General features: G+C 72.2%; 198 protein-coding genes, 3 tRNA genes, 2 rRNA genes and 2 pseudogenes (1 of these 205 cut by a window edge). 119 read left to right on the forward strand and 86 right to left on the reverse strand.

Annotated elements, in window-relative coordinates; genetic code table 11:
* From HTZ77_RS03535 to HTZ77_RS03635, 21 genes are all read left to right on the forward strand, one after another.
* Positions 1–122 (forward strand): 23S ribosomal RNA (locus HTZ77_RS03535); the annotation flags it as partial.
* 84 nt (positions 123–206) lie between these two features.
* A 5S ribosomal RNA gene (gene rrf, locus HTZ77_RS03540) occupies positions 207–323 on the forward strand.
* A gap of 506 nt (positions 324–829) precedes the next feature.
* Positions 830–2,119 carry a bifunctional folylpolyglutamate synthase/dihydrofolate synthase gene (locus HTZ77_RS03545; protein ID WP_175587992.1) on the forward strand — a complete coding sequence of 430 codons (1,290 nt, stop codon included), beginning with the start codon at positions 830–832 and terminating at the stop codon, positions 2,117–2,119.
* On the forward strand, positions 2,119–2,484 hold the full coding sequence (locus tag HTZ77_RS03550; protein ID WP_205302067.1) for a DUF4233 domain-containing protein: 366 nt from the start codon (positions 2,119–2,121) through the stop codon (positions 2,482–2,484). Before HTZ77_RS03545 ends, HTZ77_RS03550 begins: the two co-directional genes overlap by 1 nt.
* 11 nt (positions 2,485–2,495) lie before the next feature.
* Positions 2,496–4,901: a hypothetical protein gene (locus tag HTZ77_RS03555; RefSeq protein ID WP_175587993.1), complete on the forward strand. Its 2,406-nt coding sequence runs from the start codon at positions 2,496–2,498 to the stop codon at positions 4,899–4,901.
* A 531-nt stretch (positions 4,902–5,432) separates the two neighbouring features.
* The gene (gene ndk / locus HTZ77_RS03560; RefSeq protein ID WP_080046153.1) at positions 5,433–5,843 is read left to right on the forward strand and encodes a nucleoside-diphosphate kinase; all 411 of its coding nucleotides are present in this window, start codon (positions 5,433–5,435) and stop codon (positions 5,841–5,843) included.
* A gap of 277 nt (positions 5,844–6,120) precedes the next feature.
* Positions 6,121–7,152, forward strand: coding sequence for a rod shape-determining protein (mreB, locus tag HTZ77_RS03565; RefSeq protein ID WP_175587994.1), 1,032 nt, complete (start codon positions 6,121–6,123; stop codon positions 7,150–7,152).
* 13 nt (positions 7,153–7,165) lie between these two features.
* A complete protein-coding gene (mreC, locus tag HTZ77_RS03570) occupies positions 7,166–8,044 on the forward strand; it encodes a rod shape-determining protein MreC (RefSeq protein ID WP_175587995.1) in 879 nt (292 codons plus the stop codon).
* A complete protein-coding gene (mreD, locus tag HTZ77_RS03575) occupies positions 8,041–8,505 on the forward strand; it encodes a rod shape-determining protein MreD (RefSeq protein WP_175587996.1) in 465 nt (154 codons plus the stop codon). The genes mreC and mreD overlap by 4 nt, the downstream gene beginning before the upstream one ends.
* A complete protein-coding gene (mrdA, locus tag HTZ77_RS03580) occupies positions 8,502–10,544 on the forward strand; it encodes a penicillin-binding protein 2 (RefSeq protein ID WP_175587997.1) in 2,043 nt (680 codons plus the stop codon). Before mreD ends, mrdA begins: the two co-directional genes overlap by 4 nt.
* Positions 10,545–10,593: 49 nt before the next feature.
* On the forward strand, positions 10,594–11,763 hold the full coding sequence (rodA, locus tag HTZ77_RS03585) for a rod shape-determining protein RodA (protein ID WP_175587998.1): 1,170 nt from the start codon (positions 10,594–10,596) through the stop codon (positions 11,761–11,763).
* Positions 11,764–11,821: 58 nt separating this feature from the next.
* A complete protein-coding gene (locus HTZ77_RS03590; RefSeq protein WP_175587999.1) occupies positions 11,822–13,732 on the forward strand; it encodes a TIGR03960 family B12-binding radical SAM protein in 1,911 nt (636 codons plus the stop codon).
* A gap of 212 nt (positions 13,733–13,944) precedes the next feature.
* Positions 13,945–14,697 carry a TIGR03936 family radical SAM-associated protein gene (locus tag HTZ77_RS03595; protein WP_328808395.1) on the forward strand — a complete coding sequence of 251 codons (753 nt, stop codon included), beginning with the start codon at positions 13,945–13,947 and terminating at the stop codon, positions 14,695–14,697.
* A 143-nt stretch (positions 14,698–14,840) separates the two neighbouring features.
* The gene (locus HTZ77_RS03600) at positions 14,841–17,840 is read left to right on the forward strand and encodes an Rne/Rng family ribonuclease (RefSeq protein ID WP_235994310.1); all 3,000 of its coding nucleotides are present in this window, start codon (positions 14,841–14,843) and stop codon (positions 17,838–17,840) included.
* A 233-nt stretch (positions 17,841–18,073) separates the two neighbouring features.
* Complete coding sequence (rplU, locus tag HTZ77_RS03605) at positions 18,074–18,376, forward strand: 50S ribosomal protein L21 (RefSeq protein ID WP_175588001.1); 303 nt, start codon at positions 18,074–18,076, stop codon at positions 18,374–18,376.
* 15 nt (positions 18,377–18,391) lie between these two features.
* Complete coding sequence (rpmA, locus tag HTZ77_RS03610; RefSeq protein WP_020546367.1) at positions 18,392–18,649, forward strand: 50S ribosomal protein L27; 258 nt, start codon at positions 18,392–18,394, stop codon at positions 18,647–18,649.
* A gap of 328 nt (positions 18,650–18,977) precedes the next feature.
* The gene (obgE, locus tag HTZ77_RS03615; protein WP_175588002.1) at positions 18,978–20,330 is read left to right on the forward strand and encodes a GTPase ObgE; all 1,353 of its coding nucleotides are present in this window, start codon (positions 18,978–18,980) and stop codon (positions 20,328–20,330) included.
* A 142-nt stretch (positions 20,331–20,472) separates the two neighbouring features.
* On the forward strand, positions 20,473–21,066 hold the full coding sequence (locus HTZ77_RS03620; RefSeq protein ID WP_175588003.1) for a TetR/AcrR family transcriptional regulator: 594 nt from the start codon (positions 20,473–20,475) through the stop codon (positions 21,064–21,066).
* Positions 21,067–21,107: 41 nt separating this feature from the next.
* Positions 21,108–22,226, forward strand: a complete 1,119-nt coding sequence (gene proB / locus HTZ77_RS03625; protein ID WP_328808396.1) for a glutamate 5-kinase — start codon at positions 21,108–21,110, stop codon at positions 22,224–22,226.
* A 108-nt stretch (positions 22,227–22,334) separates the two neighbouring features.
* Positions 22,335–23,615 (forward strand): glutamate-5-semialdehyde dehydrogenase, encoded by a 1,281-nt coding sequence (locus HTZ77_RS03630; RefSeq protein ID WP_175588004.1) that lies wholly within the window; start codon positions 22,335–22,337, stop codon positions 23,613–23,615.
* A gap of 100 nt (positions 23,616–23,715) precedes the next feature.
* Positions 23,716–26,169 carry a serine/threonine protein kinase gene (locus HTZ77_RS03635; RefSeq protein WP_328808397.1) on the forward strand — a complete coding sequence of 818 codons (2,454 nt, stop codon included), beginning with the start codon at positions 23,716–23,718 and terminating at the stop codon, positions 26,167–26,169.
* Positions 26,170–26,257: 88 nt separating this feature from the next.
* Here the strand turns inward: HTZ77_RS03635 and HTZ77_RS03640 are convergent, their stop codons facing one another.
* The gene (locus HTZ77_RS03640) at positions 26,258–27,289 is read right to left on the reverse strand and encodes a M48 family metallopeptidase (protein WP_175588005.1); all 1,032 of its coding nucleotides are present in this window, start codon (positions 27,287–27,289) and stop codon (positions 26,258–26,260) included.
* An 87-nt stretch (positions 27,290–27,376) separates the two neighbouring features.
* Between HTZ77_RS03640 and nadD the strand changes: the two genes are divergently transcribed.
* Positions 27,377–27,991 carry a nicotinate-nucleotide adenylyltransferase gene (gene nadD / locus HTZ77_RS03645; RefSeq protein ID WP_175588006.1) on the forward strand — a complete coding sequence of 205 codons (615 nt, stop codon included), beginning with the start codon at positions 27,377–27,379 and terminating at the stop codon, positions 27,989–27,991.
* Between the two features lie 15 nt (positions 27,992–28,006).
* On the opposite strand, the gene HTZ77_RS03650 is transcribed toward nadD, so the two are convergent.
* Positions 28,007–28,357, reverse strand: coding sequence for a VOC family protein (locus HTZ77_RS03650; protein WP_175588007.1), 351 nt, complete (start codon positions 28,355–28,357; stop codon positions 28,007–28,009).
* A 155-nt stretch (positions 28,358–28,512) separates the two neighbouring features.
* On the opposite strand from HTZ77_RS03650, the gene rsfS reads away from it, so the two are divergent.
* From rsfS to HTZ77_RS03665, 3 genes are all read left to right on the forward strand, one after another.
* Complete coding sequence (gene rsfS / locus HTZ77_RS03655) at positions 28,513–28,908, forward strand: ribosome silencing factor (RefSeq protein ID WP_175588008.1); 396 nt, start codon at positions 28,513–28,515, stop codon at positions 28,906–28,908.
* Complete coding sequence (locus HTZ77_RS03660) at positions 28,905–29,534, forward strand: histidine phosphatase family protein (protein ID WP_175588009.1); 630 nt, start codon at positions 28,905–28,907, stop codon at positions 29,532–29,534. Before rsfS ends, HTZ77_RS03660 begins: the two co-directional genes overlap by 4 nt.
* Before the next feature lie 116 nt (positions 29,535–29,650).
* Positions 29,651–29,723 (forward strand) — tRNA-Ala (locus HTZ77_RS03665).
* 58 nt (positions 29,724–29,781) lie between these two features.
* Here HTZ77_RS03665 and HTZ77_RS03670 read toward each other — a convergent pair.
* The 17 genes from HTZ77_RS03670 to HTZ77_RS03750 all read right to left on the reverse strand — a co-directional run bounded on the left by HTZ77_RS03670 (position 29,782) and on the right by HTZ77_RS03750 (position 47,820).
* Positions 29,782–30,450 carry an AIM24 family protein gene (locus tag HTZ77_RS03670; RefSeq protein ID WP_175588010.1) on the reverse strand — a complete coding sequence of 223 codons (669 nt, stop codon included), beginning with the start codon at positions 30,448–30,450 and terminating at the stop codon, positions 29,782–29,784.
* A gap of 101 nt (positions 30,451–30,551) precedes the next feature.
* On the reverse strand, positions 30,552–31,553 hold the full coding sequence (locus tag HTZ77_RS03675) for a YbgA family protein (protein ID WP_175588011.1): 1,002 nt from the start codon (positions 31,551–31,553) through the stop codon (positions 30,552–30,554).
* Positions 31,550–32,026 (reverse strand): RNA polymerase sigma factor, encoded by a 477-nt coding sequence (locus HTZ77_RS03680; protein WP_175588012.1) that lies wholly within the window; start codon positions 32,024–32,026, stop codon positions 31,550–31,552. The genes HTZ77_RS03675 and HTZ77_RS03680 overlap by 4 nt, the downstream gene beginning before the upstream one ends.
* Before the next feature lie 80 nt (positions 32,027–32,106).
* Positions 32,107–33,027: a MerR family transcriptional regulator gene (locus tag HTZ77_RS03685; protein WP_175588013.1), complete on the reverse strand. Its 921-nt coding sequence runs from the start codon at positions 33,025–33,027 to the stop codon at positions 32,107–32,109.
* Positions 33,028–33,704: 677 nt separating this feature from the next.
* Positions 33,705–34,739: a M60 family metallopeptidase gene (locus HTZ77_RS03690; protein ID WP_175588014.1), complete on the reverse strand. Its 1,035-nt coding sequence runs from the start codon at positions 34,737–34,739 to the stop codon at positions 33,705–33,707.
* Between the two features lie 172 nt (positions 34,740–34,911).
* Positions 34,912–36,402: a PqqD family peptide modification chaperone gene (locus HTZ77_RS03695; protein WP_175588015.1), complete on the reverse strand. Its 1,491-nt coding sequence runs from the start codon at positions 36,400–36,402 to the stop codon at positions 34,912–34,914.
* A 49-nt stretch (positions 36,403–36,451) separates the two neighbouring features.
* On the reverse strand, positions 36,452–37,495 hold the full coding sequence (locus HTZ77_RS03700) for a glycosyltransferase family 2 protein (RefSeq protein ID WP_175588016.1): 1,044 nt from the start codon (positions 37,493–37,495) through the stop codon (positions 36,452–36,454).
* Between the two features lie 437 nt (positions 37,496–37,932).
* On the reverse strand, positions 37,933–38,571 hold the full coding sequence (locus HTZ77_RS03705) for a 2'-5' RNA ligase family protein (protein WP_175588017.1): 639 nt from the start codon (positions 38,569–38,571) through the stop codon (positions 37,933–37,935).
* A 13-nt stretch (positions 38,572–38,584) separates the two neighbouring features.
* Complete coding sequence (locus HTZ77_RS03710) at positions 38,585–39,826, reverse strand: FAD-dependent oxidoreductase (RefSeq protein WP_175588018.1); 1,242 nt, start codon at positions 39,824–39,826, stop codon at positions 38,585–38,587.
* Positions 39,823–40,509 (reverse strand): class I SAM-dependent methyltransferase, encoded by a 687-nt coding sequence (locus HTZ77_RS03715; protein WP_175588019.1) that lies wholly within the window; start codon positions 40,507–40,509, stop codon positions 39,823–39,825. Before HTZ77_RS03715 ends, HTZ77_RS03710 begins: the two co-directional genes overlap by 4 nt.
* Before the next feature lie 73 nt (positions 40,510–40,582).
* Complete coding sequence (locus HTZ77_RS03720; RefSeq protein WP_175588020.1) at positions 40,583–41,479, reverse strand: HIT domain-containing protein; 897 nt, start codon at positions 41,477–41,479, stop codon at positions 40,583–40,585.
* Between the two features lie 28 nt (positions 41,480–41,507).
* A complete protein-coding gene (locus HTZ77_RS03725; RefSeq protein WP_175588021.1) occupies positions 41,508–42,242 on the reverse strand; it encodes a hypothetical protein in 735 nt (244 codons plus the stop codon).
* A 25-nt stretch (positions 42,243–42,267) separates the two neighbouring features.
* Positions 42,268–43,533: an MFS transporter gene (locus tag HTZ77_RS03730; protein ID WP_175588022.1), complete on the reverse strand. Its 1,266-nt coding sequence runs from the start codon at positions 43,531–43,533 to the stop codon at positions 42,268–42,270.
* Positions 43,530–44,261 (reverse strand): nucleotidyltransferase family protein, encoded by a 732-nt coding sequence (locus HTZ77_RS03735; RefSeq protein ID WP_175588023.1) that lies wholly within the window; start codon positions 44,259–44,261, stop codon positions 43,530–43,532. Before HTZ77_RS03735 ends, HTZ77_RS03730 begins: the two co-directional genes overlap by 4 nt.
* Positions 44,258–44,914 carry an ATP phosphoribosyltransferase gene (gene hisG, locus HTZ77_RS03740; RefSeq protein WP_175588024.1) on the reverse strand — a complete coding sequence of 219 codons (657 nt, stop codon included), beginning with the start codon at positions 44,912–44,914 and terminating at the stop codon, positions 44,258–44,260. The genes HTZ77_RS03735 and hisG overlap by 4 nt, the downstream gene beginning before the upstream one ends.
* Entirely contained in the window at positions 44,914–46,617 is a 1,704-nt protein-coding gene (locus tag HTZ77_RS03745) for a hypothetical protein (protein WP_175588025.1), read from the reverse strand. The genes hisG and HTZ77_RS03745 overlap by 1 nt, the downstream gene beginning before the upstream one ends.
* Before the next feature lie 54 nt (positions 46,618–46,671).
* Complete coding sequence (locus HTZ77_RS03750) at positions 46,672–47,820, reverse strand: DUF1152 domain-containing protein (protein WP_175588026.1); 1,149 nt, start codon at positions 47,818–47,820, stop codon at positions 46,672–46,674.
* A 540-nt stretch (positions 47,821–48,360) separates the two neighbouring features.
* On the opposite strand from HTZ77_RS03750, the gene HTZ77_RS03755 reads away from it, so the two are divergent.
* Together HTZ77_RS03755 and HTZ77_RS47270 are read left to right on the forward strand one after the other, a co-directional pair.
* The gene (locus tag HTZ77_RS03755; RefSeq protein ID WP_175588027.1) at positions 48,361–49,629 is read left to right on the forward strand and encodes a cryptochrome/photolyase family protein; all 1,269 of its coding nucleotides are present in this window, start codon (positions 48,361–48,363) and stop codon (positions 49,627–49,629) included.
* A gap of 180 nt (positions 49,630–49,809) precedes the next feature.
* On the forward strand, positions 49,810–50,838 hold the full coding sequence (locus HTZ77_RS47270; RefSeq protein WP_175588028.1) for a GNAT family N-acetyltransferase: 1,029 nt from the start codon (positions 49,810–49,812) through the stop codon (positions 50,836–50,838).
* Here HTZ77_RS47270 and HTZ77_RS03765 read toward each other — a convergent pair.
* A complete protein-coding gene (locus HTZ77_RS03765) occupies positions 50,784–51,884 on the reverse strand; it encodes a helix-turn-helix transcriptional regulator (RefSeq protein WP_175588029.1) in 1,101 nt (366 codons plus the stop codon). The two genes, HTZ77_RS47270 and HTZ77_RS03765, sit on opposite strands and share 55 nt — an antisense overlap.
* 44 nt (positions 51,885–51,928) lie before the next feature.
* Between HTZ77_RS03765 and HTZ77_RS03770 the strand changes: the two genes are divergently transcribed.
* A complete protein-coding gene (locus tag HTZ77_RS03770) occupies positions 51,929–52,381 on the forward strand; it encodes a hypothetical protein (RefSeq protein WP_175588030.1) in 453 nt (150 codons plus the stop codon).
* 20 nt (positions 52,382–52,401) lie between these two features.
* Here the strand turns inward: HTZ77_RS03770 and HTZ77_RS03775 are convergent, their stop codons facing one another.
* The 3 genes from HTZ77_RS03775 to nhaA are packed head-to-tail and all read right to left on the reverse strand — an operon-like array spanning position 52,402 to position 54,984.
* Positions 52,402–52,716: a hypothetical protein gene (locus HTZ77_RS03775; protein WP_175588031.1), complete on the reverse strand. Its 315-nt coding sequence runs from the start codon at positions 52,714–52,716 to the stop codon at positions 52,402–52,404.
* Positions 52,713–53,153: a hypothetical protein gene (locus tag HTZ77_RS03780; protein WP_175588032.1), complete on the reverse strand. Its 441-nt coding sequence runs from the start codon at positions 53,151–53,153 to the stop codon at positions 52,713–52,715. The genes HTZ77_RS03775 and HTZ77_RS03780 overlap by 4 nt, the downstream gene beginning before the upstream one ends.
* Positions 53,154–53,187: 34 nt before the next feature.
* On the reverse strand, positions 53,188–54,984 hold the full coding sequence (gene nhaA / locus HTZ77_RS03785) for a Na+/H+ antiporter NhaA (protein ID WP_175588033.1): 1,797 nt from the start codon (positions 54,982–54,984) through the stop codon (positions 53,188–53,190).
* A 200-nt stretch (positions 54,985–55,184) separates the two neighbouring features.
* Between nhaA and HTZ77_RS03790 the strand changes: the two genes are divergently transcribed.
* Positions 55,185–55,970, forward strand: coding sequence for a neutral zinc metallopeptidase (locus HTZ77_RS03790; protein ID WP_175588034.1), 786 nt, complete (start codon positions 55,185–55,187; stop codon positions 55,968–55,970).
* Between the two features lie 6 nt (positions 55,971–55,976).
* Here HTZ77_RS03790 and HTZ77_RS03795 read toward each other — a convergent pair whose 3' ends face one another.
* Positions 55,977–56,486: a DUF523 domain-containing protein gene (locus tag HTZ77_RS03795; RefSeq protein WP_175588035.1), complete on the reverse strand. Its 510-nt coding sequence runs from the start codon at positions 56,484–56,486 to the stop codon at positions 55,977–55,979.
* Between the two features lie 102 nt (positions 56,487–56,588).
* Here HTZ77_RS03795 and HTZ77_RS03800 point away from each other — a divergent pair, with 102 nt between their 5' ends.
* The 5 genes from HTZ77_RS03800 (at position 56,589) to HTZ77_RS03820 (ending at position 60,253) form a co-directional block, all read left to right on the forward strand.
* The gene (locus tag HTZ77_RS03800; RefSeq protein WP_175588036.1) at positions 56,589–56,954 is read left to right on the forward strand and encodes a hypothetical protein; all 366 of its coding nucleotides are present in this window, start codon (positions 56,589–56,591) and stop codon (positions 56,952–56,954) included.
* On the forward strand, positions 56,951–57,331 hold the full coding sequence (locus HTZ77_RS03805; protein WP_175588037.1) for a hypothetical protein: 381 nt from the start codon (positions 56,951–56,953) through the stop codon (positions 57,329–57,331). Before HTZ77_RS03800 ends, HTZ77_RS03805 begins: the two co-directional genes overlap by 4 nt.
* Positions 57,332–57,362: 31 nt before the next feature.
* Positions 57,363–58,004, forward strand: a complete 642-nt coding sequence (locus HTZ77_RS03810; RefSeq protein WP_175588038.1) for an SRPBCC family protein — start codon at positions 57,363–57,365, stop codon at positions 58,002–58,004.
* Between the two features lie 150 nt (positions 58,005–58,154).
* Positions 58,155–59,426: a CynX/NimT family MFS transporter gene (locus tag HTZ77_RS03815; RefSeq protein WP_175588551.1), complete on the forward strand. Its 1,272-nt coding sequence runs from the start codon at positions 58,155–58,157 to the stop codon at positions 59,424–59,426.
* Positions 59,423–60,253 carry an alanyl-tRNA editing protein gene (locus HTZ77_RS03820; protein WP_175588039.1) on the forward strand — a complete coding sequence of 277 codons (831 nt, stop codon included), beginning with the start codon at positions 59,423–59,425 and terminating at the stop codon, positions 60,251–60,253. The genes HTZ77_RS03815 and HTZ77_RS03820 overlap by 4 nt, the downstream gene beginning before the upstream one ends.
* A 96-nt stretch (positions 60,254–60,349) precedes the next feature.
* On the opposite strand, the pseudogene HTZ77_RS48655 reads toward HTZ77_RS03820, so the two are convergent.
* Positions 60,350–60,787: pseudogene (locus HTZ77_RS48655) on the reverse strand (hypothetical protein); the annotation flags it as partial.
* Between the two features lie 265 nt (positions 60,788–61,052).
* Here HTZ77_RS48655 and HTZ77_RS03835 point away from each other — a divergent pair.
* The 3 genes from HTZ77_RS03835 to HTZ77_RS03845 all read left to right on the forward strand — a co-directional run bounded on the left by HTZ77_RS03835 (position 61,053) and on the right by HTZ77_RS03845 (position 62,227).
* Positions 61,053–61,619, forward strand: coding sequence for a Clp protease N-terminal domain-containing protein (locus HTZ77_RS03835; protein WP_175588040.1), 567 nt, complete (start codon positions 61,053–61,055; stop codon positions 61,617–61,619).
* Positions 61,620–61,684: 65 nt separating this feature from the next.
* A tRNA-Ala gene (locus HTZ77_RS03840) sits at positions 61,685–61,757 on the forward strand.
* A 287-nt stretch (positions 61,758–62,044) separates the two neighbouring features.
* On the forward strand, positions 62,045–62,227 hold the full coding sequence (locus HTZ77_RS03845; RefSeq protein WP_175588041.1) for a hypothetical protein: 183 nt from the start codon (positions 62,045–62,047) through the stop codon (positions 62,225–62,227).
* Here HTZ77_RS03845 and HTZ77_RS48000 read toward each other — a convergent pair.
* From HTZ77_RS48000 to HTZ77_RS03860, 3 genes are all read right to left on the reverse strand, one after another.
* The gene (locus tag HTZ77_RS48000) at positions 62,191–62,424 is read right to left on the reverse strand and encodes an SDR family oxidoreductase (protein WP_328808399.1); all 234 of its coding nucleotides are present in this window, start codon (positions 62,422–62,424) and stop codon (positions 62,191–62,193) included. The genes HTZ77_RS03845 and HTZ77_RS48000 overlap by 37 nt on opposite strands.
* Before the next feature lie 322 nt (positions 62,425–62,746).
* Positions 62,747–62,920: an SDR family NAD(P)-dependent oxidoreductase gene (locus HTZ77_RS03855; RefSeq protein ID WP_175588042.1), complete on the reverse strand. Its 174-nt coding sequence runs from the start codon at positions 62,918–62,920 to the stop codon at positions 62,747–62,749.
* Positions 62,921–62,985: 65 nt separating this feature from the next.
* Positions 62,986–63,594 (reverse strand): cadmium resistance transporter, encoded by a 609-nt coding sequence (locus HTZ77_RS03860; RefSeq protein WP_328808400.1) that lies wholly within the window; start codon positions 63,592–63,594, stop codon positions 62,986–62,988.
* Between the two features lie 198 nt (positions 63,595–63,792).
* Here HTZ77_RS03860 and HTZ77_RS03865 point away from each other — a divergent pair, with 198 nt between their 5' ends.
* The 10 genes from HTZ77_RS03865 (at position 63,793) to HTZ77_RS03910 (ending at position 70,027) form a co-directional block, all read left to right on the forward strand.
* The gene (locus HTZ77_RS03865; RefSeq protein WP_175588043.1) at positions 63,793–64,719 is read left to right on the forward strand and encodes a hypothetical protein; all 927 of its coding nucleotides are present in this window, start codon (positions 63,793–63,795) and stop codon (positions 64,717–64,719) included.
* 5 nt (positions 64,720–64,724) lie between these two features.
* Positions 64,725–65,924, forward strand: a complete 1,200-nt coding sequence (locus HTZ77_RS03870; protein ID WP_328808401.1) for an SRPBCC family protein — start codon at positions 64,725–64,727, stop codon at positions 65,922–65,924.
* Between the two features lie 28 nt (positions 65,925–65,952).
* Positions 65,953–66,378 (forward strand): gas vesicle protein GvpJ, encoded by a 426-nt coding sequence (gene gvpJ, locus HTZ77_RS03875; protein WP_175588044.1) that lies wholly within the window; start codon positions 65,953–65,955, stop codon positions 66,376–66,378.
* A gap of 2 nt (positions 66,379–66,380) precedes the next feature.
* On the forward strand, positions 66,381–67,178 hold the full coding sequence (locus HTZ77_RS03880) for a GvpL/GvpF family gas vesicle protein (RefSeq protein WP_175588045.1): 798 nt from the start codon (positions 66,381–66,383) through the stop codon (positions 67,176–67,178).
* A 6-nt stretch (positions 67,179–67,184) separates the two neighbouring features.
* Complete coding sequence (locus HTZ77_RS03885) at positions 67,185–67,529, forward strand: gas vesicle protein GvpG (RefSeq protein ID WP_175588046.1); 345 nt, start codon at positions 67,185–67,187, stop codon at positions 67,527–67,529.
* 4 nt (positions 67,530–67,533) lie between these two features.
* Positions 67,534–68,076: a gas vesicle protein GvpO gene (gene gvpO / locus HTZ77_RS03890; RefSeq protein WP_328808402.1), complete on the forward strand. Its 543-nt coding sequence runs from the start codon at positions 67,534–67,536 to the stop codon at positions 68,074–68,076.
* A 2-nt stretch (positions 68,077–68,078) separates the two neighbouring features.
* Complete coding sequence (locus tag HTZ77_RS03895) at positions 68,079–68,516, forward strand: gas vesicle protein (protein WP_175588048.1); 438 nt, start codon at positions 68,079–68,081, stop codon at positions 68,514–68,516.
* Positions 68,506–69,360, forward strand: coding sequence for a GvpL/GvpF family gas vesicle protein (locus tag HTZ77_RS03900; RefSeq protein ID WP_175588049.1), 855 nt, complete (start codon positions 68,506–68,508; stop codon positions 69,358–69,360). Before HTZ77_RS03895 ends, HTZ77_RS03900 begins: the two co-directional genes overlap by 11 nt.
* 65 nt (positions 69,361–69,425) lie before the next feature.
* Positions 69,426–69,701, forward strand: coding sequence for a gas vesicle protein (locus HTZ77_RS03905; RefSeq protein WP_175588050.1), 276 nt, complete (start codon positions 69,426–69,428; stop codon positions 69,699–69,701).
* Positions 69,702–69,706: 5 nt separating this feature from the next.
* The gene (locus tag HTZ77_RS03910) at positions 69,707–70,027 is read left to right on the forward strand and encodes a gas vesicle protein K (RefSeq protein WP_175588051.1); all 321 of its coding nucleotides are present in this window, start codon (positions 69,707–69,709) and stop codon (positions 70,025–70,027) included.
* 27 nt (positions 70,028–70,054) lie between these two features.
* Here the strand turns inward: HTZ77_RS03910 and HTZ77_RS03915 are convergent, their stop codons facing one another.
* Genes HTZ77_RS03915 through HTZ77_RS03935 form a run of 5 tightly spaced genes read right to left on the reverse strand, consistent with a single transcriptional unit; the run spans position 70,055 to position 78,873 of the window.
* A complete protein-coding gene (locus HTZ77_RS03915) occupies positions 70,055–74,080 on the reverse strand; it encodes a galactose-binding domain-containing protein (RefSeq protein WP_175588052.1) in 4,026 nt (1,341 codons plus the stop codon).
* A 24-nt stretch (positions 74,081–74,104) separates the two neighbouring features.
* A complete protein-coding gene (locus HTZ77_RS03920) occupies positions 74,105–75,937 on the reverse strand; it encodes a glycoside hydrolase family 127 protein (RefSeq protein ID WP_175588053.1) in 1,833 nt (610 codons plus the stop codon).
* Positions 75,930–76,694 carry a carbohydrate ABC transporter permease gene (locus HTZ77_RS03925; protein ID WP_175588054.1) on the reverse strand — a complete coding sequence of 255 codons (765 nt, stop codon included), beginning with the start codon at positions 76,692–76,694 and terminating at the stop codon, positions 75,930–75,932. The genes HTZ77_RS03920 and HTZ77_RS03925 overlap by 8 nt, the downstream gene beginning before the upstream one ends.
* Positions 76,691–77,605, reverse strand: a complete 915-nt coding sequence (locus tag HTZ77_RS03930) for a carbohydrate ABC transporter permease (protein WP_175588055.1) — start codon at positions 77,603–77,605, stop codon at positions 76,691–76,693. Before HTZ77_RS03930 ends, HTZ77_RS03925 begins: the two co-directional genes overlap by 4 nt.
* On the reverse strand, positions 77,602–78,873 hold the full coding sequence (locus HTZ77_RS03935; RefSeq protein ID WP_175588056.1) for an ABC transporter substrate-binding protein: 1,272 nt from the start codon (positions 78,871–78,873) through the stop codon (positions 77,602–77,604). Before HTZ77_RS03935 ends, HTZ77_RS03930 begins: the two co-directional genes overlap by 4 nt.
* A 123-nt stretch (positions 78,874–78,996) precedes the next feature.
* Between HTZ77_RS03935 and HTZ77_RS03940 the strand changes: the two genes are divergently transcribed.
* From HTZ77_RS03940 to HTZ77_RS03990, 11 genes are all read left to right on the forward strand, one after another.
* Complete coding sequence (locus HTZ77_RS03940; protein ID WP_175588057.1) at positions 78,997–80,001, forward strand: LacI family DNA-binding transcriptional regulator; 1,005 nt, start codon at positions 78,997–78,999, stop codon at positions 79,999–80,001.
* Positions 80,002–80,187: 186 nt separating this feature from the next.
* Positions 80,188–81,171: a LacI family DNA-binding transcriptional regulator gene (locus HTZ77_RS03945; RefSeq protein WP_175588556.1), complete on the forward strand. Its 984-nt coding sequence runs from the start codon at positions 80,188–80,190 to the stop codon at positions 81,169–81,171.
* Between the two features lie 100 nt (positions 81,172–81,271).
* Positions 81,272–82,252 (forward strand): ABC transporter substrate-binding protein, encoded by a 981-nt coding sequence (locus HTZ77_RS03950; protein WP_328808403.1) that lies wholly within the window; start codon positions 81,272–81,274, stop codon positions 82,250–82,252.
* A 68-nt stretch (positions 82,253–82,320) separates the two neighbouring features.
* Positions 82,321–83,829, forward strand: coding sequence for a sugar ABC transporter ATP-binding protein (locus HTZ77_RS03955; protein ID WP_235994313.1), 1,509 nt, complete (start codon positions 82,321–82,323; stop codon positions 83,827–83,829).
* A complete protein-coding gene (locus HTZ77_RS03960; RefSeq protein WP_175588058.1) occupies positions 83,826–84,839 on the forward strand; it encodes an ABC transporter permease in 1,014 nt (337 codons plus the stop codon). Before HTZ77_RS03955 ends, HTZ77_RS03960 begins: the two co-directional genes overlap by 4 nt.
* Positions 84,836–85,834 carry a galactofuranose ABC transporter, permease protein YjfF gene (gene yjfF, locus HTZ77_RS03965; protein WP_175588059.1) on the forward strand — a complete coding sequence of 333 codons (999 nt, stop codon included), beginning with the start codon at positions 84,836–84,838 and terminating at the stop codon, positions 85,832–85,834. The genes HTZ77_RS03960 and yjfF overlap by 4 nt, the downstream gene beginning before the upstream one ends.
* 66 nt (positions 85,835–85,900) lie before the next feature.
* Positions 85,901–87,526 (forward strand): ribulokinase, encoded by a 1,626-nt coding sequence (gene araB, locus HTZ77_RS03970; protein ID WP_407940476.1) that lies wholly within the window; start codon positions 85,901–85,903, stop codon positions 87,524–87,526.
* Positions 87,523–88,182, forward strand: coding sequence for an L-ribulose-5-phosphate 4-epimerase (locus HTZ77_RS03975; protein WP_175588061.1), 660 nt, complete (start codon positions 87,523–87,525; stop codon positions 88,180–88,182). The genes araB and HTZ77_RS03975 overlap by 4 nt, the downstream gene beginning before the upstream one ends.
* Positions 88,179–89,648: an L-arabinose isomerase gene (gene araA, locus HTZ77_RS03980; RefSeq protein ID WP_175588062.1), complete on the forward strand. Its 1,470-nt coding sequence runs from the start codon at positions 88,179–88,181 to the stop codon at positions 89,646–89,648. The genes HTZ77_RS03975 and araA overlap by 4 nt, the downstream gene beginning before the upstream one ends.
* Positions 89,648–90,883: an FAD-binding protein gene (locus tag HTZ77_RS03985; protein WP_328808404.1), complete on the forward strand. Its 1,236-nt coding sequence runs from the start codon at positions 89,648–89,650 to the stop codon at positions 90,881–90,883. Before araA ends, HTZ77_RS03985 begins: the two co-directional genes overlap by 1 nt.
* 60 nt (positions 90,884–90,943) lie before the next feature.
* Positions 90,944–91,336, forward strand: a complete 393-nt coding sequence (locus tag HTZ77_RS03990; protein WP_175588063.1) for a DUF3224 domain-containing protein — start codon at positions 90,944–90,946, stop codon at positions 91,334–91,336.
* Positions 91,337–91,361: 25 nt separating this feature from the next.
* Here HTZ77_RS03990 and HTZ77_RS03995 read toward each other — a convergent pair whose 3' ends face one another.
* The gene (locus HTZ77_RS03995) at positions 91,362–92,327 is read right to left on the reverse strand and encodes a helix-turn-helix domain-containing protein (protein ID WP_407940477.1); all 966 of its coding nucleotides are present in this window, start codon (positions 92,325–92,327) and stop codon (positions 91,362–91,364) included.
* 72 nt (positions 92,328–92,399) lie between these two features.
* On the opposite strand from HTZ77_RS03995, the gene HTZ77_RS04000 reads away from it, so the two are divergent.
* The 4 genes from HTZ77_RS04000 to HTZ77_RS04015 all read left to right on the forward strand — a co-directional run bounded on the left by HTZ77_RS04000 (position 92,400) and on the right by HTZ77_RS04015 (position 95,815).
* The gene (locus HTZ77_RS04000; RefSeq protein WP_175588065.1) at positions 92,400–93,419 is read left to right on the forward strand and encodes a type III polyketide synthase; all 1,020 of its coding nucleotides are present in this window, start codon (positions 92,400–92,402) and stop codon (positions 93,417–93,419) included.
* Between the two features lie 24 nt (positions 93,420–93,443).
* On the forward strand, positions 93,444–93,998 hold the full coding sequence (locus HTZ77_RS04005) for a TIGR03086 family metal-binding protein (protein ID WP_175588066.1): 555 nt from the start codon (positions 93,444–93,446) through the stop codon (positions 93,996–93,998).
* 171 nt (positions 93,999–94,169) lie between these two features.
* Complete coding sequence (locus HTZ77_RS04010) at positions 94,170–95,660, forward strand: vWA domain-containing protein (protein ID WP_235994314.1); 1,491 nt, start codon at positions 94,170–94,172, stop codon at positions 95,658–95,660.
* A gap of 82 nt (positions 95,661–95,742) precedes the next feature.
* Positions 95,743–95,815: transfer RNA gene (locus HTZ77_RS04015), tRNA-Ala, on the forward strand.
* Between the two features lie 85 nt (positions 95,816–95,900).
* Here the strand turns inward: HTZ77_RS04015 and HTZ77_RS04020 are convergent.
* Positions 95,901–101,876 (reverse strand): DNRLRE domain-containing protein, encoded by a 5,976-nt coding sequence (locus HTZ77_RS04020; protein ID WP_175588068.1) that lies wholly within the window; start codon positions 101,874–101,876, stop codon positions 95,901–95,903.
* Between the two features lie 260 nt (positions 101,877–102,136).
* Between HTZ77_RS04020 and HTZ77_RS04025 the strand changes: the two genes are divergently transcribed.
* Both HTZ77_RS04025 and HTZ77_RS04030 read left to right on the forward strand, forming a co-directional pair.
* Positions 102,137–103,069, forward strand: a complete 933-nt coding sequence (locus tag HTZ77_RS04025) for a GNAT family N-acetyltransferase (protein WP_175588069.1) — start codon at positions 102,137–102,139, stop codon at positions 103,067–103,069.
* Positions 103,070–103,194: 125 nt separating this feature from the next.
* The gene (locus HTZ77_RS04030; protein WP_175588070.1) at positions 103,195–103,896 is read left to right on the forward strand and encodes a hemerythrin domain-containing protein; all 702 of its coding nucleotides are present in this window, start codon (positions 103,195–103,197) and stop codon (positions 103,894–103,896) included.
* Here HTZ77_RS04030 and HTZ77_RS04035 read toward each other — a convergent pair.
* The 9 genes from HTZ77_RS04035 to HTZ77_RS04075 all read right to left on the reverse strand — a co-directional run bounded on the left by HTZ77_RS04035 (position 103,881) and on the right by HTZ77_RS04075 (position 116,310).
* The gene (locus HTZ77_RS04035) at positions 103,881–107,294 is read right to left on the reverse strand and encodes a BTAD domain-containing putative transcriptional regulator (RefSeq protein ID WP_175588071.1); all 3,414 of its coding nucleotides are present in this window, start codon (positions 107,292–107,294) and stop codon (positions 103,881–103,883) included. The two genes, HTZ77_RS04030 and HTZ77_RS04035, sit on opposite strands and share 16 nt — an antisense overlap.
* Before the next feature lie 178 nt (positions 107,295–107,472).
* Positions 107,473–109,314, reverse strand: a complete 1,842-nt coding sequence (locus HTZ77_RS04040; RefSeq protein ID WP_328808405.1) for an ABC transporter ATP-binding protein — start codon at positions 109,312–109,314, stop codon at positions 107,473–107,475.
* Positions 109,311–109,820, reverse strand: a complete 510-nt coding sequence (locus HTZ77_RS04045; protein WP_175588072.1) for a thioredoxin domain-containing protein — start codon at positions 109,818–109,820, stop codon at positions 109,311–109,313. Before HTZ77_RS04045 ends, HTZ77_RS04040 begins: the two co-directional genes overlap by 4 nt.
* A 101-nt stretch (positions 109,821–109,921) precedes the next feature.
* Positions 109,922–110,113, reverse strand: coding sequence for a hypothetical protein (locus tag HTZ77_RS04050; RefSeq protein WP_175588073.1), 192 nt, complete (start codon positions 110,111–110,113; stop codon positions 109,922–109,924).
* 78 nt (positions 110,114–110,191) lie between these two features.
* Complete coding sequence (locus tag HTZ77_RS04055) at positions 110,192–113,221, reverse strand: AfsR/SARP family transcriptional regulator (RefSeq protein WP_175588074.1); 3,030 nt, start codon at positions 113,219–113,221, stop codon at positions 110,192–110,194.
* Between the two features lie 45 nt (positions 113,222–113,266).
* Complete coding sequence (gene lepB, locus HTZ77_RS04060) at positions 113,267–113,728, reverse strand: signal peptidase I (protein ID WP_175588075.1); 462 nt, start codon at positions 113,726–113,728, stop codon at positions 113,267–113,269.
* A gap of 82 nt (positions 113,729–113,810) precedes the next feature.
* Positions 113,811–114,263 carry a LysR substrate-binding domain-containing protein gene (locus HTZ77_RS04065; protein ID WP_175588076.1) on the reverse strand — a complete coding sequence of 151 codons (453 nt, stop codon included), beginning with the start codon at positions 114,261–114,263 and terminating at the stop codon, positions 113,811–113,813.
* Positions 114,264–114,476: 213 nt separating this feature from the next.
* A complete protein-coding gene (locus HTZ77_RS04070) occupies positions 114,477–115,364 on the reverse strand; it encodes an aldo/keto reductase (RefSeq protein ID WP_175588077.1) in 888 nt (295 codons plus the stop codon).
* Position 115,365: 1 nt separating this feature from the next.
* Positions 115,366–116,310, reverse strand: coding sequence for a Rossmann-fold NAD(P)-binding domain-containing protein (locus HTZ77_RS04075; RefSeq protein ID WP_175588078.1), 945 nt, complete (start codon positions 116,308–116,310; stop codon positions 115,366–115,368).
* Between the two features lie 80 nt (positions 116,311–116,390).
* On the opposite strand from HTZ77_RS04075, the gene HTZ77_RS04080 reads away from it, so the two are divergent.
* On the forward strand, positions 116,391–117,284 hold the full coding sequence (locus HTZ77_RS04080; protein ID WP_328808458.1) for a LysR family transcriptional regulator: 894 nt from the start codon (positions 116,391–116,393) through the stop codon (positions 117,282–117,284).
* 7 nt (positions 117,285–117,291) lie between these two features.
* On the opposite strand, the gene HTZ77_RS04085 is transcribed toward HTZ77_RS04080, so the two are convergent.
* Entirely contained in the window at positions 117,292–118,554 is a 1,263-nt protein-coding gene (locus HTZ77_RS04085) for an MFS transporter (RefSeq protein ID WP_205302070.1), read from the reverse strand.
* A 117-nt stretch (positions 118,555–118,671) separates the two neighbouring features.
* Entirely contained in the window at positions 118,672–119,634 is a 963-nt protein-coding gene (locus tag HTZ77_RS04090; protein WP_175588080.1) for a GlxA family transcriptional regulator, read from the reverse strand.
* Between the two features lie 71 nt (positions 119,635–119,705).
* On the opposite strand from HTZ77_RS04090, the gene HTZ77_RS04095 reads away from it, so the two are divergent.
* Complete coding sequence (locus HTZ77_RS04095; protein ID WP_175588081.1) at positions 119,706–120,971, forward strand: MFS transporter; 1,266 nt, start codon at positions 119,706–119,708, stop codon at positions 120,969–120,971.
* Positions 120,968–121,627: an aminoacyl-tRNA hydrolase gene (locus HTZ77_RS04100; RefSeq protein WP_175588082.1), complete on the forward strand. Its 660-nt coding sequence runs from the start codon at positions 120,968–120,970 to the stop codon at positions 121,625–121,627. The genes HTZ77_RS04095 and HTZ77_RS04100 overlap by 4 nt, the downstream gene beginning before the upstream one ends.
* A 54-nt stretch (positions 121,628–121,681) precedes the next feature.
* On the opposite strand, the gene HTZ77_RS04105 is transcribed toward HTZ77_RS04100, so the two are convergent.
* Entirely contained in the window at positions 121,682–122,647 is a 966-nt protein-coding gene (locus HTZ77_RS04105) for a DUF3616 domain-containing protein (protein WP_328808406.1), read from the reverse strand.
* A 101-nt stretch (positions 122,648–122,748) separates the two neighbouring features.
* Here HTZ77_RS04105 and HTZ77_RS04110 point away from each other — a divergent pair, with 101 nt between their 5' ends.
* From HTZ77_RS04110 to HTZ77_RS04135, 6 genes are all read left to right on the forward strand, one after another.
* Positions 122,749–123,654 carry a hypothetical protein gene (locus tag HTZ77_RS04110; RefSeq protein ID WP_175588083.1) on the forward strand — a complete coding sequence of 302 codons (906 nt, stop codon included), beginning with the start codon at positions 122,749–122,751 and terminating at the stop codon, positions 123,652–123,654.
* A gap of 37 nt (positions 123,655–123,691) precedes the next feature.
* Complete coding sequence (ftsH, locus tag HTZ77_RS04115) at positions 123,692–125,620, forward strand: ATP-dependent zinc metalloprotease FtsH (RefSeq protein ID WP_175588084.1); 1,929 nt, start codon at positions 123,692–123,694, stop codon at positions 125,618–125,620.
* A 93-nt stretch (positions 125,621–125,713) separates the two neighbouring features.
* Entirely contained in the window at positions 125,714–126,277 is a 564-nt protein-coding gene (locus HTZ77_RS04120; protein ID WP_175588085.1) for a DUF937 domain-containing protein, read from the forward strand.
* A 16-nt stretch (positions 126,278–126,293) separates the two neighbouring features.
* The gene (locus HTZ77_RS04125; RefSeq protein WP_175588086.1) at positions 126,294–126,875 is read left to right on the forward strand and encodes a Maf family protein; all 582 of its coding nucleotides are present in this window, start codon (positions 126,294–126,296) and stop codon (positions 126,873–126,875) included.
* Between the two features lie 10 nt (positions 126,876–126,885).
* Entirely contained in the window at positions 126,886–127,644 is a 759-nt protein-coding gene (locus HTZ77_RS04130) for an EI24 domain-containing protein (RefSeq protein ID WP_205302071.1), read from the forward strand.
* Positions 127,645–128,387: 743 nt separating this feature from the next.
* Positions 128,388–130,004: a DUF4192 domain-containing protein gene (locus tag HTZ77_RS04135; RefSeq protein ID WP_175588087.1), complete on the forward strand. Its 1,617-nt coding sequence runs from the start codon at positions 128,388–128,390 to the stop codon at positions 130,002–130,004.
* 83 nt (positions 130,005–130,087) lie between these two features.
* On the opposite strand, the gene HTZ77_RS04140 is transcribed toward HTZ77_RS04135, so the two are convergent.
* On the reverse strand, positions 130,088–130,996 hold the full coding sequence (locus tag HTZ77_RS04140) for an alpha/beta hydrolase (protein ID WP_235994315.1): 909 nt from the start codon (positions 130,994–130,996) through the stop codon (positions 130,088–130,090).
* A gap of 1,095 nt (positions 130,997–132,091) precedes the next feature.
* On the opposite strand from HTZ77_RS04140, the gene HTZ77_RS04145 reads away from it, so the two are divergent.
* On the forward strand, positions 132,092–132,850 hold the full coding sequence (locus HTZ77_RS04145) for a hemerythrin domain-containing protein (RefSeq protein WP_205302072.1): 759 nt from the start codon (positions 132,092–132,094) through the stop codon (positions 132,848–132,850).
* An 85-nt stretch (positions 132,851–132,935) separates the two neighbouring features.
* On the opposite strand, the gene HTZ77_RS04150 is transcribed toward HTZ77_RS04145, so the two are convergent.
* From HTZ77_RS04150 to HTZ77_RS04160, 3 genes are all read right to left on the reverse strand, one after another.
* The gene (locus HTZ77_RS04150; protein ID WP_175588088.1) at positions 132,936–133,295 is read right to left on the reverse strand and encodes a VOC family protein; all 360 of its coding nucleotides are present in this window, start codon (positions 133,293–133,295) and stop codon (positions 132,936–132,938) included.
* A gap of 111 nt (positions 133,296–133,406) precedes the next feature.
* Positions 133,407–133,850: a GNAT family N-acetyltransferase gene (locus HTZ77_RS04155; RefSeq protein WP_175588089.1), complete on the reverse strand. Its 444-nt coding sequence runs from the start codon at positions 133,848–133,850 to the stop codon at positions 133,407–133,409.
* A 101-nt stretch (positions 133,851–133,951) separates the two neighbouring features.
* Positions 133,952–134,296, reverse strand: coding sequence for a hypothetical protein (locus HTZ77_RS04160; RefSeq protein WP_175588090.1), 345 nt, complete (start codon positions 134,294–134,296; stop codon positions 133,952–133,954).
* Positions 134,297–134,438: 142 nt separating this feature from the next.
* Between HTZ77_RS04160 and HTZ77_RS04165 the strand changes: the two genes are divergently transcribed.
* Positions 134,439–135,023 carry a DUF1707 and DUF4870 domain-containing protein gene (locus tag HTZ77_RS04165; RefSeq protein ID WP_175588091.1) on the forward strand — a complete coding sequence of 195 codons (585 nt, stop codon included), beginning with the start codon at positions 134,439–134,441 and terminating at the stop codon, positions 135,021–135,023.
* 201 nt (positions 135,024–135,224) lie between these two features.
* Here HTZ77_RS04165 and HTZ77_RS47275 read toward each other — a convergent pair whose 3' ends face one another.
* Positions 135,225–135,992 (reverse strand): septal ring lytic transglycosylase RlpA family protein, encoded by a 768-nt coding sequence (locus HTZ77_RS47275; protein ID WP_268959906.1) that lies wholly within the window; start codon positions 135,990–135,992, stop codon positions 135,225–135,227.
* A gap of 577 nt (positions 135,993–136,569) precedes the next feature.
* Here HTZ77_RS47275 and HTZ77_RS04180 point away from each other — a divergent pair.
* The 3 genes from HTZ77_RS04180 (at position 136,570) to HTZ77_RS04190 (ending at position 139,902) form a co-directional block, all read left to right on the forward strand.
* Positions 136,570–137,964: an MFS transporter gene (locus HTZ77_RS04180; protein WP_175588092.1), complete on the forward strand. Its 1,395-nt coding sequence runs from the start codon at positions 136,570–136,572 to the stop codon at positions 137,962–137,964.
* 232 nt (positions 137,965–138,196) lie between these two features.
* On the forward strand, positions 138,197–138,721 hold the full coding sequence (locus tag HTZ77_RS04185; protein WP_175588093.1) for a SigE family RNA polymerase sigma factor: 525 nt from the start codon (positions 138,197–138,199) through the stop codon (positions 138,719–138,721).
* On the forward strand, positions 138,721–139,902 hold the full coding sequence (locus tag HTZ77_RS04190; RefSeq protein ID WP_175588094.1) for a TolB family protein: 1,182 nt from the start codon (positions 138,721–138,723) through the stop codon (positions 139,900–139,902). Before HTZ77_RS04185 ends, HTZ77_RS04190 begins: the two co-directional genes overlap by 1 nt.
* A gap of 89 nt (positions 139,903–139,991) precedes the next feature.
* On the opposite strand, the gene HTZ77_RS04195 is transcribed toward HTZ77_RS04190, so the two are convergent.
* Positions 139,992–141,515, reverse strand: coding sequence for an ATP-dependent DNA ligase (locus HTZ77_RS04195; protein WP_175588095.1), 1,524 nt, complete (start codon positions 141,513–141,515; stop codon positions 139,992–139,994).
* A 153-nt stretch (positions 141,516–141,668) separates the two neighbouring features.
* Positions 141,669–142,043: an FKBP-type peptidyl-prolyl cis-trans isomerase gene (locus tag HTZ77_RS04200; RefSeq protein ID WP_175588096.1), complete on the reverse strand. Its 375-nt coding sequence runs from the start codon at positions 142,041–142,043 to the stop codon at positions 141,669–141,671.
* Positions 142,044–142,136: 93 nt separating this feature from the next.
* Here HTZ77_RS04200 and HTZ77_RS04205 point away from each other — a divergent pair, with 93 nt between their 5' ends.
* Positions 142,137–142,928, forward strand: a complete 792-nt coding sequence (locus HTZ77_RS04205) for an SDR family NAD(P)-dependent oxidoreductase (protein ID WP_175588097.1) — start codon at positions 142,137–142,139, stop codon at positions 142,926–142,928.
* Between the two features lie 9 nt (positions 142,929–142,937).
* Here the strand turns inward: HTZ77_RS04205 and HTZ77_RS04210 are convergent, their stop codons facing one another.
* Positions 142,938–144,377 (reverse strand): GuaB1 family IMP dehydrogenase-related protein, encoded by a 1,440-nt coding sequence (locus HTZ77_RS04210; RefSeq protein ID WP_175588098.1) that lies wholly within the window; start codon positions 144,375–144,377, stop codon positions 142,938–142,940.
* A gap of 97 nt (positions 144,378–144,474) precedes the next feature.
* Here HTZ77_RS04210 and HTZ77_RS04215 point away from each other — a divergent pair, with 97 nt between their 5' ends.
* Positions 144,475–144,927, forward strand: coding sequence for a GyrI-like domain-containing protein (locus HTZ77_RS04215; protein WP_175588099.1), 453 nt, complete (start codon positions 144,475–144,477; stop codon positions 144,925–144,927).
* Positions 144,928–144,937: 10 nt separating this feature from the next.
* Here the strand turns inward: HTZ77_RS04215 and HTZ77_RS04220 are convergent, their stop codons facing one another.
* Positions 144,938–145,498, reverse strand: a complete 561-nt coding sequence (locus tag HTZ77_RS04220) for a TetR/AcrR family transcriptional regulator (protein ID WP_175588100.1) — start codon at positions 145,496–145,498, stop codon at positions 144,938–144,940.
* Between the two features lie 90 nt (positions 145,499–145,588).
* On the opposite strand from HTZ77_RS04220, the gene HTZ77_RS04225 reads away from it, so the two are divergent.
* Entirely contained in the window at positions 145,589–146,806 is a 1,218-nt protein-coding gene (locus HTZ77_RS04225; RefSeq protein WP_175588101.1) for an FAD-dependent monooxygenase, read from the forward strand.
* A 72-nt stretch (positions 146,807–146,878) separates the two neighbouring features.
* Here the strand turns inward: HTZ77_RS04225 and HTZ77_RS04230 are convergent, their stop codons facing one another.
* On the reverse strand, positions 146,879–148,009 hold the full coding sequence (locus HTZ77_RS04230; protein WP_175588102.1) for a CaiB/BaiF CoA transferase family protein: 1,131 nt from the start codon (positions 148,007–148,009) through the stop codon (positions 146,879–146,881).
* 161 nt (positions 148,010–148,170) lie between these two features.
* Between HTZ77_RS04230 and HTZ77_RS45110 the strand changes: the two genes are divergently transcribed.
* From HTZ77_RS45110 to HTZ77_RS04255, 5 genes are all read left to right on the forward strand, one after another.
* Positions 148,171–149,727 (forward strand): serine/threonine-protein kinase, encoded by a 1,557-nt coding sequence (locus tag HTZ77_RS45110; protein WP_205302073.1) that lies wholly within the window; start codon positions 148,171–148,173, stop codon positions 149,725–149,727.
* On the forward strand, positions 149,724–150,707 hold the full coding sequence (locus tag HTZ77_RS04240) for an NAD(P)-dependent oxidoreductase (protein ID WP_175588103.1): 984 nt from the start codon (positions 149,724–149,726) through the stop codon (positions 150,705–150,707). The genes HTZ77_RS45110 and HTZ77_RS04240 overlap by 4 nt, the downstream gene beginning before the upstream one ends.
* 148 nt (positions 150,708–150,855) lie before the next feature.
* Entirely contained in the window at positions 150,856–152,205 is a 1,350-nt protein-coding gene (locus tag HTZ77_RS04245; RefSeq protein WP_175588104.1) for an FAD-binding oxidoreductase, read from the forward strand.
* 3 nt (positions 152,206–152,208) lie between these two features.
* Positions 152,209–153,468, forward strand: a complete 1,260-nt coding sequence (locus HTZ77_RS04250; RefSeq protein WP_175588105.1) for an SAM-dependent methyltransferase — start codon at positions 152,209–152,211, stop codon at positions 153,466–153,468.
* A gap of 77 nt (positions 153,469–153,545) precedes the next feature.
* Complete coding sequence (locus tag HTZ77_RS04255) at positions 153,546–153,986, forward strand: group II truncated hemoglobin (RefSeq protein ID WP_175588106.1); 441 nt, start codon at positions 153,546–153,548, stop codon at positions 153,984–153,986.
* 7 nt (positions 153,987–153,993) lie between these two features.
* Here HTZ77_RS04255 and HTZ77_RS04260 read toward each other — a convergent pair whose 3' ends face one another.
* On the reverse strand, positions 153,994–154,380 hold the full coding sequence (locus HTZ77_RS04260; protein WP_175588107.1) for an ACT domain-containing protein: 387 nt from the start codon (positions 154,378–154,380) through the stop codon (positions 153,994–153,996).
* A gap of 78 nt (positions 154,381–154,458) precedes the next feature.
* On the opposite strand from HTZ77_RS04260, the gene HTZ77_RS04265 reads away from it, so the two are divergent.
* The gene (locus tag HTZ77_RS04265; protein ID WP_205302074.1) at positions 154,459–155,421 is read left to right on the forward strand and encodes a phage baseplate protein; all 963 of its coding nucleotides are present in this window, start codon (positions 154,459–154,461) and stop codon (positions 155,419–155,421) included.
* A gap of 9 nt (positions 155,422–155,430) precedes the next feature.
* Here HTZ77_RS04265 and HTZ77_RS04270 read toward each other — a convergent pair whose 3' ends face one another.
* Positions 155,431–156,963, reverse strand: coding sequence for a long-chain-fatty-acid--CoA ligase (locus HTZ77_RS04270; RefSeq protein WP_175588109.1), 1,533 nt, complete (start codon positions 156,961–156,963; stop codon positions 155,431–155,433).
* Positions 156,964–157,121: 158 nt separating this feature from the next.
* Here HTZ77_RS04270 and HTZ77_RS04275 point away from each other — a divergent pair, with 158 nt between their 5' ends.
* The 3 genes from HTZ77_RS04275 (at position 157,122) to HTZ77_RS04285 (ending at position 160,894) form a co-directional block, all read left to right on the forward strand.
* On the forward strand, positions 157,122–158,669 hold the full coding sequence (locus tag HTZ77_RS04275; protein ID WP_175588110.1) for a GMC family oxidoreductase: 1,548 nt from the start codon (positions 157,122–157,124) through the stop codon (positions 158,667–158,669).
* A 46-nt stretch (positions 158,670–158,715) separates the two neighbouring features.
* Entirely contained in the window at positions 158,716–159,969 is a 1,254-nt protein-coding gene (locus tag HTZ77_RS04280; RefSeq protein WP_175588111.1) for a cytochrome P450, read from the forward strand.
* Between the two features lie 88 nt (positions 159,970–160,057).
* Positions 160,058–160,894, forward strand: coding sequence for an alpha/beta fold hydrolase (locus HTZ77_RS04285; RefSeq protein ID WP_175588112.1), 837 nt, complete (start codon positions 160,058–160,060; stop codon positions 160,892–160,894).
* Between the two features lie 54 nt (positions 160,895–160,948).
* On the opposite strand, the gene HTZ77_RS04290 is transcribed toward HTZ77_RS04285, so the two are convergent.
* On the reverse strand, positions 160,949–162,196 hold the full coding sequence (locus HTZ77_RS04290) for a methyltransferase domain-containing protein (protein WP_328808407.1): 1,248 nt from the start codon (positions 162,194–162,196) through the stop codon (positions 160,949–160,951).
* Between the two features lie 239 nt (positions 162,197–162,435).
* Here HTZ77_RS04290 and HTZ77_RS04295 point away from each other — a divergent pair, with 239 nt between their 5' ends.
* The gene (locus HTZ77_RS04295; protein WP_175588113.1) at positions 162,436–163,677 is read left to right on the forward strand and encodes a cytochrome P450; all 1,242 of its coding nucleotides are present in this window, start codon (positions 162,436–162,438) and stop codon (positions 163,675–163,677) included.
* A 32-nt stretch (positions 163,678–163,709) separates the two neighbouring features.
* Here the strand turns inward: HTZ77_RS04295 and HTZ77_RS04300 are convergent, their stop codons facing one another.
* A complete protein-coding gene (locus HTZ77_RS04300) occupies positions 163,710–165,470 on the reverse strand; it encodes a hypothetical protein (RefSeq protein WP_175588114.1) in 1,761 nt (586 codons plus the stop codon).
* A 762-nt stretch (positions 165,471–166,232) separates the two neighbouring features.
* Here HTZ77_RS04300 and leuS point away from each other — a divergent pair.
* The gene (leuS, locus tag HTZ77_RS04305) at positions 166,233–168,719 is read left to right on the forward strand and encodes a leucine--tRNA ligase (RefSeq protein ID WP_175588115.1); all 2,487 of its coding nucleotides are present in this window, start codon (positions 166,233–166,235) and stop codon (positions 168,717–168,719) included.
* 130 nt (positions 168,720–168,849) lie between these two features.
* On the opposite strand, the gene HTZ77_RS04310 is transcribed toward leuS, so the two are convergent.
* Positions 168,850–169,815, reverse strand: coding sequence for a TIGR03557 family F420-dependent LLM class oxidoreductase (locus HTZ77_RS04310; protein ID WP_175588116.1), 966 nt, complete (start codon positions 169,813–169,815; stop codon positions 168,850–168,852).
* A gap of 30 nt (positions 169,816–169,845) precedes the next feature.
* A complete protein-coding gene (locus HTZ77_RS04315; RefSeq protein WP_175588117.1) occupies positions 169,846–170,298 on the reverse strand; it encodes a hypothetical protein in 453 nt (150 codons plus the stop codon).
* Between the two features lie 179 nt (positions 170,299–170,477).
* Here HTZ77_RS04315 and HTZ77_RS04320 point away from each other — a divergent pair, with 179 nt between their 5' ends.
* A complete protein-coding gene (locus HTZ77_RS04320) occupies positions 170,478–173,651 on the forward strand; it encodes a S41 family peptidase (RefSeq protein ID WP_175588118.1) in 3,174 nt (1,057 codons plus the stop codon).
* Between the two features lie 81 nt (positions 173,652–173,732).
* Here HTZ77_RS04320 and HTZ77_RS04325 read toward each other — a convergent pair whose 3' ends face one another.
* The gene (locus HTZ77_RS04325; RefSeq protein WP_328808408.1) at positions 173,733–174,770 is read right to left on the reverse strand and encodes a MalY/PatB family protein; all 1,038 of its coding nucleotides are present in this window, start codon (positions 174,768–174,770) and stop codon (positions 173,733–173,735) included.
* A gap of 219 nt (positions 174,771–174,989) precedes the next feature.
* Here HTZ77_RS04325 and HTZ77_RS04330 point away from each other — a divergent pair, with 219 nt between their 5' ends.
* Entirely contained in the window at positions 174,990–175,667 is a 678-nt protein-coding gene (locus HTZ77_RS04330) for a tyrosine-protein phosphatase (RefSeq protein WP_175588119.1), read from the forward strand.
* The gene (locus HTZ77_RS47280; protein ID WP_268959907.1) at positions 175,664–175,789 is read left to right on the forward strand and encodes a hypothetical protein; all 126 of its coding nucleotides are present in this window, start codon (positions 175,664–175,666) and stop codon (positions 175,787–175,789) included. Before HTZ77_RS04330 ends, HTZ77_RS47280 begins: the two co-directional genes overlap by 4 nt.
* Positions 175,790–176,338: 549 nt before the next feature.
* On the opposite strand, the gene lexA is transcribed toward HTZ77_RS47280, so the two are convergent.
* Positions 176,339–177,049, reverse strand: a complete 711-nt coding sequence (gene lexA / locus HTZ77_RS04335; RefSeq protein WP_235994316.1) for a transcriptional repressor LexA — start codon at positions 177,047–177,049, stop codon at positions 176,339–176,341.
* 3,047 nt (positions 177,050–180,096) lie between these two features.
* Between lexA and nrdR the strand changes: the two genes are divergently transcribed.
* A complete protein-coding gene (gene nrdR, locus HTZ77_RS04340; RefSeq protein WP_175588570.1) occupies positions 180,097–180,552 on the forward strand; it encodes a transcriptional regulator NrdR in 456 nt (151 codons plus the stop codon).
* Entirely contained in the window at positions 180,549–183,431 is a 2,883-nt protein-coding gene (locus HTZ77_RS04345) for a vitamin B12-dependent ribonucleotide reductase (RefSeq protein ID WP_175588120.1), read from the forward strand. Before nrdR ends, HTZ77_RS04345 begins: the two co-directional genes overlap by 4 nt.
* A gap of 71 nt (positions 183,432–183,502) precedes the next feature.
* Here the strand turns inward: HTZ77_RS04345 and HTZ77_RS04350 are convergent, their stop codons facing one another.
* The 4 genes from HTZ77_RS04350 to HTZ77_RS04365 form a co-directional block, all read right to left on the reverse strand.
* The gene (locus HTZ77_RS04350; protein ID WP_175588121.1) at positions 183,503–184,351 is read right to left on the reverse strand and encodes an alpha/beta fold hydrolase; all 849 of its coding nucleotides are present in this window, start codon (positions 184,349–184,351) and stop codon (positions 183,503–183,505) included.
* A gap of 12 nt (positions 184,352–184,363) precedes the next feature.
* Positions 184,364–184,780 carry a VOC family protein gene (locus HTZ77_RS04355; protein WP_175588122.1) on the reverse strand — a complete coding sequence of 139 codons (417 nt, stop codon included), beginning with the start codon at positions 184,778–184,780 and terminating at the stop codon, positions 184,364–184,366.
* Between the two features lie 169 nt (positions 184,781–184,949).
* A complete protein-coding gene (locus HTZ77_RS04360; RefSeq protein WP_175588123.1) occupies positions 184,950–185,918 on the reverse strand; it encodes an AraC-like ligand-binding domain-containing protein in 969 nt (322 codons plus the stop codon).
* A gap of 64 nt (positions 185,919–185,982) precedes the next feature.
* Positions 185,983–186,462 carry a PPOX class F420-dependent oxidoreductase gene (locus HTZ77_RS04365; RefSeq protein WP_175588124.1) on the reverse strand — a complete coding sequence of 160 codons (480 nt, stop codon included), beginning with the start codon at positions 186,460–186,462 and terminating at the stop codon, positions 185,983–185,985.
* A 171-nt stretch (positions 186,463–186,633) separates the two neighbouring features.
* Here HTZ77_RS04365 and HTZ77_RS04370 point away from each other — a divergent pair, with 171 nt between their 5' ends.
* Both HTZ77_RS04370 and HTZ77_RS04375 read left to right on the forward strand, forming a co-directional pair.
* The gene (locus tag HTZ77_RS04370; protein ID WP_175588125.1) at positions 186,634–187,731 is read left to right on the forward strand and encodes a PrsW family intramembrane metalloprotease; all 1,098 of its coding nucleotides are present in this window, start codon (positions 186,634–186,636) and stop codon (positions 187,729–187,731) included.
* Positions 187,732–187,797: 66 nt separating this feature from the next.
* Positions 187,798–189,204 carry an MFS transporter gene (locus HTZ77_RS04375; RefSeq protein ID WP_205302075.1) on the forward strand — a complete coding sequence of 469 codons (1,407 nt, stop codon included), beginning with the start codon at positions 187,798–187,800 and terminating at the stop codon, positions 189,202–189,204.
* Positions 189,205–189,212: 8 nt separating this feature from the next.
* Here HTZ77_RS04375 and HTZ77_RS04380 read toward each other — a convergent pair whose 3' ends face one another.
* Positions 189,213–190,508: an MFS transporter gene (locus HTZ77_RS04380; RefSeq protein WP_205302076.1), complete on the reverse strand. Its 1,296-nt coding sequence runs from the start codon at positions 190,506–190,508 to the stop codon at positions 189,213–189,215.
* Positions 190,509–190,606: 98 nt separating this feature from the next.
* Between HTZ77_RS04380 and HTZ77_RS04385 the strand changes: the two genes are divergently transcribed.
* Both HTZ77_RS04385 and HTZ77_RS04390 read left to right on the forward strand, forming a co-directional pair.
* Positions 190,607–191,128: a winged helix-turn-helix transcriptional regulator gene (locus HTZ77_RS04385; protein ID WP_175588127.1), complete on the forward strand. Its 522-nt coding sequence runs from the start codon at positions 190,607–190,609 to the stop codon at positions 191,126–191,128.
* A gap of 35 nt (positions 191,129–191,163) precedes the next feature.
* The gene (locus HTZ77_RS04390; protein ID WP_175588128.1) at positions 191,164–191,784 is read left to right on the forward strand and encodes a pyridoxamine 5'-phosphate oxidase family protein; all 621 of its coding nucleotides are present in this window, start codon (positions 191,164–191,166) and stop codon (positions 191,782–191,784) included.
* 9 nt (positions 191,785–191,793) lie between these two features.
* Here the strand turns inward: HTZ77_RS04390 and HTZ77_RS04395 are convergent, their stop codons facing one another.
* Complete coding sequence (locus HTZ77_RS04395) at positions 191,794–191,964, reverse strand: hypothetical protein (protein WP_175588129.1); 171 nt, start codon at positions 191,962–191,964, stop codon at positions 191,794–191,796.
* Between the two features lie 129 nt (positions 191,965–192,093).
* Positions 192,094–192,582 (reverse strand): RICIN domain-containing protein, encoded by a 489-nt coding sequence (locus HTZ77_RS04400; protein WP_175588130.1) that lies wholly within the window; start codon positions 192,580–192,582, stop codon positions 192,094–192,096.
* Between the two features lie 135 nt (positions 192,583–192,717).
* Between HTZ77_RS04400 and HTZ77_RS04405 the strand changes: the two genes are divergently transcribed.
* Entirely contained in the window at positions 192,718–196,212 is a 3,495-nt protein-coding gene (locus HTZ77_RS04405) for a protein kinase domain-containing protein (protein ID WP_175588131.1), read from the forward strand.
* Here the strand turns inward: HTZ77_RS04405 and HTZ77_RS04410 are convergent.
* Positions 196,209–196,682, reverse strand: a complete 474-nt coding sequence (locus HTZ77_RS04410) for a hypothetical protein (protein ID WP_175588132.1) — start codon at positions 196,680–196,682, stop codon at positions 196,209–196,211. The two genes, HTZ77_RS04405 and HTZ77_RS04410, sit on opposite strands and share 4 nt — an antisense overlap.
* Positions 196,683–196,725: 43 nt before the next feature.
* On the opposite strand from HTZ77_RS04410, the gene HTZ77_RS04415 reads away from it, so the two are divergent.
* The 5 genes from HTZ77_RS04415 to HTZ77_RS04435 all read left to right on the forward strand — a co-directional run bounded on the left by HTZ77_RS04415 (position 196,726) and on the right by HTZ77_RS04435 (position 200,932).
* Positions 196,726–197,838: an MFS transporter gene (locus HTZ77_RS04415; RefSeq protein ID WP_175588133.1), complete on the forward strand. Its 1,113-nt coding sequence runs from the start codon at positions 196,726–196,728 to the stop codon at positions 197,836–197,838.
* A 109-nt stretch (positions 197,839–197,947) separates the two neighbouring features.
* Positions 197,948–198,199, forward strand: a complete 252-nt coding sequence (locus HTZ77_RS04420; protein WP_175588134.1) for a hypothetical protein — start codon at positions 197,948–197,950, stop codon at positions 198,197–198,199.
* 56 nt (positions 198,200–198,255) lie between these two features.
* Positions 198,256–199,659: a Si-specific NAD(P)(+) transhydrogenase gene (gene sthA / locus HTZ77_RS04425; protein ID WP_175588135.1), complete on the forward strand. Its 1,404-nt coding sequence runs from the start codon at positions 198,256–198,258 to the stop codon at positions 199,657–199,659.
* A gap of 50 nt (positions 199,660–199,709) precedes the next feature.
* Positions 199,710–199,904 (forward strand): hypothetical protein, encoded by a 195-nt coding sequence (locus tag HTZ77_RS04430; protein ID WP_175588136.1) that lies wholly within the window; start codon positions 199,710–199,712, stop codon positions 199,902–199,904.
* A 98-nt stretch (positions 199,905–200,002) separates the two neighbouring features.
* Positions 200,003–200,932: a DMT family transporter gene (locus HTZ77_RS04435; protein WP_328808409.1), complete on the forward strand. Its 930-nt coding sequence runs from the start codon at positions 200,003–200,005 to the stop codon at positions 200,930–200,932.
* A gap of 28 nt (positions 200,933–200,960) precedes the next feature.
* Here the strand turns inward: HTZ77_RS04435 and HTZ77_RS04440 are convergent, their stop codons facing one another.
* Both HTZ77_RS04440 and HTZ77_RS04445 read right to left on the reverse strand, forming a co-directional pair.
* Complete coding sequence (locus HTZ77_RS04440) at positions 200,961–201,791, reverse strand: DoxX family protein (protein WP_175588138.1); 831 nt, start codon at positions 201,789–201,791, stop codon at positions 200,961–200,963.
* 35 nt (positions 201,792–201,826) lie between these two features.
* A complete protein-coding gene (locus tag HTZ77_RS04445) occupies positions 201,827–203,356 on the reverse strand; it encodes an MFS transporter (RefSeq protein ID WP_175588139.1) in 1,530 nt (509 codons plus the stop codon).
* Between the two features lie 333 nt (positions 203,357–203,689).
* Between HTZ77_RS04445 and HTZ77_RS04450 the strand changes: the two genes are divergently transcribed.
* Both HTZ77_RS04450 and HTZ77_RS04455 read left to right on the forward strand, forming a co-directional pair.
* Positions 203,690–206,503: a hypothetical protein gene (locus tag HTZ77_RS04450; protein WP_175588140.1), complete on the forward strand. Its 2,814-nt coding sequence runs from the start codon at positions 203,690–203,692 to the stop codon at positions 206,501–206,503.
* A 268-nt stretch (positions 206,504–206,771) separates the two neighbouring features.
* The gene (locus HTZ77_RS04455) at positions 206,772–209,120 is read left to right on the forward strand and encodes an AAA family ATPase (RefSeq protein ID WP_175588141.1); all 2,349 of its coding nucleotides are present in this window, start codon (positions 206,772–206,774) and stop codon (positions 209,118–209,120) included.
* A gap of 13 nt (positions 209,121–209,133) precedes the next feature.
* Here HTZ77_RS04455 and HTZ77_RS45765 read toward each other — a convergent pair whose 3' ends face one another.
* The 3 genes and pseudogenes from HTZ77_RS45765 to HTZ77_RS48660 form a co-directional block, all read right to left on the reverse strand.
* Positions 209,134–209,457 (reverse strand): transposase, encoded by a 324-nt coding sequence (locus HTZ77_RS45765; RefSeq protein ID WP_235994370.1) that lies wholly within the window; start codon positions 209,455–209,457, stop codon positions 209,134–209,136.
* Between the two features lie 70 nt (positions 209,458–209,527).
* A pseudogene (locus tag HTZ77_RS45770) lies at positions 209,528–210,229 on the reverse strand (RNA-guided endonuclease InsQ/TnpB family protein); the annotation flags it as partial.
* Positions 210,168–210,299 carry a helix-turn-helix domain-containing protein gene (locus tag HTZ77_RS48660; protein WP_407940474.1) on the reverse strand — a complete coding sequence of 44 codons (132 nt, stop codon included), beginning with the start codon at positions 210,297–210,299 and terminating at the stop codon, positions 210,168–210,170. The pseudogene HTZ77_RS45770 and the gene HTZ77_RS48660, both read right to left, overlap by 62 nt.
* A gap of 246 nt (positions 210,300–210,545) precedes the next feature.
* On the opposite strand from HTZ77_RS48660, the gene HTZ77_RS04465 reads away from it, so the two are divergent.
* The 6 genes from HTZ77_RS04465 to HTZ77_RS04490 all read left to right on the forward strand — a co-directional run bounded on the left by HTZ77_RS04465 (position 210,546) and on the right by HTZ77_RS04490 (position 218,464).
* Positions 210,546–211,529, forward strand: a complete 984-nt coding sequence (locus HTZ77_RS04465) for an ABC transporter permease (RefSeq protein WP_175588142.1) — start codon at positions 210,546–210,548, stop codon at positions 211,527–211,529.
* On the forward strand, positions 211,526–212,446 hold the full coding sequence (locus HTZ77_RS04470; protein WP_175588143.1) for an ABC transporter permease: 921 nt from the start codon (positions 211,526–211,528) through the stop codon (positions 212,444–212,446). The genes HTZ77_RS04465 and HTZ77_RS04470 overlap by 4 nt, the downstream gene beginning before the upstream one ends.
* 48 nt (positions 212,447–212,494) lie before the next feature.
* On the forward strand, positions 212,495–214,648 hold the full coding sequence (locus HTZ77_RS04475) for a dipeptide ABC transporter ATP-binding protein (protein ID WP_175588144.1): 2,154 nt from the start codon (positions 212,495–212,497) through the stop codon (positions 214,646–214,648).
* A complete protein-coding gene (locus HTZ77_RS04480) occupies positions 214,645–216,357 on the forward strand; it encodes an ABC transporter family substrate-binding protein (RefSeq protein WP_175588145.1) in 1,713 nt (570 codons plus the stop codon). Before HTZ77_RS04475 ends, HTZ77_RS04480 begins: the two co-directional genes overlap by 4 nt.
* Before the next feature lie 65 nt (positions 216,358–216,422).
* Positions 216,423–217,550 carry a winged helix DNA-binding domain-containing protein gene (locus HTZ77_RS04485; RefSeq protein ID WP_175588146.1) on the forward strand — a complete coding sequence of 376 codons (1,128 nt, stop codon included), beginning with the start codon at positions 216,423–216,425 and terminating at the stop codon, positions 217,548–217,550.
* An 83-nt stretch (positions 217,551–217,633) separates the two neighbouring features.
* Positions 217,634–218,464 (forward strand): PhzF family phenazine biosynthesis protein, encoded by an 831-nt coding sequence (locus HTZ77_RS04490; RefSeq protein WP_175588147.1) that lies wholly within the window; start codon positions 217,634–217,636, stop codon positions 218,462–218,464.
* Positions 218,465–218,498: 34 nt separating this feature from the next.
* On the opposite strand, the gene HTZ77_RS04495 is transcribed toward HTZ77_RS04490, so the two are convergent.
* The 6 genes from HTZ77_RS04495 to HTZ77_RS04520 all read right to left on the reverse strand — a co-directional run bounded on the left by HTZ77_RS04495 (position 218,499) and on the right by HTZ77_RS04520 (position 223,569).
* Entirely contained in the window at positions 218,499–219,518 is a 1,020-nt protein-coding gene (locus tag HTZ77_RS04495) for a 5-oxoprolinase subunit C family protein (RefSeq protein WP_175588148.1), read from the reverse strand.
* A complete protein-coding gene (locus HTZ77_RS04500; protein WP_175588149.1) occupies positions 219,515–220,135 on the reverse strand; it encodes a 5-oxoprolinase subunit B family protein in 621 nt (206 codons plus the stop codon). The genes HTZ77_RS04495 and HTZ77_RS04500 overlap by 4 nt, the downstream gene beginning before the upstream one ends.
* Positions 220,132–220,887 (reverse strand): LamB/YcsF family protein, encoded by a 756-nt coding sequence (locus HTZ77_RS04505; RefSeq protein ID WP_175588150.1) that lies wholly within the window; start codon positions 220,885–220,887, stop codon positions 220,132–220,134. The genes HTZ77_RS04500 and HTZ77_RS04505 overlap by 4 nt, the downstream gene beginning before the upstream one ends.
* A 21-nt stretch (positions 220,888–220,908) precedes the next feature.
* Positions 220,909–221,679, reverse strand: coding sequence for a thioesterase family protein (locus tag HTZ77_RS04510; RefSeq protein WP_175588151.1), 771 nt, complete (start codon positions 221,677–221,679; stop codon positions 220,909–220,911).
* A 20-nt stretch (positions 221,680–221,699) separates the two neighbouring features.
* Positions 221,700–223,223: a hypothetical protein gene (locus tag HTZ77_RS04515; protein WP_175588572.1), complete on the reverse strand. Its 1,524-nt coding sequence runs from the start codon at positions 223,221–223,223 to the stop codon at positions 221,700–221,702.
* 121 nt (positions 223,224–223,344) lie between these two features.
* Positions 223,345–223,569, reverse strand: a complete 225-nt coding sequence (locus tag HTZ77_RS04520) for a hypothetical protein (RefSeq protein WP_175588152.1) — start codon at positions 223,567–223,569, stop codon at positions 223,345–223,347.
* 154 nt (positions 223,570–223,723) lie between these two features.
* On the opposite strand from HTZ77_RS04520, the gene HTZ77_RS04525 reads away from it, so the two are divergent.
* The 3 genes from HTZ77_RS04525 (at position 223,724) to HTZ77_RS04535 (ending at position 228,509) form a co-directional block, all read left to right on the forward strand.
* Positions 223,724–224,293 carry an HhH-GPD-type base excision DNA repair protein gene (locus HTZ77_RS04525; RefSeq protein WP_175588153.1) on the forward strand — a complete coding sequence of 190 codons (570 nt, stop codon included), beginning with the start codon at positions 223,724–223,726 and terminating at the stop codon, positions 224,291–224,293.
* Between the two features lie 194 nt (positions 224,294–224,487).
* Entirely contained in the window at positions 224,488–226,581 is a 2,094-nt protein-coding gene (locus HTZ77_RS04530; RefSeq protein WP_175588154.1) for a SpoIIE family protein phosphatase, read from the forward strand.
* A gap of 242 nt (positions 226,582–226,823) precedes the next feature.
* The gene (locus tag HTZ77_RS04535; RefSeq protein WP_175588155.1) at positions 226,824–228,509 is read left to right on the forward strand and encodes an RNA polymerase sigma factor; all 1,686 of its coding nucleotides are present in this window, start codon (positions 226,824–226,826) and stop codon (positions 228,507–228,509) included.
* A gap of 95 nt (positions 228,510–228,604) precedes the next feature.
* On the opposite strand, the gene HTZ77_RS04540 is transcribed toward HTZ77_RS04535, so the two are convergent.
* A complete protein-coding gene (locus HTZ77_RS04540; protein ID WP_175588156.1) occupies positions 228,605–229,342 on the reverse strand; it encodes a YaaA family protein in 738 nt (245 codons plus the stop codon).
* Positions 229,343–229,629: 287 nt separating this feature from the next.
* Here HTZ77_RS04540 and HTZ77_RS04545 point away from each other — a divergent pair, with 287 nt between their 5' ends.
* Positions 229,630–230,331, forward strand: a complete 702-nt coding sequence (locus tag HTZ77_RS04545; RefSeq protein WP_205302078.1) for a GNAT family N-acetyltransferase — start codon at positions 229,630–229,632, stop codon at positions 230,329–230,331.
* 247 nt (positions 230,332–230,578) lie between these two features.
* Here HTZ77_RS04545 and HTZ77_RS04550 read toward each other — a convergent pair whose 3' ends face one another.
* Positions 230,579–230,686, reverse strand: the end of a protein-coding gene (locus HTZ77_RS04550) for a DUF7455 domain-containing protein (RefSeq protein ID WP_175588158.1). It continues 123 nt past the right edge of the window; the window shows 108 of its 231 coding nt (coding positions 124–231); its start codon lies off the right edge, out of view; its stop codon occupies positions 230,579–230,581.

Genomic DNA, 230,686 nt, shown 5'->3' on the forward strand with positions numbered 1-230,686 from the left:
ATGAGGTCTCCCACCCTGTGAGGGGGTAAGGCTCCCGGTAGACGACCGGGTTGATAGGCCGGAGGTGGAAGCGCGGTAACGTGTGGAGCTGACCGGTACTAATAGGCCGAGGACTTGACCACAAAGCAAGCTTTTTTGAGCGTTTTGCTCGCGTCCACTAGGCAATTCTGAGACAGCAAGCGGTGTGCTTGTGTGTTTCGGAGGGTTACGGCGGTTATGGCGGGAAGGAAACACCCGGTTACATTCCGAACCCGGAAGTTAAGCTTCCCAGCGCCGATGGTACTGCACTCGGGAGGGTGTGGGAGAGTAGGTCACCGCCGGACAATCTTTGTTTGACAGGTAAGGGCTCCATCCGGAGCTTCTCAGGGCCAGGGTTGGCTTTGGGGAGTGGAGGATGGGGCCCTTTCTTGCGTTGTGGGGGTGTTTTGAGGGGCCGGCCCGCGTCTCGTGGGCGGTGGGTCCTTCTGGCGGGCACTCGTATTGTCTGGCGGGTGCTCAGATGCGTGGCACAGGCTGGTGCGCGTGCGCGTGCGCGTGCGCGTGCGTGCGCACGTCGTGCATCGTGCGTCGTGCGTCGTGCGTCGTGCGTCGTGCGTCGTGCGTCGTGCGTCGTGCGGCCCACGCTAATGCGTGCGTGCTCTTGTGCAGTGTTCACATTCGCTCCCCAAGGTCTGGCGGAGATCCTCGGCCCTCAGGCGCGCCTCACTCTCCGGCCGCGCCCCTTCATCCAGACCCCTTCCGGCCGCCGTCCTCGCTGGGCCTGTCCCGGACCGGTCGGGGCGCTCAGTAGGGTTGAGGGGTGGACTACCGTGCTGTTGAACGCGCGATCATGGACCGAGGCGTCGAATGGGACTTCGAGCCCACGCTCGACCGTATCGCCGCCCTGCTCGACCTGCTCGGCTCGCCTCAGCGGGCGTACCCGGTCATTCACATAGCGGGCACCAACGGCAAGACCAGTACGGCCCGCCTGACCGAGGCGCTGCTCCGCGAGCGCAACCTCCGCGTCGGCCGCTTCACCAGCCCGCATCTCGTCTCGATGCGCGAGCGCATCACCGTGGACGGCGAGCCGCTGAGCGAGGAGCGCTTCGCGCAGGTCTACGAGGAGATCATCCCGTACGTCGAGCTGACCGACACGCAGGGCCGCCGCATCCAGTTCTTCGAGCTGCTGACGGCCATGGCGTTCGCGGCCTTCGCCGACACCCCGGTCGACGTCGCCGTGATCGAGGCCGGCATGGGCGGGTCCTGGGACGCGACGAACGTCGCCGACGGCACCGTCGCCGTCATCACCCCCATCTCCCTCGACCACACCGACCGGCTGGGCCCCGACATCCCGAGCATCGCCGGTGAGAAGGCCGGCATCCTCAAGCCCGGCGCCACCGCCATCCTCGCCCAGCAGGAGCTGGAGGCGGCCGAGGTGCTCATGCGCCGGGCCGGCGAGGTGGGCGCGGTCGTGGCGCGCGAGGGCCTGGAGTTCGGCGTGCTGGCCCGCGAGGTGGCGATCGGCGGCCAGCTCCTGACCCTGCGCGGCCTCAAGGGCGTCTACGACGAGGTGTACCTGCCGCTCTACGGCGCCCACCAGGCGAGCAACGCCGTCACCGCGCTGGCCGCCGTCGAGGCGCTCACGGGCGGCGACGAGCCGCTGGACACGGACCTGGTACGCCAGGCGTTCGCGCAGGCGTCGTCACCGGGACGGCTGGAGGTCCTCCGCCGCAACCCGACCGTGGTGGTCGACGCGGCGCACAACCCCGGCGGCATGCAGGCCACGCTCGACGCGCTGCACGAAGCGTTCGACTTCGCCAAGGTCGTCGGCGTCGTCGCCGCCATGGGCGACAAGGACGTCGACACCATGCTGGAGCTCCTGGAGCCCATGCTGGAAGAGATCATCGTCACCCGCAATTCCTCGCCCAGGTCGATGGCGCCCGAGGAGCTGGCGCGGCTGGCGGTGGCCGTCTTCGGCGAGGACCGCGTGCACGTCGTCGAGCGCCTCGACGACGCCATCGACAGGGGCATCGGCATCGCCGACGCCGAGGGTGAGTTCAGCGGCACGGGCGTGCTGATCACCGGGTCCGTGGTCACCGCCGGCGACGCCCGCCACCTGCTGCGGGCGGAGGGCGAGTGATGGCCGGGGGCGGGAAGGGCCTGCTGAGCTTCGAGGTGACGCCCGGCATGCGCCGGCTCGGGTCCAGTGTGCTCGGCATGGAGGCCATCGTCGCCGGGCTGGTCACGCCCGTCGCGATCGCCGTGAACGGCGTGCGGCCCCCGCTGGCCGTCACGGCCGGCATCGGCCTGGCCGTGCTGTGCGTGGTGGCGGCCGGGCTGCTGAAGAAGCCGATCGGGTACGTACTGGGCAGCCTGGTCCAGGTGATCGCCATCGCGACGGGGTTCCTGGTCCCGGCCATGTTCTTCCTCGGGGCGATCTTCCTGGCGCTGTGGATCACCGCGATATTCGTCGCTCGCCGTGTCGAAGGCGTGACTTCCCGCTAAAGTCGGCCAACATGGCCGTCCCCCCGATTCAACGGACCCCGAACCAGCCGGCCACGGGATCCGACCCCGGCACCACCCACCCGTGGTTCCTCGACATCGTGCTGGCGTTGCTCATCGTGGCCGCGCTGCCCCTGGCGATCGTCGCCATCCCCAACACCGTCTCCGTCGTCGGCGACCTGCTGCCGCCAGGGTTCGACCGGCTCGGGCTCATGCGCGCGCACGGTCTCGCCCTGCCGGCGATGATGTTGACGGTCCCGCTCGCCTCCGTGGCGCTGGGCAGGGTGAGGGTCGCCTACATCCTGGTCGCCGGGCTGGCGCTGCTGGCCGTGGCCGACGCCGCCGGCGGCTACGCGGGTTCGACGTTCCTCGTCGGCGTGCTGCGCGTCCTCCACGGTGTGGGCGCCGGGCTGCTGCTCCCCGCCACGCTGGTGGCCGCCTGGGAGCGCCCGGCGGTGCTGCGCGCCATCTGGTCGGGGGTGCTGGCGCTCAGCCTGCTCAGCGCCCAGGCGCTGGCCCTGTGGCCGCTCGACGGCGTGAGCGACTGGAAGGTGACGCTCCAGCCGTATCCCATGCTGACCGGCGCCGCGCTGGTGCTGGCCGCCGCCTACCTGGTGCTGTGGCTGCTGTACGGCCGGCGGCCCGCGCCGCGGCCCCAGCCGCGCGAGCGCAGCAGGCTGCTGCTGGCGACCATGCCCGCGGCGGGCATCGCGATCGTGGCCATCAGCACCGCGAGCGAGGACTGGCGGCCCAACATCGTGATCGTGGTCGCCGTGCTCGCGGTGGGAGCGCTTCTGGCGCTCGCCTCCATCGGCGTCCCGGAGGCGCGTTCGCTCGCTTACGCGATGGTCGCCGTCGGCGCCGTGCTGCTGCCGAGCATCGCGCAGGTGACGTACGTCGAGATGGGCGGGCTCGGCGGACCCGGCCTGAAGGGACTGTGGGGGCCGTTCGGCGTGGCGGGCGGCCTGGCCGTGGCCGCGGCGGTGCTGGTGCGGCTGTTCGTCCGGCGCGAGGCGACCTGGCCGGCGCCGCTCGGGCTGCTGTCGATGGTGGTGGGCCTGTGCTCGGTGCGGGTCGTGGTGCCGGCGGCCGACGGGCGGGTGCTGGTCGTGCCCTTCACGCTGCTGGCGGTGGGCGCGGCCGTGGCCCTGACGGCGTCGCTGCGGCGTGCCGGGGTGGGGGCCGCGCTGTTCGGGCTGGCGCTGTGCTTCCCCGGCGTGCTGGCGGGCTACCTGCTCGGCAGCGGGGTGCAGATGGCGATGCTGCGCGGGGTGAGCACGCCGCAGCAGCTCGTGGACCGGTTCGTGGGGGCGCTGCACCTGTGGGCGCTCATCGGCGGGTTCCTGGTGGTGGCGGTGATCGTGCTGGCCGCGCTGCTGTCGCGACGTGGGCCCGGGGCCGAGATGGTGGGCGTCGAGGAGGGGCCCGACGGGCCTTCCGGCGGTGGGCGTTCCGGCGATGCCGATGCCGATGCCGAGGACGGTGTTGATCGCGAGGGCGGCTCGGTGGGTGGCTCCTCCGGCGGGCGGGTGGAGGTCTCTCCTGGTGCGCGTTCGGAAGCGGGAGAGGTCGCCCGTCCTGGCGGCGGATCGGGTGCCGGTGGTTCTGCTGCGACCGCCGGGGCGGACGGCTTGATCAGCGGTGACCGGGCGACGGCCGGTGGCGGATCGGGTGCGGCCGGCGCGGGGAACGGCTCCGGGGGGCTCGGTAACGGGGCCCTGGGCGCGTTCGAGGCTTCGAGTGAGGGGATGAGCAGGGGAGACGGCGCTGAGCGTCGTGAGAAGGCTCTCAGGGGCGTGGGCGGGAGACGTGGCGGGTCTTCGCCGGGTGCCGGGGGCGACGTGACCGCCGGGGACGACGGGAACGCCGGGAGGCACGCGACCGCAGCGAGTGGGGCGACGGCGGTGGGTGACGCGACCGCTGTGAGTGGGGCGGCGTGGGTGGGTGACCCGAGCGCTGTGAGTGGGGCGGCGGGGGTGGGTGACCCGAGCGCTGTGAGTGACCCGACGGCGATGCATGACGCGACCGCTATGAGTGACGCGACCGCGCCGAGTGACGCGGCTTCGGTCGGTGGCGCGACGGCGGCGGGTTATGCCGCCGCGAGGGGTGACGCGAACGTGGTGGGGGAGGGAGCCGAGGTCGGCGACGACGACGCCCCTACCGGGGCGATTCCCCGAGTGCCCGCCTCCACGGCCAACGGGCGCTCCCCGCGGAAGGGGAGCGTTCCGGCGCAGACGCCCTCGCCGGGGCCCGCCGACGGGTCGGGAGCCTTCGGGGAGCGCCGGACGGCGTCGGGCGGGGACGCGGGGAAGCGCCGCCGGCGGGCTTCGGCGGCGGACGACGCGGAGGCGGGGGCCACCGAGCGCCTTCCGGCGGTTCCCCCGCAGGCCGCCTCGCCCGAGGACGGCTCCCAAGAGTGACCTCGCCCCGGCGTCCCAGGAGCGACCCCGCCCCGGGCTCCCAGGAGTGACCCGCTTCGGGCCTCAGAAGTGAGCCCGCCCCGAGTAACCAGGGTGAGCCTGCCCCGGGCTCCCCGGAGTGACCCTGCCCTGAGTAACCAGGGTGAGCCTGCCCCGGACTCCCGGAGTGAGCCTGCCCCGGGCTCCCAGGAGAGCCTTCCGGGTCTCCGGAGCGGGCTCGTCCCGAGTAGCCAGGAGTGGACCCGCTTCGGGCCCCCGGAGTGAGCCTGCCCCGAGCAACCAGGAGTGGCCCCGCCCCGGGCTCCCAGAAGAGCCTCCCGGGCTCCCGGGGTGAGCTCGTCCCGAGTAGCCGGAGTGAGACCGTCGCGGACTCCCTGGCGTGCGGCGCGGGGGAGGCGTCCCGGGGACGGTAAGCTGAGCCGCAGCTACAGCGACGCGAGGTCGTCCGTGCCGCGGAGCGCTCCCGGCGGAGTCATCCGGCGTCCGTAGCCGCATCCGCGACCCCCAGACCTGTTCAAAGGAGAACCTCAAGTGTCCGAGCGCACTCTTGTCCTGATCAAGCCCGACGGGGTGAAGCGCGGCCTCATCGGTGACGTGATCGCCCGCGTGGAGCGCAAGGGCCTCAAGGTCGTCGCGATGGACCTGCGCACCCTCGACGCCGACACCGCCAAGGCCCACTACGCCGAGCACTCCGAGCGGCCGTTCTTCGGCGAGCTCGTCGAGTTCATCACCTCCGGCCCGCTCGTCGCCATGGTGCTGGAGGGCCCGCGCGCGGTCGAGGCGTTCCGCGCCCTGGCCGGGCTCACCGACCCGGTGAAGTCGGCTCCCGGCACGATCCGCGGCGACCACGCCCTGGAGATCGGCGAGAACGTCGTCCACGGCTCCGACTCGCCCGAGTCCGCCGCCCGCGAGATCAAGATCTTCTTCCCGGACCGCTTCTAGGAGCGCCGGAAGGGGCGCGTCTCTGCCGCGTCCCTTCTGTCCGGATTCGTGAGTGCCCGCCATGGCCCCGTGCCAGGCGGGCATTTCGCTTTTCTGATCGTCAAACGGGGCACTCTCCGCTTTTACCGGAAACCGGGCAAAAGGTGCTTGGCGGAGAGACGGCAGGATTTTTGTGGGGCGCGCGGGCTCGTTGCGTCCGGCGGTGGGTACGTCACGTTACGATTCGAATTCGCTCCGTAGCGATTGGCGTACGACATTACGGAAGGCTCCGTTCCCCATGGGCAGCAAGCTCGCGTTTCTCGGCCGGGACATGGCGGTCGACCTGGGCACCGCCAACACGCTGGTGTACGTGCGGGGCCGAGGCATCGTCCTCAACGAGCCGTCGGTCGTCGCCATCAACACCTCCACGGGCAAGATCGTGGCAGTCGGCATCGAGGCCAAGCGGATGATCGGCCGCACGCCCGGCCACATCGTCGCGGTACGGCCGCTCAAGGACGGCGTGATCGCCGACTTCGACGTGACGGAGCGGATGCTGCGCTACTTCATCCAGCGGGTGCACAAGCGCCGCCACTTCGCCAAGCCGCGCGTGATCATCGCCGTGCCGAGCGGGATCACGAGCGTGGAGCAGCGGGCGGTGAAGGAGGCCGGCTACCAGGCGGGGGCGCGCAAGGTCTACATCGTCGAGGAGCCGATGGCGGCCGCGATCGGCGCGGGGCTGCCGGTCCACGAGCCCACCGGCAACATGGTCGTCGACATCGGCGGCGGCACCACCGAGGTGGCGATCATCTCGATGGGCGGCGTGGTGACGAGCCAGTCGATCAGGATCGGCGGCGACGAGCTCGACCAGGCGGTGATCACGTTCGCCAAGAAGGAGTACTCGCTCATGCTGGGCGAGCGCACCGCCGAGGAGATCAAGATGGCGATCGGCTCGGCCTGGCCCACCGAGGAGGAGGCGCACGCCGAGATCCGCGGCCGCGACCTGGTGACGGGCCTGCCGAAGACGGTCGTCGTGTCGGGCGAGGAGGTCCGCAGGGCGACCGAGGAGCCGGTCGGGTCCATCGTCGACGCGGTCAAGTCCACGCTCGACCGGTGCCCGCCGGAGCTGGCCGGCGACCTGATGGACCGCGGCATCGCGCTGACCGGCGGCGGCGCCCTGCTCAAGGGCATGGAGGAGCGGATCAGGGCCGAGACGGGCATGCCCGTCCACCTCGTCGACAACGCCCTCGACTCGGTCGCGCTCGGCTCGGGCCGGTGCGTGGAGGAGTTCGAGGAGCTGCAGCAGGTGCTCGTGCCGGAATCCCGCCGTTGAGGGGGGACGTCTGATGAGGGACACCCGCCGCGCGCGGATCATCCTCGGCACGCTGCTGGCGATCGCCCTGGTCGCGCTGACCGTCGACCGCCGCGCCGGCGACGGCTCGCCGTTCGTGCCGGTGCGCGCGGCCGGGGCGTGGATGTTCGGCGCGGTCGAGGGCGCCGCCGGGGTCGTGTCCCGGCCGCTGACCGGCTTCGTCCAGGCGGTCGTCACCGCGCCCGGCGCGCAGGACGAACTCAAGCGGCTGCGCGCCGAGAACGCCCGGCTGCGCTCGGGTCTGATCGCGAGCAGGCTCGACGCCGACAGGTCCGCGGAGCTGAAGCGGATGCTCGGCACGGCCGGCCGCGGCGGCTACACGGTCGTGACCGGCAACGTGATCGCCCGGCGCGGCAATCCCGGCTTCGAGGACGCCGTCCAGCTCGACATCGGCGCCGATGACGGGGTGCGTCCGGAGATGACCGTGATGAACGCCGACGGGCTGGTGGGCCGGGTCGTGCAGGCCGGCGCCCGCACGTCCACGGTGCTGCTCATCAGCGACCGGGCCTCGGCCACGGGCGCCCGGCTGGAGGGCGGCCAGGAGATCGGCGTCGTCCACGGGGTGGGCGAGAACGGGCGTCTGGTGCAGTTCAAGCTGCTCGACGCGACCGCGCCGATGGCGCCGGGCGGGCGCATCGTGAGCTTCGGGTCGCAGCACGGCCGGCCGTACGTGCCGGGGCTGCCGGTGGGGGTGATCGAACGGGTGGAGGCGACGCCGGGCGAGCTCACGCGGGTCGCGTTCGCGCGGCCGTACGCGGATCTGACGGCGCTGGACGTGGTGGGGGTGGTCGTGCGCGGACCGGGTCGTGACCCGCGTGACGCCGTGCTGCCGCCGAAGGAGGGAGCACGATGACGGCTCTGCTGGTCGTGCCGCTCGCGGTGCTGGTGCAGGTGATCCTGGTCAACCGGGTGCCGCTGCCGGGAGGCGGCTCGCCCGACCTGGTGCTGCTGGCCGTGACGGGCGTGGCGATGACGAGGGGGCCCGTGACCGGAGCGGTGATCGGGTTCTGCGCGGGGCTGCTGGTGGACGTGATGCCGCCGGCCGCCCACCTGATGGGCCTGTACGCGTTCACGCTGGCGGTCATCGGCTACGTCGCCGGGCGCGGGCTCGGCACGCCCGTGACGACCGTCATGCTGTGCGTGCTGCTCGGGCCGCTGCTGGCCGCCGGGCTCGGCGGGCTGATCTCCGATCCGCGGGTCGACGTCGACACCTTCACCGACCAGGTGCCGCTGACCATCGCCTACACGTTCTTCCTGTCGCCCCTCGTCATGTGGTGGGCCGCCCGCTCCGGCGAGCCGGGGTACGCGACATGATCCGGATGCGGTCCCGGCTGTTCCTGCTGCACGTGCTCGTCCTGAGCCTGCTCGTGGTGCTGGCCGTACGGCTGTGGCAGGTGCAGGTGGTGCGCGGGCAGGAGTTCGTGACCAGGGCGACCGAGACGAGGACGCGCACGGTGATCGAGCCCGCGGTGCGCGGCCAGATCCTCGACTCCTCCGGCCGCCCGCTGGTGCGCAACCAGACGGCGCTGGTGGTGTCGGTCGACCGGACCGCGCTGGCGCGCACGCCCGACGGCGGCAGGTCGGTGCTGCGCAAGCTCAGCGCCGTGCTCGGCACGCCGGTCAAGAAGCTCAAGGAGCGCATCCGCCCGTGCGGGCCCGGCGTCTCGCAGCCGTGCTGGACGGGCTCGCCGTACCAGCCGGTGCCCGTCGAGCAGAAGGCCGACACCCGCCAGGCGCTGCAGATCCTCGAACGCCAGGAGGACTTCCCCGGCGTCAGCGCCGAGATCCAGTCGGTGCGGCAGTACCCCGGCGGCCAGGCGGGCGCGCAGATGCTCGGCTACCTGCAGCCGGTCACCGAGGCCGAGCTGGAGAAGCGCGCCGGGCTCAAGGCCGCCTACTCCGGCGTCGACCTCGCCGGGCGCGACGGCCTGGAGGAGGTCTACGACGAGGCGCTGCGCGGCAAGCCGGGGATGCGCCGCGTGCAGGTGGACCGGATGGGCAAGGCGATCGGCGTCGAGCAGCAGGTACGGCCGGTCAGCGGCGACAACCTGATCACCAGCATCGACGCCCGCGTGCAGGCCGTGGCCGAGCGGGCCCTGGCCAGGGCGATGCACAACGCGCCGAAGGCCGACGGCGGCGCGGCCGTGGTGCTCGACGCGCGCACGTCGCGGGTGCTGGCACTGGCCAGCGCGCCCAGCTACGACCCGGCCGTGTGGGCGGGCGGCATCTCGGCGAGCGGCTACCAGCGGCTGCTGTCGCCGAAGTCGGGCATGCCGCTGGTGTCGCGGGCGATCAACGGGCAGTTCGCGCCCGGCTCGACGTTCAAGGTGTCGTCGGTCACGTCGATGCTGCGGGCCGGGTATCCGCTGAACGGCACCTACGACTGCCCCGGCTCGTACATGGTGGGCGACCGGGCGTTCAACAACTTCCACGGCATCGGGCTCGGCCCGATGAACCTGCACACCGCGCTGGTCAAGTCGTGCGACACGATCTTCTACCGGGCGGCGTACGAGCAGTACCTGCGCGACGGCGGGCGCAACCCCAAGAAGAAGCCGCGCGAGATCTTCGCCAACACGGCCCGGGCCTTCGGCTTCGGCCGCCCCACGGGCATCGACCTGCCCGGCGAGTCGTCCGGCCGCATCCCCGACCGCCGCTGGAAGAAGGAGATGTGGACCCTGACCAGCGGCACCAACTGCCGCCGCGCGCAGACCGGCTACCCCGAGGTGACCGACCGGGCGCGGGCCGACTTCCTCAAGCGGCTGGCCTCCGAGAACTGCGCCGAGGGCTTCATCCTGCGGCCCGGCGACTCGGCCAACTTCTCCATCGGCCAGGGCGACGTGCTGGTGACGCCGCTGCAGCTCGCCCGGGCGTACGCGGCGCTGGTCAACGACGGCAAGCTGCGCAGCCCGCGCATCGGCTGGGCGCGGGTGCGGCCGGACGGCACGCTGGTCGAGACGTACGACGTGCCGGTGGTCGGCAAGCTGCCGCTCAGCGAGAAGGAGCGCCTCTACATCAAGAACGCGCTCAGCGAGGTGGCCTCCGACGGAACGGCCGCCGGCGCGTTCGCCGGATTCCCCATGGACAAGGTGCGCATCGGCGGCAAGACCGGTACCGCGGAGGTGTGGGGCAAGGAGGACACCTCCTGGTTCGCCTCGTTCGCGCCGACCAACGACCCGCGGTTCGTGGTGGTGGCCATGGTGTCGCAGGGCGGCATGGGCGCGCAGACCGCGGCGCCGGCCGTACGGGAGATCTACGAGGGCATCTACGGGATCAAGGGCAAGGCGGCCCTGCCGGGCGGCAGACCGGTGGCCAGGCTGCCGAGGTTCGCGCCCGACGGAACGGTGGCGCGGTAGACGCCCCACCCGGGGCTGGTGGTGACGGCGGGGCAAGGGCGGAGGGGCGATGGCGGAGCGCGTGCTGAGAAGCGGCCGGCGCGGCTACGGCCGCAGGATGGTGGGCGCGCAGTCGTCGCTGTGGCGGCTCGACGGCGTCCTGCTGGTCGCGGTGGCCGCGCTGAGCGTCATCGGCACCCTGCTGGTGTGGTCGTCCACCCGCACGTGGGCGCCCGGCTCGACCGGCCTGGTCAAGAAGCACATGCTCAACCTCGGCATCGGGGTGGTGCTGTGCGCCATGACGACCGCGATCGACCACCGGGCCATGCGCGCGTACGCGCCGCTGGTGTTCCTGCTCAGCCTGGTGGGGCTCGGGCTGGTGATCTCGCCGCTCGGCGCGACGATCAACGGCTCGCACTCGTGGATCCTGCTGGGCGGCGGCTTCGCGGTGCAGCCGTCGGAGTTCGCCAAGCTCGGGCTGCTGCTGATCCTGGCGATGCTGCTGGCGCAGCCGGCCGAGGGCAGCGACCGCCCGCGCACGTTCGACATCGTGCTGGCGCTGTGCGTGGCGGCGCTGACCATGGGCATGGTGATGCTCCAGCCGGACCTCGGCACGGCGCTGGTGCTCGCCGTGATCACCGCCGCGGCGCTGATCATCGGCGGGGTGCGCAAGCGGTGGATCGTGGGGCTGACGCTCGTGGCGGCGACCGGGGTGTTCCTGGTGTTCCGGCTGCACCTGCTGGAGGCGTACCAGATCGCGCGCTTCACCGCGTTCCTCGATCCGGGCGTCGACCCGCGCGGCGTCGGCTACAACAGCACGCAGTCGCTCATCGCGATCGGCTCCGGCCAGCTGTTCGGCAAGGGCTGGCTGCACGGCGGGCAGACAACGGGGAGGTTCGTGCCGGAGCAGCACACCGACTTCATCTTCACGGTCGCGGGGGAGGAGTTCGGCTTCCTCGGCTCGGTGACCATCGTGCTGCTGCTCGGCGTGGTGCTGCTGCGGGGGCTGCGGATCGCCCGGCAGTGCGACGACCGGTTCGGCACGCTGGTGGCGGGCACGATCGTGTGCTGGTTCGCGTTCCAGACGTTCGTCAACATCGGGATGACCATCGGGATCATGCCCATCACCGGGCTGCCGCTGCCGTTCGTCTCGTACGGCGGCACCGCGACCTTCGCCAACCTCATCGCGGTGGGGCTGCTCCAGTCGATCAGGATCCGCGAGCAGCAGCAGTACGCCTGACCGCGCCGGGCATACCACACCGGGACGGGCCGCTCCCGCGCGCCGCTACCCTGGTCGTATGTCTGTCGAGTCGATTTTCCACCGCCTGGAAGCGCTGCTGCCCAAGGTGCAGAAGCCCATCCAGTACGTCGGGGGTGAGCTCAACTCGACCGTGAAGGACTGGGACGACGCCGACGTGCGCTGGGCGCTGATGTACCCGGACGCCTATGAGGTCGGCCTGCCCAACCAGGGCGTCGCGATCCTCTACGAGATCCTCAACGAGCTGCCCGCCACCCTGGCCGAGCGCACCTACGCCGTCTGGCCCGACCTCGAGGCGCTCATGCGCGCCGAGGGCGTGCCCCAGTTCACCGTCGACGCCCACCGCCCGGTGCGCGCCTTCGACGTGCTCGGCGTGTCGTTCTCCACCGAGCTCGGCTACACCAACATGCTGACCGCCCTCGACCTGGCCGGCATCCCGATGCTGGCGGTCGACCGCGACGACGACGACCCGATCGTGCTCGCCGGCGGCCACGCCGCCTTCAACCCCGAGCCGATCGCCGACTTCCTCGACGCGGCCGTGCTCGGCGACGGCGAGCAGATCGCCATCGCCATCAGCGAGGTCATCCGCGAGTGGAAGGCCGAGGGCCGCCCCGGCGGCCGCGACGAGCTGCTCATGCGCCTGGCCGAGTCGGGCGGCGTCTACGTGCCCAAGTTCTACGACGTCGACTACCACCCCGACGGGCGCATCAAGCGGGTGGCGCCCAACCGCGCCGACGTCCCGTGGCGCGTCCACAAGCACACGGTCATGGACCTCGACGAGTGGCCCTACCCGAAGAAGCCGCTGGTGCCGCTCGCCGAGACCGTCCACGAGCGGTTCAGCGTGGAGATCTTCCGCGGCTGCACGCGCGGCTGCCGCTTCTGCCAGGCCGGCATGATCACGCGTCCGGTGCGCGAGCGGTCCATCACCACGATCGGCGCCATGGTCGACAACGGCATCAAGGAGTCCGGCTTCAACGAGGTCGGCCTGCTGTCGCTGTCGTCGGCCGACCACTCCGAGATCGCCGACGTCGCCAAGGGCCTGGCCGACCGCTATGAGGGCACCAACACCTCGCTGTCGCTGCCCTCCACCCGGGTCGACGCGTTCAACATCGACCTGGCCAACGAGTTCTCCCGCAACGGGCGGCGCTCCGGGCTCACCTTCGCGCCCGAGGGCGGGTCCGAGCGCATGCGCAAGGTGATCAACAAGATGGTCACCGAGGAAGACCTCATCCGCACCGTCACCACCGCCTACTCCCAGGGCTGGCGACAGGTGAAGCTGTACTTCATGTGCGGGCTGCCCACCGAGACCGACGAGGACGTGCTCGGCATCGCCGACCTGGCCAAGAAGGTCATCAAGGCCGGGCGGGAGATCACCGGCTCGCGCGACATCCGCTGCACCGTGTCCATCGGCGGCTTCGTGCCCAAGCCGCACACGCCGTTCCAGTGGGCCGGCCAGGCCGACCACGAGACCGTCGACCGGCGGCTCAAGACGCTGCGCGACTCGCTGCGCGGCGACAAGGAGTTCGGCCGGGCCATCGGCTACCGCTACCACGACGGCAAGCCGTCCATCGTCGAGGGCCTGCTCTCGCGCGGTGACCGGCGGGTCGGCGCGGTCATCAGGGCCGTCTGGGAGGACGGCGGGCGCTTCGACGGCTGGAGCGAGCACTTCTCCTACCAGCGCTGGATGGCCGCCGCCGAGAAGGCCGGCGTCGACGTCGACTGGTACACCACGCGCGAGCGCGAGGAGAACGAGGTCCTTCCGTGGGACCACCTCGACGCCGGGCTCGACCGCGAATGGCTCTGGCAGGACTGGCAGGAGGCCGTCTCCGGCGCCGAGGTCGAGGACTGCCGCTGGACGCCGTGCTACGACTGCGGGGTCTGCCCGACCATGGGCACCGAGATCCAGATCGGCCCGACGGGGCGCAAGCTCCTTCCGCTCACGGTCGTCTAGGACGTCGTTCCTGAACGGCCCGGTGTCCGGCGCCGTCGCCGTTCCGGAGCGTTGAGTGCGCGGGCCGTGCCTCGCCGTACATGATCCTGAGTCGATCAGGCGTCAGGGCGGCTTATTCTGAAACGAAGGAACTCTGACACGGGAAGGACGACAAAGCTCTGAAACCTGTTCCCGACGGGCCCCCGCCCGCGCCCACGGTGCAGCGCCTGCGCGTGCGCTACGCCAAGCGCGGCCGCCTGCGCTTCACCAGTCACCGCGACATCTCGCGGGCCGTCGAACGTGCGGTCCGCCGTGCCGGCATTCCGGTGGCCTACAGCGCGGGCTTCTCGCCCCACCCGAAGATCTCCTACGCGGGCGCGGCGCCGACCGGTGTCGCCAGCGAGGCCGAATACCTCGAGATCGGCGTCACCACGCCGTGTGAGCCGGAGCGCATCCGCGGCGACCTCGACGGGTCGCTGCCGCCCGGGCTCGACGTGCTAGACGTCGTCGAGGCGGGGCCGGGAGGGCTCGCCGAGCGCCTGGAGGCCTCGGAGTGGGAGGTGCGGTTGCCGGGTGCGGATCCCGGGCTCGCCGGGGTGGCGGTGGAGAAGTTCCTCTCCGCCGGGGCCGTGGAGGTCGAGCGCCTCACCAAGAAGGGCCCACGCCGCTTCGACGCCCGCGAGGCCGTACTGAGGCTGGCGGTGTCCGAGGGGACAGGTAGAACCGCAGCTCAGGTGCCCGGACAGTCGTGTGTCATACTGCGCATGGTTGTTCGGCACATGACGCCTGCCGTTCGACCCGACGATGTGCTCGCAGGGCTGCGCCTTGTGGCCGACTTCGCGCCGCCGGTTCCCCCCGAGGTGACCAGGCTGGCGCAGGGGCTGCTGGACGTCGGCACCGGTGCGCTCGCCGACCCGTTCGACCTTGACCGCGAGACCACGCGCGGCGGCGAAACGGGACCGGTGGGTGAGCACGTCGCCGGTTAAGGGAGTGTCCCGCATGCGTGGGGCACGACCGCTGACAGGACTTGGCGCCCGTGCCCCTTGGCGGGGGCGCGGGCGGACAACGAAACACGAGAGCTCCTGCGCGGCGCGGCGACGCGCCCGGGAGCTGACGGGAGAGCGCCCGCATGCTCGAGAACGAGCCCAACACCGGGGCCACAGGCTCCGACGGCGGAACAACTGAACAGTCACCCACCACCCCGCGACGCAAGGTCGCGAGCCGGCCCGCCGGGCCGCCGCCCGAGATTCCCGAGGACGAGCCCGCACAGGTGACCGTCTCCGCGGCCGAGGCCGCGGCCCGGGCGCCGGAGGCGTCCGGGGGCAGCCCGGACGAGGCCGCGGTCGCCGGCGCCGTCGCGGAGGCCGTCTCCGCGGGGGGCGAGGATGACGCCTCCGCCGAGGCCGAGAAGCCCAAGCGATCCAGAACGCGTTCGACGGCCACCACCTCGCGCCGCCGCACCAGCAGGAAGGCCGAGGAGGCCGAGCCGGCCACCACGGGAGCGTCGGCCGGCGCCGCCGCCGACCAGAGCGGCGACCAGGGCGCCGAGCAGGCCGCGCTGGAGACCGCCGACCGCGTGCTCGCGGCCGGGAGCGCCGCGCCGGACACCGCGCCGGACACTGGGGCGGCTCCGGAGAGCGCCGAGGCCGAGGCCGCGGCCGCGGCCGCGCCGGTCCGTCGCCGGCGCACCCGCAAGAAGGCGGAGCCCGAGGCCGCGGCCGTCGCCGAGGGCGCCGGTCCCACCGGTGACGCCGGCGCGGTCGGCACCGAGGCCACCGCGATCGGCGCGGACCTTTCCACCGCCGGCACCTCTGCCGCCGGTGCTTCTGCCGCCGGCGGTGACGTCGCCACGGCCGGGTCCGCCCAGGGCGCGAGCGCGGCCGTCGAGGACGAGATCCTCGACGAGCTGCCCGAGGACGAGCCGCTCGACGACGAGCCCGCCGGCGAGGACCTCGACGAGGACACCGACCGGCCGAGCCTGCTCGCCGACCCGTTCGGCTTCTCCGCGCGCCGCGCCGACGAGCCGGACGCCGTGTTCCAGCGCCCCGCGGCGATCTTCGCTCCGCTGTTCCAGGCGCCCGACCCGACCCAGGCCCAGCCGTTCCGCCCCGAGCCCGTGCGCGCCGAGCCGGCGCGCCCCGAGCCCGAGGCGGCCGACGACGCCGACGAGAGCGACGAGACCGGCACGGACGAGGCGGACGTCTCCGACTCCGACTCCGACCAGGAGGAGGAAGAGGGCGGCAGCCGCCGTCGCCGCCGCCGCAGGGGCGGCCGCGGCCGCGGCAAGGCCCGCGAGCGCGACGAGTCCGACGGCGACGACTCCGACGAGGACGGCGACGAGGGCGAGGACGAGCAGCCCGAGGAGCAGCAGGACGAGGAGACCTCCAGCTCGCGCCGCCGGCGCCGCCGCCGCAGGCGCGGCACCGAGGACGGCGCCGAGCCGTCCGGCGACGACCCGCCCAACACCGTCGTCCGCATCCGCGCGCCGCGCTCCGGCCGCGCCTCGCTGGTCGACACCTCCGCCGACGGCGTGCAGAGCGTGCGCGGCTCCACCCGGCTGGAGGCCAAGAAGCAGCGCCGCCGCGAGGGACGCGAGCTGGGCCGCCGCCGGCCGCCGATCATCACCGAGTCGGAGTTCCTGGCCCGGCGCGAGTCGGTCGACCGCATGATGGTGGTGCGCCGCCAGGGCGACCGCACCCAGATCGCGGTGCTGGAGGACGGCGTCCTCGTCGAGCACTACGTCAACCGCGAGGCCAGCCAGTCGTACGTCGGCAACGTCTACCTGGGCAAGGTGCAGAACGTCCTGCCCTCGATGGAGGCGGCGTTCGTCGACATCGGCAAGGGCCGCAACGCCGTCCTGTACGCCGGTGAGGTCAACTTCGACACCGCCGGCCTGGAGGGCCAGCCCAAGCGCATCGAGTCGGCGCTGAAGTCCGGCCAGTCGGTGCTGGTGCAGGTCACCAAGGACCCGATCGGCCACAAGGGCGCCCGCCTGACCTCGCAGATCAGCCTGCCCGGCCGCTACCTGGTCTACGTGCCCGACGGCTCGATGACCGGCATCAGCCGCAAGCTGCCCGACAAGGAGCGCACCCGCCTCAAGAGCATCCTGAAGAAGGTCATGCCGGAGAACGCGGGCGTGATCGTGCGCACCGCGGCCGAGGGCGCCTCCGAGGAGGAGCTGGCCCGCGACGTGGCCCGCCTGTCGGCGCAGTGGGAGAACATCCAGAAGAAGGCCAAGTCGGCCAGCCCGCCCGAGCTGCTGTCGGCCGAGCCCGACCTCACCATCCGCGTGGTGCGCGACGTCTTCAACGAGGACTTCAGCTCGCTCGTCGTGCAGGGCGAGGAGGCGTGGGAGACGGTCGAGGAGTACGTCAAGTACGTCGCCCCGCACCTGGCCGAGCGGCTGTCGCGGTGGGACGGCGACCAGGGCGACGTCTTCGAGTCGTACCGGATCGACGAGCAGCTCGGCAAGGCCATGGAGCGCAAGGTGTGGCTGCCCAGCGGCGGCTCGCTGGTGATCGACCGTACCGAGGCGATGACCGTCGTCGACGTCAACACCGGCAAGTTCACCGGCCAGGGCGGCAACCTCGAGGAGACCGTCACCCGCAACAACCTGGAGGCGGCCGAGGAGATCGTCCGCCAGCTCAGGCTGCGCGACATCGGCGGCATCATCGTCATCGACTTCATCGACATGGTGCTGGAGTCCAACCGCGACCTGGTGCTGCGGCGGCTGCTGGAGTGCCTGGCCCGCGACCGGACCAAGCACCAGGTGGCCGAGGTCACCTCGCTCGGCCTGGTCCAGATGACCCGTAAGCGGGTCGGTCAGGGGCTGCTGGAGGCGTTCTCCACGCCGTGCGAGTGCTGCAACGGGCGCGGGCTCATCGTCTCCACCGAGCCGGTGGAGGCCAAGCCCGAGCCGCGGGGCACGCAGGGCAAGATGTCCGTCGAGAAGGCGGTGGCCGAGAAGCTGGGGGACAAGGGCGGGGAGAAGGTTTCCGCGGCCAAGGACTCCTCCGGCCGTGATACCGTGACCGGTGCGCTTGATGACGTCCCGACTGAGGACGACCAAGCAGGCCAGTCTTCCGGCAGGGGGCGGCGACGCTCCCGCCGAGCCAAGTCCGCCGAGTAGCCCCCTGAGTGGCTGCTCGAAGGACTGTCCGACGATCCGTCCGGTTCGCCTCGGGCACCGTTAATCCGGTACCCTAGTGGATCGGTGCGTCAGGTGACGTGCCCTGTTGGCGCGCCCACTCGGTTCGTTGGTTCCAGACAGGATGCGGGTGCGGGCGCAGCACTCGGCAGTCAACGGCCGCCCCGTCCGGGACGGCCGTGGATCGCAACAGTAGACAGTAGAAGGGTTCCGCGGTGTACGCGATCGTTCGTTGCGGCGGCAGGCAGCAGAAGGTCTCCGTCGGTGACGTCCTCGAGGTGGACAAGGTCGCCGGCGAGGTCGGCTCTTCGATTTCGCTGCCGACGGTGCTCGTCGTCAACGACGGCGATGTGACCACGGAGGCGGGCAAGTTCATGGTCAGCGCCGAGATCCTCGGCGAGACCAAGGGTCCGAAGATCCGCATTCTCAAGTACAAGAACAAGACCGGTTACAAGAAGCGCCAGGGTCACCGCCAGCGGTACACCCAGGTGAAGATCACCGGTATCGACCAGGCCTGATCGGGAGTTTGAGAGATGGCACACAAGAAGGGCGCGTCGTCCACCCGGAACGGCCGTGACTCCAACGCTCAGCGCCTGGGCGTCAAGCGCTTCGGCGGCCAGCTGGTCAACGCGGGCGAGATCATCGTCCGTCAGCGTGGCACCCACTTCCACCCCGGCGACAACGTCGGCCGCGGTGGCGACGACACGCTGTTCGCGCTGACCGCGGGTCACGTGCAGTTCGGCGTCAAGCGCGGCCGTCGCGCCGTGAGCATCGTCCCGGTCGCGGAGTAACTCGCGGAGTAATCCGCAACCGGAGAGCGTTAGCAAGGGGTGGATCGGTTCCTCGATCCACCCCTTCGCGTTTGTTCGTGACCGCCCCGCTCACGTGGGGCGGGTCTCGCTGGGACGGGCGCGTGTCGTGCGTACGAGGCGCCTGCGCGACCGGGGGCCCGTGCGTACGAGCCGCCTGCGCGACCGGGGCCCGTGCGTACGGCGGCTGGACAGTGGGCGCCGAAGCACGAGGCGTCCGGGCGAGAACCCGCGGAAGGCGGGCCGCGGCGGACCGTCCGCGGAAGACTGGGAAGACAACCCCTGCACGGGGGCGTGAGGAGAGGCGGACATGCCGGACTTCGTGGACCAAGTGGTCCTGCACGTCAGGGCCGGTGACGGAGGGAACGGCTGCGCCTCCATCCACCGGGAGAAGTTCAAGCCGCTCGGCGGCCCCGACGGGGGCAACGGCGGCCGGGGCGGTGACGTGATCCTGGAGGTGGATCCCAACACCGCGACCCTGCTCGACTACCACCGCCGCCCGCACCGCAAGGCCGACAACGGCAAGCAGGGGCAGGGCTCCAACCGCGACGGCGCCAACGGCGGCGACGTCGTCCTGGCCGTGCCCAACGGCACCGTGGTCAAGGACGCCGACACCGGCGAGGTGCTGGTGGACCTGATCGGCGCCGGCACCCGCTACGTGATCGCCAACGGCGGCCACGGCGGCCTCGGCAACGCCGCGCTGGCCAGCACCAAGCGCAAGGCCCCCGGGTTCGCGCTGCTCGGCGAGCCGGGCGACGCGCTCGACGTGATGCTGGAGCTCAAGAGCGTCGCCGACGTCGCCCTGGTCGGCTTCCCCAGCGCCGGCAAGTCGTCGCTGATCGCGGCGCTGAGCGCGGCCCGGCCGAAGATCGCCGACTACCCGTTCACCACGCTCGTGCCCAACCTCGGCGTCGTCACCGCCGGCGACAACGTCTTCACGGTCGCCGACGTGCCCGGGCTGATCCCCGGCGCGTCCCAGGGCAAGGGCCTCGGCCACGAGTTCCTGCGCCACGTCGAGCGGTGCGACATGCTCGTCCACGTCATCGACTGCGCCACGATGGAGCCCGGCCGCGACCCCGTCACCGACTACGAGGTGATCGAGGCCGAGCTGGAGGCGTACGGCAAGCTGGGCGACCGGCCGCGCATGGTGGTGCTCAACAAGGCCGACGTGCCCGACGCGCAGGAGCTGGCCGAGCTGGTCAAGTCGGAGTTCGAGGCGCGCGGGCTGCGGGTGTTCACGGTGTCGGCGGCCACGCACGCCGGACTGCGCGAGCTGACGTTCGCCATGGGCGAGTGGGTCGCCGCCGCCCGCGCCAACCGGCCGGTCGAGGAGCCCACCCGTCTGGTGATCAAGCCGCGGCAGCTCGGCGAGGCCGGGTTCACGGTCCGCAAGGTCAACGACAACCTCTTCCAGGTCACCGGCGAGAAGCCGGAGCGCTGGATCCGGCAGACCGACTTCAGCAACGACGAGGCCGTCGGCTACCTCGCCGACCGGCTGGAGCGGCTGGGCGTCGAGGAGGAGCTGGTCAAGGCGGGCGCGAGCGCCGGCGCCGAGGTGGTCATCGGGTCCATGGAGGGCGGTTACATCTTCGACTGGCAGCCGACGCTGTCCGCCGAGTCCGTCCGCACGGGTCCGCGCGGCACCGACAGCAGGCTCGGCTAGCGCCCGCGCGGCACCGCCAGCAGGCTCGGCCAGCGCCCGCGCGGCGCGGGCGGCGTTCGGTCAGGGCGCGTCGTTGCGCCGATCGCCGCTAGGGTTGGTCAGTGTTCACCAAGGCGCGGACGTAGGGGAGAGGCGCGGCCCGGTGCGACAGCCCACGACTCGCGAGCGCATCCTGGCCGCCGCCGCGCGGCTCCTGGACGAGGCCGGGCTGGCCAAGGTCACCACCAAGGAGATCGCGCGGGTGGCGGGCTTCTCCGAGCCCACGCTGTACAAGCACTTCCGCGATAAGGAGGACCTCCTCCTGGCGGTCCTGCACGACGGCCTGCCCTACATCGACGCCCTCTCCGACCTGCCCGCGCGGGCCGGCACGGGCACGGTCGAGGGCAACCTGCGCGACGTGGCCGAGCAGGCGTCGGGGTTCTTCGACCGGTCCATCCCGGTGGGGTCGGCGATCTTCGCGGAGCGCGACATGCTGGCCAAGCAGCGGGCCCGGCTGCGTGAGGCCGACCTGGGGCCGCAGCTCGCCGAGCGGCTGGTGGCCGCGTACCTGCGCGCCGAGCAGCGGCTGGGCCGGGTCTCGGCGGAGGTGGTCCCGGAGGCGGCGGCCGCGCTGCTGGTGGGGGCGTGCTTCTACCGGGCGTTCGTACGGGCGTACATGGGGGAGGGGCCGGCCTTCACGCCGGACGTCGTCACGACCCTGCTCCACGGTCTCACGCCCGACGCCTCCACCAGGTGACGGGCGAATGCTCATGCCCGGCCTCGGATAGGCTTCCAGGTGTGCGCGAACGGATCAGCTCAGCGTCGAAGGTCGTCGTCAAGGTCGGCTCCTCCTCGCTGACCACCCCTCAGGGAACGATCGACGTGGACCGGGTCGACGCCCTGGTCGACGTCCTCGCCGCGCGCCGCCGCACGGGCACCCAGATCGTGCTGGTCTCCTCGGGAGCGATCGCCGCGGGCCTCGGCCCGCTCGGGCTGGCCACGCGCCCGCGCGACCTCGCCACGCAGCAGGCCGCCGCCTCGGTCGGCCAGGGCGTGCTCGTCGCGCGCTACACCTCCTCCTTCGCCCGGTACGGCCTGCGGGTCGGCCAGGTGCTGCTGACCGCCGACGACATGATGCGCCGCGCCCATCACGCCAACGCCCAGCGCACCCTCACCCGGCTGCTGGAGCTCGGCATCATGCCGATCGTCAACGAGAACGACACCGTCGCCACCGACGAGATCCGCTTCGGCGACAACGACCGGCTGGCGGCGCTGGTCGCCCACCTCGTCCACGCCGACGCGCTGGTGCTGCTGTCCGACGTGGACGCCCTCTACGACGGCCCGCCGAGCCGCAGCGGCTCCCGGCGGCTGACCGAGATCCGCGGCCCCGAGGACCTCGTGGGCGTCGAGCTGGGCAGGAACGGCGCGGCCGTCGGCACCGGCGGCATGGTCACCAAGGTCCAGGCGGCGCGCATCGCCACCGGCGCGGGCGTACCGGTCGTGCTGACCGCCGCCGCGCACGCCGCGCAGGCGCTGGCCGGCGCCGACGTCGGCACCTACTTCCACCCGGGCGGCCGGCACCCCGGCACCCGGCTGCTCTGGCTGGCGCACGCCACGACCGGCCGGGGGCGGCTGCACCTCGACGACGGCGCGGTCGAGGCCGTCGTGACGCGCCGCAAGTCGCTGCTGCCGGCCGGGGTCACCTCCGTGGAGGGCGAGTTCGCCGCCGGTGACCCCGTCGACCTGTGCGCGCCGCGGGGCGCGGTGGTGGCGCGCGGGCTGGTCAACTTCGACGCGGGTGAGATCCCGGGCCTGCTGGGCCGGTCCACGCGGGAGCTGGCCAGCGAGCTGGGTCCGGAATATGAACGCGAGCTGATCCACCGAGACGACATCGTCATACTGGAGTCTCACGGCTGACCTGCCGCCGCCCCGTCGCACCCGTGACAGGGCAGGCGGGTTCGCGGGGCGCGGCGACGCCTCCCCGAGGCCGGCATGTCGATCCAGCACGACAACGAGGAGCGTGTGATGTCCGAGGAGTTCCTGAAGGTCGCCCGCGCGGCACGAGAGGCCGCCGCCGAGCTGGCCCCGCTGCCGCGGGCGCCGAAGGACCGGGCGTTGCGCGCCGTCGCCGACGCCCTGGAGGCCCACGCCGCCGAGATCGTCGAGGCCAACGCCGAGGACGTCGAGCGGGCCCGCGAGCAGGGCACGTCCGAGGCGATGATCGACCGGCTGCGGCTCGACGAGGACCGGATCCGGTCCGTGGCCGACGCGGTGCGGCAGGTGGCCGACCTGCCCGACCCGGTCGGCGAGGTCGTGCGCGGCTCCACCCTTCCCAACGGGCTGGAGCTGCGGCAGCTCCGGGTGCCGCTCGGCGTCATCGGCATCATCTACGAGGGCCGCCCCAACGTGACCGTCGACGCGGCGGCGCTCTGCCTCAAGAGCGGCAACGCGGTGCTGCTGCGCGGCTCGTCCAGCGCCTACTCCTCCAACACCGCGCTCGTGCGGGTCATGCAGGAGGCGCTGGCGGCGACCGAGGTGCCGGCCGGGGCCGTGCAGCTCGTGCCCGGCCTGACGCGCGACTCGGTCAAGGAGCTGATGCGGGCGCGCGGGCTGGTCGACGTGCTCATCCCGCGCGGCGGCGCCTCGCTGATCAACTCGGTGGTCGAGGAGTCCACGGTGCCGGTCATCGAGACCGGGGTGGGCAACTGCCACGTGTACGTGGACGCCGAGGCCGACCCGAGGCTGGCGGTGGAGATCCTGGTCAACGCCAAGGCGCAGCGGCCGTCGGTGTGCAACGCGGCCGAGACGTTCCTGGTGCACGCCGGCATCGCCGAGACGTTCGTGCCCATGGCGCTGCGGGCGCTCAAGGAGGCCGGCGTGACGGTCCACGGCGACGACCGGATCGCCCGCTTCGGCGAGGTCGTGCCCGCGACCGAGGACGACTTCCGCGCCGAGTACCTCTCGCTGGACATCGCCGCGGCGGTCGTCGACTCGCTGGAGGACGCGGTGGCCCACATCCGCGCGTACGGCTCCGGGCACACCGACGCGATCGTCACCCGCTCGCAGGGGGCGGCGCGCCGGTTCGTGTCGCTGGTCGACTCGGCGGCCGTGGCAGTCAACGCTTCCACCCGCTTCACCGACGGCGGCGAGTTCGGGTTCGGCGCGGAGATCGGCATCTCCACGCAGAAGCTGCACGCGCGCGGCCCGATGGGTCTTCCGGAGCTGACCTCCACCAAGTGGGTCTACACCGGCGAGGGTCAGTTGCGCACCTCCGAGGGCACGGTCATCGCCGGGGCGGGCTGCTGACCCGACACGGCGAGCGAAAGTCTCGGCGCGCCTCGGACAACACCGGCCCTTCCGGCGCTAAGGTTGTGCCCCTTATGGGCGTGCCGGGCAGGAGGGGACGGTGAGCAAGCTCGGCAAGGTCGGGCCGTATACCTTGCTCGAGCGGCTCGGCCGGGGTGGCATGGGCGAGGTCTACCTCGCCGGCTCCCGGCGCGGCGAACGAGTCGCACTCAAGGTCCTGCACGAGCTCGCTCAGGATGATTCGTCCAGGATTCGGCTGGAACGCGAAGTTCGTGCGCTCCGCCGGGTGGAGAGCCCGTACGTGGCCAAGGTGCTCGACGCCGACCTCGACTGCGCCCGGCCGTACCTCGTCATGGAGAACATCGAGGGCGTCACGCTCCTCGACCGCGTCCGCCAGGACGGCCCGCTCGACATGGCCAACCTCGTGGACATGGCGCAGGGCATCGCCGCCGCCCTGGCGATCATCCACGCCGCCGGGGTGGTCCACCGCGACCTGAAGCCCGCCAACATCATCATGGGCGCCGAGGGGCCGGTCCTCATCGACTTCGGCATCGCGCAGGTGCACGACGCCACCCGGCTCACCCTGACCGGCACGTTCCTCGGCACTCCCGGCTACACCGCGCCCGAGGTCTTCGCCGACGAGCCGGTCGAGTCGCCGGCCGACATCCACGGCTGGGCGGCGACGGTGGCGTTCGCGGCGACGGGACGCCCGGCCTTCGGGCGCGGCACGCCCGAGGCACAGATGTACGCGGTGCTGAACGGCCAGGCCGACCTCAAGGGCGTGCCCGTGGCGCTGCTGCCGCTGGTGCGCGCGGCGCTCAACCGCGAGCCCGTCAAGCGGCCCACGGCGGCGCTGCTGGCCGACCGGCTGTCGCGGCTGGCCCGGGTGACCGGGCGGTCTCGCTCCGCCCTGGCGTCGAAGGGCCTGCTCGCGGCCCCCGTGGCCGAGGACACGCGTGCTCCGGCCGCGGACGACGCGCACCGGGAGGACGGTCGCGCCGCGGGGCCGAGGGGCCGGGCGGGCGGCGAGACCGGTCCTCGCGGCCGCTCCGCGGGCGACGCGGAGCCGCGCACCGGCGACTCCGATCCACGCCCGCGTCCGCGCACCGGAGACTCCAATGCGCGTCCGCGCTCTGGAGACTCTGGTCCGCGTCCGCGTCCTGGGGATTCCGCTGCGCGCCCGCGCGCCGGGGACTCCGGTTCGCGGGCGCGTTCCGGTGGCGAGCCGGGGTCGCGTACGCGGTCGAGCGGCGACTCGGGGCCGCGTACGGGTGACTCGGGACCGCGTCCGCGCGGCGGCGGCGAGCCGGCGGGCCGCACGGGAGGCGACGCGGCGGCCCGTGGGCGCGCCGCGGCCGACGGGAGCGCCCGCGCCCGCTCCGCCCAGGACGGCGACGTCCCGCCGCCGCGTGGCCGGGCGACGGCCGACGGTCCGCGCACCCGCACGGGCGCGGCCGGAGATGTCACGCCGCGCCCCAGGACGGGCTCCACCGGTGACGTCGCCCCGAGGTCGAGGACGGGCGCCGGCGACGCCGCGGCGCGCCCGCGGTCCGGCTCCACCGGCGACACGCCGCGCCCGCGGTCCAGCGGTGCCAACGGCGACACGCCGCGTCCCCGGACGGGCTCCACCGGAGACGTCACGCCCCGCCCGCGGACGGGGGGCGGCGGGGAGGCCGCTCCGCGTCCCAGGCCGGCGGGTGATGCCAACGCCCGGCCGAGAACGGCCGCCGAGGCCACCCGCACCCGTACGGCCGCCGAGGCCGCGCGGTCGCGCACGACCGGGGACGTCACCCCGCGCCCGCGCACGACCGGCGAGGCCGTCGCCCGTGGGCGTGCCGTCGCCGACGGGAGCGCCCGGGCCCGCACCGCCGCGGAGGGGAAGGTGCCCGCGCCGCGCGGCCGGACCGAGGCGAAGACCCGCGGCCGGACCGCGGAGGGCGCCAAGCCGATGACCGCGCGGGCCCGCGCCAAGGCGGCGGCCGCCCAGGCGCGGGGCGGCCGCGCCGCCCGGTTCCGCTCGGAGCCGGGCACCACCTCGCTGCCCGCGGGCAACGCCGCCCTGCTGCTGCTGGCGGTGCTGGCCGTGCCGTGCGTGGTGGCGTCGGTGATGTGGCCGATCGCCTCGATCGGCGTCACGGCGGTGTTCGTGGTGCTGACGCGGGCCATCTGGATGAGCCACTGGATGGTCCGCAACCGCGCGTCACGGCGCTGGCGGGTGGCGCTGCGGGTGTTGTTGTTCCCGTTCGCCGCGACCGGTTCGGCCGTGACGGCGGCGGTGTGGCCGGGCGTGCCCGTCGTGGTGGCGGCGGGCGGGGCGCTCTGGCTCACCGGCGGCGGCCAGATCGGTTCCGACTGGTGGCAGCAGCCCGCGCCGGTGACCGCCGCCGGCGTGGTGTTCGGGATGTTGTGCGGCGGCATCACCGGCCGCGAGATCGAGCGGATCGGCGCCCGGCTGCCGGAGCTGCGCCGTGAGGGGCTGCGCGCACTGGCCGTGCTGGGCGGGTTCGTCGCCCTGTGCGCGGCTGCCGTGCGCGCGATCTCCCTGCTGCTCTAGACGGGCTCCCTGCTGCTCTGGACGGGCTCCCTGCTGCTCTGGACGGGCTCCCTGCTGCTCTGGACGCGCGCCCCGCGCGGGCTGCCGGTCAGCCCTGGCCGCCGTCGCGGCGGGAGAAGCGGTTGAAGATGCGCTCGCCGGCGTTGACGGCGCCCTCGGCCACGTCGCGCAGCACGCCGATGAACGGGTCCTGCGACTGCGACCAGGAGGCGCGGTAGGACTCGGCCGCCGCCTTGACCTCGTCGGTGACGCGGGCGTTGGCGTCGTCCTCGCGGCGGGGGTAGTCGCCGCCGACGATCCGGTCGTACTCGCCGCTGCGCTGCCACTTGTCCAGCTCGGCCACGCGCACCACGGCGAACGGGTGGGTGGTGCCGAGCAGGTTGAGGACCTTGAGGAAGCCGTCGCGCAGGTCGCCCGCGGTGTCGTACTCGTGGTACTGCGCGAGGAAGGCCTCGATGTTCATCTCGTGGGTGTAGGCGCCGCCGGCCAGCTTCATCAGGGCGCGCTTGGCCGCGTCCGGGTCCTGCCCGACGAGCAGGCCGCCGCGGTCGCAGGACAGCTCCGACTTGCGGTACCACTCCTCCAGGCCCGCCACGATGGCGCGCAGCCCGATGTAGCCGAGCGGGATCCACGCGACGCGGGTGGCCAGGCGGGTGAGGATGTCGAGCATGGTGCGGTAGACCGCGTGCCCCGACAGGATGTGCGCGGTCTCGTGGCCGATGACGAAGCGCTGCTCCTCCTCGTTCATGAGGTTGAGCAGGCCGGTGGTCACGACGATGAACGGGTCGTCGAAGCCGATGGCCTTGGCCTGGACCTGCGGGTCCTGCTGGACGTAGATCTCGGGGATCCGGTGCAGGTCGAGGGTGTAGGCGGCGTCGCGCCCCATGTCGTACAGGGAGCGGAACTGGGTCTCGCTCACCCGTACGGACGAGGCGAGGTACATCAGGCGCAGCCGGCGCTCGCTGATGAGACCGGACATCTGCTTGAGAACCGTGTCGAACCCACTCAGCTTACGCAGAGCGACCAGGGCGGACCGGTCTGCGGGGTGTTCGTAGGCACGGGACGAGATGCCGGGCAGTTGGACGCGGTTGCGGTCCGGGGTGGTCGTCATGCCCGGCATGCTACGTCGGCATCGAGGGCCGCGCGCGTGTCTCGCCGAGGGGGGTCCCCTCATCTTGGGGTAGGGGTCCCGCGTAAGGTCCGACTCATGATGAATGCGCCTGGTGTCCAGGGGAAGCGACGCGTGGGTGTGATGGGTGGGACGTTCGACCCCATCCACCACGGTCACCTGGTCGCCGCCAGTGAGGTGGCGCACCACTTCGAGCTCGACGAGGTCGTGTTCGTGCCGACGGGCCGGCCGTACCAGAAGTCGGAGCGCGAGGTGTCGGCGCCCGAGGACCGCTACCTGATGACGGTGATCGCCACCGCGTCCAACCCGCGGTTCTCGGTCAGCCGGGTCGACATCGACCGGCCGGGCCCGACCTTCACCATCGACACGCTGCGCGACGTCGCCGCCGCGTACGGGCCCGACTCCGAGCTGTTCTTCATCACCGGCGCCGACGCCCTCGGCGCCATCCTCACCTGGCAGGACGCGAGCGAGCTGTTCGGCCTGGCGCACTTCGTCGGCTGCACCCGGCCCGGCCACACGCTGCGCGACCCCGGCCTGCCCGAGGGCAAGGTCACCCTGCTGGAGATCCCCGCCCTGGCCATCTCGTCCTCGGAGTGCCGGGCGCGCGTGGCCAACGGCGAGCCGATCTGGTACCTCGTCCCGGACGGCATCGTGCAGTACATCAACAAGCGCAACCTCTACCGCCAGGACTGACCGGGCGCCCGCCGGTCAGCGCCGGTGGCTGAGGACGTTGACCACGCGGCCGTTCGGGTCGCGGACGAAGAATCGCCGCACACCCCACTCCTCGTCGCGCAGCGGGTGCACGATCTCGGCCCCGCTCGCCCGGACGGCCTCGTAGGCCGCGTCCACGTCGTCCACCTCGATGCTCAGGTCCGGGGCGACGGGCGCGGTCAGGTCCTCGGCCATGAAGCTGACCTGGGCGGCGGGATGGGAGGGAGAGGCGAGCGTCATGATCCAGCCGTGGTTCATGACCTCCTCCAGGCCCAGCAGGCCGTAGAACTCGGCGCTCTCCCGCGGGGCCTCGGAGCGGACGTTCGGGACGACGCGGCGTACGGACATCGGTGGTTCCTCCTCGACGGCGTGGACCGATGGCACCATCATCGCGTTCACGAGGTGTACGCCCAGGGCTTCCGTGGCGGGAGTGAGGGGTTCCGGCGGAGAAGGTAGGCTCAACCCAGGGCAGTTTTGCCGACACAGGAGGACAGACCCGCATCGTGACCGCATCCGACAGAGCCGTCCAGCTGGTCAGGATCGCCGCTGAGGCAGCGGCGGACAAGCTGGCCGACGACATTCTCGCCTACGACGTGAGCGAGCAGCTCGTCATCACCGACGCCTTCCTGCTCTGCTCCGCCACCAACGACCGCCAGGTCCGCGCCATCGTCGACGAGATCGAGGACAGGCTGCGCACCGAGGCCGACGCCAAGCCCGTCCGCCGCGAAGGTGAGCGCGAGGGCCGCTGGGTCCTCCTCGACTTCCTCGACATCGTCGTGCACGTCCAGCACGAGGAGGACCGCACCTTCTACGCCCTGGAGCGGTTGTGGAAGGACTGCCCGGCGATCACGCTGCCGGAGAGCGTGATGCAGGCCAACATGCAGCGGGCCCGGAGTTGAGCAAGCGGATCGTCTGCCTCCGGCACGGGCAGACGCTGTGGAACGTCGAGCACCGCTTCCAGGGACACTCCGACATCCCTCTGGACGAGACCGGCCAGGCGCAGGCCACCCGGGCGGCGTCGCTGCTCGCGTCCCTGCGCCCCAGCATGATCGTCTCCTCCGATCTCCAGCGGGCCAACGACACCGCGCTCGCGCTCGGCCGGCTCGTCGGCCTGGACGTGGCCGTCGACAAGGACTTCCGCGAGCGGGGCGGCGGGCAGTGGGAGGGCCTCACCCGCGACGAGATCGCCGCCCGCTGGCCGCAGGAGTACGTCGCCTGGGAGGCCCCGGACGGTGAGCCCGTCACCGACGTGGCCGCGCGCGTCGCCGCCGCGATGCGCCGCTGGGCCGCCCGGCTCGACGACGACGGCCTGCTCGTGATCGCCTCCCACGGCGCCGCGCTGCGGCTCGGCATCTGCGAGCTGCTCGGCCTGCCCGAGGAGCTGTGGCCGGCGCTGGGCGGCCTGGGCAACTGCTCGTGGTCGGTGCTGCAGGAGGGCCGCAAGGGGTGGCGGCTGCTGGAGCACAACGCGGGCACGCTGCCCGAGCCCATCAGCAGCGACGACCGGCCCGACGCCCAGACCTGATCCCGCGAAGGGTGACGCGCGGCCCTTCGCGGCCCTTCGCGGCGATTAGGCGAATCGTACGGATGGCTATATGCTTCCCGAGCGCCGTTGACGAGAGCACTCGTGGACGGTGACCAGGGGCTATGGCGCAGTTGGTAGCGCGCCTCCATGGCATGGAGGAGGTCTGGGGTTCGAATCCCCATAGCTCCACAGAAACGAAGTCCCGCCCGATGGGCGGGACTTCGTCGTTTTCCGGCTCAGACCCGCCTCACTGGCCCTGGCGGGGGATGGGGTGGCCCTCGCTGGCCTGCACGAGCACGAACCCCTGCCCCTGGAAGGCGAGCTGGACGGCCTCGCCGCTGCCCCGGCCGATCAGCGCGCCCGCCTTGAACGTGCGGTTGACGCCCACGTGCAGCCCGGCGCTCCAGCACACGGCCGACTGGCCGTCGGCGAACGTCGGGGCCCGTGAGGCGTCGAGCATCACCGGAGCGCCGTGCGCGGTGACCGCCACCCAGCCGGTGCCGCCGATCGTCATGTTGAACAGGCCGCCCGCGGCGATCCCCGCGCCCTGGACCCGGTTGATGTCCCAGGTGAGCCCGGCGTCGAGGGCCAGCAGGTTGCGGCCGTTGACGGTCAGGGCCTCGTTCTCCAGGTAGAACAGGTGGATGTCGTCGGCGTTGTCGGCGAGGAACAGCAGGCCCTCGCCGGTGACGCGCATGAGCGGCGCGCCCTCGCCGGTCATGACCTTCTTCAGCAGCTTGCCCATGCCGCCCGCGCCCTCGTACGCGAAGTCCATGCGGCCCTGGAAGGCGACCATCGACCCCTGCCGCGCCAGCACCTCGGGCGGGAGCTGGACGCGCAGCATCTTGGAGTTCTGCAGGGCGAAGGTGGCGTGTCCCTGCTCGGAGCCGAGGTTGCCGAAGAGCGCGCTGCGCATGGGGCCTCTTTCTGTGACGTGCCCGTCCGGGGTGGCCGGTACCAGGGTGACGAACGGCGCGCCGCCCGGGTTCCCCACCGCCTCGCCCCACGCGCGCTCGCTCAGGCGGCGACGTGGTGCCGCAGGACCAGCTCGTCCGGGTACGGCGACAGGAACGTCTGCCGGCGCACGTAGGCCGCCCCCTGGTTCTCCTCGCCCTCGGCGTCGTGCCGGATCAGGGCCGCCGGGACGCTCAGCGGCACCAGGCCGGCCCGGTAGGAGCCGATGACGCCGGCCAGATGGTCACGCCGGGCCCGGTCGAGGCCGAGCATCCCCAGGCAGTGCTGGAGGGCGTTGACGTTGCGGCCGGGGCGGGCCCGGTGGGCGAGCGCCGCGCGGAACGCGCCCGCGTAGGCGGCGGCCGTCTCCTCGCGCGGCAGCGCGCCGGCGCGGGCCACGACGGCCCCGGCGGCCCGGTGGCCCGCCGGGTCGTGCGCGAGGAGCTGCATCTTGTGGCGGGTGTGGAAGGCCACCAGGTCGCGCGCCCGCCAGTCGCCGCCCAGCAGCGCGCGCAGCCGGGCGTGAGCGAAGATCCGCTCCACGAACGCCTCGCGGAGCATGGCGTCGTTCAGCCGTCCCTCGTCCTCGACGGGCAGCAGCGGGTGCGCCTCGACGACCGCCGCGGCGAACACGCCCCGCTGCCGCCGGTCGAGCGGCGGCCCGTCCTCGCCCGGGTAGAGCGGGATGCCGTGGACGCCGCACGTGGGGCTTCTCGCCTTGAACACGTAGCCGTCCACGTCGAGGGTCGCGGCGCGGGCCTCGGCCAGGGCCGTCATGCGGCCGGTGAGGTCGGCGCGGGTCTTCCTGGTCATCAGGCGCGGGCCCGACGGCGAGCGCTCCAGGCGGAGCGTCTCGCGCGGGGTGCCGAGGCCCAGCTCCATCTCGGGGCAGACGGGCACCCAGTCGACGTACGGGTCGAGCGGGCCGGACAGGAAGCGGTCGCGGCTGTGGCCGCCGTTGAAGCGCACCGGCTCACCGAGCAGGCAACTGGAGACCGCGACCCTGGGCCTGACCGCGTCGGCCGTGCCGGGGTCTCTGCCGTGGGCCGTGCCGCCGGAGGTCACGCCGCCTCCAGCAGGGTGGACAGGCGGTGCAGGCCACGGGCCGTACGGGCCTTGACGGTGCCGAGCGGCACGCGCAGCCGCTCGGAGATCTCCCGCTGGCTGAGGTCGCCGTAGTAGGCGAGCGCGATGGCCTCGCGCTGGACGTCCGGCAGCTCGGACAGCGCCCTGCGGACCAGGTCGCGCCGCGCGACCCCCTCGCTCTCCTCGCGGCCGTCGTCCCCCGCCGGCTCCCCGGCGGCCTCCAGCGACACGGTGGGCCGGCGGGCGCGCAGGTGGTCCACGGCGCGCTTGCGGGCGATGCCCAGCACCCACGCCTCCAGGCTGCGCGCGGGATCGTAGCGGTGCCTGGACCGCCAGACCTCGATGAACACCACCTGCGTCAGGTCGTCGATCTCCTCCGGCGGGACGAGACGGCGCAGGTACGAGCGGACCAGGGGTCCGTGGGTGCGAAAGCACTCGGCGAGCGGTTCCATGCGCTTTCCCTTCCTCAGATAACCTCTTCAAAACTTATTCAACGCGACGCGGCGGCGATGGGCAACCAAGGGCAGGGAGATCAGCGCAGCGTGTCGGCGACCAGGGTGACGGCCTCCCGCAGCGAGGCCACGCGCGTGACCCGGGGCGGGAGGTCCGGCCACCAGCCGGGGCCGCCGACGACGATCCGCGCCGGCGGGCGCAGCGCCGGAAGGGCGGCCAGCGGGGCGGGATCGCCCGTGGCGGCCTGGTGCGACCAGACGAAGACGACGGCGGGCCCGAGGCGCCGCATGGCGTCGGCCAGCGCGGTGTGCGGGGTGCGGGCGCCGAGGACGCGCGTGTCGACCCGGCGGTCGGTGGCCAGGGCGGCGGCCAGCGCGTGAACGGGCAGGCTGTGCTGCTCCTCCTCCGCGCAGGCCAGGAGCACGGGGCGGTCGTTGACCGGGTGGGCGGGGCGGACGGCGAGCGGGTGCAGGGCGGCCAGCAGCCGCTCGGAGAACAGGTGCTCGACGTCGATCCCGGCGCCGGTCGCGTCCTGCCTGCGGCTGATCGTGTCGAACACCGGGCACGCCAGGCGGTCCCAGGTGGGCACGACGCCGAGCCGGGCCAGCGCGGCGGCCAGGCCGTCGGTCACCGTCCGGCCGTCCAGCGCCGTCGCGGCCCTGGCCAGCATCGCGGCCGAGGGTACGTTCCCCGGCTCACCCCCGCCCTCGACGCCCTCTCGCGAGGCGGGAAAGGCCGGCGGGGCGGGGACGCGCAGCGCCTGGCGGGCGGCGTCGGCCGGGGGGACGCCGGCGTGGACGAGCCGGCTCATCTCCTCCAGCCGGGCCAGGTCGGCCCGGTCGTAGCGGCGGTGGCCGCCGGGGCTGCGGCGGCTCGGGCCGATGCCGTAGCGCAGGTTCCACGTACGCAGGGTCGGCGCGGGCACGCCGAGCCGCCGCGACACGGCACCGATGCCGTATCCAGGCTCCTCGGCGGCGTCCGCCGAGCCCGTCTCCTCCATGCAGGTGTCCCCGTCCTTCGCCGACGCCTGCCCATTCTTTCGGACGCCGCCACCTGCGGGTTGCAACCGGCGGCGGCCCGGCCCCGAAGATCGCGGCCCCTGTGGTGACGCCACCACGCGGTGTGCTGTAGATCTGCGCATAGCAGAAGGTCAGAGGTCGTGTCTTCAGCACACGGCGATGCCCCCGCGGCGGGCTGCGGCGCGTTCGCCCGGCTGGGCGGATCTCCGGTGGGGGACCGAGAGGGTGGCGCTCGTTCTGTTGACGGTCCCATGGGGCGAGCCCGCTTCGGACTCGACCGTGCGCCGGGCGCTGGATCCGGTCCGCTGCCTGCGAGCGATTGCCGATCAGGATCCCCCGGGGCGGACTCGGATGCGCAGGCGCGTGTGGCATCTGGTGGTCGCCGCCGAAACAGGGTTCCCTTGGCTGTTGGTCCGCCGGGTCCGGCCCCAGCCCGCGATCAGCGACAATTCACGCGCTGGAGAACAGGACCGGCTGAGAATGCACCGTCAACGTCAGCCGTCTCGGCTCAGCCTGCGGCCCCGTAGGAACCACTGTCCATCGGAGCGCCCAGACCGGCAGCGCCATCTGAGGACTATCAGGCGAAATTTCGCCCCGCTGATGGAGTCGGCTGACCCGGTCACAACGTGCGTAATCGAGGTCAGGCCTCCGTCGCCGGTCATTCGTGGAGTTCGAATAGATCTCTGTCGGGAAGTGGCAGGTTCAGGGAATTCGTCATGGCGCGATGAGATGCTTCAACAGGAAACAGCCATCGCGACGAGAAGAAGTCGGAGAGGTCCCGCCCGGTGGCGAGGCTCGCATAGTACGCAAGCAGGCCGTACCGGGTGTTGTCTGTCCGCGCTCGGGGGGCGTCCTGGCGGACAAGGCGGTGTGCTCGGCCCCACACCCCCGGGCCGTAGGCGAGCTCCAGTTGCCGAAGAGGGATGAGCCTTTCGAAATCATCCAACTGCTCATAGGGGACGGTCCCGCGCTTTGACAATGCCCGGTGATAGGCATTCCGGCCGTTCTCGCGGGCCTGCAGCAGACGAGAGGGCAAACCGAATCGGCGCTGCGTGGCGAGCGCATACAGATTCGCCGATACCTCGATCAGCGAGCCGGGAGTCAGAGCTGACAACTGATGCTGGTGGCCGAGCTCATGCCATAATCCCCATCCGAGCTGACGCACACCATTCACGCTCAGTATCTGATCAACGCATGACCGGGTGAATGCCACGTAGCCGTGCGTGGCGTAGGCGCGAACACCGAATGGCGCTTGGTCGACTTCTGTCAGGTGGAAAGGATTGCGATTGGCCATGTGCGCGGGGGCGCTGGCGTCCAGTCCACTGTACTGGGCCTGACTTCGAATGACGGTCCTTATCGAACGCAGCAGCATTTCATGATTCTCTGCGCGGAACGACAGTGCGCTGCGACGGGATACAGTGATGAAGAACCGGTCATCGACGAGCTCGGCATGCGGGCAATCCACATGTGCATCCAGTTGTCGGGAGAAGTCAGCTTCGCTGGTGGTGCGCGCGTGGAAGGTCGGCATCGGTATCGCACCGGAAACAAAGGTGGCAACATCGGCGTCACTGGACGGCGCCGCGCAGAGATATATGGGACCGCCGTGTGGGTCACGAATGACGTTGCTCCGCTCCCGTAGCTGATACCTTCTTGGGGAGGGGATCGCTGCGAAGCGATCGAAGACCCCGATCACGACAGACAGTCGAGAGCTCCTCGCGGTCACCCGCAAGCGAGAGTGCGGTCGCGCGTACAAGCCGGTGGGATTCAAGCTCGACGCGCGATGTCTCTGCGCGAGACGCTCGCGTTCGGCTTCGGCGGATGGTCGGCCGTCCACAGCTATCATCATTCCGTGTTTCGCCGAACGTTCAGGAAGTCGAAGGCGCGACGAGGATCAGCTGCGCCTCTATCAACTCGGTGAGAACGCGAAGAACTTCGTCCTCGCGGCCGGGGTCATCACTGTTCTCACAGACATGATCGACCAGCGTGCCGAGCTCGTCTGATCGCTGGAGTTGTTCCCAGATCCGGGTGCCCATCGGGCTCAAGTGTTTGAACACGCCTCGCGCCTTGTCAATGAGCACCCCGGTCTCGGAAGTCCACTGGCGTGAGTACAGGAGGTCAGCCCTCGGCCGGAGAGCGCCATGGGGGTATGCGAGCGCTTCGGTCGTGAGCCGACCTGTCGTCGGTGGTGGGGCGGACTTCGGAGCAAGGCTCTCCCGCATACCCCTGTCCGCCAGGGATCTGATCCAATACGACACGCCGTCACGTGGCTGGGAGCCGACCGCAGACGGAAAGACACTGCGCAAGCCGCCCCACGCCCGGCTGTTCAGATAGGCGGGCAGCAATCTCCATCTTCGTCGGGTGACTGCCGACACGGCCACGAAGGACAGCAGTGGCCGGCCGTTGACGGTGTCGAGGCCGATGCAGGCCTCGAACCACTTTCCGCCTCTCATCGCGATGACCGGTCCTAGACGCAGGTCTTCCCACCAGGTGAAAGCAGCGCCGAGATCTCGAGCATGTCCGGCACCAGGACAGAGCCGGAGCAACTCGTTCACCAAAGCGTCGTCGGGCGTTGATGTCTCGACGCGGGCCACACGCCTCACGTAGCGCTCCGAACCCAATCGGATCAGTAGCGCCAGCGCGGCGGCCTTCTGCTGGTCAGCATGATCACTTGCTTGTGCCAGCACACGGGTGAGCACCTCTTCATCGGTGTCGATGCTCCGGACTCCTCGGCTGTGCGCGGCATGGTGAAGTCTTCTGACGCATGTGATACCGGACGTCCACTTCATCTCGACACCCTGACGAAGCATGCGCAGCCACAGGTCCCAATCTTCGCCGCGCTCGATGTCCGCATAGCCACCTGTAGCCAGATAGATGGCTCGTTCATACAGAACTGCGGATGATCCGATGTGGTTCTCCACGGTCATGGACTCTGTCCGCCAGGGGGCGTCCCTAGCGTGGTGCCGGCGCGTGACCAAGCGGGATTGAAGGACATCGGCGTCCCAGTCGAACCACTCCGCCGCGACGAGCCGCACTCGTCCGTCGAGAGTGGCCAGCATGGCCTGGAGATGGTTCGGAAGCCATATGTCGTCGGCGTCGAGTTGGGCGATGTAGTCGGTGTTGCTGTGACGGATGCCAAAGTCACGGGCGATGCCGGGAGGGACGCGGGTATCCGTCTGTAGGTGAATGATCGGCAGGATACGCGTCCAGCGCGCGACAGAGGATGCGACGAGCTCGTCCGATCCGACGTTGATGACGATCACACTGTCCGGCGGTCTTGTCTGGCTCGCCACGGATGCGATCGCCTGCTCCAGGGCGTCGCCGGGCTGAAAAGCTGGAATGACAACGCCGACGCTCACCGTCAGACCTCTCCTCAAGTGTCGACTCGCATTCGAAATGCATGTCCGTTCATGGCTGGACGAGTACGTCTTTCGCATATCCGATGTCGAGAACTTTTCCTCTTTCGGTCGCAATGACGATGTCTTCCGCCGCAAGGCTGCCCGGGTCCTGCGGGATCGCGATGTATCCGAAATCATGGACGAGCTGCATCAGGGTCTCTTGGAGTCGGTCGTCGTTGAGAGATATACCGAACTCCGTGAAGAACCAGGAGTCGTCCTGCCTCTTGATGGCATTCAGTTTTCTCCGGCGTGCTGCGATGTCGCTGTCGAGGAGTAGTTGCAGCGCCTCGGCGAACCTCCTGTGCAGGGTTGCGGTTCGCATAGAGACCGAGAGTCTTCTTCCTGTGAGATGCAGCATGGCAAATCGCAGCCAGTTGTACACGTAGGCGCTCTCATCGATGTGATAGCTGGGGGAGTCTCGGAACTTGTGTGCGACCAGGATGTCGGGCACCACCACGCATGCCATTCCCATCAGCCATATACGCATGCAGAGCTCGGCATCCTCGTATCCGAAACCGCGCATGCCCTCGTCGAACATCCCGGATTCACGCCAGAGGTTTCTGCGGATAGCGAGGAATCCGCCCCCCAGGATGGGAACGTCCTGAATTCCCGGGTGGTACTCGGTCAGCCAGACGGGCTTAAGCGTCGAGTCGATGAGACTCATTCCGTAGGCGCGAGGGCTTTCTATGTCATCCGACGAGACGAATGCCGGCCCGGCGGCCCCGACCCTGCCATGCGCGAACGTCGCCGACAGTCCGTCCCACCAGCCGGGTTGCACATGGTTGTGCGCGTCCGAGAACACGATGAAAGGGGCGCTGCCGATCCTCGCGCCGATGTTGCGGGCGCGGGCGATCCCTTGGGTGGTCTTGTTCCTCGTGAGGATCACATCACTGTACCCCGGGCCGGTCAGAAAGTCTGCGCTCGCGTCATCCGATGCGTCGTCCACGACAATTATTCGCGCACTGTCCGTGGTTGTGTCCAGTAAGCAGTCTACGGTTCCTCGGAGCTGGGCACCTTCATTTTTGGAGATAACCACGACATCCAGGTCGGTCATCGCAGGCCCTTCATTAGGCTATTCGGAGAATATCGTCCGCCGGCCCTCGGGGCAGGCTCCGCCAGTATGGGTGCAGCAGGGATTGTCGGCCTTCCTGCTGCACCCATGCCTAGGCTACGGAACCTCTGGTGTTACCACGATTGAGTGGGTGTGATGGCCGGAAGCTCGTCCAGTTCGATCTCGTCCACCATTTCAATCTCAGGGTAGTTCTCGTCCATGTGAATTCCTTTCTGCCTTGTCGGATGGACTTCTCGAAGCTAACACTTGCCCGATTCTCTCTGCAAGTAATGATTTGAGTTGTCTTCGTCCATTTACGGGCGCGCGAATTCACCGCGACCCTGTTTCGAAAGAGCGCGTGACTTCGGCCGGATGTTTTTCAGTGGCGCTCTCTGGTCGGAGCGGAAGGCGGGGCCGTCCCGCGGGCATGACCGTCGCGGTTACCGGCCGCCGAGTCGTATGCGGTGAGCCGGAGCAAGCCAGCGATATTGGTTGTGCACCACATCTTGCGTCACCTCCACGAGCCAGATCTCATCGAGAAGCCACGCTGCCCGCCCGGGGCGTACCTGCCGGCGGAGAGCCTCCTGAACGACCCCTGAGTCGAACGACTCCAGTCCGTAGCCGAGCGTTAGGTGCGGAGGGAGGGCTGAATACTCGACCGCGCCGTCTCCCAGGACGGAGACGATGGCAGCACGCACACGCTCGTAGCACTCGTAGAGTCTCTGCCCCGGTAGATCCTGGTCCAAGTCCAGCGCTACTCCGGTGGCGCCAGCGAGCGCCGGGCCCACGGACAGCGTGAAGGGTTCGAGCTCGGCGAGCGCGGCCGCGAGGGCGTCACTCAACGCCTCCCGTGTGGAGGCGTTGACCTGTGCCCCCGTGACTCCTGTGATCAACTGCAGGGTCGCCTTCAACCAGGGATCGGGCACGATTTGGATGCCCGGGTATCGGTCGATGACCGCCCGGCAGTCCCGGACCAACGACGCGAGCTCCTTGTTCACTTCGAGATCGGGGACGAGGTAGAGGTGCATCTTCGTGATGCCCTCTGGCCAGACGGTGCTCCCCTGGATGAACTTGTCCATGCTTTCCCGTTCCTCAACTCGTTGTCGGAGGTGGAAGCGTGCTGTCTCGGAGAAGGTGGTGACGTTCAACCGTCATCCGGTTCAGGAGTGGATCTCCGGCGGCCAGCTTCCTGACGTGAGCCAGTCGCGCCCGGTGGGCGACTCCCTTTGGCGTGGTGTCGTCGAGCAACACGCTGTCGTCGAACCAGGGGCGAAGGTGCTTGTGCACTTCGTGGCGGTAGGTCGCGATACCGGTATGGATGTCCTCGCTATGACCGAGGGCGCGAGCCAGCATCAGGCTCTGCGTCAGCGCGTGGCTGATTCCGCGGCCATGTGCGGGATTCGTGGTGAACAACGCGTCTCCGGCACGGACGACTGCCGTCACATGCTCGGAAACGGCAATCCAGTGATTGCCCATGCTGGCGAAGCTCAGGACGGATGACATCGGCGTGCTCGATTCGGGAAGCGTCCACGCTCCCAGACCGGGAACAGCGCGGAAGAACGAGGCGTGGAACGCGGGATCTCTGAGATGCCGTCGCATGGGCCAGTGCCGGCTGCATGCCACGACCGCGTGAAAAGTGTCACGGGGGCCTCGGATGATGGATGCCTCTGTGTCGTCAGGCAGAGTCACGCGCCCTGTGACCACTCGCGACAGTGGCGGCACCCGCGCACCGGGCATGAGCTTGTAGCGAACCGAGTGAAAGTCGCGGGGCGACCCGTGGTGCTCCCTGATGGTGGTGAACTCCGCCGACCAGGTGCGTCGGTGCGTGCCTGTCGCGTCGATCACACATCGGGCGGTCAAGGTCGTCGAGCCCCCGAGCCGCCCCCGCACGTGCGCGCATGCCATCTGCCCGGCCGCCGTGACATCAGTGAGGCGGGAATCGGCCAGTATGCGCACCGCCCTCGCCTGGGCTGTTTCGGCGCGAAGGGCTGCGTCGAGCATCCAGCGCTCCATGAGCACCGTGTCAACGGGTGGCCCATCGCCTTCGAGAAGGTTCACCATGGTGCCGCCGACCTTCAGCAACCGCCCAAGGACCGCGGGCAGGTGCTCGCTGAGCATGGCCAGCCCCTGGCTCAGTATCCCGTGGGGATGCATGATTTGCGCCACACAGGACGTGGACGGGTCTTCGCCGGACGCGGACGGCGGAGCGGGATCGATCAGCACCACCTCCCTGCCGGTCTGCGCCAGCAACAGCGCCGAGGACAGCGCGGCTACTCCGCCTCCCGCCACAACTATGCGTCCGTCCGCATCCCGGGTCCGGGCGAGCTCGGTCACCGTTTCAACCCGACGACGACAACCCGCGGACTCGACCGCGGGTCAAGCGGGTCCCCGGTCAGCGTTCCGTGAACAGAGGCCATGGTCAGACCCGCCTCTGCCAGCAAAGCCTCGAGCTCGGCTGCGGTGTACAGCTCGAAGACCGCTGAATATGCCGCGTGGCTGGTGCCGTCCGTATAGGAGTAGTCGATGCGCAGCGCATGGCCGGCATTCGCGATGGTGCGATCCTCTTGTACGCGCATGTCGTCGGTCTGCCAGCTTCTTCGCGTACGCTGCGGCTCCGCTCGGATGGCGTCGGCATTCCAGACGTCGAGGACCAGATGTCCGCCCGTGTCCAGGTGCCGGGCCCATCGGGCCAGAACTTCTGGCACCTCATGCTGCTCGATGAGGGCAAATGTGTTGAACAAGCAGACCACCGCATCGTAGGTCCCGTCTGAAGGCGTCCGCATATCGCCTACCAGCACGTCCACGGGGAGCCCTGCGCAGGCGCTGCGCGCTGCCGCCACGCTGGATGGACTCTGGTCGATGCCCGTCGAGCGCACCCCACGCCTGCCCAACTCGCGCAGGTGACGTCCTTCCCCGCAACCGAGATCAAGCACGTGCGAGCCGGTGCGCAACATGCATGACCGCACGAGGAAGTCGATCTCGCGGGAGGTCCGTTCGGGCGTGAGAAGCCCCGCCACGGATCGCGCATACCAGGACCCTTCCCTGTAGTACTCCTGGGACCAGTGCTGGGTGGTCGAAGGGGTATTCTGCCTAGCCGTGTTCATCCAGCATTCCCTTCAAGCGAATCCGTAAGGACTCGGCCGTGGTGTGCTGCGCGCGCGTGGGCGTGTGAGAGTCGACTGTTTCGAGCAGATCGCGCAGCGGCAGCCAACTGAATCCGTCATCGTTGCGCCGTGGAATCACTTCGGCGTGCACTCTGCCGTAGGTTTGGCCCGCCAGAGCCCCCTCGGCCCATTGCACGCTCACACCCTCACAGTTGCTGTCGGTCTCGTACATCGCGCAGAGTTTCGCCAGGACGGAAACGAAGGGCACAACGTCGTCCTTGTCCAGGTGAGAGAAGTCGGTGTGCCGCCGGTCAAGGTCGACCACCAGCGATCCGCGGGTGCGCTCCGCTTTCGGCTTCCACACCCGGCATCCGTCCCGCTGGTGAACTCGGATGCCCCAGTCGACGGCCTCGAAAGCGAGTGTCTGCAACCCGTCGGGCACCAGACGTTCGGCGGCTGTCAGGGCGGTCCTCATGCCGCGCAGGGTGCCAGCCTCGGCTCTGGGCAGGGTGGCTGTCGCGGCGTAGTGGTACGGAATGCCTTCGTAGCGGGGCACCACCTGGACATGGAAATGGGGTTCGCTCTGAGTCGCCAGTACCCCCACCGACCACCAATAGTGAATGCCCGCCGGGCCGAAGGCGCGGCGCAGAGCCTGCCCTGACCGTTGGATGAGCAGCGCCAAATGGGTGGCCTCGGTGGCAGTCAGACTGCCAGCACGTTCAAGGTGCCGGCGGGGAACGACGATGATGCATCCGCGGGTCCGTTGCCGGGCGTTCATCATCGACACGGCATGAGAGGTGGCCCAGAGAGGAACCCAGTGAGCTTCCATCTGCAAATACGTGCAGAACGAGCATCGGCCTACTTTCGGGATCTCTAATGACATGAGGGTCCCCTCGAAGCGAGCCGCCCCCTCATAGTTCCGCGAGGCGCTCAAGCTTGGATGTGACCTCCTGTTCGGTGAAGCGATTCAGCCTGACTCGTCTGGCCGCGCTGGGTGTCTCCTCGACCGCTGCCATGTCGGCTGTCTCCACGACGAAAGGGGTGTCGCTGACGATCTCGGAGTACGGACGCCTGGCTCCGCCCTGAACAACGAGCGTTACTGTGACCGTCCCGGCTGTTCCCGTGGCCTGGTGGAACATGTTGCATTCCATGTCGTAGTAGCCGTCGGCAGGCATGGTTCCTTCCCAGGTGAGCAGCATCCCCTTACGCGTGGGGACGAGTTCTTCTGGCCTTTGGCGGAAGGAGAGCTGGTATACGTCGACCGCGTTGTCCTCGGTGGGTTTGGCAGCCAGATAGTGCCGAAGTTGCAGCGAACCTTTGAGGACATAGGAGGAGAAGTCGAATCGGTGGTTGTGGATGAGGCCCCAATCAGTGTCCCCCTCCCACCAAACGTCCAGCTTGATCAGCGCATCACTCTCGTCGCGCCAAATGATGATCTTGTCAAATCCGTTCGAGTGCCGGTACGAACTGGCTGCTACGCGGCTGAGGAGGGTCTGTGACTGGAGGACCTCCGCGCAGATCTCCTTGAGAGAGATCCTCTTTGCGAACGCGGCCAGCGGGTGGCGCCATCCCTTGCTCCGCCGGACCTCGGACAGCCGTGTCTCACGGGTGAGCGGCTCGACGATGAGCGAGTTCGGTAGTTCCATTCCTTGCCTCCGGTTGTTGTGTGTTTCATCCCACGGATGCTGGTCGCCTTCGGCCGGACGGTGTCACCCGCGCAAGCTTGCGCACGGATGGATCGATGAGCAGCGGCAACGAGGTCAGCAGGCATGAAGCGCCGCCGATGGCGAGCAGCAGTTCTGGATCGCCGGCTTGCGCCCAGGCCCCCACAGCCGCGTATGCGATGGGGGTGAGCAAGGAACTCGCCATCATGTCGAGCGCGGTGACACGGCCCAGCAGTTCGCTGGGCACATCCCGCTGCAAGGCGGTTGCCCACAACACACCGTAGATTTCGAGCCCGACGGCGGCGAGGAAGTGGGCCGCCAGAAGTACGGCAACAGGAACATCGAACAGCATCGCACCCATGACCAACGAGAAGGCGGCGACTCCGATCATGGCGGGTACGCCTGGAGTACTCGTATGAATACGGGACGCCATAAGAGCGCCCACAATGGCTCCCATGGCGAACACACTCATGCTCGTGGCGTAAGGCGCCACCGATCCGTAATTTTGCTGGGCGACGACGGGCAGCAAGACGAACCACGGAGCCACTGAGAGCGGTACTTGGATCAGGCCGCCGAGCATTCCGAGCCCGAGCCAGCGCCGCTGGGCAACCGCCTTGACGCCGTCGGCCAGATCCTCCCAAGGCCGTTTCGCGGGCGGATTCCCGGTCACGGGGCTGCGGACCATCGCCAGGGTTGCGATGCTGACGGCGAACGTGAACAGGTCGAACCACAGCGCAGCCGTCGATGAAACGAATGCGACCAGCATGCCCCCGAGCGCAGGACCCGCGATGGCCGCGGTACGCGTCACCATGGAGCCGAGCGCGTTCGCCGACTGAAAAAGCTCTTCCGAGAGGAGATGCGGATACAGACCGCGGAACGCTGGACGGAAGACGGCCTCGCCCAAGCCGAAGACCAGCATGCATATGCTGATCAGAATCGCCGACCCGTTCGTGTACAGCACGACGAGCATCGACAGCACCGCGACCACACGAACCAGGTCAGCACTGATCATCACTTTCGTTCGGGGGAATCGGTCGGCGATCACCCCACCCACCAACAGGGCGACGAGCATGGCGATGCTGCGTGCAACGAGCAGGCCGCCGATCGCCGCTGCTCCCTCACCCTGCTCCAACAGGGCGAAGGCCACTGCGACGGGCACCACGCCATCGCCCACTGCGCTGACCAACTGGCCCGCCATCACGATCGTGAAATCACGGTGACGTAACGCGGCAAGCATCCCTCTCCGCCTGGGCGACATCGTGGCGTTGGTCATAGCAGCTCCGTGATCTCGTTGTTCCACATGGCTGTGTACCGCCACAGCTCTCCAGCATCCAGATATGGTCCGGGCCACTCGACGGCCAACACGGGGTCACCTGTTTCCAGGATCAACCCGGTCAGGTTCACCAGCGTCGTTGCCGCCAAAGTGCCGCCGGTCAAGCGTGCGACCAGACGAGGCGGAAGGGCCATCCGGCCTACCAGTCGGCGGCCATCGGCTGGATGCGTTCGCTGTCTGTATGCCGTGTCGTGCACCGATGTCATGCGGACAACGCGTGCTGTCGTCGCCTCGGGATCGAAGACCGCGGTCACCGCGTGGTCCGTCTTGGCCGCCAGCGACACCATTGAGCGTGAGATGGATGCGGGTACCACTTCATCGCAGTGGACCAGGAGTGAACACATCTCGCGGTCCAGCCCGCAGATCGCCAGTGCCTGGGCCGGCTCCGGTGATGTGAGCAGGTCCACGACTTCTATCGTGAACCCCACCGACAGGTCCGACGCTCCGCGGTCGGCGAGGTGCCGCAGATGGTCGGCCACAAGCGAGGATGTCCCTCCAGCGAGGACGATCCGGACATGCGCGCTACCGGCAGCGACCACCTCCTTGAGGACATGCTGGACCAAGGGTCGATCGCCCAACGGCAAAAGTGCCTTGGGAACGGTGAGCGTCAAGTCACCCATGCGCGTTCCGGCGCCTGCCGCAAGCAGGACCGCCTCGAAACGCGTCATCGCGTCAGCATCCGGCACACATCCTCGATGTTCTTCGGCGACTCGGTCCAGTTCGGCTTCGCGAAGATTCGTCCCGAGGTTTCCAGGATCGTTTCGAGATAGCTGAGCCCGTTGGCCGCGGCAGTCATGCCGGTCATGTGCGCGTCCACGATCAGGTCGACGATGCCCGTGCGGGCGTAGAATTCGGCCGCCCCGCTGACCACCAGCAACTCACACGAAGGCAGACCCGGCTGGTCGAAATATCGCTCCGCGATGGCGGGATACTGGGTGGCCACCGTGATTTCCTCGTGTCGGCGCCAGTCATGGCTTTCGGCTGGGCCGAGGAGGCCTATGCTGCACCGCTGGTATCCGGTGTCGTGAAGTTCGACGAGGTCCACACCGGCTTCGACCACGTAGTCGAAGCCGGTGATCACAAGGTCGGCCAGGCCGTTGGCCGCCAGATAGGGGAGATCGTTGGAGCGGGCGCAGACGACGATGAAGTCCTCGGTGTCGAACCTCAAGCTGCGGCCTCCAGCCTCTCCCACGATCGATCCTGTGAGTGAGGCCACTTCGTCCAGCAGACGGCCCGTGTTGGGAACGCCAAGGATGACTCTCTTCTCCTCGGCCAGGTCGCCGAAGCGAGTGAGGTCCGCGACTCTGGTTGTTCGCAGCATCAGCAGCTTTCCTCCGATCGTGTGGACGAGAAGACACAGCGATAGAAATCGATCCCGCCGTCGCCGACGACCACCGCGCGCGCGGAGCAGATGTCGCTTCCCCCATCCGCCGGGAGGGGGATGTCGAGATGAGTCGTCGTTGCTCCGGCGCCGAGATCCCATTCGACGATGGGTAATGGCTCACCGCGGGACTTATCGCGTACCTGAACGAGAACCCGCCGACCCAGTCCGATAGGCGATGGCGGGATGTCCAAGGTCAGTCGGACATCCTGGCCGGGGTGCCCGTCGCTCGCCGTGAACGGGACTGAGGTGAGTGGAGCTCGGGGGTACGTCGCGGTCACCGTGCTCGCGGTGGTCCCGCATGCGGCACAGTCGAGCCGGGCCCGGCTGCCGTGGTTGTCGGCCGACATGGCCAACGAGGTCAGATGGAGGCGACCATGGCAGTGCCTGCACCGCAAGGCTGTGCGTCGCCTATGGCCAGGCAAGAGCCATAAGTCCAAAGCTGGTTGCAGCATGTCGCCGACTGCGGCGCCTGGACGCGACTCAGTGAGCAGACCACCACGGAGTAGATCCACCATGCTCTGCTGCCACAACGTGTGGGATTGCTCGACCCGGCCGCGCGCGGTGGGGGGAAGCGGACGTCCACGTCGGGCAAAGGCCAGAGCAGTCCAGGCCACCTCCTCGAACCTGCGCCGACGTGCTTGCGCTTCGTCGGTCGCGCGCAGCAGGGGGTGTGTCTTGCCCAACGTCTGCCGAACCAGCAATCGCACGGCGCGTTCGACACGTTCCATGTCATGGCACCGGGCCAAGACCTGCACGAAGCCCGGGCCGATCGGGTCGGCGGCTTCATGTCGCGGTCCCGGGCGGGCATCGGTGGTCACCGAGACAACCCCGTAGGGAGATCCGAGCAGGATCAGTGCTCCACGCTGGGCGATGTCGGTACCGCGGTTGATTTCGAGCACTGCTTGGCCGATGGTCTTGCCTGCTTTGAGCGCATGCAGGATCCGAGCGAAATCCTCCGGATCCTGCGCCGTCTGCCGGGTGGTGCCGATCACGTAGCGCGCCGCTCCCCGAGTCCATGCCGCATGCGCGAGACCGAGGTCACTGGGGTAGAGCTCCCCGGCCAACAGCATGCTGGTGCAGGAGAGCAGAACGAGAAGCTCGCACTCCAGGTCACGGGCCCGGACGACCACCGGCTTTTCGCGACCCTTCTTGCATGCCGTATCGGAGCATCCCCCGGGCAGGGGCGCCCCCGTGCGAGAGAGTTCGGCGCGACCGAGAAGCCCGCACAAGACGCTGTGCCCGAGGTTCAGGTGCATGCCGTCGCCGTGAGCGACGATGCCGATTGCCGTCCACCTCTGACGCAGTGCGTCGGCGGGACTGGGCCAATGTTCACCGTCAAGCGTGCGTGCTTTCGTCTCTTCGATCAAGAGAGCGCCCGACCTAGGGAAGCTGGAACCCTCTTCCCTAGGGACCACGCCGGTCATCACTCCCCAGGCCACCTGGTACCTGCCGGCCAGGACAGCCCAATCCTCCATGGCGTCGAGGGTGAACTCCTCGCGCGTCCCGGAGATGAGCACATGGTCGCCGGAATGAGCCGCGAACAACGCTTCCGTCGTCGCGGGGTCCGACTCGATGAGGTGGCGCGCTTCGATCTGGACGCACCGGGCGCGGTTGTGCTTCGGAGTGATGCGGTCAACCACGGACAGCACAGTCTGCCGGGTGGAGGAATGTGTGGAACTGAGCAGGCGCCACGTTCACTGGGCAGCCTCCATGCTCGAAGTGGGTCCTTCGTCGAGGCCCAGATCCGCGTGGAGCTCGACGCCGTACTCCTGCAGCAGGAAGGTCGGCACCAAGGGTTTATGATAGGCGGCTGCGAAATTGCGTCGGATCTTCGCGTCGAGAGCATCAATGTGAGCTCGATTCGACGCGCCATAGATGGAGGCGCAGCGCCGGAGACTCGTGTGTGTGACTCGATTGTCCAACTGCGCGAGCATGGCAGACACTTCGGCGACAGTTGGGGGAGTGGCGTCCCGTTTCACAAACATACGCTCGCTGGCGATCTCGGAGATCTGTCCCGCTCTGGACAAGGCGGCGCCGACCTCGTCGAAGGACGCCGCATGTCGCACTGCCTGGGCGAGCCGACTACGTCGGACGACATCTTCAAGGGGGTATGTACGCGCGATGGCAGCCCCACGATCGAGGACCACGGGGGCCAGACCGGCCTTGATGTCCACCGTGGCGATGAGTCCCTGGCTGCCGAGCAGCATCATCAAGCTCGCCTCGCTGGGAAACCAGGCAAGATCCCCGTACGTACGGCTCGCCACGCTGCGCGGAATCACTCGCTCATTGATCAGGGGAAGCTCACTATGGGCCTGCCTCAACTCCCTCAGGGACAACTCTCCGTCCAAGCCGGCACCGACCACGGTCACTACCGCTTTCAGACCGCTCACGTCACATGCGGCCAGCAGCAGCGCATCAAGGGCAGGGCTGCGTAATCCCGATTCGTCTCCGGTGGCAAGGACGTCGCCGCCGACGTCGACGAGTTCGATCAGGTCGATCTGGGCGTGATCACACAGCGTGGACAGTTGCCGACCCAACTCCTCGACCCCCACGGTGACGTCCAGGAAGAACACCTCGGCACCAGAGACCTCGACGAACTTCGGCAGCGGCGACCATCCGCCGGGAAGGGACGTCGCAGGAGATATGAGCCAGCCGCGAGGATCTGGGCCGAGGCCGGACAGGTCCTCAGGCCCCCTTGGCCCAGGATGCGGGTCGAGTATCGATCGCTCCCAGATGGGAGCAGCGAAGGCGATCGTTCGGTCCAGCGAGGGCAGTTGCGACAGGGCCCAGGCGGCGATCAGGTCACCGGAGCCGCCGGATGCGACACACAAACGCCTTGCCAATATTTCTCCCATGCTTACAGCGCCACTTCGCAGCCCATGGACGCCGCTGGCCACAGCGTCGCGTCAAATGCACAGGCCGGAGGAGGCGGCGGGACTGCGTGAAAGTCGATTGCCCAGTTCGTCGGACTGTTCAGATCTCGGCGAAGCTGGGGTGCGGTCCTGTGTGGACGGTGTTCCGGATCGTTAATCTCGCGTTAATTCAGCCGTACTTGGGGCTGTTATATCAAAGATCATTGCGAAAATGCGAGCCACGCCCCCTGTGGCGTAGATCACACTGAACGAGGGGCGGACTGCGTGTTGCTGTCCACAACTGCTGGGAACACTTCATCTATGTCGACTGCATACTGCCAATATAGCTTTATGTAGCAAGACAACTACTCTTGGCGAAGATTAAGCTTGAAGCGGCGGGCATTCCGGTCCAGCCGAACCCCCGCATCTGACTTGATTCTTCCAAATCACTTGTATAAATCATCGTCACCTACGCCGCAGCACCGAGTCGTGGGTTGCAACCGGCGGCGGCCCGGCTCCGAAGACCCCCGTATGGACACCGCCATCGTGCTCTTCAACCGGGATCTGCGGATACACGATCATCCGGCGCTGGCCGAGGCGTGTGCGCGGGCGCGGCACGTGGTGCCGCTGTTCGTGCTCGACCCGGCCGTGCCCGCCGGGCGGCGCCTGCCGTTCCTGCTGGACTGCCTGCGGGACCTGCGGGGAGCGCTGCGCGCCCGTGGCGGCGACCTGGTGGTGCGGCGGGGCGACGCGGTGGCCGAGACGGTGCGGCTGGCCCGCGAGACCGGGGCGGCGGTCGTTCACGCCACCGCGGACGTCAGCGCGCTGGCCCGGGACAGGGAGCGGCGGCTGGCGGACGGGCCGTTCGCGTTCCGGACGTTCCCTGGGGTCACCGTGGTCCCGCCCGGTGAGCTGCTGCCCGCCGGGGGCGGCGACCACTACCGCGTGTTCACCCCCTACTGGCGCGCGTGGTCCGCGGCGCGGCGCCGGGCCGCCGCGGAGGTCCCGGGCTCGGTCACCCTCCCGCCCGGTCTGGACCCGGGCGACATCCCGGACGGATCGCCGCACGACGCCCCTCCGGACGGTGCGCGGGGCGGGGAGGGCCAGGCGCGGGCACGGCTGGAGCGGTGGGTCCGCGACGGGCTGGCCGGATACGCGGGCGACCGCGACGACATGGCCGCCGACCGCACCTCCCGGCTCAGCCCGTACATCCGCTTCGGCTGCCTGTCGCCGCTGGAGCTCGCCGGGCTGCCGGGAGAGGAGTTCGTCAGGCAACTGTGCTGGCGCGACTTCCACCACCAGGTCACGCTGGCCTTCCCCGAGCTGAACCGCCGCGACTACCGGCCGAGGGGCCGGCGGTGGCGCGACGAGGCCGACGCCGTGGCCGCCTGGAAGGAGGGCGCGACAGGGGTGCCCATCGTGGACGCGGGCATGCGGCAGCTTCGCGCCGAGGGCTGGATGCACAACCGGGCCCGCCTCATCACCGCCGGCTACCTGGTCAAGGAGCTGGGCGTCGACTGGCGGGCGGGCGCCGCGCACTTCTTCGAGTTGCTGCTCGACGGCGAGGTGGCCGACAACTCCGGCAACTGGCAGTGGGTCGCCGGCACGGGCAACGACACGCGGCCCAACCGGGGCTTCAACGCCATCCGCCAGGCCAACCGCTTCGACCCCGACGGCGGGTACGTGCGCAGGTACGTGCCCGAGCTGGCGGACGTGCCGGTGCGGTTCGTCCACGAGCCGTGGCGCTCACCCGTGGCGATCAGCGGATATCCGCGCCCGCTGCGTCTGCGCGCCGCCTGAGGGGGGCGCCTGACGGGCTCGCTTGAGGGGGCGCCTCCTGCGGCTCCGGGCCACCCGATCCCCGCCCGCCCGTTGCGTCAGCGCGTCCGTAACGGAGCCGTAACGGATCTTGGGGGGCGGGTGGCGGGTCTGGGAGGCTGGCGTCATGATCGCGCCCGCGCGCCCCGGAGGGGCCTGCCGATGACCGTCGTACGGGGCTTCGCGGCGGGCGACGAGGGCGCGCTGGTCGATGCCTGGAACCGCGCCATGCCGGCCGACCCGACCACCCCCGGCTGGTTCCGCGACTGCGTGCTGCTCGACCCGAACTTCGACCCCGAGGGCCTGCGGGTCGCCGTCACGGACGCCGGGGAGGTGGCCGGGTGCGCGTACGCGGTGCGCCGGTTGACGCCGCCGGCTCCCGGCACCGGGCTGGAGCCCGAGACGGGCTGGATCCCGTTCCTGTTCGTGGCGCCGGAGCACCGGGGCGGCGGGCTCGGCCGGCGGCTCCTCGACGAGGTCCTCGCCTTCCTGGCCGGCCACGGCCGCACCCGCGTCGAGTTCGCCTGCTACACGCCCCACTACGTGCTCCCGGGCGCCGACCCCGAGCGCTATCCGGCGGGCTGCGCGCTGCTGCGGCAGGCGGGGTTCGAGACGTTCTCCCGGCCGGTCGCCATGGATCACGGCCTGGCCGCGTACGTCACGCCCGACGTCGTGCGCGCGCTCCGCGAGCGCCGCGAGAGCGAGGGCTACCGCTTCCGGCGGCCCCTCGACGGGGAGCTGCCGGAGCTGATCCGGTTCGCGGCGGAGGTGTTCACCCCCGAGTGGGGCGAGGCGATCAGGCGGCACGGGAACCCCGCGCGGCTGCTCGTGGCCGTACGGGAGAGCGGGGCGCGGGAGGGGATCGTCGGTCGGGAGAGCGGGGCGCGGGAGGGGATCGTCGGTCGGGAGAGCGGGGCGCGGGAGGGGATCGTCGGTTTCGCCGCGTACGGGGCCTATCGGGGGATCGCCGAGCGGTTCGGGCCGTTCGGCGTCGACCCGGCCGAGCGGGGGACCGGGATCGGCGCGATCCTGCTCCACGGCGCGATGACCATGATGCGCGCCGAGGGGCTGCACTCGTCGTGGTTCCTGTGGACGGGCGAGACGGGGCCCGCCGCCCGCCTGTACGCGAAGGCGGGCTACGAGGTCACGCGTCGCTTCCACGTGATGCGCCGTACCGCGGAACCGGGCTGACGGGCCGACCGCGACGCGTCCCGGCCCGTGCCGAGAGGCGCGTCCCGGCCTGCGGGGTGAGGCGCGTCCCGGGCCGCGTAGAGGGCGGCGAGGGCGTCGGCGGTGGCCGCGAGCGCGTGGCGCAGCTCCGGCGGTTCCAGCACCTCCACGTCCGTGCCCAGCCGCAGGAACTCGCCCGTCGCGTGGTCCACCGACTCGATGGGCACCGTCACCCGCGTCCAGCCCTCCGCGTCCGGCGGGCCGGCCGTGGCCCGGGCCGCCGTCACGAGGCCGGGCGTCATGAGGTCGGCCAGCCGCTCCAGCCCGCGCGGCGACAGCCGCACCGCGGCCTCGCCGCGCCGCAGCCGGGCCTCGAACTCCGCCCGGTACGCCTCCCAGTGCGCCGCCAGGTCGAAGTCCGGCGGGCGGACGAAGCGCTCCTCGCGCAGCGGATGCAGCTCCAGGATCTGTGACACCCGGTACGTGCGCACCTGCCCGCCGGAGCGGGCCACGACGTACCACCGCCCGGCCTTGACCACCAGCCCGTACGGCTCCAGCCGCCGGTCCACCTCCTGTGGCGCCTTCCAGCGGCGGTACCTGACCCGTAGCGCGTGCTCCTCCCACACGGCGGCGGCCACGGCCGGCAGATGGGTGACCGGCTCGGCGTCGCGGTACCACGACGGCGCGTCCAGCAGGAACCGCTCCTGGATCCGGCCGGCCCGGTCGCGCAGCTCGACGGGCAGCGCGGCCATCAGCTTGAGCTGGGCGGCCGTCACCACCGCGCCCAGCCCCAGCTCGGCGGCCGGGCCGGGCAGCCCGGCCAGGAACAGCGACTCGGCCTCGTCGGCCGTCAGCCCGGTCAGCCGGGTGCGGTAGCCGTCGAGCAGCTGGTAGCCGCCGCTCGGGCCCGCGTCGCCGTACAGGGGGATGCCGGCGGCGTGCAGCGACTCGACGTCGCGGTAGATCGTGCGCACCGACACCTCCAGCCGCTCGGCCAGCTCGCGCGCGGTCAGCCGGCCACGGGTCTGCAGGAGCAGCAGGATGGAGACGAGACGGGAGGCGCGCATCCGCTGACACTACCTGTCAGTGACCTGGTCATAGGTTCGGCCGCGTGAACGACTTCGACTTCCTCATCGGCACCTGGAACGTCCGCAGCCGCCGCCTCGTCAGCAGGCTCACCGGCAGCGACGCGTGGGAGGAGTTCCCGGGCCGGTCCACCTGCGGACGGCACTTCGACGGCGCCGCGAACGTCGACGAGATCGCCTTCCCCGCGAAGGGCTTCTCCGGGCTGACCGTCCGGATCTTCAACCCCGCCACGGAACTGTGGTCCATCTACTGGGCCAGCAGCGCCCGGGGCGTGCTCGACCTGCCGCCCGTGGTGGGCCGGTTCGCGGGGAACCGGGGCGAGTTCTACGCCGACGACGAGCACGAGGGCACGCCCGTGCGCTGCCGGTTCGTCTGGCTGGTCCACGGCCCGGACTCCTGCCGCTGGGAGCAGGCCTTCTCGACGGACGGGGAGCAGACCTGGGAGACCAACTGGACGATGGACTTCACCCGGGCCTGATCCCCGTCCGCCGGGCCGGTCTACTGCTGGCCGGCCCAGAGGATCACGAGCAGGGCCACCGCGGCCAGCACCAGCAGGGCGCCGCCCGCCACGAGCACCCAGCGCACGCCCGGCGAGCGGGCGGGCTCGGCCTCGAACACCGGCACGTCGGGCAGCATGTCCGGCGTGTACGGCAGGCGGCGCGTGCCCGTGTCCTCCGCGAGCGACGGGTGCGGGGTGTGCCGGGGCGGCTCGGCCGGGGCCTGCTCATCGGAGGGCGGGCTCTGGGCCGGGACGGGGATGTGGACGGTCTTGCGGGCGTCGGGGTCCTCCGGGAGGGGGCGGTCGGCGGTCATCGGGGCTCCTGGCCGTACGGGGTGTGGGGCTGGTGCGGAGCGGGGGCCTCCCAGGCCGGGGCCTGCCAGGCCGCGGCGTGCGGGGAGGGGAGGTGCGGGAGGGGCGCCTCGGGGCCGGGGCGCGGGCGGCGGGCGACCACGGCCCAGACCAGCAGGCCGAGCCCCGTCATGGTGAGCAGCGCGTCGACCGCGCCGTGCAGCACCATGACGACCTGGAAGGTCTCCATGCCGCCGGCGCTCACCACCTGGGCGACCAGCATCGACCACACCAGGCGCAGGACCAGCGCGAGCAGCAGCACGACACAGCCCCACATGCCGATCGTGGCGGCCTTGCCGTGTTCCCGCCGGGCGCGGACCGTCAGGACGATGCCCGTGATCAGCGCCAGGGCGGGAAGGAGCGATAACAGGAACGCTATGGCGTTGTAGATCAGGCCCATGGTGGCTCTCCGCGGTGACTGGGGCTCGTGCCGTTTATACGGACTGTTCCTGTTCTTCCACCGCACGCGTGATCGACACCAGATCCAGGCCACCTTGGTAGCGGACGCCGTTGACGAACAGCGTCGGCGTGCCGCGCACGCCGCCCGCCCGGCCCGACTCCTCGTCCCTGGCGATGCGCGCCGCCTGTGCCGGCACGTCCGGGAACGGCTCCACGTCCAGCTCGGCGGCGTAGCGGCCGAGGTCGGCGTCGGTGAGGAACCGCTGGTTGGCGAAGAGCACGTCGTGCATCTCCCAGAACCTCCCCTTCCCCGCCGCCGCCTCGGACACCAGGGCGGCCGCCATGGCCCGCGGGTGCAGGGTGCGCAGGGGGAAGTGCCGGAAGACCAGGCGGACGTCCGGGTGTTTCCTGAGCAGCTCGTCCAGGATCGGCTCCAGGCGGCCGCAGTAGGGGCACTCGAAGTCGCCGTACTCCACGATCGTGACCTTGGCGTCGGCGGGGCCGCGCACGTGGTCGTCCGGCCCGACCGGCTCGGCGAGCAGGACGGGCAGCTCCTCCTCCGGCTCGGCCTCGGGCGGCGCGCACACGCCGCCCCGGTCCCACGCCAGCCGGAAGACGATCCAGCCGGTCAGCGCCGACAGCAGCGAACCGGCGAGGATGCCGATCTTGGCCTGGGCCTGCACGTCCGGGTCGGTGAAGGCGAGGTCCACGATGAACAGCGACACCGTGAACCCGATGCCCGACACTGCCGCCCCGCCGAGAAGCTGACCCCACACGAGGTTGCCCGGCAGCAGGCCCCAGCCGAGGCGCAGCGGCAGCCACGTGCCGAGCGAGATCCCGGCGAACTTGCCGAGCAGCAGCCCGGCCGCCACACCGATCGTGACGGGCGAGGTCGCCGCCTGGCGCAGCGTCTCGGCGTCGAGCCGGACGCCGGCGTTGGCCAGCGCGAACAGCGGCACGATCACGTAGGCGCTCCACGGCTGGAGCTGGAGCTGCAGCCGCTCGTTCACCGACACGGCCATCCGCACCTTGCGCGCCGCCTCGCGGGCGGCGCGGGCGTTCGGGTCGCTGGTGAGCCCCTGGACCGCCTCGCCGGCGGCCAGCAGCTTGTACTCGCTCGGCGCGTACACGAACACCAGCACGCCGAGCGCGATGCCGACCAGCGTGGGATGCACGCCGCTCTCCAGCGTGGCCACCCACAGGCCGAACCCGAGCACGATGTAGGCCGGCGCCCGCCAGATCCGCAGCCACCGCAGCGTCATGATGGCCGCGAGCAGCACCGCCGCCACCACCAGGGCGATCACCGACAGGTCGCGGGTGTAGAAGACGGCGATGATGATGATCGCCAGCACGTCGTCCACGATCGCCAGCGTGAGCAGGAACGCGCGCAGCGGCTCCGGGCAGCGGGCGCCCACCACGGCCAGCAGGCCGAGCACGAACGCGGTGTCGGTGGCGATCGGCACGCCCCAGCCGCCGGCGCCCGGCCCGCCCGCGTTCAGCGCGAGGTAGACGGCCGCGGGGACGATCATCCCGCCGAAGGCGGCCAGGGCGGGAACCGCGAGCAGCCGCCGGTCCTGGAGCTGGCCCAGCCGCACCTCGTACGACGCCTCCAGGCCGATCAGGAAGAAGAACAGCGCCATCAGGCCGTCGTTGACCCAGTGGCGCAGGTCGAGGGAGAAGACGGCGTCGCCGAACGACAGGCCCATGGGGATGTGCCAGAACGCCTCGTACGTGGCGCTCCACGGCGAGTTCGCCCACACGAGCGCGAGCAGCGTCGCGCCGAGCAGCACGCTCGTGCTGCCCGCCTCGGTCCTGAAGAACGCCCGCAACATTCCGATCCCCCCGGCGTCCGATGATAGGGGGCGTTCGCGCGCCGCCCGGAGGCGCGGTCCGGCGGGCGGCGTCGCGTCACCGGCGGAGCGGGCCGGAATTGACCACGGAATGACGCCGGAAAACAACTCTCGGAAAGGGCGGGAATTTTCCCGCTAATCCGCTTGCCCACTGCATGATCTTGGCCTTATCGTCGCGCCCCATGAGATTACGCGTGACCGCCGCGGCCGTCGCCCTCGCCGCCCTCTCGATGACGTTCCCGATGACCGGGACGGCGGTGGCCGAGGCCCCCGTCAAAGGCGCGGAACTGACCGCGCACCCGCTCTACGACAAGGGCGCGCTGCCCACGGTGAAGTGCGCGGAGCGGCCGGTCAAGGCCCGTGACCGGGCGTCCGCCCGGGCCTACGTCAACGGCATCGCCGCCTGCCTCGACGCCACCTGGGAACAGCACCTCACCGCCGCCGGACTGCCGTTCAGGAAGGTCCGGGTGAAGCATTACAGCCGCCTTCCCAAGAAGTACTGCGGAATGAAGACCGACTCCTACGATTCGATGGCGTACTACTGCAACAGAACGGACACCATCGCGTTCCAGATCGGCAAGGACTGGCTCGCGAATCCGTACGACCTGTGGCTCGCGGACATGACCGCCGGACTGTACGGCTATCACGTACAGAATGTGATCGGTATTGCGAAGGCGGTCGAGAAGGAGCCGTACCGGAACAAGACGCACTGGCGTGAGGTGATGCGGCGCGAGAGCCTGCAGACCGCATGCCTGGCCACGGCCTGGCTGAAGAGCGTGTGGCCGCTCGACCGGCGGACCCGGCGCGACTGGGACGACCTGCTGTCGCTGGTGCAGGGCGACGGGCGCGGCGAGCCGCGCTACTACGGCACGACGGGCACCATCAAGCGGTGGATGAGGCGCGGGTACGCCGCGGGGGACCCGGGGGCGTGCAACACGTGGACGGCGCCGGCCTCCCAGGTCTCCTGACGGCCGTCAGAGCGATCGGCCGCCGGTCTCCAGGGTGTCGAGGTAGGCGGCGGCCTCGGCGATCTGCTCCTCGGTGAAGACGCGGATGCCGTTGGCCTCCAGCAGCGCCGTGGTGACGCCCTGACCGGGCACGCGCTTCCCCTGGAAGGCGCCGTCGTAGATCGACAGCGCTCCGCAGGACGGGCTGCCCTCCTTCAACACCGCCAGCCGTACCCCGGAGGAACGGGCCGCGGACAGCGCCGACCGGGCGCCCTCCAGGAAGTGCGCGGTGACGTCGGAGCCGTCGGCGGCCACCACCCGGGCGGTGCCCGCCAGCACGGCGGCGCCGCCCGCGCCCGCCTCGATCTCGGCCGCGGGACGCGGGGTGGGCAGACCGCCCTCCACCTCGGGACAGAACGGCACCAGCCGCCCCTCCTCGCGCCATCCGGCCAGCCGCGTGTCGGAGCTCGTCTTGGCCCCGCCGTCGTACCGCACCCGCCGGCCCATCAGGCACGCGCTGACCAGAATCCGCTCCATGCCTCCGATCCTACGGACCCTCGCGCCGCCCGCGTCCGCCGCGTGGCCCCGTGGTCCCGCCGGATCCGGGGGCGGGGACGGCGGGCGATAGCCTTTTGCGCGATGAACACCACCGTGGCCACGATCGTCATCGCCGGCGCGCTGCTGCTCGCGCTGGCGAGCCTGGTCAACGCGATCCGTGACCGGCCCATGGGCATGGTCCTGCTCATCGGGTTCGCCGTGCTGGAGGTGGCCGTGCTCGTCCAGGCGGGCATCGTGATCGCGGCGGTCGCCGGGGGAGAGGGGGCGCACGTGTCCAAGGGCACGCTGTTCGGCTACCTCGCCGGCGAGGCGGTCATCCCGCCCGCCGGGGTGTTCCTGGCGCTGGCCGAGCGGAGCCGGTGGGGGTCGGGGATCCTCACCGTGGCGGGGTTCGCGATCGCGGTGATGACGGCGCGGCTGCTGCAGATCTGGCAGGGCATGCCGTGACCTCCCCGTCCATCGGCACCGGACCGGGCCGGGCGCTGCTGGCCGTCTACGGGCTGTTCGCGCTGGCGGCGGGGGCGCGGGCCACGGTGCAGATCCTCACCCGCTTCGGCGAGGCGCCCCTCGCGTACGCGCTGTCGGCCTTCGCCGCGCTCGTCTACATCCTGCTGACGGTCGCGCTGGCGCGCGGAGCGCGCCGGCTGGCGCTGGTGGCGCTGTTCGTGGAGCTGGCCGGGGTGCTGGTCATCGGCACGGCCAGCGTCCTGGACCCGGCCGCCTTCCCGGAGGCGACGGTCTGGTCGGTGTACGGCAAGGGCTACCTGTTCATCCCTCTCGTGCTCCCGTTCGTGGGCCTCTACTGGTTGCTGCGCAGGCGTTAGCGCCGGCCCTCCAGGGGCAGAGGCGAACACCATGAGCACGATCGAACACTCGGTAGACGTCAACGTTCCTGTCAGGGTCGCCTACAACCAGTGGACGCAGTTCGAGAGCTTCCCCGAATTCATGGAAGGGGTCGAGTCGGTCAAGCAGCTCACGGACACGCGCACCGCGTGGATCACCGAGATCGCCGGGGTGAAGCGCGAGTTCGAGGCCGAGATCTCCGAGCAGCACCCGGACGAGCGCATCGCCTGGCACTCGGTGGACAAGCCTCGGCAGGCCGGCGTGGTGACCTTCCACCGCATCGACGAGGACACCACCAAGGTCACGCTCCAGATGGAGTACGACCCGGAGGGGTTCGTCGAGACCGCCGGTGACTGGCTGCAGCTCGTACGCCTCCGTGTCCGCAACGACATGGAACGCTTCAAGCAGTTCATCGAGTCGCGCGGCGGCGAGACCGGCGCGTGGCGCGGCGATGTGCCGGGCCCGCACCAGCACGGCTCCAGCCTCGGCACCGGCGACTCGCTGGCCCCGCCCGGCTCGGGGGAGCCCGTGCCGCCCGGCACCGTGGGCGGCAGTGACTACCCGCCCGGCACCGGCACCAGCCCCACGCTCCCGCCGCCCGGGCCGCTCGGTCCGCACGACGACCCGCCCGCGGGTCCGCGCCCCGTCCTGTGACGGCAGGCAGGTCCTGAGGGGACGATCCCTTCGACAGCGAAGCCCCCGGTACGCCGGGGGCTTTGTCGTGCGTCAGGAATAAATGCCCGTTTTGGGGCTGTTAAGATTGCCATTCGTCCCATGATTTGATGAGTGGAGGATCTCCCCCAGATGAGCGTGCTCACCCATGAGTCCCGAGGCAGGACCGGCCCCCTCGCCTGGCTCCTGGTGCTGGGAATCGTCCTCGCCGCCCTGAACCTCCGCACGGCCGTGACCAGCGTGGGACCGCTGCTCGACCAGCTCGCCCAGGGTCTCGGCATGACGAGCGTCGGCACCGGACTCCTCACCACGCTACCCGTGCTCGCCTTCGCGACGGTGGGCGCGATCACCCCCACGCTGTCGCGGCGGATCGGCGAGCACCGGCTGCTCCTCCTCGCCCTCGTCACCCTCGGCGTGGGCCTGCTGGTCCGGGCGCTGGTGGGCTCCGCGCCGGTCTTCCTGCTGGGCAGCGCCGTGGCGCTGTCCGGCGGCGCCGTCGGCAACGTCCTCATCCCCACCCTGATCAAGCGCCACTTCCCGGCGCGCACCGGGATCATGACCACCGTCTACACGACCGCGCTCGCCGCCGGCACGATGCTGGCCGCCGCGGCCACCGTGCCGATCGAGCGCGCCTCGGGCGACTGGCACATCGCGCTCGGCGTGTGGGCGGCCCTGGCGGCCGTGGCCACCCTGCCGTGGCTCGCGCTGCTGCGCAGCGACCCGGCCCGCCGCCGGACCGGCGCGGACGGCGCCGAGAGCGCCACGCCCGGCGCCCCCGCCGGGCTGCGCGGGCTCGCCCGCAGCCGCCTGGCCTGGACGGTCGCCGTCTACTTCGGCACCCAGTCGATGATCGCGTACATCATGTTCGGCTGGCTGCCCACGATCCTCACCGACGGCGGCTACAGCACCGGCGAGGCCGGGTTCGTGCTCGGCGTCTTCACCGCGCTCAACATCCCCGTCTCGATCCTCGTCCCCGTCGTCGCCTCCCGCTTCCGCGACCAGCGGCCCGTGGTGGTCGGGCTCGTCGCGGCGTACACGGCCGGCTTCCTCGGGCTGTGGCTCGCGCCCGCCTCGACCGCCATGGTGTGGGTGGTCCTCATCGCGCTCGGCATGGGCTCGTTCCCGCTGGCGCTCATGATGCTGGGCCTGCGCACCCGCACCGCCGAGGCCACCGCGGCGCTGTCCGCCTTCGGGCAGAGCGCCGGCTACCTCATGGCCGGCGCCGGGCCGCTCGCCGTGGGCCTGCTGCGCGAGCTCACCGGCGGGTGGTCGCTGCCGTACGCGATGATCTTCGTCGTGCTGGCCGCGCAGCTCGTCACCGGCCTGTACGCGGGCCGGCGGCGCTTCATCGAGGACGAGCAGCGGGAACGCGTGGACGCCGAACCTGCGACAATCGCGGCGTGAACTCCACTGTCGTCACCTTCCCCGCGGGCCAGGTCAGCGGCCGCTCACCGATCGTCGGGACCGTGCCGGTGGGGGAGCGGCACGGCCTCGTCGTCGCCGAGACCCCCTTCCACCCCCTCGACCACACCTGGCCCGACCAGCCCGCCGACCGCGGCACGATCGGCGGGCTGCCGGTCGTCGACTGCGTGACCGGCGCCTGGTCGGACGGTGAGATCCACCTGGGGGCCGACATCCCGGCGCGGCGCGGCGCCGAGGGCTGGCAGTGGCTCGTCGTCCACGTCACCGACGCGCCTGTCCCGGTCGGCGAGAGCGTCGAGCTGGCCGTGGACCCCGCCCACCGCGCGGCCCTGTCGGCCGGGCACACCGCCTGCCACCTGGCCGCCTTCGCCCTGAACGCCGCGCTGGCCGGCCGCTGGCGCAAGGAGCCCGCCCTGGACGCGCTCGGTCATCCCGACTTCGACCAGACGGCGATCACCTCCTCGCGGATCGAACCCGACGCCAGCGTGGACGTCTACCGGCTCGGCAAGTCGCTGCGGAAGAAGGGCTTCACGGCCGACGGCCTCGACGCGGACCTCGCCGAGGTGGCCGCCGCGGTGAACGACCGGCTCAAGGCGTGGGTGGCGGCCGACGCCCCCGTACGGCTCGACGTGCCCGGCCCGGAGCTGACGGCCCGGCGTACCTGGCACTGCGCGCTGCCCGAGGGCGAGGCGTCGATCCCGTGCGGCGGCACGCACGTGACGCGCACCTCCGAGCTGGGGGCGGTCACGGTGGAGCTGGCCCTGGAGGAGGGCACCACCCTGACCATGCGCACCACCGTGACCCGCTGACCCGCCGGCCGGTCCGTCAGAGAAGGACCGGCCAGGAAGCACCCGCTTCCAGGCGTCCTCGCAGGCCGCCCGGTGCTCGCCGTACTCGGCGTCGGAGAAGCCGTGCGGCGCGCCCGGACAGGTGACCAGCTCGTGCCGCCCCCCGGCCGCCGTGAGCGCCGCGCCGAACTCCGTCACCTGCTCGGCGGGTATGCCCGCGTCCGCCCCGCCGACCAGTTCCGAGGAACGGCGCCGACAGCTCGTCCGCCTGCTGGGTCGGCCCCGGCCCGTACGGCCCCGCGATGCCCGGCACGCCGTAGAAGCGTCGGCCGCCTGGCCAGGCGTATCCGCCAGCTCTGCACCGACGCGGCGGACGACGACGTGTCGTTCGGCGAGCTCGCCGTCCTGTCCCGGCTGGACCGGGAAGGGGCGCTCACCTCGGCGCGGCTCGCCGCCCTGGAACGCGTCACCGCCCAGGCGATCGGCGCGATCCTCGGCGGGCTGCAGCGGCGCGGGCTCGTGTCCGCGACCCCGTCTCCCCGCGTACGTCAGCATATGGTGACAAACGCCGGCGTGTCAGCATATGCTGACGCCATGACCGCGAACGCCACCGATCTGGCCCGCGCCGCGGCCGACCCCGACCCCGGCGTGGGGCTCGCGGCGGTCGCGGCCCTCAGGACCCTGCTGGAGGAGCTGGAGGCGACGCACGTGTCCAACGCCCGGGACCGCGGCTGGTCCTGGGAGCGGATCGCCGACGCGCTCGGCGTGAAGCGCCAGACGGTCCACCGCAAGCACGCCCGCAGACTCGGAAGGTGACGCGATGCCGCCCCACGGACGCCCGGCCCAGCCCCGGGGCCTGGCCGATTTCACCCCGCCCGCGCGGCGGGCCATGGTCAGAGCCGGCATGATCGCGCTCGACGCCGGCCATCCGACGCTGACCACCGGAGTCCTCCTGCTGGCCCTCGCCGAGACGCGCCCCTTCGGCCTGGCCTCGTTCACCGCCACGCGCGAGGAGATCGGCGCCCGCGTCGACACGGGCCCGGACGCGCGGGCGCTGCTCGCCACGCTCGGCATCGACCTCGACGAGGTACGCCGCCGCACCCGCGCCGGCGCCGACGACCCGGAACGGTGGCGGCTCACGCGTTCGCCGCTGCGGCCGCTCAGGGTGACGTTGCACGGGCCGCTGGGGTCGATCCCGCTGGCCATGCACGCGCGCAAGGTGGTGGAGGTGGCCCGCTGGCGGCCGGGCCCGGTGACCGGCGAGAGCCTGCTGTGGGGCCTGCTGGCCGACGGCGCCAACGGCGCGGCGCGGATCATGCGTGCCGCGGGGGTGGACCTGTGCGCCCTCGCGCTGGAGCTCGGCGTGCCGGTCCGGCGGGCGGCTTAGCGCGTGGTTCCCGTTCGGGTGGCGCGGGGAGGCCGGCATCTCCGATACACTTGGCGAGGAATCAAGGGGCTATGGCGCAGTTGGTAGCGCGCCTCCATGGCATGGAGGAGGTCTGGGGTTCGAATCCCCATAGCTCCACCCTGGCTGATAAGGCGGCACTCGTACGGGTGCCGCCTTCTGCTTTCCCATCGCCGTCCCTGCGAACTGTGGTACACCGTGGTACGCGGCAATAACCTTGGGCTGTGGCTGCTTCGGTAGCGTCATGCGCGGCCTGCGCGAGGGGACGCGGTACATCTTGACGATCCAGCGTCGCCGGTTCGTTTCCACGGCTGAGGCGCAGGCTGTCTTCGCCACCGCCCCGGCGGTTCGAGTAGGCGGTTCAGCGCCGCGCGATCGGCGGCGAGAGCGGTGACGTGCAGACGGTGATGGCGCGCGCTGTGGACATGTGCCTGTACGCGTTCGGCGGCGTCAGCCTCTGGTTCGGCTACCTCGTCAGCCCGCTCAGGTACGACGCGGTCGGCCCCGGCGCGGACAGCCCGCCATACCTGCCGACCGTCCACGAGCCCCGGCGTCACACCGTTCGCAGCATGCCGCCGTCGATGAAGTAGGTCGAGCCCACGGAGTAGCTCGCGCGGTCCGAGCAGAGGAAGACCAGGAGGTTCGCGACCTCCTCCGGTGTGGCGAAGCGGCCGATGGGGGCGTGCTCGCGGGCGACGTCGTCGAGGTGGCGCCGCCAGCCGTCGCCGCTGAGCTCCTTCGCCGTCTTCGCCCGGTGATGTCGGGATGGGCCGGATAGCGGCCGCACGACCGCGTCAGGGGTAGCGAGGACTACTGAATTGACCCGCCAGGGGAGTGCTTCCCTGATACTGTCCTTTCGCGCTTCTCAAGAGCGCCGGTCAGGGCTTGGCCGTCGCCTCCTCCCATTATCTCAGAAGGGGAAGCGAGAAGCCGCTTCCTCTTGGGAGCGGAGGAGTCACGACGTGCAGGTCCCAGTGCGCCTGCCATGTCATACCGGGCGCTTCGACGATGGTCTCGTTGGGACGCGCCCAGGTTGTCGGCGAGGATGTGGGTGCCCTCGAAAGCGCCCTCGGCAGCCTCGGTCGGCGTTGCCGTGCCCTCGCTCGTCGCTATGTCGTGGGGCGGGGGCACGACGCGCGCGCCTCGCGGTCGAGGCGGTCGGCGCCCCGCGCCGCGAGCACCAGGTGCGCCCCCTCGGCGGCCAGCCCCCGCGCCACCGCGAGGCCGATCCCCGAGCTGCCGCCCGTGACGACGGCGACCTTGTCAGCCAGCCCCAGTTCCACGAGACCTCCAAGGAGACGGTTCCCTCCCCGCCTCCTACCCACCGTGCGGGCCCCGCGGTGTGGCGTCAGCCGAAGGAGAGCACGTCGGACTCCAGGACGATGAGGGCGCCGATGGTCATGAAGACGAACGGGACGATCCAGTGGCCGTACCGCTCGACGACCTCGATGACCTTGTGGTGCGAGCCGAGCCAGGAGCCCGCCAGGCACCACAGGGCGACGCCCGCGGCGAACACCGCGATCGTCACCAGCGACGACACCGGGCCGATCGCGCGGAACACCGGCGTGTAGACCGACAGGTTGTCCGCGCCGTTGGCGATGGTCACGCCCGCCACCGTCAGCATGCCCGACGCGACCGCCGGCGGGGGCGGGTCGCCGCCGGTGTCCTTGCGGGAGCGCACGGCCGCGACGAGCCCGCGCACCCCCAGGGCGAACGGGAGGAGGCCGAGCAGGCCCACCCAGCGGTCCGGGACGACCGTCAGGCCGAGCGCCGCGACCGCCGACAGGCCCACCAGGGCGGCGATCCCGGTGTACTGGCCGGCCCAGATCTGCCACGGGCGGGGCACCCCGTTGGCGCGGGACGACAGGAACAGGACGGTGAGGACGACGAGGTCGTCCACGTTCGTGCCGGCGAACATCCCGGCGGCCGTGACGAGGGTGCCCGCGATGCCGTCCACGACGGCCGAACCTATCGCGGCGCGAGGGCGGGGAGCGGGGCGGGGACGGGGCTTCTGGCGGGCTTCTTAAACCTCGGGGTGACCGAGCGTCAAGTCTGACCGTTTTCTCCCAGTAAGTGTTTCCTTGTCCCTTTGTCGGGCAGCCATGGGGCAGACCGGCCGCCGCCAGGCCGGGTGCCGACAGAAGGAGCGCGTGTCATGAGTGACAGGTCCAGAGTGGCGCTCGCCCTCGCCATGGGCTACTGCCTTGGCCGGCGGCGCAAACTTCGCATGGCGGCCGCTCTGGCAGCGGCGGGGGCGGCGGGCCGGCTGCGCAAGAACGGCGGCGGCGGACTGCTGCAACAGGGCCTGAAGGCGCTCGGCACGTCCCCCCAGATCGAGGAGATCACCAACCGGCTCCGGGGCGAGCTCCTGGAGGTCGGCAAGGCCGCCGCCATGGCGGCCGCGAGCAAGCAGGTGGAGAACCTCACCTCCAGGCTGCACGACCGCGCCGAGACGCTGCGGCACCCGAGTCCGCCGAGCCCTCCGGGCCCGCTGCGCCGCCGAGGCCGCGCGCGGCCCTCCGACGAGCGCGAGGAGGAAGAGGACTACGAGGGCGAGGAAGACGAGTTCGAGGACGAAGAGGGCGAGGAGCCCGAGGAGGGCGCGGAGCCCGAGGACGAGTACGAGGAGGAGGAAGAAGAGGAAGAGGAGGAGCCCGCCGAGGAACGGCGGCGCGGGCAGGGCACCCGGGTGCGGGCGCAGGGCGCGTCCGGCGGGTCGCCCGTGAGCCGGGCCGCCACGGCCGGCACCTCGGGGGCGAGGTCGGCGGTCGGCAGGGTCTCCGGGACCGCGCCCCGGTCGTCGGGCGCCAAGACGTCCACCGGCAAGGCCGCGACCGGCAAGTCCGCGACCGGCAAGGCGTCGACGTCCCGGTCGTCCGCCTCCAAGTCCTCCGCCTCGGGGACGTCCCGGTCCTCCGCGAGCAAGTCCTCGGGGAGCAAGTCCTCGGCAGGCAAGTCGTCGGCGGGCAAGTCCTCCGGCAGCCGGTCGTCCGGCGGCGAGGAGAAGGCGGGTGCCCGGCCGGTCCGGCGCAAGGCCGAGTCCGGCGAGAAGGGCACGCAGGCCAGTAGGACGCGGAGGTGAGCCAGGTGGCTGACGCATCGAGGGCCGGGGCCGACGAGTCCGCCAGGGAAGGTCCCGGGAACGAGGTCGTCGACGCTCTGCAGGACCTCGCCATGGCCCTGGCCGAGCGGGCCCTGGGCTCCATCACCGAGAAGCTGGAGGAGATGACCGATCGGCTCACCGACGTCGCCGAGGGCGACGGCTCGGGGCTGCTCCAGGCCATCACCGGAGGCGCCGGCTCGGGGCTGCTCGGCACGCTCACCGGCAAGGACGGCGGCGGGTTCTCGCCCGGCAAGATGCTGCTGAAGGGGGCGACGAAGGCCGTGACGGGCTCCATCGGCGAGAAGATCGGCGGCCTGTTCGGCAAGGGCAAGGGCGGCAAGGGCGGCAAACGGAAGCTCAAGCTGACCCACATCTTCGAGACGATCGACATCGGCGCGCCGATCCGCATCGTCTACAACCAGTGGACGAAGTACGAGGACTTCCCGACCTTCACCAAGAAGGTGGACAGCGTCAGCCAGGAGTCCGAGGAGAAGGTCTCCTGGAAGGCGCAGGTCTTCTGGTCGCACCGGACCTGGAAGTCCACGATCCAGGAGCAGATACCGGACGACCGCATCATCTGGCGTTCGGAGGGCCCCAAGGGCTGGGTCGACGGAGCCGTGTCGTTCCACGAGCTCGCCCCGAGCCTGACCCGGGTCATCGTGGTCCTCGAATACCACCCGCAGGGGCTGTTCGAGCGTACGGGCAACCTCTGGCGGGCCCAGGGCAGGCGGGCGCGTCTGGAGCTCAAGCACGTGGCGCGGCACGTCATGAGGAACGTCATGCTGCACCCCGACGAGATGGCCGACGACGGCTGGCGCGGCGAGATCCACGACGGCGAGGTCACCAAGGACCACGAGACCGCCATGCGCGAGGAGCGGGAGCGCGAGGAAGGCCGAGAGGGCGAGGAGGAGCCCGAGGAGTACGAGGGCGAAGAGGGCGAGTACGAGGGCGAAGAGGGCGAGGGGGAAGGCGAGGAGCCCGAAGAGGGCGAGGAGGAGGAAGAGGAGGAGGAAGAGGAAGAAGGCGAGGAGGAGCCCGAGGGCGAGGAGGAAGAGGAGGAGCAGCCGGTCGGCCGGGCCGGCGAGGACGAGGAGGGCGAGGAGGGCGAGGAGGAAGAAGAGGAAGAGGAGGAGGCGCCGCGGGCGCGGCGTCCCGCGCGTCGCCGGACGGCCGCCCGGCGCTGATGAGCCGTGAGGATCGAGGAGTGAGCGTATGACCATCCAACCCGCGGGCGGCGGTGGGGGAATAGCACAGCGCCCCTCCGCGTCGGGCCTGGCCGACGTGATCGACACCATCCTGGACAAGGGCCTGGTGATCGACGCGTACGTGCGGGTCTCCCTGGTGGGGATCGAACTGCTGACCATCGACGCGCGGATCGTGGTGGCGAGCGTCGACACCTATCTGCGCTTCGCCGAGGCCGTGAACCGGCTGGACATCTCCGAACAGGGCGGTCAGGGTCTGCCCGAGCTGATGCAGAACATCAAGCAGAACAAGGTCTCCCGCGAGGGCAAGAGCGCCGCGCAGGGAGTGCTGGAGGCCGCCGCGGAGAAGCTCGACGACCTGATGGGCGGCTCCGGGGACGAGAAAGAGGAGATCGAGGCGCGGCCCAGCCGCCGGCGTCGCAGGGGGGAGAGCTGATCATGACGGACACCTCCACACGCGGGCAGGAGGGGCAGGAGTCCGCACCGGACACGGGAGTGGGCGTCTACCTGTACGGGATCGTGCCGGCCGACGTGCAGGTGTCGGAGGAGGCGCACGGCGTGGGCGACCCGTCCACCGCGGTGACGCTCGTACGGCACGGTGAGATCGGCGCGCTGGTCAGCGAGCTGGCCCTGGGCCGTCCCCTGGGCACGCCCGACGACCTCATGGCGCACGAGCGGCTGCTGGACGCCACCGCGGCCGAGGTGCCGGTGCTGCCCATCCGCTTCGGCGCGGTGATGACCAGCACCGAGGCGGTCGTCGAGGAGCTGCTCGCGCCGCACCACGACGACTTCCGTACGGCGCTGGAGGAGCTGGAGGGCCGCGCCGAGTACGTCGTCAAGGCCCGTTACGTCGAGCAGGCCGTCCTCAGGGAGGTGCTGGAGGAGCAGCCGGAGGCGGCGCGGCTGCGCGAGGAGGTGCGGAGCCTGCCCGAGGACGCGAGCCGGGAGGCGCGCATCCAGCTCGGCGAGCTGGTCAACGGGGCCGTCAGCGCCAAGCGCGAGGCCGACACGCAGGAGCTCCTGGAGGCGTTGGCGCCGGTCTGCGTGCTGACGTCCGTGCGCGAGCCCACCCACGAGCAGGACGCCGCGCACATCGCGCTGCTCGTCGAGCTGGACCGGCAGGACGACCTGGAAGCGGTCCTGGACCGGTTCGCCGCGCGGTGGGAGGGCCGGGTCCAGATCCGGCTGCTCGGGCCGCTGGCGCCGTACGACTTCATCGTCACGCCGGCGGGGTGAGGGCGCATGGGCCTGTTCGGTCTCCTGTTCGGCTGGCCGCTGGCGCCGATCAAGGGAGTGATCCGGCTCGGTGAGCTGATCCAGGAGCAGGTCGAGCGCGAGATGAGCGACCCGGCGGCGGTGCGGCGCGAGCTGGAGGAGATCGAGCGGGCCGCGGCCGAGGGACTCATCTCCGAGGAGGAGCAGGAGGAGCGGATGCGCGAGGTCCTGGAGCGGATGATCGGCCCGCCCACCGGAACGGGCCCCGCCGAAGCCGGGTACGACCCCGGCGAAGCCGGATACGGCCCCGCCGAAGACGCTCCGGGCGAACGCGGATCGGGCGATGGCGGCCCGGGTGAGGTCAGGAGGTGATCGCGTGCCGGCCAGGCGACGCAGCCGCGCGGGCGACGTGTCCGAGCGCGAGCGGGACGATCTCCCCCCGGACGAGGACGCCGTGGACGACGAGGACGAGCGGCCCGCCGAGAACGACGAGGACTACGAGGACGAGCCGTCCGGCGAGGACGACGAGGACGACGACTACCAGGACGAAGAGAACGAAGAGGACGAAGAGGGCGACGGAGGCTACGACGACGACTACGAGGCCGAGGACGACTACGTGGAGGAGCGGCCGCGGCGACGCGGGCGCCGGCTGTCCGCGGCGACCGCCGGCGAGGCCGGGCTCCGGCACATCGCCGAGCTGACGTCCCGCGAACCCGAGGGCGTCACGCTGGTCAAGCCCTCCGACGGCGGCGGCGGCGGGTGGACGGTGGGCGTCGAGGTGGTGGAGGACCGCCGGATCCCGTCGTCCGGCGACATCCTCGCGTTGTACGAGGCCGAGCTGGACCCGGAGGGCGGCCTGCTCTCCTACCGGAGGCTGCGCCGCTACCGGCGCGGCAGCGGCGACAGCGAGAGGGGTTGACCGTGGAGCCAGCGCGGACGGGAATCGGGCGGCAGGCCTACCCCTCGTCCTCCGGCGGCCGCGAGCCGACCAACCTGGGGGACATCCTGGAACGCGTCCTCGACCGGGGAGTGATCATCGCCGGTGACATCCGGGTGAACCTCCTCGACATCGAGCTGCTGACGATCAAGCTGCGGCTGATCATCGCGTCGGTGGACACGGCGCGGGAGATGGGCATCGACTGGTGGGAGCACGACCCGTGGCTCACCGGCAAGGACCGTCACCTGCTGGAGGAGAACCGCCGGCTGCGCGACCGGGTCGCCGAGCTGGAGGAGGGCTATCCGCGCGAGGTCGAGGGACGTTCCCGCCGGCGCGCCGTCGAGGGCGAGGTGGAGGGGCGTTCCCGCCGGCGCGCCGTCCGCGGCGAGGTGGAGCGGGAGGAGGACGACCGTGGCCGCTGACCCGGGTTCGGGCACGTACCTCTACGCCGTCGCCGCCGAGGCGGACCCGGGCCGCGAGGCCGCGCTCCCTCAGGGCGTCGTGGGGGGTGAGGTGCGGGCGATCGGGCGGGCCGGGCTGGTCGCGTACGTGAGCACCGTGCCGCTCGACCAGTTCGGCGAGGAGCCGCTGCGGCGGTCCATGGAGGACCTCGACTGGCTGGAGGAGACCGCGCGCGCCCACCACGGCGTCGTCGAGGCGGTGGCGCGGGAGGCTGCCGTGGTGCCCGTGCGCCTGGTCACGGTCTACAGCGGCGACGCGCAGGTGTGGGCGCTGCTGGAGGAGCGGCACGACGACTTCGCGCGGGCGCTCGCCCGCGTGGCCGGGCGGCAGGAGTGGGGCGTGAAGGTGTACGCCGCGCCGGGGGAGGAGGCGGGCGAGCGGGCCGCCGGTGAGGAACCCTCCGGTGAAGGTGAAGGTGAAGGTGAAGGTAGAGGTGAAGGGGAGGGCGGGAAGACGCCGGAGCGGCCCGGCACGGCGTACCTGAAGCGGCGCCAGCAGCAGATCCGCGGCCGCGAGGAGGCGTGGCGGCGGGCCGGCGCCCGCGCCGAGGACATCCACGGCGCGCTCAGCTCCATCGCGGTCGCGAGCCGCCGCCACCGCGCCCAGGACCCGCAGCTGTCCGGACGCCCGGAGTCGATGGTGCTGAACGGCGCCTACCTGGTGGACCGGGAGCGCGGCGAGGAGTTCGCGCGGGCCGTGGAGCGGCTGCGCGGGCCGGGCGGCGACGTGCAGCTCACCGGTCCCTGGGCGCCGTACTCGTTCGCCGTGCTGGACGACGACGGCGGGCTGCGGGAGGGAGTCTGACGTGACGCGCGAGTCCGCGGGAGGGAGCCTGACGTGATGTGCGAGGCCGCGGGAGGGGATCCGAGGTGACGTTCGAGGAGACGCGCGGGGCCGCGCTCGCCGCCGAGGGGCGGCTGCCGTCCGAACGGGTCGCCCTGGTCGACCTGCTGGACCGGCTGCTGGCCGGCGGCGTGGTCGTGAGCGGGGACCTCGTGCTGTCGATCGCGGACATCGACCTCGTCCGCATCTCGGTCCGGGCGCTCATCATGTCGATCCGCGAGTCCGAGCCGATCCGCGCCTATGAGCCGGTACGGGGGTACGCGACACGGACGGACCACGACCCGTACGAGCGCGGGGACTGAGCGTCATGGACGAGCCCGTACGGGAGGTGCGTTCGCCGCGCCTGCGGATCGAGGCCGACCGGGAGGCGGTCGAGCGCGACCTGTCGCGGCTCGTGCTCACGCTGGTGGAGCTGGTGCGCCAGCTCGTCGAGCGGCAGTCCGTACGCCGCATGGAGGAGGGCGACCTGTCCGACGAGCAGGTCGAGGTGCTCGGCATGACGCTGATGCGGCTGGAGGACGCCATGACCGAGCTGTGCGACCGGTTCGGCCTGTCGCCCTCCGACCTCAACCTGGACCTCGGCCCGCTGGGCACGCTCCTCCCCGAGGAGGACCGGCGGGAGCGTTGACGATCCGGGGCCGGGCTCACCCGGCCGTCACTGGACCGTCACGGTCGCCCGGGCCTGCACGGTGGTGCCCGCCACCGTGCCGGTCACCGTGAACGTCCCCGGCTGGGCGTACTCCTCCGGGCCGACCGCCTCCCAGGTGACGGCCACGGAGCTGTCCTTCGACCCGTCGTTGCAGGTCGCGACGACCGTCCCGGGCAGCGACGGCGCCACCCCCGCCCGGGTCGTGACCGCCTCCTCGGCGATCGAGGTGATGGTCACCGCCGCGGTCGTCCGGACGTACACGATGGCCTGGGCGGGTTGCCGGACGCCCTCGGCGAGCCCGGCGACGGTGAAGCTGGTGCCGCCGGTCCTGACCTGCTCGGGCGTGACCTGCTGCCAGGTGACGGCGGCCGAGCTGCGGGCGCCGTCCGCGTACAGGGTCTCTACGGTGGCCGGCAGCTCGGGCAGCGTGCCGGCCAGGGTGGGGACGTGCACGGGGCGGACGGAGTCCGGCGGCACCTCGTACGCCTTGACCTCCAGCAGCCCGACCGACGCCCCTCCGGCCTCCAGTTGGACGCGCAGCCTCGAGGTCGTGACCGTGTCGAAGGACACGGTGTTGTAGGCGTCGACCGCGGTCGGGTAGGAGGCGACGCCGGTGACGTCCTCGAAGGAGTCCCCGTCCCACCGCTGGACCTTCCACGAGGCGGGCACGCGCACGCCGCCGCCGTCGTCGAAGAAGTACACGTCGGCCTTGTTCAGCCGCACCGGCGCCGGCCAGTCGAGCTGCACCCACTGCGTGCCCTGCTGCGGCCAGGTGCCCCAGCGCGGGTTGGCGCCGTCGTCGGAGCGCGGCGGGTCGACGCCGTCGTTGACGGCCGTCACCTTCTCCCAGGGCGAGGTGTAGGAGGCGGTGGGCGTGGCCCTGGGCGCCACGTTCACCTGCTGGGCCTGCGCGGTGGCGGTCACGGTCACGGTCGCCGAGCCGCTCTTCTCGCCGTCGGAGGCGGTGAGCCGCAGCCGGTAGGTGCCCGGCTCGGAGAACGAGACGACCGTGCTCGTGCCCGTCGGGTCGGTGAAGAACGCCTCGCCGGGCCCGTCCGCCTTGGCCCACTGGGTGGTGAGCCGGCCCGACGGCAGCGCGTCGTCCTTGACCGTCGCGTCGATCCTGGCCTGGCCCGGGCGGCTGAAGGCGGGATCGGCGACGGCCACCACGCTCGGCGCCCGGTTGGCGGCCGAGCCGGCGTCGGCGCCCGTCCGGTACGCCTGCACCTCCTTCAGGCCCGTCGCGTAGCCGGGCTGGTGCGTGACCAGGACCCGCAGCCGGCGCGCGGTGACGGCGGGGAAGCCGACCTCGTTGAGGTTGGCCCGCGGGTAGGCCGGCTTCCTGGCCTGTCCGGGCACGTCTTTCCAGGTGTCGCCGTCCTGGTACTGCACCGTGTAGAAGGCGGGCTCCCGGTGCCCGCCGGCCTTGCGGTCGTTGAAGAAGTACAGCCTGAGCCGGTCGACCTGCTGCGCCGAGCCGAGGTCCACCTCCAGCCAGTCCTGGGGCTTGCCCGACCCCTTGCTGTCCCAGTACGGCTCGTTGATCGTGAACCCGTCCACCGCCCCGGCCGGGTCGCCGTGGGAGGCGGTGGCCGTCCTGACCAGGTCGGGCCGGGTGGAGCGCAGGTCCACGCCGGCCTTCTGGAACAGGTCCTCGACGCGGTCGCCCGAGAGCTCCACCTGGACGGGGGCCTTCATCGAGGCCGCCTTCTCGGCGTGCACCACCTGTCCGCCCTCGACCTCGCCGGTGGCCGGGTCCCAGGTGGCGTGCGCGAGCCCGGACAGGGTGACCTTGCGCTTGCCGTCTACCAGGATCGAGTACCCCTCGGGCACCCCGGCGTAGTGCCGGGTGCCGTCGCCCGGCTTGTCCCAGACGATGGTCAGGTCCTTGCCGCGGTAGTCGACGCCGTTGACGGTGAAGTGGTCCCAGCCGATGTCGACCGGCCACAGCTCCACCTTGCCGTCGGAGCGCGGGCGCAGGCCCATCACGTCCTCGATGACGGTCCAGTTGCTGCTGCCGAGGATCGTGTGGTGGATCCAGGAGCGGTAGCCGATGGTCTTGGTGTCCTGGTTCCAGTCGGCCCAGAACTCGTTGGCGTCGGGGTAGCGGGTGTCGCCGCCGACGTACTGCGACCAGGCGTTCCAGTACAGGAGCTGCTTGTACTGCTCGGCCGTGATGTACGGCGACTGGTACTGGCGCAGCGCCTTGCCGAACAGCGCGAAGTTCCGGGTCGAGTTGATCTGCGAGAAGTTGTTCGAGCCCGGGTTGCCGGCCGCGGCGGCCTCCGCCTTGTCCTTCTGGTTGGCGGTATAGGCCGGGAAGATCGGATATTCCGCAGGATCTGCCCACAAACGGAGCGCCTCCCGATATTTCGGGTCGTCGGTGGGCACCAGGCCGGTCGCGTACGGGATGTAGTTGTTCGACTCCTTCCACGGGATCAGCTTGCCCGTCTGCAGGTCACGGTGCTTGAACAGCTTGTCCTGCTCGTCCCACAGCAGGGTGAGGATGCCGTTCCTCACCTTGTCGGCCACGCCGCGCATCTCGGCGGCCTTGGCCGTGTCGCCGGTCAGCTCGTACGCCTGCGCCGCCGCCGTCGCGTTGGCGTAGACGTAGGCGCCTTCCAGCCGCTCGTTGGCCCGCCCGTAGTAGTGGAACGACACCGCGTCGGCGTCGTTGCCGGTCATGTACTCCCGGTCGTACTCGATGACCCCGTTGTGGTCGGAGTCGTACGCGCCGAGCTGCCCGTACACGTCCTTCTCGGCGTAGCGGGCGAGGTTGCGCAGGATCGCCGGCTGGCCGCCGTGGATCTGGTAGCTCTCCAGCGCCGCCGCCGAGATGTACTGGGTGTAGCTGTTTGACCAGTTCTCCGGATCGCCCGGGTTGTCGGTGTACGTGGAGTTGCGCGACACCTCACCGGCCGACACCCACGGCCCGTACGAGTAGATCGGGTCCCGCAGGTACTTCAGGTCCTGCACGAACATCGGGACGGTCAGCACGATCGCGTTGTTGTAGCCCAGCGCGCCCTCCACCGACGTCGGGAACTGGTAGTCGTTCCCGGGGATGTCGGCGTCGAGGAAGTTGAAGCGCATGAGCCACCAGCGGTAGTACACGAACTTCTTGATGTTCTCGTCCGGCACGTCGATGTAGGGGATGTTCCGCGCCCACCAGGCGTTGTAGTCCTGGAGCTGGCGGCGCAGCGCCTGTTCCGGCGAGCGGCCCCGGTAGCCGTCGTACTCCGAGCGCGAGGCGGGCAGCTCGTCGGTGACGAAGCCCATCTGCACCTTGGCGCGCACCGTCCCGCCGGGGGCGACCGTGACCGAGCCCTTCAGCGTGCCGTCCGACGCCTTCAGCCCGTCACCGCTGAGCCTGGGGAAGACCGTGGTCAGCCGGTTCCTGGCGAACACGGCGCCGGTCAGCTCCCGGTCGCCGTCCGCGGTCCTGGCGTACGGGGAGGTCACCGTGATGGGGACGTCCTTGGCCGCCGATCCCGTGTTGGTGATCTCCAGCGTCGTCACGGCGACGTTCTCGTGCGTGATGAACTTCTTCACGCCGACCGCGAGCCCGTCCCCGGTGTAGCGGCCGCTCCAGTGGCTGGGCATCTGCAGCCGCCTGGAGACGTCCTCGTTCAGGTCGGTCCCGAACGAGATCGTGTACGCGTCGCGGTTGTCGATGCTCTCCCAGTACGCGACGTGCCCGCCGAAGCCGATCTTCCTGGGGTCGTGCTCCTTCATGAACAGCGCCCGGCCGCGCGACATCAGCCAGGTGCCCGCCGGGTCGTCACCCGGCCGGGCCAGCATGCGGTCGATCCAGTAGGAGTCGCCGCCCTTCTCCTTCCGGTAGATCTCCGCCATCATCCTGCGCGGGTCGTAGCCGGCGGGCTCGTCGGGCACCGGGTCCGCGCCGGTGAAGGCCGGCATGCCCAGCGGGTCCTGGGCTGTCCGCGCCGCCTGCGCGGAGGCGGCCGGCGGGGTGCCGGCGAGCAGGCCGCCCGCCAGGGTCAGGGCGACCAGACAGGGCAGGGTTCTACGCAAGGGGTCTCCTCCAGCGGGGGGGTGTCACTCGGCGACGGGAAGCCAGACGCGCATGGTGGCGGGGCCGCGGTTGCCCCACCGGTGATAGGGGACGAGCCGCAGCACGGTGTCCGCGCCGCCGCTCACCTGGTCCGGTTCCGGCCCGTACGGCCAGCCGTTGCCCCGGGGCGCCGCGCGCACCGCGGCGACCTCCAGCTCGACCGCCTCGCCGCCTGCGGTCCCGTCCTCCTCCGCGGACGGGACCTCCGCGGGCGGGACCGGCGCGCGGACGGTCAGGTGCGCCAGGGGCGGCTCGTCGCCCACCGACTCCGCGCAGTACACGAGCGGCCCCCGCTCCACCGCCGCGCAGCCGCGCAGGGCGTCGATGCGCCGGTCCGGGTACGTCCAGCGCGGCTCCATGGGCAGCTCCAGCCGGATCTCGTCCCCGGCCCGCCACGGCCCTTGCGCGGTGGCGTAGCCGGGCGCGACCGGCCGGGCCGGGCCGGAGCCGGCGGACAGCGTGGCGCCGCTCGCCCAGGACGGCACCCGCAGCGACACGGCGCCCGCGCCGTCCTCCAGGACCCGCACCGTCACGCCGCCCGACCACGGGTAGCCGGTCTCCACCCGCAGCGCCAGCTCGCCGTGCCGGATCTCGGCGGGCGTGTGCTGGTGGATCCGCACCCCGCCGGAGTCGGCGGCGGCCACGTACGCGCCCAGGGAGGCGAGGGTGCGGGCGATGTTGTTCGGGCAGCACGACACGTCGAACCACTGCGAGCGCAGGCTGCCCTCGGCCGCGTGGTTGACGCCTTCGGGGGGCGCGGCGGCCACCCGCACGTGCAGCGGGTTGGCGTAGAAGAACGAGCGGCCGTCCAGCGCGACGCCGGTGGCGAGCATGTTGTACATCGTCCGCTCGGTCACCTCGGCGTACCTGACGTCGCCGGTGGCGAGCAGCAGCCGGTGCGCCAGCATGATCGAGGCGATGCTCGCACAGGTCTCGTTGTAGGCGCGGTCCGGCGGCAGCTCGAAGTCCTCGCCGTACGACTCGTCGGCGTGCCGCGAGCCCATGCCGCCGGTCAGGTGGGTGCGCCGGGTCAGGGTCCGCTCCCACTGCGCCTCGACGGTCTTGAGCAGCTCCTCGTCGCCGGTCTCCACGGCCACGTCCACCACGCCGGAAGCCAGGTAGAGGGCGCGGACGACGTGGCCGCGGAAGACCTGCGCCTGCCGTACCGGGAGGTCGTCCTGGAAGTAGGCGCGGCCGAAGGGGATGTCGCCCAGCGCCGGCAGGCCGCGGCGCTCGACGAAGCGGCGGGCCATCTCCAGGTACCGCTCGGCCCCGGTCGCCCGGTACAGCTCGACCAGCGCCATCTCGACCACCGGGTGGCCGCAGGTCTCGGTGGTGTCCATGAAGCGCCGGCACACGTGGTCGGCGGCGCGCAGCGTGATCTCGGTCAGCCGGTCCTCGCCGTGCGTGCGCAGCCGGGCCACGCCCGCCTGGATGAGGTGGCCGTAGCAGTACAGCTCGTGGCCCCACTCGAAGTCGGTGTAGCGGTTGCCGCTCCAGCGCGTGTTGAGGTAGCCGTCGCCCTCCTGCGCCCTGCCCACGGTCTCGGCCAGCTCCGGCAGCGCCGGGTGGTCGGCCCAGGCCATGCCCTCCAGCAGCTTGTAGATCTCCGAGTCGCTGAACTCCCGGCCCCGGCGCGGGCGCTGTCCGCGGAAGTTGCCGATCCAGCCTTCGCGCTCCATCCACTCCTGGCAGTGCGCCATGGTGACGTCCCGGTTGAGGGCCGCGCGGTCGCCCCAGAACCCGGCGGCCAGCCGCACGGAGTCGAGGCCCAACGGGGAGAGCACGCCCGAGGAGGGCAGGACAGGGTTAGCCACGCAGAGCTCCCGACATGAATCCGCGCACGTAGTGGCGCTGCAGGACGATGAAGAGGATGAGGCACGGGATGGCCATGACCATGACGCCGGCCTGGAGCATCCCGTAGTCGATCGCGCCGAACGTGCGCTGGGTCATGCTGACCACGGCCACGGGCAGCGTGAAGGACGAGCCGTCGTTGAGCAGGATGAGCGGGGCGAAGAAGTCGTTCCAGGAGGCGAGGAAGGCGAACAGGCCGACCGTGACGAGCGCGGGCCGCACCGCGTGCAGCAGGATGCGGGAGAACGCGCGGAAGGTGCCGCAGCCGTCGACCAGCGCCGCCTCCTCCAGCTCGCGCGGGATCGCCTCGAACGCGTTGCGCATCATGAACAGCGCGAACGGGAGCTGGAACATGACGAACACCAGCGACAGCCCCACCAGCGAGTTCTGCAGGCCGATGAAGCCGAGCAGCACGTACAGCGGGATGAGGATCGTCGCGTACGGCACCATGAGGATCGCCAGCGTGGCCAGGAACAGCAGGTTCTTGCCGGGGAAGTCGAAGCGGGCGAAGGCGTAGCCGCCGAGCGCCGACACCACGAGCGTGCCGGCGACGGTCATGGCCGACACGAGCACGCTGTTGGTGGCGTACGTGCCGAGCCCCTCGCCGAACCTGGCCATCTCCAGGTAGTCGGACGGGTCCTCCAGCGACGCCCAGCCGCTCCACACCAGCGGGAACAGGAACAGCACGGCCAGCGCCGACAGGGTGAGGTGGCGGGTCACCGCAGCCTCCGCATCATCAGGGCGTTCAGCCCGACCAGGCCCACCAGCAGCACGACCGACAGGGCGGCGGCGCCGCCGAGGTCGAAGCGGAAGAACGCGTCGCGGTAGACGACCATGACCATGGAGACGGTGCTGTTGTCGGGGCCGCCGTTGGTGAAGATGAAGAACTGGTCGAAGGCCAGCAGGGAGCCGGTGACGCTGAGGATCAGCATCAGGGCGAGCGTGGGCCGCAGCAGCGGCAGCGTGATCCTGGTGAAGATCTGCCGGCGGCCGGCGCCGTCGCTGCGCGCCGCCTCGTAGACCTCGACCGGGATCGCCTGGAGCCCGGTCAGCAGGATGAGCATGTTGAACCCGGCGAAGCGCCACAGCACCAGCGCGATCGTGGAGAACAGCGCCATGTTCGGCGTGCCGATCCACTTGACCGGCTCGTGGGTGATCCCCAGCGCCCGCAGCATCGGGTCGACGGGGCCGAAGTCGTTGTTGAGCATGCCGTAGAACAGCAGCGCGGCGGCGGCGAAGCCGACCGCGCCCGGCAGGAAGAACGCGGTGCGGAAGAAGCCGACGCCGGGCCGGCGCTCCTGCACGAGCAGGGCGAGGCCGAGCGCGACCGACGACAGCAGCACCGTGGTGATCGCCGTGTACTTCAGCGTGAAGAGCACCGCGTCGAGGAACAGCGGGTTGTCGGCGATCCTGGCGTAGTTGTCCGGGGCGTTGAAGTGGGCCGGGCCGAGCAGCGGCCAGCGGTTGAGCGACATCCACACCACGAGCACGAGGGGCACGACGAACAGCACCCCGACGATGACCGCGGTGGGCGCCGCGTACAGCCAGCCCTGGACCTTCTTGCCCCGCCATCGGGCGGGCGGCGCGCCGTGCGCCGCCCGCCGTCCGGCGCGCGTGAGCGTCAGCGTCATTGCTGCAGCGACTTCGTGATCTCGGCGTTGAGCTGCGGGAGCTTCGAGGCGTCACCGAACATCGCCTCGCGGGCCAGGCGCAGCCACGGCCCCTGCGGGTCGTTGAAGGTCTGGCCGAAGCGCGGCGCGAACGGGGTCTGGCCCTTGGCCACCAGCGAGTTGATCAGCACGACGCGCGGGTCCTCGGCGGAGTACTTGTTACCGGCCAGGTCGGTGCGGGCGAGCACGTCCTTGTTCTTGGCCATGACCTCGACCTGCGCGTCCTCCGACATGGTCCAGGACAGGAAGTCCCAGGCCGCGTCCGCGTTCTTCGTGGTGGAGGAGATGCCGATCGAGTCGCCGCCGACGAAGGTGGACTCGCCGCCGTCGGGGCCGGCGATCGGGGTGACACCGATCTTCATGTCCTTCGGCATGAGGCCGAGCGTGGTCGAGGGCATCGGCATGACGCCGATCTCGCCCTTGGGGAAGAAGCCGGTCCAGGTCGGGCCCTGCTCCTCCTTGGCCGTCGGGCCGGTGGCCTTCTTGTCGTACAGCTCGCGCCAGATCGTGAAGACCTCGGTCATCGGGGGCCGGTCGTTGAGGGAGGTGGTGCCCTCGGGGTTCATGACCTGGCCGCCGGCCGCCCAGACCGAGGGCCAGAAGGTGAAGACGTAGCAGCCGCCGCAGTTGCCGCCGAAGAACGTGCCGTGGACCTTGCCGTCCTTGCCGAGCTTGTCCTGGATGGTGGTCGCCTGCTGGGCGAACTCCTTGAGCGTCTTGGGGCCCTTCTCCGGGTCGAGCCCGGCCTTCTGGTACAGGTCCTTGTTCCAGAACCAGACCGACAGGTCGAGCGTGTGCGGCAGCGTGTACCGCCGGCCGTCCATCGTGCCCAGCTTCATGTGCGAGGGCGCGAGCTTGTCCTTGAACGGCAGGGCGGCGATCCGGTCGGTGATGTCGAGGAACAGGCCCTGCGCGGTGTAGTTGGGGACGAAGATGACGTCGGCGGCGAACACGTCGGGGAGCTGCTTGGCCCCGGCGGCGGCCGCGATGCGGGGCTGGTAGTTGTCCGTCGGGATGACGGTCAGTTTGACCTGGTTCTTGTGGCTGCTGTTGTAGGCCTTCACCAGCCGCTCGCTCTGGGCCTGCGTGGCGGCGCGCGTCCACATGGTGATGGTGGCCGGGCCCGCGGCGGGCTCGGCCGACGACCCGGCTCCGCCACCGCCGCCGCAAGCTGCGGATGTGAGCGCTAACAGTCCGAGGATGGCGATCCCGGCCAGCCGTCGTCTCATGGTTGTCTCCTTCGGGACCCCCGAGAACTAAAAGGTTTTCGGAAACGTAGAAGAAACATCGGTGCCTGTCAATGGGTGTTAAGGTGCGTGGCAGTTGCCGGTGAATGAAAAGGGTTTCGAAACATGGCGGGTAGGCGCGTGACCATCAACGACGTGGCCTCCCTGGCGGGGGTGTCGATCGCCACGGCCTCCAAGGCGCTCAACGGGCGGCAGGACGTGCGGGCCTCGACCCGCGAGCGGGTGCTCGCCGCCGCCGCGGAGCTGTCGTTCCAGCCGAACGCCCTCGCGCGGGGGCTGCTGTCGGGACAGACCCGTACGGTGGGGCTGCTCACCTCCGACAGCGTGGGCCGGTTCGGGATCCCGGTGCTGCTGGGGGCCGAGGACGCGTTCGGCGCGGGGGAGATGGCGGTGATGCTGTGCGACGCGCGCGGCGACGCCATCCGCGAGCAGCACCACCTGCGCGCGCTGCTGTCGCGCCGGGTGGACGGGATCATCGTGGTCGGCGAGAGCACCAACCCGCGGCCCTCGGTCAGCAAGGACCTGCCGGTCCCCGTCGTGTACGCCTACGGGCCCTCCGACGACCCGGAGGACGTGTCGTTCGTGCCCGATGACGTCGGCGGCGCGGCGATGGCCGTGGAGCACCTGCTCGCCCTCGGCCGGCGCCGGATCGCGCACGTCACCGGGCCCCGGCACTACAAGGCGGCCCGCGACCGGGCCGAGGGGCTGCGGATCGCGCTGGAGGCGGCCGGCTGCGAGCAGGCCGGCGAGACGCTGTGGGGCTCGTGGTCGCAGCGCTGGGGGCGGCACGCCGCCGAGATGCTGCTCATGGCCGAGCCGGGCGTGGACGCGGTGTTCTGCGGCAGCGACCAGGTCGCGGCCGGCTTCGTGGAGGCCGCCCGCGAGCGGGGCCGCTCCGTGCCCGGCGACCTCGCGGTGATCGGCTACGACAACTGGGAGGTGCTGTCCACCGAGACGCGCCCCGCGCTCACGACCGTGGACATGAACCTGGAACTGCTCGGCCGCACCGCCGCCCAGCACCTGTTCGCCGCCATCGACGGCCGGGCCACCCCGGGGGTGCACCGCATGCCCTGCCATCTGGTGATCCGGGACTCGACCGCCGCCGCGTGAGGAACCCCGTGCCCGCAGGGGAAGAGCGCCCGAACGGTCGATCACAAGCGCGCACGTGACGTTTCCGTAATCCCGGGAGCTCTTGACGGGACCCATTGTTAACGTTCACAGTCTTCCCAGGCCCAGCGTGAGAGGGCCGGGAAGGAGCACCTCGTGGGATCGTCGCAAGCCCGGCGGATGCCGGTCATGGCGGACGTCGCCCGTGAGGCGGGAGTGTCCCACCAGACGGTCTCACGTGTGCTCAACGAGCACCCTAACGTGCGCAGCGAGACCCGTACCCGGGTTCTGGAGGCGATCGACAAACTCGGCTACCGCCGCAACCTCGTCGCCCGCGCCCTGGTGACCAAGCACTCGCGGACGCTGGGGGTGGTCAGCTTCGACACCACCCTCTACGGCCCGGCCAGCACGGTGTACGGCATCGAGCAGGCGGCCCGCGCGGCGGGCTACTTCGTCAGCATCGTCAGCCTCAAGTCCATCGACCGGACCGGCGTCCGCGACGCCCTCGACTACCTGGCCGACCAGGGCGTCGACGGCATCGTGGTCGTCGCGCCGCAGCGCTCGGCGGCCCAGACCCTGGCCGACCTGGCGCCCGGCGTGCCCATCGTGGCGGTCGAGGGCGGCGAGGCCGGCGACGTGTCGGTGGTCTGCGTGGACCAGGTCGAGGGGGGCCGGCTCGCCACTGAGCACCTGCTCTCGCTGGGCCACGAGACCGTCTGGCACGTGCGGGGCCCGTCCGACTGGCTGGAGGCCGAGGGCCGCGTGGCCGGGTGGCGGGCGGCGCTCGCCCAGGCCGGGCGCGCGGCGCCGGAGCCGCTGGCCGGCGACTGGAGCCCGCGCTCGGGCTACGAGGCGGGCCGCAGCCTGGCGTCCATGGCGGGCGTCAGCGCGGTCTTCGTGGCCAACGACCAGATGGCCCTGGGCGTGCTCAGGGCGTTCTCGGAGCAGGGGGTGAAGGTGCCCGACCAGGTGAGCGTCGTCGGTTTCGACGACATCCCCGAGTCGGAGTTCTTCTCGCCTCCCCTCACCACCATCAGGCAGGACTTCGACGCGGTCGGCAGGAACAGCATCGAGGTGCTCCTCCGGCAGATCGAGGGCGAGGAGCCGCCCGCGTGCGAGCGCCTCGTCGTCCCGCCCTCCTTCGTGGCCCGGGCCAGCACGGCGCGGGCCTGAACAGCTTTCAGCGATATCGGGGACATCGGGGAACACGGAAGCGCGGCGCTCGCGTCAGGTCGCTGATGTTAGCGCTCACATAGGGAAAGAAGGACTCCACGTGTTGAAGAGGATCTCGATGCTCGTCGTCGCCGGCCTCGCCGCCGCGACGCTGACCGGCTGCGGCGGCAGCGGGGGCGGGAGCGGCTCGGGCGGCGGGGACGGCTCGATCACCATGGGCTTCTCCCAGGTCGGCGCCGAGAGCGGCTGGCGCACGGCGAACACCAAGTCCGTGCAGGAGGCGGCCAAGGCCGCCGGGATCACCCTGAAGTTCTCCGACGCCCAGCAGAAGCAGGAGAACCAGATCAAGGCGATCCGCTCCTACATCCAGCAGAAGGTGGACGTCATCGCCTTCTCGCCGGTGGTCGAGTCGGGCTGGGACACCGTGCTCAAGGAGGCGAAGAACGCCAAGATCCCGGTCATCCTCACCGACCGGGCCGTCGACTCCAAGGACACCAGCCTCTACAAGACCTTCCTCGGCTCGGACTTCGTCGAGGAGGGCCGCAAGGCCGGCAAGTGGCTGGTCGAGCAGTACAAGGACGCCAAGGACCCGGTCAACATCGTCGAGCTCCAGGGCACGACGGGCTCCGCGCCGGCCAACGACCGCAAGGCCGGCTTCCAGGAGGTCATCGGGGCCGACCCCAAGTTCAAGATCATCGCCTCGCAGACGGGCGACTTCACCCGCGCCAAGGGCAAGGAGGTCATGGAGGCGTTCCTCAAGGCCAACCCCGACATCGACGTCCTGTACGCCCACAACGACGACATGGGCCTCGGCGCCATCGAGGCCATCGAGGGCGCCGGCAAGGTCCCCGGCAAGGACATCAAGATCATCACCGTGGACGCCGTGCACGACGGCATGCAGGCCCTGGCCGACGGGAAGATCAACTACATCGTCGAGTGCTCCCCGCTGCTCGGCCCGCAGCTCATGGACCTCGCCAAGAAGGTCGTCAAGAACGAGAGCGTCCAGGCCCGCGTGGTGACCGAGGAGACCACGTTCACCCAGGAGCAGGCCAAGACCGCGCTGCCCGACCGCAAGTACTGACCCGGTGACCGGGCCGGCCGCCCCGGCCGGCCCGATCGCAGATCACGCGAACAGGAGGGGGCGCCGCCTTGGACGTACCCGCTCCGGTCCTGCGGATGAGCGGGATCGGCAAGCAGTTCCCTGGAGTGAGGGCACTGGACGGCGTGGACCTGCGGCTGCTGCCGGGCGAGGTCCACGCGCTCATGGGCGAGAACGGCGCGGGCAAGTCCACGCTGATCAAGGTCCTGACCGGGGTCCACCCCGCCGACTCGGGCACGATCGAGCTGGCCGGCCGGACCGTGTCCTTCGCCGGGCCGCTGGAGGCCCAGCAGGCGGGCATCAGCACCGTCTACCAGGAGGTCAACCTCTGCGCCAACCTGTCGGTGGCGGAGAACATCTTCATCGGCCGCGAGCCGCGCCGCCGCGGCCGCATCGACTGGAAGCGGATGCGGGCCCGCGCCGCCGAGCTGCTGGAGCGGCTGGAGCTCGACGTCGACGTCTCCGCGCCGCTGTCGTCGTACTCGCTGGCCCTGCAGCAGATGGTGGCCATCGCCCGCGCCATCGACGTCGAGGCCCGGGTGCTCATCCTCGACGAGCCCACCTCCAGCCTCGACGCGGGCGAGGTGCGCCAGCTCTTCCACGTGATGCGGCGGCTGAAGGAGGAGGGCATCGCCATCCTCTTCGTCTCCCACTTCCTCGACCAGATCTACGAGATCTCCGACCGGATGACGATCCTGCGCAACGGCCGGCTGGTCGGCGAGTACCTCACCCGCGAGCTGAGCCAGGTCACGCTCGTCTCCAAGATGATCGGCCAGGAGCTGGCCGAGCTGGAGCGCCTGCACGGCGAGGCCAGGACCTTCGACCGGCCCCTGGTCGAGGCCCGCGAGCTGGGCCGGACCGGGGCCGTCGAGCCGTTCTCGCTCACCATCCACGAGGGCGAGGTCGTGGGCCTGGCCGGGCTGCTCGGCTCCGGCCGCACCGAGATCGCCCGGCTGCTGTTCGGCGCCGACCACGCGAGCAGCGGCGAGGTCGCGGTCGGCGGCGTGCCCGCCGCGCTGCGCACCCCGCGGGCGGCGATGGCGCACCGCATCGCGTTCTGCTCCGAGAACCGCAAGCGGGACGGGCTGATCCCCGACCTCACGGTCCGCGAGAACATCGTCCTCGCCCTCCAGGCCACCCGCGGCTGGACCCGGCCCGTGCCGCGCGACCAGCAGGACGAGCTGGTCGGCCGCTACGTCAAGGCGCTCAAGATCAGCCCACCCAACCCCGAGCACCTGGTGCGCAACCTCAGCGGCGGCAACCAGCAGAAGGTGGTGCTCGCCCGCTGGCTCATCCTGGAGCCGCGGCTGCTCATCCTCGACGAGCCGACGCGCGGCATCGACGTCGGCGCCAAGGCCGAGATCCAGCGGCTGGTCGCCGAGCTGTCCGACGGCGGCATGGCCGTGCTGTTCATCTCCGCCGAGCTGGAGGAGGTGCTGCGGCTCAGCCACCGGGTCGGCGTGCTGCGCGACCGCAGGCTGGTGGCCGACCTGCCCAACGACGACACCCTCACCACGGACAGGCTCATGGAGACCATCGCGAGCGGGGGCCGGGCATGAAGCGACTCCTCTGGCCGCTGCTCGTGCTGGCCGCGCTGCTGGCCGTCAACCTCTTCTTCACCCCCTCCTTCTTCTCCGTCGAGATGAAGGAGGGGCACCTGTACGGCAGCCTCATCGACATCCTGCGCTTCGGCGCCCCGCTCATCCTGGTCTCGCTCGGCATGACCCTGGTCATCGCCACCGGGGGCATCGACCTGTCGGTCGGCTCGGTGGTGGCGATCTCCGGGGCGCTGGCGTGCCTGCGGATCAGCGAGGACGGGGGCGTCTTCTCCGCCGTGGTGCTGGCGCTCGGCCTGTGCGTGCTGCTCGGCCTGTGGAACGGGTTCCTTGTCGCCGGGGTCGGCATCCAGCCGATCATCGCCACGCTCATCCTCATGGTCGCCGGGCGCGGGCTGGCCCAGCTCATCACCGACGGGCAGATCATCACCGTCAACAGCCCGTCGTACAAGGTCATCGGCGGCGGCTACCTGCTGACCGTGCCGTTCGGCATCCTGCTCGTGCTCGTCGTGCTGGGGGTCACCGCGTTCCTCACCCGGCGGCTCGCCCTCGGCGTGCTCATCGAGTCGGTCGGCGGCAACGCCGAGGCCAGCCGGCTCGCGGGCATCCGGGCGCGCGGGATCGTCATCACGGTGTACGCCTTCGCCGCGCTGTGCGCGGGCGTCGCCGGGCTCATGATCAGCTCGAACGTGTCCAGCGCCGACGGCAACAACGCCGGCCTGTGGATCGAGCTGGACGCCATCCTCGCGGTCGTCATCGGCGGCACCTCGCTGTCGGGCGGCCGGTTCTCCCTCGGCGGTACCGTGCTCGGGGCGCTCATCATCCAGACGCTGACGACGACGATCTACTCGGTGGGCGTGCCGCCGGAGACCACGCTGCTGGTCAAGGCGCTCGTGGTGGCGGCGGTCTGCCTCCTCCAGTCGCCGAAGTTCCGTGACAAGGTGTTCCGCCGGGCCGGGCCGCCGTCCTCGCCCCGGCCGGCGGCCGAGGAGAAGGTGCGGGTGACGGCATGACGACGGCCATCCTCGACCGGCTCGGCGCGCGCGGCCGGTCCGTGCCCGCCAAGTACGTGCCGGTGCTCGTGACCGCCGGGCTTTTCGTGGCGATGTTCGTCGTGGGCGGCATCCGCTACGAGGGGTTCGCGACCGGGCAGGTGATCCTCAACGTCTTCATCGACAACGCCTTCCTGCTGGTGGTCGCGGTCGGCATGACGTTCGTGATCCTGACCGGCGGCATCGACCTGTCGGTGGGGTCGGTCGTCGCGCTGTCCACGATGATCTCGGCCAGCCTCATGGCGGGGCCGGGCTGGCCGCCGTACCTGGTGGTGCCGCTGGTGCTGCTCATCGGGTCGGCGCTCGGGCTGGTGATGGGCTACATCGTGCACGCCTTCGACATCCAGCCGTTCATCGTCACGCTGGCCGGCATGTTCCTGGCCCGGGGCCTGTGCTACACGATCGGCACCGACTCGATCCCCATCGAGGACCCGACGTTCACCGCGTTCGCGCAGACCAGGATCGACCTGTTCGCCGACCTGTGGATCTCGCCGAGCGTGGTGATCGCCGCCGTGGTGGTGCTGGTGGCGGCGTACGTGCTGCACTACACCCGCCTCGGCCGCACCGTCTACGCGACCGGCGGCAGCGAGCAGTCGGCCCTGCTCATGGGCCTGCGGGTGGGGCGGACCAAGGTGGCGGTCTACACGATCAGCGGCTTCTGCTCGGCGCTCGGCGGGGTGCTGTTGTCGTTCTACATGCTGTCGGGGTACGGCCTGCACGCCGTCGGCATGGAGCTCGACGCCATCGCGGCCGTCGTCATCGGCGGCACCCTGCTGACCGGAGGCTCCGGCTTCCTGCTCGGCACGGTGCTCGGCGTGTTGGTGCTGGGTCTCATCCAGACCGTGCTGAGCTTCGAGGGGACGCTGAGCTCCTGGTGGACGAAGATCTTCATCGGGTTGCTGCTGTTCGTGTTCATCCTGTTGCAACGTCTATTCTCGGCGCGGCGCCGTACCTGACCGTTCGTGCGGCGTGCGCCGTACCCGACCTGGGGAGTGTGTGTGAGCGTTAACAGTGGCAGCTACGTGATCGGCGTCGACTTCGGCACGCTGTCGGGACGCGCCGTGGTGGTGCGCGTCGCGGACGGCGCCGAGCTCGGCACGGCCGTCCACGAGTACGCCCATCGCGTCATCGAGGACCGCCTGCCGGGCGGCGACGTGCGCCTCGGGCCTGACTGGGCCCTGCAGTCGCCGCACGACTGGCTGGACGTGCTGAAGATCGCGGTGCCCGAGGCCGTGGCCGCCGCGGGCGTGGACCCCGCCGAGGTCATCGGCATCGGCACCGACTTCACCGCCTGCACCGTGCTGCCGACGACCGCCGACGGCACGCCGCTCTGCCACGACACCCCCGAGCGCCCCCACGCCTGGCCCAAGCTGTGGAAGCACCACGCCGCCCAGTCCCACGCCGACCGCATCAACGCCCTGGCCGCCGAGCGCGGCGAGACGTGGCTGCCCCGCTACGGCGGCAAGATCTCCTCCGAGTGGGAGTTCGCCAAGGGCCTGCAGGTCCTGGAGGAGGACCCCGAGGTGTACGCGCGGGCCGAGCGCTGGATCGAGGCCGCCGACTGGATCGTCTGGCAGCTCACCGGGGTCGAGACCCGCAACGTCTGCACCGCCGGGTACAAGGGCATCCGCCAGGACGGCGCCTACCCGTCCGAGGAGTTCCTGGCCGCGCTCAACCCCGGCTTCGCCGGCTTCACCGCCAAGCTCGGCCATGACATCTCGCCCCTCGGCGGGCTGGCCGGCCGGCTGACCGCCGAGGCCGCCGCCTGGACCAAGCTGCCCGAGGGCATCGCCGTCTGCGTCGGCAACGTGGACGCGCACGTCACCTCCGCCGCGGCCGACGCCGTCCGGCCCGGCCAGATGGTCGCCATCATGGGCACCTCCACCTGCCACGTCATGCCCTCCGACCAGCTCGCCGAGGTGCCCGGCATGTGCGGCGTGGTCCAGGACGGCATCGTGCCGGGCCTGTGGGGTTACGAGGCCGGCCAGTCGGGCGTGGGCGACATCTTCGCCTGGTTCATCGACAACTCCGTGCCCGCCTCCTACGCGCGCGCCGCCGAGGAGCGCGGCCGGACGGTCCACGAGCACCTGACCGAGCTGGCCGCCGCCCAGGAGGTCGGCCGGCACGGCCTGGTCGCGCTCGACTGGCACAACGGCAACCGTTCGGTGCTGGTGGACCACAACCTGTCCGGCGTGATCGTCGGCCAGACGCTCAGCACCCGGCCCGAGGACGTCTACCGGGCGCTCATCGAGGCCACCGCGTTCGGCGCCCGCGTGATCGTCGAGACGTTCGAGGCGTCCGGCGTGCCCGTCGAGGAGTTCGTGGCGGCGGGCGGCCTGCTGAAGAACCGCTTCCTCATGCAGGTCTACGCCGACGTGCTGCGCCGCCCGATCTCGGTGATCGGCTCGGACCAGGGCCCGGCGCTCGGCTCGGCCATCCACGCGGCCGTGGCCGCCGGCGCGTACGCCGACATCGACCAGGCCGCGGCCGCCATGGGCACGCGGCGCGAGAACGTCTACCTGCCCGACGAGGGCCGGGCCGACGCCTATGACCGGCTCTACGCCGAATACCGCACACTGCACGACTACTTCGGGGACGGACGCATGCTGCACACCCTGCGGAAGATCAGGAACGAGGCCGGCTCATGATCCAGCGCTTGCGGAGGACGGTCAGCGACCTGCACGCCGAGCTCGTACGCTACGACCTCGTCGCGTGGACCGCCGGGAACGTCTCCGGCCGGATCCCGGGCGAGGACCTGTTCGTCATCAAGCCGTCGGGGGTGAGCTACGACGAGCTCGGGCCGGAGAACATGGTCCTGTGCGACCTCGACGGCAACCTCGTGGAAGGCGACCACTCGCCGTCCAGCGACACCGCCGCGCACGCCTACGTCTACCGCAACATGCCCGAGGTGGGCGGCGTCGTCCACACCCACTCCACCTACGCCAGCGCGTGGGCCGCCCGCGGCGAGGCCATCCCCTGCGTGCTGACCGCCATGGCCGACGAGTTCGGCGGCGAGATCCCGGTCGGGCCGTTCGCGCTGATCGGCGACGACTCCATCGGCCAGGGCATCGTCGAGACCCTCAAGGGTCACCGCTCGCCCGCCGTGCTCATGCGCAACCACGGCGTCTTCAGCATCGGCAAGGACCCCAGGGCCGCGGTGAAGGCCGCCGTCATGTGCGAGGACGTGGCCCGCACGGTGCACGTCGCCCGCCAGCTCGGCGAGCCGCTGACCATCGGGCAGGACGACATCGACCGCCTCTACGACCGCTACCAGAACGTCTATGGACAGAGGAGCCCGCGTTGACCATCTGGTTTCTGACCGGCAGCCAGGGACTGTACGGCGAGGACACGCTGCGGCAGGTCGCCGAGCAGTCCCGGCGCATCGCCGAGGCCCTGCCGGTGCCCGTGGAGTGGAAGCCCGTGCTCACCGACGCGGCGGCGATCCGCCGGGTGATGCTGGAGGCCAGTGCCGACGACTCGTGCGCCGGGGTCATCGCGTGGATGCACACGTTCTCGCCGGCCAAGATGTGGATCGCCGGCCTCGACGCGCTGCGCAAGCCGCTGCTCCACCTGCACACGCAGGCCAACGTGGAGCTGCCGTGGAGCTCCATCGACATGGACTTCATGAACCTCAACCAGGCCGCCCACGGCGACCGGGAGTTCGGCCACATCCAGACCCGCCTCGGCGTCCCCCGCAAGACCGTCGCCGGGCACGTCAGCGACCCGCGGGTCGGCGAGCGCGTCGAGGCGTGGGCGCGGGCCGCGACCGGCCTGGCCGAGCTGCGCACCCTCAAGCTCGCCCGCTTCGGCGACAACATGCGCGACGTGGCCGTCACCGAGGGCGACAAGGTCGAGGCGCAGCTCCGCTTCGGCGTCTCGGTCAACACCTACGGCGTCAACGAGCTGGTCGAGGCCGTGGACGCCGCCTCCGACGCCGACGTGAACGCCCTGGTCAAGGAGTACGAGGAGCTCTACCGGGTGACGCCCGAGCTGCTCGGCGAGCGGCGCGAGTCGCTGCGCTACGCGGCCCGGATCGAGCTCGGCCTGCGCCACTTCCTGGAGGGCGGCGGCTTCAGGGCGTTCACCACGAACTTCGAGGACCTCGGCGGCCTGCGCCAGCTCCCCGGCCTGGCCGTGCAGCGGCTCATGGCCGACGGCTACGGCTTCGGCGGCGAGGGCGACTGGAAGACCTCGGTGCTGCTGCGCACCCTCAAGGCCATGTCAGCCGGCGGGGCGCCCGAGGGGGGCACCTCGTTCATGGAGGACTACACCTACGACCTGACGCCCGGCCAGGAGGTGATCCTGGGCGCGCACATGCTGGAGGTCTGCCCGTCGATCGCCGCGGACACCCCGTCGTGCGAGATCCACCCGCTCGGCATCGGCGGCCGGGAGGACCCGGTCCGGCTGGTGTTCGACGCGGCCCCCGGCCCGGGCGTCGTCGTGGGCCTGGCCGACATGGGCGACCGGTTCCGGCTCGTGGCCAACGAGATCGACATCGTCCCGCCGGCCGAGCCGCTGCCCGCCCTGCCCGTGGCCCGCGCCGTCTGGAAGCCCCGGCCCGACTTCCGCACCAGCACCGAGTCGTGGCTGACCGCCGGCGCCCCCCACCACACCGTGCTGTCCACGGCCGTCGGAGCCGAGGAGCTGAGCGACCTGGCCGACATGCTGGGCGTGGAGCTGCTCGTCATCGACGCCGGCACGACGAGCCGGCAGTTCGCGAAGGAGCTGCGCTGGAACCAGGCGTACTACCGCCTGGCGCAGGGCTTCTAGTGACCCGGGACGTCGTGGCCGCCGGTCCGTCGAACTGGGCCGGCAACGTGGCCTTCCGCGCGTCGGGCGTGCGGCGGCCGTCCTCGCTGGAGGAGCTGCGGCGGCTGGTCGCCGGCAGCGCCCGGGTGCGGGCGCTCGGCAGCGGCCACTCGTTCAACGACGTCGCCGACACGGTGGGCGAGCTGGTCGCGCTCGACCGCATGCCGTACGTCATGGAGATCGACGGCGGCGGGGACGGACGGGCTCCCCGGGCGCGGGTCGGCGGGGGCGTGACCTACGCGCGCCTCGCCGCCGACCTGCACGCGCGCGGATTAGCCCTGGCCGCCATGGCCTCGCTGCCGCACATCTCGGTGGCGGGGTCGGTGGCGACCGGCACGCACGGCTCCGGCGACGGCAACCGCAGCCTCGCGGCCGCGGTCTGCGGGCTGGAGCTGGTCACCGCCGACGGCTCGCTCGTCTCGCTGGAGCGCGGCGACGACGGCTTCGCGGGCGCGGTCGTCGCGCTCGGGGCGCTCGGCGTCGTCACGTCGCTCACGCTGGACGTGGTGCCCGCCTTCGAGCTGCGCCAGTACGTCCGCGAGGACCTGCCGCGCGACGCCCCGTTCGACGAGGTCATGGCCGGCGGCTACAGCGTCAGCCAGTTCACCGACTGGCGCTCCACCCGGGTGTGGCTCAAGCGGCTCACCGAGCTGCCGGACGGCGACTGGCTCGGCACCCGGGCCGCCGGCGGCCCCCGCCACCCGGTGCCCGGCATGCCCGCCGGAAGCTGCACCGCGCAGCTCGGCGTGCCGGGGCCGTGGCACGAGCGGCTGCCGCACTTCCGGGCCGACGCGCCGCCGAGCGGCGCGGGCGACGAGCTGCAGTCGGAGTTCACGATGCCGCGGGAGCGGGCGGCCGAGGCGCTGGCCGCGCTGTACGCCGTGGGCGACGCGATCCGGCCCGCGCTGCAGATCTCGGAGGTGCGCACGGTCGCGGGCGACGACCTGTGGCTGAGCCCGTTCCACGGCCGCGACAGCGTCGCCGTCCACTTCACCTGGGTCAAGGACGGGGACGCGGTGCTCCCGGCCCTGCGGCTGGTGGAGGAGACGCTGGCGCCCTTCGATCCCCGGCCGCACTGGGGCAAGCTGTTCACCCGGTGGCCGGAGCCGTCGGAGCGGTTCGGGGCGCTGGTGCGCGCGTACGACCCGGAGGGGAAGTTCGGCAACGACTTCGTCCGGCGCGTCGTGGGGGAGTGAGACTCCGCTCGCCGGTCATACCTGACAGGAGGTGACAGGTACGACCGGCATCCTGGACCCATGACCGCTCACGGAACCTTCGACATCGACAGCGTGACTCCCCAGCCGCCCTTCTCCGAAGCCGACGGCGTCTCGCTCGGCCAGATCACGCTGACCAAGACCTTCCACGGCGACCTCGACGCCACGTCCGTGGTGACCATGCTGGCCACGGCGACCGAGATCGAGGACTCCCGCTCGTACGTGGCGGTGGAGCGGATCGAGGGCACCCTCGACGGGCGCAAGGGCAGCTTCGTCGTCCAGCACATCGCCGCCAGCGACCGGGGCGAGCCGTCGCTGCGCGTCACCGTCGCCCCCGACTCCGGCACGGGCGAGCTGCGCGGCATCCGCGGCGAGCTGGAGATCAGCATCGCGCCCGACGGCTCCCACTCCTACACCTTCGACTACCGCCTGTGACGCCTTCCCCGGGGCATGGCCGGGGTCACCTCGCCGAGGCGCCTCTGGTGGTGAAGGCGCGGCGGTAGGCCGACGGGGACGTCCGCATCGTGCGCGCGAAGTGCTGGCGGAACGTCACCGGGCTGTCGAACCCCACCGCGGCCCCGATCTCCTCCACGGGCGCGGCCGTGGCCTCCAGCATGGGCAGGCTGGCCGCCACCCGCTGCGAGATCACCCATCTCAGCGGCGTCGTGCCGGTGCGCCGCCGGAAGTGCCGCAGGAACGAGCGCTCCGACATGTGGGCCACCCGCGCCAGGTCGGCCACGGTGATCGGCCGCGCCAGGTCGGCCAGGGCCCAGTCCATCGCCCGGGCCACCGCGTCGTCGTCCTCGACCGGCCGTACCGGGGCCTCGATGAACTGGGCCTGCCCGCCCTCCCGGTGCGGCGCGATGACGAGGCGGCGCGCCACGGCGTTGGCGACGCCGGGGCCGTGGTCGGCGCGGACGAGGTGGAGCAGCAGGTCGAGCCCCGCCGCGCTGCCCGCGCTGGTCAGCACGTCGCCGGCGTCCACGTACAGGACCGAGGCGTTGACCCGCACCGCCGGGAAGCGGCGCTGGAGCAGGTCGGTGTACTTCCAGTGGGTGGTCGCCTCGCGCCCGTCGAGCAGGCCGGCCGCCGCCAGCGCGAACGCGCCCGAGCAGATCGACACCACGCGCGCCCCGCGGTCGTGGGCCCGCCGCAGTGCCGCGACCAGCTCCGCCGACTCCGGGCCGCGCACGTCCGGCACGCCGGGGACGATCACCGTGCCGGCCTCGGCCAGCACGTCGAGCCCGTGCGCCGCCTGGAGGGTGAACCCGCCCACGGCATGCAGGGGGTGCGTCGTCTCGGCGCAGACCCGCAGGTCGTACCAGGGCACCCCGAGCTCGGGCCGCGGCAGCCCGAAGATCTCCACCACGCAGCCGAGCTCGAACGGCCCCATCCCGTCGAACGCGAGCACCGCGACGGTCGGCAATGGAGGCGTCAACGAGATCGGGATCGCCATGGGCGCATGTTAGCCCGCCTCCCAAAGCGGGAGAAACAGGACATGCACATATCGGGGGTACACACCGTTCTGCCTGATCATCGTTACGAGCAGGCGGAGATCATCGAGGCGTTCTCCCGGTTGACCGAGGCCGACCGGGACCTCCTGGAACACTTCCGCGACGCCACCGGCGTCCGGGCACGCCACCTCGCGCTCGCGCTGGAGGACTACGGCAAGCTCGACTCCTTCACCCGCGCCAACGAGACGTACGCCGAGATCGCGCTCGACCTCGCCGAGCGGGCCGTCCTCGGCGCCCTCGCCAAGGCGGACGTGCCGCCGGCGAGGGTGGACCACCTGATGTTCTGCTCCAGCACGGGCCTCGCGACCCCGTCGCTGGACGCCCGGCTGGCCCAGCGGGCGGGGCTGCGCGACGACGTCAGGCGCGTGCCGGTGTTCGGGCTCGGGTGCGCGGCCGGCGCCGCGGGCCTGGCCCGGCTCAACGACTACCTGCGCGGCTGGCCCGCCCACGTCGCGCTGCTCGTCTGCGCGGAGCTGTGCTCGCTGACCCTCCAGCGCGACGACACCTCCGTCGCCAACGCCCTGGCCGGGGCGCTGTTCGGGGACGGCGCGGCGGCGGTCGTGGCCACCGGGCGCGGCCCGGGACCCGAGGTGGTGGCCACGCGCAGCAAGCTGTACCCCGGCACCGGGCACCTCATGGGGTGGGAGATCGGCCGGCACGGGTTCCGCGTCGTGCTGGATCCCGGGCTGATCGGCTTCGTCGAGCAGGTGGTCGGCGGCGACGTCAGGACGTTCCTCGCCGACTACGGCCTGACCCCCGACCAGGTCGGCGCCTGGATCTGCCATCCCGGCGGGCCCAAGGTCATCGAGACGATCGCGGGCGCGCTGGGGCTGCCCGTGTCGGCGTTCGCGGTGAGCCTGGAGTCCATGCGGGAGCACGGCAACCTGTCGTCGGTCTCGGTGCTGGACGTCCTGCAGCGCACGCGCGGCCGTCCCGGCCAGCCTGGGCTGCTGCTCGCGCTCGGACCGGGCTTCTCGGCGGAGCTGGTCCTGCTCCACTGGTGAGCGCGGGCTGGCATGCTGGGGCGCATGAACGGAACCATGGACGAGACGCTGCCCCTCCTGGAGCGTGCCGCCGGCCGTACGGCGGACCTGGTGGACAGTATCGGAGAGGACGAGCTCGCGCTGCCGACGCCGTGCGCCGAGCTGGACGTACGCGGGCTGATCGCCCACCTGGAGTGGGGGGCTTCGCTGTTCGAGTCGCTGGCCACCGGCGGCCAGATGATCCCCCAGGGGGAGTACACCGGCGACTTCCGCGAGCGGGCCGAGCGGATGCTGGCCGCCTGGCGCCGGCCGGAGGCGTGGGAGGGCACCAGCCCCGGCATGGGCCTGCCCATGGCGACCCTCGCCGGGATGAGCCTGTGCGACCTGGTCGTCCACGGCTGGGACCTGTCCGTGGCGATCGGCCGGCCGTACGAGGTGGGCGGGGAGGAGGCGGAGCGGCTGCTCGCCTTCGCCGGCCAGATGGCCCCCATGGGGCGGGAGAGAGGGGCGTTCGGCGAGCCGGTGGAGGTGCCCGCCGGCGCGCCCGCGCTGGAGCGCGCGCTGGGAGAGCTCGGCCGCGACCCCTCGTGGAAGCCCTGACGATCTCTGGGAGCTGAGGGGACGGAGTGATCCGGGCGATCACGCCCCGGTCGCGGTTCGCGCTCGCTTGGATCACTCGCCCGGCCACGCGGTGACGGAAACCGTCGATACGCGTGGAGGTGGTAAGCAGTGAAATTACGCCCTTTGGCGGCAGGTGCCGGACTTGTCGCATTGCTTGCTCTCGCGGCCTGCGGAGGCGGGCCCGGGGGCTCCACCGAGAGCTCCGCCGACCGCGCCGCGCCCGCCAGGACCGAGGCCGGCCGGCCCGTCCCCGCCCAGCCCCGCGCCACCCGGCGCGCGCGGCCCGAGGCAAAGGCCAGACGGGAGACGGCCGCCGACGCCGAGCAGGACGCCGCCCGCGACGCCGCCGAGGCGCAGATCTCGACGTTCGCCCTGGACGTCGACACGGCCTCGTACTCCTACGCCCGCCGCGCCCTCGGCGAGGGACGCTGGCCCGAACCCGCCCGGATCCGGCCCGAGGAGTTCGTCAACTCCTTCGGTCAGGACTACGCCGAGCCCGCCGGCGACGGCTTCACCGTCCACGTCGACGGGGCGCGCATGCCCGGCTCCGACACGGCCGTCGTCCGCGTGGGCCTGCGCACGCGCGGCTCCGACGCCGCCGCCCGCCGCCCCGCCGACCTCACCTTCGTGGTGGACGTCTCGGGGTCGATGGCCGAGACCGGCCGGCTCGACCTGGTCAAGGAGTCCCTGCACACGCTGATCGACCAGCTCGCCCCGGGCGATCGGGTGTCGGTCGTCGCGTTCAGCGACACGGCCGAGACCCTCGTCCCGATGACGCCGCTCACCGCCCGGCCCGACCTGCACGCAGCCGTGGACCGGCTCGCCGTCCAGGGCGGCACGAACCTGGAGGCCGGGCTGGTGACCGGGTACCAGCAGGCGTCCGCGGCGTTCCGCCCCGCCGCCACCAACCGTGTCGTCCTGCTGTCCGACGGCCTGGCCAACCAGGGCGCCACCGCCTGGCAGGCCATCCTCGACCGGGTCAAGGAGTACGCGGGCCGGCAGGTCACGCTGCTCACGGTCGGCGTCGGCCGCGACTACGGCGACGAGCTGATGGAACAGCTCGCCGACAACGGCGACGGCGCCGCCGTGTACGTCAGCACCCGGGAGGAGGCCGCGAAGGTCTTCGCCGAGCGGCTGCCCACCACCATCGAGCTGCGCGCCCGCGACGCCAAGGCGCAGGTCGCCTTCAACCCGTCGGTCGTGGAGAGCCAGCAGCTCCTCGGCTACGACAACCGGGTCATGCCGGCCGACGGATTCCGCGACGACACGCGCGACGGCGGCGAGATCGGCCCCGGCCACGCCGTGACGGCCCTCTACAGCGTCCGCCTCAGGCCGGGCGCCACGGGCCAGCTCGCCCAGGCCACCGTGCGCTGGCAGGCCCCGGACACGCGCGCCCCGGCGGAGGCGAGCCGGTCGGTGGACGTGGACGCCCTGGCCCCGTCGATCTGGGACAAGGCGCCGGTCAGGCTCCAGGTGGACGTGGTGGCCGCCGCCTTCGCCGTGTTCATGCGGGACAGGCAGGCGTTCGGGCTGGACCTGCCGGTGCTGGGGGAGCACGCCAGGCGGCTGGCGGAGAGCGCGGAGGACCCGATGGTGTCCGAACTGGCCCGCCTCATCGACCGGGCCCGCGCCGTCGGGTGAGGTCGCCGGAGCGGTCCCGGGCCGCCGATCGCCGACCGTGCTCGGCGGCCCGGGAAGTCCGATACACTGGTGCACGCAGCACGGGGCTATGGCGCAGTTGGTAGCGCGCCTCCATGGCATGGAGGAGGTCTGGGGTTCGAATCCCCATAGCTCCACAGGAGAGAAATCCCGCCCGATCGGTCTGATCGGGCGGGATTTCGCGTTTTCCGGGGTGCTCGGATCGTCAGTCACCCATGGGCGTCACCGGTGGGTGCGGCGCCACCAGTGCCGCCACCGCCAGCTCCCGCGGCCGATCCCGTAGAGCGCGCCGGACAGGCCGCCGATCGCGCTGTTCTCCCAGTACGCCCTGGCGCAGCCGCTCAAGGTGCGCCTGCGCAGACAGCTGTAGGTGCCGAAGCCCACGCCGACGATGAAGGATCCCCGGCTGACCCAGCGCCGGCCGCTGCTCGCCCACCGGTGGACGAAACCGCCCCAGCCCCGGCCGGTGTTCCAGCCGTACCGGAACGACCGGTAGTGGACCTTGGCCCGGCGCCACACGTGCCTGGCCTTGTGGCGGAGCTTGCGGCACCAGCCGCAGCCCCACTGGCCGTCCAGGTCGGTGCAGTTGACCGGGTCGCCCGAGCAGTACTCGTAGGCGTTGGCGCTGCCGCCCGGCACCGGGTCGAGCTGCAGGAACCGGCCCAGCGACGGGTTGTAGAGCCGCACGCCCATGAGCATCGTGCCGTCCAGGGTGTCGGCGGCGCGCTGCTTGCCGCCCAGCCAGCCGTACCTGCGGGCCGGACCGCGTGCCACCCCGTACTCGTCGGCGTCCACGACGGCGGCGGTCGCGGTGCCGAGCGTGTACTCGGTGCCGACGTCGCCGTGCAGCGTGGTCAGCTGCAGGCGGGTGTCGCCGCTCGCGCCGGTGACGGCCGCCAGGTCGCCGTCGAAGCCGGAGACGTTCCTGAGCACCTTGCCGCCGGGCTCGGCGCTCCAGCGCGGCGAGTCGCCGTCGGAGCCGTAGTGGTTGACGACGGTGCCCGTCGCGGCGGCGGTGGACCTGAACCGGTCGGCCGGGTCCAGCGACCAGGTCATCGTCCCGCCGCCCACGCTCTGCCGGCGGGCCAGGTCGTTGACGTGGTAGTCGAACGTCGTCCCGCCCGGCAGGGCGGTCGTCCGGCCGAGCGCGTCATAGCGGTAGCCGTCGCCCGTCAGCCGGTCCCCGGAGTCGTAGGCGTAGGAGGTGATCGTCGCCGCGGCGTCGTCGGCCTCCGGGCACGTGCCCTCCTGGGACTGGGTGGCCAGGCGGGTCCGGTTGGAGTTGTCGTCGAAGCCGTAGCGGCGCAGCGTGCACACGCCGGCCGCCGACTCCCTGGCGGAGGTCAGGCGGCCCGCCCTGTCGTAGCCGTAGGCCCGCTCGTACCCGGCGTCGCCGCGCGCGTCGGCGGCCCACTGGCCGTGCACCGACTCGGTGACCTGCTCGCTCAGCACGGGCTGGTCCAGCCCGTCCTTGGTGTAGACGCGCGCGACGTCGGTGCCGGTCTCGTCGTCGGTCACGCTCACGTGCAGGCCGCCGGGCAGGTCGCCGGAGGCGAACTCGCCGTCGGCGTCGTACCGGGCGGTGAAGGTGCCCGCCACCGAGTCCGTCATCGTCACGGCCAGGCCACGCGGCTCGACCGCGGTGTCGTAGCCGTAGGTGACGGTGGACGGCGCGGAGTCGGTCACCTTGGCGGTCCGGTCGAGCAGGTCGTACTCGGTCCTGGTCACCCCGCCGTCGGCGTCGGTGTACGACATCCGCCGGCCGAGCCGGTCATGGGCCGTGACGATCCGCTCGGTGATGTCGCCCGCGGCGTCGAGGCGCTGCTGCTCGGCCACCTCGCCGGAGTCGGGCGCGTACACCGTGGCCACGGCGCCCAGCGCCTCGCCGACGCCGCCGGTGATCCACTGGCGGATCCGGCGTCCCGCCGGGTCGTAGGCGGTGTTGGTGACGCGGGTGACGCCGTTGGCGGTCTCGGAGACCGTCAGCGGGTTGCCGTAGCGGTCGTAGGTGGTGAGGGCGGTGGGCAGTTCGTCGGGGTTGTCGCCGCCTCCGGTGATCTTCCCGGCGGGCGCCGTCCGGCACACCAGTCCCGCCCACGCCGGCTTGCCGCCGCACGGCGCGCCGCCGGAGGCGGTGTAGTACGTGGTGATCGTGGTGGCCGCGTCGTTGCCCTTGGGCAGCACGGTCTTGACGGGGTTGCCGTCGCCGTCGTACGACGTGGCCGTCACCAGGTTCAGCCCGCCGGGGTCCTTGACGGTCTTGAGGGGCTTGCCGAGCGCCCAGTCGTACTCGGTGGCGGTCACCCGCTTGTCCCGGTCCTCGCCGCTGAGCAGGCGCGCGCTCACCTCGGTCCTGGTCACCAGGTCCTTGGTGGGCGCGTCGCCGGGACGCCCCTGGTCGTAGGCGTTGACGGTGTGCTCCATGGCCGCCGTGCCCTCGCCGCCCACCGACACGACGTGCAGCGGACCCAGGGTCTCCAGCTCCCGGGTGCCGCCGTCGTCGTACGTCGAACGCCTGGACAGCAGCTCGGCCCGTTCGGCCGTGGGCAGCCCGGACAGGCCGAGCTCGGCCAGGCGCGGCGAGGTGCCGAGCGCCAGCTCGCGGTTGCCCTCCGACAGCTCGCGCACGACGTTGCCGAACTTGTCGTGCTCGGTGGCCGACAGGTGACCGCCCGGCGTGAGCTGGTTCACCTGCCGCCCGTTGGCGTCGAGGTAGGTGACGGTCGCTCTGGTCCAGGAGCGGCCGTCAGGGATCTGGTCGCCGGGGAAGACGGCGGTGGCGTCGGTGGGGTTGTCGTGCTGCCCCCACGCCGCGGTGTGCTGCGGCCGCAGGTCGGCCGGTCCGCCGGCGGCCTTGTCCAGCGGCACGTTGTAGACGATGGAGGTGCGGTTCTCGCCCTCCGCCCGGTCGGCCGTGCCCGGCTTGAGCCCCTGCCTGACCGCGCTGGTCAGCCTGCCGTCGGCGTCGTGGACGAACGTCCACGGGAGCTGTCCCGGCGGGGTGAGCGAGGTGAGGCGGCCGCCGGCGTCGTAGCCGTAAGCCGTCTTGAGCGCCGGCGCGACGCGCGGGTCCCACGACTGGGCCAGGCGGCCGGCGCCGTCGTAGGCGTACTGCGCGACGGCCACGGGGGCGCCGGAGTCGTGGAACAGCACCTGCTTGACCCGGCCCGCGTAGTCGCCGCCGCCGGTCTGCGTGGCGTACACGAGCTCCAGCACCCGGCAGCCGGGCTTGGGCGAGGGGAGCGCGCAGTCCGCACCCGGGTCGGACACCGCGCTGGTGGGCGCGATGACCGCCTTGAGCCGCTGGGCGCCGCTCGCGGCCTCGTAGACGTAGCGGGTGATGTTGTTCGCGCCGGGCGGGGTGGTCGTGGCCGGCAGGTACGACGTCGCGCCCGCGGGCTTGGTGAACGTGGTGACCACGCCGTCGGCGTCCTTGAGCGTGTAGGAGCCGGTCAGCGTCAGGTCCTCGGCGCCCTCCTCCGGCTTCCAGCCGTCGCCGGTCCTGGTGAACTGGATGGGCGTCCCGTCCACCAGCGTGACCTCGACGGAGCTGGCGGAGGTCTCGCGCAGCGCCGCGTACTCGGAGTCGGCGACGTCCGACACGCCGCCCGCCGACCACTCGGGACCGAACGGGGACGCCTGGGAGGCGATCCTGGTGCCGGCCTTGGGGTCACGCGAGGAGATCGTCCTCGACAGGGCCAGGCCGAACAGCTCGGCCTCGCTCTCCTCCACCCGGAAATCGCCGGTCAGCAGGTTGACGCTGCCCGGCCCCACGTTCCGCGTCTCGGCCCCCGATGCCTGCCGGTCCGCGACCACGTCGGCGGCCGGCGTGCCCGCCGAGTCCGAGGCGCTGGCGAACACGGCGCGGACCTGGACGGCGCCGTCGCCGCCGAGCTGGTCGACCAGGTTCCAGGTCAGCCCCGACACCGTCGCGGTGCCGTCGGCTACCGTCGCCGCGACCGGCCAGGCCGTCAACGGCTTGCCGTCGGCGCCGAGCACCTGGGCGACGGGGATGTCGGCCCAGCCGTCGGTCGACGCGCGCCGCCACTGGAAGGTCACCCGGTCGTACTCGCCGCGCCCGGTCGCGGCCAGCTCGGCGCGGCGGGCCGTACGTGTGCCGTCGGCCGGCGCGGCCAGCGCGCCCGCCCCGACGTTGAAGCGGTACGTCACCGCTTCCGAGGCGTTGCCCGCCCGGTCCAGCGCGTACACCGTCAGCGTGTGCGGCCCCGCGGCCTGCGGGGTCACCGTGAACGTGACGGCCGCGCCGGTCGTGGCCGCCGTGGCCGTGTCGCCGTCGTCGAGCCGGTAGGCGATCTTGACGACGTCGGAGTCGGCCGGCGTGGCGGTGAACGAGGCCGGCTCGCCGGCGTCGCCGTGCCACCCGGAGTCCGGGTGGGAGCCGCTGGTCAGCCTGGGCGCGGGCGGCCGCCTGGTGTCGACGGTGAACTGCCGGGACAGCACCTGCTTGGAGTCCAGCGAGCCGTCGTTGGTCCAGCCCTTGAGCGTGTAGGTGCGCCCGTCGGCCAGCTTGCCGGCCGGCATCGCGGCGTCCGAGAAGCCGCCGGAGGCCACGTAGGCGCCGTACAGGCCGGTGACGACCGCGGTGCCGCCGTCGTACACCTCGAACTTGGCGCGCACGTTGCCGCCGTCGGCGTCACCGACGTGGGCGAACAGCTGCGGCGTCACCGTGTTGGTGGCGAGGACGCCGTTCACCTCGCTGTTCGGGCTGGTCCAGACGGAGGTCGGCGTGCTCGGGTAGGAGTTGTAGGTCACCGCGACGTACGGCGTGTGCGAGGCCGCGTTGCCGGAGTTGAACCGCTTCCATCCGTACGGGTCGGACTCGTCCGAGGCGCGCAGCCCCATGCCGGACTTGGCCCAGCCCTTGTCCGCCCAGTACTGGGCCAGCGACGTGACGTTGGCGGTGACCCAGCCGTCGGCGCAGCCGGAGCCGAAGCCCTTGGTCTGGCTGGAGGTGGCGTACTTGGCCGCCATGGCGGGGCCGGGGTAGCGGCTGGAGGTGGAGGCCTGGTCGGCGGACCACACCTCCCAGTTCTTGGCCGTGCACGACCAGGAGTGGAAGTTCCACAGGTTCAGCGTGGCGGAGAGGATCTTCCGCCCGGCCAGGCCGGAGGTGTTCCAGGTGATGAACGACTTGGCGATCTGCCCGCTGCCGTTGTTGCCGAGCTTGAGCTCTTCGGAGGCGGAATTGTCGGTGTTGTAGCCCTGCTGCACGAACGTGTCGAACGCCTCGCCCACGTTGAGCGACGGATCGACGGTGACCGGGTAGGCGGTGGCGGGGTCGTTCAGGAAGGCCGGGTCGGGCGTGAGCACGAGGTCCTTGCCCGACACCTCCATCTTCACCGGCGCGCGATGCGGGTGCTCGCCGGAGGACTGGTCCACCCGCGCGTCCCACATCACGGGCGCGGGCACGGTCGCGGCGACCTTGCCGCCCTTGCCCACGAGCTCGACGCCGCCGTCCTTGGCCTGGCGGGCCTTGAGCCCGGGGGCGTCCAGCCGGAGCCGGTAGGACAGCGGGGCGGCGGGCCGCTGCTTGAGCAGCAGGAACTGCTCGGCGCCCGTCCTGGTCGCGGTGACCGTCAGGTCGGCGCCGGGCAGCACGCCGGGGTAGGTGACGGTCTGGTCCGACACCTGCGGTGACGGGAGCGCTCCCATCCACCGCAGGGTCACGCGGGCGTCCCCGGCGGTCACGCTGATCAGGTCGGTCCCGGCGGCCGCGGCCTGCCTGGCGCCGCTCGCGCCGCCGCCGATGCGCAGCGCCCTGCCGTGCGATCTGGGGGTCACCGTGCCGTCGCCGGCCGCCGTGAGCGCGAGGTCGACGGGCTTCCAGCCGGCGCCGTCGCGCACCCGGACCGGCCCGGCGAACATCTCCTCGGTGAGGGAGCCGTCGGGGTTGGCGTAGGTGGAGGAGGTCTCGGTACGTGCCGCTTCGATCTCGACCCGCTTGCCGGTGAGCCGGGCGGTGAGCCTGGCCGAACTCTCGTCGGGCGCACTGGGCCCGGCCGGAGCGGTGGAGGGGTCGGGCGGCGCGGCGGCCGCGGGTGAGGGTTGGGGGGAGGGGGTGTCCGCGTACGCCGTGGGGATGTCGGCGACGCTCATGGCCAGTGTCGCGGACAGTACGGCCGCGATGGCCCGGTCCGCCGGGGTCGTCCGACGGACGCGGGCGCGGTTCAATGCCACTCTTGGATCTCCGATTCGCGCACCTCTGACGAGGTATGACCATCGTTGCGGCCTGATCGTAAAAGCCTTGATCAACAGGTGGAACGGGCGGCGAAGATCGTTAAGCTACTCGCCAGTCAGCGTTCATGTTCGGCGACGGGGTGGTACGGGGCGCTCACCCCCGTCACATCCCGCGCTCGCCCAAGTCGCGCCCGAGTCGCCTCCACGACACTCTTGGGGCCCGACACCCAGGGCGCCGCAGCAGCACCTGAGAGGAGCCCATGGTGGCCATCGAGTGGACCGCGCTGTCCCCCGCCGACCTGCCGGCGATCACCGATCTCGCCCGGCGGTGCGCGGCCCGCGACGGAGGGCTCCCGGCGGCCACGTCCCCGCCGTTCCTGGAGCGCAGGTACGCCACGGGGACGGCGGTGGGCGCGTTCGCCGAGGGCCGCCTGGTCGCCTGCGGGGCGGTGCGGGCCGTGGGCGGCGCGTCGGCGGCGACCGGCCTGGTGGACCCGGCCCACCGGGGCCGCGGCCTCGGATCCGGCCTGCTCGACCGGCTGATCGGCGCCGCCGACCGGCTGGTCGAGGGGCCCGTCCGGCCGGTCGAGGGGTCCGGTCGGCTGGTCGAGGGGCCCGTCCGGCTGGTCGGGAGTCCGGTACGGCTGGAGACGGAGTCGCTGACGCCGGAGGCCCACGCGCTCTTCCTCTCGCGCGGATTCCGGCAGACGTTCGCCGAGGACGTCCACCGGCGCGACCTGACCCGCCCGTTCCCGGCCGCCCCCTTGCCGCCGGAGCTGGAGACGGCGGAATGGTCCGAGCGGACCGAAGAGGCGTTCCACGCGGCCTACTCCGCGTCCTTCGCCGACCGTCCTCGCTTCCCCGGCTGGTCGCGGGAGGAGTGGGTGAGCTGGCTGGTGGACGACGAGTTCCTGCCCGGCTGCTCGCTGGTGGCCCGCGAGAGGGACGGGACCGTCGCCGGTTTCGTGGCGTGCGCGGAAGGCTTCCTCGTCCAGGTCGGCGCCGTGCCCGGATGGCGGCGGCGGGGCCTGGCGAGGGCTCTGGCGGTCGCCGCGCTCGACCGCGTGCGCGCACGCGGCGCGACGGAGGTCTTCCTGGACGTCAACGTCGACAACCCCGCCTCGGCCGGCCTCTTCCGCGGCCTCGGATTCGAGGTGGTCGCCCGGCGGGCCCGCTACGAGCGGCCGGCCTGACCCCGGGGCGCCGGACGACGGGCACTTGAGCCGCTCTTGTCGCTGATCCTCCAGAACGGCCCAAGAGCGGGAGGCCACGATGGCGCCGTCCCTCCACGACGAAGACGACGAGAAGGAGCACCGCCATGCGAACCGCCGCACACCCGCACGTGCCGCAGATCATGCTGCCCGGTCAGGCCGCCGCCGCGCCCGGGCCGCTCGACATGAGCAACATGTATCTGGCGCACTTCGGGTTCCGCCGCGACCTCGGCCACCTGATCACCGCGGTCGGCCGGGTCCGCCTCGACGACCGCCGGCGCGTCACCGCCCTGCGCGAGCACCACGCGTGGGTGCTGTTCGTGCTGCACCACCACCACACCGCCGAGGACGAGACGGTCTGGCCGCTCCTGCGGGAGCGGGCGCCGGAGTCGATCGGCGTGATCGACGCGCTGGAGGCCGAGCACGAGTCCTGCGACCGCTGGCTGCGCGAGAGCAGCGAGGCCTTCCAGGCGTTCGAGGAGGGCCCGTCCGAGCCGGGACGCGAGCGGCTCATGACCGCCCTGCGCGCGCTGGCCGACACCCTCGGCGCGCACCTGGCGCACGAGGAGACCGACGGGATCCCGCTGATGATGGCCCACATCACCCCGGAGGAGGACGCGGAGATGCACAAGACGATCACGAAGGAGTACGGCTTCCGCCGGCTCGTCAAGCTGCTCGGCTGGATCACCGCCGAGCTGCCGCCCGACGTCGAGGCCCACCTGCGCAGGACGGCGCCCAAGCCGATGCTGCTGCTCAGCAGCCTGGCCGGTGGCCGCTACCGGAGGCGCGCGGCCTACCTGTGGGGGTGAGCCGCCTGGGCCTGTGCCGCCTGGGCCTGTGCTGCCTGGGGGTGGGTCGTCCGGGGGTGGGCCAGCTCGCGCTCCACCCTCTCGGCGCGCTCCGCGTGCCGCCGCGCCGTCCCGGTGTCGCCCAGCGCCTCGGCCAATTGCGCCAGCGACCGGCTGACCGGCCACAGCGGCAGGCTCAGCCCGGAGACCCCCATCCGGTCGGCGTACGGCGACGCCTCCTCGTACAGGGCGGCGCAGGCCGTCCGGTCGCCCAGCGCCGCCCAGACCTCGCAGCGGACGACCAGCCAGAACAGGTAGACGAAGGTGCGGGGGATCGGCGGCTGGCGCTCCCACGGCCCGAGCGCCCGCTGCGCCTCCTCCAACCGGCCGCTGACCACCAGGTAGTGGGCGTACCCGTCCAGGTTGAACTGATCGAGCTGATCGTGCGTGATGTCCTGCGGCGGCTGCACCGCGTCCGCTCTCCCGTGGCGCAGGCGCATGAGCGCGATGTGGTACGTGGCGCCCGCCGTGCTCGACTCCACCCCCCACATCGAGGTGGCCCGCTGCTCGGCGACGGTGGCCGCGAGCAGCGACTCGGCCTCATCCAGGTCGCCGCGGTTGGCGAGCACGCCGAACCGCAGCCAGTTCAGCATGATGCGCAGGTACGGCATGTGCGTGCGGCCGATGAGCCGCTCCGCCTCGGCCAGCACGTCCAGGGCCTCCCGAATCCGGCACAGCTCCAGCAGCGTGCCGCTCTGGCAGGTGAGCCCGATCGTGCGCAGCTCGTGGTCGCCCGCCTCCGACCCGGCGCGGGCCATCTCCTCGGCCGCCTCCAGCCGCTGGTGCGCCGAGTCCGGGTCGAGCAGCGCGTAGAAGCGGGCGAACAGCACGCGGCCCAGCAGCGTCGCGTCGTTCTCCTGGCGGGCCAGCCGCACCGCCTCGGCGCTCCACCGGTCCCGCTCCGCCGGGGCCCGCCCCGGCTGGTAGTACGTCTGGAGCGCCAGGCAGGCCAGCACCCGGGCCCGGGCGGACGGCTCCAGTCCCTCGTCGGCGGCCAGCTCCTCCAGGTCCGCCACCAGGTCGGCGTCGTGGTCGCCGTAGACCCTCCAGGGTTGCAGGATGCGCCCGCCGTACCCGGTCGCGGCCTCGATCCAGCGCCGCCGGTCGCCCGCCTGCTTGGCCAGGCGGCGGATCCGCGTCAGCTCGGCCTCCTGCCCCACCGAGTCGCCCGCGCCGAACCTGGCCTCGGCCAGGGCGAACAGCAGGTCCATCAGCTCGGTCTCGCCCAGTTCAGGGTCGTCCACGGCCAGCCGCTCGGCCCGCTCCAGCAGCTCCACGGCCACGTCGTACGCGCGCAGCCGCTTGGCCTCCTCGGCGGCCCGCCACGCCGCCCGCCAGGCCCGCGCGGTGTGGCCCGCGGGAACGGCCTCGAACCAGTGGTGCGCGGCGGCGGCCAGCCGGTCGGAGGCCGGGCCGCCGGTACGCGACTCGATCGCGGCGGCTACGCCGGCGTGCAGCCGGGCCCGGCGCAGCACCGGCACCACCTCGGTGAGCGCCTCCTGCACCAGCGCGTGCACGAACAGGAACCGCCCGGGCCGCCCCTCCGCGACCAGCTGGGCGGCCATGGCCGGTTCCAGCCGGTCCAGCGCCGCGTCCAGGTCGAGCCCGGCGGCCTCGGCCACGATCGCCACGTCGAACTCCCGCCCGGCCACCGCCGCCACCCGCAGCAGCGCGGCGGACGGCTCCGGCAGCCGGTTCACCCGGCCGAGCACGACGTCCCGCACGCCCAGCGGCAGCGCGCCACGGCCCGGCGATCCGGCTCCGAGGTAGCGCATCAGCTCCGTGACGAAGAACGGGTTGCCGTTCGTGCGGTCCCGGAGCGCGGACACGTCCGTGCCCGCCGGGGTCAGCTCGGCCAGGTCGGAGGCCGAGAGGCCGGACAGCGGCAGCCGGACCGCCTGCCGGCGCGCCAGCGCCTCGAACGCCTCGGCCAGCGCGCCCTCCGGCGGCGGCCAGTCGCGGGCCGTCCCGACCAGGGCCAGCCTGCCGTCCTGCACCTGCCCGGCCAGGTAGCCGAGCAGCCGCAGCGAGGACCGGTCCGCCCAGTGCAGGTCGTCCAGCACCACCAGCACCGGCCGCCGGCTCGCGGTCAGCGCCCGCGCCGCCGCCTCGTACGTGCGGAACCGCGCGCCCTCGGGATCGGTCTCGGTCGCGGAGCCGACTCCGGGCAGGTCGGCGCGCACCTCGGCGGGCAGCGGCGGCAGCGTGTCGGCCAGCCGCTCCAGCACCGTGACCCACGGCCAGAACGCCGGCGCGCCCTCCGTGGCCGCGCACCGCCCCACCGCGACCGTGAAACCCCTGGCCCGGGCCCGGCTCACCAGTTCCTCGGCCAGCCGCGTCTTGCCGATGCCCGGCTCTCCCGTGATCAGCGAGAAGCCGGGACGGCCCGCGGCCGCCGCCTCCAGCAGCCCGTCCAGCGCGGCCAGCTCCTCCTTCCGGCCCGTGATCCCCGCCCCGGTCCCGCCCGCTCCCGCCTCGACCGCGCCCGGTCCGACCGCCGCCGCTCCGGTTCCGGCCGCGCCCGCCCCGACCGCGCCCGGCCGGTCTGATCGGAGTGGGGTTGATCGGTGCTCGGCGGGTGGCGGCTCGAGCGGCCGGCGGTGGGGGAGCAGCGCGGGGGATCGGCCGAGGATGTCCCGTTCCAGCAGGCGCAGTTCCTCGCCCGGGTCGATGCCGAGCTCCTCGGCCAGGATCCGGCGTGCCGTGCGCAACGTCTCCAGAGCCTCGCCCTGGCGGCCGCCGCGGTAGAGCGCCAGCGCCCGCAGCGCCCACAGCCGCTCGCGCAGCGGGTGCTCGTACGTCAGCGCCTCCAGCTCGCCGAGCAGCTCGTCGTGGCGCTCCTGCCGGATGACCGCGCCGACCCGCAGCTCGCGGGCCCGCTCCCGGGCCTCGGTGAGCCGCGCCCTGGCCGCGGCCGCGTACGCCTGATCGTCCAGGTCCTGGTACGGCTCGCCCCGCCACAGCGCCAGCGCCTCGTCCGCCAGCCGCTCCGCCTCGGCCGGCTCCGCCGCCTGCTCGGCCTGCCCCACCAGGCGCAGGAAACGCGTCGCGTCCACCTGCTCCGGGTCGATCGCCAGCGTGTAGCCCACCGGCCCGAACGTCAGCAGGCTCCGCGCCCTGGCCCGGCGTCCGGGCTCCAGCAGGCGGCGCAGGTTGGACACGTACGAGTGCAGCGACGCCTGCGCCTCGGCGGGCGGCTCCTCGCCCCACAACCGGTCGATCAGCGCGGCCGGGGCCACCGGCCGGCCCTCGGCCAGCACCAGCGCGCTCACCATCGCCCGCAGCTTCGCCGAGCCGACCTGACACGGCCGCCCGTCGTCGCCGGCGATCTCCAGCGGGCCCAGCACCCGGATGTCCACAGCCCTACCGCTCCCAAGAAGTCGCCTGATAGTACGACAGGCGAGCGGGAGTGGTCCTCCTGACGCGGAGCGGGGCTACCTGTACACCGGGGCTACCTGTACACCTTGGTCCGCCCGGACGTCCCGGGATGGACGATGACGAGGAACGCCTGCCGGGCGTGGCCGGAGCCGGGTCGCGTCAGCCGATTCCGGCGTCCTCGCGGTAGCCGCTGGCCTGGGTCTCGAAGAGGTGGGCGTAGCGGCCCGAGAGGGACATCAGGTCGTCGTGCGTGCCGCGCTCGACGATGCGGCCGTCGCCCAGCACGACGATCAGGTCGGCGTCGCGGACCGCGCCCAGGCGGTGCGAGACCAGCAGGCTGGTGCTGCCCGAACGGTGCTCGCGCAGCCGCCGGTGCACCTCGTACTCGGCCTGCGCGTCCAGGCCGGAGCTGGGCTCGTCGAGGATCAGCAGGTCGCGGCCCTCGCGCACCAGGGCCCGGGCCAGCGCCAGGCGCTGCCACTGGCCGCCGGAGAGCATCACCCCGGCCCGCGGATCCTCGTCGTCCTCGGGGCCGAAGAAGACGCGGCTCAGCATGGTGTCGTAGCCGCGCGGGAGCGCCTCCACGATGTCGTGGGCGCCGGCGGCCCGGGCGGCCGTCTCCACCCGCCCGCGATCCGTCAGGGCCGTGACCTCGCCGACGCCGATGTTCTCGGCCGCGGTCAGGTCGTAGCTCATGTAGTCCTGGAACAGCACCCCCATGCGGGCGCGCAGCTCGGCCGGCGGCACGTCGCGGAGGTCGACGCCGTCCCAGAGGATCGACCCCCGGCACGGGTCGTAGAAGCGGCACAGCAGCTTGATCAGCGTGCTCTTGCCGGCGCCGTTGAGACCGACCAGCGCCACCGACGAGCCGTGCGGGATCGTCAGGTCCACGCCCCGCAGCACCCACGGGTGGCTCTCGTCGTAGCGGAACCACACGTCGCGCAGCTCGACGCCGCGCCGCAACGGCGCCAGCGCCGCCGGCCGGCCGGGGGTCGGCAGGTCGTCGGCGAGGGACATCACCCGCTCGTGGTGGCCGAACAGCAGCAGCGCCTGGTTCGCGCCGGCCGCGTTCTCCACGGTGGCGATCAGGGCGGCCTGCGCCCCGGCCACCGCGGCGGCGAACGCGGTCACGTCGCCGGCCGTCAACCGTCCCGACAGCGCCGCGTACGCGGCCCAGGCCAGGCCCGCGCCGCTGACCACGGCCGACAGGGCGGCCAGCGACGTCTGCGTCAGCGCCTCACGCCGGTCGAGCCGCCGATCGCCGCCCTGGATGCGCACCAGCTCGCCCAGCACCCGGTCCTTGAGGAAGCCGCCGAGCCCGAACAGCCGGACCTCCTTGGCGGCCTGCACGTCGGTGATCAGCGAGGAGTAGAAGATCTGCCGCCGCGCCGCCGCCGACTGCCCCGCGATCATCGCGACCCGGCGCTTCTCCAGCGACATGCGGGCCACCAGGGTGGGGACCGCGGCCACGGCCACCAGCCCGGCCATGAGCGGGCTCAGCAGCGTGAGCGCGCCGAGCAGCCCGGCCAGGGCGATGACGTTGCGCCCCAGGTCGAACAGGCCCGAGGTCACGGGGCCCATCGCGCCGCCCGTGGCCTGCGCGGCCATGCGCAGCTCGTCCAGGAAGAGGGGGTTCTCGAACCGCGACAGGCCCTGGAACCGGTTCACCGTGGTGTAGAGGCGATCCTGGAGCAGCAGGTCGAGCCGGCGGTCCGACTCGGCCCGCAGGTAGCCCGTGAGGTGCGGCAGCGTCCCCGCCGCGAGCCCCAGCGCGACGAGTGCGGCGACGGGGACGAGGATGTGATCGGCCCGGCCGGAGGTCAGGCCGTCGACGAGCAGCTTGGTGGCCCACACCGTGCCGGTGGGCAGCAGCCCGGACACGACGGTGGTCGCGAGCTGGGACACCGCCAGCACGGGACCGGCCCGCCAGCACAGCAGCCCGAGCGCCGCCGCACGCCGCAACCGCCCCTGACCGGGCGGGCTCCCGTCCGCCCCGGTCACGCCGGGTGCGCCCGGTGGGTCACCAGGCCGGTCAGCTCCGTGTCCGCCGCCACGACCACGCCCTCCGCCCCCGTACGCAGGAACGTCGGGAACGCGCTGATGCCGACCGCGTCCGCGATCCGCAGCGCGTCGTCACCCGTGACGACCTTGGCCACGCCGCTCATGAGCTCCACGAGGTCGTCCGCCTTGCCGGGATCGCCGGAGACGACCGCCAGGGCGCCGCCGTCCTCGTCACGGGCCGCCGCCACGAACTGCGGCGCCTTCTCGTGACACGTGTCGCAGTCGACGTCGAAGAAGCCCACGAGCCGGGGTCCGGCCGCGTCCCGCGGCAGCTCGCGTCCGACCAGGACCCGGGGGTCGTACACCATGGGCGCCATCCCTCCGCCGGCCAGGCGCTGCAGCTCGGCGGTGTGCTCGCGCAGCCGCCGCAGGACGCCCGTCATGAGCACCAGGTTCAGCAGGCAGAGGAGGCCGACGAGCACGACGGCGGCGATCAGGAAAGCCATGAGGTGACCTCACATCAGGGGGGGTGACAGCTCCATCGGGCCGGGCGCGGCACGGGTCCGGCGGGCGGTGGGGGACCGACGCCGGACCCGTGCCTGTCGGCTCAGGGCCCGCAGGTCCTGAAGACGTAGCAGGAGCCGCAGTACGTCTTGCCGCCGCTGAGCATGCAGATCTTCCGGAAGTCGGAGCGCTCCCGGCAGTAGCAGTGCACGTAGTACTCGTAGGCTGCCGCGGACGTCTTCGGCACCAGCTTCTCGAGAATCCGGTCGCCGAGCCTGCCCAGGACGTTGGACATGGATCCACGCTCCTTTCTGTCACGATGCGGTCGGCCGAAAAGCTATTTGGGGGACATACAGCGGCCCATACAGGTGCGCTACAACCGGGCCGTGAGCAGCCGCTCCAGGGCGGGATCGCGGCGCAGGCCCCGGTCGGCGAACAGCTCGCCGGCCCGGCGCGCGTCGGCCTCGGCGCGCGGGTCCGCCAGGGCCGAGCGGGCCCGGGCGAGCTGCCGCGCCCCGGCCGCCTGCCCGTACGCGTCGCCGATCCGGGCGGTCAGCTCCAGGACGCGCACCAGGTCCGCCTCGGCCGCGGCCGGGTCGCCCTGGCGCAGCAGCATCTCGGACCTGGCCAGCCGCGCCTCCCACTCGTCCTCGCGGTTACCGGTCTCCCCGCAGCGGGCCAGCGCCTCCTCCAGCGCGGTCAGCGCCCGCTCGCGCTGGTCCAGCAGCCCGTACGCGCGCCCGAGCGCCGCCAGCGTGATGCTCTCGCCGTACAGGTCGCCGTCGGCCCGGCGGACGGCCAGGCAGCGCTCGAACCGGCGGGCCGCCTCGGCGTGCCTGCCCAGCCGGAGCAGCACCTCGCCCAGGTTGTGGCCGACCAGCCCGACCCGGCTGGAGCCGTGAGCCTCCAGCAGCCGCAGGCTCGCGGTGATGTGGTCCAAGGCCGAGCCGAGGTCGCCGGTCTGCATGCTGAGCCAGCCGAGGTTGTGCAGCGCCAGCCCCTCGGCCTCGCGATCGCCCACCTCGCGCCAGAGGTCCAGCGCGCGGCTCATGAGGTCACGCGCCTCCTCCGCGCGGCCGGCCCGCCACTCCAGCAGCCCGAGGGTCACGAGCGTGGCCGCCTCCGCGGGCCGGTCGCCGTCGCGCCGCGCCACGCCGATCGCCAGGCGGGAGAGGGTCTCCAGCTCCCGCCAGTGGCCGCCCTTCATGGCCACGGCCTTGACCAGCGGCATCAGCTCGGTGACGAACCGCGCGACGTCCGGCTCGCCGCGCGCGGCCTGCGCCGCGGCCGCCACCAGGCAGCGCAGCTCCGTGTCGAGCCAGCGCACGGCCGCGGCGGGGCCGGGCAGCAGCGGCCTGGCGTCGCGTCCGCCTCCGGACAGTGGCCTGGTGTCACGCCCGGAGGCGGACAGTGGCCTGGTGTCACGCCCGCCGCTCCCGCGCCGCCCGCCGCCGTCCCGCAGGTGCGGTTGCAGCAGGTCGCGCATCTCGCGGCAGAGGCCGAGGTACGCGTCGAGGGCGCGGCGCAGCGCCCGGTCCCGGTCCTTCGGCCGGTCGTGGGCCGCGGACAGCTCGGCGGCGAACAGCCGCAGCAGGTCATGGACGCGATACCGCCCCTCGGCCACCGGCTCCAGCAGCCGTGCCTCGGCCAGCTCGTCCAGCGCCGCCTCGGCCTCCCTGAGCCCGGTGCCGGCCAGCGCGGCGGCCAGCTCCACGCCCATCTCCGGCACCTCCAGCACCCCGAACCGGCGGAACGTGGCCTGGGCGGCGCTCATCAGCGTGTCGTAGCCGACCTCGAAGCAGGAGCGCAGGCTCAGACCCGACGCCCGCAGCTCGTCCAGCCGGTCGCGGTGGTCGCGCAGCCGTTCGCCGAAGCGGGTCAGGGACCAGTCGGGGCGGGCGGCCAGGCGCGCCCCGGCGATGCGCGTCGCGAGGGGGTGGCGGCCGCACCAGCGGGCGATCTCGGCCGCCGCCCCGGGCTCCGCGGTCACGCGGTGCTCTCCGGCCAGCGCCGTCAGCATGGACACGCAGTCGGCCTCGCTCAGCAGCCCCACGGCGACGGGGACGGCGTCCATGGTGGTCAGCGCCGCCCGGCTGGTGACCAGGACCGCGCAGCCCGGGTCCGCCGGGAGCAGCGGCGCCACCTGGGACGCGCCCACGGCGTTGTCGAGCACGACCAGGACCCGCCGGCCCGCCAGCGACGACTGGTAGAGGGCCGCCGCCTCGGCCGCCGACGCCGGGACCTCGTCCGGGGGCACGCCGAGGGCGCGCAGGAAGCGGCCCAGCGCCTCGGCCGGGCTCAGGGGCGGCAGGCCGGGGGAGGAGCCCTGGAGGTCCACGTAGAGCTGGCCGTCGGGGTACCGGCCGGCGACGGCGTGGGCGGCGCGCAGCGCGAGCGCCGACTTGCCCATCCCGCCGGGGCCGTGCAGCGCGAGCACCGCGGGGCCGCCGCCGGGCCCGGGTTCGGCGGTCAGGACGGCCCGCAGGCGGGCCAGCTCCGCCGTACGGCCGACGAAGACCTGAGGGGCGAGGGGGAGCTGGCGCGGCCCGCGCTCACCGCGCCCGCACGTGACCGCCCCGCGCTCACCCGGCCCGCACGTGACCGCCCCGCGCTCACCAGGCCCGCACGTGACCGCCCCGCGCTCACCCGGCGCGGGCTCGACCGGCGGGGCCAGCAGGCCCGCGTCGCGGCGCAGCACCGCCTGCTGCAGACGCAGCAGGTCCGGCCCCGGGTCGATGCCCAGCTCCTCCGCCAGCACCCGGCGGGCCACGGCGAACGCCTCCAGCGCCCCCACCACGTCACCGCTGCGGTACAGCGCCACCATGAGCTGCCCGTGCAGCCGCTCACGCAGCGGGTACTGCGCGACGACCTCGCGCAGCCGTCCGACCGCCTCCGGGTAGCGGCCGAGCAGGAGCTGGATCTCGGTGTGCTCCTCCACCACGCTCAGGTAGCGGTCGCTGAGCCGGGCCACCACCTCCCGCAGGCTCGGCCCGAGCGGCACGTCCTCGGCGGCCATCCCCTCCCACAGCGACAGCGCCCGGCTGTAGGCGTCCAGCGCGGCCCCGAGGTCACGGCGGGCCAGCGCCCGGCCGCCGTGCCCGGACAGCTCCTCGAACTGGAACAGGTCGAACTCCTCCGGCTCCACCCGCAGCAGGTAGCCGGCCTCCGAGGTCACCAGCCGCTCGGCCGCGGGGTCGGCGGAGGGGGGCAGCAGCTTGCGCAGCTGCGTGAGGTACGTGCGCAGGTTCGCCACGGCGGAGCGCGGCGGGTGGTCGTCCCAGACCTCCGTCACCAGGGACCGCACCGGGACGACGTGACCGGCCCGCGCCAGCAGCATGGCGAGGACGGTGCGCTGCTTGGGCGCCGTGATCCTCACCGCCGAGCCGCCGGCCTGGATCCGCATCGGGCCAAGAAGTCGGAACTTCACGGACGTGCCCTCCGCTCCGGCCTAGAGGGACGACCCGCCCAACCGGCGCAACGCGACCCCGAGCAGCCTGTCGGCGTGGAAGAAGCCGCGCTGCCGGGAGTCGAAGCTGCGCTCGTTGTCGCCGAAGACCACGAGCGCGCCGGCGGGCACCCGCTCGACGTCCCCCTCCACGGGCACGTCGGGAGGGACGGGGTCGCCGGGTAAGGCCACGGCCCGCTTGATGTTCCAGCGCCGGCCGTCCGGACCGGGCGGGCCGGGCAGGATGCGCCCGGTGGGGTCCGGCGTCGGCTCCAGCACCACGACGTCGCCCCTGGACACCTGCTCCAACCGCCGCCGCCGCACCAGGATGCGGTCGCCGTCGTTGAGCGTCGGGGCCATGCTGACCCCGTCCACGGTGACCACCACGTAACGCCGGCGGGCCAGCAGGACTCCCACGACCGCCACGGCAACACCGGCGAGCAACCCGCCGCTGATCAGGTTCATCGCGCTCTTCCCTGGTCGGGACCGAAGGTTGATCTTTGTCAGGAACGATCTCCGTTGCGCCACGACGCTGTCAAGGGAGAGCTCAGGCGGGCAGGCCAGGGCCGGTGGCGGCGGTCAGATGGGCCAGCAGCGCGCCCGCGGCGGGGTTGGCGGGGGCCGGGGAGCGGCCGGCGAGGACCACGGTCCTCGGCGGGTCGGGCTGGCGGATCCGCACGCTGGGCAGCCCGGCCCACGCGGCGACCTGCCGCGGGACGATGGCCACGCCGAGGCCGGCGCGCACCAGGTCGGCCAGGAGCCGCATCTGGGTGACCTCGCAGGTGATGTGCCGGTGCAGCCCGCATCCGGCGGCCAGGCGGTGCACGCTGGTCTCCAGCCCCGTGCCCGCGCGGAAGTCCACGAACGGCTCGGCGACCAGGTCGGACAGCAGCACGCGACCCGCTCCCGCCAGCCGGTGGCCGGGCGCGGTCATGAGCACCAGCTCCTCCTCCCAGACGGCGAAGGCGGTCAGCCCCTCGGGCAGGGCGGAGTCGTCCATGGTCAGGTAGGCGAGGTCGATCTCGCGGGCCAGCAGGGCGCCGCCCGCGCCCGCTTGTGCTTGCTCGCCTTGGCGCTGCCCAGCGCGCGTTCCAGAACCAGTTGCACCATCTCGCCGAGAATGTCCACGACAATCACCCCTGAGACGCCGGTACGGCGGCGCGTCCCCGCCATACAGAAAGAGCCGGGGGACACACCGCCAGATACAGTGCCGTCAGATGAGGCGGGCGAGCTCCGCGTGCGTCAGCGTGAGGGCCGCGGCGGCGGCCGAGTCGCGGATCGTCTCCGGACGGCTGGCCCCCGGGATCGGGATGACCACCGGCGAGCGGGCCAGCAGCCACGCCAGCGCGACCCGCTGCGGGCTGACGCCGCGCTCGGCCGCGATCTCGTGGAAGGCGGCCATGCGCGGGTCGCGCCCCTGCCCTGAGGGGCCGTCCAGGGAGCTGCGCGACAGGCCGCCGAGCGGGCTCCAGGGCAGGAACGCCAGCCCGAGCCGCTCGCACAGCTCCAGCTCGGGCTCGCTGTCGCGCACCGCCGGGGAGTAGCGGTTCTGCACCGAGACCAGGCCGTCGCCGAGGATGTCGCGGGCCTGGAGGATCTGGGCGGTGTCCACGTTCGACAGCCCCGCCGTGCGGATCTTGCCCGCGTCGAGGAGGTCGCGCAGCGCGCCGACGGACTCGGCCCAGGGCACGGCCGGGTCCGGCTTGTGCAGCTGGTACAGGCCGATGGCGTCCACGCCGAGCCGCCGCAGCGACCCCTCGCAGGCCCGCCTCAGGTGCTCGGGCGTGCCCGTGACGGTCCACGAGCCGTCGCCGGGCCGCCCGCGGCCGCCCTTCGTGGCGACCAGCACCGCGTCGCGGTCGCCGCCGTACGAGGCGAGCGCCCGGGCGACCAGCTCCTCGTTGTGGCCGGTCTCGCCCGCGTGCCAGTGGTACGAGTCCGCGGTGTCGACGAGCGTGACGCCCGCGTCGAGGGCGGCGTGGACGGTGGCCACGGCCCGCTCCTCGCCGGGGCGGCCCTCGATGGACAGCGGCATGGCGCCGAGGCCGACGGCGCCGACCTGCACGGAGCCGAGGCGGCGGGTCAGGGATGAGGTGCGCATGTCAGGCCGCCTTCAGGTGCACGAGCGTCGCGGCGACGGCGTCGGGCAGCCAGTCCGCGGTGGCCGAGAGCGGCAGGCCGAGCCGGACGGCCAGGCCGTTGTCCATGGCGTAGTGGCGGTCGAAGGAGAACGGCGACGCCGCCTCGCCCGGCTCCACCACCCGGTACACCGGCCTCCGCCCGGCCCGCTCCCCGATCGCCTCGCACAGCCCGATCACGTCGAGCGGCCCGTGCGAGCAGGCGTTCACGGCGCCGACGTGGTCGGAGGCCGCCACCCGGAACAGCAGGCCGGCGATCTCCTCGTCGTTCGTGAACGAGGTCGGGAACGGGTCGCGGTGGACCGCGATCGGCCGGCCCGCGAGGATCCGCTCGACGTAGTGCCCGAGCCGTCCGGTGAAGTCGCGCGCCCGCACGCCGAGCACGTGCGCCGAGCGCACCGCGACGAACGCGAAGGAGCTCTCCCGGGCGAGCACCGCCTCGGCCCGCCGCTTGTCCTCGGCGTACGGGACGGCCCCGGCGGGCAGCCGGGACGCGTCGTGGCCGGCTGGGCCGCCGTCCACCGGCCACGTGGCCGGGTCCAGCGAGTCCTCCGTGACCGGGGTCCCCGGAGCGGCCGGGGTGACCAGCGCGGAGGTGGCCGGGTCGTACACCTCCATCGTGGAGGTCATGACGTACCGGGACGTGCGCCCGGCGAAGACCCGCCGCGCGAGCGCCGCCTGGAGCGGCGTGTAACAGACCTGGTCGACCACCACGTCGAACGTGCGCCGGCCGAGCGCCGCGCGCAGCCCCTCCTCGTCGTCGCGGTCCGCGACCACGTGCGCGACCCCCGCCGGCGGCGCGGCCGTGCCGCGGTTGACCACCGTGACGGCCGTGCCCGCGTCGCGGAGCAGTTCGATGAGGTGGAGCCCGAAGTAACGGCCCCCGCCGATGACGCATACGCTCTTCACGGCACCGAGCCTGCCGTGGCGGGGCGGTGAGCAGAAGTGCCGACCTGCTTACGAGGCCGTTAGGAGAACTGTTGATCGACGTGCAGCGGCTCCGGGTCCTGCGCGAGGTGGCCCGTCAGGGCAGCTTCGCCAAGGCGGCCGCCGTCCTGCTCTTCACGCCGTCGGCGGTGTCGCAGCAGATCGCCGGTCTCGAACGCTCGGTCGGCGTGCCGGTCGTCGAGCGCAGCACGCGCGGCGTGATGCTGACCGAGCCGGGCCGCCTGCTCCTGGAGGCGGCCGACGTGGTCTTCGCCGAGCTGCGCACCGCCCAGGAGCGCATCGACCGGATCGCGGCCGGCCACCCCCGCCTGACGGTCGCCACGTTCAGCAGCGGCGGCCGCCGCCTGCTGCCGGGGGCGCTCACCGCGTTCGTGGCCGCCCACCCCGACGTCGAGGTGAACGTGCTGGAGCGCGAGCCGGAGGACGCCGTCCCCCTCGTGCGCGAAGGGGTGGCCGACCTCGCCCTCGCCTACCACTTCGACGGCCCGCTGCCGCTTGTCCAGGGCGACCGCCCGGTCCTGGAGTGGACGCCGCTCATGGACGACCCGCTGTCGGTGGTGCTGCCCGCGGGGCACCGGCTGGCCGGCCGCGAGGCCGTCGACCTGGCCGACCTGGCCGGCGAGCGCTGGGTGCTCGGCTGCACCAAGACGGAGGCGTTCCTGCGCCGGTACGCCGAGCGGGCCGGGTTCGAGCCGGTGTTCGCCGGGGGGACCAGCGACTACTTCTTCGCGCAGGCGCTGGTCGCCGCGGGGGTGAGCGTGTCGCTGATCCCGGAGGTCGCCCTGGACCGCTCGGCCGCGGGCGTGGCCGTCGTGCCGATCCGGCCGCCGTGCCCGGCCCGCCAGGTCGGGCTGGTCACCTCCCGGCGCCCGGCGGACCCCGGCCTGGTGGAGACGCTGGCCGGGCTGCTGACGCGCGCCGCCGGCCAGGGCTGAGCAAGGGTCACGCGCGCTCGGGGTCGCGCTGCCGTACGGGCGTGAAGAACGCGATCAGCGCCAGCACCAGGCAGGAGACGCCCGCGACGACGAACACCGTCGTCGCGCCGCGATGTTCGGCGCCCCAGCCGAGGGCGGCCGCGCCGACCGGCCCGAGCGAGAAGTGGATCGTCCAGAACGCCGACGTCACCCGCCCCAGCAGGTGCGGCGGCGTCACCTGCTGGCGCAGCGACATGGAACAGATCCCGGCCACGCTGACGCACGCCAGGTACAGGGCCATGAACGCGGCCACGCCCCACACCGAGCCCGCGAGGCCGAGGGAGAGGATGGCGAGGCCCGAGACGACCTGCGCGCCGATCCACGACGGCCCGAACCCGAGGGTGCGCCGCACCCGGGCCACCAGCATGGAGCCGACCATCGTGCCCACCGCCCCGACGCCCAGCACGACGCCCACCACGGAGTCGGTCTGGCCGAGGTCGTGCTTGAGCCGGTAGATCACGATGTCCGTCAGCCCGAGCGTCATGAAGATGAAGAACGACAGCAGGATCGTCAGGGTGCGCAGCACGGGCTGCCGGAACAGGAACTCCGCCCCGGCCAGCAGCTCCCGCCAGGGCCGCCCCTCGCGCGCCGGTCCCGCGTCCTGCGCGGGCTCGACGGCGTAGCGGGAGGAGCGGGTCAGCAGCACGCCCAGCGCGGACAGCGCGAAGCTGGCCGCGTTGATGGTGATCGCGGCGGTCGGGCCGAAGTGCCCGGCCACCACGCCGGCCAGGGTCGGTCCCAGGACTCCCGCCGCGGCGGCCGTGGCGTACAGCATGCCGTTGGCCTCGGTGACGCGCCCCTCGCCGGCCAGGCCGCCGACCGCGGCCACGTACGTGACCTGGAAGACCATGCCCACGGCCGAGGCCAGGGGCAGCACGGCGTACAGCAGCCACACGTGCGTGCCGAACGCCCAGACCACCGGGATCGTCGCGAACAGGACGAGCCGGATGACGTCGCAGGCGATGAGCAGCCGCCTGCGGTCGAACCGGTCGGCGAGTACCCCCGCGAACACCCCGGCCACCACCGAGGCCGTGCCAGCCACACCTGTCAGCAGGCCCATCTGCGTGGCCGATCCGGTGACGTTCAGGACGAGGAGCGGCACGGCGATGAGTGCGAACGAGTCGCCCGCGACCGACAGTGTCTGCGCGCACCAGAAGATCAGGAAGTCGCGGTCGCGCCAGAGCGAGCCGGGTTGGGGCGATCGGCCCGCGCCGATCCGGAGGGAGATCACGCCGGTGAGGCTATCCGGCGCGCCCGGCGCGCCGCCGCCCGTTTTCGCCCGCCGAGACACTTTCGCGGGCGCCTCACCCGGAGAGGCGGGCGCCTCACCCGGACGAGCGGGCGTGTCTCACCCGGAGAGGGCGGTGCGGCGGAAGGTGTGGCGGTAGGCCAGGGGGGCGACCCCGACGGCGGCGTGCAGGTGCTGGCGCAGCGACACCGACGTCCCGAACCCCGAGCGCCGCGCCACCTCCTCCACCGGCAGGTCCGTCGTCTCCAGCAGCAACCGGGCGTGCTCGACCCGGTGCCGGGCCAGCCAGCGGGCCGGGCTCATGCCCGTCTCCTCCCGGAAGCGCCGGGTGAAGGTGCGCACGCTCATCCGCGCGTGCTCCGCCAGCGCCTCCAGCGGCAGGTCGGCGTCGAGACGGCCGAGCATCCACGAGCGGGTGGCGGCCGTGCCGTTGCCGCCGCTGTCGGGCAGGGGCCGGTCGACGTACTGGGCCTGGCCGCCCTCGCGCCAGGGCGGCGTGACGCAGCGGCGGGCGAGCCGGTTGGCCACCTCGCTGCCGTGGTCGCGCCGGACCACGTGCAGGCACAGGTCGATCCCCGCGGCCACCCCGGCCGAGGTCAGCACGTCGCCGTCGTCCACGTACAGGACGTCCGGGTCCAGCCGCACGCGCGGGAACAGCGCGGCGAAGCGGGGCGCCTTCAGCCAATGGGTGGTCGCGGGACGGCCGTCCAGCAGCCCCGCCGCGGCCAGCACGAACGCCCCCGTGCAGATCGACATCACCCGGGGACGGCCCTGCAGCGCCTCGCGCAGCTCGGCGGTGACGATGCCGTCCGTCAAGGCCCGGCCGGCGACGATGCCGGGCACCACGATGGTGTCGGCGGTGTCGAGCACGTCGAGCCCGTGGTCGGGCACGACGCTGTAGCCGGCGGCGCACCGTACGGGCCGGCGGCCGGGCGAGCAGGTCACCACCTCGTACAGCTTCTCGCCGTCCGCCGTCTCGGCGGCCCAGAACACCTGGCCCGGAACCCCCAGGTCCAGGGTCGCGAAGTGGTTCAGGACGAGGACCGCGACCCGATGCGTCATGGCCCGATTCTTTCACAGGATGGCTTTCCGGCCACTCGCGGCCGTCACGCCCGGTCCCCGAGGATGGGCCCATGACGTTGAGCACCCCTCCTGTCCGCACGCGCGGGATCCATCGCGCCTGGTTCGTCGCGGGCGTCGCGTTCGTGGCGATCCTCGGCGCCGCCGGGTTCCGCGCCACCCCCGGCGTGCTGATCAACCCGCTCCAGGAGGAGTTCGGCTGGACGAAGGGCACGATCTCCCTCGCCGTCTCGGTCAACCTGGTGCTCTTCGGCCTGACCGCCCCCTTCGCCGCCGCCCTCATGGACCGCTTCGGCATGCGGCGTGTGGTCGCCGCGGCCATGCTGCTGGTGGCCGCGGGCAGCGGGCTGACCGTCTTCATGACCGCGAGCTGGCACCTCCTGCTGCTGTGGGGGGTGTTCGTCGGCCTCGGCACCGGGTCGATGGCGCTGGTCTTCGCCGCCACCGTGGCCGACCGGTGGTTCGTCCGGCACCGCGGCCTGGTCACCGGGGTGCTCACCGCCGCCGGCGCCACCGGGCAGCTCGTCTTCCTGCCCGTGCTCGCCCACCTGGCCGAGGGGCCGGGGTGGCGGGTGGCCTCCCTGACCGTGGCCGGCTCCGCCCTCGCCGTGGTGCCGTTCGTGTGGTGGCTGCTGCGCGACCGGCCCGAGGACGTGGGCACCACCGCGCTCGGGGCCGATCCCGAGGCCCCGCGCGTGGCGCCGGTCAGAGGCAACGCGGCGCTGCGCGCGCTGTCGGTGCTGCGCTCGGCGGCGCGCACCCGGCCGTTCTGGCTGCTCGCGGGCGGCTTCGCCATCTGTGGCGCCAGCACGAACGGGCTGGTCGGCACCCACTTCATCCCCGCCGCCCACGACCACGGCATGGCCGAGCCGACCGCCGCGGGCCTGCTCGCCATCGTCGGCATCTTCGACGTCGCCGGCACGATCGCCTCCGGATGGCTGAGCGACCGGATCGACCCGCGGGTGCTGCTCGCCGTCTACTACGGGCTGCGCGGGCTGTCGCTCATGGTGCTGCCGAGCCTGTTCGCGGCCACCACCGAGCCCAGCATGCTGATCTTCATCGTGTTCTACGGCCTCGACTGGGTGGCGACCGTGCCGCCGACCGTGGCGCTGTGCCGGCAGGCGTACGGCGCCGACGGCGCGGTCGTGTTCGGCTGGGTGTTCGGCTCCCACCAGGTGGGCGCCGCCGTCGCCGCCGTGGCCGCCGGCCTGACCCGCGACCATCTCGGCGCCTACGACCTCGCGTGGTACGGCTCCGGCCTGTTGTGCCTGGCCGCCACCGGCATGTCGCTGGCCATCCGGCATGCTAGGGGGCGATGAACGACTCCGAACTGATGGTCCTGCCCCTCGTCGTCAGGATCGAGCGGGCCGCTCCCCCCGAGCGCACCGACGCCCTGGAGGCCGCGGCGATGGCCGTGCTGAGCCTGCTCGACGACCCGGGGGAGTGGACGGACGAGCTGCACGCCTGGCAGTCCACGGGCAAGATCCGCAAGGTCGTGCGCCGGGCCCGGGGCGCCGAATGGCGCAGGGCGTCGGCGCTGCCCGGCCGTACGGTCGAGCACCGCACGGCCGAGGTGCGCGTCCACCCGCCCGTGCCGCTCGACGCCTGGCCGCGCGACCTCGCGCGGCTCCAGGTGTCCGGCACCGAGCTGACCGACACCGGTGAGCTCGGTCCCGCCGAGGCGCCCGTCCTGTGGGCCAACCCGGGCCTGTCCATGTCGGCGGGCAAGGCCATGGCGCAGGCCGGGCACGCCGCCCAGCTCGCCTGGTGGGCCAGCGACCGCGCCGAGCGCGACGCCTGGCGGGAGCGCGGCCTCACGGTCAGCGCGCGCACCGCCGCCCCGGACGACTTCGCCGCCCTGGTCGCCGCCGGGCTGCCCGTGGTCCGCGACGCCGGGTTCACCGAGATCGAGCCGGGGTCGTGCACGTTCGTCGCGGAGGCGCCGTGGCTGTACGGCCGCGTGTCCAGACCGTGAGGACGTCGGCGCCTGGACGGTGAGGACGTCAGCCTGGACGGTGAGGACGTCGGTCTAGATGGTGAAGACGTCGGCCAGCACGCCGCCCGCCGGGGTGATCCGCGCGGGCGACGGGCTGTCGTAGACCACCATCAGCCGGCCGTCCCGCAGGACCGCGAGGCCCTCCGGGTGGTCGCAGTCCACCCCGTACGGCAGCGCGGCCAGCGTCTCCAGCTCGTCCGCCGGCACCAGGTCGCCCGTGTGCCGCACCCGCCAGCGCACCACCCGCACCGGTCCGTCGAGGCTCATGCTCGGGCCCGTGAGCAGCAGCAGGTCGCCGTCGTACGGGGCGATGTCGCGCACCCCGAGGCCGCCGAGGTCGAGGAAGTGCTTGCGGACCGGCCCGTCGAGGACCAGCCGCCCGCCGCCCGCCTCCACCGGCCGGATCTCCAGCACCACCGCCCAGCCGCGCAGCACCGGGCCGCGCAGCCCCAGGTACACCCGCTCGCCGTCGACCGCGACGCCCTCCATGTCGAAGCCGTTGTCCTTGCCCGGCAGCGCCAGGAACGGCGCCAGGTGCGGATCGTCCGCGAGCCGGGCGGCCACGTTGTCCCGGCCCGACAGGACCGACCCGGGCAGCGGCGCGTTCGTGACCGGGTCCAGCGGCATCCTGGCCAGGACGAACCGGTTCTCCTCCCTGACCACCGCGGCCAGCCGGCGGGCCGCCTTGGCCGGGTCCTTGGACTTGACCCGCCGCCGCTTCAGGCTGTGCGAGCCGACCGCCCACAGGTGGCCGTCGGCCAGGGCCAGTCCCTCGATGTCGGCCTCGTCCTCCCGCCCGCCGGGCAGCCGCACGTAGTCGTCCAGGAAGAACGTGCGCTGTCCCGCGTACCGCTCGCCCGTCCACGCCAGGTGCTCGACCGTCGCGGTCTCGTCGCCGGCCACCCAGAGACCGGCCTCGTCCTGCAGGAGCGCCGACAGGTTGGTGTGCGTGCCGGCCTCGCGCGAGGCCGGATCGAATCGGAGCTCCACCTGTTCCACGCGGTCATGATTGCACTTCGGTCGCTTCTCAAGCGGAATGGCGGGATATGTCGTACGCTCCGCTCGTGCTCCAAGGGGATGATGGGACCAAGGGTTCCGATGTGACGACTGTGGCGCGCTCCGGCCCCCCTGCCTCCCCGCCCAAGCGCTCCCGCATCGGCGATCTGCGGATGCGGGACGTGTACCGGGGGCTCGCCGTGGTGGCCGCGGCGGCGGCCGTCGCCGCCGGGGTGGTCTTCGTGCTCCCGTCGGGGCCGGACGAGGTCGCCGCGGGGCCGATCGCCGCGCCACCGGCCCACGCGTCCTCGTCCGGCGCCACTCCGCCGCTCCAGGAGACGCCGACCTCCTCCGTCCTCGGGACGACCGCGGCTCCTTCCGACGCGGCGACCGCTCCCTCGACCACCCTGACGCCGTCGCCGCTCGCGGCCACCGGCCGGCCGGCCCCCACGCCCGGCACCACGCTGGCGCCCGGCTACACCGCCATGGAGGCGCTGTACGCCGACGCCCGCCTCCCCCGGCTGCCCGCCAAGACCCGCCGCGTCGCCCTCAAGGCCCCGGCCGGCCGCACGGTGAAGGACCGGCGCTCCGGCGTGGCCGTACCGCGGCTGGCCAAGCCCTGGAAGACGTACGGCCCGGCGCCGTTCACCACCCGCCAGGTGCTGCCCCAGGCGCGCGGCACGCGGCTGCGCGGCATGTTCGTGACCTGCCCGCTGCCGATCGAGGAGCAGAAGGCGCCGCGCGACAGCGCCCTGCTGGCCGCCCGCTGGACGCTGAACCACCACCCGAAGGGCGCCACCATCACCTGGCTCGCCTCCCAGCCGGTCAGGAAGGGCTGGATGCTGATGTACCGGGTGACGTACGGCAAGCACAGCTCCCGTGCGGCCGTGGTGGTGCTCGACGGGGGAATGCCGAAGCCCGCTCTGGCGTTCGTGAGTGTGCCTGACACGCAGCGGAAGCGGTGGGCTGATGTGACCCGCGTCATCTCCGGAGTGCGTGTCTTAGGGTAGAAGGATCATGTAATGCGGCGATTTGGGGAGTGACGCCGTGGAACGCTCTGGAACGCCGCAGGCCCCGGACAAGGGCAAGGCCAAGCCGCCGTGGCGGGCCGAAGGTCTGCCGGGCACGCCCGGCGGAAGGCCCAAGATCAACTGGTGGCGGTTCGCCGTCACCCTTTTCGTGGTGTACGCCGTGTTCTTCCTGGTGTCGTCGTTCTTCGACAACAGCCAGGTCGAGACGATCTCGTACACGCAGTTCACCCAGCAGGTGAGCGCGAAGAACGTCAAGGAGATCTACGCCACCGGCCTGTCCGTGGAGGGCGACCTCAAGAGCGCCGCCAAGGACCCCGACAGCGGCAACCAGACCTACACCGAGTTCCGCACCGAGATCCCCGCGTTCGCCGACACCGACCAGCTCTCGCAGCAGCTCCAGAGCTCCGGCGTGGACATCAAGGCCGAGCCCATCAACGGCGGCCGCGGCTTCTTCCTCAACCTCCTGCTGTCGCTGCTGCCCGTGCTGCTGCTGGCCGGCCTGTGGATCTGGATCATGCGGCGGGGCGCCAGCATGATGGGCGGCGGCGGGCTCGGCGGGCTCGGCAAGTCCAAGGCCGCCAAGCCGGTCGAGGCCGGCCAGGTGCGGGTGACGTTCGACGACGTCGCCGGCATCGACGAGGTCGAGAACGAGCTCGTCGAGATCGTCGACTACCTCAAGGACCCCGGCAAGTACCGCAGGCTCGGCGCCAAGCTGCCCAAGGGCGTGCTGCTGGCCGGCCCTCCCGGCACGGGCAAGACCCTGCTCGCGCGGGCCGTGGCCGGTGAGGCCAAGGTGCCGTTCTTCTCCGCCAGCGCCTCCGAGTTCATCGAGATGATCGTCGGTGTGGGCGCCTCGCGCGTGCGCGACCTGTTCGAGGAGGCGCGCAAGGTCGCGCCGTCGATCGTGTTCATCGACGAGATCGACGCCATCGGACGCGCCCGCGGCGGCGCCGGCGGCATCGGCGGCCACGACGAGCGCGAGCAGACGCTCAACCAGATCCTCACCGAGATGGACGGCTTCTCCGGCGCGGAGGGCGTCATCGTCATCGGCGCCACGAACCGCCCCGAGGTCCTCGACCCGGCGCTGCTGCGGCCCGGCCGCTTCGACCGCACCGTCCAGGTGGGCCTGCCCGACGCCGCCGGCCGGATCGCGATCCTGGAGGTCCACACGCGCGGCGTGCCGCTCGACGGCTCGGTCGTCCTGGAGCGGCTCGCCCGCACCACGCCCGGCATGACCGGCGCCGACCTCGCCAACCTCGTCAACGAGGCGGCCCTGCTCGCCGCCAAGCGCGGCAAGGAGAAGGTCACCAGCGGCGACTTCGCCGACGCGCTGGAGAAGCTCCAGCTCGGCGCGGCGCGCAGCATCGTGATGCCCGAGGAGGAGCGCAACCGCACGGCCTACCACGAGGCCGGGCACGCCCTGCTCGGCATGCTCCAGCCCGGCGCCGACCCGGTGCGCAAGATCTCGATCATCCCGCGCGGCCGGGCGCTCGGCGTCACGCTCTCCACGCCCGACACCGACCGCTACGCCTACGACGAGCAGTACCTGCGCGGGCGCATCGCCGGCGCGCTCGGCGGGATGGCCGCCGAGGAGGTGGTGTTCGGCGTGGTCACCACCGGCGCCGAGAACGACCTGGAGCAGGTCACCATGATCGCCCGCGGCATGGTGGGCCGCTGGGGCATGTCGGAGAAGGTCGGCCCGCTGACCATCCTGCCCAACGACGGCCAGCAGCCCCAGGCCTCGCCCGCCACGCTCGCGATGGTGGACGAGGAGGCCCGGCGCATCGTGGACGAGTGCTACGCGCGGGCCCTGGAGGTGCTGCGGGGGCACCGCGACAAGCTCGACGGGATCGTGGCGGCGCTGCTGGAGCACGAGACGCTCGACGAGGCCGACGCGTACGCGGCGGCGGGCCTGACGCGCGAGCCCCTGCCGGTCGAGAGCTAGCCCCTTCCGATATTTACCGCAATTTACCGCAAAACGGACAGTAGTCGGATCCAGTCACGGGAACGCCTCCGCAGAAGGAACGGGGGGACTCTCATGACCCTGACCGATGAGATCCTCGACCGGCTCGGCGACCCCGGCCTGGAGCAGTTCGCCGGGATGCTGGGCACCTGCACGGCCACCACGCGCACCGTGCTCCAGGTGGTCACCGGCACGATCGTCGGCGGCATGGCCCGCAACGCCGACGACCCCGACGGCGCCGAGGCGCTGCGCGGCGCGCTGGAGGACCACGTGGACGCCGATCCCTTCAACGGCGACATCGCGTCACTCACGCGTGACGGTCAGAGCATCCTCGGGCACGTGCTCGGCGCCCAGGGCACCGAGCAGGCGGCCGCCGAGCTGTCCCGCCTCGCGGGGGCCGACCCGGCGGCCCTCATGAAGATCCTTCCGCTCGTGGCGCCGATGGTCATGTCGGTGCTGGCCTGCCACGTCGCCGAGCACGACATGGAGGCCCGGGACGTCGCCGACGTCCTGCACCGCGAGCAGGCCGCGCTGCCGCTCCGCCTGACCGACTTCGTGGAGGCGCTGCTCGACGGCGTGTACGGCCCGCCGGCCCCGCTCCGCGCCCGCACCAGGCCCCGGCCGCAGGTCGACTGGTGACCGGTAAGCTGGGACGGTGATCGTTCTGGCCTCTCAGTCTCCCGCTCGCCTGGCCCTTCTCCGCAGTGCCGGGCTCGACCCCAAGGTCATCGTCAGCGGGGTGGACGAGGAGACGTACTCCGCCTACTCGCCCGCCGCCCTCGCCCTCGAACTGGCCAAGGCCAAGGCGTCGGCCGTCGCGGACGGGCTGGAGGAGGGGCTGGTCATCGGCTGCGACTCGATCCTGGAGCTCGACGGCAGGCCGTACGGCAAGCCCGCCTCCGAGGAGGAGGTCGTCGAGCGCTGGCGCGTGCTGCGCGGCCGGACGGGCCGCCTGGTCACCGGCCACTGCGTCATCGACGTGGCCGCCGGCCGGCAGGCCGCCGAGGTGGCCACGACCGTCATCCGCTTCGGCCAGCCCAGTGACGAGGAGGTCGCCGCCTACGCCGCCACGGGCGAGCCGCTCGGCCTGGCCGGCGCGTTCAGCATCGAGGGGCGGGGCGGCTGGTTCGTCGACAGCATCGAGGGCGACCACGGCAACGTGCTCGGCATCTCGCTGCCGCTGATCCGGCGGCTCTTCGACGAACTCGGCTACGCGGTGACGTCGTTCTGGCGCTAGCCTGCCGGGCATGCGATCAGTGCGCGACTTCCTGGCGGGCGTGGGCTTCTTCTTCCAGGGAGTGGGGTGGGTCGCCCGGCACGGCCGGTGGTGGCTGTTCGGCCTGATCCCCGCGTTCATCGCCTTCGCCATCTACGTGGCCGGGCTCGTCTACCTGGGCACCAACGCCTCCGGCCTGGCCGAGACGCTGACGCCGTTCGCCGACACGTGGGCGTGGCGCGACGCGTTCCGGGTGATGGTGCAGGTGGTGCTCTTCCTCGGGGGCCTCGCCCTCGCGGTGATCACGTTCACCGCCGTGACGCTGGCGATCGGCGAGCCCTTCTACGAGAAGCTGTCGGCGGCCGCGGACGAGGTGCCGGGCGCGGCGGACGAGCCGTGGTGGCGCACGGTGCCGCGCTCCATCAGGGACAGCCTGGTGACGCTCGGCTGGGTCATGGTCTTCAGCGTGCCGCTGTTCTTCCTGGGGTTCGTCCCGGTGGTGGGGCAGACGGTGGTGCCGGTGCTGGGGGCGGCGGTGTCGGGCTTCTTCCTGGCGGCCGAGCTGACGACGCTGTCGCTGGAGCGGCGCGGGTACGCCCGCAAGCAGCGCTTCGCCCTGCTGCGCGGCCGCAAGGGGCTGGCGCTGGGGTTCGGGGTGGCGGTGTTCGTGCTGTTCCTGGTGCCGTTCGTGGCGGTAGTGGCGATGCCGGCGGCGGTGGCGGGAGCCGCTCTGCTGGTACGGGCGGAACTCGCGGACGACGCTCCCGCCCCTGCCACGCCTGTGCCGTAGCCCACATTCTCGGAGTACCCAGGTAGCGCCGGTGTGCCGCCGTGCCGCCGTGCCGCCGTGCCGGCGGGTACGGTCCTGAGGCGGCGAACCCTGACGCCGCTCCCCGACGCCGCCGTTCGTGAGGCTGCCGCTCCCCGAGGCCGCGGTCTCCCCGGAGCCGGGGTCCTCCCGAGGCCGGGTTCTCCGGAGACTGGGGTCCCCCGAGGCCCGTCGCACACCGAGGCCGTGGTTCGCCAAGGTGCCGCTCACCGAGGCCGTGGTTCGCCGAGGCCGAGGTCCCCCCGAGGCCCGTCGCACACCAGGCCGTGGTTCACCGAGACCGTCGTTCATCGAGGTCGTGGTTCGCCGAGGCTGCCGTTCGCCGAGGCCGTCGCTCACTGGGGCCGTGGATCGCCAGGTAGCGTCCGTCAGCACCGCCTTACCAGGACCGCCTTACCAGGACCGCCTTACCAGGACCGCCTTACCAGGACCGCCTTACCAGGACCGCCTTACCAGGACCGCCTTACCAGGACTGCCATGCCAGGACCGCCTTGCCGAGAGGCGCTCCCCGGGCGGCCTTGTCGGGGCGACCTTGCCAGGACGGCGATGCCAGGGCCGCTGTCTACAGCCCCTCCTCAGCCCCTCCTCAGCCCCTCCTCAGGCCATCTCCCTTATCCCCAGAACCCCGTTCGCCCCATCCCCCTTATCCCCAGAACCCCGTTCGCTCGTTCGCCGAGACAGCCCCCTCCGGCACCCTCTCCGCCATGACGACCAACACCCCCACGCCCTCCCTCACCCTGGCCGGCCCCGCCGACATCCTCGCCGCCATGCCGTACCTCGTGGGCTTCCACCCCACCGACAGCCTCATCGTGGTCGGCCTCGCCCGCAGCCAGGTGAAGGTGGCCGTCCGCTGGAACCTCCCCTCCCCGCCCGGCACCCTGGGCCCCCTCCGGCACCTGTGGAAGCGGGAGGGCATCGACCGGGTCATCGTCGTCGGCTACGGCCCGGGGGAGCAGGTCACTCCGGCCGTCGACGAGGCCAGGTCGCTGGCGGCAGAGGCAGGGGTGCCGGTGGACGAGGCGCTCCGGGCCTACGAGGGGCGCTACTGGTCGTACGTGTGCGACCTGCCGCAGTGCTGCCCGCCGGAGGGCATGCCGTACGATCCGCGCACCAGCCGCGTCGCGGCCGAGGCGACCGTGCGCGGCCTGGTGGCCCTGCCCGACCGCCGATCCCTCGAACGCACCATCGCCCTGGTCACCGGCCCTGTTCGCCTGGCGATGCGGAGGGCGACGTCCGAGGCGGTGGCGGAGACGCGGGCCGCGCTCGTGAGGTGCGGCGACGCGGACGCCTTCGCGTCCGCGTTCGTCTCCGCCGGCCTGGCGAGGATGCGTACGGCCCTGACGGCGCACGCCGCCGGGGATCGCGTCGAGGACGCCGTGGCCGCCCGGCTCGGCCTCGACCTGACCGTCATCCGTGTACGCGACGAGGCCTGGACCCTGACCGACAGCACCCACCTGGGGCTCTGGAAGGACCTGACCCGCAGGCTGGAGCCCCGCTTCGTCCCGCCCGCCGCGTCGCTGTTCGCCATGGCCTGCTGGCGCGCAGGTGACAGCACCTTGGCGACGATCGCCCTGGAACGCGCTCTCACGATCGACCCGGCCTACTCCATGGCCAACCTCCTCATGCACGCCCTGCAGTGCCTGCTCTCCCCGGAGATGCTCCGCGGCCGCCTCCCCACACCGGCCGAGCTCGACACCGCCATGGGCCCCGCCCACGCCGGCTGGCTCTTCCCACTGCTGTCCACCATGGACGAGGAGGATCCCCCTTCACCCACGTCTGAGGAAGACCACCCACCGGCCACCGCGGAGAACAAGGGCCGCCCATCCTCATCCGTATCGGCAGAAGATCGACCGCCGACCACCTCGGAGAGGGAGGAGCAGCAACCCTCATGCGTCACCGCCGAACACCATTGGCCGACCACCTCGGGAGGGAATGATCACCACTCCCGCGCCGCCACCGAGCATCAAGATCACCCCCAAACCTCCACCGAGGACCGGAACGACTCGCCAGCCGCCCTGAGCGAGCAGAACCACCCGTCGTCCGCCTCGCCCCCGAGCAAGCAGAGGGACCTGTCCTCCGCCCCGGTCCTGGGCAGGCCGGGCGACCCGTCCTCCACTTCGGCCCCGAGCAGGAAGGGCGACCTGTGCCCTGCCTCGCCCCCGAGCAAGCAGAGGGACCTGTCCTCCGCCCCGGCCCTGGGCAGGCCGGGCGACCCGTCCTCCACCCCGAGCGCGAGCAGGCAGAGCTATCTACTGGCCGTTCCACCGCGTCAGAGACGAGCCCCCGAAGCCTCGGAGCAGGACCATGCCCAGGCCGCCTGACCTCACCCCAAGCAGCGGGGTCCCGTGAGGCCCGTCACGTCACGGACATCCGTGCATGCACTGACCGGACCAGAGACGCCTGCTCAAGCCGTGCGCTCCTGAACGGCGACGAGCGAACCGCTCCACTCCCCGATGCGGGCAAGCAAGGTCACAGCGGTCGGAAGCGGATCGGTCGCAAGAACGCTCACGTGGAAGGCGTGCGGCATGTCCTCGTAGATGTCGAGGCTGACCGTCCCCGCGGCCTGGGACGCTGCCTCCGCGAATCGCCGCGCGTCATCAAGCAGAACCTCTCTCGAACCGGCGACGACCAGCAGCGGCGGCAGTCCGCGAAGGTCGCCGTGGAGAGGGGACTGAGGCCCCTGATCCGGCCGGGCGTCGGCCAGGTACTGCGTCCGGACATGGTCGAGCACGGCGCGGTCGACCACGTCCTGGCCGTCGTTGGCGTCGATCGAAGGGCTGGACAACGTGAGGTCGGTCTGCGGAGAGATGGCCAGCGCACCCGCGGGCAGGGCATCGCCGTCGCGTGTGAGCACGAGCAGCGCCGACAGCACCAGCGTGGCACCGGCGGACTCGCCGGCCAGGATGATCCGGGATGCGGGCACACCCTGAGCGAGCAGGCTCCGATACGCGGTCACCACGTCGTCGAGGGCGGCCGGATACCGGTGAGCCGGGGCAAGGCGATAGTCCACGGCCAGGACGGGCCGGCCGGTCGCCTCGGAGAGACGGTAGGCCATGATCTGTTCCATGTCGGGATGCGTGTACTCGAAACCGCCGCCGTGGACGTAGACGGTTACTCCGCTCTCGGACACCGCATCGGCTGACTGCCTCTGCGGGGCGGTGACCCATGTGCCGGGAATGCCGCCGGTGTGCGGCAACAGGGCGGTGAGGTCGGCATCGGCCGGCAGGACAGGGGGCTGGGAGTTCATGGCGCCCATCTCGGCCAGAACCATGGCTCCGGCGTCAGGTGTGGCAGGGATGTGGGTGAGGTTCAAGAACAAGTCCTTTGCGTATGGGGTGGCGGCCTCTCCTCGCCCGGAGTGGCGTACAGCCGGAGGGAGACACAGCCGACGTTGGACACATTGCGTCGTGGTCGGACACATTGAGTTGAGGGCAGGCATATTGCGTTGGGGGCAGGCGCTGAACGGGCATCCCGACACCGCCGACAACCGGCGGACTGACCAGGGTGAGCACCCTGATCAGTGCCGAACAAGCACGGTGCGCCGATGGTGGGCACGCTGCGCATGACGGGCACGGTGCGCCGATAGCGCCACGCTGCTCATGACGGCGGGCACGGTGCGCCGCTGGTCGCCACGCTGCGCCGATGGCGGCGGTCACCAGGAGGCACCTGATGTCGTACCGGATGCCGTACCTGGCGAAGCGCGAAGTGCGTGCGGACATCCGACGACCCGGCATCAGCGGAAGCGCCGAGTGGCGGTCGCCATCCGGAACGCGAGAATGCACGCCAAGCGCGCCGCTTCTCTGCAGGGCGTCAGCACCGTGCTCGTCCTGCCGTGGTCTCGCTCACCTGGTGGTGGGCGGTGTTCACGTTGGGGTGGCGTTGCTCACCTGGTGGTGGGCGGTGCTCGCCCTGGGGTGGCGTTGCTCACCTGGTGGTGGGCCGTGTTCACCCTGGGGTGGCGTAGCTCGCCTTGGGGTGGGTCGTGCTCGCCCCGTACGGTGATCGTCCTGGCGTGCGAGTCAGCCATGCGCAGTTCCGGCGGTTGTTCAACCACGGGCCTGTCTAGGGCGAGCTTGTCTTCGACCAAGAAGATCATCACAGCCCATGGCGGTGAACGACTTTGGTCAGCGGTGACGTTGCTCGGGACCTGGATGGGCGTGTTCGGCCCTGCGATGGCCGCGCTTACCTGCGACGGCAGCACCTGCGGCAGCAGTGCTCAACGCGGTCCGCGTAGGAGCCGCGCGGGCGTGATCGGGATCAGATGAGACCGGTGAACTGAGACGTCACGAGATCAACCCCCTGATACGGTGCCTCCATGCCGTCGGAGTTCTCCTCGCCGACGTCACGCGACACGCAGATCATTAGAGCCCGCCACCGCAGGGCTGTCAAACGTCGCCTATGTGCCCCCATGGCCGGTTTGACGGATGGTCGCAGGAGTGATGGGATCCGTCGTCAGCGTCGCGGTGTACCCGGCAAGCAGGCCGCCGAGGACATGGAGGCGCCGAAACATGGGACTCCCATGGAAAAACCCACCCCCGATGAACGCCTCATCGCGCCACATGAGCGCCGCGCCGTGCCACGTGAGCGCCTCATCGCGCCACATGAACGCCTCACAGGGGCAGACGGGCGTCTCACAGCGCCAGACGAACGCCTCAAAGCGTTCGGCAACCAGTTGATCAGTGTGCATGCCTGGCTTCGTGAAGAGCTGGCCAGACTGCGCGGCGACGTCGACGCCCACCTCGCCGGCCGTTCCGTACCACCCCGCGGGCTGCCCGCCCATTGCCTGGCGTTCTGCTCGGCTCTGGAGCGTCACCACACCGGAGAGGACGCCGTCGCCTTTCCGGCGCTCGCCGAGCAGTTTCCTCAGTTGCTGCCGGTGCTCCATGAGCTGACCCGCGACCACGAGATCATCAGTGACATCCTGCGCAGGCTGCAGAACCTGCTGGACGATCTGGGCGACAACGACACTGCCCAGCCTCGAGAGGTGCAAGCCGAGCTGGACGGCCTGGCGGCGCTCATGGAATCGCACTTCACCTACGAAGAGCGGAAGATCGCCGCAGCCCTCAGCACGCTGGACATCCCGGGCTGGAACGACGCACCGCCCGCTTTCCTGCGCACCGCCTCCGAGGATCAGGGCAACGTCAACGACAACGCTTCTCATCATTGAGCAGGCTGGACCGACCCTGCCCCATGGCTGGAGCCTGCCTCATGCGGGTGGGACGCCGACGTCCCAGCGAGCGAGGCGACGTGAATCAGGTGGCGGGAGCCGCATCGCAGACGAAGCAGAACTCGTTGCCCTCCGGGTCGGCCATGACCTGGAAGGAGCCTTGATCGTCTGTGACCGTCTCGCCGATCCGCGTGGCGCCCAGCCGTAGCGCGTGGGCCGTGGCCGGCTCGATCGTGTCGACCTCGATGTCCAGGTGCAGCCGGTTCTTCACGGCCTTGTCCTCGGCGACCGGCTGGAACGCCAGCCGTACACCCCCAGGCGGTTCGACATGGGACCAGCCGCGGGCGCGGTCCACCGGGTCGCCGCCAAGCAGAGCTGCCCAGAACCGCACCAACCTCCGCGGGTCCCGGCAATCCACCACGATCTGGTTCAGGCGCGCGCACATGACGGTCAGAGTAGCGATGGCCGAGCACTCCACCTGGCCGACCACGGCGCCTTCGACGAGTGCCGTCGGGTGGCGCCCTCGGTCGGGTGGTGCCCTCGGTCGGCGGCGTCCTCAGTTGGGCGGCGCCAGGGTCTTCTCGTAGCAGCGGGTCAGCGGTGCGTTCACATACTTCCCGTACGGCTCCGTCAACCCGTAGCCACTGCTCTCGTACAGCGAGATCGCCTCGGGCTGCAACACCCCCGTGGCGAGTCGCAGGCGCCGGTAGCCCAGCCCCAGGGCCAGCTCCTCCAGTGCCGCGAGCAGCGCCCGCGCGACCCCGCGCCCCCGATGCTCCGGCGCCACGTACATCCGCTTCAGCTCGCCCGTGTCCGCGACGAGAGGCTGCACACAGCCGCACCCCACCGCCCGCTCCTCGACCGTGGCGACGAGAAACCTGGCGTCCGGCCCGACCTGCGAGCGGCCTTCGAGCCCATAGCGGTCCACCAGCTCCTGGAACGCCGCCGCGAGCAGTCTCGCCAGCTCGCCGTCAGCGGGAAGCCGTTCCTGGATCAACATGCCGACATGGTACGGAACGGTCAAACATGCCACTATCCCCCAGAAAGTGCGGCGAGCTCACAACGCCAAAAGGGGCCGGCTAATCGAGAAAGAATTTCAGGTCAGACGCCGTCCTGCTCACGACGACGGCGTTCGTTGTAGGCCCGCATGCGCGGCGGATAGCCCGTGAGCTGGACGTCGTACACCGGAAGCGCGAGATCCCGGGCCACCTTGTGGATGACCGCCGGAGAGCCGACCCGGCGCCGGGTCCACTCGCCGTCGTCGGCCACCGCGACGGCCGTGGTGTCCGTGGCGAACGTCTCCGGCTCGACGTAGAACTCGACGCCGCGCCGTGACCGGGCGAAGGCGATGAGCGCCTCGATGTCGGTGTCCGTCGCCTCGCGGTCGAACTTCGCGACCCTGGAACCGCGCAGCCGCCGGATGCCATAGCGGTCTCGCCATCTCATGGATCCTTTTTATACCGTCAAAGCGACCGGCGCGTCGGGGCTGATCTAGGGGACACATCCGGGATTTTCCTGATGGCCACCAAATCCGGAACGAAGCAGTATTGACGGTGACAGCTCGATCCAAAGGAGAGGCATGGTCGCCATGGCTGGGGTACCCACACCCCCGGGCCCGGGACAGGTGCCGCCGGCACACCTGCGCGTCACCCACCAGGACCGTGAGCACGTCGTCGAACACGTGAAGACGGCCTACGCGGAGGGTCGTTTCGACAAGTTAGAGTTCGACGAGCGCCTGGAGCGCGCGATGACCGCGCGCACGCACGGCGACCTGATGCCCATCATGACGGAGCTGTACGGCGCTCAGGCCGTGCCCATGGTGCGGCCGACGCCCGCGCCGGCGCGCCCGCAGGTGCCGACGGACGGCGCCGAACGCGTCGGCGCCTCGGCCGCCCACCTGCTCGCGGTGTTCGGCTTCCCCGTCGTCGGGCCGCTCCTGCTCATGCTCACCGCCGGCAAGACGTCGCCGTACATCCGCAGCCACGCGGTGGAGGCGCTGAACTTCCAGCTCACCCTTCTCGGGGCGACGATCCTGCTGCCGCTGACGTTCGTCGGCATCGTGCTCGTCCCGGTGATCTGGGTGGCGGCGTTCGTCCTCTCGGTCGTGGGCGGCATCTCGGCCCTGTCGCACGGCGCGTTCCGGTACCCGCTGACGCTGCGGATGGTGAAGTAGCCCGCTGGGGGGTGAGGTGGCGGTCGTTCGCGGGCGCCACGTGATCATGCGATGCGGCGCCCGCACGGAACCAGGCGCCCGTACGGAGCCAGACGCCTCTACGGAGCCAGGCGCCCGTACGGAGCCAGACGCCTCTACGGAGCCAGGCGCCCGTACGGAACAGGAGCCAGGCGCCCGTACGGAAACCACGGGCCGGAGGCGTCAGCGGGCCAGGACCTCGTACTTGACCCGCATCACGCCCGCCCCGATGTTGCCGATCGCGGCGAAGGCGGCGCGGGACAGGTCGAGGCAGCGACCGCCCACGTACGGGCCGCGGTCGTTGATGCGCACCGTGACCGAGTCGCCGTTGCGCGGGTTGGTGACGCGGACCCGGCTGCCCAGGGGCAGCGTCTTGTGGGCGGCGGTCATCGCCGACGGGTTGAACCGCTCGCCACTGGCCGTCATCTGGCCCTCGGCGTAGTAGGAGGCACCGCACGAGCCCGAGGCCACGACCTTCTTCCTGGACGTGTGCTTGGCGGCCGTCACGGTCTTGGCCTTGGCGGTCCTGGTCCTCGTCTTGGCCGCGGTCACGGGGGCCGCGGCGGTCTTCGGCTTCGCCTGGGTGCCGGGCTCGGCGGGCGCCGGAGGCTTGGCCGCGGACGTACGCGCGGTTTCCGGGGTGGACGGAGCCGTGGCGGCGGGTGTGGACGACGGCGTCGTGGCCGGCACGGGGGCGGCGTCGGTGCGCGGGGCCGAGGTCTGCGTGCTCGGCGTCGTGGCGGCCGGGGTGGTCGTCGCCGTGGCGGGGGAGACGTCCGAGGCGAGCGCCGGGGTGGCGGACGGGTCGTCGTCGGAGACGGCCCAGGCGGTGGTGGACGCGGCGGCCAGGAGGGCGGCACCGGCGGCCACGGTGGTCCAGCGGCGCCTGCCGGGAGCCGTCAGCCGGCTCAGGGCGTGCTGGGAGGGGGGCTTGTGGGAGTGCTGACCCAAGGGGAACCACGGTCCTAGATAGGGGACAGGACAGGGAAGGGCCAGACGGGGGTGGGGGGTCAGGGGGCGCACACGTCGGCCGATCCCGCGGGCGGGGCGGTGAGCTCCGCGGCGTGGACGAAGATATGCGACCAAAGCCAGGTAAAGGCAAGTTAATGTGACGGTGAGTGATATATCCCACTCTGTGGTCAATCTTGTTGTGAAGCGCTGATCGCGGCCATATGCGCAGTTAGAGCGCCTTTTGATCTTTTATTGCCCTATGTGATTTCTTGATCCGTTACTCCTGGCCAGCGGATCCCGTTGTGCGATCTTGTGCGGGCCCGTGGTGTGCGCGCGCCCGGCGCCTGAATCTCGTACGGAAATAACCGATATGGCGGATATGGCCGGGCATTTTCTTGTGGGTGCGCGTCAACTCGGAGACCCCCACGAGGGCCGTCGCAGCGGTTCCATGACCCCGCACGTCATTCCCGCCCTTACCTCCCGCGTCATTGCCGCGCTACGGCCGCACGCGTCATCGTCGATCACGCAAGCGGCCGGCGCAGGCAGCCGGCACAAGGCAGAAGCAGGAGGAACGAACATGTCCGCCGTCAAGGCACCCCCGCTCGCCCCCGCACGGGCGGCGGTTCCCGGCTGGGGCACCCTGCTGGTCCTCCTGGCCGGAGTCTTCATCACCACCCTCGACTTCTTCATCGTCAACGTCGCGATCCCCGCGATCCAGCGCGACCTGCACGCCACGCCGTCCCAGATCCAGTTCGTCGTCGCCGGGTTCGGCGTCGCGCTGGCCGCCGGGCTGATCACCGCCGGGCGGCTGGGCGACCTGTACGGGCGGCGCCGGATGTTCGCCGTCGGCCTGGCCTTCTTCACGCTGGCCTCGGCGGCGTGCGGGGCGGCGCCCACGGCCGACATGCTGATCGGCGCGCGGATCGCCCAAGGCGTGGGCGCCGCGCTGCTGATGCCGCAGGTCCTGGCCATCGTCAACACCGCCTACACCGGCGAGCGCCGGGCCAGGGCGTTCAACGCCTACGGTGTCGCCATGGGCTTCGGCGGCGTGTTCGGCCAGCTCATCGGCGGCGTGCTGATCAACGCGGACATCGCCGGGCTGGGCTGGCGCACCATCTTCCTGATCAACGTGCCGGTGGGCGCGGTCGCGCTGGCGCTGATCCCCCGGCTCGTCCCCGAGTCCCGCGTCGCGGGCGGCGCGCGGCTGGACCTGGCCGGCACGGTGCTGGTGTCGCTCGGCCTGGTCGCGATCGTGTACCCGCTCGTGCAGGGGCGCGAGCAGGGCTGGCCGGCGTGGACCTGGCTGTGCCTCGGCGCGGCGGTCGTCCTGCTGGCGGTGTTCGCGCTGCGCCAGCGCCGGATCGCGGCGCCCCTGGTGAACCCGGTGCTGTTCCGGCGCGGCTCGTTCACCGTGGGCGTGACCGTGAGCCTGCTGCACGCCATGACGATGGGCTCGTTCTTCCTGATCCTCGCCCTCTACCTGCAGAACGGGCGCGGGCTGGGCGCCCTGGACTCGGGGCTGATCTTCCTTCCGCTCGGCCTCGGTTACTTCCTGTCCTCCACTCGGGCGGCCCGCATCGCGGCCCTGCTCGGCCGGCAGGTCGTCGCGGTCGGCGCGCTGACCATGGCCCTCGGGTACGCGATCCTCGCCGGGACCGTCACCGGCCTCGGCGACCACGGCGCGGTCGGCTGGGTCATCCCCGGCCTGGTGATCGCCGGCGCCGGGATGGGGCTGGTCATGGCCCCGCTGCCGGCCGTGGCGCTGAACGGCGTGGCCGGCGCCGACGCCGCCGCGGCGTCCGGTGTCCTGAGCACCGCGCAGCAGGCGGGCGGCGCGATCGGCGTGGCGCTGGTCGGCCTCGTCTTCTACGGTTCGCTCGGCACGGTGCCGCACGCCTTCGCGGCGGGGCTCATCCTGCTGATCGCCCTGGACGCCGTGGTCGCCGCCCTGGTGCAGGCGCTGCCCCGCTGACCGGGCCCGCGCCGCCGCCCTGCGGCGGCCACGGTCACCCCGCACACCCCGACAGATCCGGCCCGCCCGGCAAGCCCGGCGCATCCCGGCAGATGACAGCTCCGCGCCCCCGGCGGTCCGCCCGGGGGCGCGGAGCTTTCCGGCGATTCCCCGATACGGTGCAACCCTCCGTCCCACCCGGCGCATCAGGTGGGCGTGAAAGCAATCCCCCCGGGACCGCCCTGGGAGTCCGATGAGCCCCGATGACGAGTACACCGCCTACGTGAGCGGGCGCCTGCCCTGGTTACGCCGGGTGGCGTACCTGCTGTGCCAGGACTGGCACCGGGCCGACGACCTGGTGCAGAGCGCCATCACGCGGCTGTACGTCAAGTGGCGGCGGGCGCGCGCCGCCGACGACCTCGACGCGTACGTCCGCGTGATCCTCGTGCGCGTCTTCCTCGCCGAGCAGCGGGGCGGCTGGTTCTCCCGCGTACGCGTCACCCACGCGCCGCCCGCCGCCCCCGCCGCCCACGAGAACCATGACCTCGCCCTGGACCTGCGCCGCGCGCTGACGGCCGTGCCGCCGCGTCAGCGGGCCACGCTCGTGCTGCGCTTCCACTGCGACCTGAGCGTCGAGCAGACCGCCCAGGTGCTGGGGTGCAGCACCGGAACCGTCAAGAGCCAGACCGCCCGCGGCCTGGCCGCCCTGCGCGCGGAGCTCGGGCCGTCCTACTCCCACGTGCCGTACCCGCACCTGACGCACACGGAAGAGCGCTGATGGACACCAAGGACCTGTTCGACACGCTGGCGGCCGAGGAGCAGCCGCCGACCGCCGTGGACGTGCGCCGTGCCGTCGCCGCGGGGCGCGCCACGCGCAGGCGCCGCCGGACCGCCCTCGCCGCGGGCGGGCTGGCGGTGTGCCTCGCCGGCACGTTCACCTGGCACGGCCTGGAGGGCCAGGTCCGGGGCGACCGGACGGCCACGGTCGTCCACGACGCCCCGGACAAGGACACGCTGCCCGCCTCCGGCGTGAGCCCCCTGAGCCACGCCTACTACGACTGGTGCGGGGAGAAGTGGAGTCCCGGCAAGGGGTCCGCCTTCGCCGGCCGGGACTGTGTGCAGTGGAGAGTGGTGACCCGCGACGGCCGGACGTACCGGATGCCGGAGGCGGCGGGCGTCTACCTCGACCAGACCGCGGCGAACTACATGAACACCGCCGCCCCCCTGGAGATCACCCCCGACGGCCGCCGCGTCGCCTATTACAGCGCGAAGGACGAGAAGTTCGCGGTCCGGGACCTGGCGAGCGGGCAGATCTGGCTCAGCCCGCAGACCGTGTCACACGAGGAGATGGTGAAGAACGCGCCGATCGTCGTCCTCTCGCCCGACGGCCGCTTCCTCGTTCTCAACGGCCGGCTGCGAGCGGTCGTCGACATGGAGACCGGTCGCGTCACGGACGTGCCCCAGGGCTGGCAGCCGATGAGCGTGGCCGAAGGAGGCAGCCGCGTGATCGTCACGAATGACCGGTCGCGGTACGGCCTGCTCGAGGACGGCGAGGTGCGGCCCTTCTCCGGCGCGCTGGAGGAATCGCTGAGCCGTCTGGCGCCTGACGGGCGCACCGTGGCCTACCTGGACGGCGGTGCGTCGTCCACCGACGAGTACCGGCCCGACGACACGGTCGTGACCCTGGACGCCACGACCGGGAAGGCACTGCGCAGGGTGAAGTTCCGCGACGCGCCCAAGGGGTTCAGGCCGTGGCGGATCGGGTCCTGGCGAGGGCCCACCGAAGTGGTCGTCACCGCCGTGGTCACCGACAGACCCCGGTGGGAGAGGAAGCCCACGGAGCCGGCCAGGACAGGGGAGACCGCGTACGCGATCGACGTCACCACCGGCAAGGTCCGCAAGCTCGGCACCTACACCTTCCGTGGCTGGTCCGGCAGCGTGGTCATCCCCGGCACGTGACGGCGGCCGGGCGTCCCCGCGCCCCGTCGGTCAGCACCTGGCTGTCGCACAAGGCACCCCCTGGCCGGCATTGAAGGCGCCCCGGCAGTTCACAGCATGAGGGAGCGGACCGTCTCCACCGTGTCTGCGTCCTGCGCCCGCTTGTCGGGGCGGTAGCGCAGGACGCGGGCGAAGCGCAGCGCCATGCCGCCCGGGTAGCGGGGCGAGCGCTGCACCCCGTCGAAGGCGATCTCCACCACCAGCTCGGGTCGCAGCGTCACCGTCCACGCGTCGGTCGGCCCCTCGGCCAGCTCCAAAAACCGCTCCGTCTGCCAGGCCAGCAGCTCGTCGGTCAGGCCCTTGAACGTCTTGCCGAGCATCACGTACCCGCCCTCCGGGTCACGGGCGCCCAGGTGCAGGTTGGACAGCTTGCCCTGGCGCCGCCCGTGGCCCCACTCGGCGGCCAGGACGACGAGGTCGAGCGTGTGGCGCGGCTTGACCTTCACCCACCCCGCGCCCCGGCGGCCCGCCGCGTACGGGGAGGACAGCGACTTGACGACCAGGCCCTCGTGGCCGGCCCTGACCACGTCGGCGAAGAACCGCTCGGCCTCGGCCACGTCGGCCGTCACCAGCCGGGGCGTCAGCAGCTCGGGCGGCACCGTGCGGCTCAGCGCCTCCTGCCGGCGCTCGTACGGCAGGTCGAGGAGGTCCTCGCCGGCGACCCGCAGCGCGTCGAAGAAGAACACGCTGAGCGGCGTCTGCTCGCGCAGCCGCGCCACGTCGAGCTTGCTCGTGGCGCGGCTCGCCGTCACCTGGAACGGGTGCGGCCGCCCGTCGGGACGCAGCGCGATCACCTCGCCGTCGAGCACCACGTCGTCCACCGGGAGGGCCAGCACGGCCTCGGCCAGCTCGGGAACCTGCGCGGTGATGTCGTCGAGCGTGCGGGTGAAGATCCTGACCTCGCCGTCCGAGCGGTGGGCCTGCACGCGCACGCCGTCGAGCTTCCACTCCAGCGCGGCGGGCGCGCCGGCCTTGGCCAGGGCGGCGGCGACGTTGGGCGCGCTGCCGGCCAGCATGGGCGACACCGCCCGCCCCACCTCCAGCCGGAACTCCCGCAGCGCCTCCACCCCGCCCGCGAGCGCCGCGGCGCCCACGGCGGGCAGCGAGCCGCGCAGCGTCAGCGCCCGCCGCACGTCGGGCGTCGGCGCGCCGGACGCCTTGGCGACCGCCTCGATCATCACGCCGTCGAGCGCGCCCTGCCGCAGCTCGCCGCTGAGCAGCCGCAGCATGAACGCCTGCTCCTGGCTCGTCAGCCCCGCGAACAGCTCGTCGACCAGCCCCTTGCGTGCCGCCTGCGAGCCCTGACCGGACACGGCCTTGATCGCGCCCAGCCGCTCGTCGACGCCGGACAGCGTGGCCGTGGCGGCGAGCTTGGGCTGCGGCAGGTCGCGGAGCGTGCGCCAGCCGACTCCGATCTGGCGTTGGGGCAGCTCACCGGACAGGTAGGAGATCGCGATCCCCGCCTCTGCCGGGCCCACCCTGCCGAGCAGCTCGGCCAGATGGCCGATCTTGCCCAGGCGGGCCGATGTCCGCGTCACCGCCTCCGAGACCCGCACCACGTCGATCAGTAGCACACCGCCTATGGTGCCTCACGACACCGACATTTCCCCACCTCGGGGTGCCACCGATTCGTCCCGCGTTCGCCCCGCCGCCGGAAGACGGCGACGGCCGGGCCCCCGAGGGAGGCCCGGCCGTGCCGGAGATCGTGCGGCGGGATGCCGTGACGGCTAGCGCACGCCCAGGAGGTCCACCACGAAGATGAGCGTCTCTCCCGGCTTGATGCGGTTGCCGGCGCCGGCGTTGCCGTAGCCGAGGTGCGGCGGGATGACCAGCTTGCGCCGGCCGCCGACCTTCATGCCCGCGACGCCGCGGTCCCAGCCGGCGATGACCCGGCCGCCGCCCAGGGGGAACTCGAACGCCTGGCCGCGGTTCCACGACGCGTCGAACTCCTCACCGGTCGAGAAGGCGACGCCCACGTAGTGGACGCTGACGTTCTGACCGGGCTTGGCCTCGGGGCCGTCCCCCTCGACGATGTCGACGATCTCGAGGTCAGCGGGCGGCTGGCCCTCCGGGAAGTCGATTTCCGGCTTGTCGAGTGCCACGAAGTGCTCCTGATAGACGATTGCTGATGCTGGTGTCGACCATGTGAACGGGCAACCCGACGACTCTATGCGCTCGGGATATCGTCAGCGTCCATGGCCGCCCTTTCACCTGATGGCATCCTGCTCACCGGGCGCGTCGCCGTGGTCACCGGCGGGGCGCGCGGGCTGGGCCGCGCGATCGCCGCGGCGTTCGGCGCCGAGGTGGCGGTGTGCGACCGCGTCACGCCGCCGGCCGGCGACCTCACGATGACGCTGGACGTACGGGACCCGGTGTCCGCGGAGGTGTTCGCCGGTGCCGTGCGGGAGCGGTGGGGGCGGGTGGACGTCCTGGTCAACAACGCGGGCGGCACCTTCCACGCGTCGTTCCAGGGCACCTCCGAACGCGGCGAGCGCACGCTCGTCGAGGAGAACTTCACCCAGGTCACCGCCATGATCCGGCGCTTCCTGCCGATGATGGGCGAGGGCGCGTCGATCATCAACGTGACGTCCAGCGAGGCGCACCAGGCGGCGCCGGGGTTCGCGATCTACGCGGCGATGAAGGCGGCGGTGGAGAGCCTGACCCGCTCGCTGGCGCTGGAGCTCGCGCCCCGCGGCGTCCGCGTCAACGCCATCGCCCCCGACGCCCTGCCCACCGAGGGCGAGCTGGCCATGCGCGAGACCGTGCGCGCCGCCGGTGCCGGTCGCGATGTGACCAGCCGGTCCAGGGGCGAGGAGAGGCCGCCGTACGAGCCCGTGCGGCTGCCCCCGCTCGGACGGCTCGGCGAGCCCTCCGACGCGGCGGCGGCAGCGGTGTTCCTGGCCGGCGACCTGGCCCGCTTCGTCACGGGCACGACGCTCCACGTGGACGGCGGCATCCACGCCGCCGGCGGCTGGCGCCGGGTCTGAGCCCGGGGCTCACCAGCTCTGGTGCAGGGGCATGCCCTCCGCGTAGCCGGAGCTGCCCTGGATGCCCACCACGGCCCGCTCGTGGAACTCCTCCAGCGTCATGGCCCCCGCGTACGTGCACGCCGAGCGCAGCCCCGCCACGATCGCGTCGATCTGGTCCTCCACGCTGGGCCGCCGCGGGTCCAGGTACATGCGCGAGGTGGAGATGCCCTCCTCGAACAGCGCCTTCCTGGCCCGCTCGAACGGGCTGTCCTCGGCGGTGCGCAGCCGGACGGCGCGCGCGGAGGCCATGCCGAAGTTCTCCTTGTACTTGCGGCCGTCGGCGTCGGTGCGCGTGTCCCCGGGCGACTCGTACGTGCCCGCGAACCACGACCCGATCATCACGTTGGCCGCTCCGGCCGCCAGGGCGAGGGCCACGTCGCGCGGGTGACGCACGCCGCCGTCGGCCCACACGTGCCGGCCCAGCCGGCGGGCCTCGGCGGAGCATTCGAGCACCGCCGAGAACTGCGGCCGGCCCACCCCGGTCATCATCCGGGTCGTGCACATGGCGCCCGGGCCGACGCCGACCTTGAGGATGTCGGCCCCGGCCTCGACCAGGTCGCGCACGCCCTCGGCCGTCACGACGTTGCCGGCCGCCACGGGGACTCCCGGGTCGAGGGCCCGCACCGCGCGCAGCGCCGAGATCATCTTGTCCTGGTGGCCGTGGGCGGTGTCCACGACCAGGCAGTCGATGCCGGCGTCCAGGAGCTCCTTGGCCCGGGCGGCGACGTCGCCGTTCACGCCCACGGCGGCGGCCACGCGCAGCCGGCCGGAGTCGTCCAGGGCGGGCTTGTAGAGGGTGGCGCGCAGGGCGCCGGTGCGGGTCAGGATGCCGAGGAGCCGGCCGTCGCCGTCCACGATGGGCGCCAGCCGGTGGCGGCCCTCGTGCAGCCGCTCGAACGCGGCGCGCGGTTCCAGCCCGGCGGGCAGCGTCAGCAGCTCGCTCGACATGACCTGCGCGAGCTGGGTGTACATGTCGACGTCCGAGCAGTCGGCCTCGGTGACCACGCCGACGGGGCGGTTGTCCCAGTCGACGACGATGACCGCGCCGTGGGCCCGCTTGGGCAGCAGTTGCAGCGCCTCGCCCACGGTGTCGTGCGGGGTGAGCGTCAGCGGCGTGTCGTGGACGAGGTCGCGCTTCTTCACCCAGTCGACGACGTCGGCGACGACGTCGATGGGGATGTCCTGCGGGATCACGGTGACGCCGCCGCGCCGCGCGATGGTCTCGGCCATGCGGCGGCCCGCGACGGCCGTCATGTTGGCGACGACGATCGGGATGGTCGTGCCCGTGCCGTCGGAGGTCGACAGATCGACCTCGAGCCGGGATCCGACCGAGGAGCGCGACGGGACCATGAACACGTCGCTGTAGGTGAGGTCGTGGTGGGGCTCGATGCCGTTGAGAAATCTCACGTTCGTCCATCTTATGTGGTGACAGGTCTATTCAGGGGTTTTCCCCTTTCTGGGGGGCTTATGATCGGCCGGACACCTGAGGGGGAGGAGAGTCCCAGTGGAGATCACGGACCGCGACGAGCTGATCGTCGTCGGCTACGCCATCCGCACCACGAACGCCGACGAGATGGACCCGTCGAGGGCGAAGCTGCCGGCGCTGTGGAGGCGGGCCGGCGCGCCGGGGGCGTTCGCGCACGTGCCGGGACGGATCGACGAGAACCTGTACGCCGTGCTCACCGACTACGAGAGCGACCACAACGGCGCCTACACGCAGATCGTGGGCACCGGGGTGCGCACGGTGGTGCGGCTGCCCGAGGGCATGGTGGCGGTGCGCGTGCCGGCGGCCAAGACGCTGCTGTTCGAGGCGCGCGGGCAGATGCCGCAGGCCATCGTGGAGGCGTGGCAGCGGGTGTGGGCGCACACCGAGTCGGGCGCGGCCCCGGCCCGGGCGTTCACGACGGACCTGGAGGTCCACCACCCCGGCGGGGCCGACCTCCACATCGCCGTCTGACCGGCGGCCCTCAGGGGCGGGGGAACCCGAGGGCCGCGGCTGCCGCCTCGACCGCCGGCCCCTTGACCTCCTCCGGCGGCAGGTGCGCGTACTCGACCGCGCAGTCCGAGAGGCCACCCAGCGCCACCGTCGCGCCGATCCGGGCGGCGACCGCCGGGTCGGGCCCGAGCAGCAGCAGGATGAGCCGGCGCCGCCAGGAGGAGAAGCGGTCGCCCACCTCCAGCGTGGCCAGGACGGGCAGCTCGCGGACCACCATGACGAGCACGTCGCGGTGCCTCCAGGCCAGCTCGAAGTAGTCGCCGAGCAGCTCGCGCGGATCGTGCGCGGCGGCGGGCTCGGCCCCGTCGTGGCGCTCACGCCCGGCGACGAAGCGCTCGATGTCGTCCATCATCGGCTCGACGATGCTGCGCACCAGGTCCTCGCGTGAGGCGAAGTGGTAGTAGAGCGCCGGCTTGGTGATGCCGAGGCGGTCGGCGATCTCCCGCAGGCTGGTCTCGCGCACGCCCTGCTGGGCGAACAGCTCGCGGGCGACGGCGAGGATGCGGGTGCGCGTGTCGGTCGGCTTCGCCATGCGCCCAGCCTATCCCTTACCTATCGTTAAGTAAGCTCTTGTGCGGGCCCGGCCTCGCCACTTACCATCCGGTAAGTAAGGAGGTTTGCCATGCATGTACTCATCTCCGGCGCCAGCGTCGCCGGACCCGTCCTGGCGTACTGGCTGCGCCGCCACGGCTTCGACGTCACCGTCGTCGAGCGCGCCCCCGCGCCGCGCAAGACCGGCGGCCACGCCGTCGACCTGTTCCGGCCCGCCATGGACATCGTGGAGAAGATGGGGCTGGCCGGGCCCGTCACCGCCCACAGGACCGGCACCGAGCGACTCACCATGCACGTCGAGGGCCGCGAGCGCCCCGTCGACCTGGAGGTGCGCAAGCTCGTCGCGGCCGTCTCCGACCGCCACGTCGAGATCATGCGCGACGACCTCAGCGAGGTCCTCTACGACGCCACCCGCGACGACGTCGAGTACGTCTTCGACGACTCCATCACCTCCGTCGGCGGCGACGGGGGCGTCACGTTCGAACGCGGCGAGGCCCGGCGCTTCGACCTGGTCGTCGGCGCCGACGGCCTGCACTCCAACGTCCGCCGGCTGGTCTTCGGCCCCGAGTCCGCCTACGCCCGGTGGATCGGCGCCTACCTCGCCGTCGCGACCATCCCGGACCACCGCGGGCTCGACGGCCACAAGGAGGGCGTCTTCGGCGTCGGCCGCGTGGCGGCCGTGTACAGCGCGGCGCATCTGGACGGCGCCCGGGTGCTGTTCCTGTTCAGGACCCCCGAGCAGCTCGACTACCACCACCGCGACACCGCGCGGCAGAAGGAACTGCTGCGCGAGCGGTTCGCCGGTCTCGGGTGGGATGTTCCGCGCCTGCTGGACGAGACCGACCGGGCCTCGGCCTTCTACTTCGACTCGATCACCCAGCTCACCCTCGACACCTGGACGCGCGGCCGGGTGGCGCTCGTCGGCGACGCCGGTTACTGTCCGGGGCCCGTGGTCGGCGGCAGCACGAGCCTGGCCGTGGTCGGCGCGTACGTGCTGGCGGGCGAGCTGGCCGCGGCCGGCGGCGACCACACGCGGGCCTTCCCGGCCTACCAGGCGGCGATGGGCGACTACGTGCGCCGCAGCCGCTCGTTCGCGCTCAACGCCGCCAAGCGGCTCGTCCCGGGCGGCGCGCTCGACCTCGGGCTGCTCGCGGGGGGCGCCTGGCTGATCGGACGGCTGCCGGGCGGGCTCAGCCGCGCCGCGAGCAAGCTCGCCGCCAAGGGGCTGCGCATGCACGACCAGGTCGCGCTGAAGGACTACTCCGCCTACGGGGCCGCCCTGCGATAGGTCCCGGGCCGGACGGAAGGCCCGGGGCGGGCGGGAGGCCTCGGGCGGGCGGGAGGTCTGGGGTGGCCCCGGTCAGGCCAGCACTCCCTGGGCGCGCAGCTTGGCGGCGGTCTCGGCCGGGATTCCCCACGACGACAGGTCCTCCAGGCGCGTGGCCGGCGACAGGTCCGGCTCCGGCGCGCCGAGCAGGCGCGGCGCGGGCACGGGCTGCACGACCCCGCCCACCTCGGTGAACGCGCCCCGCGCCACGTTGTGCGGATGCCGGGCCGCCTCCGCCATGGACAGCACCGGCGCCACGCACGCGTCCGACCCCTCGAAGACCGCCTCCCACTCCGCCCGGGTCCGCTTGCGGAACTCCTCGGCCAGCCGGGCCTTCAGCGCGGGCCACTGGTCCCGGTCGCCGCGGTCGGGCAGGCCGGGGTCGCCGGCCAGGCCCATGCGCGTCAGCAGCTCGTCCCAGAACTTCGGCTCCAGGGGTCCCACCGCGAGGTGACCCCCGTCGGCGGTCTCGTACGTGTCGTACATGGGGGCGCCGGTGTCGAGCAGGTTGGTACCGCGCGGCCCCCAGCCGCCGCTCTGCGCCGCGTTGTAGAACATCGCGAACAGCAGCGCGGCCCCGTCCACCATGGCGGCGTCGATGACCCGGCCCAGCCCGGTGCGCTGGCGCTCGACCAGGGCGAGCAGGATGCCGTAGGCGAGCATGAGGCCGCCGCCGGCGAAGTCGCCGAGGATGTTGACCGGCGGCGTCGGCGGCTGGCCGGCGCGGCCGAGCTGCGACAGCACGCCGGCGATGGCGATGTAGTCGATGTCGTGCCCGGCGGTGGCGGCGAGGGGGCCGTCCTGGCCCCAGCCGGTCATCCGGCCGTAGACCAGCCGCTCGTTGACGGCGTGCAGGTCGGCCGGGCCGATGCCGAGCCGCTCCGCGACCCCGGGCCGGAACACCTCGATGACCGCGTCGGCGCCGCGGGCCAGCTCCTTGAACGCGGCCACGCCCTCGGGCGCCTTGAGGTCCAGCCCGATCGTGCGCTTGCCGCGGTCCATGACGTCGGAGCGCGGGACCGGCGAGACGGCGGCGACGCGGTCGATCCGCAGCACCTCGGCCCCGTGGTCGGCGAGCATCATGCCGGCGAACGGCCCGGGCGCGAGCCCGGCGAGCTCCAGCACGCGCACGCCGGCGAGCGGTCCCTGACGGCCTTCGGACATGGGCGTCTCCTCGGTGATGCGGGCCGCGGGCCGGTCCCCGCCCGGACCCCAGTAGAACAACATTCGGTGAGCTGTCGCAAGCCACCTTTGCGACCTTCCGGCGAAGCAAGGAGAGGTATGGGAAACTTGCCCACTGATCGGGTGGTCTACAGGGGTAGGACATGGTTTCGGATAGCACGCCGCTCATCGCTAGGCGTTACCAGTTACTCCGCGAGCTGGGGCGCGGCGGCATGGGGGTCGTCTGGGAAGGCCGCGACACGCTGCTCAACCGGCAGATCGCGGTCAAGGAAGTGCTGCTGCCCGACGGGCTGCCGCGCGCCGAACAGGAGAACCTGCTCCTTCGCACGGCCCGCGAGGCCCGTACGGCGGCGCGGCTCAACCATCCGTCGGTCGTCGCCGTCTACGACGTCGTCGAGGAGGACGGCCGGCCCTGGATCATCATGGAGCTGGTCCGCCACCCCTCGGTGGAGCAGGTCGTCGCCACCACGGGCGCGCTGCCCATCCGGCAGGCCGCCGACGTGGGCCGGCAGGTGCTGTCCGCGCTGCGCGCCGCGCACGAGGTCGGGATCCTGCACCGCGACGTCAAGCCGAGCAACATCCTGCTCGCCGACGACGGCCGGGCCGTGCTCACCGACTTCGGCATCGCCACCGCCGAGGGCGACTCCTCGCTGACCCGGACCGGCATGGTCACCGGCTCGCCGAGCTTCCTCGCGCCCGAGCGGGTGCGCGCCGCCGAGGCCGGGCCGCCCTCCGACCTGTGGTCGCTCGGCGCCACGCTGTACGCCACGCTCGTGGGCCGCTCGCCGTTCGAGCGGGGCGAGGCGATGGCCACGCTCAACGCCCTGCTCAACGAGGAGCCCGACTACCGCCGGATCCCGCCGGCGATGCACCCGGTCCTCAAGGGCCTGCTCCGCAAGGAGCCGCACGAGCGGCTGACCGCCGAGCAGGCCGACGGGCTGCTCGCCGAGGTCATCGCGACCCGCCCCGCGGGCGCCGACATGGACGCGCCCGACGAGGGCGCGCCGCGCCGCCGCTCCAGCCGTACGCTGCTGGCCGCCGCCGCGGCCGCGGTGCTGGTGCTCGCGGGCGGGACGGTCGCCTACCTCAACCTGGTGCCCCCCGCCGAGGGCACCTCCACGATCGCGCAGCGCGCCGCCACCAGCCCCCTGCCCAGCGCGCCGCCGGCCACCGCCACCGCGTCCACGCTGCCCGCCACCGCCACGCCCAGTGCCACGCCCACGCCGTCGCCCACCAGGACCGCCCCCCTGACGCGGACCTGGACCTCGCGCGAGGGCTGGACGATCGCCCGCCCGTACGGATGGCGCGGCGCGCGCAAGGAGGCCTACACCGAGTGGACGCGCCGCGACGGCGCCGCCCACCTCGGCGTCCAGGCGGTCTACGTCCAGCGCGACGCCGCCCAGCTCATCGAGGACGCCGAGACGCTGCTCCGGCAGGGCGCCCCCGACCTGCGCGTCACGGGCCGCCGGTCCGTCATGCAGCGGGGCGTCAAGGCGGTCGAGTGCGAGTTCGTCTACACGGCCGGCTCCGGCTCGGACACGCCGTGGGCCCGGCCGGGCGTGCGCTACCGGGAGCTGCGGCGGGCCGTCGTCGCCGGCGACACCTCCTACATCCTGTCCTGGACGGTCGCCGAGGCCCAGTGGCGGCGCAGCGCGACGCTGATGCGGCAGGTGATCGGCAGCTTTACCGTAGGGGCATGACGCCCTGGAACCTCCTCGCCCTGGCGCCGCTTCCCGAGCACGCGCTGCGCGACCTGATGGCCCCGCTCGGCGACCGGGTGGACGTGCGGCTGCCCGCCTCCCGTGACCGCGCCGCGCTGCTCGCCGCCCTGCCCGAGGCCGAGATCGTGGTCGGCGACTGGACGGCGGAGCTGGCGCTCGACGCGTGGGCCGTCGCGGCGGCGCCCCGGCTGGCGTTCGTGCAGCAGCCGTCGGTCGGCGTCGACGGCCACGACCTGGCCGCGCTGGCCGCCGCCGGCGTCCCCCTCGCCAACACCGCGGGCGTCAGCGCCACGGCGGTCGCCGAGTGGTGCGTGGCCGCCGCGCTCGCGCTGGTGCGCCGGCTGGCCGACGCCGACGCCGCCGTCCGCGCCGGCGGCTGGCCCCAGCAGTCGCTCCAGCCCGGCGAGCTGAGCGGCAGGCGCGTCGGCGTCGTCGGGTTCGGCCCGATCGGCGCGGCCTGCGCCCGGCTGTTCCGCGCGTTCGGCTGCGAGGTGTCGTACTGGACGCGCACGCCCCGCGACGAGCCCGGCCACGTGGACCTGGAGACGCTGGTGTCGGCCTCCGACGTGCTCGTCGTGGTGGTCGCGCTGGCCGACGAGACGCGCGGCCTCGTCGACGCCCGCCGCATGAAGCCGGGCGCCCTGCTGGTCAACGCCGCGCGCGGCGGCGTCGTCGACCAGGAGGCGCTGGCCGCCGCACTGCGCGACGGACACCTCGGCGGGGCCGCGCTCGACGTGTTCGAGACCGAGCCGCTGCCCGCCGGCGACCCCCTGCGCGAGCTGCCCGGGGTCCTGCTGTCGCCGCACGTCGCCGGCGTCACCGCCGGGTCCACCGGCCGCCTGCTGGAGTCGGTGCTGGCCAACCTCGCCGCCGCCCTCGACGGGCGCCCCGTGACGAACGTGCTGAACGGCGTCTCCCCCTCCGTCCGCCGCCGGCCGGGCCCGTCACTCTCCGTATAGCCCGCAGGTCGGCGCCCACGGGCCCACCTGGCGCGAAGAACAGTTTTCGAGTCTTTAACGACCCCGGTCTGTTCGACGTCAGGCCCGGGAGATACCTTCTTACGGACGATCTCTACCAGCTCAAGGGGGTGCTTAGGTGACGACGACGATGTCGACACACCAACGGGCAGTAGAGCAGATCCGGCGGTCCTACGCGGAGATCCCCGGTGGCGCGGCGCCCCGGCTGGCGAAGGCGACCTCCAACCTCTTCCGGTTCCGTGACGGCGGGAGGACCGCCAAGCTGTCCGCGCGCGACCTGGACGAGGTCATCAGCGTCGACCCGGAGACCATGACGGCCGAGGTCCAGGGCATGACGACCTACGAGCACCTGGTCGACGCCACGCTGCCGCACGGCCTCATGCCGTCCGTCGTCCCGCAGCTCAAGACCATCACGCTGGGCGGGGCCGTCACCGGCCTCGGCATCGAGTCCACGAGCTTCCGTGACGGGCTGCCGCACGAGTCGGTCGAGGAGCTGGAGATCCTCACCGGCGACGGGCGCGTCGTCGTCGCCCGCGACGACAACGAGCACCGCGACCTGTTCCGCGCCTTCCCGAACTCCTACGGCACGCTGGGCTACGCGCTGCGCATCAAGATCCGGCTCAAGCCGGTCCAGCCGTACGTGCGCCTGACCCACCTGCCGTTCACGGACGCCGGCAAGTGCATGCTCGCCATGCAGGAGATCTGCGAGCGCATGGAGCACGACGGGGAGCCGGTCGACTTCGTCGACGGCGTGTTCTTCTCCCCGCAGGAGATGTACATCACGCTGGGCCGCTTCGCCGAGCGTGCCCCGTACGTCTCCGACTACACCGGCATGCGCATCTACTACCAGTCGATCCGCAACCGCCAGCGCGACTGGCTGACGGTCCGCGACTACCTGTGGCGCTGGGACACCGACTGGTTCTGGTGCTCGCGCGCCTTCGGTGTGCAGCAGCCGGTCGTGCGCTCGCTGATGCCGCGCCGCTGGATGCGCTCCGACGTCTACCGCCGGCTCGTCGCGCTCGACCGCAGGCACGGCGTGACGGCGCGGATCGACCGCTGGGCCGGCCGGCCCGTGCAGGAGTCGGTCATCCAGGACGTGGAGGTGCCGGTCGAGCGGGGCGCCGAGTTCCTCGACTTCTTCCACGACCAGGTCGGCATGACGCCGGTGTGGATGTGCCCGCTGCGGGCCTCGTCCCGCTGGCCGCTCTACCCTCTGGAGCCCGGCCGGCTGTACGTGAACTTCGGTTTCTGGGGGATGGTCCCGCTGCCGCGGGGACGGTTCGACGGCTACTACAACCGGCTCATCGAGCACAACGTGCACGAGCTCGACGGCCACAAGTCGCTCTACTCGACGTCCTTCTACGCCCGCGAGCAGTTCTGGGAGCTGTACAACGGCGGCGCCTACTGGCCGGTCAAACGGGAATACGACCGGGAGGGGCGCCTGCTGGACCTGTACGACAAGTGTGTGCGGGGAAGGTGAGAGATGGCTCTGGCAAGCATCTTCGAGAAGATCGTCGGCTCCGAGGCGAAGATCGCCTTCCGGGCGTACGACGGGAGCAAGGCGGGGCCGGACGGCGCCGACCTCTGTCTTGAGGTGAAGTCGCCGATCGCGGTGGCCTACCTCGCGCAGGCGCCGGGCGAGCTGGGCCTGGCCAGGGCCTACGTCTCGGGGCACCTCGACCTCCACGGCGACCTGTACACCCTGCTCGATCGCATGTGGAACATCACCACCAACGACCTGACCACGTCCGAGAAGATCGCCGCGGTCCGGTCGCTGGGCGTCAAGCCGCTGCTCATGCGGGTGCCTCCGCCTCCGCAGGAGATGCGGCAGAGCGCGCTGGCCCGGCTGGGCTCCCGGCACGCCAAGCAGCGCGACGCCGAGGCCATCCACCACCACTACGACGTGTCCAACCGCTTCTACGAGTGGGTGCTCGGCCCGTCCATGGCCTACACCTGCGCGGTCTTCCCCACCGACTCCTCGACCCTTGAGGAGGCGCAGTACGCCAAGTTCGACCTGGTGGCGCGCAAGCTCGACCTCAAGCCGGGCATGCGGCTGCTCGACGTCGGCTGCGGCTGGGGCGGCATGGTCATGCACGCCGCCAAGCACTACGGGGTCAAGGCCCTCGGCGTGACGCTGAGCAAGCAGCAGGCCGAGTGGGCGCAGCGGGCCATCGCCGAGGCGGGGCTGCAGGACCTGTGCGAGGTCCGCCACATGGACTACCGCGACGTCGCCGAGACCGGCTTCGACGCGGTCAGCTCCATCGGCCTCACCGAGCACATCGGCAAGGCCAACGTCCCCGGCTACTTCGAGTTCCTGTACGGCAAGCTCAAGCCGGGCGGCCGGCTGCTCAACCACTGCATCACCCGCCCGACGGGCGCCGAGAAGACGTTCAACAAGGGCGGCTTCATCAACCGCTACGTCTTCCCCGACGGCGAGCTGGAGTCGGTGGGCTGGCTGATCCGCCAGATGGAGGACCTCGGCTTCGAGATCCGCCACGAGGAGAACCTGCGCGAGCACTACGCCAAGACGCTGCGTCACTGGTGCGACAACCTCGACGCCAACTGGGCCGACGCGGTCGAGGAGGTCGGCATGGGCACCGCCCGGGTGTGGGCGCTGTACATGGCGGGCTGCATCGTCGGCTTCGAGCGCAACAAGGTCCAGCTCCACCAGGTGCTGGGCGTCAAGCTGGACAAGGACGGCCGCTCCGGCGTGCCGCTCCGCCCGTCCCGCGACTGGCCCTGATCCGTGGCTGAAGGGGCGCGAGGCGGCAGCGCCTCGCGCCCCTTCACTCGTCGGCGTGCATTTGTAATGCTGTAATCATGGTCTCCTTATACGAGCACGCCGGCGGGCACGAGGCCCTCCACCGTTTCGTCGACCTCTTCTACGGCAGCGTCCTGAAGGATCCGCTGCTCCAGCCGCTCTTCGGAGCCGGCCGCCCGCACCACGTCGCGCACCTGACGGCCTTCACGGCCGAGACGTTCGGCGGTCCCGACGTCTTCACCCGCGAGATGGGCGGCTTCCCGACCCTCATCGAGGCCCACCGCGGGCTGCGCATCCGCGAGGAGCAGCGGCAGCGCTTCGTGGACCTGTTCATGGCCGCGGCCGACGACGCCGGGCTGCCGGACGACGCGCCGTTCCGCCAGGCGCTGCGGGAGCACGTCGAGTTCGGCACCCGGGTGGCCTACCAGAACTCCCACGCCGAGACCGACGACCAGCTCCATCCGCTGCGCGAGGTGCCCCACTGGGACTGGCCCTCCTAGCGCGGGTTCACGACTTCAGGTGCCGGGTGTCCACCCGGTGCCCCGCGGCTTCGAGGACGGTCACCGCCTCCGCGGCCCTCGGCTCCGGCACGAGGACGAGGTCGGCGTGGAAGGTCGAGGCGACGAAGACGGGGATCGCCGCCTCGGCCAGCGGCCCCACGACCGCGGCCAGCATGCCGGAGACGTCGAGGCCGTGCGCGCTCGCGCCGCCGTACAGGCCGATCCAGCGCTCGCCCGAGCCCGACGGCCAGGCCTCGCGGACGACGGTCAGCCCCTCGGGGGCGCGGACCAGCGCGATCCACTCGTCGTCCTCGGGGAAGGTCGCGTGGGGCAGGTGCTCCACGGCGAACGCGGACGGGACGACACTGAGACGCTGGGCGGTGGATGACGACATGGCACGTGTCTACCACGGCGAGATCACCCGCTAGGGTGTTGGACTCCTGTCGATCGCCGTGGAGGAGCTTTGTCCGAGATGTCAGCATTCATGACCAGGAGAGGGCTGCTCGTGGGCGGCGCCGGGGCCGCCGTCACCACGCTGCTGGGCGGCCGGGCCGCCGAGGCGTCCGCGGGAAGCACCGCCGCGGACCGGTTCGACCTGGCGGCGCCCGCCACGAGCCTGATCTGGAAGAAGGCGCTGTACGACGAGACGGTCCTGCAGTCGTTCGCCTTCGACAACGCCCACGGCCACATCTACACGGTGCAGGTCAAGAACGGGGCCGGCAGCTCGGCGGCGGGTCACCTGTGCCTGACCAGGCTCAGCCTCGGCGGCACGGTGCTCGGGCACATGTACCTCATGGGTTTCGGACACGGCGTGCAGATCGGCGTGGAGCCGTCGGGCGGGTCGGCCTACCTGTGGACCGAGACCAGCGCGGTCGCCGACGGCGCCAACGCCTGGGGCAACCGGCTCGCCAGGTTCGCCTTCGCCTCCGGCCGGACGATCACCCCGACCTCCGGCGGCGTGACGCGCTACGCGCCCGTGACCGGCGCGACCAGCACCACCTGCGCCATCGACCCCTCCACCGGCCGGCTCGTCATGCGCTACCGCAGGAACGGCGGCTTCCGCTACGCGGTCTTCCCGCTGCAGGCGGTCAAGTCGGGCTCGCGGACGCCCGTGCACGACGTCGCCCAGCCGGCCGGCCTCGGCACCTTCCAGGGCTACGCGGCCCACGGCGACTACCTCTACCTGCTCGACGGCGACGCCTACGGCTCCTCCAACCCCGCGCCGGGCAACACCTACGTCACCTGCGTCGACCTGCGTACCGGTCGCAAGGTGCAGCGCGCGCTGACCCAGGCCGGCAAGTCGCTGGACTACCGCGAGCCGGAGGGCATGGCGATCCAGATCGCCTCGGGCCGGCCCCGGCTCTGCCTCGGCCTGGCCTCGGGCGCCGCCGGGGCCAGGAAGGCGAGCATCTTCTACAAGACCGCCCTCGTGTGAGGGACGGCGTCAGCGCAGCTCACGCTTGAGGATCTTGCCGGTGGCCGTCATGGGCAGGGCGTCCCTGAACTCCACGATGCGCGGGTACTTGTAGCCCGCCATGTTCTCCCTGCACCAGGCCACCAGTTCCGCCTCGGTGATCGTCGCGCCCGGGGTGCGGATGACGTATGCCTTGACCTCCTCGCCGTGCGAGTCGTGGGGCACGCCCACGACCGCGGCGAGCGAGACCGCCTCGTGCGTCAGCAGCACCTCCTCCAGCTCCCTCGGGTAGACGTTGAACCCGCCCCTGATGATCATGTCCTTGGCCCGGTCGATGATCGCGTAGTAGCCGTCGGCGTCGCGGGTGGCGATGTCGCCCGTGCGGAACCAGCCGTCGCGCAGCACCTCGGCCGTCGCCTCGGGCCGGCCGTGGTAGCCCTTCATGACGTTGTGGCCGCGGATCGCGATCTCGCCCGGCTCGTCCTCGACCGTCTTCCACTCGGCGTCGACGAGCCGCATCTCCACGCCCCAGATCGGGGTGCCGATCGTGCCCGGCTTGGCCGGGCGGCCCGGCTGGTTGAAGCTGGCCACCGGGGAGGTCTCCGACAGGCCGTACCCCTCCAGGATGGGGATGCCGAAGGTGCGCTCGAAGTCCTTCAGCACCTCGACCGGCAGGGAGGAGCCGCCGGAGACCGTCGTCCGCAGCGTGGTCGGCAACGCGCCGCCGTCCGCGTGGACCTTCGTCAGCAGCGCCCAGTACATCGTCGGCACGCCCGCGAAGAACGTGACGCCCTCCCGGCGCATCAGCTCCAGCGCCTCGCCCGGCTCGAAGCGCGGCATGAGCACGACGGCGGCGCGCCGCCGGAAGCCGACGTTCATGACCACCGTCTGGCCGAAGGAGTGGAACAGCGGCAGCACCGCGAGGTAGACGTCGCGATCGATGTCGCGGTCGAACATCTGGTCGCAGACCAGGGTGTTCATCAGCATGTTCTGGTGGCTCAGCTCGGCGCCCTTGGGCTGCCCGGTGGTGCCCGAGGTGTAGAGGATCACCGCCGTGTCGTCGGGGGCGGTCGCCGCGGTCTCGAACGTGCCGGGCATCCCGTCCAGGGCCGCCCAGAACGACTCGCCGTGCGCCGACTCGGTGGCCAGCGGCGTGGCGGGCAGCACGAAGAAGTGCTCGCACCCCTCGGCGGCCTCGAAACCGGCCCGGCCGCGCTCGCCCAGCGGCAGCTCCGGCGTGCCCTCGAAGCAGAACAGCGCCTTGGCGTCGCTGTCGTCGAGATGGTAGGCGATCTCGCGCGGCTGGAGCAGCACGTTCAGCGGCACCACGGCGGCCCCGGCCTTGAGGATGCCGTAGTAGACGAACGGGAAGTACGGCAGGTTGGGGCAGGCCAGCGCCACCTTGTCGCCCGGGCCGACGCCGCGCGACACGAGCAGGTTGGCGACCTGGTTGGCGACCGTGTCCACCATCGAGTACGGCAGGCGCATGTCGCCGAAGACCACGGCGACGCCGTCCGGGTTGTTCCTGGCGCTGTCCTCCAGCACGACGGACAGGTTGAGCATGTCGCCTTCCTCCCTCTGCGCAGCCTCCGCGACCTCGCCGCCATCTTCGCAGGACGGCATACCGACCGGTAGGTAGCAAGGGTCACAAGTGGATATGGACGCCTCCGGCCGCCTGGAGTAAGCAGGTACCACGTCACTCACGCCTGCGAAGGAGCCACATGGAGTACGACTACGTGATCGTCGGCGCGGGTTCGGCGGGGTGCGTGCTGGCCGGCCGGCTGTCGGCCGATCCCGGGGTGAGCGTCGCGCTGGTCGAGGCGGGCGGCCCGGACGACAAGCTGGAGATCCGCATGCCGGCGGCCTTCAACAAGCTGTTCAAGACCGCCTACGACTGGAACTACACCACCGCCAAGCAGTCCGAGATGTCCGGCCGCGAGCTGTACTGGCCGCGCGGCCGGGTGGTCGGCGGCTCCTCCTCGATCAACGCGCAGATGTGGGTGCGCGGCGGCCGGCTCGACTACGACCAGTGGGGCGTGCCCGGCTGGTCCTACGACGAGGTGCTGCCGTACTTCCGGCGGGCCGAGCACCGCGAGGGCGGCAACGCGGGCGGCGTGTACGGCACCGACGGCCCCCTGTACGTCTCCGAGCTGCGCAGCCCCAACGTCACCACGGCCGCCTTCCTCCAGGCCTGCGAGGAGCTGGGCCTGACCCGGCTGCCCGAGCTGAACGGCCCCGCCGACGAGGGCTTCAGCCCCACCCCCGTCACCCAGCACCGGGGGCGCCGGTGGAGCGCCGCCGACGCCTACCTGCGGCCCGCGCTCAAGCGGCCGAACCTGACGCTCATCACGGGCGCGACCGTGGACCGGGTGCTGTTCGACGGCTCGCGCGCCACGGGCATCGAGCACGGCGGCGGTGCCCAGGTGCGGGCCCGGCGCGAGGTGATCCTGGCCGCGGGCGCGATCGGCTCGCCGTACCTGCTCATGCGCTCGGGCGTGGGCGCGGCGGCCGAGCTGCGCGACGCCGGCGTGCCCGTGCTGCGCGACCTGCCGGAGGTCGGCAAGAACCTCCAGGACCACCTGTCGTCCGGGGTGATCGTCCGGTGCCGGCAGCCGGTGACGCTCACCAAGGCGGAGTCCGTGAGCAACCTGCTGCGCTACCTCGTGCTGCGTTCCGGCATGCTCACCACGAACGTGGGGGAGGCCGTCGCGTTCGTCCGCACCTCGCCGGAGGAGCCGGCGCCGGACATCGAGCTCATCTTCGCGCCGGGCCCGTTCGTCGACCACGGGCTCACCCCGCCGACCGGCCACGCGATGACCGTCGGCGTGGTGCTGCTCCAGCCCGAGAGTCGCGGCCGGATCGGGCTGAACGGGCGCGACGTGGTCGTCGACCCGGGCTACCTGGCCCGCGAGGCCGACCTCAGGCGGATGGTCGCCGGGCTGAAGACGGCCAAGCAGATCTTCGCCACCACCGCCATGCGGCCGTACGCGGACGGGCCGATGCCGCCCTACGACGGCCCGGAGAGCGACGAGGAGCTCGCCCGGTGGGTGCGCGACCGCGGCGAGACGCTCTACCACCCGGTCGGCACCTGCCGGATGGGCGTGGACGACGCCTCGGTCGTGGATCCGGAGCTCCGGGTGCGCGGCGTCGAGGGCCTGCGCGTCGCCGACGCCTCGATCATGCCGACCCTCAATCGCGGCCACACCCACGCTCCGGCCATAATGATCGGGGAGAAGGCCGCCGATCTGATCCGGGCGGCCCGCACCTGACCGAACTCCTTGACGTAAGTGAGCACTTGCACAAGGCTTTGCGGTTATGACCACCTCCGCCGACATGGACCTGTCGCAGCTTCCGTTCTGGTCGCTGCCGCAGGCCCACCGCATGGAGACCTTCCGGCGGCTGCGCGCCCTCGACCAGCCCCTGTTCGTGCCGGAGCAGCCGCTGCCGTTCATCAAGAGCGGCGCGGGTTACTACGCGATCGTGCGGCACGCCGACGTGGTCGAGGCGAGCCGCACGCCCGAGGTGTTCAGCAGCGAGCCGTGCTCCAACAGCATCCCGGACATGCCGCGCTGGCTGGCCGTCTACTTCGGCTCGATGATCAACATGGACGACCCGAGGCACGCCCGGCTGCGCCGCATCGTCTCGCGCGCCTTCACCCCGCGCGTCCTCGCCAAGATGGAGGAGGACCTGGAGCGGGCCGCGGCCGAGATCGTGGACCAGGCGATCAAGGAGGGGCCGGGCGACTTCGTCACCCAGGTCGCCGCCAGGCTCCCCGTACGCGTCATCTGCGACATGATGGGCGTCCCGCCGGCCCTGCACGACCTGGTGCTGCGCCGCACCAACGTCATCCTCGGCAACGCCGACCCCGAGTACACCGGCATCGGGCCCGAGCTCACCCGCTTCAACGTGGCGCGCGGGCTGGCCCGGCTCATCCACGCCGGCTACTCGCTGAACCGCCTGGCCGCCCGCCTCGGCGACGAGCGGCGCAAGCGGCCGACCGGCGACCTGGTCAGCCTCCTCGTCAACGGCGAGGAGCGGCTCAGCTCGCAGGAGCTCGGCTCCTTCTTCATCCTGCTCGTGGTGGCCGGCAGCGAGACCACGCGCAACGCCATCGCCCACGGGCTCAAGCTCCTCACCGACCATCCCGACCAGCGGCGGCTGCTGACGGACAACTTCGAGGGCCTCATCGGCAAGGCGTGCGACGAGATCGTCCGTCACGCCACGCCGGTGATCCAGTTCCGCCGCACGGTCACGCGCGAGCACGTCATGAACGGCATGCGCTACCGGCCGGGCGACAAGGTGCTGCTGTTCTACAACTCCGCCAACCGCGACGAGACCGTCTTCCGCGACCCCGACGCCTTCGACATCACCCGCGACCCCAACCCGCACGTCGGGTTCGGCGGCCCCGGCCCGCACCACTGCCTGGGCGCGCACCTGGCGCGGCGCGAGATGACCGTGATGTTCCGGGAGCTGTTCACCCGGCTGCCCGACATCCGGGCGGTGGGGGAGCCCGACCATCTGCTGTCGAACTTCATCAACGGGATCAAGCACCTGCGCTACGCCTACTGAGATCCCCTCTCCGGGCACTCCCTCCGGGCACTCTCTTCGGGCACTCCCTCGGCGCTCCGTGGCCAAGCGGGTGCTAGGTTTCGCTGTCATGGAGATCAGGACGATCCACGCCAACGGGGTGGAGTTCGCGTATCTTGCCGTGGGCGAGGGACCGCTGGCCCTGTGCCTGCACGGATTCCCCGACACCGCGCACACCTGGCGGCACCTCATGCCGGCGCTGGCGGAGCGCGGCTACCGGGCGGTCGCGCCGTTCATGCGCGGTTACGCGCCGACCGAGGTCCCCGCGGACGCCGCGTACGAGGGCGCGGCGCTGGCCGCCGACGTGGCCGCCCTGCACGAGGAGCTCGGCGGCGACGACGGCGCCGTGGTGGTCGGCCACGACTGGGGCGCCTTCCCGGTGTACAACCTCGGCGGGCGCTTCCGCCGGTCCGTGGCCATGGCGGCGCCGCCGCTCGGCGCCATGCTCGGCTCGTTCTTCACGTACGAGCAGCTCAAGCGCTCCTTCTACGTGTTCCTCTTCCAGACCGAGCTGGCCGAGACCGCGGCGGCCACGCCCGGCTTCCTGGAGGGGCTGTGGCGGGACTGGTCGCCCGGCTACGACGCGGGGCGGGACCTCGAGTTCGTGCACCGCAGCCTCGGCCGGCCCGCCAACCTGGCCGCCGCCATCGGCTACTACCGGGCCATGCTCGGCACCACGCCGCCCTCGGGCCGCCACCCCGAGCCGGAGCCCACGACCGGGCCGATCCTCTACCTGCACGGCAAGCAGGACGGCTGCCTGGACGCCGGCCTGGTCAAGGCCGTGCCGGAGCGCCTGCCGGCGGGGTCGCGGGCGGCGGCCGTGGACGGGGCCGGCCACTTCCTGCACCTGGAGCGGCCGGAAGAGGTCAACCGGCTCATCCTGGACTGGCTCGGCCCCGCCTGCTGACCACCCGGCCCGGCCCCGGCGCGGCCCGCCCTTTCCGCCGGGCCGCGCCGGCGGTCAGCGGTGGCGGCGGGCCGGGCGGAGGACCGCGAGGAGCGGGTGCCTGCCGGACAGGGACACCTCGATCGCCCGCTCGACGCGGAAGCCGTCCGGCACGTCTCCGGCCAGGGTCACCACCAGCCCGCCGGGCGCCAGCACGCGCCGGACCTCCCGCCACAGCAGCCCGCCGTCCCGCGCCAGCAGCCCGGCGGCGGCGACCTGGCGGCCCCAGGGCGGGTTCACCAGCACCCGGTCCACGCTCCCCGAGGGCAGGGGTAGCCGCCCCGCGTCGCCGACGACGGGGGTCACGGCCACCCCGGCCCGCCGGGCGTTGGCCGTGGCGGCCCGTACGGAGGCGGGGGAGCGGTCGATCCCGGCCAGCCGGGCGCGCGGCGCCAGCAGACCGGCCTCCACCAGCGTCGTCCCCGCCCCGCAGCACGGGTCCAGCACGACCGGTCCCGCGCCCCGCCCGTGATCCAGCCCTGCTTCGGCGAGCCCTGCTTCGGCGAGCCCTGTCCAGGCGTGCCCTGCCCCGGCGTGCCCCTCCTCGGGAGGGGCCGCTTCGGCGAGGCCCGCGAGCCTGGCCATGGCGGCGGCCAGAGGCGGGTGGAGGGTGCCGGGGATCGAGTCCTCCTTGTACGGCCGGCGGTGCAGCGGCCGCTCGCCCAGCCGTACGGCGATGACCGCCTGGTCGTCCTCGATGGTGACCCGCCACGGCACCGCGCCCGGAGGCGGCGCCACGCCCCCCGCGCGGGAGTGGTACGGCACCCCGAGCGCCCGCGACAGCCCGGCGCCCACGGCGTCCTCGACGTCGAAGCGGCTGTAGGAGCGCCGCCCCACGAACGTCGCCGACACCTCGATCGGCCGTCCCTCGTCGCCCGACGCGCGGGCTGTCGCCGACACCTCGATCGGCCGCCCCTCATCTGCCGACGCGCGGGATGTCGCCGTCACGTCGATCGGCCGTCCCCCGTCTCTCGACGCGCGGGCCGTGTGGCGGAGCCGCAGCGCGGGGCCGGCGTCGGCGTTCTCGGCGGCCCGCCGCAGCCGCTCCAGCGCGCCGCGTCCCGCCCCGACGCCGTCCACGACGGCCGCCACCAGCAGCACGTCGTCGGCCGTCCGCAGTCCCAGCAGATCCGGTCCGGGTTCGGCCGCCTCGAACCACACCTCGCGGTGGCGCAGCCTGCGCACGACGCCCAGCTTCATGATTTCCGCGGCCACCAGGGGCTCGATGCCACGCACCGCCCTGGCCACGGCGAAAGCACGCACGTGTCCTTCTCCAACGTCGCGACCCGGGACGGCCTCTGGCCGCCCCGCATCGCCGGCGGTGGGTCATGCCGCGACCCGCCGGCGGGTCGCTAACGCAGGAAGAAGAAGAACTGCACGCGCCCATGCTAGCGATCATCGGCCGCGCTGCCGAACAGGTTTTTCCGGACTTTACGGACAGACACGTACGCTGTACGTCATGACCATTGACGTAAGTAGTCACTTGCCCGAATGATGGGCATATGACTGCCGTTGACTTCGATCTCTCGGACCTGGAGTTCTGGGCCAGGCCCATGGCCGAGCGGGCGCGGGCGTTCGAACTGATCCGTTCGCTGGAGCGTCCGCCGCTCTTCGAGGAGATGGAGATCTCCTTCGCCCCGAAGGGGCCCGGCTACTACGCCCTGGCCCGGCACGCCGACATCGTCGAGGTCAGCCGCCACCCCGAGATCTTCTGTTCCGGCGACGGCGGGGCGACGAACATCCCCGACATGCCCGCCGAGTTCACCGAGTACTTCGGCTCGATGATCAACATGGACGATCCGCGCCATGCGCGCCTGCGTCGCATCGTCTCGCGGTCGTTCACGCCCAAGATGATCAAGCAGTTCGAGGCGGACGTGGAGGTCGCCGCCGCGAAGATCGTGGACGACCTGCTCGCCAAGGGGCCCGGCGGCGACTTCGTGACGGACGTGGCCGCCCGCCTGCCATTGAAGATCATCTGCGACATGATGGGCATCCCCGAGCGCGACTACCAGTTCGTCTTCGACCGCTCGAACATCATCCTCGGCGGCTTCGACCCCGAGTACTCGAGCGGCGAACCGGACCGCGTGGCCGAGCGCCTGCTCACCGCCGGCATGGAGCTCCAGCAGCTCGTGCAGGACCTCGCCGCCTACCGCGCCGAGCACCCCACCGACGACCTCACCTCGTCGCTGGTCAACGCCAACATCGACGGCGAACGGCTGACCCTGCAGGAGCTGGGCTCGTTCTTCATCCTGCTCGTGGTGGCGGGCAACGAGACCACCCGCAACGCGATCTCGTACGGCCTGCGGCTGCTCACCAAGAACCCCGACCAGCGCGCCCTGTGGCTGGAGGACATCGACGGGCGCGCCCCCGGCGCGGTCGAGGAGATCGTCCGGCTCGCCTCACCGGTCAACTACATGCGCCGCAAGGTGACCAGGGACTTCGAGCTGAACGGCCACCTCTACCCGCAGGGCATGAAGGTCGTGCTGTTCTACTGGGCGGCCAACCGCGACCCCGAGGTGTTCGCCGACCCGTACCGGTTCGACATCGCCCGCGACCCCAACCCGCACGTCGGCTTCGGCGGCCCGGGCCCCCACTTCTGCCTCGGGGCGCACCTGGCCCGGCGGGAGATCACGCTGATGTTCCGCGAGCTGCTGCGCCGCGTCCCCACCATCGAGGGCGGCGCGCCGGACCGGCTGCACAGCAACTTCATCAACGGGATCAAGCACATGGAGTGCACGTTCTGAAGCCCGGCCCCGGCCGGTAGCCGCGCTCGCGGCTACCGGCCGAGGACCTTGAGCTGCCTGACCACCGTGTTGACGTCCGGGAGGAGCTGCTTGGCCGTCGCCGGGACCGACATGTAGACGATCGACGGGACGTCCTTGCCGGAATTCACGGCGATCACGGCGATCGTGGCCTTCTCCGTGGGCGAGGTGAGCGAGTAGGCGATCAGGCGGCCCGTGGAGTTCCCGATCTTGAGCGGCTGCTGGGCGATCTTGCGGACCGTGTTGCCCTTCGGGAAGAAGTCCTTGCGGGCGTCCACCACGACCGCCTTGATGACCGGCTCCAGGTCCTTGTCCGAGGTGAAGGACGAGGCCATGGTCTGCGGCAGGGGGCCGGTCATGATCTGGGCATAGGTCTCGGGGCCCGTCTTGACGTACTGGCGGGTGGCGAAGCCGTACGTGCCGTGGACGGTGGCGCGCTGGTCGAGCTGCCACGTGCCGCCGAGCCGCGGGACGCTGATGCCGGCCTCGGTGTCGGTCACCGCGCCGAGCACCGGGGCGGCCTTGCCCGGGTAGCGCGGCAGGCGGCCGATCGAGGTGGACTGCCTGGTGTTCTTGGGCGGCGGCGTGGTGGACGGCGGGGCCGAGGTCTGCGCGGCGGCCGCCTCCTTGCCGGAGCCGGGCGCCAGCGGGCCCGCGAGGAACGCCCACAGCAGGGCGCCCACGAGCGCGATCGACACCGAACCGGCCAGGGCGTAGATCCAGATCGGCTTGCCCGGCTCGTCGAGGGACTCGGGCTCGCTCATGGGGTCGTAGTCCTCGCCGAAGACGTTGTCCCAGAGCTCCTGCTGCCGCTGCGGGGGAGGCGTGCGGGAGCCGCTGATCTGGCCGGCCGTCACGAACGGGCGGTCGGGGTCGGACGGGTCACGGCTCAGGTTCGAGCCGGGACGTGGCTGGCCGTCCGGCCGGCCCTGCTGGCCCGGGAACCCGGGGTTGCCGGGGTGCTGGTCGTCGGCGGGCGCCTGGCCCGGGGCGTGCTGGGCGTGCCCGGTCTGGCCGGGGCCCGCCGGCGGGTGGCCGCCGGGGTGCGTGGGGGCGGGGTGCCCGGGGCCGGGGCGTTCGCCGGCCGGCCGCGCGCGGTCGCGTCCCTGGGAGGCGACCAGTTCGTCCACGGGGCCGCCGCCGTGAGGTCCCTGCGGGCCCCCCGGGTGTCCCTGCGGGCCCTGGTGTCCCTGCGGCGTGGCGCGGTCGTCGAGCCCGGCCGCGGGCGCGCCCAGCGGGACGGCGCGGTCGTGCGGCGGCATGCCCGCGCCCGGCGGGACGGCGTGCTCGTTCGAAGGCGCGCCTCCGCCCTGGGGGACGGCGTGGTCGTTCAGAGGTGTGCCGCGGCCGTACGTGATCGTGCGGTCCATGGCGGCCGCGGCCGACGCGCGCACCTGCCCGCCGTCGGCGGGCGGCCACGGGGCCGGGGAGCTGAGGTTGGACCAGGCGTCGGACGGCGAGGAGGGCGCGGAGACGCTGGAGGCGTCCTGCCAGGCGGGCACGGGGTCGCGGCGGCCGGGCTCACGGGAGCCGTCCCGCGCGCCGCCGTCCGTCCCGTCGCCGTGGCGTCCCGCTCCCTCACCGCGACGCCCCGAACCGCGACCGTCCATGCCGCGCCCGTCCATGCCGCGATCGCCCATACGTCCGTCCATGCCGGGGCCGTCCATGCCGTTCCGGTGGTGGTCCGGGGCGCCGCCGTGGGCGTCCCGGCCGTCCTGGCGCGGGGTCTCCGGCCAGGACGCGTTCGAGGCGACCGACACGTCGGGCCATGACATGTTCGACGCCGTGCCCGCGTCCGGCCAGCCGTTCGACGCGGAGCCCGCGTCCGGCCACGGGGTGGAGGGAGACGTGCCCCCGGACGGCGGGACCGGGTCGGGCCACGGGGTGGAGGGGGACGTGCCTCCGGACGGCGGGACCGGGTCCGGCCACGCGGAGGAGGGGCCCGCGTCCGGCCAGGACGACGAGGAAGGCTGGGCGGAGCGACCGGCGGACGAGCCGCGGCGGGCAGGCGAGGGCTGCCGGGAATCCCCGTGCGCGGAACCGTCCCGGGGCGGCACCTCGGGCCAGGAAGGTGGCAGGTGCTGTGCTCCGGAATGATCCGTTGCCATGGCTCCCGTACCTCCTGGTGGTGTTATGTCCGCTTTTGGCGCGTCGGACATGATCTCATGGGATTTTCCAGGAGAGTTGGTGGGTTCCGCAGCGAAACGCGTGAAGCCATGCGGATCCGTGGGCGGATCCTGCATGGGCAGGCCGGCCAGGGACCACTGGGGCTCGACGGGGTGTACCACGGGGTCGAGGGTAGTCTAATGGGACATATGAGGTCACAACGGATACATCACCATCGGGTCTCTTAAGGCGAAGAACTGGCGGGAAACGCCACTTGCGCCCGATGGCCACCGTCGAGTATCGGCAAAGTCCTGATGAGGTGCGCTAGGCTTGACCTATGCGTTCCGCGACCCTGCTTCTTAGCGGGCCGCGACGGCCCTGAGCTCTCGCCGTCGCGGCTGCCCCTCGTCCTGCGCACGGGGGGTTTTCTTATGGGTCCGAGTCGAGGCAGAAGGACATTCGCCGTGAGTGAGTACGATCCGCAGGCGCTGCAGGCCAAGTGGCAGCAGCGGTGGGAGGAGCTGGACCCGTTCCGGGCGGGCGAGGACGCCGCCGACGCCCGGGAGCGGCGCTACATGCTCGACATGTTCCCCTACCCCTCCGGCGACCTGCACATGGGCCACGGCGAGGTGTTCGCCATCGGCGACGTCGTCGCGCGCTACTGGTTCCAGCGCGGCTACAACGTCCTGCACCCCATCGGGTGGGACTCCTTCGGCCTGCCCGCCGAGAACGCCGCGATCAAGCGCAACGCGCACCCGGCCGAGTGGACCTACGCCAACATCGAGACGCAGGCCACGTCCTTCCGCCGCTACGGCATCTCCTTCGACTGGTCGCGCCGCCTGCACACCAGCGACCCCGAGTACTACCGCTGGAACCAGTGGCTGTTCAACCGCTTCTTCGAGCGGGGGCTGGCCTACCGCAAGGGCGGCCTGGTCAACTGGTGCCCCAACGACCAGACCGTGCTGGCCAACGAGCAGGTCGTGGCCGGCAAGTGCGAGCGGTGCGGCGCCGACGTCGTCCGCCGCGAGCTGACGCAGTGGTACTTCAAGATCACTGACTACGCCGAGCGGCTGCTGAAGGACATGGAGCAGCTGGAGGGCGGCTGGCCCGAGCGCGTGCTGACCATGCAGCGCAACTGGATCGGCCGCTCCGAGGGTGCCGACGTGCTGTTCGAGATCGAGGGGCGCGAGGAGCCGGTCCACGTCTACACCACCCGCCCCGACACGCTGTTCGGCGCGACGTTCTTCGTGGTGGCCGTGGACGCGGCGCTGGCCGACGAGATCGTCACCGACGACCGGCGCGAGGAGTTCGAGGCCTACCGCGCCGAGGTCGCCAAGCTGAGCGACATCGAGCGGCTGTCCACCGACAAGGAGAAGACCGGCGTCTTCCTGGGCCGCCACGCGATCAACCCGGTCAACGGCGAGCGCATCCCGGTCTGGGCGGCCGACTACGTGCTGTCCGACTACGGCCACGGCGCCATCATGGCCGTGCCCGCCCACGACCAGCGCGACCTGGACTTCGCGCTGAAGTTCGGGCTGCCGGTCAAGGTCGTCGTCCACACCGGTCTGGCCGACCCGGGCGAGACCGGCGAGGCCACGCCGGGCGAGGGCAGCCTGGTCAACTCCGGTCCGCTGGACGGTCTGAGCAAGGCCGAGGCCATCGCGAAGATCATCGACATCCTGCGCACCCAGGGCAGGGGCGAGGCCTCGGTGAACTTCCGGCTGCGCGACTGGCTGCTGTCGCGCCAGCGGTTCTGGGGCACCCCGATCCCGATCATCCACTGCCTGGACTGCGGCGAGGTCCCCGTCCCCGACGACCAGCTGCCGGTCACGCTGCCCGACCTGCGTGGCGAGGCGCTGGCCCCCAAGGGCGTCTCCCCGCTGGCCAGCGCCACCGACTGGGTCAACGTCGAGTGCCCCAAGTGCGGCGGCCGCGCCATGCGCGACACCGACACGATGGACACCTTCGTCGACTCGTCGTGGTACTACCTGCGCTACTGCTCGCCGGACTACACCGACGGCCCGTTCGACGTCGAGCAGGTCCGCAAGTGGGGCCCGATCGACCAGTACGTCGGCGGTGTGGAGCACGCGGTGCTGCACCTGCTGTACTCCCGCTTCTTCACCAAGGTCCTGCACGACATGGGCATGGTCGACTTCACCGAGCCGTTCCTGCGCCTGCTGAACCAGGGCCAGGTGATCAACGGCGGCAAGGCGATGTCCAAGTCCCTGGGCAACGGCGTCGACCTGGGCCAGCAGATCGACGAGTACGGAGTCGACGCGGTCCGCCTGACCATGGTGTTCGCCGGCCCGCCGGAGGACGACATCGACTGGGCCGACGTCTCGCCGGCCGCGTCGCAGAAGTTCCTGGCCCGCGCCTTCCGCGTGATGGACGACGTGGCCGGCGAGCCCGGCGTCTCCTTCGAGGCCGGCGACCTGGAGCTGCGCAAGTTCACCCACCGCACCATCGACGAGGTCACCAAGCTGGTCGAGTCCCACCGCTTCAACGTGGCGGTGGCGCGGCTGATGGAGCTGACGTCGGCGGCCCGCAAGGCCATCGACTCCGGCCCCGGCGCGGCCGACCCGGCGGTGCGCGAGGCGGCCGAGGCGCTGGCCGTGATGCTGTCGCTGGTCGCCCCCTACACCGCCGAGGAGGGCTGGGAGCGGCTGGGCCACACCGGCTCGACGGTCGCGCTGGCCGGCTGGCCGGTCGCCGAGCCCGCGCTGCTGGTGCAGGACTCCGTGACCTGCGTCGTCCAGGTGGCCGGCAAGGTCCGCGACCGCCTGGAGGTCTCGCCCTCGATCTCCGAGGACGAGCTGCGCGGGCTGGCGCTGGGCTCCGACAAGGTCCGCGCCTACCTGGACGGCGAGCCCCGCAAGGTCATCGTCCGCGCGCCCAAGCTGGTCAACATCGTCCCCTGACCGGACGGATCGATCGGCGACGGCCTCGTGACCACTGCTGTGGTCACGAGGCCGTTTCCTTGCCGGGAGCCGCCCGCGTGCGACGATGCTGCGGACCTCGTCACGAGCCGCGGGGCGCGGACCGCGGGGGTCAGAGGGCGCGCAGGGCCGGCAGCAGCTCCTGCTCGGCCCACCGGAAGAACGGCTCCTGCTGGTCGTGCCCGATCTGCACCAGCGCGACGTGCGTGTACCCGGCGTCCGTGTACTTCTTGACCGCCTCCACCACGGCCTCGACGTCCCCGCCGCACGGCACGCTGGAGGCCACGTCGTCGGGCGTGACGAACTGGGAGTACGCCTCGAAGTTCACCGGCCCCGGCAGCTCCGCCATGACCTTCCAGCCGGCCGCCGACCAGCGCCACAGCCGGTGGGCGCGCTCCTTGGCCTTCTCGGCGTCCGTGTCGTACGCCAGGGCGAGCTGGCCGTACACCGGCTTGTCCGCCCCGCCCGCCTGGACGAACTGCCCGACGACCTCCGGCATCGGCTCGTTGACGATCAGCAGATTGCCGTACTCCGCCGCGATGGCGGCCGAGCGCCCGCCCGAGGCGGCGATGCCGATGGGCACCGGCTGCTCCGGCACGTCGTACAGCTTGGCCGAGTCGACGTCGTAGAACTCGCCGTCGTAGGTGACGTACTGGCCGCCGAACAGCTCGGTGATGATGGTGACGGCCTCGCGGAACATTCGGTGCCGCCGGTCGGCGGACGGCCAGCCCTCGCCGATGACGTGCTCGTTGAGGTTCTCGCCCGAGCCGAGGCCGAGCGTGAAGCGCCCGTCGCTGAGCACGCCCATGGTGGCGGCCTTCTGCGCGACCACGGCCGGGTGATAGCGCATGATCGGGCAGGTCACGTACGTCATCAGCGGGAGCCGCTCGGTGGCGTGCGCCACCGCGCCCAGCACCGACCAGGCGTAGGCGGCGTGACCCTGCGCCTCCAGCCAGGGGAAGTAGTGATCGGAGATGACGGCGTAGTCGAAGCCGACCTGCTCCGCCTTCGCCGCGTCGTCCACGAGCTGGCGCGCCGGAGTCTGCTCGCACATCAGGGTGTATCCGATTTGTACCATGATGTGCCCGCTACCCCCGGGGTCGTGCGGTTAGCTCATGAGAGCGGAGATCCCTCGGCGTACGGGCCGGTCGAGAAGCTCCTCCGTCACCAGGCTGAGCCCGATGCCGAGCAGCCAGACGTCCTTGACCAGCCCGATGCCCTCCTGCGAGGGCCGCAGGCTGCCCTCGCGGCGCATGCCCGGGGTCCTGAGGTACAGGCCGATGAGGCCGCCGGCGAAGGCGGTCAGCGCCGCGCCCGCCACCAGCGAGGGGACCACCGGCACCAGCAGGGCGGCGCCCACCGCGATCTCCGCCTTCGACAGCAGCTTCACGAACGCCACCGGGTCCTGCTCGCCGAGGAAGGGGTACGTCCCGGAGGCCATGCCGTGGACCCCCGCGGCCGTCCCGGGATCGGCGCCGGTCAGGTCGAGCCCGGAGTTGAGGATGACCGTGCCGGCGGCCAGGCGGGCCGGGAGCTGGTGGACCTTGGGCAAGAGTCTCATGGTTCCTCACCGTGGAGAATTGCGAAGTTTGTCGGCTGAAGTCCCATTCCTGCCCTCGGGGGTGGCCGGCATCCGCCTTGGCGGTCCTCTTGGCCAGGACTTTCACCGGAACCGCCCGCTCATGACGCCGAGCGGGAAATTCTTCTCGGCGCGTGGATCGGCGGCACTAGTGTTCACCTGTGACAACTGGCGCATACCTGAGATATCCGCATCTGTGGGGTGACCTGGTCACCTTCGTCGCCGACGACGACCTGTGGCTGGCACCCGTGACGGGCGGCAGGGCGTGGCGGTTCACCGCCGACCGCGCACCCGTCTCCTTCCCGAGGTTCTCGCCCGACGGCGCCCGCATCGCGTGGACCAGCCACCGGGAGGGGGCGCCCGAGGTGTTCGCCGCGGAGGTCGACGGCCCGCAGGGCGACCGGCTGACGCACTGGGGCAACGCCATGACCGGGACGCGAGGGTGGAGCGCCGGTGGCGACGTGCTCGCGGTCACCGCCGCCGGCGAGGGCGGGCGCAGCCGCACCTGGGCGTACGCGGTGCCGCTCGACGGCGGCCCGGCCACCCGCCTGCCGTACGGATGGGTGAGCGAGGTCGCCCTCGGCGACGGCGCGGGTCCCGGCACCACGGGTGGCAGGGTGGCGACCGTGTCGTCCATGTGGCGCGAGCCGTCGCACTGGAAGCGCTACCGCGGCGGCACCGCGGGCAAGATCTGGGTGGACGCCGACGGCGACGGCGAGTTCGCCCGGCTGTTCGCCGACAGCGACGCCCAGTACTGGTCGGTCATGTGGGTCGGCGACCGCCTCGCCTTCCTCGCCGACACCGACGGCACGGGCAACCTCTACTCCTCCCTGCCCGACGGCTCCGACCTGCGCCGGCACACCGCGCACACCGAGTTCTACGCCCGGCACGCCGCCACCGACGGCCGCCGGGTCGTCTACGCGCACGCCGGCGACCTGTGGCTGCTCGACGGCCTCGACGCCGAGCCGTACCGGCTGGACATCAGGCTCAGCGGGCCGCGCCCGGCCCGCGCTCCGCGACCGGCGCCCGCCCGCGTCGGCGCCTTCTCGCCCGACGCCACCGGCCGCGCCAGCGCCGTCGAGCTGCGCGGCACCGCCCACTGGGTCACCCACCGCGACGGTCCGGCCGGCGCGCTGCGCGTGCAGCCCGGCGTGCGGGTCCGGCTGCCGCGCGTGCTCGGCGACGGCGGCAGGGCGGTCTGGGTCTCGGACGCCACCGGCGAGGACGGCCTGGAGGTCGGCACGCCCGGCGGCGAGATCCGCACGCTGGCCGCGGGGGAGCTGGGCCGGGTGCTGGCCCTGACCGCCGCCCCCGACGGCAAGCACGTGGCCGTGGCCACCCACGACGGGCGCCTGCTGGTGGTCGACGTCGAGACCGGGGCGCTGAGGGAGCTCGACCGCACGGCGTACGGCGACATCAGCGGGCTGACCTTCTCGCCCGACTCGGCGTGGCTGGCCTGGGTCCATCCGCACCACGAGCCGCTGTCGCGCATCAGGATGGGCCGCCTCGACGGCACGTCCGTCATCGACGTGACACCGCTGCGCTTCGCCGACTTCGACCCGGTCTTCACCAAGGACGGCAAGCACCTGGCGTTCCTGTCGGTGCGCACGTTCGACCCGGTGTACGACGCGCACGTGTTCGACCTGTCGTTCCCCGTCGGCTGCCGGCCGTACATCGTGCCCCTGCGCGCCACCACCCCCTCGCCGTTCGACCCGAGCCTGCAGGGCCGCGGCTTCAACGGCGAGGACGAAAAGCCCGCCCACGACGACGCCAAGGACGACACGCCCCCGCGCACCGAGGTGGACCCCGAGGGGCTGGGCTCGCGCGTCGTGCCCGTGCCGGTTCCCGCCGGCCGCTACGGCAACCTGCGCGCCGCCAAGGACGCCCTGCTCTGGCTGCGCCACCCCCTCACCGGCCAGCTCGGCGACGGCACCGAGCGGGCGGGTGAGGTCGTCCTCGAACGCTACGACCTCAAGAAGCGCGCCAAGGCCGAACTCGGCGCCGAGGTGCGGACCTTCGAGGTGAGCGGCGACGGCACCCGGCTCGTCATCAACGGCAAGAACGGCCTGCAGACCCGCTCCGCCGCCGAGGGCGACGAGGTCGTCACCATCGACCTCGACCGGGTCACGGTCCAGCTCGACCCGGTCGCCGAGTGGCGCCAGGGCTACCTGGAGGCCGGCCGGCTCATGCGCGACCACTTCTGGCGCGCCGACATGAACGGCGTGGACTGGCAGGGCATGCTCGACCGCTACCTGCCGCTGGTGGACCGCCTCGGCTCCTACTCCGAGCTGATCGACCTGCTGTGGGAGGTGCAGGGCGAGCTCGGCACGTCCCACGCCTACGCCCGCGCCAACGCCGCGCCCGGCGACCCGCGCCGCCGCCAGGGCCTGCTCGGCGCCGACCTGAACAGGGACGAGGACGGCGCCTGGCGGGTCGCGCGAATCCTGCCCGGCGAGTCGTCCGACCACGGCGCGCGCACGCCGCGGCTCGCGCCCGGCGTCGCCGTACGGCCCGGGGACGCCCTCGTCGCCGTGGGCGGACGCCCGGTCGATCCCGTGCGCGGCCCGCTCGCGCTGCTGTCCGGCACGGCCGGCCGCGCCGTCGAGCTGACCGTGCGGCCCGCCTCCGGCGGCGAGACGCGCCGCGTGGTCGTCACGCCGCTGGAGGACGAGACCCAGCTGCGCTACCACGACTGGGTGGAGGGACGCCGGGCGTTCGTCCACGAGGTGTCGGGCGGCCGGCTCGGCTACCTGCACGTACCGGACATGGTGGCCTCGGGCTGGGCGCAGTTCCACCGCGACCTGCGCACCGAGATGGCCCGCGAGGGCCTGGTCGTCGACGTCCGCGAGAACGGCGGCGGCCACACCTCGGAGCTGGTGCTGGAGAAGCTGTCCCGCCGGGTCACCGGGTGGTCGCACGTGCGCGGCTACGAGCCGATGCGCTACCCCGAGGACTCGCCGCGCGGCCCGATCGTGGCGGTCACGGACGAGTTCGCCGGGTCCGACGGCGACATCGTCAGCGCCGGCATCAAGAACCGCGGTCTCGGCCCGCTCGTCGGCACCCGGACGTGGGGCGGCGTGATCGGCATCGACTCGCGGTACTCGCTGGTGGACGGGACGGTCGTGACCCAGCCCCGGTACTCGTTCTGGCTGGAGGGGCCGGGCTGGGGCGTGGAGAACCACGGCGTGGACCCGGACGTGGAGGTGGTGATGACGCCGCAGGACCGGGTGGCGGGACGGGACCCGCAGCTGGAGAAGGCGGTGGAGCTGGCGCTGGCCGCCCTGGAGGAGCGCCCGGCCGCCACCCCGCCGCCCCTCCCGCCGCTGGGGTCCTGACCTTCTTCGCCTGACCCGGCCGGTGCCCGAGGGCCTTGGCGTGGTCCCGGCCGGCGCCCGGCGGCGCGCCGGCCGGGACCCTCAACCGGCCTGCCGGATCCGGTCCAGGATCTCGCCCAGGACCGGCTCGGTGGTGGCGAAGTTCAGCCGGACGTGGTTCTCCCCGCCCGGGCCGAACGCCGCGCCGTCGTTCAACAGGACCTTCGCCTCCCGCTCCAGCACCTGCGCCATGCCGGGCCGGCCGTAGTCGAGCCACGCCAGGTACGTCGCCTGGGGCACGCGGTAGCCGACCCCTTCGGGCAGGCGGGCGGCGATGGTCTTGCGGTTGCGGTCGAGCAGGGCCCGGGTCTCCTCCAGCCAGGCGTCCCCGTCCCGCCACGCGGCGATCGTGGCCTCCACGCCGAACACGTGCGCCGAGCCGTACACGAAGGGCGGCTCGGCGGCGAGCGCCGCACGAACGGCGGGGGAGCCGACGTGGGCGACCGAGCAGCGGATGCCGCCCAGGTTGAACGCCTTGGTCGCGGACGTGAGCGTGACCGTGCGCTCCGGCAGGATCGTCGCGAAGGGGATGTGCTGGTTCGGGGCGTACGCCAGGTCGGCGTGGATCTCGTCGGAGATGACCAGCAGATCGTGCCGCTCGACGTGCTCGGCCAGCTCCTCCAGCTCCTGCCGGGTGAAGACGCGGCCGGTCGGGTTCTGCGGGTTGACGAGCAGCAGCACGCGGCATCCGGACAGGTCGGGCAGCTCGTACCGCCACGAGTCGCCCTCGTCGGGGACGAGCCGGATGGGCCGCAGTGGCCGGTTCATGACCTTCAGCGTGCCGAGGAACGGATGGTAGGCGGGGGTGTGCAGCGCCACCCCGTCGCCCGGCCTGGTGGCCAGGTGGAGGAGCACCTGGAGGGCCTGGTTGATGTCGCTGAAGGTGCGCACGTGGCCGGGGTCGGGACTCCAGGAGTACCGGCCGGCCATGCGCTCCGCGAACGCCTCGGCCAGGGCGCCGCAGCCGTAGTCGTCGAGCCAGGTCGGGTAACCGAGGTCGCCTTCGGCGCGCCGCTTGAGGGCCTCGACCACGGCGGTGGCCGTGGGGAGGTCCATGTCGGCGACCCAGGCGGGGATCACGCCTGGGGCAGCCTTGGCCCACTTCAACCCATCGTTTCGGGATTTAAAGTCATCTGGGCTCAATGCGTAGTCCACGGGGTCATTGTAGGTTTCCGCGTTCGGACGGTTCGGGAGAGTCTCCGGGAGAGGCATTGATCGACGGGAGATCCCGATGCTACTAATGAAGGAGACCTTCATATAGCGAGAGGACCCCATGCCGCCGACCTCCCGTACCGCGCGATGACCGCTCTCTCCTGGCCCGGATGTCACAACGCCCGCGACCTGGGCGGCCTGCCCACCACCTGGGGCGGCCGGATCCGGAAGGGTGCGCTGATCCGTTCCGACCGGCCGCGACCGGACAGCGTCGACGCCCTGCTGGGGCACGACGTGCGGCTCGTCCTCGATCTGCGCCTGGCCGGCGAGTGCGCGGCCGACCCCAGCCCGCTGGCCGGCCATCCGGCCTACCGCAACCTGTCCGTCCTGCGCGACGAGGACGACGTCCTGGAAGCGATCGCCGACACGATGCCTGCCATCTACCAGGCGATCCTCGATCGCGGCGCCGATCGCATGGCCGGGGCCATCACCGCGATCGCCCTGGCGCCGCCCGGCGGGGTGCTCGTGCACTGTCACTCCGGCCGCGACCGCACGGGACTCGTCGTCGCCCTGGCGCTGACCGTGGCCGGGGTCCCGGACGAGCAGATCGCCCGCGACTACGCGCTCACCGCCTCCTGCCTGCGGCCCGGCACGGAGGACCACGCGCGCCGCCTGTCCGCCCAGGTCACCGAGGCGACCATGCTGCGGACACTGGCTCACCTGCGTGACCGGTACGGCGGTGCCGCGCCGTACCTGGGCCTCGGCGAACCTGTCGCCACGCTCCTGCGCGCCCGCCTGACCGAACCCGCCGGGGTGCCGGCGTGATCGCTCGATCAGCCGCCCTCACCCTGCTCCTCGCCTCCGTGCCGGTCATGCCGTCGGCGCTGGTCGTGCCGTCGGCGACCCATGCCGCCACCGGCATGGGCCTTCGCGTCTGGCCTGCTTGAGCCCAGACGCAACGGCGGCTGCCGTCCTCGCGGTGCTGATGGGAGGCGTGCTCTGTGGCGTTGGGGCGCGGCACACGCCTGTGAGCGAGAAACGTCGTCCCCCCCGCCCCTGCGCCAGGGCATGACGTGGCAGGGGTGAGATGACAAGGCGGGAGGGGGGCAGGGCGTGCGGTGACAACGCGCGGCGAAAGCACCGCGCGACGGAAGGGTCTGCAGGGTGGAGGGCTGCGCACGATGGAGGTCCCGCCCGCTGGAACAGTCCGCACGATGGAAGACCCCGCACGGTGGAGAGCCCCTCCCGGTACATCGCACGCGCCCCGCATGCAGAAGATGTCCCGCAGAAGGCATGCGATGCACTGACTGCGCAGACGGCATCCCCGAGCACTGGCTGGCGGCGCACATGGCGTGCCCGTGCACCTGAGCACGAACGACGCGGCCGTGCACCAGTGGGGACATCGAAGAGCCGGTGAGGAGGACGGCCGGCTCGGTGGCGAAGCCGACGCGGCCCCCCGAGGACGTGCCCAGGGGAGCCGTCGCCGGCGGGACGTGTCAGAGGCGGCGGAGCACCGCCACGACCTTGCCCAGGACGCTGGCCTCGTCGCCGGGGATCGGGTCGTAGTTGGGGTTGTGGGGGACGAGCCAGACGTGCCCGTCCTTGCGCTTGAAGGTCTTGACCGTGGCCTCACCGTCGATCATCGCGGCCACGATGTCGCCGCTCTCGGCGACGGGCTGCTGGCGGACGACCACCCAGTCGCCGTCGGCGATGGCGGCCTCGATCATGGAGTCACCGGCGACCTGGAGGAGGAACAGGGTGCCCTCGCCGACGAGCTGCTTGGGCAGCGCGAAGACGTCCTCGACGCTCTCCTCGGCGAGGATCGGCCCACCGGCGGCGATCCGGCCGACCAGCGGCACGTAGGCGGCCGTGGGCCTGCTCACGGTGGGCTCCACCGTGGAGGAGGCGTCGGGGTCGACCCAGAGCGCGGGCTCGCCCGGCAGGCGCACCTCCAGGGCGCGCGGACGGTGCGGATCGCGCCTGAGATAGCCCTTGCGCTGCAACGCCGTCAACTGGTGCGACACGCTGGACGTGCTGGTGAGCTGCACGGCCTCGCCGATCTCGCGCATGGACGGCGGATATCCGCGCTGTTGCACCGAGTCGCGGATCACCTCGAGAATCTTGCGCTGCCTGGGCGTCAGGCCCAGGGAGTCGCGCCGGCGCACCGCGAGGTCGGTGACCCCGTTTGCGTCATCTCGCTCGCTCATGCTCTCCTCCTCGCCCGGGGGCCTGCCGCTCCGGCACGTCCTCCCGGTCCGTGGTCTCCATGTCGCACACAGCGACCGTATCGCTGTTGAAGATCATCTTCAAACAATTGTTCGAGTCGTCCTCGAAATTATCAGTGCCGTGGTGTACAACATCGTACGGGAGTTCGATCGACATCGTGTTCGATTTGCTGATCTTAATGGGGTCATTTTCTCGGACCCGGGACGGCGCGGGAGGTCAATCGTGCACACCACGACGGTTGCGGACATGACCAGCGACGACGCCCGGCGCCCGGGCGTGGCGGCGGGACGTACAAAGGCGATCAAGAACGTTGGTGTGGACGATGAAGATGTCGCGGATGGGTGCAAAGCGTTCAGTATTCGCGCTCGTACTGGTTTAGACGCCAATTCACGGTCTGAACGGCATCGCGCCATGGGCCGCATCGCCCGAACGACCGCCCCGGGAGCGAGAGCGTCGCAGCCGGACGCCCCGGGGTTACGGGGAGCGAGGGGCTCACGAGGGCCGGTCGCTTCACGGAGGGTCGTTCCGCGTACGACCGGACGAGCGACGGCTGGACGAGCAGCGGTGGGGCCGAACGGTGGCGCGATGGGTGGCTGTGCGGCCCGTGACGTCCGTCATGGAGGCGCGGCCGGCGCTCGGCTGGAGGAGACGAGAAGCCGACAGGTCATGCAGGTCATGTCGGTGGATTGCTTGATGTGGGGCGGTTCGACCGATCGCGTCACGTGTGGAGGGCGGGCCGGGGGGTCGCGCCGGTTGGGGTGATCGGACTCGGCGCGTGGCCGGGCGGATCGCGGGTTTTACTTCGAGGGGTGGGTTCAGATGCGGGAGGACGGCTCGCGTAGGGACGAGGTGTCTTCGGACGCCGAGATGAGAGCGGTCCGCCGTGGGTCGGGGCGGGCCCCTGTCGCGGGAGGAAGACCCCAGCTGTGGCTCGTGCCACCGCCCAGACCGGAGGCGGAGGACATCGAGCTCCCGGAGGGTGGCCCGGCGAGGAAGGGCGGACCGGCCTGGAGTCGTGGGCGGGGGATGAGGGGCGGGGCCGGCGAGGGCGGTGCCGCGCCGATGGCGGCTGCGGCCGCCAAGAGCCTTGCCGTGCCTGCGGTGGCCTCTTCCGGGCTCGTCCAAGGGCGAAGGGGGCAGCGGGAAGCTCTGCGTCGACGCGGGGCTGAGGACGAGCCGGCGCAGGGGCGCGAGGCCGTCCGAAAGCCGCTGCGGGGACGTACGGCCGTGCGTGAAGCGGCGACGCGCGAGCGAGGCGGTTCCCGGGAGGCGGTGCGGGAGCGAGGCGGTCCTCGGGAGGTGGTGCGGGAGCGAGGCGGTTCCCGGGAGGTGGTGCGGGGACGAGGCGGTCCTCGGGAGGTGGTGCGGGAGCGAGGCGGTCGGCTGGCGGCGGTGCGAGGGCTCGTGCAGGGGCCGGAGCCCATGCGCGACGAGCTACGAGGGCGGGGGGCCGCGCGCGACGCGTCTGTTCGAGTACAGGGCGGGCGAAGGGGACTGGCCCGGATCGGGGTCTTCCGGCGGAAGGACGAGCGGGCGGATCCCGCCGGCCCCAGGAGGAAGGTGGAGGGAACGGATCTCGCCAGGATCGCGGGGAGGGGTGAGCGGACCACCCGCCTTCGGGGCGGGGCTCTGGAGAGAGGCGAGTGGACGGATCCCACCGGTTCCGTACGGAGAGCTGAGCGGACGGACTCCAATCGGGCCGGGGGCGTGCGCAGAGGTGGGGCGGACGCCTTCCGGGGCGGGGCTGGGCGGAAGGGTGGGGCGGTCGCCCTTCGGGGCGGCGCTGAGCGAAAGGGTGGGACGGATGCCCTGCCGACCGGCGCTGGGCGGAGGGGCGGGAGTGATGCCTTTCGGGCTGGGGTCGTGCGGAGGAGGGCCATGCGGCCGGAGCGCGTGCGGGGGGTGGCTCCCGTGCGGGTGCCTCCCGTGCGGGTGGGGCGCGGCAGGGATACCGGCAGGGGTACCGGTCAGCGGAAGGCGGCGCCGGTGCGGCTGACGCGTCGTGGGCGCGTCGCGATCATGGTGCTGGTGGCCATGCTGCTGTCCCTGTGCGGCTTCTGGCTCGGAACCAGGACGGCCGCCCAAGCCGCCACGACCCCTGGGGTCACGTCTCCTGCGCAGGCTGCCACGGCCGCTGGCGTCGCGTCGTCTGTGCACGTCGCCGTGATCCCCGGCGGCGCGTCCCTTGGCGGCACGGCTCCTGTGCACGCCGCCGGTGTGGTCCCCAACGGCGCGTCCACTGCGCCCGCCGTCGCTGTGGCCCCCAACGGCATGGCTCCTGCGCACGCCGCCACGGCCCCAACCTCACGGCTCCTGCCCGTGTCGCCGTAGTCCCGCGCTCTGCCGCCAGTCGTGCCGTGGCATCAACTCCTGGTGCCTCGGCTCCTCAGCCCCTCACCCCGTGCGATGCAGGTCTCGCGTCGTGCGATCCGCCGGTCGGTGCTCGCCCGCCGGTTCGCTTCTGGTGCGGCGCACGCCACTCCGGGCTTGATGGCTCCCCCTCGCCGCCGCCTGAGACGGCCGATCCAGAGGTCGTAGGCGGTGATGGGGGTCGCCTGAGCGGTTCGACTCGAACGGGGGCGCGGCAGGTCCAGTCCTTGCTCGGCGTGGCCGTGTCATCGCCCTCGCCGCGCCCCCGCCCGCACCCTTCGCCGCCCCGTCCGCCCTGGTCCAGGTGGCCTGGCCGAGGGCGTAGGTTTTGAGGCGCGTGAAAGGTGTTGTCTCCGTCCACAGGGCAGTTCTTTGGGGCGTAGGTGGCCGGAAAGGGGCGACACGCCGCGCGGGCCGGGAACATGCGGCCCTGATCAGCGGCTTCCTTGAGACGGGTGTGGCTCAACTTGCGTTCATGGTCTCGCGCTTCTACGGTTGGACCACAACATCTAGTACTTACACCGATGTAGTTCACCACACCTTGTGTTTTCGTGACCGCGCCATGGCATGCCGTGGGGCGGGCGTGAGCGTTCCCTGGTCAAGCCGGGCAGGGGATGTCGCCGGGGTGAGGTGGCCGCGGGTTCAGGAGGCGAAGCGCGTGCATTGTCCGTTCTGTCGCCATCCTGACACCAGGGTCATCGACAGCCGCTCGACGGACGACGGCGGCGCGATCCGGCGTCGCCGTACCTGTCCGGAATGCGGGCGCCGGTTCACCACCCAGGAGACCGTACTCCTCATGGTGAGCAAGCGCAGCGGCGTCACCGAGCCGTTCTCCCGGGACAAGGTCGTCGCGGGCGTGCGTCGAGCCTGCCAGGGCAGGCCGGTCAGTGAGGACTCCCTGGCCCAGCTCGGGCAGCGGGTCGAAGAGGCCATCCGGGCGAGGGGCGCGGCGGAGATCCCCTCCAACGAGGTGGGCCTGGCGATCCTCGGTCCGCTGCGGGAGCTGGACGAGGTGGCCTACCTGCGGTTCGCATCGGTATATCGCGGTTTCGAGACCTTGGCGGACTTCGAGGCCGAGATCGAACAGTTGAAGGCGGAGAAGGGGGAGTCATGACGGAGACGGCAAGCGGTTCAGTCGCGCGCGGAGGCAAGCGTCCCCGCAAGGGCCTGAAGATGAAGCGGATCTTCACCAAGCCGGGCGTGCATCCGTATGACGAGATCGCGTGGGAGCGCCGCGACGTCGTCATGACCAACTGGCGCGACGGCTCGATCAACTTCGAGCAGCGGGGCGTCGAGTTCCCCGAGTCCTGGTCGGTCAACGCGGCCAATATCGTGACCACCAAGTACTTCCGCGGCGCCGTCGGCACGCCGCAGCGCGAGTGGAGCCTGAAGCAGCTCGTGGACCGCGTCGTGGGCGTCTACACGCGCACCGCGATCGAGCACGGCTACTTCGCCGGCGACGAGGACGCGGAGATCTTCGACCACGAGCTGAAGTACGCGCTGGTCCACCAGATCTTCGCCTTCAACTCGCCGGTCTGGTTCAACGTGGGCACCAAGTCGCCGCAGCAGGTCAGCGCCTGTTTCATCCTCTCGGTGGACGACCAGATGGAGTCGATCCTCGAGTGGTACAAGGAAGAGGGTGTGATCTTCAAGGGCGGCTCCGGCTCCGGCGTCAACCTCTCGCGCATCCGCTCCTCCAAGGAACTGCTGTCGAGCGGCGGCACGGCCAGCGGCCCGGTGTCGTTCATGCGCGGCGCCGACGCCAGCGCGGGCACCATCAAGTCCGGCGGGGCGACGCGGCGCGCCGCCAAGATGGTCGTCCTCGACGTCGACCACCCCGACATCGAGGAGTTCATCGAGACCAAGGCGCGCGAGGAGGACAAGGTCCGCGCGCTGCGCGACGCCGGGTTCGACATGGACCTCGGCGGCAAGGACATCGTCTCGGTCCAGTACCAGAACGCCAACAACTCCGTCCGCGTCTCCGACGAGTTCATGCGCGCGGTGGAGAAGGGCGGCGAGTTCGGCCTGCGCGCCCGCCTCACCGGCGAGGTGATCGAGACGGTCGACGCCCGCGAGCTGTTCCGCAAGATGGCCAAGGCGGCCTGGGAGTGCGCCGACCCCGGCGTCCAGTACGACGACACGATCAACGACTGGCACACCACGCCCGAGACCGGCCGCATCACCGCCAGCAACCCGTGCAGCGAGTACGTCCACCTGGACAACTCCTCCTGCAACCTGGCCAGCATCAACCTGCTGAAGTTCCTGAAGGACGACAACTCCTTCGACGTCGCGAACTTCGTCAAGCTCACCGAGCTGATCATCACCGCGATGGACGTGTCGATCACGTTCGCCGACTTCCCGACCGAGAAGATCGGCGAGACGACGCGCGCGTACCGCCAGCTCGGCATCGGTTACGCCAACCTGGGCGCGCTGCTCATGGCGACCGGCCACGCCTACGACTCCGACGGCGGCCGCGCCGTCGCCGGCGCGATCACCTCGCTGATGACCGGCACGTCGTACCGGCGCAGCGCCGAGCTCGCCGGCGCGGTCGGCCCGTACGACGGCTACGCCCGCAACGCCGAGCCGCACAAGCGGGTCATGCGCAAGCACGCCGCCGCCAACGACGACCTGCGCACGATCGGCTCCATGGACGCCAAGATCCACGCCGAGGCGTCGCGCCAGTGGTCGGAGTGCCTCAAGCTCGGCGAGAAGAACGGCTACCGCAACGCCCAGGCGTCGCTGCTCGCCCCGACCGGCACCATCGGCCTGATGATGGACTGCGACACCACCGGCATCGAGCCGGACCTCGCGCTGGTCAAGTTCAAGAAGCTGGTCGGCGGCGGCTCCATGCAGATCGTCAACCAGACGATCCCGCGCGCCCTCAAGCAGCTCGGCTACCCGCAGGAGCAGATCGAGGCCATCGTCGAGTACATCGCCGAGCACAGCCACGTCGTCGACGCGCCGGGCCTGCGCCAGGAGCACTACGAGGTGTTCGACTGCGCGATGGGCGAGCGGGCGATCGCCCCGATGGGTCACGTGCGCATGATGGCCGCGACCCAGCCGTTCCTGTCGGGCGCGATCTCCAAGACCGTCAACCTGCCCGAGTCGGCCACGATCGACGACATCGAGCAGGTCTACCTGGAGGGCTGGAAGCTCGGCCTGAAGGCTCTGGCCGTCTACCGCGACAACTGCAAGGTCGGCCAGCCGCTGTCGGCGGGCACCGGCGCCAAGAAGGACGAGGCCAAGGACACGGCCGACGTGGTCCCGGCCGAGCCCGAGGTCAAGGTCATCGAGGTCAACCGCCCGACGCGGCGGCGGATGCCCAACCAGCGCCCGAGCACGACGACCCGCTTCACGGTGGGCGGGGCCAAGGGCTACATGACCGCCTCCTCCTACCCGGACGACGGGCTGGGCGAGGTCTTCCTCAAGATGTCCAAGCAGGGCTCGACGCTGGCCGGCGTCATGGACGCCTTCTCGGTGGCGATCTCGATCGGCCTGCAGTACGGGGTCCCGCTCGAGACGTACATGAGCAAGTTCGTCAACATGCGCTTCGAGCCGGCCGGCATGACCGACGACCCGGACATCCGCATGGCGACCTCGGTGATGGACTACATCTTCCGCCGTCTCGCCCTCGACCACCTGCCGTACGACGAGCGGGCGGCGCTGGGCATCTTCTCGGCGGCCGAGCGCGCGGCGCAGCAGCGCGGCGAGGACCCGGCGGCGCTGCAGGAGACGGTCGACCGGGAGGCGCTCGCCCAGTCGGCGCCCATCGAGGCCAAGCCCGAGGACGCCCAGAGCGAGGACAGGACCGGCGGCGCCGAGGCGCAGGCGGGCAGGGCGGCCGAGGTGGCCAAGCCGTCGGCCATGACGCTGGAGAGCCACCAGCGCTTCACGGCCGACGCGCCGCTCTGCATGACCTGCGGCACCAAGATGCGGCCGGCGGGCAGCTGCTACGTCTGCGAGGGCTGCGGCTCGACCAGCGGCTGCAGCTGATCAAGCAAGAGTAGGAATAGGAGGAGGGGCCGGACATTCGTCCGGCCCCTCCTCCGCGAGGTCGAAGGGGCTCAGGCGGCCACGGAGAACTCCAGGAGCTCCGGCGCCAGCGCCCGTGACGACACCGCGTGCGTCTCACCCTCCAGGACCCGGTGCTCGGCCCCCGGTACGGCTCCGGTCACCGCGTGTCCCGCGTCCCGCTTCCAGCCGGGGCTCGCGCCGCCGTTCAGCACCAGCGTGGGCTGCCTGATCGAGGCGAGCGCGCCGGCGGCCAGGGCGTTGCGCGGCCCCATGACGGCCGCCTCGTACGCGAGCGTGTGCGCCAGCGCCTCCATCCCGGCCCACCCGGGCCCGGACCGCATCGCGGCCACCGCCCCGGCGGGCACCTCGGCCGCCCGCACCATGAACAGCTCCACCGCGTCCCCGCGCCGCCCCTCCTCCACCAGCGACTCCAGCCGCTCCGCGAAGTCGGCGGGCAGGTCCGGCGCGCCGGGGCCGACGTGGTACGGGGGCTCCCACAGCGCCAGCTTGCCGATCGGCAGCCCCGCGGCCGCCGCCCGCAGCGCCAGCGCGGCCCCCGAGGAGCCGCCGAACAGCATCGCCGGACCTCCCGGCCCGGAGCGGAGCTCTGGACCGCCCTGTGCCGGCCCGCCGGCCTCGGCCAGCAGGGCGGCGAGGTCCTCGACCTCCCGCTCGACCGCGTACGGCCGGACGTCGCCGCTCGTGCCCCGGCCGCGCCGGTCGTAGTTGTACACCGTGAACCACGGCGACAGGGCGGCCGCCACCTCGCGGAGCAGGGGGCGCGTCCGGTCGGTGAACGCCCCGTGCACGAGCACGACGGGCGTCCCGGTCCCGCACCGGTCGTAGCCGATGGAGGCGCCGTCGGCCGAGGTCACCCGGCCGGTCGCGGCTTCGTTCACGCGTCCGCCGCCTCAGCCCGCCTGCGGCACCAGGCACAGGGCGGACCACTGGTGGCCGTCGGGGTCGGCGAAGCCGCGCTGGTAGCGCTGTCCGTCGTCGATCGGCTCGCCGACGGGGGTCGCGCCCGCCGCGACGGCCTTGTCGAACATCGCGTCGACCGCCGCCGGGTCGTCCAGGCCGAGGACGAGGATCACCTGCGTGGTCTTGGCGGGGTCGGGGGGCTCCGAGCGCGCGTACGAGGCGAAGACCGGCTCGGTGAGCAGCATGACCTGCGTCCGCTCGTTGATCATCACGGACGCCATGGCGTCGGACGCGCCGAACAGCGAGAACCCCAGCGCGGTGAAGAACGCCTTGGAGCGGGCCAGGTCGGCGACCGGCAGGTTGACGAAGATGGTGTGGGAGGCGGGAGCCTGGGGCGGCGTGGACATCGAGGGATCCTCCGTGGGCCAGGGGGCGGTGATGCGGACAGGCCCCAGTCTGCTCGCGCGGCCCCCGGCGGTCTTGCGCGCGCGTGCCGCCCCCTTGACGATCCGTGCCGTCCCCGGCCGGACGGTCAGTCGTCCCCGGCCGGACGGCCAGTCGCCCCTGGCCGGACGGTCAGTGGGGGAGGCCGAGCCGGGCGCGGCGGTACTCGGCGGGCGGCATGCCGTACGCCTGCCTGAACAGGCGGCTGAAGTGGGCCGCCCCCGGCAGCCCCCAGTGGGCGGCGACGCCGCTCACCGGGACGCCGGACAGAGCGGGGTCGGCCAGGTCCCGGCGGCAGCGCTCCAGCCGCCGGTGCCGGATCCAGGCGGCCACGGTCGCGCTCCGCGGCTCGAACAGCCGGTGGAGCTGGCGCAGGGAGACGTGGTGGGCGGCGGCGACGGCGGCCGGATCGAGCCCGGGGTCGCCCAGGTGCTCCTCGATGAAGGCGTCCACGCGCATCAGCAGCAGGCGGGCCCGCGACTCGTCCGGCAGCGCCGCGGCCTGCTCCGCCCGTTCCGAGATGACGGTGGTGAGCAGGTCCATCACCACGCCCGACAGCCGGGCCGCGCTGTCGGGCCGGTAGGTCTCCACGTCCAGGGTCACCCGGCGCAGGAGTGGCGCGGCGAGCGCCCCGGCGCCGTCGTCCGTGGCGATCGGGACCGCGGTGAGCCGGGCCAGCGCGTCGCGCGGGAGCGCCAGCGCGTCGCGGGGGAGGCTGAACACCGCGAGGTCCACCGCCGAGGTGTAGGAGAGCCGGTACGGCCGGGCGAAGTCGTAGAGGGCGAGCCGGCCGGGCGTGAGCCGGGTGGAGCGGCCGTCCTGCTCCAGGACGGGCTCGCCGGACAGGGCCAGCACGACCCGGTAGAGCTCGCGCGAGCCCTGACGGATCTGGCCGGGCGTCCGGTGGACGCTGTGCGGCGTGGTGGTGCGCACCCGGCCGACGCCGACGGAGCCGAGCGTCCCGGCGCCGATCTCGCCGCGCAGCGGCGCGTCCGGGTCGATGCGGCAGTCCAGCGGGCCGAGGGCGTCGCACACGATGCTCAGCCACGCGGCGCGCCGCCGCCCCGGCGGCACGTCCTCGGCACGGATCAGGACACCCATCGCCTCACCCCCCGAGCCGTCCGACAAGCCGTCCGACAGGCCGGATGACGCATCAGCCGACGCGTCACCCGCTGACGGGCAGGGCGGTCCCGTACAGTCGCGACGCCCTGAGCCGGATCACCATGCGCCGGTCGGCGACCATCTGCCGCAGGAACGCCTCCTCCCGCGCCGGGTCGGCGATGCCGCCGGCCATCGCGAGCAGCTCCCGCCCGACCTCGTCGCCCGGCTCGGCGCTGACCGGCGACAGCTCGGCCACGCACTCGGCGACCGCGAAGGACCAGAAGTCGTCGCTGGTCACGTACAGGGAGCCGCGGGGGTCGCGCTGCAACTGGCGGACCTTGAGCCGGTCCGCGATCGTCGAGATCCGCGCCACGCGCCGGTCGGGATCCCAGCTGTAGAGGACCGTGGACAGGTGGGGAAGGCCGTTGCCGCGGATGGTGGCGAGGGCGCCGAAGCGCTGCCCGGCGATGAGCTTCGACAGCTCCTCGTCGGAGAGCGCGTGAGGGGCGGGGCCGGCTCCAGGTCCGTAGCTTTCGTCGGTCATGTGGTGATTCCTCCCTGTTGTGGGGAACCCTATCGCCGCAACCCCCGCCCGGTCGCCGATCGCCGCGGCCCTGCCGTCGTAGATCGCTTCGACCTCGCCGTCAAGCGACTGGCAAGCGTTCGTCGACGCCGGGGGTCCATAGTGGGACCCCGAGCGAAGAGAGGCGTGACGATGACAGTCCCCCTGCGCCCTCCCCTGCTGGTGCAGCGGCCCAGCAAGGCCCTGCTGATCGGCATGGTGGTCTCCAGCCTGCTGGCCCTGGTCGTGCTCGCCGTCATGCTGTGGAGAGGGGGACCGGTCGGGTTCGGGCTGTCGCTGCTGCTGGCGCTCGCGCCGCTGCCCGTGCTGCTCGCGGCCGTCCTCTCGCTGGACCGGCTGGAGCCGGAGCCGAAGCTGCACCTCGCGTTCGCCTTCGCGTGGGGCGCCGGCGTGGCGATCGTCCTGGGCGTGGCGCTCACGCTGGCGGGGCAGGCGTTGTTCACCAGCGCCGGGTACGGGGCGCAGGTGGTGGACGCCATGGGCACCGTGTTCCTCGCCCCCGTGATCGAGGAGGCGCTCAAGGGGTCGGCGCTGCTGCTGCTCCTGCGCCGCCGCCGGGAGATCGACGGGCTGACCGACGGCATCGTGTACGCCTCGATGGCCGGGCTGGGCTTCGCCGCCGTGGAGAACGTCGGCTACTACCTGAGCGCGTTCCTGCAGAACGGCGTGGGCGCGACCGTGCAGCTCTTCGTCATGCGCGGCCTGATCGACCCGCTCGGCCACCCCGTCTACACCTCCATGATCGGGCTCGGGGTCGCCTACGCGCTGACCCGGCGGGGGAGCGCCCGGTACGCCATGGTCCCGCTCGGCTACCTGGCCGCCGTGGTGCTGCACGGGCTGTGGAACGGCGCCGCGGCCACCCACTCGCTCGGCTGGCTGGCCGCCGCGTACCTGGTGATCATGGCGGCGCTGGTCCTGCTCGTCGTGGTGGCGGTGCGCGAGCGCCGCCAGCTCGTCGCCAAGATGGGCGCCTACCTGCCCGCCTACCAGCAGACGGGCCTGGTCGGCCCGCAGGACCTCGCCATGCTGGGCTCCCTGCCCGGACGCGCCCGCGCCCGCCGGTGGGCCAGGCGCGCGGGGATCGGCCGCGCCATGAGCGACTACCAGCACGCGGCGACCGAGCTGACCATGCTGCACCTGCGCGCCGAGCGGGAGGGCATGGAGCCGGCCAGGTTCGCGGTCGAGCGCGACGCCCTGCTGGGAGCCATGGCCCAGGCCCGCCGCTGGTAGGTCCTCACGGTTCAACCGCAAATTCGTTCAAGACCGGGCGGGGGCGCGCGGCCGATACTCCACCGCATGTCCATTTCTGTTACGGCCTCCGCCGTCACCGCCGTCCGCCGCGGCCCGATGCTGGCCGTGCTGCTCGCCGGCCAGATCATGGCCTCCATGGACGGCTCGATCGTCTCGGTCGCCGCGCGGACCATCCGCGACGACCTGCGCGCCGGCGGCGCCGCCGTCCAGCTCGTCGTGTCGGGCTACCTGCTGACCACCGGCGTGCTCCTGGTGACCTGCGCGCGACTCGGCGACATCGCCGGGCACCGGCGCGTGTTCCTGGCCGGCCTGGCCTGGTTCACCGGGGCGTCGCTGGCGTGCGGCCTCGCGCCCACCGCCGGCGTGCTGGTGGCGGCCCGCGTCGCGCAGGCCGTGGGCGCGGCGCTCCTGGCGCCGCAGGTGTTCTCGCTCATCCAGCTCCACTGGGACGGGCCCGCGCGCCGCCGGGCGATCGGCATGTACGGCATGGTGCTGGCTCTCGGCGTCGCGCTCGGCCAGGTCATCGGGGGCCTGGTCGTCGGCGCCGACCTGTTCGGCCTCACCTGGCGTCCCGTCTTCCTGGTCAACGTCCCGATCGGCGCGGTCCTGCTGGTGGTCGGCCCGCGCCTGCTGCCGGACTCCCGCGCCGGGGAACGGGCGCGCCTGGACCCGCTGGGCGTGGCCGTCCTGACCGTCGCCATGACCGCGCTCACCGTGCCGCTCATCTTCGGCCGGGACCAGGGCTGGCCCGCCTGGTCCTGGGTCTCCCTCGCCGGCGGAGCCGCGCTGCTGGCGGCGTTCGGCCGGCACGAGAGCCGGGCGCGCCATCCGCTGCTCGACCTCGCGGCGCTGCGGCCCGCGGGGGTGAAGCCGGGCCTGGCGGCCTGCTGGACCGTCATGGGCTGCTACACCGTCTTCCTGCTCGTCCTGACGCTGCACCTCCAGTCCGCGCTCGGCCTCTCGCCGCTCCAGGCGGGCCTGGCGTTCGTCCCGTACACGGTCGGGTTCGGGACGCTCAGCCTGACCTGGACCCGCTACCCGCGGCGGCTGCGCGACGCGCTGCCGGTGGCCGGTCCCGTGGCGTTCGCCGCCGGCGCGGTCCTGCTGGCGCTGCTGCACCGCCACCAGTGGAACCCGTACGCGGCCTCGCCGCTGCTCCTGCTCGCCGGGGCCGGGCACGCCGCCGGCTACAGCCCGCTGATCGCCCGCATCGCGTCACTGGTCGAGCCGCGGCTCGCCTCGGCGGTCTCGGCGCTCAACTCGACCGGCCCGATGCTCGCCGGGGTCACGGCCGTCGCCGGGCTCGGCAGCGTCTACTTCGCCGCGCCGTCCTCCGCCGACGGTCTCCTGCGGGTCGTCGCGGCCGTCGCCGTGCTGCTCGCGGCCGGTACGGCATGCGCGTGGCCGGCCGTGCGCACCCGCCAGACCCCTGCCGGCCCCACGCGCGGGTGACCGGAGTCCTATGTCCGGGAGACCAGCGTCGCGACGGCCGTGGCCGCCGTCAGCACGACGCACCCCGCCACCGCCACCGCCGCCCCCTGGTGCGCGCCGAGCTGCCCGACGGCCGCGGCCACGCCCGCCGCACCGAGGGAGCTGCCCACGTAGCGGGCCGTGTTGTTGGCTCCCGACCCCATGCTCACCCGGTGCGCCGGCACGCTCTCGACGGCCAGCTGCGTGATCGAGGAGTTGACCAGCCCCGAGCCGGCCCCGCTGACCACCAGCCCGGCCACGATCGGGAGCATCGACCCGGGCGTCCCCAGGCCGAGCAGCCCGGTGAAGCCGGCCGCGCTGAGCGCCAGGCCGAGCGCGAAGCGCGCCGGGGTCGCCAGCCGTACATGCCTGGACAGCAGGGCCACCACGAACGACAGCGTCGACCAGAGCCCGAACAGCAGCGCGGTCTCCAGCGGGGTGAGCCCCCGGCCCTGCTGGAGCACGCTCGGCAGGTAGCTCAGCAACCCCACGATCGCCGCCCCCACGACGAGCGCGCCCCCGGTCGCGACCAGGAAGGCCGGCCGCCGGAACAGCTCCAGGTCGAGCAGCGGCTCCGGCCGCCGGCGCTCGGCCGCCACGAACGCCGCCCCGAGCACCGCGGCCAGCGCCAGGGCCCCCACGACGACCGGCCGCCCCCAGCCGAGCCTGCCCTCCGTCACCCCGGCCACCAGCGCGGCCACGGCCAGGCTGAGCAGGACCACCCCCGGCACGTCGAAACGCCGCGGCTCGGGGGAGCGCGACTCCTCCAGCACCCGGGCGGACACCGCCGCGAGCGCCACCGCGCACGCCCCCACCAGCCAGTACGCCGCCCGCCAGCTCGCCACGGCGGCCAGCGCCCCCGACAGGACCGGGCCCACGGCGGTGCCGAGCCCGATCATCGCCCCGTACCGCCCGGTGGCCCGCACCCGCTCGGGCCCCGCCGGATAGGCGTGCCCGACCAGCCCGAGGCTGCCCGCCAGCATGGCGGCGCTCGCGGCGCCCTGCGCGAAGCGCGCCGCCACGAACACCGGCACGGCCGTGGCCAGCGCCGCCACCACGCTCGCGGCGGCGAGCACGCCGGTGCCGGCGACCATCACCCGCTTGCGCCCGTAGTCGTCGGCCAGCCCCCCGGAGACCAGCAGCACGGAGGACAGCCCGAGGGCGATCGCGCCGAGGATCCACACCGGCCCGGTCGGACCCGCGCCGAGGGCGCGGGCGGTGTCGGGGAGCGTGACCATCGGCACGGTGTAGTTCGTCAGCACCAGCAGCGGGGCCGCGGACGCCACGGCGGGAGCCAGGGCGCGCCGCCTAGTTGGTTCAGTGATTGAACTCATCATGGCTGCGCACGCTACCACGGTTCAGTGAATGAACTAGGGTGGGGTCCATGGCGCTCGGCAAGAACTACGACGGCCAGGACTGCTCCCTGGCCAGGACCCTGGAGCTGGTCGGCGAGCGGTGGACCATGCTCGTGATCCGCGACGCGCTCTACGGCGTGCGCCGCTACGGCGACTTCCTGGCCCACCTCGACATCCCGCGGGCGGTGCTGTCGCAGCGGCTGGTCACGCTGGTCGAGGCCGGCGTGCTCGAACGGCGGCGCTACCAGGACAGCCCGCCCCGCGACGAGTACGTGCCGACCGCGATGGGCCGCGAGCTCTGGCTGCCCGTGCTGGCCCTGGGCCAGTGGGGCGAGCGCCACCTGAGCCGCCGCGGCGCCCGCCGGGTGTTCTCGCACGTGGACTGCGGCGGCCGGATCGACGCCACCGCCACCTGCACCGGCTGCGGCGCCGAGCACCTCCCGCCCGACCAGGTCGAGGTACGCCCCGGCCCCGGCCTGGAGGACGACCGGGACGACCCGGTCAGCGTGGCCCTGCGCGAACCCCACCGGCTGCTGGATCCGCTCCCATGACAAGATTCAGGGCGGACCCCCCGAAGGGAGATCGCATGAGCTGGGTCGAGATCACCTCCGAGTCCGAGCTGCGCGAGCTGCTCGGTGACGTGATGCCGCGGGCCGCCACCAAGGAGCGGGTGCGCCTGCACGAGCGCGACCGGCAGTGGCTGGCCCTGTCGCCGTTCTGCCTGATCGCCACCTCGGCCGCCGACGGATCCTGTGACGTCTCACCCAAGGGCGACCCGGCCGGGTTCGTCCACGTCGTCGACGACACCACCATCGCCATCCCCGACCGGCCGGGCAACCGGCGGGCCGACGGCTTCCGCAACCTCCTGACCAACCCGCACGTCGGCCTGATCTTCCTCGTCCCGGGCCGCAACGAGACCCTGCGGATCAACGGCCGCGCCCGCCTCGTCCGCGAGGCCCCGTTCTTCGACGAGATGATCGTCAAGGGCCACCGCCCGCACCTGGCCCTCGTGGTGGAGATCGACCAGATCTTCTTCCACTGCGCCAAGGCGTTCCTGCGCTCGGCGCTGTGGAAGCCCGACTCATGGGAGCCCGAAGCCCTGCCCTCGCACGCCCGCCTGGTCAAGGACGTGCAGGTCGTCGAGGAGTCGCTCGAACAGCTTGAGCAGTACTACGGCGAGTCGTACACCAAGAGGCTCTACGGCTGACCCGTGCCGTCAGGCGGCCGGGGTCGGGCCGCCGGGGAAGCGGATCACGTTGCGGCCGGCGTAGGCGCGCAGGTCGACCACCTTCGGGTCGGGCGGCGACGGCCTGCGCCGGTCGGCCGTGCGGATGTCGCGCACCTTGTGCCGGACGATGTGCGGCGGCACCACCGCTAGCCTCTTCATGCCGAGCCCCCCGTGATGTTCCTGTTATCTAATTTAACTACAGAAACACCAGTAAGCGCGGTGTAAGAAACGGTTCGGCGGGGAAATCATTTTTCGGCCGCGCCGAGGCGCCGCGCCCGCGCGGCATTTCTACCGGCGCAGCCACACCTGGTCGGTCTGCTCGCCGCACGGCCACTGGATGACGACCTTGCCCGGGCGCCGCTCGGCCTTGCCGACGGCCAGGCACATGCCGGTGGCCTGGTTGCGCATCCGCTGCATGCCGTCGTAGGTCCACTCCTGCTCCGAGCCGCCGTCGGTGCACGGCCACTGGATCACGCCCTCCGCCTTGCGGGCCGAGGCGCGCGGGACAGCCAGGCACATGCCGGTCTTGGCGTTCGTGAGCCGTCCGTGGTTATAGATCCACTTCTGGTCTTTGTTGTCCGAGCACGGCCACTGGATGACCTTCTTGCCGGCCCGTACCTCGCTGCGGCCGACCGCCAGGCACATGCCGGTGGCGGCGTTCGCGAGCCGGGACCCGGCGGACGCGGAGGAGGAAGCCGAGGCGGGGAGGGCCGTGAGGGACACGACGGCGGCGGCCGCCGCGGTGAGGGCGAGCAGGCGCTGAGGGGAGGTGAGCACGATGGGCTCCTTCCGTGATGTTCGTGATGTTCGTGAAGAACGTGTCGATCGGGTGAGATGCACGCTTCGCCCGATTGGTTGGATCTTTTTTCGGGCGGCGGCAACCAGCCACCGGGGCGCGGCATCTAACCCGCCGTGGAAACGCTCAGCGCGGGGGATCCGCAGCGGCTCGGCCCGTACTGGCTGGCCGGGCGGCTCGGCTCCGGCGGGCAGGGCATCGTCTACGAGGCCTACGACCCCGAGGGGCACCGGGTCGCGCTCAAGATGCTCCACCCGGCCGGCAACGGCATGGCGGGCCGGCTGGCCAAGGAGGCCACGGCCGCGCGCCGGGTGGCGTCGTTCTGCACGGCGAAGGTCCTGGCCGCCGACCTCGACGGCAGCCGGCCGTACATCGTGTCCGAGTACGTCCCCGGACCCAGCCTCCGGGACGCGGTGGCCGAGGGGCGGCGATTCGCGGGCGACGACCTGCACCGTCTGGCCACCGCGGTCGCCACCGCGCTCACCGCGATCCACGACGCGGGCGTCATCCACCGCGACCTCAAGCCCGACAACGTGCTCCTCGGGCCGGACGGCCCCCGCGTGATCGACTTCGGCATCGCCCGTACCCTCGACATGTCCCTCACCAGGACGGGTGAGGTGGCGGGCACGCCCAGCTACCTCGCGCCCGAGGTGTTCGCCGGGCAGCGCGCGGGCACTCCCGCCGACGTCTTCGCCTGGGGCGCCACCATGATGTTCGCGGCGACCGGCCAGGACCCCTTCCACGCCGACAACCTCGGCGGCGTCATGCACCGCGTGCTGTCCCACCACCCCGACCTGAGCGCGCTGCCGCCCGGGCTCGCCCCGCTCGTCGGCGCCGCCCTGCGCAAGGAGCCGGCCGCCCGGCCCGCGGCCCGCGACCTGCTCCTCGCTCTGGTCAGCGGCGACTCCGCCGACCTCGGCGGACTGCTGGCCGAGGGCAGCCGCGCGGCCGGCGGCGTGGCCGCCCCCGGCCCGGCCGACCCGGCTCTCGGCACGATCGCCGAGGACGCCTACGGCTCGCTCGGCCCGGAGGAGCGCGACCTGGCGGCGGAGGTGTTCCTGCGGCTGGTCGCCATCGGCGAGGACGGCCGGCAGACCGGGCGGGCCGCCTCGCACGACGAACTGTTCGAGGGACGTCCGGAGCACGAGGCGGAGGCGGTGCGCCGGGTGCTGCGCGCGTTCTCGTACGTCGTCTCCGCGGACGGTCACACCGTGGAGCTGTCACGCCCGGCGCTGCTGCGCGCCTGGCCGCGGCTGCGCATGTGGGTCAACGCCGACCGGGACGGGCTCGCCGTGCTCGGCGAGATCAACCGGGCGGCCCGGCACTGGGCGGAGCACGGCCGGCGCGACGCCGACCTGCTCCAGGGCAGCCGCCTGGAGCAGGCGCTGCGGTGGGCCGCCACCGGCCGCCGCCACGTCACGCTGACCCCGCGCGAACGCGACTACCTCCAGGCGGGCACCGACCTGGCCCGCCGCCGGACCCGCCGGCGCCGGCTCACCACGGTCGCGCTGGCCGGGATGCTGGTCGTCGCCCTCGCCGCCGGCGGCGTGGCGGTGTGGCAGGGGCGGCAGACCGCCCGCCAGCGCGACATCGCCGTCGCCAGGCAGGCGGCGGCCGAGGCGGACCGGCTGCGCACCGTCGACCCGGTCACCGCGATGCGGCTGAGCGTCGCCGCCTGGCGGCTGTCACCGCAGCCGGAGGCCCGCGGCAGCCTGATGGCGTCGCTCCAGCAGCAGGAGACGGCGGTGTTCCGGGACCCGCCGGTGCAGGGCCTCGCCTACCGGGCGCTCAGCCGCGACGGCCGCACGCTGGTCAGCGTCAGCAAACAGGGGGTGAACGTCTACGACGTGCGGACGGGCCGGCGCGTCGGCGGCTGGAAAGGGCTGGACCTCAAGGGGGAGATCGCCTTCGGCCCGGTGCTCAGCCCGAGCGGCCGCCTGCTGGCGCAGTCCACGCCGGAGGAACTCGGCGTCTGGGACCTCACCACGGGCAGGCGCGTCTACCGGGAGAAGCTGGAGCCGGGGGGCGGCGGCGGCCAGTACCCGCTGTTCGGTGAGCACGAGACGACCCTGCTCGTGGTCTACTTCGACGGCCTGTCCCACCTGGTCGACCTCAGGACGGGCAGGCGGTTCGGCAAAGCGCTCGTCAGGAAGGACGGCAGCGAGGCCCTCCCGGACGACCTGCTGGTGGACCCGGCCGGTCGGCGGATGCTGGTCACGGAGGGGCGGCTCGACGCGATGTCGCTGCCCGGCTGGAAACGGGAGCGGCCCTACCCCGCCTGCCGCACCGAGTCGGCCGTGGTCGCCTTCAGCCCCGACGGGCGGACCCTGGCCTGCGCCCGCGACGGGATCACGGTGGTCGACGCGGCCACGGGGCGGGTGCGCGCCAGGGACGACGAATGGTCCTGCGACGTGTGCGGCCGGCCCGGGCCGCGGATGCGTCTGGACGACCGGCACGCGGTCGTCTTCGCCCGCCGGGACCTTCAGGTGTGGCGCATCGCCGACCACAGGGAGGTGCTCACCTACCGGGCCGAGGGCGACCTGACCGACGTCCGGCTCGATCCCGACGGACGGACGCTGCGTTACCTCATGGACGACGTGGTCGTGAGCGTGGACCTGGGCCCCCGGGTGACGTCCACCCGGGTGAGCAAGGACGCCGAGATCCGCTTCAGCCCGACGGGACGCTGGGCCACCGTGGCCGGCTACGAGGCGACGAGCCTCAGGCTGATGGACCTCCGGACGCACCGGGACGTCGCCACGTTCGCCAAGGGCTCCGAGGACCCCGTGGTGCCGGGCTTCGACGAGCGGCGCGGCCGCCTGGTCCTGGCGGGGGCGCAGAGCAAGGTCAGGCTCATCGACCTCAGAACCTCGCGACAGGTGTGGGCGGTGCGGACACCGGAGTACAACCTTCCCGAACAGGTGGTGTTCTCTCCGGACGGCACGAAGGTCATCATGTCGATGGGCCCGGAGGGGCAGTCGGGGCCCTTCCGGGTGATGGTGTACGACGCGGCGACCGGGCGAACCCTGCACGCCTATCGCACGACCGTGCGCGGCGGGCCCCTGACCAGGGACGGCAAGACTCTCGTCACCGGCAGCGGCACGTACTTCGACCTGACGACGGGCAAGCAGGCCGGCACCGGGTTCGCCGTCTCCGAGGAGGGCTACAGTCCCGCGCTGAGCAGCAGGGGCGTCATCGCGATCGGCCAGGACGAGGACGGGCGCATCGCCCTGTGGCAGTACGATCCCCGCGGCCCCACGCCGATCCGCCCCGCGCTGCCCCGCGCGGCGGGATCGGTCGTCCTGCTGGCCTTCTCACCCGACGGCGGCACCCTCGCCACCCTGACCAACAGCGGGAAGGTCCAGCTCTGGGACCCCGCCGGCAGGCGCCGGCTCGGCGGCTCCTTCGACCTGCACACCCTGCGGGAGCCCGAGGCCCTCACCTTCAGCGCCGACGGCCGCACCGTGTACGCCGCCGTGGACGGGACCGTCCACCAGGTGCCGGTGGACCCCGAGCAGGTGGCGGCGGCCGTGTGCCGGCGCGCCGGCGGCGCCCTGCCCGAGCGGGACTGGGCAGCCCACCTGCCGGACGTCCCGTACCGGGAGACCTGCTAGCCCTTGCAGTTGCCCCAGGACTTGCGGCCGCCCCACGCCTCGACCCGGTTGTCCGGGGTGCGGGTCCAGCCCTCGTACTTCACGCACTTCCAGCTGCCGTCCACGTGCCCGGTCTCGGCGTAGAACTGGTACTTCTGCACGTCCTCGGACCGGCCGCCGCCGCGCACCTCCAGGCTGGCGCCGGTGACCGTGCGCGTGCCGGTGAAGCGGGTCTTGATCGCGGCCACGCAGTTCTCGCCGCTGCTCCTGCTGTACATGAGGTACACGTGCCCGAACACCGATCCGTCGCGCGTCGTCATGGCCCGGTGGCCGTCCTTGACGCGGTGGAATCCGGACCCGCACACGCGCTCGGGCGTGTAGGCCGCCGACGCGGCGTAGGCGGGGGCGGGGACGGCGGCGATCCCGGCGGCGACGAGGCCGACCGCGACGATCGTACGCTTGAGCACGAGGTTCCCTTCGTCGAACAACATCGTCGATCTTTACCATGGCTTGACAGTCGTGCGAGGGAGATTCGTGAAATATCGGGGGCTTCCGCTCATCCTGGTCTGCGGCGCGTGGGGCGTGTTCTGGGGCGCCTGGTCGGCCCTGCTGCCCGCGCTGAAGGACCAGCTCGGAGCCTCCACCGCCGACCTCGGCGCGGTCCTGGCGGCGGTGCCGGTCGGGGCGATCCCGGCGATGGCCGCGACCGGCCGGCTCGCCCGCGGGCGCGAGCGCGACGCCCTCTTCCTCGCCTGCGCCGCCTTCGGCCTGAGCGTCGCCGCCGTCGGATGGACGTCGTCGCTCGTGGCCCTCGGCGCGGCCCTGCTCGTGCTCGGCGCGGCCAGCGGGGCGCTCGACGTCGCCCTCAACCTGGCCACCGGGAGGGCGGAGCGGGAGACCGGGCGGCGGCTGTTCCAGCCGGTCCACGCCGCCTTCCCGCTCGGGGTCATCCTCGCCGCCCCCGCCACCGGGCTGGCCCGCCAGCTCGGCCTCGGCACCACGGCGGTGCTCGCCGCGCTGGGCGCCCTCGTGCTCGCCGCCTCGGCGTCCCTGCTCCTGCTGCCGCTCGGACGCGGTGCCGTCGGCGCGGGCACGGCCGGCGGGCGGCGGCGGTGGCGCGCGGCGGCCCTGCTGGGCGGGCTGACGGCGTGCGCGCTCGTCATCGAGAACGCGGTGGAGCAGTGGTCGGTGCTGCTGCTGGAGGACCACCGGGCCGCCTCGGCGCTGGCCGCGAGCGCGGCCCCGGCCGTGTACATGGGGGCGCAGACCGTGGGCCGCCTGGCCGCTCAGGCCCTGCCCCGCCTGCCGCAGCGCGCGCTCCACCTCGTCGCCGGCCTGGGCGGGGGAGCGGGGATCGCCCTCGCGGGCTGGGGCGGCCCCTCGGGGTCCGTGCCGGTCTCGCTGGCCGGGTTCGCCCTCACCGGGCTCGCCCTGGGGCCGCTGGTGCCGGCCGTCCTGAGCCGGGCCGCGGCCGACGACCCGAGCGGGGCCCTCGTGTCGAGTGTCTCCGTCGTGTCGTACACCGCGTTCGTGGTCAGCCCGCCGCTCGTGGCGGGGCTCGCGGCCTGGCTCGGCCTGCCGGCCGCTCTGTCGGCCCTCGCCCTGCTCGCGCTCCCGCTGCTGGCCCGCGCGGCCGTCGCCCGCTGAGCGAACGCCGGGGGAACACCGGGGGAATATGGCGCTCTGTTGGGGCAACAGTGGCGTCCGGCGGGGTATGTCCCTGCGGCGTACCGGTGACAGCGCGAGGGGGAACACCATGGCCGTCTGCGAGACCTGCGGCAACGACTACGACATGGCCTTCGAGGTGCACGCCCAGGGGGCCGTCCACACCTTCGACTCCTTCCAGTGCGCGATCCACGCCATGGCGCCCATCTGCGAGCACTGCGGCGCACGCGTCATCGGGCACGGCGTCCAGGCGGGCGAGCACTGGTACTGCTGCGCCCACTGCGCCCGCCAGGAGGGCAGCGACGGGATCGTGGACCGGGTGATGGCCGGCATGTCCGGCTGAATCCTCCCGGCCGTCACGCGATGGCGGGAACGGCCCGCGCGAGGGACACTGGAGATGTGGCCGACTTCGACGTAGCCGTCATAGGCTCCGGACCCGGCGGGCAGAAAGCGGCCATCGCCGCCGCCAAGCTCGAGAAGCGGGTCGCCGTCATCGAGCGCCGCAACATGATCGGCGGCGTGTGCATCAACACGGGCACGATCCCGTCCAAGACCCTGCGCGAGGCCGTCCTCTATCTCACGGGTCTCAACCAGCGCGAGATGTACGGCCAGAGCTACCGGGTCAAGGACGAGATCACGGTGGGCGACCTGGGCATCCGCACCCAGCACGTCATCGGCCGCGAGATCGACGTGATCCGCAGCCAGCTCTCGCGCAACCACGTCGCCGTGCTGCCCGGCACGGCCCGCTTCGTCGACCCGCACACCCTGGACGTGATCGACGAGCAGGGCCGCGACGTCAAGATCACGGCGGACAAGATCATCATCGCGACCGGCACCCGGCCGGCCCGCCCCGACTCCGTGGAGTTCGACGAGGAGACCGTCATCGACTCCGACGGGATCGTCAACCTCTCGGCGGTCCCCGGCTCGCTCATCGTCGTGGGCGCGGGGGTCATCGGCATCGAGTACGCGTCCATGTTCGCCGCCCTCGGCACCAAGGTCACGGTCGTCGAGCGGCGCGAGCGGATGCTCGACTTCTGCGACCTGGAGATCGTCGAGGCGCTGAAGTACCACCTGCGCGACCTCGCGGTCACCTTCCGCTTCGGCGAGTCGGTCGCCGCCGTGGAGCGCCGGGCCAGGGGAGCGCTGGCGCTGCTGGAGAGCGGCAAGAAGATCCCGGCCGAGACCGTCATGTACTCGGCGGGGCGCCAGGGCATGACCGACGGCCTGTGCCTGGAACTGGCCGGCCTGTCGGCCGACGACCGCGGCCGCATCCAGGTGGACGAGCACTACCGGACGGTCGTCCCGCACATCTACGCGGTGGGCGACGTCATCGGGTTCCCGTCGCTGGCGGCCACCTCGATGGAGCAGGGCCGCATCGCCGCCCACCACGCCTGCGAGGAGCCGCTGGCCGGCATCCACCACCTCCAGCCGATCGGCATCTACACGATCCCGGAGATCTCCTTCATCGGCCGCACCGAGGACGAGCTGACCAAGGCGCAGGTGCCGTTCGAGGTGGGCATCTCGCGCTACCGCGAGCTGGCCCGCGGGCAGATCATCGGCGACACGTACGGCATGCTCAAGCTGCTGGTCTCGCCCGAGGACCGGTCGCTGCTGGGCGTGCACGTCTTCGGCACGGGCGCCACCGAGCTGCTGCACATCGGCCAGGCGGTCATGGGCTGCGCCGGCACCATCGACTACCTGGTGGACGCGGTCTTCAACTACCCGACGCTGGCCGAGTCGTACAAGGTGGCGGCCCTCGACGCGATGAACAAACTCCGCCGCGTCGCCCGCTTCGAGCTGTGACCCCAGACCTATGATCGACTTCCTCGGGCGGGGGGCCGTACCATCGCGTGGTGAAGTTCGACAGACGCCTCAGTCCCGTCACGGTCGGGGTGCTCGTCGCGGGGAGCGTGCTGTCCTTCGTGGCGGCGGCGTTCATCTTCCTCACGCTGCCCGACGTCCCGCTCGCCGCCAATGCTCTGATGATGGTGTCGTCCGCTGTCGTGATCACGGGCTTCGTCCTGTCCACGCGTGACAGATTGCGCTGAGGCGATACATATCTAAGGCGACAAATACGGAAATATCCCTACGCATGCTGCCGGATCCGGCCGTTACGCTCCTCGGGGTTCACCGAGTGGAGGCAAGGGTGCGGATCAAGGGCGCGGGACGGTGGCTGCCCGCCTTCCTGGTGCTGGCGGCCATCTGGGGCAACAGCTTCTTCTTCATCAAGGTCGCCGTGGAGGTGCTGCGGCCGCTCCAGGTGTCGTTCGCGCGGATGGTGCTGGGCGCCGCCGCGCTGCTCGCGGTGGTCGCCGTGAGCCGCAGGGGCCTGCCGCGCGACCCGCGCCTGTGGGGTCACTTCCAGGTCGCGTCCGTGGTGCTGACGACGGTCCCGTTCACGCTCTTCGCGTACGGCGAGCAGTACGTCTCCTCGGTGGTCGCGTCGATCTGGAACGCCACGACGCCGCTGTGCACCCTCGCCTTCACCCTGCTGCTGCGGGCGGAGCGGCCCACGGCGGGCCGGGTGGCCGGGCTGGGTCTCGGGTTCGCCGGGGTCATGGTCGTGCTGGGCGTGTGGCAGCCGATGGCGGGCGGGCAGCTCGCGGGCAGCCTGGCCTGCTTCGGCGCCGCCGTGTGCTACGGCGTCGGCGCCGCCTACATGGGCCGCTTCATCACCGGGCGCCGCTCCGAGCCGCCCGTGGTGCTCGCGGCCGGCCAGCTCCTCAGCGGCGCCGTGCAGGTCGGCGTGGTCACGCTGGTGGCCGGCGTGCCGCTGGTGGACACCTCGGCCCCGGCCCGGGTGTGGTGGAGCCTGGTCGCGCTGGGCTGCCTCGGCACGGGGCTCGCCTACCTGCTGCTGTACCGGGTGCAGGGCCAGGCCGGGGTGACGACGACCTCGACGGTGACGTACCTGATACCGGTGTTCGCGGCGGCGTCGGGCGTGGTGGTGCTGGGCGAGACGCTGAGCTGGAACCAGCCCGTGGGCGCCCTGGTCATCCTCGCGTCCATCGCCCTCAGCCAGGGGGCCGTCCGCCTCGCCCGCGAACGCGACCGGCCGGGCGTACCGGCGCGCTGAACGGCGCCGCGGGACGGTCGGCGGGAGGTCACTCGTCGGGCTGGGTGCGGCGGGCCCGGGGTGTGGGGGGCTTCTTGCGGCCCGCCACCAGGGTGTCGCCGGGCGAGGGGGACGTCGAGGGCTCGTCGGCCGGCGCCGGCTCGGGGGCCGGGCGGCGCGGGCGCGGATGGGGCGCCGTGTCCTGCTGGTCGCCCTTCTCGGCGTCCGTACGGGCCCGGGCGCGAGCCGCCGAGGCCGCCGGTCCGGTGCGCGTCGTCGCGCTCGATCCCGTCCCCTGCTCGCCGGACGTGCCGGGAGTCTGGGCCCCGCCGGACGTGCCGGGCCCCTTGCCGCTGGACGCCGCGCCGGGCGGCCGGGCCGTGTCCGCGTCCCGGGCGGCGGTGTCCGCGGCGGCGTCGGGGTCGCGCAGCGAGGCGATGACCCGGTCCGCCTCCGTGTCGGCCGCGAACTCACTGGCCGCCTCCGACTCCCGTCGCCGGATCACCACCATGTGGTCCACCGACACCCGGCCGGCCCCCACGACGGCCAGCAGCAGCGCGGCCACGCCGAGCAGGACCAGCTCGTTCACGGTGATGGGGTTGAGCGGCGGCGCCACCAGGAACACGGCCAGCGCCTCGGCGAACAGCACCAGCCCCGTCAGCGCCACCAGCAGCCCGGCGATCAGCAGCGCGCCGCCGATCAGCTCGGCCAGCATGGTGACCGTGGCCCAGGCCCGCGGCGCGGGGGCGCCCTGCTGGGCGAAGTGCATGCCGGTGGTCTTCAGGCCGTCCTCGAGCTTGTGCCAGCCGTTGGCGAAGAAGATGCCGCCGACGCCTAATCGGGCGACGAGCGCGGCGAGATCATGGAGGGCCTGTCTCACGGTAGTTGTCTGCCCGGAGCGGGACATCGCACACCTCAATCACGGCGCAGCAGCATGGCCACGGCTATGGCGGTCAGGCTGAGCAGGACGATGCTCACCACGACCGTGGTGTGCAAGGCGTTGACGAAGGCCCACCGGGCGGCCGTGAGCAGCGCGTCGCCCGCGCCGCCGCCGACCTGGTGGGCCACGTGGGCGGCGCCGGCCAGCGACTGCCGGGCCTGGTCCATGCCCGCGCCGGGCACGCCGGGCACGGACGGCAGGCCGGGCGCGTACACGATGGTGGTGATCGTGCCGAGGACGGCCACGCCGAGCCCGGCGCCGAGCTCGTAGGCGGTCTCCTCGACGGCGGCGGCGCCGCCCGCCCGCCCCTCGGACACCGACGACATGATCGTGTCGGACGCGGCCAGCAGCGCCACCTGCACGCCGAACCCGATGCCGACGAAGCAGACGCCGAGCATGACGGGATGGCTCTCGACGCCCCAGCTCAGGGTGGGGGTGAGGGAGAGGGCGACGAGCCCGAGGCCGCCGCTCATGGTGGCGCGCATGCCGGCGCGCGGCAGGATGTGGGCCGCGGCGAGCCCGCCGGCGACGGCCGACAGCACCAGCGGCAGCATCCGGACCGCCGCCTGGGGCGGCGAGTCGCCGAGGACGAGCTGGAGGTACTGGGCCAGCATGAGCTGGAGCCCCACGAGGGCGAACACGCCCAGCAGCACCCCGGCCACGCCGGTGGCGAACGCCCGGTTGCGGAACAGGCCGATGTCCAGCAGGGGAGCCGCCAGCCGTGACTGCCGCCGGACGAACCACACCAGCAGCGCCAGCCCGGCCACGAAGACGGCCACGGACGCGCCGAACGGCATGAGGGTGCCCGAGCCCGCCTCCTTCAGGCCGAACGCGAGCGCCAGGATGCCGAGCACGGACAGGACGGCGCTCAGCCCGTCCCAGGGCCTGCTCTCGTCCCGGCGCGAGTCGGGCAGCAGCCTCGCCGCGGCGGGCAGCAGGACCAGCAGGATCGGCACGTTGATGAGGAAGACGGCGCCCCACCACACGCTCACGAGCAGGCCGCCGATCAGCGGGCCCACGGCGGCTCCGGCGGCGGCGACCGCGCTCCAGATGCCGAGCGCGACGGCGCGTTCGCGGCGGTCGGTGAAGACCTGGCGGATCAGCGACAGCGTGGCCGGCATGATCATGGCGCCGCCGACGCCGAGCAGCGCCCGCGCCAGGATGAGGAAGAGCGGGCCGGGGGAGAGGGCCGCGGCGGCCGAGGCGACCCCGAACAGCACGTAACCACCCAGGACCAGCCGTTTGCGCCCGTAGCGGTCGCCGAGCGTGCCGAACATGATCAGCAGTGGCGCGACCACCAGGGAGTAGACGTCGATGATCCACAGGAGCTGCACGGCCGACGGCTCCAGCTCCGCGGTGAGGGCCGGCACGGCGATGTGCAGGACTGTCGCGTCGACCGTGATGAGCAGGAGGCTCAGGCAGAGCACCAGGAGGATCGCCCAGCGGCTGTCGGGGTTTCGCCGAGCCCCACGCCGTACGAGGGGTGCGGCCTGTGTGACGGTCATGGACCTCCTTGCCGGCCGATCCGTCCACAACGGGCCCGCGCGTGCCTGTGGTCGCCGTGAGTGCGGGAGCCCGACGGTTCGTGCCTGTGCTCTCTGCTGCTCTCCGCGCCCGCCGGGACGCCGCGTGGTCGAGACGCTGCCTGGCGGGACGCTGATGGTGGGAAACGCTGCCTTCGGGCTCCTCCGCTCCAGCTTGCGTGGCAGCTTAGGCCATGGCTTGCGCTTGGGATAGCGGTATCGACGCATCGAAGGCCCTCACGTGTACCTCTCTAGAGAGATACAGCCCTATGTCGCTACCTGTTCAACTTTCATCGAACAGCCGATCATGAGCTGGTGGGGACGGACGGAAATCATAGCAAGAACCATGAAAAAACCGACAAATCCCCTCGCGCATGGTGCGCCGAAGCCGTCACCCGCCTCCACGCCGGCCGCCCCGAGGAGGCGCTGCACGCCGCCCACCGCGCCGCGGAGGCGGCCGCGCGCGACGACCACGGGGAGGCCGCGGCCGCGGGGGAGTGGGCGCACCGGCTGGTGAGCCTGGCCCTGGAACGGCTCGGCCGCGACGCCGAGGCCCTGGCCCCGGCGCGGGAGGCGGTACGGCTCTCGCCCGGCTCCTGGGCCGCCCGGGTACGCCTGGCCGCCGCGCTGTCCCGCCTGCCGGGGCACGCGGACGAGGCCGCCGCCCAGGCGGGGCTGGCGCGGTCGTTCGCGCCGGAGCAGCCGGCGGTCCACGTCCTGGAGGGGGATCTCGCCCTGCTGCGCGGCGACCACAGGCGCGCGGCCACGGCCTACCGCACCGCGCTCTCCCCGCACCTGGCGCTCTCCCCGCACCAGGCTTTCTCCCCGCACCCGACCGCTTCCCCGCACCCGACCGCTTCCCCGCACCCGGCCATCGGGTGGCACTCGTCCGCCGCATCGCCCTCGCCCGTCGAGCCGTCCTCGGGCGCCGGATCGCCTTCGGCCGTCGAGCCGTCCTCGGGCGTCGCGCCGCCGGCGTTCTCCGACCCGTTCGACCTGCCGCCGCGGGGCACCTCCGATCCGTTCGAGCGGCCGCCGCGGGGCACCTCCGACCTGTTCGAGCGGCCGCCGCAGGGCGTCTCCGGCCCGTTCTACCTGCCGCCGTCGGGCGTCTCCGGCTCGTCCGACCTGGCGCCGCCAGACGTCTCCGGCTCGTCCGCCGTCTCAGCGCCGGGTTCCTCGGGCTCGTCCGCGGCGTCCGTGCCGCCTCAGCACTCAGACCGGGCCGCCCGGCCCGCGACGCCTCATGACTCAGGCCGGCCCGGGTCCGGGGCCCATCAGGGCACCGGGTGGTCCGATCGGCCCAGGCGTCCCCAGGGGTCCGAGCCCGGGCGTCTCCAGGAGTCCGAGCCCAGGCATCCGCAGGAGTCCGACCCGCCCGGGCGTCCCCAGGGGTCCGGGCCGGTCGTCGTGCCCGTGGCGCCGTACGTCGGCGCCCCCGGGGAAGAGGCGGTGCTGGTGCGGGCGCGGGTCAATCTCGGGCTGGCGTTGCTGCGCTGGGACCGGCCCCGTGCCCATCACGACCCTTCCTGGCCGGTGGACCCCCGGGAGACCGGCCGGGCCAGGCGTGCCCTGGAGGTGTGGGCGCGGCAGGCCCGCCTGCTGGTGGCGGCGGCCACGCTCGGGGTGGCCGCGATCGCGTACACCGTCGGCCTCGCCCTCCAGGCGGAGCTGGGCGGCCTGGTCGCGCTGGGGCTGCTGGCCGTGCTCACCGTGCGGCAGGCCCGCCGGGTACGGGTCTGGCCGCGCGTGCCCGCCATGCTGGGGCGCGACCCGTGGCTCGGGACGGAGGTGGTCTCGGCCGCCGTGTCGGTGGCCGCGTATGCCGCCTGGCTGGCCCTGACCGCCGTCCCGGGCGTGCCGTCGTGGCTGGACCCGGTGTGGGCCGGGCTCGCGGCGATCGCGGTGCTCGGCTGGCCGGCGCACGCCGCTCTGCGCGCACTGGCCGGCACGTGGCGCGGCCGTCCGGTCCAGGCCCTGGAACGGTTCGCCGCCGCCGCGTACGGCGAGCGGACGACCCGTGCGACCTCGGTGGAGAGCGGCTCGCCGGCGCTCCGGAACGCCGGCGAGGCGAAGCGGACGGCGCGCGACATCGCCGGGGACGGGAGACGGAGGGCGCGGGGGGACGCCGCGGAGGGCGAGCGGACGTCGCGTGGGAACGTCCCCCAGGGAGGGCGGGCGGTGCGGGGGAACGCCGCGGAGGGGTTGCGGACGGCGCGACGGAACGCCGGGGTGGCCCTGTGGATCATCGCGGGCCGCACCTGGTCGGTGCTGGTGCCGCTGGTGCTCGGCGCCCTGGCCGTCGAGCCGAGGGCCGCGCTGGCCGCCGTGGCCGTGCCGTACCCGCTGCTGCGCTGCTACCGGCGCGTCCGCCCCGCGCCGGGCGCACGCCGCGAGGACGCGTGGCTGCGCGCGGCGGTGGTCCTCCTCTCCGTGGCGGCGGCCGGGTGCGCGGCGGGCGCCCTGCTCGGCTGGGTCGCGCGCCTGCCCGGCTGGGGTGGACACGGCGGCCCAGCGGGAGGCCCGGGCGGTGCGACAGGAGGCCCCGGCGGTCCGGCGGGAGGCCCCGGCGGCGTCGTGGGCGATGAGACCGGCCTTCCCGGGGGCGCCATGAGCGGCCCCACCGGCATGCCCGGCGGTCCGTGGGCCGAGGGGGCCGCATGGGCGTGGCGGGCAGGCATCGCGGCGCTGGGTCTCGTGGCCGTCGTGTTCGCGGTGCGGGCGGCGCGCGCGTGGTGGCGCGGCGGCCCGGGGCCCTGGCGATCCTCGCTGCTCATGTGCGACCTGCCCGCCGGTGACGAGCCGTCCGTGCCGCTCGGGCCCGAGGCGCGCCAGGCGCTCGCGTACGCCAGGAACGTCGTCCTGTCCTTCGCCGACCCCCTCGGCCCGCGGACGGTCGGCGCGGCGGCGTCCATCGGCCCCGCGGGCGAGCTGCGGCTCGTCGCCGAGGCCGGGGCGGGGGAGGCGGTGGAGGCGGACCCGCGGGTGGCGGTGTTCGCGGCGGGCCCGTCGCCGCGCCGCCGTTGGGTGGAGGTGCGCGGGGTCGCCGTGGCGGGCTCCGGCCTGCTGCGCGTCACCCCCAAGCAGGTGCTGACCGGCGACTTCCCCGGACGGCACCAGCGCGGCTGACCCCTGCGGCGGCGGCGCCGTGCCGTTCCCCGGCGTTGCCCGGGCTGCCCAGACCACTGAACCGACGCCGCCGACGCCGCCAGCTCGACGGTGCCGGCTCGACGGTGCCGGCTCGACGGTGCTGATCCGCCGCGTTGACCCGTGGAGGCTGCGTCGAGCGCCCTCTTCGTCCCGTACGTCCCCCGAGCGTCAGGCGTCACGTGGCGTGTCAGGTCCGCCCAATCGCCCGTCTGGTGCGGTATAACCGGGGGCGGACCGGGGAGGCGTGATGCGTGAGTCCGGCAGGGCCCAGGCCGCGGGGCGGGTCGCGGCGCGGGATCTGTTCGAGCGGGTGCGCCTGCGCTATTTCCATCTGCCCCCGGCCGTGCGCCGGGTGATGTACGCCTCGGCGCTGATCGGCTCCGTCGGTCTCGGCGCGGCCCTCGGGTGGGACCTCGCCCGGACGTTCCTCGTCACCCTGACCCTGCTCGCCTTCGCCGCGCTGACCCTGCGCTTCCCGCGCGCCGCCGCCACCGCCGTGGTCGTGGCCGCCTGGGTCGTGCTGATGCCGGTGTTCGTGATGCTGTTCCCGGTCGGCTCGCCCGCGCCGACGCTCCTGCTCGCGCTGGCCGTGCCGGTCGCGGGTGTCGCGCACCTGATCCGCTGGGTGCCGCCGTGGCTGACCGCCCTGCTGGCGCTGCTGCCCGCGGGCCTGCTCGCCGCCGCGCTCTCCCTGGTCTCCGAGGCCACCGCGGTCTGGGTCGCGTACGGCGTGGCCGCCGCGGTGCTGCTCTACCGCTTCGTGCTGGCCCGCCGCGCCCGGGCCGAGCTGGCCGGCCAGGAGCAGGAGCAGCTGCGCGTACGGGTGCGCGAGGGCGGCCCCGCGCAGCAGCAGGAGCGGGGGACGGCGCCGCCCAGCATCTCGGTCGAGGAGGCGCTGGGCGAGCTGGAGAGCATGATCGGCCTGGCCCCGGTCAAGGAGCAGGTGCGCTCCATCGCGGCCTCGATCGAGGCGTCCCGGCTGCGCGCCGAGGCCGGCTACACGGCCGGCCGGCCGACCCGGCACTTCGTCTTCTCCGGGCCGCCCGGCACCGGCAAGACCAGCGTGGCCCGCACCCTCGCGAAGATCTTCTACGCGTTCGGCCTGCTCGACACCCCGTACGTGGTCGAGGCGCAGCGGGCCGACCTGGTCGGCGAGTTCCTCGGCGCGACCGCGATCAAGACGAACGAGCTGGTCGACCGGGCCCTCGGCGGCGTGCTGTTCATCGACGAGGCGTACAGCCTGGTCAACTCCGCCGACGGGCAGCCCGACCGGTTCGGCGCCGAGGCCGTGCAGACCCTGCTCAAGCGGGCCGAGGACGACCGCGACCGGCTGATCATCATCCTGGCCGGCTACGAGCAGGAGATGGCCGGCTTCCTCGCCTCCAACCCCGGCCTGGCCAGCCGGTTCGCCACCCGTGTGCGCTTCCCCAGCTACTCGCCCGGCGAGCTGGCCGAGATCACCGAGCTGCTCCAGCGGCGCCGGGGCGACACGATGTCCGACGAGACCAGGGCGGCCCTGCTCGGCCTGTTCGAGGACGTCCACCGGAGGGGGCTGGTGGACGAGCTGGGCAACGCCCGCTTCGCCCGCAGCCTGGTCGAGGCCGCCGCGCAGGCCCGCGACGTGCGGGTGGTGGGCGCGGGCGGCACCCCCTCCACCGAGGACCTCGTCACCACGACCACGCCCGACCTGACCAAGGCGTTCAACGAGCTGACCGCCCGCTTCCGCGGCCACGAGGCCACCCCCACGCTGGAGGAGGCGCTGGCCGACCTCGACCGGATGGCCGGGCTGGCCCCGGTCAAGCGGCAGGTCCACGCGATCGCCGCGCAGCTCCAGGTGGCGCGCATGCGGCAGGAGCGGGGCCTGCCCACGCCGCCGCAGACCCGCCACTTCGTCTTCGTCGGCCCGCCCGGCACCGGCAAGACCACGGTGGCCCGGGTCGTCGGCCGGGTCTTCGCCGCGCTCGGCCTGCTCGCCCGGCCCGACGTGGTGGAGGCGCAGCGCGCCGACCTCGTGGGCCAGCACCTCGGCGCGACCGCGATCAAGACGAACGAGCTGGTCGACCGGGCCCTCGGCGGCGTGCTGTTCATCGACGAGGCGTACAGCCTGGTCAACCCCGGCTACGCGGGCGGCGACGCGTTCGGCGCCGAGGCCGTGCAGACCCTGCTCAAGCGGGCCGAGGACGACCGCGACCGGCTCGTCATCGTGCTGGCCGGCTACGAGCGCGAGATGGACGCGTTCCTGGCCACCAACCCCGGCCTGGCCAGCCGCTTCAACCAGCGCGTCGCCTTCCCCAGCTACACGCCGGCCGAGCTGTCGGAGATCGCGGTGCTGCTGGCCGACAAGTCCGGCGACCATTTCGACGAGGCCGCGCTGCGCGACCTGGACGAGGTCTTCACCTGGGTGTGCGAGGAGCGGCTGATCGACGGGCTCGGCAACGGCCGGTTCGCCCGGTCGCTGTTCGAGCGGGCGGCCATGCGCCGCGACGTGCGGCTGGCCGCGCTGGCCTCGCAGGGCGCCTCCGCCACCTCGGCCGAGCTGACCACCATCACCAGCGAGGACGTGCGCACCGCCGTCGACGAGATCTCGGGCCGTTGACTTCCTCCCCGCCCTAGAGGACTGGGATTCCCCGTGCCACGAGTGCGGCATGCTGCCGCACTCGTGGCCGGAGTGGTTGACGATTCACAGACCGCCCAGTGGCGAGGTCTCCACGTCCTGACACGGACTGCCCGCCCGCGTGTTTGATGTTGACGGCGGCGTTCACGTCCGCGTGTACGACCAGGCCGCACCCGGTGCACCGGAAGACCGCTTGACTCTCGCGGGACTTCAGGTCCACATGGGCGCAGGCCGAACACATGATGCTCGTGTACGCCGGGTTCACCTTGATGATCTGAGTACCGGTGGAGCGGGCCGCACTGGTGAGGGCGAGTTCCAGGCCATGCCAGCCCTTGTCGGGTGATGGCCCGGTTCAGGCCCCGCTTCCGGGTGACACCCCTGCCGGGGGCCTCGGCGGTCCCCCTGGTCGAACGGGTCATGTTCGCAGTCTTCAGGTCTTCCAGCACAATGGTGCCGTAGCGGGCGCACAAGCTGGCGGCGGTCTGGGCGTTGAAATCCTGGCGGCGCTGACGTACCCGGAACATGATCCGGCCCAGCTTCGCCACGACCTGGCGGCGGCGGTTGCTGCCCCACCGGGTGCGGGCGAGCTGCTGTTGAAGCCGCCGGTACCGCTGCGATTCGCCGGAGGTGATGTAGGCCCGGTCGTGGAACGCGCCGTCGCTGGTGGAAGCGGCCACGACCACGCCCCGGTCGATCCCGACCGCAGGACCGGGATGCGCTGCCGGGGCGGCCTGCCCGTCCTCCACCAGGAAACTGATGTACCAGTGGCCACCGTCACGTGAGACGGTCGCCGACCGGATGGCGCCGCCCAACGGGCGCGACCAGCGGAACCGGACCCACCCGAACTTGGGGAGTTTCACCTGCCCCCAGCGGCGGCCCAGCCGCTCCACCGCGATCGCGCTGCCTTGCGGGAACCGGAACGACGGCGTCCAGCGGCGTGCTGAGCGCCAGCGGACCTTCCACGCCCCGTGCCGCGCGCACGCCGTATCAAGATCCTTCAAGGTCTGCTGGAGGACCTGAGAGGGTGCGTCAGCCAGCCAGGCGAACTCGGTCTTGGCCTGTGCCAGTCCATACGCTGCGGCAAGTCCCACCGACCTGTTCGGCGTAGGCCTCCTGGTCGGCGGTGAGGTGCAGCCGGTAGCGGCGTCCCGTCAGCACCATGCACCCCCTCCAGCATGCTTGTCGAACACCCTATCGGCGGTCTCATTGATCACAAGGTGGAATGCCGGCGTGGAGGCACATGGAAACCGCGCTGCATGTCCATCCGGTCTTCGTCACCGGGTGCCGGCGTGGTGGTCGCCTTCGACAGTGCGGTAAACCCCGGGGGGCGGGCCCCGCGCGTCCTGGCCCCCTCCCCGTCGCATGGTGTAGCAATATGACTACGCATCGTGCGCGGGAGGGGGGAGGATGGCGGGGTTCCTGGCCCGCAGGCTGCTCAACTACCTCGTGCTCGTCGCCGTCGCCGCGAGCCTGGCGTACATGCTCGCCGCCACGGCCCTCGACCCGCGCTCCAACTACGCCGACCGCACGCCCAAGCCGCCGCCGGCGGTCATCGACGCCCAGCTCACCGCGCTCAACCTGAACGACCAGGTCCCGCTGCTGGAGCGCTACGCCGTCTGGGCGGGCGGGGTGCTGCACGGCGACCTCGGCAAGAGCGTGACCGGCTCGCCGGTCAACGACGACATCGCCCGGCGCGCCGGGGTCACCTTCCGGCTGGTGGTGCTCGGCATGATCGTGGGCAGCGTCGGCGGGGTGCTGCTCGGCGCCCTGGCCGCGGTCCGGCAGTACGGGTGGTTCGACCGCGTCTCGACGGCCCTGTCCTTCGCGGTGCTCGCGGTGCCCGTGGTCGTGCTGGCCAACATGCTCATCCTGTTCGCCACCTGGCTCAACGACCGGCTCGGCACCCAGGTCTTCCTGGTCAGCGGCGAGTACACCGGCGGCCTCGACACCGGCTTCTGGGGCAGCGTGCTCGACCGGATCCAGCACCTCGTCCTGCCGACCGCCTCGCTGTCGCTCGCGCTGGTCGCGGTCTTCAGCCGCTACCAGCGCAACATGATGCTCGACGTGCTCGGCGCCGACTTCGTCCGCACCGCGCGGGCCAAGGGCCTGAGCCGGCGCGCCGCCCTGACCCGCCACGCGCTGCGCACCGCGCTGGTGCCGGTCATGACGTACTTCGCGTTCACGTTCGGGGCGCTGCTGACCGGCGCCACGTTCACCGAGAAGATCTTCGGCTGGCACGGGCTCGGCGAGCAGCTCATCAACTCCATCTTCACCAACGACGTCAACACCGTGGCGGCCATCGCGCTCCTCGCGGCCGTGGCCGTGCTGTGCGCCTCGCTGGCCTCGGACCTGCTGCACGCCGCGCTCGACCCGCGGGTGAGGGCGGGATGACGCTCCCCGAGGAGGAGGTGGCCGAGGAGCTGACCCCCGGCGTCCCCGGGCGGGGGCCGCGCCGGGCGCCGTCGCGCGGCCGGGTCGTCGTGCGGCGGTTCCTGGGCTCGCGGCAGGGGGCGGCCGGGCTCGCGGTGCTCGTGGTGATGTTCCTGCTGGCCTTCGCCGGGCCGCTGCTCAGCCCGTGGTCGTACACCGACCGCGACTTCACCGCCTTCCTCCAGCCGCCCTCGGCGAGCCACTGGTTCGGCACCCTGCAGACCGGCGCCGACGTCTACGCCGTGACGCTGCGCGGCATGCAGAAGTCGCTGATCGTGGGGCTGCTCGCGGCCCTGGTCTCCACCGCGCTGGCCGCGCTCGTCGGCGCCTTCGCCGGGTACTTCCCGGGCTGGGCCGACCGGACGCTGACCTGGCTGACCGACCTGCTGCTGGTGCTGCCCGCGTTCCTCATCCTGGCGATCATGTCGCCGGTGTTCGGCGAGGGGACGTGGGCGCTGTTCGTGCTCATGCTGGCGCTGTTCCTCTGGATGGTCACCTCCAAGATCGTCCGCAGCATGACGGTCTCGCTGAAGCGGCGGGAGTTCATCCAGGCCGCCCGGTTCATGGGCGTCCGTCCGGTGACGATCATCTTCCGGCACGTGCTGCCCAACCTGTCGTCGCTGCTCATCGTGGACGCCACGCTCAACGTCAGCGCCGCCATCCTCACCGAGACCTCCCTGTCCTACTTCGGTTTCGGTATCCAGCCGCCCGACGTGTCGTTCGGCACGCTCATCGCCGACGGCTCCAAGACGGCCGTGTACGCGCCGTGGACGTTCTGGTTCGTCGCCGGGCTCCTCGTCGTCACCGTGCTGGCCGTCAACCTCGTCGGCGACGCCCTGCGCGACGCGTTCGACCCGACATCCACGAGGCCGCGATGACGCCCACCTCCACGAGGCCGCGATGAGACCCGCCACCACGAGGCCGCGATGACACCCGCCACCACGCCCGAGACCGCCCCGGCGCACGCCCCCGCGTCGGCGCCCGTGCTCGACGTCCGCGACCTCGACGTCTCCTTCGGCGACGTGCCGGCCGTGCGCGGCGTGTCCTTCGAGGTGCGGCCGGGCGAGGTGCTCGGCGTCGTCGGCGAATCCGGGTCCGGCAAGTCGGTCACCGCGTCGGCGATCATGGGCCTGCTGCCGTCCTCGGCCCGCGTGTCCGGCTCGGTGCGGCTGCACGGCCGGGAGCTCGTCGGCGCCCGTGACAAGGAGCTGAACGCGCTGCGCGGCCGGGCCATGTCGATGGTCTTCCAGGACCCGCTGTCCGCCCTCACCCCCGTCTACCGGGTCGGCGACCAGATCGCCGAGGCCGTGCGGGTCCACCAGCGGGTCACCAAGGAGCAGGCCCTGGTCAAGGCCGTCTCGCTGCTCGACCTGGTCGGCATCCCGCACCCGGCGGAGCGGGCGCTGGCCTTCCCGCACGAGTTCTCCGGCGGCATGCGGCAGCGCGCGATGATCGCGATGGCCATCGCCAACGACCCCGACCTCGTCATCTGCGACGAGCCGACGACCGCGCTCGACGTCACCATCCAGGCCCAGGTGCTGGAGGTGCTGAAGAAGGCGCGCGACGAGACGGGCGCCGCCATCATCATGATCACCCACGATCTGGGGGTGGTCGCCGGGCTCGCCGACCGGGTACTCGTCATGTACGCGGGTAGGCCGGTCGAGGTGGGGACCGTGGACGACGTCTACTACCGGCCCCGCATGCCGTACACGGTGGGGCTGCTGCGCTCGATCCCGCGGGTGGACCGGGGCGCTCAACGCAGGCTGGAACCCATCGAGGGCTCGCCGCCCTCGCCCGCCGCGCTGCCGCCGGGCTGCCCGTTCGCGCCGCGCTGCCCGCTGCACGTCGCCGCCTGCGACGAGGCCGAGCCGCCGCTGTTCGAGACCGGCCCCGGCCATCTGGCCGCCTGCATCCGGTGGGAGGACGAGGCCGCCTCCGAGGCCGAGGCGGCGGAGGCGGAGGAGGCCGAGAAGGAAACCCAGGCTCCCGCGGAGGCCGAGGAGGCGCGGGAGGCCGAGAGGGCGGTGGAGGCCGCCGTCCCGAGGGGCGAGCCGGTGCTGCGGGTGGAGGGCCTGGTCAAGGACTATCCGCTGCTGCGCGGCGCGGTCTTCAAACGCCGCGTCGGCACCGTCCACGCCGTGGCCGGGATCAGCTTCGCGATCCGCGAGGGCGAGACGCTCGGGCTGGTCGGCGAGTCGGGCTGCGGCAAGACCACGACGCTGCTGGAGATCCTGGAGCTGGCCAGGCCGCAACGGGGACGCGTCGTCGTCTTCGGCCACGACACCGCCCGGCTCGGCCCCGCAGAGCGCATGGCGATCAGGCGCGACATGCAGGTCGTCTTCCAGGACCCGCTGGCCTCGCTCGACCCGCGGATGACCGTCCACGACGTCGTGGCCGAGCCGCTGCGCACCCACGGGCTCGGCGACTCCGGCCGCCGCGTCGCCGAGCTGCTCACGCTCGTCGGCCTGGCGCCGGAGCACGCCGAGCGCTACCCGCAGGACTTCTCGGGCGGCCAGCGGCAGCGCATCGGCATCGCCCGGGCCCTGGCGCTGGAGCCCCGGCTGCTCGTGCTCGACGAGCCGGTCTCGGCGCTCGACGTGTCCATCCAGGCCGGCGTCATCAACCTGCTCGCCTCGCTGAAGGTCAGGCTCGGCCTGTCGTACCTGTTCGTGGCGCACGACCTGGCCGTGGTCCGGCACATCGCCGACCGGGTCGCCGTCATGTACCTCGGCAGGATCGCCGAGATCGGCGCCGTGGACGCCGTCTACGACGCCCCCGCACACCCGTACACCCAGGCATTGCTGTCCGCCATCCCGCTGCCCGACCCCGCCCGCGAGCGCTCGCGCAGGCGGATCCTCCTGGAGGGCGATCTCCCGAGCCCGGCGCATCCGCCGTCGGGCTGCCGCTTCCGCACCCGATGCCCGAAGTTCCGCACGGTGCTGACCGAGGACGAGCGCGTCCTGTGCGTCGAGGCCGAGCCCGATGTGCTGCCGGTCGGCGAGCCCGCCGGCGACCAGGGCGCGGCCTGCCATTACGCGGAGCAGCTCGACGTCGTCCAACCCAGGAGGAACTCCCGATGAAGGCACACGCAGCCCGGATCGCGGCCCGCACGGCCGTCGCCGTGGCCGTCGCCCTGTCCGTCCCGGCGGCGCTCACCGGCTGCGGCGGGCAACAGGGCGCCGGAGGCGGCCCCGGCGACGAGACCGCCCGGTCCGTCAAGGCGTACGACATCAACCCGCAGCCGCGCGAGAAGGTCAAGGACGGCGGCACGCTGCGCTGGGGCGTCAACGAGTTCCCCGCCCAGTGGAACCGCAACCACGTCGACGGCAACCTCGCCGTCGCCGCCGTGATCAGCAACGCGCTGCTGCCCGCGCCGTTCCTGTCCGACGAGAAGGCGGTGATCAGGCCCAACCCCGACTACGTCCTCGACGCGAAGCTCACCGCACGGGAGCCCAAGCAGGTCGTCACCTACCGGCTCAACCCCAAGGCCCGCTGGTCCGACGGCAAGCCCATCACGTGGGCCGACTACGAGGCCCAGTGGCAGGCGCTCAACGGCAAGGACCCGCGCTACCGCATCGTCTCGGCCACCGGCTACCAGGACATCCAGAAGGTCGTCCGGGGCCGCGACGACCACGAGGTGGTGGTGACCTTCGCCCGGCCGTTCGGCGACTGGCAGTCGCTGTTCGGGCCGCTGCTGCCCGCCTCCGCCAACCGCACGCCCGACGCGTTCAACAACGCGTGGCTGAACAACATCCCCGTGACCGCGGGCCCGTTCCGGCTCAAGGGCTTCGACCAGACCGCCAAGACCATCACGCTCGTCCGCGACGAGCAGTGGTGGGGGCAGCGCGCCAAGCTCGATCAGATCGTCTACCGCGCCTCCGAGCAGGACGCCCTGATCGGCGCGTTCGGCAATGGCGAGCTGGACGTCGCCGACATCGGCCCCTCCGCGCCGGACTACGCCCGCGCCCGCACCACCCGCGACGCCCAGGTGCGCCAGGCGGCCGGCCCCGACTTCCGCCACATCACCTTCAACGGCTCCAGCGACCTGCTGCGCGACCAGCGGGTCCGCCAGGCCGTCCAGCTCGGCGTCAACCGGCAGGCCATCGCCCAGTCCGACCTGCAGGGGCTCGACTGGCCGATCACGCCGCTCGGCAACCACTTCTTCATGAACACCCAGGAGGGCTACCAGGACAACGCCGGCGCGCTCGGCGCCTACGACCCGGCGCGCGCCAAGCAGCTCCTCGACCAGGCCGGCTGGAAGGTCGCCGGCGCGGTCCGGCAGAAGGACGGCAGGCCGCTGGCGCTGCGCTTCGTCGTGCCCTCGGGCGTGCAGGTCAGCAAGTCGGAGGCGGAGCTGGTGCAGAGCATGCTGAGCCAGATCGGGGTGCAGGTCTCCATCCAGGCCGTGCCGAGCGACGACTTCTTCACCAAGTACGTCATCCCCGGCAACTTCGACCTGACGGCGTTCGCCTACATCGGCACCCCGTTCCCGGTGTCGAGCAGCTACGGCATCTACGCGAACGCGCCGGACGGCAAGACGTGGAACGCCAACTTCGGGCGCACCGGGTCGCAGGCCATCGACGACGCCATGAACAAGGCGAGCCAGAGCCTCGACCCCGCCAAGGCCCGGGTCGCCACCAACGAGGCCGACCGGCTCATCTGGCAGGAGGTCAACGTCCTGCCGCTCTACCAGCGCCCGCAGAACGTCGCCGTGCGGTCGTCCCTGGCCAACGTGGGCGCCCGCGGCTTCTACGACCTGCGCTACGAGAACATCGGCTTCACCCCCTGATCCGGCCGGTCCGGCGATCGTGCCAGGGGGAGGGATCTGTCGGTGGCCTCCGGTAGAACGGGGACGTGACGACTTCCCTCGCCTGGTCCCAGATCCTCGCCTGGCGGCTGCGCCGGCAGTTCGTGAGCAGCCCGGACGGCGCCGACGCCGTGGCGGTCGCCCGGCGGCTGTGCGGGGTGCAGGCGCAGGTCGCCTCGTCGGCGCGCCTGGCCGTGGCCGTCAGGAGCGCCCGCCCCGACCCGGGCGGGCCGGACCGCGCGCTGTGGGAGGCCCGCACCCTGGCCAAGACCTGGGTCATGCGCGGCACCCTGCACCTGGTGCCCTCCGACACGCTGCCCGACCTCTGCTCGGCGCTCGGCACGCTGCGCTTCTGGGAGAAGGCGTCGTGGCAGCGGTGGCACGGCGTCACCGCGGCCGAGATCGACGCCATCGTCGACGCCGTGCCACGGGCCCTGGGAGAGCACCCGATGACCCGCGAGGAGCTGGTCGGCGCCGTGGTGGAGGTCACCGGCGACGACCACCTGAGACAGGCGCTCACCTCCGGGTGGGGCGCCCTGTTCAAGCCGCTCAGCCGCCTCGGCGAGCTGTGCTACGGGCCGCCGCGTGAGGGCCGGGTCACCTTCACCGCCCCGCGCCGCTGGCTGCCGGGCTGGCCCGCGGCGCTGCCGCCGCAGGAGGAGGCGGGGGTGCGGGTGGCGCGGGCGTTCCTCGGGGCGCACGGGCCGGCGACGCCGGAGATGTTCGACAAGTGGCTGTTCGGCGGGGTGGCGCGCAAGGCGGTGCTCAAGGCGTGGTTCCGCGATCTCGGGCCGGAGCTGACCGAGGTGGAGACCGACGACGGCCGCACGCTGCTCGCGCTCACCGAGCACCTCGACGAGCTGGCCGCCACCCGGCCCTCGGAGGAGGTCAGCCTGCTGCCGGGCTTCGACCCGTACATCCTGGGCGCGCCCCGCGACCTGGAGCCGCTGATCCCGGCCGACGCCAAGGCCAAGGTCAGCCGCCAGGCGGGCTGGATCTCGCCGGTCGTCCTGCGCGGCGGGCGGGTGGTCGGCGTCTGGCGGCCCGAGGGCGGCCGGGCCGTGGTGGAGCTGTTCGAGGCGGTGCCGGAGACCGCCCTGGGGGAGGCCGTGGCCCGGGTGGAGTCGCTGCTGGCCGCCGTCCCGGCGGACGCGACCGACCAGGCCGACGCCTGAGCGAACACCGCCCGCTCTCACGCTGCCGGAGCGGTCCGGCGGCCTGAGGAGGGCGAACTGGGCGGGTCTGCCACACTTGCGGGATGCAGCGTGCATTCACCCAGGTCGATGTGTTCACATCCGTCCCCTACCACGGCAACCCGCTCGCCGTCGTCCTCGACGGCAAGGGGCTGACCACCGAGGAGATGCAGCGGTTCGCCCACTGGACGAACCTGTCGGAGACCACGTTCGTCCTCCCGCCGACCGATCCGGCAGCCGACTACCAGGTGCGGATCTTCACCACGGACTCCGAGCTGCCCTTCGCCGGCCACCCCACGCTCGGCACCTGCCACGCCTGGCTCGCGGCCGGCGGCAGGCCCCAGCAGCCGGGCGTGATCGTGCAGGAGTGCGGGGCCGGGCTGGTGAAGGTGCGCGAGACCGAGGGCGGGCTGGCGTTCGCCGCGCCGCCGCTCGTCAGGTCGGGGCCCGTGGAGGAGGCGTTCGCCGAGCACGTGGCCGGCCTGCTGCGCCTCGACCGGAGCGAGATCGTCGACATCGAGTGGGCCGACAACGGACCCCGCTGGGTGGCGGTGCTGCTGCGCGACGCCGAGGCGGTGCTCGCGGTGGAGCCCGCCGTCGTCGACTGCTTCATCGGCGTGGTGGGGCCGCATCCGGAGGGGGCGCCGCAGGCGTTCGAGGTACGGGCGTTCTGCCCGTTCAGCGGCGGCACCGTCGAGGACCCGGTGACGGGCAGCCTCAACGCCGGGGTGGCCCAGTGGCTGCTGCGCACCGGACGGGCGAGGGCGCCGTACGTGGCCGCCCAGGGCACGCGGCTCGGCCGCGCCGGGCGGGTCCACGTCTCGACCGACGACGAGGGCACGATCTGGGTGGGCGGCTCGACCGTCCCCTGCGTCTCCGGGCACGTCGAGCTCTGAGCCTCCGGGCGGCCTCGCGCCGTGCCCGCGCGGCTCAGCCGACGCGGTGGGTGGTGAACCGGACCTGGTCGCCCGGCCTGAGCTGGGCGGCCACCGGCAGGTCGGCCGTCACCAGCACCGCGATGACCGGGTACCCGCCCGTCGGCGGGTGGTCGGCGAGGAACACGATCGGCTGCCCGCTCGGCGGCACCTGGAGCGCACCGGCGACCATGCCCTCGCTGGGCAGCTCGCCCTCCCGCGCCCGCGCCAGCTCGCGGCCGCCGAGCCGTACCCCGACGCGGTTGCTGTCCTGGCTCACCGTGTACGGCTCCGCGCACAGCTCGGCCAGCGCCCCGGGCGCGAACCAGTCGTCGCGCGGCCCCGGCAGCACCCGCAGCACGGCGGGCCGCGGCCCGCGCGGCGGCGCGACGTCCGCCACGATCGGCTCCAGGCCCGTCACGGGCCCCATGGGCAGCAGCGTGCCCGCGCGCAGCGGCTCGGGGCCCAGACCCGACAGCGAGTCGGTCGAACGGCTGCCGAGCACCGGCTCCACCGCCACCCCGCCGCGCACGGCCAGGTAGCTGCGCAGCCCCCACACGGGCGTCCCGAACCGCAGCTCGGTCCCCGCCGGCACCCAGAACGGGACGCCCACGCCGGCCGCCGGAGCCCGCCACCGGGCCCCACCGGACGCGTCCCTCCCGGAAGCGCCCTCACCGGAAGCGGCCGTACCGGAAGCGGCCGTACCGGAGGCGGCCGTACCGGAAGCGGCCGTACCGGAGGCATCCCCGGCCGGCGGCACGGCCGAGAGCGGGCAGCCCGCGCCCGTGACGGCCACCCAGGCGCCCGCGTGGAAGGCCAGGCGCGCCCCGCCGAACGTCAGCTCGATCCCCGCCAGCCCCTCCGGGTTGCCCACGAGGCGGTTGGCCAGCCGCAGGGCGGCCGCGTCGGCCGCCCCGGAGCCCGGCACGCCCAGATGGGCCAGGCCCGGCCGTCCCAGGTCCTGCACGGTGGCGTACGGGCCCGGCGCCAGCACCTCGATCACCCGCGACGCCCCGGGCGCGAGCGCCCCGCTCATGCGCGCTCGAACCTCACCCGGGTGCCCGGCCGGAACGGCGAGGGCGGGTCGGCCGTGACGTCCCACACCCGCAGCGACGTGTGTCCCAGCAGCCGCCACCCGCCGGGCGAGGCGCTGGGGTAGACGGCCGAGTACGGCCCCGCGACCGCCACCGAGCCGGCCGGCACGGACGTGCGCGGCGTGCCGAGCCGGGGCACGCGCAGGGCCGGGTCCAGGCCGGTGAGGTAGGCGAACCCCGGCGCGAACCCGAGCCAGCCCACCACCAGGTCGCGCCCGGTGTGCCGGGCGACCACCTCGTCGGGGGAGAGCCCGGCCAGCTCCGCCACCGCGTCGAGGTCCTCCCCGTCGTAGACCACCGGGATCCGCACGAGATCCGGCGCACCGGACTCCGCCGCGCCGGCGGCCGCGCTCTCCGCCCGCGCCGCCAGCCGTTCCAGGGTGGCGCGCAGCCGCGCCTGGTCCGCGCCGGGAGCGACCACCAAAACCGTCTCCGGCCCCGGCACGATGTCCACCACCCCGCGCGGCCGGTCGTCCCGCAGCAGGGCGTCCAGGCGGTGCGACACCTCCAGGGCGCCGGTCTCCACGATCAGCCCGTGCTCCCCGGCCGCGCGGATCACGCGAACGCCTGGAGCACGACCCCGGCCTCCAGCAGCCCGTCGCGCACCGCCCGCGCCATCCGCACCGCGCCGGGCGTGTCGCCGTGGACGCAGATCGAACGGGCCCGCACCTCCACCGTGCCGCCGTCCGCGGCCGTCACCGTGCCCTCCACGGCCATGCGCACGGCCCGCGCCGACACCGCCTCCACGTCGTGCAGGACCGCGCCCGGCTCGCGGCGCGGCACGAGCGCGCCCGCCGGCGTGTACGCCCGGTCGGCGAACGCCTCCGTCACCGTGGAGACGCCCTCGGCGGCGGCCGCGGCGTGGACCGCCGAGCCGGGCAGCGTGAGGATCGGCAGCGACGGGTCGTAGTCGGCCACGGCGTCCACGACCGCCGCGGCCTGCGCCGGGTCGCGGCAGATGCGGTTGTAGAGCGCGCCGTGGGGTTTGACGTACGAGACCCGCCCGCCCATGGCCCGCGCGATGCCGTCGACGGCCGCGAGCTGGTAGAGCACCTCGGCGCACAGCTCCTCGGGCTCGACGTCCATCTCCCTGCGCCCGAAGTGGGCGAGGTCGCGGTAGGACACCTGGGCCCCGATCGAGACGCCGCGGTCGACGGCCGCCGCGCAGGTGCGCCTGATCGTCACCGGGTCGCCGGCGTGGAAGCCGCAGGCCACGTTCGCGCTCGTGACGACGTCGAGCAGCGCGACGTCGTCGCCGAGCGTCCAGATCCCGAAGCCTTCGCCCAGGTCGGCGTTGAGGTCGATCACCATGGACCCATCATGACGTCATCGCTACCGCGGCGCGACGAAGAGGGTCTGAGTCGCCGTGCCGACCTCGCCGGACTCGTCGTACAGGGTCGAGCGGGTCAGGCCCCGGCCGGACGGCCCGACGACGGTGGCGGCGTCCATGCAGATCCACTCGCCGGCCGGCGCCCGGAACAGGGAGATCGTCAGGTCCACGTTGACGAACAGGTGGGTGGCGAAGTCCACGGCCGGGCTGACGCCGTTGCCGCTGTCGGCGAAGACCGCCAGCCGTTCCAGGGGCGTGGTCTCCTCGCCCTCGACCAGCGGGACCGTCAGCCGTCCCCACACCGTGGCCGGGCCGACCTCCAGGGGGTGGCCGGTGACGAAGCGCCAGTCCATGGCGCGGCCGTACCCGAAGCCGCTGCCCAGCCACGAATCCCGCTGACCGGGGGAGGGCGGCGGCACGGGCGCGGGCGGGCCCGGCACCGGCGTGGCGGGCGTGGAGGACTCCCGGATCCGCCAGGCGGTGGCCCGGCAGTGCTCCCGCCCGCCCGACGACACGCTCGCCGACAGGCACTGCACGCGCTTGCCGTCGCGCGCCACGTCCGTGCGCACCTCCAGCTCGCCCACCGGCACGGGCCCGAAGACGTCCACGACCAGGCGCGACAGCTCCAGTCCCGGACGTGGGGCGGTGGCGGCCAGCTCGTGCGCGATCAGCGCGGTGACGGGGCCCATGTGCTGCGCGCCGGGGTCCCACGGGCCCTGGGTGGACTCGGTCGCCAGGTAGCGGCCCGCGCCGAGGGCCTCGTACATCGCCATAGAACGAGATTCTAGAGCGGTCAGAACTCGTCCGGGATGTCGGCGATGTCGTCCAGGGCGGCGGCCAGCTCGTCGGGATCGCCGCCGATCCGCTCGGCGATCTCGATGAGCACGTGCAGCACGTCGTGCCGGTCGTGACCCAGGTCCAGCAGCCGCTGCGCCGCCTCCCAGAGCTGCGGCGGGTCGCCCTCCCACAGCCGGGCGGCGATCTCCTCGTGCCAGGCCAGGTGCTCCTCGTCCATCGCCCCGACGTGGTCGATCTCCAGCAGCGCCCGCCGGTCGGCCTCGTCGGCCGGGTTGAGCCGGTCGAGCTCGATCCCGTTGTGGAAGCCCTGCAGGAACGGGAACGCGAACGCCCGCCGCGCCAGCGCCGACAGGTCGCCGTCGGGCAGCAGCCGCTCCAGCAGCGGCCGGTCCAGCCCGAACGAGGTCGGGTCGCGGTAGGCCTCCGGGAACTTGCCGATCGCCTCCCACACGGCGTCCAGCGTGGCCTTCAGCCCCTGCTCCGGCAGGCCCGAGCGGCGCGCCGCGAAGCGCACCCACGCCGCCAGCACGTGCGGCATCGCCTCCTGCTCGGCCGCGCTCAGCATCACCTTGCGCGGCAGCCAGTCGAGCAGGAACGTCTCGCACTTGGTCGGGCTCACCCGCAGCGGCCGGCTGAAGTCCTGCTCGCAGCCGTACTCGATGATGTGGTCGGCGCAGCGCGAGGCCGCCGACGGGTCCGACAGGTGCTCGGCCGCGTCGGAGGCGAGGAACTCGGCGGCCAGCATGGCCCGCCGCTCGCGGCTGTAGGGCGCCTCGATGTGCAGCGGCGCGGGGCGCTTGCGGCCCGGCGGCAGCGCCTTCAGCCGGGCCCTGGCGAAGGCGTGGTAGGCGCTGTAGCTGTCGCTGACGGGCGGCGGGGTCTTCGGCTCGCCGGTGGCCTTCATCGCCGACTCCAGCAGCGCCCTGGCCTGCTGGGGCTCGATCTCGCCGAACACCAGCATCGGGTTGCCCGCGGCCTCCGCGCGGGCCTGCTCCAGCAGCTTGTCCACCTGGGAGGAGACCCAGGCGTCGCGCGCCATGCCGGACATGTTGTGGTCGACCACCATGACCAGCGCGTGCCGCTCCTGGCCGCCCGCGCCCGTCGCCAGCGCGTCGCCGCGCTCGGGCTCGCCCTCGCCGAACCGGTAGGCGAACGTGCAGATCACCGTGTCCTGGTCGCCGTACGCGTCACGCGAGACGTAGCAGCCGGCGGGCTTGACCGCCCCGACCCGGTCGGCCCAGCCGGGCCGGGCCACGCCCGACTCCATCATCGCCAGCGCCGCGCCCTCGGCCTTGGCGCCCTGGCGGGCCGTGCCGAGGTAGGCCAGGCAGATGAGCAGCGTCAGCGACGCCGGAGTGCCCGCCTTGGCGGCGTAGTCGACGAGTCCCTCACCGAGCACCTGCTCGACGTCGCCGCCCCTGACCCGCCGGCCCCACCAGGCGCCTATCATGTCGGAGACCATCAGCTCCGCGTCGAGCGGGCTGCGCACGGCCAGCAGCTCGCGGGCCGCCTGCACCATCTCCTTGAAGACGTCGTCTGGGGGGGTGCTCTCCCGGGGATCTCGTCGGTGTCGGCGCACGCCCTCACTCTCTCGCATTCCAGGCGGAAACGGTGCGTAGAACGCGGCCGTGACCCCGATGTTATCGGGGACTCCGCGGCGGCGGGGCGGAGTTCACGATCGCGAGCAGATGCTCCCGCGCGACGCGCTCCACGATCTCGGGAGTCGCCGTGATGCCCAGGTGGTGGGCGCACGCGCACACGTCGGCCACACAACGGTCGATGGTGTCCACGGGCACTGTCAGGAACTCCTCGGCCAGCCGAAGACTGACCGGCTCCCTGAGGAAGCGTGTGGCCAGAGCGAGCATAGGTGTGAGATTCCTCTGGATGCCCGGGGGCAAACCCCCAGGAATGGACTCAGGGCGACTTGCGCTCTCATTCCACCTTTTCTCGGGCCGGTGTCAAGCCTCCACTACGGTTGTGTTCGCATCCCCGCAAGCGCTTTCATGCGAAGCTGTTCCCATGCGCATCCAGCTCGCCCAGCGGACGGAGGCCGACGACCTGCTCGGCCGCAGTCCGCTCGCCCTCCTCATCGGCATGCTGCTCGACCAGCAGATCCCGATGGAGTGGGCGTTCACGGGCCCGTACACCATCGCCGAGCGGCTCGGAGGCGACCTCACGGCCGAGGAGATCGCCTCCCGCGACCCCGAGGAGTTCGCCGCCCTGCTGGCGGGGAAACCGGCGGTCCACCGCTATCCCTCCTCGATGGCGGCGCGTGTCCAGAGCCTGGCGGCCTATCTCGTCGAGCAGTACGGTGGCGACCCCGAGAGGATCTGGGCCGAGGCGGCCGACGGCAAAGAGCTGCTCAAGCGATTGCAGGCGCTTCCCGGTTACGGCAAGCAGAAAGCCCAGATATTTTTGGCACTGCTCGGCAAGCAACTGGGGGTCCGGCCGCCGGGATGGCGCGAGGCGGCGGGACCGTACGGCGAGGAGGGATCGTTCCGGTCGGTGGCGGATGTGGTCGACGCCGACACGCTGGGCCGCGTGCGGGCCGCCAAACAGGAGGCCAAGCGGGCGGCGCGGGCCAAGTAGCCTGATCTTGCTGCGTAACGTGGAGCGATTTTGACAGGATGCGTTGACCGTATGGCCTGCGGGGCTTCCGTCCGCGCATGCCCATCGCCGATGATGTACAGCAGGATCCGGTCGCACGGAGCTGCGCTACGCCGATACACAGTTATGGAGATGTGCCGCGTGGGAGACCCTGGCACGCGACGGAGGTGCCGAGCATGAGCGCCGAGACCTCCGTTCCCCGTCCCCGGGAGTCGGATGTGGACATCTCAGACTCCGCCCTCTTCGGGGGCCTGCTGGCGGAGGCGCGCTACGCCTTCGCCTTCTTCGACCCCGACGGCCGGGTCCAGCGGGTCAACGACCTGTTCACCGACGTCGTCGGCGTGCCCGCCGAACGGCTGGTCGGGCGGGTGCCGGTCGAGGCCCTGGCCGCCGATCTCAGCCAGCTCATCACGCACGCGGTGCAGGGCGTCATCGAGACCGACGCGCCGGTGACCGAGAGCCGGGTGCGCGTGCGCACCCCCGAGGGCGAGCACCGTCACTGGTCGCTGTCGTTCTCGCCGATCCACGACGACGCGGGCGAGCTGCGGGCCGTCGCGCTGGTCGGGCTCGACGTGACCGAGAGCCGCCAGACCGAGGAGGACCTGCGGCGCAGCGAGGAGCGTTACCGGTCACTGGTCGAGGCGCAGTCGCAGCTCGTCTGGATCACCTCGCCCACCGGCACGGTCGTCGAGGACGCGCCGCAGTGGCGCGCCATCACCGGCCAGGGCCTGGAGGAGTACCTCGCCAACGGCTGGCTGGAGGTCGTCCACCCCGAGGAGCGCCGGCAGACCGAGGAGGCCTGGAAGGAGGCGCTGCGCGGCCGCACGATGTTCGAGTGGAACTACCGCGTGCGCACCCGGGCCAGCGGCTACCGCCACTTCGAGGTGCGCGCGGTGCCCATCATCCGGCACGGCCGCGTGGTCGAGTGGGTCGGCGCCAACACCGACGTCACGCCGCAGCGCGAGGCCGAGGAGATGCGGGGCAGGCTGACCGACCAGCTCGGCGCCGCCGCGCTGCGCACCGCCCGGCTCCAGGGCGCCACGGCCATACTGGCCGAGGCGCTCACCGTGGAGCAGGTCGTCCAGGTCATCATCGACGTGGGCCGCACGGCCCTGGCGGCCGACCGCTCGGCCGTCGCGCTGCTCGACACCGACCGGGCCGCGCTCAAGCTGATCAACGGCGAGGGCGTCCCCGAGGCGGCCGGCACCTCCGGCGAGGAGATCCCGCTCTCCCACACCAGCGTGCTCACCATGGCCGTCAACAGCCGGCGGCCGGTGTTCGCCGAGTCGCCCGACAGCCTGCGCTCGCAGCTCCTGGAGGCCGGCGGCGACGAGCAGGTGCTCGCCAACTACCTCACCCACAGTGACGAGCGGGCCTGGGTGGGCCTGCCGCTGCTGGCGGCCGGCCGGGCCCTCGGCGCGCTGCGCTTCTCGTTCACCAGGCCGCAGAAGATCTCCCAGGAGGACGGCGTCTTCCTGGAGGCGCTGGCCGGGCAGTGCGCGCTCGCCGTCGAGCGGGCGACGCTGTTCGAGCGCGAGCACAAGACCGCCGAGACGCTCCAGCGCAGCCTCCTGCCCGACCGCCTGCCGGTGGTCAAGGGGCTGGAGCTGGCCCAGCGCTTCCGCTCGGGCAGCCGTCACGTGCAGGTCGGCGGCGACTGGTACGACGCGTTCGTGCTGCAGGACGGGCGTGTCGCGGCGGTCGTCGGCGACGTCATGGGCAAGGGCGTCAAGGCCGCCGCGGGCATGGGCCGCATCCGCAACGCCATGCGGGCGCTGGCGCTGACCAACCCGCCGCCCGCGGCCGTGCTGACCGGTCTCGACCGGGTCTTCGACGCCACGGAGGAGGAAGAGCAGGTCACGACCCTGGCGTACATGGTGGTCGAGCCCGTCACCGGCGAGGGCACGCTGGCGCTCGCCGGCCATCCGCCGCCCGTGCTGGTCTCGCCCCAGGGCACCGCGATGCTCTGCGACGCCCAGCCCGGCACGCCGCTGGGCTGGCCGACGAGCCGCCGGCAGTTCCGGTTCGTGGTGCCGCCGGGTCACACCGCGGTGCTGTACTCGGACGGTCTGGTGGAGAACCGCAAGCGGGGTCTCGACGCCGGACTCGCAGAGATTTGCAGTGTTGTGACCGAAGCGCCGCCTGAGGTCGTGAGAAGTCCGCACATGCTGCTGGACTTCCTGGTTGACCGGATGTTGTCGGGATATGAACAGGATGATGACGTTACCGCCCTGGCCATCCACGTGCCGCCCGCCACGAAGAGTGACTGAATGAAACAGTCATAAGGGTTGCTTTCGGGTATCAGTGGCGCGCTTACGTACGCACTACTGCCTTGGTCGGCCTAGGGTGGAGGTCAACCGCCGGGAGGTGGCCGTATGGAGTGCGAGGTCATGCCACAATGCTGGGCAGGTCCGTCGCGGTCCGCACGGCCTCACCGATCTCCGAGAGAGGCAACAGCCCCCCAGCGGGCATCTGGGTCCATTGTCGCCACGCGTTCGTTCGAGAGGTGTTCGTGTCGCCTGCAAGTTCGACTCGCTCGAAGCCACAAGAGCTGAACGAGCCCGTCATTCAGCGACTGCTCGAGCGTGGGCGCTCGCAGGGTTTCCTCGAGTCCGAGGACGTCCGCCAAGCCTTCGAGGAGGCGGACATCCCCATGTCGCACGCCGCCGCGTTCTTGCGGAACCTCAGCAAAGAGGGCGTGACCGTGGTGGTGACCGCCGCGGATTCGGCTGCGCCGAAGAAGTCTCGGGGACCAGCAAAGCGCCGTACCGCCGCCCCCGTCAAGACCAAGACCGCGGCGGCCGCCAAGGAGCAGCAACCCGAGACCGTGACCGCGGTCGTGGGAGCAGCCGAAACCGCCGAGCCCGCCGCATCGAGGAAGCCGGCCGCCGCCGCCAAGCCCGCGGCCCCGGCCAAGCCGGGTCCCGCCAAGAAGGCCGCCCCCGCGGCGGCCAAGAAGGCGGCCCCGGCCGCCGCCAAGAAGGTCGCGGCTGACAGCGCCGGGCCTGCACCCACCAAGCCCGCCTCGCCGGAGGGCGTCGACGACGACGAGGACATCGAGCTCGACGGAGACGTGGAGCTCGAGGACCTCGAGGACATCGAGGTCGAGGACGACGACATCGTCGCCGAGGGCGAGGCCGAGCCGGAGTCCGACGACGACGCCGACGACGAGCCCAAGGCCGCCGACGCCGCCGCGACCGCCGCGCAGAAGAGCGAGGACGAGGTCCTCATCCTCTCCGACGACGACGATGACGCCCCGGTCGCGCAGGTCGCGGCCGCCGGCGCCACCGCCGACCCGGTCAAGGACTACCTCAAGCAGATCGGCAAGGTCCCCCTGCTCAACGCCGAGCAGGAGGTCGAGCTGGCCAAGCGCATCGAGGCGGGCCTGTTCGCCGAGGAGCAGCTCGGCAGCGGCGAGGCCGACGGCCTGCCGGTCGACGTCCGCGCCGAGCTGGAGTGGATCGCCGAGGACGGTCGCCGGGCCAAGAACCACCTGCTGGAGGCCAACCTCCGCCTGGTGGTCTCGCTGGCCAAGCGCTACACCGGCCGCGGCATGCTGTTCCTGGACCTGATCCAGGAGGGCAACCTCGGTCTGATCCGCGCGGTGGAGAAGTTCGACTACACCAAGGGCTACAAGTTCTCCACCTACGCCACGTGGTGGATCCGGCAGGCGATCACGCGTGCCATGGCCGACCAGGCGCGGACCATCCGCATCCCGGTCCACATGGTCGAAGTGATCAACAAGCTGGCCCGCGTCCAGCGGCAGATGCTGCAGGACCTCGGCCGCGAGCCCACGCCGGAGGAACTGGCCCGCGAGCTGGACATGACCCCCGAGAAGGTGGTCGAGGTCCAGAAGTACGGCCGCGAGCCGATCTCCCTCCACACGCCGCTGGGCGAGGAGGGCGACAGCGAGTTCGGCGACCTCATCGAGGACTCCGAGGCCATCGTCCCGGCCGACGCCGTCAGCTTCACGCTGCTGCAGGAGCAGCTGCACTCCGTTCTCGACACGTTGTCGGAGCGCGAGGCGGGCGTCGTGTCGATGCGGTTCGGTCTCACCGACGGTCAGCCGAAGACGCTGGACGAGATCGGCAAGGTCTACGGGGTGACGCGTGAGCGCATCCGGCAGATCGAGTCGAAGACCATGTCCAAGCTCCGGCACCCGTCCCGTTCCCAGGTGCTGCGCGACTACCTGGACTGACACGCCGACCGGAGGCCCCGCACCGAATCTTGGTGCGGGGCTTCCGCGGTTTTTCAGGACGTGCTTGTCAGAGCGTGCTTCTCAGGACGTGCTTCTCAGGGCAGGCGGACGTCGAGGGTCCAGGGGCGTCCGGGGCGGGACGGCTCCGTCAGGTCCACGGTGTGGCCCAGGGAGTCGAGGGTCTTGGCCAGCTCGGAGGGCGTCGCCGGGTCGGCGCCGGAGACGAGCAGCGCGCGGGCGATCTCGCCACGGGTCGCCTTGGCCATGTGGCTGACGACCTTGCCGCCCTTGAACACCCGAACCGCCACGGAGCGGTCTCCTGGCTGCCAGGCGCCCGCGTACGTGGCCGAGCGGAGGTCCACGACGAGTCCGGGCAGGGGATCGAGCTGGCGGGCCACCAGAGGCCGCCAGAAGGCCGCCAGGCCGCCCAGGGGAGGCAGGTTGACCCCCATGGACAGCCGGTAGGGCGGGACGCGGTCGGCGATCCGCAGGACGCCCCACAGGCCCGAGAAGATCAGCACCGACTCCTCGGCCCTCCGCCTCGCCTCGGCGTCGAGGGTGGCCAGGCCCAGGTTGTCGTACAGGACGCCGGTGTAGAGCTCGGCGGCGGGGAGCGCGGGCGCCGTGCCGATCACCAGGTTCTTGGCCGTCTCGCCCGCGAGCCCGGGGGTCAGGCCGAGGACGTCGAGGGCGTCGCGGCGCTTGGAGGCGCGCTGGAGGGCGGTGAGCACGCGCTTGCGCGGCTTGTCGAGGGCGGGGAAGGACAGCTCGCCGACGGGCGGCCCACTGCCCTCGGACGCCTTGCTCTCGGACGGCGGCAACAGGATCAGCACGGTGCCCCAGCCTATAAGGGCAGCTGGGGGGGTGCTTCCGCGTGCCTTCGTCGTGAGCTTTCGTCACGGCGTCTCGTGATGAGCTTCTGGTTACGGCACGGCGTCTCAGGATGAGTCCTTGTTACGGCACGGCACGGGAGGGCCCGCCCGCCGTACGGGGCCGGGGGCCTCCAGGGAGACGGCCTCTGACCCGCACGTGGCCGGTCGCCGTCACGGCGTCACCTGGGCCGTCCCCTTCGGACAGCCCGGAACCCGCCTCCCGCACCCGGATGGATAGCCTGCGCTGGATGGAATTCGACAGACTCGTCCACGAAGCCTGGCCCGCGTACGAGTCGCGGGAGCATGACGGCTGGGTCCTGCGCTACGCCGGCGGAGTGACGAAACGCGCCAACTCGGTGCTGCCCCTGGGCGCGCCCGCCGACCTGGACGCCGCGATCGCCGCCGCCGAGGCGTTCTACGCGGAGCGGGGGGCGCGCAGCGCGTTCTCCCTGGGCCCCGGCGCGATGCCCGGGCTCGACGCCGCGCTGGAGCGCCGGGGCTACGAGCTGGTGGACCCGACCCTGATCATGTCCTGGTCGGGGGAGGCGCGCGAGCCCGAGCATCCCGTGCGGATCGAGGAGAGCCCCTGGGCGGCGTGGGGGGACTCGTGGTGGGCCGTGGACGGCCGGTACGCCGACGGGCGGCCGGCGGCCGAGCGGATCTTCACGGGCGTACCGGCCTGGTACGCGGCGGTCGAGGAGGACGGCGTGCCGCTCGCGGTGGGCCGGGCCGTGCCGCAGGGGGACACGCTGGGGATCTACTGCATGGCCACGCTGCCGGGAGCGCGCCGGCGCGGGCTGGCCCGCAGCGTCCTGCGGGCCATGCTGAGGCGGGGCGGCCTGCCGTCGGCGTACCTGGTCGTCACCCGGGCGAACGAGGCCGCGCAGGCCCTGTACGCGAGCGAGGGCTTCGAACGGTTCTCCGGCGGCTATCACTACCGCGTCCGCTGACCCGGGTCCGGTTTTCGTCACGGGAGCCCCATCGCCCCTCCAGGAAGTCCCTGGGCCCGCTGCGGCGGCTCCCTGGATCAGGCCCAGGTCCTGGGCCGCCCCGGGACGGCTCCCACTCAGAGAGTCTTGGCACACGGAACGACACGACGAGTGGGGCCGGAACGCGAAACGGCGGCCCCGGGGGTGCCGGGGTCGCCGTTTCGCGCTTGTGCGTTATGTGGTTATCTCGTCACGGCGAGACGCTGGGTCAGCGCTCGTCGTCGCGGGCAATTACCGGGGTTTCGCTGAGCCGTGCCGACTCGTCCAGGATGTCGGCACCCTTCTCGCGCAGCGCCGCGATGTGCTGACGCCCATG

The sequence above is a fragment of the Nonomuraea montanisoli genome, from assembly GCF_013363975.1.
Classification (GTDB): domain Bacteria; phylum Actinomycetota; class Actinomycetes; order Streptosporangiales; family Streptosporangiaceae; genus Nonomuraea; species Nonomuraea montanisoli.

Coding starts and splice junctions, on each gene's coding strand:
- HTZ77_RS03545 (WP_175587992.1), top strand. CDS start 830: ATGGACCGAGGCGTCGAATGGGACTTCGAGCCCACGCTCGACCGTATC.
- HTZ77_RS03550 (WP_205302067.1), top strand. CDS start 2,119: ATGGCCGGGGGCGGGAAGGGCCTGCTGAGCTTCGAGGTGACGCCCGGC.
- HTZ77_RS03555 (WP_175587993.1), top strand. CDS start 2,496: ATGGCCGTCCCCCCGATTCAACGGACCCCGAACCAGCCGGCCACGGGA.
- mreB (WP_175587994.1), top strand. CDS start 6,121: ATGGGCAGCAAGCTCGCGTTTCTCGGCCGGGACATGGCGGTCGACCTG.
- mreC (WP_175587995.1), top strand. CDS start 7,166: ATGAGGGACACCCGCCGCGCGCGGATCATCCTCGGCACGCTGCTGGCG.
- mreD (WP_175587996.1), top strand. CDS start 8,041: ATGACGGCTCTGCTGGTCGTGCCGCTCGCGGTGCTGGTGCAGGTGATC.
- mrdA (WP_175587997.1), top strand. CDS start 8,502: ATGATCCGGATGCGGTCCCGGCTGTTCCTGCTGCACGTGCTCGTCCTG.
- rodA (WP_175587998.1), top strand. CDS start 10,594: ATGGCGGAGCGCGTGCTGAGAAGCGGCCGGCGCGGCTACGGCCGCAGG.
- HTZ77_RS03590 (WP_175587999.1), top strand. CDS start 11,822: ATGTCTGTCGAGTCGATTTTCCACCGCCTGGAAGCGCTGCTGCCCAAG.
- HTZ77_RS03600 (WP_235994310.1), top strand. CDS start 14,841: ATGCTCGAGAACGAGCCCAACACCGGGGCCACAGGCTCCGACGGCGGA.
- rpmA (WP_020546367.1), top strand. CDS start 18,392: ATGGCACACAAGAAGGGCGCGTCGTCCACCCGGAACGGCCGTGACTCC.
- obgE (WP_175588002.1), top strand. CDS start 18,978: ATGCCGGACTTCGTGGACCAAGTGGTCCTGCACGTCAGGGCCGGTGAC.
- HTZ77_RS03630 (WP_175588004.1), top strand. CDS start 22,335: ATGTCCGAGGAGTTCCTGAAGGTCGCCCGCGCGGCACGAGAGGCCGCC.
- HTZ77_RS03640 (WP_175588005.1), bottom strand. CDS start 27,289: ATGCCGGGCATGACGACCACCCCGGACCGCAACCGCGTCCAACTGCCC.
- nadD (WP_175588006.1), top strand. CDS start 27,377: ATGATGAATGCGCCTGGTGTCCAGGGGAAGCGACGCGTGGGTGTGATG.
- HTZ77_RS03650 (WP_175588007.1), bottom strand. CDS start 28,357: ATGTCCGTACGCCGCGTCGTCCCGAACGTCCGCTCCGAGGCCCCGCGG.
- HTZ77_RS03670 (WP_175588010.1), bottom strand. CDS start 30,450: ATGCGCAGCGCGCTCTTCGGCAACCTCGGCTCCGAGCAGGGACACGCC.
- HTZ77_RS03680 (WP_175588012.1), bottom strand. CDS start 32,026: ATGGAACCGCTCGCCGAGTGCTTTCGCACCCACGGACCCCTGGTCCGC.
- HTZ77_RS03685 (WP_175588013.1), bottom strand. CDS start 33,027: ATGGAGGAGACGGGCTCGGCGGACGCCGCCGAGGAGCCTGGATACGGC.
- HTZ77_RS03700 (WP_175588016.1), bottom strand. CDS start 37,495: ATGACCGACCTGGATGTCGTGGTTATCTCCAAAAATGAAGGTGCCCAG.
- HTZ77_RS03705 (WP_175588017.1), bottom strand. CDS start 38,571: ATGGACAAGTTCATCCAGGGGAGCACCGTCTGGCCAGAGGGCATCACG.
- HTZ77_RS03720 (WP_175588020.1), bottom strand. CDS start 41,479: ATGTCATTAGAGATCCCGAAAGTAGGCCGATGCTCGTTCTGCACGTAT.
- HTZ77_RS03725 (WP_175588021.1), bottom strand. CDS start 42,242: ATGGAACTACCGAACTCGCTCATCGTCGAGCCGCTCACCCGTGAGACA.
- HTZ77_RS03730 (WP_175588022.1), bottom strand. CDS start 43,533: ATGACCAACGCCACGATGTCGCCCAGGCGGAGAGGGATGCTTGCCGCG.
- HTZ77_RS03735 (WP_175588023.1), bottom strand. CDS start 44,261: ATGACGCGTTTCGAGGCGGTCCTGCTTGCGGCAGGCGCCGGAACGCGC.
- hisG (WP_175588024.1), bottom strand. CDS start 44,914: ATGCTGCGAACAACCAGAGTCGCGGACCTCACTCGCTTCGGCGACCTG.
- HTZ77_RS03755 (WP_175588027.1), top strand. CDS start 48,361: ATGGACACCGCCATCGTGCTCTTCAACCGGGATCTGCGGATACACGAT.
- HTZ77_RS47270 (WP_175588028.1), top strand. CDS start 49,810: ATGACCGTCGTACGGGGCTTCGCGGCGGGCGACGAGGGCGCGCTGGTC.
- HTZ77_RS03765 (WP_175588029.1), bottom strand. CDS start 51,884: ATGCGCGCCTCCCGTCTCGTCTCCATCCTGCTGCTCCTGCAGACCCGT.
- HTZ77_RS03775 (WP_175588031.1), bottom strand. CDS start 52,716: ATGACCGCCGACCGCCCCCTCCCGGAGGACCCCGACGCCCGCAAGACC.
- HTZ77_RS03780 (WP_175588032.1), bottom strand. CDS start 53,153: ATGGGCCTGATCTACAACGCCATAGCGTTCCTGTTATCGCTCCTTCCC.
- nhaA (WP_175588033.1), bottom strand. CDS start 54,984: ATGTTGCGGGCGTTCTTCAGGACCGAGGCGGGCAGCACGAGCGTGCTG.
- HTZ77_RS03790 (WP_175588034.1), top strand. CDS start 55,185: ATGAGATTACGCGTGACCGCCGCGGCCGTCGCCCTCGCCGCCCTCTCG.
- HTZ77_RS03795 (WP_175588035.1), bottom strand. CDS start 56,486: ATGGAGCGGATTCTGGTCAGCGCGTGCCTGATGGGCCGGCGGGTGCGG.
- HTZ77_RS03800 (WP_175588036.1), top strand. CDS start 56,589: ATGAACACCACCGTGGCCACGATCGTCATCGCCGGCGCGCTGCTGCTC.
- HTZ77_RS03810 (WP_175588038.1), top strand. CDS start 57,363: ATGAGCACGATCGAACACTCGGTAGACGTCAACGTTCCTGTCAGGGTC.
- HTZ77_RS03815 (WP_175588551.1), top strand. CDS start 58,155: ATGAGCGTGCTCACCCATGAGTCCCGAGGCAGGACCGGCCCCCTCGCC.
- HTZ77_RS03835 (WP_175588040.1), top strand. CDS start 61,053: ATGCCGCCCCACGGACGCCCGGCCCAGCCCCGGGGCCTGGCCGATTTC.
- HTZ77_RS03845 (WP_175588041.1), top strand. CDS start 62,045: ATGGCGCGCGCTGTGGACATGTGCCTGTACGCGTTCGGCGGCGTCAGC.
- HTZ77_RS03865 (WP_175588043.1), top strand. CDS start 63,793: ATGAGTGACAGGTCCAGAGTGGCGCTCGCCCTCGCCATGGGCTACTGC.
- gvpJ (WP_175588044.1), top strand. CDS start 65,953: ATGACCATCCAACCCGCGGGCGGCGGTGGGGGAATAGCACAGCGCCCC.
- HTZ77_RS03880 (WP_175588045.1), top strand. CDS start 66,381: ATGACGGACACCTCCACACGCGGGCAGGAGGGGCAGGAGTCCGCACCG.
- HTZ77_RS03885 (WP_175588046.1), top strand. CDS start 67,185: ATGGGCCTGTTCGGTCTCCTGTTCGGCTGGCCGCTGGCGCCGATCAAG.
- HTZ77_RS03910 (WP_175588051.1), top strand. CDS start 69,707: ATGGACGAGCCCGTACGGGAGGTGCGTTCGCCGCGCCTGCGGATCGAG.
- HTZ77_RS03930 (WP_175588055.1), bottom strand. CDS start 77,605: ATGACGCTGACGCTCACGCGCGCCGGACGGCGGGCGGCGCACGGCGCG.
- HTZ77_RS03935 (WP_175588056.1), bottom strand. CDS start 78,873: ATGAGACGACGGCTGGCCGGGATCGCCATCCTCGGACTGTTAGCGCTC.
- HTZ77_RS03940 (WP_175588057.1), top strand. CDS start 78,997: ATGGCGGGTAGGCGCGTGACCATCAACGACGTGGCCTCCCTGGCGGGG.
- HTZ77_RS03945 (WP_175588556.1), top strand. CDS start 80,188: ATGGCGGACGTCGCCCGTGAGGCGGGAGTGTCCCACCAGACGGTCTCA.
- HTZ77_RS03960 (WP_175588058.1), top strand. CDS start 83,826: ATGAAGCGACTCCTCTGGCCGCTGCTCGTGCTGGCCGCGCTGCTGGCC.
- yjfF (WP_175588059.1), top strand. CDS start 84,836: ATGACGACGGCCATCCTCGACCGGCTCGGCGCGCGCGGCCGGTCCGTG.
- HTZ77_RS03975 (WP_175588061.1), top strand. CDS start 87,523: ATGATCCAGCGCTTGCGGAGGACGGTCAGCGACCTGCACGCCGAGCTC.
- HTZ77_RS03990 (WP_175588063.1), top strand. CDS start 90,944: ATGACCGCTCACGGAACCTTCGACATCGACAGCGTGACTCCCCAGCCG.
- HTZ77_RS04000 (WP_175588065.1), top strand. CDS start 92,400: ATGCACATATCGGGGGTACACACCGTTCTGCCTGATCATCGTTACGAG.
- HTZ77_RS04005 (WP_175588066.1), top strand. CDS start 93,444: ATGAACGGAACCATGGACGAGACGCTGCCCCTCCTGGAGCGTGCCGCC.
- HTZ77_RS04025 (WP_175588069.1), top strand. CDS start 102,137: ATGGTGGCCATCGAGTGGACCGCGCTGTCCCCCGCCGACCTGCCGGCG.
- HTZ77_RS04030 (WP_175588070.1), top strand. CDS start 103,195: ATGCGAACCGCCGCACACCCGCACGTGCCGCAGATCATGCTGCCCGGT.
- HTZ77_RS04045 (WP_175588072.1), bottom strand. CDS start 109,820: ATGGCTTTCCTGATCGCCGCCGTCGTGCTCGTCGGCCTCCTCTGCCTG.
- HTZ77_RS04050 (WP_175588073.1), bottom strand. CDS start 110,113: ATGTCCAACGTCCTGGGCAGGCTCGGCGACCGGATTCTCGAGAAGCTG.
- HTZ77_RS04055 (WP_175588074.1), bottom strand. CDS start 113,221: ATGCGGATCCAGGCCGGCGGCTCGGCGGTGAGGATCACGGCGCCCAAG.
- lepB (WP_175588075.1), bottom strand. CDS start 113,728: ATGAACCTGATCAGCGGCGGGTTGCTCGCCGGTGTTGCCGTGGCGGTC.
- HTZ77_RS04065 (WP_175588076.1), bottom strand. CDS start 114,263: ATGGACGACTCCGCCCTGCCCGAGGGGCTGACCGCCTTCGCCGTCTGG.
- HTZ77_RS04070 (WP_175588077.1), bottom strand. CDS start 115,364: ATGCGCACCTCATCCCTGACCCGCCGCCTCGGCTCCGTGCAGGTCGGC.
- HTZ77_RS04090 (WP_175588080.1), bottom strand. CDS start 119,634: ATGACGCATCGGGTCGCGGTCCTCGTCCTGAACCACTTCGCGACCCTG.
- HTZ77_RS04095 (WP_175588081.1), top strand. CDS start 119,706: ATGACGTTGAGCACCCCTCCTGTCCGCACGCGCGGGATCCATCGCGCC.
- HTZ77_RS04100 (WP_175588082.1), top strand. CDS start 120,968: ATGAACGACTCCGAACTGATGGTCCTGCCCCTCGTCGTCAGGATCGAG.
- HTZ77_RS04120 (WP_175588085.1), top strand. CDS start 125,714: ATGACCCTGACCGATGAGATCCTCGACCGGCTCGGCGACCCCGGCCTG.
- HTZ77_RS04130 (WP_205302071.1), top strand. CDS start 126,886: ATGCGATCAGTGCGCGACTTCCTGGCGGGCGTGGGCTTCTTCTTCCAG.
- HTZ77_RS04135 (WP_175588087.1), top strand. CDS start 128,388: ATGACGACCAACACCCCCACGCCCTCCCTCACCCTGGCCGGCCCCGCC.
- HTZ77_RS04145 (WP_205302072.1), top strand. CDS start 132,092: ATGGCCGGTTTGACGGATGGTCGCAGGAGTGATGGGATCCGTCGTCAG.
- HTZ77_RS04150 (WP_175588088.1), bottom strand. CDS start 133,295: ATGTGCGCGCGCCTGAACCAGATCGTGGTGGATTGCCGGGACCCGCGG.
- HTZ77_RS04155 (WP_175588089.1), bottom strand. CDS start 133,850: ATGTTGATCCAGGAACGGCTTCCCGCTGACGGCGAGCTGGCGAGACTG.
- HTZ77_RS04160 (WP_175588090.1), bottom strand. CDS start 134,296: ATGAGATGGCGAGACCGCTATGGCATCCGGCGGCTGCGCGGTTCCAGG.
- HTZ77_RS04165 (WP_175588091.1), top strand. CDS start 134,439: ATGGCTGGGGTACCCACACCCCCGGGCCCGGGACAGGTGCCGCCGGCA.
- HTZ77_RS04180 (WP_175588092.1), top strand. CDS start 136,570: ATGTCCGCCGTCAAGGCACCCCCGCTCGCCCCCGCACGGGCGGCGGTT.
- HTZ77_RS04185 (WP_175588093.1), top strand. CDS start 138,197: ATGAGCCCCGATGACGAGTACACCGCCTACGTGAGCGGGCGCCTGCCC.
- HTZ77_RS04190 (WP_175588094.1), top strand. CDS start 138,721: ATGGACACCAAGGACCTGTTCGACACGCTGGCGGCCGAGGAGCAGCCG.
- HTZ77_RS04205 (WP_175588097.1), top strand. CDS start 142,137: ATGGCCGCCCTTTCACCTGATGGCATCCTGCTCACCGGGCGCGTCGCC.
- HTZ77_RS04220 (WP_175588100.1), bottom strand. CDS start 145,498: ATGGCGAAGCCGACCGACACGCGCACCCGCATCCTCGCCGTCGCCCGC.
- HTZ77_RS04225 (WP_175588101.1), top strand. CDS start 145,589: ATGCATGTACTCATCTCCGGCGCCAGCGTCGCCGGACCCGTCCTGGCG.
- HTZ77_RS04230 (WP_175588102.1), bottom strand. CDS start 148,009: ATGTCCGAAGGCCGTCAGGGACCGCTCGCCGGCGTGCGCGTGCTGGAG.
- HTZ77_RS45110 (WP_205302073.1), top strand. CDS start 148,171: ATGGTTTCGGATAGCACGCCGCTCATCGCTAGGCGTTACCAGTTACTC.
- HTZ77_RS04240 (WP_175588103.1), top strand. CDS start 149,724: ATGACGCCCTGGAACCTCCTCGCCCTGGCGCCGCTTCCCGAGCACGCG.
- HTZ77_RS04245 (WP_175588104.1), top strand. CDS start 150,856: ATGTCGACACACCAACGGGCAGTAGAGCAGATCCGGCGGTCCTACGCG.
- HTZ77_RS04250 (WP_175588105.1), top strand. CDS start 152,209: ATGGCTCTGGCAAGCATCTTCGAGAAGATCGTCGGCTCCGAGGCGAAG.
- HTZ77_RS04255 (WP_175588106.1), top strand. CDS start 153,546: ATGGTCTCCTTATACGAGCACGCCGGCGGGCACGAGGCCCTCCACCGT.
- HTZ77_RS04260 (WP_175588107.1), bottom strand. CDS start 154,380: ATGTCGTCATCCACCGCCCAGCGTCTCAGTGTCGTCCCGTCCGCGTTC.
- HTZ77_RS04265 (WP_205302074.1), top strand. CDS start 154,459: ATGTCAGCATTCATGACCAGGAGAGGGCTGCTCGTGGGCGGCGCCGGG.
- HTZ77_RS04270 (WP_175588109.1), bottom strand. CDS start 156,963: ATGCTCAACCTGTCCGTCGTGCTGGAGGACAGCGCCAGGAACAACCCG.
- HTZ77_RS04275 (WP_175588110.1), top strand. CDS start 157,122: ATGGAGTACGACTACGTGATCGTCGGCGCGGGTTCGGCGGGGTGCGTG.
- HTZ77_RS04280 (WP_175588111.1), top strand. CDS start 158,716: ATGACCACCTCCGCCGACATGGACCTGTCGCAGCTTCCGTTCTGGTCG.
- HTZ77_RS04285 (WP_175588112.1), top strand. CDS start 160,058: ATGGAGATCAGGACGATCCACGCCAACGGGGTGGAGTTCGCGTATCTT.
- HTZ77_RS04295 (WP_175588113.1), top strand. CDS start 162,436: ATGACTGCCGTTGACTTCGATCTCTCGGACCTGGAGTTCTGGGCCAGG.
- HTZ77_RS04300 (WP_175588114.1), bottom strand. CDS start 165,470: ATGTCATGGCCCGACGTGTCGGTCGCCTCGAACGCGTCCTGGCCGGAG.
- leuS (WP_175588115.1), top strand. CDS start 166,233: ATGGGTCCGAGTCGAGGCAGAAGGACATTCGCCGTGAGTGAGTACGAT.
- HTZ77_RS04310 (WP_175588116.1), bottom strand. CDS start 169,815: ATGGTACAAATCGGATACACCCTGATGTGCGAGCAGACTCCGGCGCGC.
- HTZ77_RS04315 (WP_175588117.1), bottom strand. CDS start 170,298: ATGAGACTCTTGCCCAAGGTCCACCAGCTCCCGGCCCGCCTGGCCGCC.
- HTZ77_RS04330 (WP_175588119.1), top strand. CDS start 174,990: ATGACCGCTCTCTCCTGGCCCGGATGTCACAACGCCCGCGACCTGGGC.
- lexA (WP_235994316.1), bottom strand. CDS start 177,049: ATGAGCGAGCGAGATGACGCAAACGGGGTCACCGACCTCGCGGTGCGC.
- HTZ77_RS04345 (WP_175588120.1), top strand. CDS start 180,549: ATGACGGAGACGGCAAGCGGTTCAGTCGCGCGCGGAGGCAAGCGTCCC.
- HTZ77_RS04355 (WP_175588122.1), bottom strand. CDS start 184,780: ATGTCCACGCCGCCCCAGGCTCCCGCCTCCCACACCATCTTCGTCAAC.
- HTZ77_RS04360 (WP_175588123.1), bottom strand. CDS start 185,918: ATGGGTGTCCTGATCCGTGCCGAGGACGTGCCGCCGGGGCGGCGGCGC.
- HTZ77_RS04365 (WP_175588124.1), bottom strand. CDS start 186,462: ATGACCGACGAAAGCTACGGACCTGGAGCCGGCCCCGCCCCTCACGCG.
- HTZ77_RS04370 (WP_175588125.1), top strand. CDS start 186,634: ATGACAGTCCCCCTGCGCCCTCCCCTGCTGGTGCAGCGGCCCAGCAAG.
- HTZ77_RS04375 (WP_205302075.1), top strand. CDS start 187,798: ATGTCCATTTCTGTTACGGCCTCCGCCGTCACCGCCGTCCGCCGCGGC.
- HTZ77_RS04385 (WP_175588127.1), top strand. CDS start 190,607: ATGGCGCTCGGCAAGAACTACGACGGCCAGGACTGCTCCCTGGCCAGG.
- HTZ77_RS04390 (WP_175588128.1), top strand. CDS start 191,164: ATGAGCTGGGTCGAGATCACCTCCGAGTCCGAGCTGCGCGAGCTGCTC.
- HTZ77_RS04395 (WP_175588129.1), bottom strand. CDS start 191,964: ATGAAGAGGCTAGCGGTGGTGCCGCCGCACATCGTCCGGCACAAGGTG.
- HTZ77_RS04410 (WP_175588132.1), bottom strand. CDS start 196,682: ATGTTGTTCGACGAAGGGAACCTCGTGCTCAAGCGTACGATCGTCGCG.
- HTZ77_RS04420 (WP_175588134.1), top strand. CDS start 197,948: ATGGCCGTCTGCGAGACCTGCGGCAACGACTACGACATGGCCTTCGAG.
- HTZ77_RS04445 (WP_175588139.1), bottom strand. CDS start 203,356: ATGACCGTCACACAGGCCGCACCCCTCGTACGGCGTGGGGCTCGGCGA.
- HTZ77_RS04455 (WP_175588141.1), top strand. CDS start 206,772: ATGCGTGAGTCCGGCAGGGCCCAGGCCGCGGGGCGGGTCGCGGCGCGG.
- HTZ77_RS48660 (WP_407940474.1), bottom strand. CDS start 210,299: ATGGTGCTGACGGGACGCCGCTACCGGCTGCACCTCACCGCCGACCAG.
- HTZ77_RS04465 (WP_175588142.1), top strand. CDS start 210,546: ATGGCGGGGTTCCTGGCCCGCAGGCTGCTCAACTACCTCGTGCTCGTC.
- HTZ77_RS04470 (WP_175588143.1), top strand. CDS start 211,526: ATGACGCTCCCCGAGGAGGAGGTGGCCGAGGAGCTGACCCCCGGCGTC.
- HTZ77_RS04475 (WP_175588144.1), top strand. CDS start 212,495: ATGACACCCGCCACCACGCCCGAGACCGCCCCGGCGCACGCCCCCGCG.
- HTZ77_RS04480 (WP_175588145.1), top strand. CDS start 214,645: ATGAAGGCACACGCAGCCCGGATCGCGGCCCGCACGGCCGTCGCCGTG.
- HTZ77_RS04490 (WP_175588147.1), top strand. CDS start 217,634: ATGCAGCGTGCATTCACCCAGGTCGATGTGTTCACATCCGTCCCCTAC.
- HTZ77_RS04495 (WP_175588148.1), bottom strand. CDS start 219,518: ATGAGCGGGGCGCTCGCGCCCGGGGCGTCGCGGGTGATCGAGGTGCTG.
- HTZ77_RS04505 (WP_175588150.1), bottom strand. CDS start 220,887: ATGGTGATCGACCTCAACGCCGACCTGGGCGAAGGCTTCGGGATCTGG.
- HTZ77_RS04510 (WP_175588151.1), bottom strand. CDS start 221,679: ATGGCGATGTACGAGGCCCTCGGCGCGGGCCGCTACCTGGCGACCGAG.
- HTZ77_RS04515 (WP_175588572.1), bottom strand. CDS start 223,223: ATGGTGCAGGCGGCCCGCGAGCTGCTGGCCGTGCGCAGCCCGCTCGAC.
- HTZ77_RS04520 (WP_175588152.1), bottom strand. CDS start 223,569: ATGCTCGCTCTGGCCACACGCTTCCTCAGGGAGCCGGTCAGTCTTCGG.
- HTZ77_RS04525 (WP_175588153.1), top strand. CDS start 223,724: ATGCGCATCCAGCTCGCCCAGCGGACGGAGGCCGACGACCTGCTCGGC.
- HTZ77_RS04530 (WP_175588154.1), top strand. CDS start 224,488: ATGAGCGCCGAGACCTCCGTTCCCCGTCCCCGGGAGTCGGATGTGGAC.
- HTZ77_RS04545 (WP_205302078.1), top strand. CDS start 229,630: ATGGAATTCGACAGACTCGTCCACGAAGCCTGGCCCGCGTACGAGTCG.